The sequence below is a fragment of the Flagellimonas eckloniae genome (assembly GCF_001413955.1).
Classification (GTDB): Bacteria; Bacteroidota; Bacteroidia; order Flavobacteriales; family Flavobacteriaceae; genus Flagellimonas; species Flagellimonas eckloniae.
The window spans coordinates 57,672-288,357 of the sequence record NZ_LCTZ01000002.1 but is presented as its reverse complement, the minus strand read 5'-3'; the positions used below and the strand labels follow the sequence as shown (position 1 = coordinate 288,357).

Genomic DNA, 230,686 nt, shown 5'->3' with positions numbered 1-230,686 from the left:
ATTTCTTATACCAGCTCAAATACCAATGTGGCAACTATTGTCAATGGAAACATTAGAATCGTTGGTGTAGGAACTTCTGAAATAACGGCTTCCCAAGCAGGAAATGTTGTTTATAACCCTGCCCCAAGTGTAACCCGTACATTGGTCGTTACCGATGGGAACACGGGAGGAACCACCAACCTTGCCTTGAATGGTACAGCGACCCAATCCACAACATTAGGCGGTGCTGAAGCATCTCGAGCTATTGATGGTGACACCAATGGAAACTTTAGTGGAGGTTCTATATCTGCTGCTGAAGGGCCCAATGCCTGGTGGGAAGTGGACCTGGGTGGCAACTATAACATTGATGACATCAATGTTTTCAATAGGACAAACAATTGTTGTTCAAGTCGATTATCAGATTTTACCGTATCCGTTATCAATAGTAGTGGTACCACAACCTATACACAGACCATTACCACTGCGCCCAATCCCTCTGTCACACTGGACGCTGGTGGTGCAGTCGGTCAGGTCGTTAGGATACAATCCAACCTTACCACTACATTGAACCTTGCCGAAGTAGAGGTATATGGATCTCAATCGAATACCAACAATACCATAACGATCCAGGAAAACACGACTGGCTTTTGTGATGTGGACGGTGTGATACAAAGTGCCGATGCAGGCTATACGGGAAGCGGCTATGCAAACACATCCAATGCACTGGGAAGGGCGATAGATTGGGAAATAGACGGTACTGCCGGGTCTTATACTTTCGTATGGCGTTATTTGGTAGGCTCCGCTCGGACTGCCGACCTCATTGTTGACGGAACGACCGTGGCCACTGGTATTTCATTTGTGAACACACAAGGAGGTTGGTTGACCGCAGAAGCAACCGTTGGTCTAGGAGCAGGGGTGAAATCCGTCATCCTTAGTTCCACCAGTAGCACGGGTCTTGCCAAAATAGATTATCTCGAGGTAACAGGACCCAATGTCGTCGCTTCGGCATGTGCCTCAAGTTCGTTAAAAACAAGTCTTGACCTAAAGGCTCCTGACACGGACACCGAGGACATACTCCATTTCTACCCCAATCCCACAACGGACATACTCCATGTTGAGGTCAACGGTTCCAACGACGCCCAGCTCGATATCATAAACAGCTCGGGGCAGAACGTGATCTCAAAGCATATGGGGAACGGGAGAACTTCCGTTGACATGACCAGGCTACCCCTAGGGTTATATATCCTTAAGGTAACGGACCAAAAACAGGTTCGCACCAAGAAAATAATCAAAAAATAAAAAATAGAGGCGCCGGCGATTTTTATCGCCGGTAGTTCTTGTTCTTCACTTTAAATGATATAATCATGAATTTATATAGAAATAGTATTCTAATAGGTATCATTTTATTTGGTTTAGAAGCTCACTGCCAAACTATTGGTCCATGGGATACAAATGTATTATTTCAAACACCAAGCTATAGTACAACCACAGATGTAGAAGCAGTAGGCATGACGAGTTTGTATTATGAAACAATTGATTATTTAGGAGATCCAGTTGAAACATTTGCTTATTATTCTGCTCCAGATGGCCCTGTACCAGCTGGTGGCTGGCCAGCAGTAGTTTTAGTGCACGGTGGAGGTCATAGTGCTTCTGCTAATTATGTTCAGGTATGGAACGATAATGGCTTTGCTGCTATTGCCATGGATACCGAAGGTAGACTTCCTAAAAAGATTAATGGCGTACGGGTTGTGGCACCCAAACCAGGTCCAAGAAGAGATGGTGTATGGGATGATTCTGAATTGCCAATAGAAGACCAGTGGTATTACCATGCCGTTGCGTTAATCATTAAAGGTCATTCACTTATACGTTCGTTTCCTGAAGTAAATCCTAATAAAACAGGTGTTAGTGGTTTTAGTTGGGGAGGTACGCTTACAAGTACAGTAATGGGCGTGGATAATAGGTTTTCATTTGCTGTTCCTGTATATGGCGCTGGATTCTTATCCGAATCTGATGGCCACCAAGGTACAGCGATGTCTGCAGCTGAAGCTGTAGTTGTTGATGCAAATTTTGATGGGAGAGTTTATTTTGATAATGTTACCTACCCAACCATGTGGGTTAATGGGACAAATGACCACCATTTTGCCATAACCACCCAACAAAAATCTTCACGAGCTGTAAATGGTCCTTCATTCCTTAGATATACACTAGGTATGGCGCATGGAGGAACGCCTCCAAGACTTGTTGAAGAAATCTATGCCTTTGCACAAAATGTAGTAAATGGCGCACCGACTTTGCCTATTTTGGGTAATCCACAAATCGCATCAAACACTGCTTCTGTTACTTTTAGCGCTAATTCAAATGTTACCAGTGGGAAATTATATTACACATTGGATGAGGGTAAATGGAACGAAAGACAATGGAACGAAACCAATGCGAGTGTTTCAGGAAATACGATATCAGCTAATGTGCCGTCTGGTGCTACTACGATCTATTTTGGCGCTACAAATTCACTAGGTTATGTAACCTCAGAATACTTGTTAACAGATGGATCTGACCCAGGAGGGGGAACCACCAACCTTGCCTTGAATGGAACAGCGACCCAATCCACAACATTAGCCGGGGCCGTAGCATCACGTGCCAATGATGGTGACACCAATGGAAACTTTGGGGGTAATTCCGTATCGGCTGCCGAAGGGCCCAACGCCTGGTGGGAAGTGGACCTTGGGGACAACTATGAGATTGACGACATCAATGTTTTCAACAGAACAAACAATTGTTGTTCAAGTCGATTATCCGATTTTACCGTATCCGTTATCAATAGCGGTGGTACCACAACCTTTACACAGACCATTACCACTGCACCCAATCCCTCTGTCACACTGGATGCTGGTGGTGTCACTGGTCAGGTCGTCAGGATACAATCCAACCTTACCACTACATTGAACCTTGCCGAAGTAGAGGTATATGGAAGTGAAAGTTCTAAGCTTGATCAAACCATTACATTTAACCTACCGGCGAAGCAACTTGGTGATGCGGACTTTGATCCTGCCACTGCCAGCTCAGGATACAATATTTCTTATACCAGCTCAAATACCAATGTGGCAACTATTGTCAATGGAAACATTAGAATCGTTGGTGTAGGAACTTCTGAAATAACGGCTTCCCAAGCAGGAAATGTTGTTTATAACCCTGCCCCAAGTGTAACCCGTACATTGGTCGTTACCGATGGGAACACGGGAGGAACCACCAACCTTGCCTTGAATGGTACAGCGACCCAATCCACAACATTAGGCGGTGCTGAAGCATCTCGAGCTATTGATGGTGACACCAATGGAAACTTTAGTGGAGGTTCTATATCTGCTGCTGAAGGGCCCAATGCCTGGTGGGAAGTGGACCTGGGTGGCAACTATAACATTGATGACATCAATGTTTTCAATAGGACAAACAATTGTTGTTCAAGTCGATTATCAGATTTTACCGTATCCGTTATCAATAGTAGTGGTACCACAACCTATACACAGACCATTACCACTGCGCCCAATCCCTCTGTCACACTGGACGCTGGTGGTGCAGTCGGTCAGGTCGTTAGGATACAATCCAACCTTACCACTACATTGAACCTTGCCGAAGTAGAGGTATATGGATCTCAATCGAATACCAACAATACCATAACGATCCAGGAAAACACGACTGGCTTTTGTGATGTGGACGGTGTGATACAAAGTGCCGATGCAGGCTATACGGGAAGCGGCTATGCAAACACATCCAATGCACTGGGAAGGGCGATAGATTGGGAAATAGACGGTACTGCCGGGTCTTATACTTTCGTATGGCGTTATTTGGTAGGCTCCGCTCGGACTGCCGACCTCATTGTTGACGGAACGACCGTGGCCACTGGTATTTCATTTGTGAACACACAAGGAGGTTGGTTGACCGCAGAAGCAACCGTTGGTCTAGGAGCAGGGGTGAAATCCGTCATCCTTAGTTCCACCAGTAGCACGGGTCTTGCCAAAATAGATTATCTCGAGGTAACAGGACCCAATGTCGTCGCTTCGGCATGTGCCTCAAGTTCGTTAAAAACAAGTCTTGACCTAAAGGCTCCTGACACGGACACCGAGGACATACTCCATTTCTACCCCAATCCCACAACGGACATACTCCATGTTGAGGTCAACGGTTCCAACGACGCCCAGCTCGATATCATAAACAGCTCGGGGCAGAACGTGATCTCAAAGCATATGGGGAACGGGAGAACTTCCGTTGACATGACCAGGCTACCCCTAGGGTTATATATCCTTAAGGTAACGGACCAAAAACAGGTTCGCACCAAGAAAATAATCAAAAAATAAAAGTTTTGATTTACAACACCGGTGATTCAATTCACTGGTGTTATTTCTTATTTAAAATAAACTAATGTGAGGTTATACAAATAGTTGATTCTGCACTTGAGGAAAATTTGCCTAAAAACTTTATTTTCTTTGGCAGTAAACCAAAAATTTTGATTGGTGAAAGAACGATTAAACCTCGTTTTTTTTCTATGGCTTGTTCCAACTAAAGGCATTTCCTTTTGTCCTTCGTTTTCTATTTTCCAACGTGTGCTACCATAAAAAGCTTCACCATTATTTTGAGCCAATCCCCTACTTCCCTTGATATATTGGCACTGGCAAATGACTTATAATTATCCATTATAAATTAATTACCGTCCAGAAATCCTTTTAGCACAAGCACATTTCCGGGTTCATAAACTTAAGAGGATTTAATACATAAGTATAAGCATATCGAGACAACGACAACAAATGTTGTCTTAAAAAGCTATTGATACTGTTTTGCCTTATTTAAGTATCACCCTGATAAATCCCAAAAAAACCATTGTAGAAAATGAGCAAAAAATTGACGAATTAGAGAAATACAGTCTTTATAAAAAATGGTTAATTGTCATACAAGTATTACAAAAATAATAAACTTAAGTATCACAAGTGTAACTATTTTTTTACAAGCCCCAAATACAATTTATGAACTCTTATTAAACCCCAACTTCATGAAAAAATTAAATTTATTCCGGAATGCTTTTTTTAAAAACTTACTTTTTATACCACTCCTGATTTGTGGTTTATCTTCCTTATTACATGCTCAGAGTGAGAATCAACAAAAGCTGAGTGATATCTTTTCTACAATCGAGGCTGCCGAGCCCAACTATAAATCGTCACCAGCTGCAAATTCAGTTGGAACATTCAGTTACACCGATCAATATAGCACTTCTTATGGCGCGGAAGCAAATCGTCCTTGGAATAACAGTAATTCTGAGACTGAAGTGTTTATGTCCAGACTAACTTATACTCACCCCACTAACGACGCCTTATCGTTTACTGCGAGTCTAGGTGAAGGTGGCGCCATTTATTCTTTTAGAAATATAAATGGAGAATGTATAGCAAAACAACATGGGTCTGGTTCCAATATACACGATCCAGATCCCGTCACCGGCATTGGATATTATAATAATCAGTGGTGCGAAGCAGTGTGGCACCTCGTTTGTAATAATATTGAGTATCAAGGAGCGTATAATGCAGCAACAGGAAAAGACAAAATCATCTGGCATCAGGGTGGCGCCTATGGCAATCTCGACACTGTAACTGATCGTACGCCTTTTTACGGCTTTCAGATAGCGGATTACTACAATAGCGCTACTGAAGAATACAGTACCGTAGCTTGGTTGCAGATTGGGCACCCCAAAGCTACGTCAACCAGTAATTTTTACAGTGAAGTATTGGTGTGGACGAAGTATCGAAATGTAGGCCAGGGGGTACTTCAGGTTGATCAGGCCTTGTACAACTTTGGCGATCATACTACTGCTCCCCCGGCGAATTCTTTCAGGACTCCTGAAATAGATAGAATTAACATCCCTTACTCTGCCCATAATGATCAGACTCACAACCGTTTATTCGAGTCGATTAGTGGTGGTGGGTATACTGAAATGACTGGCGCTAATTGGCAGTCAACCAGTAGTAACAGCGCTACAAATGGCTGGGTAGCTTTTATTGCAGGTCCCAATCAGGAAACATCCGGAACTACCCTTGGTGCTGGTTATGGCTTTATATTCGAGTCTAGCGCTGGTTCAAATAAGTTTGGTTATGTTGGCGCCACTAAGGATCAGAATAACTTCACATCCATCCGAACCGATGTGGACATTTTTGAAGGGGATCTCATGAGTGCCAGGTATTTCATTAAAGTGGGTGGTAGTATCAGCGCCATCGAATCTGCAGGAGCCACGTACAAGGATGATACGCAGCATTCGAATTGGGATTTGCTAAAAAGCGAAACGGATGACGCAGAATATTATTTTAATGTATCTGGAAATACGATTACCGCATCTAATGCAACTGGCGATTCGCAAGGTCTTGATTTGAAGCTGCAGCCATACCAAAATAGCTACCCTCTTTTCATCGTTACCAATTCATCGGGGGTATCTAAAGTCACTTCGGATCTGTATGCTGCAGTTCGCGCGGCTAATCCGAATGAGCTTCGACCTTGGAATGGGGTAACTGCGGATGTCAAGCTGTTAGGCTTTGCCGATAATAGGACAGAGGTGACTACTTTTAGTACTGTATCTGTAAACTCGGGTGGGAGTGTTACCTTTCCCGATAACACAACGATTAATAATATAACCTCGGATTTGTACCAATTGAGCTATACGGGTACATCCGGTGGTTACGACCAATACGAGCAAACCTTCGTAGACGTTTCAGGCAGTTCTGGCGGCAGCGGTACTAACTTGGCCTTGAATGGCACAGCCTCTCAGTCGTCAACCAATACTAACGTTGGAGGCGAGGCTTCTCTCGCCAATGACGGTAATACCAATGGCTCATGGGGAGGTGGTTCGGTTACCCGTACGAACAACGAAACGAATCCTTGGTGGGAGGTAGATCTCGGAGGAACTTATACCATCGAGACAGTTAATATCTTCGGACGTACTGATGGATGCTGCAACGACCGTTTGGATGATTACAATGTAATTGTTTATGCCGCTAACGGCAGCATAGTGTGGCAAGAGCAAAATATCACTACTATACCGAATCCCTCCCACAGTGTTAACGTCGGCGGAGTGAATGGTCGAACGGTTCGAATTCAGCAGAATGATGCTAATATTCTGAACTTGGCCGAAGTACAAGTCATTGAGGCAAGCTCAAGCTCTGTTGCTGTCACAGGAGCTTCAGTACTTCCATCGTCTGCTACTTTGACGTCTGCAGGAGCGACCCAATCCCTTTCTGCCACAATATCACCGTCCAATGCGACGAACCAAGATGTTAACTGGTCGTCTAGCAACAACGGCGTAGCGACAGTTAATTCTAGCGGTGTCGTCACAGCGGTCGCCAACGGGTCCGCTACGATTACCGCGACTACCTCTGACGGAGGCTTCACAGATACGAGCAACATTACGGTTTCCATCAGCACTGGTTCTGAGTACATTGGTCCATGGAACATTACTGAACTCAAACAAACACCAAATTGGACAACAACCAATGTATCTTCTGTAGCAGGAATGACAGGAATTCTTTATGAATCTATTCCATACCAGGGTAATCCTGTAGAAGTATTCGCCTATTATTCAGCACCCGCTGGCACTCCACCAGCAGGAGGTTGGCCTGCTGCTATATTTGTTTCTGGAGGAAATGGCGACGCTTTCGCTTCGGCAGTAGAATACTGGAATGACCGTGGTTATGCTGCAATATCCATGGATACATGGGGAGATTTCCCAGATGGGTCAGCCACTCCTAACCCTGGGCCAAACCGTTCGGGCGTTTTTAATGACTGGAACTTACCCAACATTGAGGATCAATGGTACTACCATGCAGTCGCTCAAGTAATGAGGGCGCACTCCTTGATTGCTTCTTTCTCTGAGGTGAATCCTAATAAAATTGGTCTAATTGGAGCGAGCTGGGGTGGAAATTTAACAGGCACCGTGATGGGATTGGATAATCGACTGGCTTGGGCTTTGCCAATTTATGGATGTGGATATCTGGCAGGTTCTGATGGTTCTCAGGGAGCTTCTATTGGAACTGGAGATAAGGCTGATTTTGTTACGGCAAACTTTGATGGAAGCGCCTATTTTAATAATGTCACATTTCCTACCTTCTTCATGAATAGAACGAATGACGGCCACTTCGCTATGTCATGTAATCAACAATCTTCACAAGCTGTGCAAGGTTCTACAGGACTACTTTATATAGATACTGGTTTTGGACATGGAAATGAAAATTGGATATCCTATGAGGAACCGTATACATTTGCGGAGAGTGTAGTGAATGGAGGTGACCCACTCCCAGAAGTCGGTACGCCATACATTAGTTCAGGCGTGGGTAGTCTAACTGTTACTTCTTCCGTTGGATTAAGCGGTGCCCGATTGTTATATACCAATGATGGTGATGCTGTCGAGTTGAATGAAAAGACTTGGTTGTCAGTTACTGCCAACATCTCTGGTAATACTGTTTCAGCGAGTATACCTGGAACCGCTGAACTCATCATCTTTGAGGTAACTGATTCGCGTGGTCTGAGGAAAACTTCAGAGTATCTCGATACTGATGATACGACACCTCCTCCTTCAAACGGAGACAATCTTGCTCTAAATGGTACAGCGACGCAATCCACCACAGTCAATGGTGCAGAAGCTTCTCGTGCCATTGATGGCGACACCAATGGAAACTTTAGTGGAGGTTCTGTAATCGCTGCCCAAGGCCCCAATGCCTGGTGGGAAGTGAATCTTGGCGCTGAATACAATATTGACGATATCATTATCTTCAATAGAACCAATAGTTGTTGCACGGATAGATTGTCCGATTTTACGGTATCCGTTATTGACGCAAATGGCACTACGACCTATTCACAGACCATTACCACCGAGCCCAGCCCTTCTGTGACAATAGATGCTTTAGGAACTGTTGGTCAGGTCATCAGGGTTCAATCCAACCTTACCAGTACCATGAATATAGCCGAAGTAGAAGTATTTGGAAGTTCGGTTCAATGTGCAGGTTTTTCAACGATTGAGGCTGAAGGGTTTAACAATATGTCCAATGTAGTTGTTGAATCTACTTCCGATACAGGTGGTGGGCAACATGTTGGCTTTATAGAAAACGGTGAATGGATTAGTTTCAATAACATGGATCTTACCTGTGCAACCTCTGTCCAGGCGAGGGTTTCATGTAACACTTCAGGTGGTGACATTGAGGTAAGGCTTGGTGGAGTTTCGGGGACATTGATTGGTACGATACCTGTTTCGAACACCGGAGGGTGGAACTCATGGACTACCTTAACAAACACAAACCTTACTCCCACAAGTGGTACGCATGAAGTGTATCTGGTATTTACCGGAGGAAGCGGTTATTTATTGAACCTGAACTGGTTAGAGTTCTCCGTTGGCCAGCAGCAGACCAGCTTAAAAAGTACATCAACCATAACCCTTGGTGAACCCGTGACCGATGATGCCCAGAATAGGTTCGTTGTCTATCCAAACCCGGCGTCCAATAGTATCACCATTGACTTTAAAAGCGATAGAATCGCTAAAATAGAAATCGTAGGTTCCCTGGGTGAGACCATACGTTCGGGTGCTATTGAAAATGGAACCAAAACTGTTGACCTGAGCGGACTCTCATCGGGACTGTACATCATCAAAGTCTCTGATGGAATCGAAACCTTCACAAAAAAAATACTCAAAAAGTAACACAATAAAATTTTAAAACCATGATTAAAAAAATCAAAACTATTTTGTTTTTAACATTGATGCTACTCTCAATCACTGGGTATGCACAGGTAACTGACCCTAACACAAAAGTACAATGGCTGGAAGGATCCTGGGGCGTACGCCTGTATGTTAGAGGAGGCGCTGAATTAGATCAATACATAAGTAATGGTTATGATTATGTAGCTGGAGCTCAAGAAATTATAGCTAAGTACCCTACTATAGGGCATGTGCTCACTAATATGACACAAAATGCTAGAACGAATAAATTTACCTTAAGGTATAATCCAAATGTTCACGCTGTGACAGGTCTTCCTAACTTTGTTATAAATGAAGACTTTGTACCTACCTTGGCAAATGAGCAGGTTATCATTGATGTAATCAATGTTTGTAAGCAGGCAGGTAAAAAAGTACTCTTGTATTTGAATTGTAAAGAATTTACAGCAGTAGATACTTCTGGAGCTGCAGAACAGGATTGGATAGATTATTATGATCAGTACTTTAATGGCGATGAATATGCGGCCAGAACCAATCTAATGGAAGGTTATATGAAACGTTTTAAAGCTTTGGGAGTAGATGGCTATTGGTTAGATGCTGCTGCTATGAACGAAAGAAATCTCCAACTCGTAGCGATGATGCGTGCGCTTGATCCAGATATGATTTTCTCAATAAACACAGACAAGTCGGTTTTTAAAAATCCAGATGGTAGTAATATGGTTGTAGTAAAAGATGATTGTAATGATGGTGCTAATCACGATAATTATGGAGTTATAAAATATGCAATGAACGATGTTGAAGGTGATTTTACCGGCGGACATATCTTCCCTTTAGGACAAGGTGGTAGAGGTGATTCTTGGGCGCATGACGAATTTACTATTGCAGATATTCAAGAGGATAATTATCAGCTTTTTGAAGGTAAAAAGATTTTGAAGCATATGTTTCTGCCTATGAGAGATCAATGGTCTGTTGCTAGTGCTACATTGCAGATGACTGATGAGATAGCATATAGAATGACGAAAAAAATTACGATGGCTGGTGGAGCAGTTACGTTTTCATGTACCACCACAGATGGAACCATAAAGGACGACGAAGATGCTATTTTGACTTACGTTAACCAAAAAATGGCAGAAAACAATCCAGTTAATTATCCTCCATATGTAAGACCTGCATGTGCTGTTTTACAAGGAGAAGATGGGAAGACAGCTCAATCCATAAGTTTTTCTGCAATTGGTACAAAGGCAGTTGGAGATGCAGATTTTGATCCTGGTGCTACTGCAACTTCTAACTTAGCAGTTAGTTACATCAGTTCTAACCCTGCTGTTGCTACTATCGTTAACAATAAAGTTCGTATTGTTGGAGCTGGCCTTACTCGTATTACAGCAAGGCAGAACGGTAATACCAATACTTATCGTCATGCACCGTTTAAACATCAAACATTAACGGTTACCGGTGGCAGCAATGGCGGCGGTGGCAGCAGTGAAAATCTTGCCTTGAATGGAACTGCCACACAGTCTACAACATTAAGTGGAGCTGTAGCCTCTCGTGCTATAGACGATAACACAAATGGAAACTTTGGAGGAGGCTCTGTAACTGCTTCTCAAGGACCCAATGCTTTTTGGCAGGTAGATCTTGGTGCAGAATACAACATCGGTGATATCAACGTTTTTAATAGAACCAATGGCTGCTGTACCAGTAGATTATCTGATTTTACGGTATCTGTTATTAATAGTAATGGAGCTACTACTTATTCAGAAACCATTACCAGTACACCTAATCCTTCTGTAACCATAGATGCTAATGGAGCGATTGGAGACGTAGTTCGAATTCAATCTAATCTTACCACTACTTTAAACTTGGCAGAAGTACAAGTATTTGAAAGTGAAAGTTCTTTGCTTGATCAAACGATTACTTTTCCAAACTTACCATCAAAGCAAGTGGGTGATGCTAATTTTTCTCCTGGAGCAACTGCAACTTCAGGATTAGGAGTATCTTATACTAGTTCTAACACTTCTGTTGCAACGATTGTAAATGGTAATATCAATATCCAAGGAGCGGGTACAACCAATATTACAGCTTCACAAGCTGGAGATGGCACTTATAATGCAGCACCAAGTGTAACACGTACATTAACAGTTACAAGTGGAAACTCAGGAGGAGGAACCACAAATCTTGCTTTAAATGGTACTGCTACACAGTCTACAACATTAAGTGGAGGTGTAGCCTCTCGTGCCATAGATGATAACACCAATGGTGCATGGGGAGGAGGTTCTGTAACTGCTTCTGAAGGACCAAATGCATGGTGGGAAGTAGATTTAGGAGGTAGTTTTAATATTGATGACATTAACGTTTTTAATAGAACCAATGGCTGCTGTACAAGTAGATTATCTAATTTTACAGTATCAGTTATTAATGGCAGTGGAGCTACCACTTATTCAGAAACCATTACTACTGAACCTGATCCTTCTGTAACAATAGACGCCGGTGGAGCAGTAGGAGAGGTCATTAGAATTCAATCCAATCTTACGAGCACTTTAAACTTGGCTGAAGTACAGGTATTTGGAAGTGCATCTTCGTGTGCGAGTTTTTCAACATTAGAATCTGAAGGTTATAATAGTATGTCCGGTGTAGTTACTGAGTCTACTTCCGATACAGGTGGAGGTCAACATGTTGGCTTTATAGAAAATGCAGATTGGATCAGTTTCAATAGCATAGACCTTACCTGTGCAACTTCTATACAGGCAAGAGTTTCTTGCAACACTTCTGGTGGTAATATTCAAGTAAGACTTGGTGGTGTTTCTGGTACTTTAATCGGTACGATTCCTGTTTCAAATACAGGTGGATGGAACTCATGGACTACCTTAACAAACACAAACCTTAGTGCTGTAAGCGGTACACATAATGTGTATTTGGTATTTACTGGAGGTAGTGGATATTTATTAAATCTAAACTGGGTCGAGTTCTCCGCAGGTAGCCAGCAGAGCGCCTTAAAAAGTAACGCGACATTAATCGTCGGTGAACCTGTGATTGATTACCCTCAGGACAAATTCGTTGTTTATCCAAACCCAGCAGCTAATAGTGTCATAATTGATTTTAAAAGTCCAGAAATCGCTAAAATGGAAATTATAGGTTCCCTAGGCGAGACCATACGTTCGGGCGATATTGAAAATGGGACCAAGACCGTTGACCTGAGCGGGCTCTCATCAGGAATGTACATTATTAAAGTCTCTGATGGTGCCGAAACCTTCACGAAGAAGATAATTAAAAAGTAATTGAAGAAAAAAGCCGGTGAGTCAATCATCGGCTTTTTTCTTCAATTAAATCAAATTACCTTATTGAACTAACGTACTCAAAGACAGTTTCTATAAGAATTTTAAGTCTACTACTATGTTTACAATAGATATCCCTAATTAAGTATTTCTATTTACCTATCAGATCAGAGCATTTCACACCTTGAAAACCGCCATTAGTCATTTTTATAACTACTATAAGAACGATTCAAAAAAACTGATAGTTTTTTGAACAATCTGCTCATGTGAAGGATTGATTGGAGTGCCGGGAGTAGCTTCTCTCCAATTATGCCCTGCGTTTTTAACTATAATGATTTCTACAGGAGCATTTACCTTTTTCGCTTTTTTTTCCATGTAATAGGCATGTTTCACAGGGATTGTAGTATCACCATCTCCTTGAATCATTAATAGAGGGGGGCTATTTTTTGTCAAATAGTTGATTGGACTCATTTCACGATACAATTTTAATTTGTCTTTTGTATCGCTTTTAGGGTTTAGAATCCTAGGACCGAATCTATCTTGAAAATTAGGTCGGTCATCATGATTGAACAAACTTGTTTTTTCAAAATCACAAGGGCCGTACCAAGATACTCCAGCAATCATTGTGTAATCATAGCCCATCAAATCTTGGTCACCTTCTAAGGTTTCAGGATCTGATAACAAAAGCATTTGTGCTATTTGACCCCCTGCTGAATCACCAAAAGCAAAAAAACGATTAGTATCCAGCCCTAGTTTTTCAGAATTTTTAGATAAATATCTGACGGCATCTTTGGAATCAATAACACAATCTCGCATAAATACATTGCCTCCTTTTGTATATAAACGATAATCTATGGATACAATACAAAATCCTTTTTTGACAAGTGCATTAAAAACTTTTGCGAAAAGTGCGTTACCAGCTCCCATTTTGCTACCTGCCGCCCAACCACCACCATGAGTATAAACAATGGTTGGTAAGTTTGATAAGTCATTTGTATTTGTAGGGTAATATATATCTAAATATTGCTTGCCTTCTTTAGTGGTTTTGTAAGGAATGTTTAGTTTTCTTTTACCGTTTGTTTTTAGATAGTTTAATTTCAGGTTTTTGAATTCTTCTAAAGTGATGCTATTATCTTTATTTGTATCTAAGTGCTGATATCTTTTCCAAGTTTTTTCGTTTTCATTTTTCTCATATTTCCCATTTTTGTTACTGTCCAAGCGATTTAGCTCTTTTTTAACTGTTATGATCGCATAAGCTTCATGGGATTTATTTTCCTTTTCTTGGGCAAATACAGTGTTTAAAAGACCTATGGATAGTATTACCAAAAGCTTTCTTAAATTTTTATAAGAGTATTCCAAGACTATTTTCATTGTATTTTTTGTAATTCCCAATGATTTATTCAAGAGTAGCCTCTACTACATATCCATTTTTGGAAGAAATCAAATCCTTGACAGAAATTTCCAAACCATTCTTTGTTTGTTTCCACATAGGTTTTTCGTTGCTTCCTAGAATACGTACATTTTTTATCTTTCCAGCATTTTCATCAAGCGACTTTATGGTAATGGTCGATTCTATTGGAACCAGTGATATGGCAAATACTTTATTTTCTTTTGCAGTAAACCAAAACTCTTGATTGCTGAAAGAACGGTCAAATTGTTTTTTTCCTCTATGGGTTGTTTCATTTGAAAGTGCCTCCTTTTGTCCTTCGTTTAATATTTTCCAACCTGTACTTCCATAAATAGCGTCACCATTTATTTGGAGCCAATCCCCTACTTCCCTTAATATATTGGCACTGGCAATTGGTACATCACCATTTCCATCAGGACCAATGTTCAATAAATAGTTACCTCCTTTTGAAGCAATATCAATAAAATAATAAAGGATTTCCGTTGTACTTTTCCAATTATCATCATAAGATTTAAACCCCCAAGAACCATTGGTTGTTCCACAAGTTTCCCATTGTTTTTCAAGTACTTCTTTGACAGAAGGAATTTTATTATCCCCCGCATCTTCATAATCACCAAAACCAAAACCAACACGTCTATTGACCAAAACACTGGGGTTGATGTCATAAACTAATTTATAAAAACGAAACGATTGTTCTTCGTTAATGTTCCCATCGCCATCAAACCAGATCAATTTTAGTTTAGGCATTAGGGCTAGTAACTCTGAAATCTGTGGATATGCTTTGTTTTCAAAGTACGATTCGTATGTATTTGGACTAGGATCCCAATAATTCTTTCCGGTCATGTGCGCGTAAATTCCCAAGGAATCATTACGTTTTTTAATACGTAAAGAATTTCCATCCGTACCATCCATCCAATCATTGCCGTGGGAATAGTAAACTCCAAAATCCAATCCTTGTTCCAAACAAGCATCATATAACTCTTTAATTGCGTCTTTTTTGTATGGAGTAGCGTCCACTATGTTATATTCTGATGAAGCGGAATCAAACAAAGCAAAACCATCGTGATGTTTAGAAGTGATGACGACATATTTCATACCTGCATCTTTGGCCAATTTTGCAATATTCTGGGCAAAGGAGGCATCAGGATTAAAGGTTTTGGCAAGTTCTTTATACTCCTCCCTCGAAAGTTGGAAAGTAGACATGAGCCACTCGGCAACATGGGGTCCGGGATGGGGTGATTCTTCAATGCGGACATCTTTCCAAATACCTCCCGCTTGCGAGTACAGTCCCCAATGAATAAACATTCCATACTTCGCTTCGTTAAACCATTGTAAAGCAGCTTGTTTTTCAGGGGAATTATGCATTGCCAACCATTCCGTTTCATGTTTTCCTGAATTAATTTGATTTTTAAAATGTGGTACCACTCTAATTTTTGCAAAAGGCGTATTGGATGCTATTGAAATGGTATGCGATTTAGCCTCTTTAAAATCAATCGTTTTTTTGAATTCTGAAACTGTTTGCGGGTTTGATGTTTTATTGATGACATAACTTTTCAAGAGTGGTTCCCGAATGCTGTCATTGTCTATTTTAATACTCACCAAAGTATCTAAATCTTCATGAATACCATCACGAACAAGTTGTACAACATACAATCCTGAATGCTTTAATTCAAAATTCCATTCAAGTGCAGTATTGTTTTTAATGGCAGTTTCGGGTTCTAGTATCAACCAATTTGGATGCTCTTCAATTTGTACTGTTTCTTTTTTGCTTATTGATTCATCACATGAATTGAATGTGACGGCTATGCTTAAAAAAAGTGATAATCCCACTATGCTTTTTCTATAAGTTGGTAGTATATATTTCATTTTAAAGTATAGTTGTTTTGATAGTGTTGGGCCAGTTAGTTATATTTTTTAATAAGGTACTTAAGTAGTAAAAGGTTTCGTTCAGCTTGTGATACAAATAACCCGTTTTTTATAAAAAATATGTTTCTCTAATCTGTCTTTGTTTTGCTCATTTCTTCTGTGCACACTACTTGGTTGTCCATGTTTGATAGTATTGTATTGTTTAAAGAAAAATGGAAACATCATAAAGCACACCAGTGCTTTCAAAAATTTTGTCCATAAAAAAAGAAAAAGATAATTGGTTTTTCTTGATTTTTTTAATTCTTATTTTTCCTTTAGGAACAAACTACTTTTTCTATCCAATGACTGAATTTACTGGGTTTTTTGCACTACTTGTTTAACCAATCCATTTGTTTTTTAGAGGTTGGGTTGTTTGATTGGTTATACTGGTTTTTTGACAAAAAACGAACTTGATTTGACCGAAATAAGCAAAAGACTGACGGATTAGAGTGATTTAAAAAGTGTTAAACGCTGTTCTTTTGTAGTTGGATTATTCTTTGTGGAAACATTTTAATTGTTTTCCAAGAATTTTCATAGACTGATTGCTAACTAAACTATAAACCAAACTAAATTATTTATGAAAAAATTATGCACGTTTATTTTATTCGTTTTATCGAGTGTTTTGTATGCTCAAAATCAGACCGTCACAGGTGTTGTGACCGATGATGGTGGTGTGCCTTTAGGTGGGGCAACTGTCTTGGTACAAGGTACGTCTATAGGAGTAATTGCGGATTTCGATGGAAATTTTAGTATTGACGTTCCAAGCCCCGTGGATTCAAAGGTTTTAAAGATTTCCTTTGTTGGATATGAGGAGAAAACAGTAACAATTGGATCCGAAAGACAATTCAACATAACCCTTCAGCCTGATGTTGAAGGTTTAGATGAAGTAATTGTCGTAGGCTACGGAACGGTAAAGAAAAGTGACCTAACAGGATCCGTATCTTCCATAAAAGCAAAAGAAGTGGCTCAATCCGGCTTTGTAGGTTTAGATCAAGCTTTAGCGGGTAGAGCGCCAGGTGTTGTTGTTACAAATAGTACCGGTGAACCAGGAGGGGCAGCGGATATTCAAATAAGGGGTATTAGTTCTTTAAACGGTAGCGAACCTTTATACATCATTGATGGTGTGCAAATGGATAATGCACTTGAAGAGTCCATAGGAATTGGCGATTTAACCTCTTCCTCCTTGAGTCCTTTAGCCATGATAAATCAAGCAGATATTGAATCCATAGAAATTCTTAAAGATGCCTCTTCTACTGCTATTTATGGGTCTCGTGGTGCTAGTGGCGTGATATTGATAACTACAAAACAAGGAAAAACAGGTAAAGGTGTTATTAACATTTCACAAGAGTTTGGAATATCAGAGGTAAACCGCTACCTTGATGTGTTGGATGGCAATCAGTATGCTATTGTAAATGCTGAAGCACGTCTAAATATAGGTACTGAACTAAACGAAGCTCAAGACTCGTTATTGACACGTGGGTTAGCAGGTAGTTTACGTACCAATGATTGGCAGAGAACAGTTACTTCCGCAGGAACCCAAAGTAATACTAATGTAAGCTTTAGTGGTGGTGACAAGGATATGAGATACTCTGTCTCAGGAGGACTCTTACAAACTACTGGCCCCGTTTTAGGTAGTGATTTTAATCGCGTAACTACAAGAGTTAGGCTAGATGCCAATGTATCTAAAAAACTAAACATAGCTACCAACATAAACTATTCTCGTCAAAATAGAGAGACAGTAGGTAATACCGCTTTTAATAGAGCTATTAGATCAAATCCATTAAGTGGACTAGACAATAATGAAGATGAGGATATAGTTAATGATGAGGAAACAGTACTTACTCCCAGAACAGCTATAACAAATGTTATAAACACCACTTTACAATCACAGTTTGTTGGAAGTGTTGATTTAAAATACAATTTCGCTGAGTCTCTATTCTTTAGGTCATCATTTGCCTTTCAAGAAAGACATACGGCACAACGGTATTATCGAAAAGCTTTAGAAGATGCTGGAGCATCAGGAAGTTCTAGAACTAATGATGTTAGGAGAACCCAAATCACCATTTCCAATACCCTTAACTTTAATAAACAAATGGGGAAAAGTAACTTAAATGCTGTTTTGGGGCAAGAAATAATAGAAAATGAATCTGAAGGTATTCGTGTTCAAAATTTTGGATACCCGAACGACCTCCTTACCTATTTCGCACCAGGTATTGCAACATTTAATGACCCGGATCAAGTTTCGTATAGCAAGAATGTTCTAGCTTCATTTTTTGGAAGGGTAAACTATACTATAAACAACAAATACCTATTTACGTATACAGGACGTTATGATGGGTCTTCAAAATTCGCTGTAAACAATAAATGGTCATTCTTTAATGCAGCTGCTTTTGCTTATAAGCTTTCAGAAGAAAACTTCTTAAAAGATGTTGATGCCATATCAGAGATTAAATTACGTGCTAGTTATGGTACTGTTGGTAATCAAGCGATTAACCCTTACAATTCTTTAGATTTATACGAAGCGGAACAAACACCCTTTGGTGAAGTTACTTCCCCAATTTTTTATCAAACCCAATTACCAAATCCAAATTTATCTTGGGAAACTACCTCGCAAGCTAATGCAGGAGTAGATTTAGGTTTTTTTAGAAATAGATTTACTGCAACTTTAGACTATTACCAAAAAGTTACCGATGACCTTTTATTTACCAACCAGGCCGCTCCTGCTCAATCAGGTTTTACAACATATACCCAAAATACCGGATCATTGGAAACAAAAGGTTTTGAAGCTTCTTTTAATGCCGAAATCATAAGAGGTAATAAGTTTTCCTGGGCGTTGAGTGGTAATGTCGCAACAGGTAAAACTATAGTAAAAGGGTTAACATTCGATAATACCTTTAGTGGTTGGGATCCCGGATTTATTTCTGGTGGGACGCAACGTTTAATCATAGGCGAGGAAGTAGGTACTTTTTATGGTTACAAAACAGCAGGTATTGCACAATTTGATGACCTTGCTACATTCCAGGGTGTTGACAATCAAGGACGAATAGATCTTTATAATGCAGACCCTAATGCCGGTCATGAATTTGTAGATGGTTATGAAGGAGGGCTACCCTTTATAGATGCTGATGGGGGTGCTGATGGTGTACAAGCAAATCCCGGAGACCAGTTATATGAAGATTTGAACGGAGATGGTGTAATCAATGACTTTGATCGGCAAATCATTGGTCAGGCACAACCGGAGGTAACACTAGGTATCAATAATACATTTACTATTGGAAACTTTGATATTAATATATACATGGATTCCCAAATAGGCAAAGATGTCCACAATCATTCAAGCATTGCTTTATTGGCATTTACAGGTAATCAATCTGAAGCTAGAGCTTGGAATAGATGGACACCAGAAAATCCAAGCAATATATACCCAAGAATGAATCTAAATTCCAATTCAGGAGCATTAAGATATAGTGATAGATATATTGAAGATGGCTCGTTTGTACGGTTACAAAACATTACGTGTAACTATAATTTTCCAAAAGAAATTACGGACAAATTAAGTGTAAGCAACTTACGTGTATACTTATCAGGTACAAATTTAGCTATATGGACGAAATACAAAGGCCTTACACCAGATACATCTTCTCGAAGAGGGAATACAAGTTTAGGACATGACCAGACGAATTATCCCCCAAGTCGCCTTATAAGATTAGGAGTAAATGTTACATTTTAAAAATACTAACTTAAAAAATTACAAAAATGAAAGAAAAATTTAAAATAAGCTTATTACTCATTATTCTTTTAATGGGTTTGTCGTGCGAGGATTATCTTGTTGAAGAACCACCATCATTTATTGCAGCAAACGATTTCTGGCAAACAGCTAGTGATGCTAGAACTGGTGTTGACGGTATTTATAGAATTGTGAACGATGTGCATTTTAGATGGATGGCTGCTGTAGATTCGTTCACAGACGACCAAGTTTGCAAATCCGGAGGCTCACCTTTTATAAATTCTTTTGGTACACATACGGTGACACCATCCGATAGGATTTTTGAACAAGTAGATGTATATACTGGTTGGTGGACAGGTATAAGCAGAGCCAATACAGCTTTAAAATTTGTGCCGGACATAAATATGGACGAAACTGAAAAAAATATAATTCTAGGTGAGGCTCGAGCTTTAAGAGCATTTTTATACTACAACTTAGTCAAATTATATGGTGACCTACCCATGCTTACCGATGCTATAGAGAGTACTGAAGATTTTGATAAACCCAGAACAGATGCAGAAACTATTTATAATGAAATTATAATACCAGACCTTCAGTTTGCAGAAAATAATTGTAGAGAGGGTTTACATACCGATGGTCACTTTACTAAATGGACTGCCAAAATTATTCTAGCGGACGTTTATTTGACTCGCGCAGGATATAGAAGAACGTCAAGAGGAGAGTTTGTTCAAGGAGATGCAGCTAATTGGGCTTTAGCTCGCGATAAAGCAAAAGAGATACTTGATGATTCTCCACACGCTTTAAATACAGTGGCCAAAGTAGATGGTGCCAACATAACACCGGCATTTGGCGTAGCATGGGATTATCAAAATCCGTTTACACCAGAGGCAATGCTGGAGTTATCCTATATCAAAGTCATAAATTTAGGAAGTTGGTACAGTCGTGAATGTAATCCACATGTTGATGGCCGTCAATATTGGGGGCCCCAAAATCAGAGCCCGTTATTAGACTCTGAAGGTATTGATTTAACCGTAGCACAAATGGATTTTCTTGGCACTCAAATGTTGCGTGCAGCATCTTACATACCAACTCCGGATCTCTATGATGCTTTTGAAGACGGTGATGAAAGACGTGACTTTAGTTTAATGACAAGATACAATTCTGCTGATGGTCGAACCTTTTTGTGCCAACCAACTTTTAGGAAATTAATAGATATTGAATATTTTCTTGGAGGGGAAGAAACAAACTTTAGATATACAACCGCAAACCTAATACTTTATAGATATGCAGATGCCCTGTTAATATATGCCGAGGCCCAAAATGAAGCTGATGGAACTCCAAATGCCCAAGCCTATGCAGCTATTAATGAAATTAGAAATAGGGCTGGTTTAGAAGATTTGACCCCTGGTCTATCTCAAGATGATTTTAGACAAGCTGTTTGGCAAGAAAGACGCGTAGAGCTTAACGCAGAGTTCAAGCGTAAATTCGATCTTATGAGAACCAACAGATTAGTTGCTGAAACAACGGATATAAACCTTGATTGGACTGCAGCACAAGGGTCATTAACCGATTATAGAAATGCTTATACTCCTTATTATAATGGTAGACCACCATTCCCGGACTATGAATGGTTGTGGCCAATACCACAATCGGAAATGGATTTAAATGTATTTAACGATTGGTACCAAAATGAAGGTTATGTCGATTAATATTTGATACACTGGTAACGCCCAAGAAATTACTTCGCTAACTTTCTTGGGCGTTATTTAAAAAATCAAAATTCCATATGAATTTCATACTCTAACACCCTCAATATAGAAATACTTTTCTCAAGCAATACTAGCTTAATTTATTAACGCTTTAAATTTTGTGTCTGTATTCCATACCGTTGTCGTAAAAAATACCAGAAACATAGTGGTGTCTACAACAGACATTTGAAACAATATAAAATTTAAAGAATACTAGAATAGAAAAATGAAAAAAAACACCTACATCAATAATACCTTACTACTACTTCTCTTCATAATATTAATTATAAGTAATCCTTTATTTTCACAAAAGAAAGGTGAAAAGGGAATGGACGAAATGTGGGGGGACGATAAAGTAAAGGTAGATGCCTTAAGAAACGGAAAAGGTAAACTTTTTGATGAAGGTAATTTTGGAATGTTCATCCATTGGGGGCTTTTTTCCAGTTTAGGAGGCGTATGGGAAGATAAAACCTATTATGGCATAGGGGAATGGATCATGAATCCCAGAGTAGCCAATATTCCACCTAAAGAATATATGGCAACAGCCAAAGATTTTAATCCAACTGATTTTGATGCAAAAAAAATAGCAAAACTTGCTAAGGATGCTGGAATGAAGTACATCATCATTACCAGTAAGCATCACGAGGGGTTTGCAATGTTCGATTCTAAAGTAAGTGACTTTGACATCGTTGATGCTACACCATTTGCCAGGGACCCTATGCACGAACTGTCCGAAGCTTGTCATGAATTAGGGCTAGGTTTTGGTTTTTATTACTCCCATAATCAAGATTGGACCACTCCTGGAGGAGGAAAGGGACCGGATTTGGATGACAAAGGAAATAAGGTTGGGTTTAAAGATTATTTTTACAATAAATGTAAACCTCAGGTTAAGGAGATTTGTTCAAATTATGGACAAATAGATTTTGTATGGTTTGATACACCAGGCAATATGCCAAAAGAATATGTGGTAGAACTAGCGGATATGGTGCGCAAATTACAGCCAAATGCCATGATGTGCAGTCGTATTGGACATGGTATGGGCGATTATGCCAGCAAAGGCGATATGGAAGTACCCACAAAAAATATTCCTGGACTTTGGGAAACTTGCGACACCAATAACGATTCTTGGTCGTATGCTTGGTATGACAATAATTTTAAAAGTCCCAGAGAAATACTTAGCAGGCTTATTGAAACTGTTGGCAGAGGAGGCTCTTACTTATTCAATGTAGGACCAGACCCTAAAGGTGTAGTTCCAGAAATCGGGGTAGAATTTTTAGAGGAAGCTGGTGCATGGATAAAGAAATATCCCCAAGTGGTATACGCCGCAGGTTCTTCGCCATGGGGACATAAATTACCTTGGGGTGATATAACAACAAAAGACAATTCATTATTTCTTTCTGTTTTTGATTGGCCGTCCGATGGAAAATTATACTTACCTGGACTAGAAGCCCAAATAGAATCGGTATCAGTTTTAAACTCATCAGAATCCGAGGATATTTCATATGAAAGAGATAAAGACTGGACTATTTTTAATATCCCCAGTAAAGCACCTGATGATTTAATTTCTGTAATTGAAGTCAAATTAAAAACCCAAGCAAACAACATAGAAGTTAATGCACCAATAGGTGTATATCCCAACACGGAAAATATATTGCTAAGTGAATTTGCCGAGGTTAAAAATGCTGAAGAGAAAACCATACGCTGGATGGAGAAATTTGGCGAATGGAAACATGCAAATCAAATAAATAACTGGGAGGATAACGGTACTGTAACTTGGGAAGTTAACGTACAAAAACCTGGCTACTATTATTTAGAATTATGTTATCGTGGTTCTGGTAGGTTGGTTTGGAAAACAACAACAGACGAAAGTGTAATGATACAAAACCAACAAGCCGCCACTGAAAAGTATGTTTTTTATAATATGGGAATTTTAGAATTCAAAACTCCTGGAAAACATACAATAACAACCTCTTTGGTTGAAGGAGACAAGAAGACATCCAGTTTGAAATCTCTGGCTTTGAAGCCAATTAAGTAGATTTCTTAACTGAAAATTTAGTGCACCAAAAAATTACCTATTGGGATTTTTTCTAACTTAATTAGAATATTGGGAATGGTATTATGAGAAAAATAAATCTTATAATTTTCACTTTACTGGGTTTCTTGTCTTATTCACAACAAGAATACTATCCAAATTTTAGCTGGGATAAAGTTCCTGTAGCATTTCATTTTGGTAAACGTGATGGTCTAATGACCAAAGACGAAGCGAAATTCGTAACATCTAGGTCAAATTTCATTGTTCTAGAGAAAGCACATGGCGCTCCAGACTATGAATATACCGAAGATGCTATTGCCAAAGAAGCAAGGAAGCTAAAAAAACTGAATCCTGGGATGAAAGTTATTTTTTATTGGAATTCTTTTTTGGATTACAATATGTACAAAGCCCATGAAGTATATCAGAATCATCCTCAATGGTGGTTACGTAAGCAAGATGGTGAATTGGATTTTAAGAACAAAGGGTTAAAACGTTACGATTTGTCCAATCCAAAAGTAAGGGATTGGTGGACGGATGTTGCTAAAAATGAAATTGTAAATGGAAGTACAGATGGTATTTTTATGGATGCATTTATCCAAGTTTCAAATCCCGCGAATATTAAACTCTGGGGACAAAAAAAGTATAATGATATTCAACAAGGCTTAAAGGATTTAATCAAGGAAACAAGGGAGAAATTAGGAGATGATAAGCTAATCGTTTATAACGGTATCCGTTCAACCTTTCAAAGAAATGTAGGTAATAATTTCCCTGATTATACAGATGTTGTAATGATTGAGCATTTTGGGCATTTTGCAAGCACTTCCAAAGAAAGTATGTTAACTGATATACAAGAAATGGAAAAAGCCGGGAAATCTGGTAAAATTGTAGTTTTCAAAGCTTGGCCCGGTTTTGCTTGGATTGATAAGGAAGCTATGTCCAAACCATATGTAGAAAAGCAAAAAATTGCTAAAAATAGTATTACATTTCCTTTGGCTGCCTTTTTGGCCGGTGCCCAGGAACATTCCTATTTTATATACAATTGGGGTTATAGAATGGAAATGGGATGCTTGGAATGGTATCCCGAATTTGATAAGCCGCTAGGGAAGCCTTTAAATGATATGGTCATAAATGGTTGGGTATTAACAAGAGAATACGAGCACGCTTTGGTTTGGGTAAATTTAGAAACCAATGAGGCTAAAATCAATTGGAAATAACAATGTGATTAATGAAGATAATCAAAAGAGTAATTTTGGTTGGTGGCAGGTATCTTAGTAAGTTTATCTATTTCAGCGTAATACAAGAACAGTATTGCCATCAGTTTTATTGCAGAATAAGCTGGTAGGTTTGCCATATAGATATTAATGGAAAGAGAATCTTCAGCCTTAAGAACTACATGAACCTGTAGCTTTTTATTCTGGTAACATGAAAATGGTTGATTAATTGGAAAGTTTTCTACTATAATATAGCTAATTTGTTTTTCATTATAATGATAACATTTCCTTAAATCAAGGATAGCTATAAAAACTAATAATTATATGAAGTTGATTAATAAGCAATCTATTATAAATCTATTTCTGCTAAGCTTTAGTTTATTAAATTTTACTATTGCCCAAAACTTTCAACGAATTTCAAATAAAGAAGGGTTTAACCAAAATACCATCAATACTATTGAGCAAGATTTGTATGGCTTTATTTGGTTTGGCACACCTAATGGTTTAATAAAATATGATGGCTATGAGTTTAAGACCTATACGACCCAATCAAAAAATATAGGCAATATTTCAAGTAACCATATAACATCACTTTATAATGACAAAAAAGGTGTTTTATGGATAGGAACCAATCTTGGCCTTAGTGCCTACATTCCTTGGTTAGAAAAGTTTTATACCGTTTCGCTCCCTAAAGGGTTATCTATTAATCGCATTGTATCAGGACCTCAGGGACGTATTTGGTTCTCCGGAGAAAACCAGTTGTATACATGTAATCTTCAGGATGTAGAAAAAGGCATTTTTAAAGTCTCAGAGAATATTTTAGAATCTGTTACTGATACTATTGAAATTTTAGATTTTAGTTTTAAAGATGAAAATTCACTTATTGTAGGAACTACAAATGGTTTGAAAAAACTTTTTTTTGATGCAAAAACTTTTAGTACAAAACCAGAAATAGAAGCTATAAAAGATTTTGAAGTTTTTGAAACGAAAATAGTTAGAGCGATTTTAAACTTAAATGATATTTTTTGGATAGGTACGGATAGTGGCATATTCAAGGTAACAATTGATGGTGATACAGCCCATGTACTTAATGATTTTAGTTCGTCAAATAACCAAAACATCTCTAAATGGTCAGTAAAGACTATCACTGAAGGTCATTCAGGAGTGATTTGGGTTGGGACAAGAAATTACGGATTATTTAAATATCATAAAGAACAAGACTATTTTGATCATTTTGATTATGATTCCAAAAACCAGTTTAGTTTAAGCGCCAACCACATCAATGCATTATATCAAGATGATTTTAATGTGATGTGGATAGGTACTGCACAAGGCGGAATAAACAAGTTGGATGTTTTTCAAAAACCATTCTTGTCATATACCAACAATCCCTATGATTCTTATTCGATTCCAGATAATTTAATAACATCAATTTTTGAAGATTCACGAGGGAAACTTTGGATATCCGCTTTCAAGGCAACGTTGTCCAGAAGCTTGAGCAAGGTAAATAGCAAGACAGTCAAAAAACTTAAGTTCGAGGACCTACAAAACAAAATCCCATTAAATAAGGGAGATGTGCTACGATGTATTTTTGAAGACAAATATGGGTTTTTGTGGTTTGGAGCGGATCATTCTTTGATGGTTTATAATCCAAAAAATAATCAATTTAAAAGGCTTTCTTTAATACAAAATGGAACACCTTTAAATGAAAATCCTATTAGGGCCATTAAACAAATTGATGAAAATCATATCATCTTATCTGGAAATAATATCACCGTTCTATCAAATCCTTGGCAGAAAATTAAAGCAAAAAATAAAGCTGATATAGATGTGTCTTCATTTTTGAGTTTGGATAACAGCAGAGTTCAAGATGTATTAATGGATAATACAAACAACTTATGGTTTGCCACATCTAAAGGACTCATGCATGGAACATTTAATGGAGGCCAAATTGCAATAAACAAAGTATATACCAACAACAAATCCGATGAAATTAGATTAAGCCTTAATAATATATTTACACTTCATCAAGAAAATAACCATATCTGGATAGGAACATTTGGGGGAGGGTTAAACAAGATGACCCTAAATACAGAAGGAGAACCAATAAAAATAGAATATTATAGGAAAAATGACATTCTTCCTGATGATGCTATTTATGGTATTCTACAACAAGATGATGAGTATCTATGGTTAAGTACCGATATGGGTTTGGTGAAGCTTGATATTGATAGTACCAATAATGTAAATGTTTATGATGTAAGAGATGGTTTGCCCCAAAATAATTTTAGGCAGAATGCTTTTTTTAAAGGAAGGTCAGGATATATCTATTTTGGCGGATTAAACGGATTAACGGTTTTTAATCCAGAGGAAATAAAAAAGAATGACCAAGCCCCTGAGGTTTTAATATCAGCTTTGTTGATTAATAATCAAAGGATTGAAATAGGAGAAAAAATCAATGGTAAAGTCTTACTCGAAAAATCAATATCAGAAACCGATAACATTGCCATAAGTCAAGACGAAAGAATTATATCTTTTAATTTATCTGTTAAACATACTTCGGTTCCCTCAAAAAATAAGTTGGCCTATAAGTTGGAAGGATTTAATGACGACTGGATTGAGTTGGAAGAAGGAAAGGCAATAGTAACGTATACCAATCTTTCTGCGGATAATTATGTTTTTAAGGTTAAAGCAGCTAATGGAGATGGTATTTGGAGTGAATCTGAAAGAACTTTAAATCTTGAAATTTTGCCGCCATGGTATAATACTTGGTGGAGTTATCTAATCTTTTTTATAATTGCCATAGGTCTAGGTGTAGGCGTTGTTATATATTTTGTTCAACACGAACGGTTAAAACAAGGGCTTTTATATGAGAAAAAGGATAAGGAACGTATTGAAACCATTAATAAGGGAAAGTTTCAGTATTTTACGAATTTATCGCATGAATTTAGAACACCTCTAACATTAATTGCAGGTCCTTTAGAACGTATTATTGCAAAAAACTCCGATCAAAGCAATGTGAAATATTTGTCCATCGTTCAGAAGAACACTAAAAGACTACTCAGTCTGGCGGATCAATTAATTACATTTAGGCAGGCAGAAGAAGGGCGAGTTAAACTGAATCTTACAAAATTAAACTTAGGTGAGTTTATATATCCAACCACCGAGGCTTTTGAAAATTACGCTTTAGAAAAAAACATTAACTTTTTTTATAAGGTCTCCGACCCAAACGAAGATATCGTTATCGATATAGAAAAGTTTGAACGTATCATATTCAACCTGCTTTCCAATTCATTTAAAAACATACACCCACAAGGTACTATTAGTATAGAAGCAGGAATAGTGCGCTCTAACGATAAAAACTGGATTAAAATTGATGTTATTGATAATGGAAAAGGAATACCTCCCGAAAATTTAGATAATATTTTTGAGCGCTTCTATCAACTGGGGAACAAGGAAGGTGATATCAGTGGAGGAGGCATTGGACTGTCGTTTTGTAAATCTCTTGTTAGTTTGTTTGAAGGCGAAATTCATGCTACAAGTACTCCCGGTGTTGAGACTCGATTTACCGTGAAAATACCATCTAAGCCCATAGAGTCCCATGATGTTGATAATATAGGTATAAATGAAAAATCTTTTATTAAAGATTGGGTACCACTATCCAATACTATAAGCAAAGAGAATACTGATACTACTGAAACAAAAAGTCAAAAAGAGTTTTCTATTCTAGTGGTTGAAAACGAAGAAGATGTTCAGAGTTTTTTGTATCATGAACTCTCTTCCACTTACAATGTAAGGATAGCCAATAATGGCATTGAGGCACTTGACAAAATCAAACTAAATGAGCCTGATTTAGTAATAAGTGATGTTATGATGCCAGAAATGGATGGTTATCAGCTTTGTGAAAGAATAAAGTCTACCCCGGAAACTTGCCATATACCCGTATTATTATTAACAGCATTAGGCGCGAATGAAGACGTTATCAAAGGACTGGAGTTTGGAGCAGAGGAATATTTAAGTAAGCCTTTTTCTATAAAACATTTAGAATTGCGAGTTATCAGGCTAATTCAGAACAGTAAAAAAATAAGACAATATTTTTCTAAAAACAGTGCCTTACCAAAGGCGGGTATAAAACTTGAATTATCAAAAAAAGATGAGATTTTTCTAAAGAAAGTTACTCAAGTCATAGAAAAAAATATATCCGATTCCAGTTTTGGGGTTGAAGAACTATCAACCGCAATGGGTTCAAGTAATTCACGCTTTTACAGACGTTTAAAACAGCTTACAGGCCAAGTGCCAAACGTGTATTTAAGAAATTACAGATTACAACGGGCCGCTGAACTCTTAAAAAGTAACGAAGGATATAATGTAGCCGAAGTTATGTACCAAATTGGTATAGAATCAAACTCATATTTCTCAACATCGTTCAAAAAACTACATGGATTCCTACCATCTGAGTATTTAAAAATGGAAATATCTAAAACAACATAATTAGATAATTATTGGGAACATTTAATAGCAAAACAAGAAATGAAAATAATTAAGATAGTAACATTAATAGCAATCGTATTTGCTTGTAAAGGAAGTAAAACTGTGCTATCCAATAATGTATTGGATACGGATAGACCAAAACCCAATGTCGTTTTAATCCTTACTGATGATTTAGGATGGCAAGATGTTAAATGTTACGATATTGATGAACCGTCTCCTTACGAAACTCCCAATATTGACGCACTTTCAAAAAAAGGAGTTATGTTTTGGCAAGCCTATTCGCCTGCTCCAACCTGTGCACCAAGTAGATGTGCGATAATGAGTGGTAATCATCCGGCCAGGGCACAAAAAACGCATGTTGTAGGAGGACACCCTCCTTTACCCTATTTAAAAGATACGTTTAGAATGATGGATCCCTGGTATAGCGGAAGAATGCCCGAAAACGAAATGACCTTGGCACGGGCCATGCAAAACAACGGGTATACCACAGGACATGCAGGTAAATGGCATATGGCCGTAGATCATAAAGCATACCCACAACCAGAAGACCAAGGTTTTGATTATACACGTTCAGATCGAGGAGTAACTAAACCCCAAAAGCCTAACAGACTTACAGATTTTGCTACTGATGAGGCTTCAGACCCTTTTCGTTTAGATGAAAATGGTTATCCATACCATCAAAATAATGAAGATGCCTTAAACTTTTTAAGACAAAACAAACAAGACCCATTTTTTCTATATTATGCCACGTGGTTGGTACACGCGCCAATTCATACAAGAAGCAAAGCTTTGCTAGAAAAATACTGCGAAAAATTAGGTGTTGATTACCCCACAGATCCAGGGAATTGGCCCTTAGATGGTCAACGTAATCCCTATTACATTTCTATGGTAGATATGATGGACTATTATGTGGGACAAATTTTTAATTACCTGGAAACCACTGATGACCCAAGATGGCCTGGTCATAAATTAGTAGAAAACACATATATTATATTTACTTCAGACAATGGAGGTATGGAGGGGAAAGCAGAAATTTTTACAGATAATTATCCTTTAGATCGAGGAAAAATTTCAGCGATGGAGGGAGGCACTAGAGTTCCCTTGATTATTACAGGGCCAGGAATTGAGAAAGGAGTACAGTCTGATGTGATGGTAAATGGATTGGATTTTTATCCAACTATTTTATCCCTTACAGATTCAAAACAACCAAAGGACAAATCCTTTGATGGGTCTGATATCTCGGAATTGCTATTAAAAGATCCAACCGATCCTAATTTGGTAAAAAGCCAGGACGGGGATACCCGAACTACAATGATGTGGCATTTTCCGCATGGCATTGCATTAGAAAGCACCATTAGAATAGGAGATTACAAATTAATTAGAAATTACGATTCCATAAATAATCCAAATACTGAATCTTTGGAACTTTACAGACTTTACAATTCTGAAGGAAAAAAAGTAGAGCGTGTTGACATTGAAGAATCTAAAAATTTAGTGAATGAGCTCCCTGAAAAAACGAAACAACTAAATAATAAACTAACAGAGATGCTTACAGAAATAAAAGCTAGTTATCCCTATTATAATTCTGAATATAATGGGAAATTACCTCACAAAGAAAGCGTCCCAACTGTTTTGTCCCATGAAAATAACCAAAGTGAAGTCACATTCTCTTTTGAAGAGCATGGTGCAAAAGTGATAAAAGCAAACCTTATTTATACGTCAAATGGTGGTGAACGTTTTGAAGAATGGTTTCAAACACCGGCAGAAGTCATGAATACCAAAGTAAAGGTTACATTACCAAAAGGTACAACACATTATGTGATCAATCTTATTGATGAAAATAATTATTTAGTGAGCTATCCACTAATGGGACAGAAAAAAAGAGGGAAAAAGCAATTTTATACTAATGCTTTGAAAAATTGAAATAGTAGTTTTTTGCATATTAAATTTGGAAATACAATAGCTTGGTTTTAAAGCTATTTTAAAAAGCCACGGCAGAGCAACACTGAGTTTTTATTGGTTAATTTATCACCAATTCTAAACGCGCTGCAGCAGGGGTAATGATTCCGTTATTATTTTTGTTTTAGTATTGATCAGTAATATTTTTGTTTTTAAACAAGATTCGGGTAAACCAAACAAAGACTATAAGACTCCATAAACCTAAGAATGGACCTAAGTCTATTAAACCAGCACCGGCTGGTGCTTGGGGAAAGTTAACATATTTGAGGTTTATACAGCCTATCAAGAGGGTTCAGTCTTACTTTCAAGTAACTGGAAATGGAAAAGTGACTTTCCAAAAAATAAGCCAGTTAATGGAATCCATTTTGAAATATTGGTAGAGTCCAATAAAGCCCGTGCTTCCGTCAGGCTATGACCAGTGGTTTAGGACACGATAAGCAGAAACAAAAAACACTGAAAATCATAGGATTAACAGTGTTTTGATACCACTTAAAATGGTTAAGTCGGGATGACAGACCCTATTTTGGGTATGCCAATGTCTTTCAAATCAATTAATTATTTTAGAAAAAGCTAAAATTGACAAACAACACATTACCCAGATAATTACTTGAAACACTTTCTTTTTATTTATAAATTCCACTATGGGAAATAATGAAGTAGTATTCGCTATTTCTATGCATAAAGTCATAAAAATTATGATTTAAATGAGTCCCACTTAACTAACAATTTAAGGCCCGCCACCTATTTTCTTTATCCGTTCCAAGAAATGGCGATTTTATAGCACCTTTATGTCATAAGAACGATCTTATATGTTTTTAAAAACAAAAAAGCTTGTGATTTTTAGCAGGTTCGCTTTTGAAATTATAGCCGAAAAGATGGTCGAATATCGATTCATTAGATATGGAATGTACATCTATTTAGCCCTGAGCTCTTAATTGTGCGACATTTCTTTAGAAGTTTTCATTTTGTCAATAGCATTGGCCAATCCAAGTACCAATTCCTGTAGTTGATACGGTTTGGGAATGTAACCATCCATGCCGGCATCATAGCATTTATTGATCTGTTCTTTTAAGAGACTGGCGGTCATAGCTACAATAGGCGTCCGTTTATCTATATTTTTTAAAACTTCCAATTCTCTGATTGCTCGGGTAGCTTCATAGCCATTCATCTCGGGCATTTGCACATCCATTAAAATCATATCAAAAGCTTTTTCTTTAAAGGCTGATAAAGCCTCGACACCGTTTTTAACAATAGTAATGTCCACTTCGGGTATAAACCATTGTAGGTCATCTTGGGCCACCATAATATTAAACCTATTATCTTCCGCGAGAAGGATTTTTACCCCCTTCATTTCCTTGCCGATTGCCAAGAGTTCATTCTCGGCAAGTATTTGATTTGTTGTTGTTTTCTTGTTCTTGGGGAGTTGTAAAGGCAATTGAAAGTGGAAGGAAGTTCCCTTTTCTTCTTCACTTTCTACCCAAATTTTCCCATTTTGCAGTTCAATAAGCTGTTTTGAAATGGCGAGCCCCAATCCAGTTCCCCCAATACTGCCTTTGGAAATATTATCCCCCTGTTTAAAGGATTCAAAAATAAGATTCTGTTGGGTTTCCGAAATTCCGAGACCGGTGTCCTTTACCTCAAATTGAATGAAATTGCCAGCTTGGTCTAACCTTATTTCAATACTCCCCTTTTCGGTGAATTTTAAGGCATTGTCCACTAGATTGACCAATATTTGTTGCAGTCGAGCGGTATCGCCCACCACTTGTTTTGGAAAATCTTTTGGAATAGTAGTTTTTAATAATAGTCCTTTTTCTTCAGCTTTGTACTGGAACAAATGAATGGTATTGTGAACTATTTTTGGAACATCGATTGCTTCTTGTACAATATCTAGGTTGCCGGATTCTACTTTTGAGAGATCTAAAACATCATTTAATAACACTAAAAGATTATCTGCACTTACTTTCATAGCATCTAGATAATGCTTTTGGTTTTTTGGGTGTTTTTGCCGACGCATACTGTTCAACATCCCAGAAATAGCATGCATTGGTGTACGTATCTCATGGCTCATATTCGCCAGAAACTGTTCTTTATAACGTTCGGATTGTTCTGCCCTTTCTTTTTCTTGGGCAATGATTTTATTTTGTTTGCGGATGATTTTAAGACGAGTATAAATGAAAAAAAGCCCCGCTATCAAAAGAACTAACCCTCCAGATACAACCCATATGATTGACCTTTGATTGGAAAGTTGGTTATCTGACAGTACTTTTTCCTGACGGGCAAATTCTTGCTCTCGTTTCGTGTTCAACTTGCCGATTTGAAGCGCGTCGTCAAATGAACGTTGTTCTTGATGCAGCTCAAAGAATTTTTCAAAATGATAATAAGCTTTTTCAAAATCATCCCTTTCCTTGTAAGCCCTATGCAAGACCTCATGAGCATCTATTTCTTCCCGAAGCATACCAAACCTTAGCATAAGGTTCAATGCCTCATTTCCATGATAAATAACTAAATCTACATCTTTGGTAATTAAATAAGCTTTTGCGAGAAGCACGTGCTCGCTTGCAAGTTGCGAAGGAGTATTTGTATGGAAGCTAATAGCCTTTTTCGAATAAAAGATTGTTGAATCAAGTTCATTATTTCTAAAATGATGTTCTGCAATAAATCGATATAGTTGATTGTAGTATTCTTCTTCTAAACAATAAAATCTATCGTCGCATCTAAAAGGGAGGCCTTCTTTCTCGCATTTCTTAAAGTATATTACAGCCTGGTCATTAGCACCTATCAGAGAATACAATTCGCCTACTCCAGTACTTGCATCTCTATAAATATAAAAAATACTATCCCTTCGCGAATAGGTCACTGCTTTTTCTAAATACTCCAGACTTTCCTTGTACCGCTGTTGCTGTTTCAACAATTCACCCAAAGACGAATTTAGTCTTGCTTCAACTTGTCTAACTACTTCGAAATCTGGATTTTTTGTAACAAGCTCTTCTAAATGAACAGCCATTTCATAGGCACCTGAGTAATCGCCATAATCCCACATTCGATTATCAATAACCCTCGGTAGCAAAGTGATTTCCGTTACTATGTCGCCCACTTTCCTTGCACTATCAATCTGCGCCTCCCATTTTTTCACTACTTTAAGTCTGGCTTCTCTGCCCATGGCAGCATTCAATTCTTGAGCTGTAGCTATAGATAGACTAAACACAGTCAAAATGATAATCAGTAGCCAAGTTTTACTTATTCTTCTTGCCATTTTTTGAATTGATCTTGTTTTCTTCTGGAAATTGGAATCTCCGTCATATCAGAAAGGATTATTGAAGATCTTCTTACTGATATAATATGATTTTTGCTGACAATAAATGATTTATGACATCTAAAAAAACCTTTATCTTCCAATACCTCTTCCAAATTCCTTAAGGTTTTCGAAACCAGTTCCTTTTTATCTTTAACCAAATTGATGTAACTGTAATTGCGTTCTCCTTGAATACTGACGATGTCTTTTAGGAGGATATACAATTCGCCCTGTTGGGTTCTTAGGATCATGGTTTGGTCTTTGGCGTTTTGTGCCTTTAGATTATGTAACACCAAATTCATGGAAGGCGATTCCGTTTCTTTATATCGTTTAACAGCATTTTTTAATTCCTCCAAATCAAAGGGTTTCAGTAAGTAATCCAGTGCATTGAACCGAATGGCCTTGATGGCATAATGTTTATAGGAGGTGATGAAAATGGTCCTAAATGCAATGTTTTTAAGCTGGGACAACATTTCAAAACCTGTCATGTCCGACATTTCCACATCAAGAAACACCAAATCCGGATTTAGCGAAGCGATTTTGGAAATGCCCTGTTTGCCGTCAATGGCCATTCCAAGCACTTTTATCTCCGGAAAGTGTTGCTGGAGCTTATCCTTCAATAAGTCTTGAATGAAAGGGTCGTCATCAATGATTACACAACCTATTGGTATTGATTTTTTTTGATTGGTCATTTAAAATGTAAACGGATATATTCGGATACCTCGAACAAGGCACCTTGTAATTTAACAATAATCTCGTTAACAAGTTGCTCTAGTTCCAAAAGGGACATGGTTTCATATTCAAATTCTAGTCGCTGTACCGTAACCATAATATTCTGTATGCCAAAGAATTGCAACTGTGGGCTCATCTTATGGAGGATTTGTCGTATGCGCAGCCGATTTTGGTCGGTCAACGCCTTTTCCAACTGATGGGTTCGCTCGGGAATCAAGTGCTCAAACTGCACGAGGTATTTATGCATTCTAGCGCTATCGTCACGTGAAATGGCTTTTAGATTAGTTAGGTCAATATAGGTCATCTTTCCATCTGCATTCATGGTTTGAGGTTCATAAAATTTTCAACTGAAATTAAAAGTAACATATTTATTTATAGCCTTTTGGAAAACTAATCGAACGGTGAATCCAAAGGAGGTTAACCGTTTGATAATCCATTTGATCAATACAGTTGTCTTTGATAAAAATACCTTGGAATTCGTCATTTTCAGCCCTTGTTTTGAAATAAAAAGACAAACTCAGTGCAAACCAAAAAATGTAAAATCATGAAAAAAAAGCTTTTTATTTTATCAATTTTCACCCTCTTTATGTTCAGTTGTAGCAATGAGGACGATACCCCAGAACCAGATGCCGTACCAGAGGACCCTACAATGGAAGTGGAAGCATTGATGGTTACTTCCGTTAATGGTTTTGTCAGCACAGGACCTGATACGTTTCAGGTAACCGATTTGTTGGCCTCGTCAGGTACTACGGATGTACAATACTTCAGTCCGTTCTTTATCACCTTTTCCAAGCCTATGATTTTTGAGGGAGACAACTTAATTGGTGTCTTTCGATTGGAAGATGGGGAAATTGTGGCAGAGGTGCCGACAATTATTACCAGTGAGGTGAACACTGAAATAACGATAGAAGTCGAAGAAGCATTGAGGGGGGGAACCAACTATCAATTGATAGTCAATGAGGGCTATAAGGCCACTGATGGGGGAATCTTGGAGGATCCCGTCTTTGTTGATTTTACCACACAAGGGATACTGCCAGAACCACTGGGCATCTCAGCTGTGCAAGGTTTTATACTTAATGAAGTAGGGGGTATTGAGTTGGTCGATTTTGTAGCCAACGGTCCAGTTACCGATTTACTTAAGGATTCCTCAATTATCGTAAATTTTTCGGAATCGTTAACAGGCGATTTTCCGACCGACCCGCAATTTTTATCGCTTAGCAGATTGGAAAATGGAACGGCTGTTGAAGAGATTCCGTTCAACCTTTCCAGTTTTATAGACTTTGAATTGATAATTGAAACCCAAGATGTCTTGATTGCTGGAACTACGTACCGATTGGTGTTAAGTCAAGACTATCAAGCGGCTGATGGTGGTTTGTTGGGAGAAGACTTCTCAGTGGACTTTACGGTTAGGACGCCTAATCCTTTGACCGTTGTATCAATAGTAGCGGATGGAAGTAATACGGATGGCAATGTGTCGATAGCTATTTTGGCGAATACAAATACTATGGATGTTCCCGTAAACGCTGCTTTTACAATAACATTTTCTCAAGCGGTCTTGTCCGATTTGAATGCCGCTTCTTTTATAGAATTAGTGGTAAACGGCACATCGGATAGTGTACCCTTTGAGCTGATTGAAGATTTACAAAATAGTACCATCACTATTACACCTACTGAAGCTTTAATGGAAAATACAATGTATGACCTTAGAATTGCAGAAGGTACCGTTGACGGTGTGGATGGCACGCTCGAAAACGAAGTAACTGTTTCGTTTACTACCGAAAACTAAGTTTGAATTAGGTGCTATTTTTTCGAAAACCCCATTTGGTGAAATCAAATGGGGTTTTTATTTCAAAGATTGATTTGCTCCATTTTTTTCTTAGTCCTCTCTAATCATAAATTCCCCTAACTCTGGTTATAAGTAGTTGCGATTTTTAAGAGTACTATTAAAAGAAGGTTTTTTGAGACTATATTTGAAGTCTTCTGGTAAAATTTAGTCAAGTTTGATTACAACTTAAGGTCAAAAAACAGGATTTTTAAGTTCAAATCCAGATTTCCCGAGAACCCAATTCCGAAAAGTCCATTAATACAGAGCATTGGGATAGGTGCTAAAATCAGGTAACCGAATAGGTAACTTCTTGGTCGTCTTTAGGTAACTTTTAATTTGATATGGTTTGATATCATTTGATTGCAGAAAAACGAAAAAACACTGAAAATCATAGGATTAACAGTGTTTTGATACTGATTAAAATGTTAAAGTCGGGATGACAGGATTTTTAAAATCACCACAATTACATGAATATCAATATTTTACACAAATCAACCACACTGATTCACCGAACTCTACACTAGGCTCAAATCAGTACATTTTGTTACAAAATTTACGGGTGTTATGCTCTGCTAAAATAAGAAATAACTTGGATCAAAATATCCTAAGTCATCCAAACTATTCTGTGATATTATATAAATATATCATCCAAAATCAACTTAAACCAACAGTGTTCTCTCATTCAATCAAAAATAGCTTTTATCGTAGCACCGGCTCTTCTATTCGGCCCTAACAACATAATGGTCTTTTCCTCATCAACTCTACCATAATAAGATGGGAACAAAAAATAACCATCCAGAGTAAGTGTCAATAGAGTTTTGTCATCATTCACCATTAAGTCATAGTTACCCGAATTCGCAATAAGATACAGAGAACCATTTGAAGGTATAGCAATCATCTCAGGAAGGTTCTCTCCGGTTAACTCTAAAATATCATCTCGCTGATATAGGGTTTGATTTAGAGAAACTGGGTTAGGGACATTTTCAGCCACTAGATCTATAATACCTTCGGATTCTGCCGTAAGATTGTTATCCTCATAAATAATTTTGTAATTAGGGTTTGAAGGAATATCACTAGGTACTTGGAAATTTAGTGAATGAAAAGTGACAAACTCTTGGTCAGTTTTCTGAATATCGGTAATAATAAGAGGAAATTTATTTTGACCATCAAAAAGGTAAATTTTAGAATTCTCTCTTTCTATATCAAGAAATTCACCATGAACCACCATATCCGCTCCAGTATAAAGTAGCATGGGATTATTGCTAAAAATACCCACAATAGTACTAAAGCCAGTAATACGAGGCTTGTTTACTACAATTTTATATTCAACTTGAGCCCCATTTTCTGCGGTAACGGTGTATTTGTTGAGATTATTAAAATCTTGGGCAATATCACTCTCTGGAAATACTATGGCATGCTCGGAAATTTCAATACTCGGAACAATATTGCTAATATCTATTGATCCAGCATTGAAGCTTATTTCATTTAACTCGTCATCAATGTTTGCTTCTATAACTTGATTATTTAGAGTAATCTTAAATGAAAGAATTTCATTTGCATCACTTAAAGGTCTGTTATTTACATTAACCCTGTAAACATTGGGTTCTCCATTTTCTGCTAAAACGGTATAAGCTACTTCTTCCTCAAAGTTTTGTTCAACATCAGGTGACGGTGAGATTGTTGCTTTATCTGAATATTCAATTTTAGGACTAAGCGCTTTAATATCAGCTCCCGCTGTTTCAAAGGAAATCAACCTTATAGACTGATCAATGGTGCCAAGCTGTTCTTCCCCATTCAATATTAAATTGAATGACGTTATTAAGTTTTCGGTACTCAAGGGTTCTGAAACATACGGTTCAATTACCGTAATAACCTCAGGTTCATCTTTACCACAAGACAAAAACACAAAAAATATATAAAAGAAAAAAAACTGTTCTGACTTCATGATTTCATTGTTTTCAATTCCTTAAGCCATGCACAGATGGATAAATTATTTTATCCCCACTACCTATAACCAAAGTGAATGATTTTCCAATAATTTCTTCAGTATCAATCTGCCACTCCAATACACCGGTATCTGCTTTTACGGCATACAATTTTTTATTCCAATCCCCAATATAAACCACATTGTCGTAAACCACAGGCGATGAAGTCGTATTATTCTCTAAATTAAATTTCCAAATCAGTTGACCACTTTCTGCATTTAAACAAATTAACTCTCCACTTCCATTTTTAGAAACCCCGATATAAATTCTATCGTTTTCCAAAAAGGGAGATGTTTCAAAGGAACCTGAAGGCCTATAATTCCAGTTTTGATTTCCAGTATTTATATCAAAAGAATAAAGTTCTTGATATGTCCCCACTATAATATTATCCTCAAAAACTGTGGGAGAAGGAAAGAATGAATTGAACCCTCCTATACTCCAATTTTTCTCACCGGTATTTTTGTCCACCGAATAAAAACGTCCTATGTTATCTCCATAATAAATATTTTCATTGATTATTAAAGGATTGGTATTTATTCGAGGAGCTGCACTTGTTGGGTTTGGGTCTACTTGCCTACTCCAATCTGCAGTTCCGGTTACTTTATTGATGCCATATATATGATCATTATTTCTACTACAAACAAAAACCCTATTGTCATCAATGGTTAACGGTGCATAATAATTCAAGAAACTTCGTTCCCATAATTTTTCCCCGGTAATACGATCTACACAGTGTAAATTGGAATCTGAATCAAAGGCATAAATGTTGTTCTGGTCGGCAATTATATTTCTATATTCTCTATTATAATTTGCACTTGGTGTGCTTGTATAAACAGATTTCCCTGTCAAAATGTCCAATCCATTTATCCCATTAATACCAGAATAAATTACATTTTCAAAAACAGAATGTGTTTCAATAAAAGACGTAGGTTCTTTCCAAATAGCTTGTTTATTAAATAAATCAAAAGCTGTGAGCATCCCGTTAAATTCTGAATAAAATAGAATTTTGCTTTGCGGAGATTCAAAGTTAGAATTAGCTTCAACCGTTCCCCCATTCTTATCTGTAGCTATTACTCTAGCCGAATAACTTGTATTATATTGAAGTTGAACAGTTGCAATGGAAACCGTGTACTCATCAATGAGAACATTATTTACATAAAGACTGTAATATATTTGGTCATTATCGGAATCCTGAACATCTTCCCAATCGATAGTTGCAATATTTCCTTCAAAAGATACATCCGTCAAACTAAAATTTCCGGGGATTGAGTTTGGTTCTGGTGGATCCTCTTGCTCAATAACCGTTATAGGATCACTATCCTTACTGCAAGAAGCAACAAAAAGAACGAAGAATACATAATAAAAATACCTCATTGACAAATAGCTATTTTTCTAACTTTTAAAAATCCAGATATCTCCGATACTTTCACCTCCATTGCCATCTTTTACAACAATTTTCCAATAATAGGTTTTGTCTTGGTTTATGGAAATCTCATACGTTGAATCTTCACTATTTTCTTGTAGCAAACCAGGAGGTGTAGTATCTCCAAAATAGATATCGTAAAGAAGTGAATCCTCATCAACATCGCTTGAGGTCCATTCAAGCTGAACCATATTGCCCTCGACTTTAGAAAAAGCTTTTGGATTAATCAGTGCAGGACTGAAAGGCAAATAATTAATAATCCCTTCACCCTCCGTATAAAAATTCCATGAAGAAGAATAACTACTATATTCCCCTTCGCTATCTTTTGCCCTAATTCTCCAATTGAGTTGAACCCCCTTTTCAAGAGCAAATGTTACTTTTGTTTCTGACACCGTTGTCTTTTCTATTATATTTTCAAACTCATTGTCCTCGGCCAATTCTATTTCGTAAGAAATGGCACCACCCTCTTTGTCCGTAGATGAATTCCAGCTAAACTCCAAAGGGTTGTCGGAACAGAGCAAACCATTAGTAGGAAAAATCAGATTAGGAATGGTTGGAGCTGTATTTACGGGTTCTGGAGTTGGATCTGGCTGTTGCACGTTATCAGGGTTTTCACCTCCATCAGTTTTACTGCAAGCCTGAAACGTAAGTAAGCACAAGAAAAATATTAGCTTTTTCATTTCTTTATAATTTTAAGTGCATCTGAATTACCCGATCCAATCCTTATGTAATACATTCCAGAGGAAAGACTTTCCAAAGAAACTTTTAAGGTGCCATTTGTGACTTCGAGTAGTCCATATCGTACTAATTTCAAGTCTGAATTATATATACTTACATTAATATTCGGTGGAGGGTTTTCGTGCATATAAATATAGATATTGTCGGTAGTTGGGTTTGGTGCAAAAGTCATTCCCTCCGTTATTTCAATTTTTCTTTCAAAAACACCTTCACAAGGAAATTTAGACATTACTTGTACTAAATCACCTTGTTTAACTTCAACAGAAAATGAGGAGGACATGGTGGTAAGTTGCTCACTACCATTAACGGCAACCGTATAGGGGGCAGTTCCGGAAAACATCTCTATATTTTCCAATAACTTTTGATTTGAAATGGAAGAACTTGATTTTCCTGTTACTTGTTCGGCTTCCGCTATTTCAAAGTTGAAACATTTGATATAATCAGGTTCTTCGGCAATGGTAATACAAAGTTCATACTTTCCTGCATACAAATTCTGAATTATTAATTCAGTGGAGAAGTTATAATCATCGCTATTAACACGTGCAGTATAATCATGATTCTCATTGGCAGTAATCAATAATTGCCCGTTATTCTTATCCACACAAGTTACCCCTACAGTTTCAATGCTGAAATTATTCGCAGGAAGTTCAAAGACAACGGGGCATCCATCCGAATCAACAGCATATATTGGTAGGGTTTCAGGACATAAATCCCTATCGTTCATCACTCCATCTTCATCATCATCCAACTGACTTTGCGCACAACCATTTTCGTCTACGAATTCACCCGTTGGAGTATCAGGACATAAATCGAGTGTGTCATTGACACCATCTTCGTCTGTATCCAACACATCAGACTCTGAACATCCATTTTGATCGACAGTCTCATTAGGTAAAGTTGTTGGACATTGATCTAAGTTATTAGTTATGCCGTCATTATCATCATCCAGTTGGTTTTGAGCACATCCCACGCTATTTACCTCTATTCCCAATTCAGTATCAGGACATTCATCAAACAAATCAATTACCCCATCCTCATCACTATCTGTTAAATTACTCCCAGCTATTATATTTAAAGGATAGGCGGTATATATCTCACTTCCATTCTCTTCTGTTGAACCGTCGAAAAAAAGCCTATTACCCACTTTGGTCAGATTGTTAATAGAATTGGGAGCGGATGAGTTATTGGTAACATTGATGTCCAAATCGTATACTTCATCTGTCTCTCCTGTCGTCAGGTATATTTTTTTTGAATCAACAGTTTGCTTGAAAAACAAATTCCCATTAAAGCATTCCAACTCACCTATATAGTTGAAGACCCCTTCTTGTTCCGAAATTATTGGTACCGTACCTTCGACAGAACCATCTGTTTTCCAAAGTTCTTTGTCTGAAGAAAAACCCTCCTGAACTCCGAAATAAACGTTTCCCCCACATCGAAGAACGTTACCGATACCGAAATTTTGATAAGGGTGGTCGCTTCTATCCAAAAGCAAAATATTTCCTCCATACTTTCCATTTGTTTTCAATATGCCAATCTCATCGGTCAAAATATTCCCTCCATAAAAAAACAATTCCTCGTTCAAAATTGCACGATATGGAATATCATTATAGCCTATAGCCATATTTAAATTTTCAATGGTTTCCATACTTGGATCAAAGGACCAGAGATAAAAGGAATCATCACTAGAATCTAAATTTTGCGCTGCAAGTATAAGCCTATCGTCCAGCAATTCAATCATCTCTATTCGATCTAACTCAACCAATTTTATAGTTCCTTCTGATGTACCATCTGTTCTATAAAGTGCACTTCCTGTACCATCGGAAGCGGAAAAATAAATCATTCCATTATAACCAGTCAAATGCAGGGGATAGCTTCCAAAATGATTGCCAATTCCTTGGGCAATATCCGTAATCCTATAAGTACCGGATTCAGTCCCATCGCTGGTCCAAAGTTCTGATCCATATACTCCATCGTCTGCAATAAAGTATAATCTATCATTAATCACTGTAAATGTTTTTGCGTAAAATTCATTGTACATACTACTGGCGCTTCCAGGATTTATATCCTTTATCATTTTTGTTCCTTCCTGAGTGCCATCACTAATCCACAATTCATACCCATGTGTACCGTCATTGGCGCTAACAACCAACTTCCCATTAAAATCAATAAATTCGGAGTCTTCGTCGATACTTTGTCCATCCAAATTGATATCCAAGTATTTTGTTCCTTCAATGGTGCCATCACTGGTACATAGACCATAATAACCATATTCATTGCCCCGAAAGAAGAGTTGGTTGCCCACAGCAGTTAGCAATGATGGAATGACACCATAAGAACTATCTAAATCCTTAAAAAGAGAGGTGCCTGTATCAGTTCCATCCGAGGACCACAATTCTATACCATGGTGTTCTGTTTCCGCAGCGAAAAAAATCTTGCCATTAATTATAATAATGTTGTTTTCATGGGAGCTTATATTAGAAGCTGTTGCTTTTTCTGAAATAGGTTGGGTGCCTTCCAAAGTACCATCACTTTGCCATAAAATCCTATCATAGCCTGAACCATTACCAAAAAAAGCTACCGATTCTTTCGTATCATCATATGTTAAATTTGACACAGCGACTTCTTTCAAGAATTTTGTGCCCTCAGTTGTCCCATTACTTATCCAAAGACCATTTTCTTCCCCAGCATCGGTTGCATAAAAAAATGCGCTTGAACCTGAAAAGACAATGTCAAAATTATAGGGGTTTATCCCAGAAGCAAAGTCAGGAGCTATATCTTTCAGTATTTTGGTGCCTTCCTCAGTTCCATCGGTGACCCAAAGTTCATTTCCTGATAGACCATCGTTTGCCACAAAAATAAGACTGCCATTAATTGCACCACCAGTCATTTGCGTATTGCTAGAGCTGCCATCGAATTGCTGATTTATATCCTTTAAAAGAAAAGTGCCTTCTGCACTTCCATCACTTTTCCACAATTCCGATCCATTGATTCCACTGTTTGCAAAAAAATAAAAGCTATCTTCTAAGACCTCATATCCACCTGCGTAAGTAAAAGCGCTTACATCACCCTCATTTATGTCTTTAAACCATGTTGTACCATCCGAAGTACCGTCTGATTTCCACAATTCGGTACCCAGTTCTTCGGTGTAGGCCTTAAAAAAAAGACTTCCCTCAAAAACAAAGAAGTCAAATGGAGAACTGTCTTGGTCTCCTTCGTTAATATCTTTGAGGACATATGTTCCCTCCGAGCTACCATCGCTTACCCATAATTCAAACCCCAACATTTCATCATATGCTCCAAAATAAATGTTATTACCAAACATTTTTATATCCCTAATGGAATCGTCCTGGGAAATAGACAAACTTCTATCCGTAAGTTGAAAAGTTCCTTCCTCAGTGCCATCGCTAACCCATAACTCTTTTGTTCTATTGTTCGCTTCAGCAACAAAAAAAACCATATCACCTGCTGGGTATATCAAACTAATGTCTCCCTTGGGATTTGATGTAGCAAATAGATATGCTTTGTCCACAGTTCCATCTGTAAACCATAATTCATCATCATCAGCGGTAAAATAAAATCCATTTTCCGACCTTGTGAATCTTTCAGGATCACCATCGTTCGAGAACTTCAATTCCAGTAACTCAGCATCAAGTGTTTGGCCAATTGCAACAAAAAATGGGAAAATGACAAGAAGTAAAAAGGGAGTGTATAGTTTATCAATCATTTCTATTGGTTGTTCGTTGATTTCAATCCCTTGGGATATCCAGACAATGGTAGTTTTTTTTTTCAAAAAACCAAATTAATTTAGACATATCAGCAATAAATAACCTCATAATGCATCTATTTCTAAAACATTTTATATCAACTTACTCTAATTCAGAATACTAAGATTTCAACAATCTATTAGATTTTTTTAAAAGTGTTTTATTATTCTCAACGATGAGCAAGCAAAACGCAGTTTTGCGCTGCAAATACCCCAAAACTTACACAAACTAATACTACTGAGCGAGGCATCATTTTTTTTAGTAATCCCTTCTCATCATCCTCTTAAGGCGTCCAATTTCATTGGCACTCGTTTCCATACTCCAATATGGTTTCCCGAACCTCGGCTTTACCAATTTTATTTTCAATAGGAAGTTTAAAATCTCCGTTTTTTCTCTTTGATGCTTTTCCTTTAACTGGTTTAACTGCTCCTTTGGTATCATTCCTTCCAATTTGTTCCATTCCTCTTTCGTGAGCTTCTGAAATATCTTCTCGACCCTCTTAGGTTCCCTCTTCTTCTTAACGATTTCATTTTGCCCAAAAAGTGCCAATAACATTTCGTTAGTGGGTAATGTTTGTGTCTTTTCTATATCCCTTACAATGGCGATGAGGGCATTTATCCTTTTCCTCGTCTTTTCACCATCATCATTTATCTGTTTTGGGAATCTGCTTGTTAAAGAAATTCCATGCCACTCAAAAAAAGTCCATGACCGCTTCCAAAGTTTCGGAATAGGACTTGGTCATTTTCCTTGAAAATCGTCGAAACCTCTTTATAGTTCTATAGTGTAGTCGTATGGTTCCAAATCCGTCCATTTTCTCGTTTTTTCCTTGCAATTGTCACAATCCAAAGACCTATCTATGAGACTTATATTGCCAATTGTTACAATCTGAATTTCTTTTTCTTTTTTCGAATTTTTTATAAAGTATTGATATTCAATTTTTTATATGTAATTTATAAATCGTAACGTCGCTTTAGCGCGTTACCCTCTTGCTTTTCCGAATTTGGCCGTTCCACTATCAAATCCAGAAAACATGAAATACCTTTTCACATTTCCTGATATGGTATTTCTTTGGTACTGCTTTTGGTTTCCATTTTTGCAATAAGGTTTTTCATGTCCTCCTCCCCTACTTTTCTTTCCAAAACCCTTGCATAAATCTGAGTGGTGGTCAGTTTAGTATGTCCCAGCATCTTGGATACGGTTTCAATTGGCACTCCATTCGACAAGGTTATTGTAGTAGCAAAAGTGTGCCTTGCTGTATGGAAAGTTATGTGCTTATGAATACCACAGGCTTTGGCTATTACCTTTAAATATGAATTAGTTTTGACTACTAAATACAGGAAGAAGCTTTCCCAAAACATCAGGTCTTGCATCTTTTCCGTACTTTTCCAGAATCTCTTTTGACATTGGTAATAGTGGAATCTTGACCGGTTCATTGGTCTTTTCCCTTTTGGTATGTATCCAGAGGTTTCCGTCGATTCCTAGAACCAACTGTTGGGATTTCAATTCCTTGACATCTATATAGGAAAGCCCGGTATAACATGAAAAGAGAAATACATCCTTTACCTTTTTATAGCCAGCACCACTGAAAGTTGTTTCCTCAATAAGACGAAGTTCCCTTTCGGAAAGGTAGCTTCGTTCTGTTTTGTGAAAGTTGAGTTTGTAATTCCGAAATGGGTCTTTTGCCAACCATTCAAGTCTTACAGCAAGGTTTACCATCTTCATGAGCCTTTCCAGATGTTTCATGGCCCCATTATTAGAACAGGTCTTTCTCGCTTTTTTGGGTTGATAAGTCCTGAGATATTGCTCAAAATCCAAGATGAATTTATAGCTCAACTGTTTCAAATAGATGTAGGGGAGCTTCAATTTCTCTTCCAAGAACTTATGCAGATACCTTTCTGTTGAATAGTAGTTCTTCATGGCACCCGGTCGAAGTACCAATACCTGGGTCCTGTTATGGTATTCTATAAGTTCTTTTAAAGTTTTGTTTTGGTCGTCCTGTCCCAGAAAACGGGCCTTGATAGCCTGTGATGTAATAACTTTCCCTTCACCTAACAGCTGTTTATGTGAGTCCATTAGCTGCACATAGACCTCGTCCAGATAACTGTTTAGGAGTCGTGCTTTCTGTGAAAAGCCAATGACCCTACCCCGTGTTTCATCCCAATCATTCACCGAAACGTAGCGTTTTAAACTGATTTCCGCCCGTCTTCCATCCACGGTTATCCGTGCATAAATGGTAAGCCTTTCTAGATTGTTTGTGTGGTCTCTGGTAAAAATGAGCACCTTTAATGTACTGTTTTTCATCATGATACAGGTCTTTAAATGAAACAATGGTTGTTTGCAAAGACGACCCTAAATAACCTTATATGCTATCAAAATTATGCACAAGGAACGTACCAATTCATTCACCGAACTCTACACCTTTTATATGATTTTAGATGATATCAGATGAATGCAATAAAAATGAAAAGCACTGTCAATCAGTCAGTTGACAGTGCTTTGATATCCACTGAAAAGTGGTTCGTCGGGATGACAGACGTCGAACCCTAATCGTATATCCCTTTAAAACCGGGCTTTTTTACTGTTTTTGATTTTTTTGTTCCCGATTTGTTCCCTTTTTATATGATATAACTTGTGTTAAATTATATTCCAAGATACAAAAACTATGAACCAGAAACAACTTAAACCTCCGGTAAACTCACTGAAAAACACCGTTTGCTCAATGCTTCTTTGAACTCTTCTACAATTTTTATAGCTTTTATAATTAACAAGAATTAAGGCACAATAATTGATGTTAATTTTTAATATGGTCTGACCTTTAATTAAGCATAGCCCCAATTCAATAATGCTTGGACCTACAATGGTTACTAACGCTCAAAGGTCAGCTTATGGAATTACAACTACTATCTCAGGAACTTTCGGAAGAATTGGCAAGAATCCAATCAATTACCAAGGACGTGGTCAAAAGAAGTGATTTGTCCATCGTTCTCTGTCGAAACCTATTGATCAAGTTTAAAAGGCACATCGCTAAAATCAAATTCCTCTCCCCCACTGAAGAGATTCATTTTTTTAAGCACGTCAAACAAATACCTCTGAACAATCTGGTGTATTTTTTTGAACTCAAATCCTTTGAAATACACTTTCCAAAAGGAAGTGATTCCTCAAAGGAAAAGTATATCAACAGAAAACTTAAGAAGTTAAATGAGTTTTTCTCCCGTAACCTCGACTTTATACAATACATCGACCAGGAGAAAACTTATTTGGACACCCATTACTTTACGAGGGAGTTTTTCGATGAATTCAACATTACTCATGCCCGTTATTATTTTAGGGATCCTGATTTCAGCACCTCCCACGATCTGTTATTGGCCAAGTTAAGTGCCAATCGTAGATTAATAGCTTATATGGACCAAAGGTTATCTAACATTGGTGAACTGAATGGCCATGTAGTTACTCCCTCAAACCGTTTAAACTGGACCGGGAGCAAGACCGATATGACGGAATTGGCCTACGCACTGAAAAGTTCAGGGGCAATCAACCAAGGTAGGGCCAGTATTCGGGAGATTACCAAAGCATTGGAGCGAATATTTCATTTTAGGAGCGGAGACCCATATCAAAACTATCGGGAGATACGAATCAGGAAAAAGAGCCGCACCAAATTCTTGGATGACCTGACCATCAGTTTACTCTCTGATTTGGACAAAGCAGACGAATAAGAATTACTCTGTCACTTCCTATTCAAGATGTTAAAATTTCACCCTACCTGGGGAGGACTGGTGATTTTTTTTCTTCAAATCTATTCAAGTTTGTACAAAGAATGTCAAACGATACAGATTGGGTGCAAATAAAAATCCAATCCTAAAAAAGAATAGCTATGCCAGCAAATATCATTACTGCAGATGATTTAAAGGAGTTCAAAGAGGAGCTCGTTACAGAAATCAAGGAACTCTTGAACAATTACGATCGCATTACAATTGACAAATGGATCAAATCTAACATTGTCATGAAAAAATTGGGCATTAGCCCAGGTACTTTACAGAACTTCCGAATCAACGAAACCATACCTTTCTCCAAATTGGGAGGTATCATTTATTATGATGAGGAAGAAATCGACGAGATTTTAAAGAACAACAAGAACTTCTTTTTAAAGAACCGAAATGATAATCGCTACATATAACATCCAGAACATTTTTTACCGGGACAGGGTACTGATAAAGAAGTACCGGGAAGAAAACCGTGAATTATGGGTCGAGGAATTTGAAAAGTTGATGCTCAAGGGCATGCGTACCAACGAAGAATTTAATCGAATGCGTGCTTTATCCCAGCTATTGGGTTTTGAAGATTCCCAAAACAGCCCTTACCTGACCATGATGCACAATTCAGGACAATTGTTTTTGAAAAAGAATGTCAATTCTGGAGCCAATAAAGCAACACATCTAACAGATTGGAACGGTTGGATCAAACTAAATTCCAAACCGATAAATGAGGTCGCCGTTAAAAACAAAGCCAAAGTCATAAAGGAAGTCTCACCGGACATACTCATCTTACTGGAGGTTGAGGACAGGGCATCCCTATTTGAGTTCAACAAGTATTTTTTGTCCAATTCATATGCCCATGTTCTCTATTTGGAAACCAATGATTTTTATGGAAGGGGTATCGGGGTTTTGACAAAAGTTGGCTATCAAGTGAAGTCAATGAAATCCCATGTCAACGATTTTGATGAAAATGGTAATCCCATTTTTGATATGGATTTGCAAGAATACAAAATCAGCACTCCTAGTGGGGCCATTGTAAGTGTCTTGTCCACATGTTTTTTGGATGACTCCATGAATTCAGGTCAGACAAATACTAAAATTGAAATCCAATCCCAAAGAATAGCTGAAATATATGAAGAGCTTAGTGAATCGAATAACCTGATTGTGGTTACCGGCACACTTAACCTGCCTTCATATAGCCACCACTTGTCAGCACTAACTGAAGGAACTGATTTAAAGGACATCTCTAAACATCGATTTTTTGAAGTAGATCTGGACAAAGGGAAAGATTCCGATTATTATCGCCTGGGAGCCTATAAAATGGGAGTCAACATAAAACAACGGGATTATTTGATGCTCTCAACCAAATTGTTTAGATCGGTAAAAAATTGTGGATTGGTCCGTAAAGGAATCTGGTTTAAAAAACGGCCGCAATGGAACATACTGAAAAGCATAAAAAACGAAACCCATATGGCCAGTGAACATCCTCTAGTATGGTCTCAACTAAAAATTGGATGAAAATGGAACTACAGGCCATACAAACTAGAATTTATGAAGTACGGGGTCAAAAAGTGCTTCTGGATTTTGATCTTGCCATGCTATACGGAACCGAGACCAAAAAATTAAAACAGGCCGTTAGACGGAATTTAGCCCGTTTTCCATCGGATTTTATGTTTGAATTGACGAAAGAAGAGTACATGGCTTTAAGGTCACAAATTGTGACCTTAGACAATGAAGGCAGGGGTAAACATAGCAAGTATAATCCTTTTGCTTTTACAGAACAGGGCATAGCAATGTTAGCTAGTGTATTGAGAAGCCCACAAGCGATTGAAGTAAACATACAAATTGTAAGGGCCTTTGTGTTCTTAAGAAAATACGCATTGTCACATAATGAACTTACCCGAAAATTGACCGAATTAGAGGCCAAATACAACAAACAATTCAAGGACGTTTTTGAAGCCTTAAACTATTTGCTAAAAAAAGACAAAAATGAAATAGCGCAAAGTAAAAGACGGCCAATCGGGTTCAAAAAGAACCAATCTGATTAACCCACCAATTCGTAAACAAACCTACTCTTTGCATCACCTATTTTCTGAATCAACTCCATCTTTACAGGTTTTATAATGCTAGGAATACTTTCCAAACCTTGCAGATACACTGCTAATTCTTTTTTTGTATCAAACTTTGCCCCATTTCCATCTTTTCTTAATTCCTGTAGGCATCGATGGGTGCCATTTCCTATCCATGCAAGAGAACTTAGCGGAATGTTGAAAAAGACCTCACATCGGATTTCCATGTGGTCATGATCGGCCACGCTGTAATCTTTTCCAATAGCATTATGGAGTTGAACACAGTGCTGTAACAGAGCATCCAAAAACCTTCCTTCTACATCCGCTTTTATTGGTTTTAATCCATTTTTCAATTGTCTAAAATTGTCCAATTGTCGTAACGGACTCGGTTTTGATTCAATCTTAAATTTCATTGTTCTTCATTTTAGGGTTATTGATTCATTCCAGTTTTTCAAAGAATTCATTCAATCCTTGCTTTAAAAATTGATGTAATTCATTACCAACAACAATTAGTATTTGTTTCAGTACTTTAAATAAGTTCCAAAAAAGTTCTTTCATTATCTTAAAGTTTAATGGACATCAGCAGTGCCAATGCCAATGCGTCAATGTTCTTTTTCAATTCGAGATGGGTGGATTCGTCCTTATTGGACAAAAAGCCAAGCTCTACCAAAACTGCCGGGCTTATCGCTATTGACTCTCGTAGCACTTGGAAATTTGCGCTTTTCATACCTCTTGTCCGATAGCCCAATTTCTCAACTAGGGTATCGATAATGGAATAACCTATGCTGCTCGACTTTTTTTGATTTTCAGTGTTTAAGCTTGTTTTACTGTGTAAATAGACTTCTATTCCTGTGGCTTTTTCGTTCTTGGCATGGTTGCAATGCAACGATATGAAAAGGTCAGGCTGAAGTGCTTTGACCAATTTGGTTCTATGACTCAATGAAATAAGAGTGTCATCATATCGTGTTAAGTATAGGTTGTAAGTATTATCAAGTAGTGTTCGGTTATACATAAGCATTGCCTTGGCAATGGCCAAGTTGATATCCTTTTCTTTACTATGATTGGTTCCTATGGCACCAGAGTCCGTTCCTCCGTGTCCAGCATCGATAATAATTACCTTTTTCTCCTGTGAAAACAGTGTGTTGACAGGGACTAAAAAGAGAACAATAAGCAGTGTATTGAACAGTTTCATCATATCCGTGTTTTTCAATATCTCATTACACAATTTTTAAAGATTTCCTTCTATACATAATTATCCAACAAAATTTAACGGCCAAACCCGTTAATATTTTTGATTTTTCAGCCTTTCCCTACAATCGCTTATAGATTTCGCAAAAAGTAAGTTCTAACAAGGTCACTCTAAACCATTTAGGGGGCCATAAAACGCAAACGTTATGAAAAAAGCGATGTATCTAACGTGGGCAATGCTCCTGATAAGCCTACCCACATTTGCACAGATTGGAGGTATTGAAGATTCCGTCAATGATGTTTCCGATACGATTCGAGCCATTTTTCCTTTGCTGCTCGGCGTCATTTTCCTTATCGGGTTCCTATTCAATGCGGGACATTTCTTTGGGGAAAATGCAGACCTTAAAAAAGGGATTACCCGTGTACTTGTCTTTGTACTTATCGCAGGTGCCGTAGTAGGCATATTTACCTATCTCATTGGAATCGTAGTATAATGAGAAAGTACGAGGTATATAAGAACATTCGCAAAGGGGCTATGATATGGGGGCTTCCCATATCACTCTTTGCAATGATGATGCTCTCCATATTGGCTTCGCTACTGGTCATCATTTTTTCATTCAGTTTGGTGGTAATCCTAGTGGCTACACTTTGGAACGGCACTATGTACATTGTGCTTACCAAAATAGCCCGTAAAGCCATTTCGCTGAATTTCCATACGGTGTTCCCAAAAATTATCAGCAATAAAAAAGAAAACCTGACGAATTATGTCAATTATTAATATAGCCACATACAATCCCATTATTGAGATACAGGACAATGTCATCTTTGCCAATAATGGTAATGTGATAGCCTGTTATCAAGTGGAACTGCCTGAAGTCTACTCTCTGTCCGAGAAGGATTTTGAAGATTTGCACAGCACTTGGTTTCAGGCCTTAAAGTCATTGCCCGTAGGCTCTGTTATCCATAAGCAGGATGTATATCTCAAAAAGGCATTCAATTCAGAATACTTGCCAAATGCTACTTTTTTGGCAAAGGCCACCCATGACCATTTTAAAGGAAGGGAATATATCGAACATAAATGCTACTTGTTTTTCACTTTGGTGCGGAACAAAACACTGAACAACCCCAAATATGTCAATCCCTTTAGAAAAGTCAGTAAAGGGATTCATCAAGAATTAAATCAGAATGTGCATAGTTTCATTGGCTCGGTCAATGATTCCATTACCTATATCAACAACAGCCGAAAAATGTCGATACAACCTCTTGACAAAAAGGAAATCCTCGAACTGAGCCGTAATTTTTTCAACGGCTTCAACTTCGGATATGATACCGATATGCTTTTGGAAAAGTCCAAAGTGACGATTGGGAACCACCATTTTGATGTATTGGCGGTCAATAGTGAAGTCTGCTTTGGAGAGAGCGTCCAGACCAGTAAAATAAATGAGCGTTTCACTTCGGATGATTTTGTATTTCACCAAGGCTATATCGATGGTCTGGGGCTTTCCTTAAATGAAAACCATATCGTCAACCAAATTATTTATCTGGATGATAAGCAGAAATGGCGCAAGCTGCTGGACAAGAAAATAGAAGAGCTCAAAAAGAGTTCAAATTTTGGAACGCAGAACAAAGTCATCCTTAAAAAGATTGAGCATATCGTCGGTCAAATCAACGACGACGATAATGCCAGAATCATAAGAGGGCACTTGAACATTATATATTGGACTCGAGAAGCTCGAGGACTGGAAAGCATAGGTTCCCGAATAAAATCTGAGTTTAAGGAATTGGACATTACCCCATATTATCCCAGGGGGGAAGAACGTAAAAACTATATCCTGAACAGCTATCCTTGTTTTGCATCAAACTTTTCCAATGAAGACGTATATGTAACCGACCTAAAACACGCGCTATGCCTTTATCTGAACAATACCAATTACAGAACAGATAGACAGGGTATTATCTTTAATGATCGTGAACACAACATCCCAGTATTAAAAGATGTTTGGGATGAACAGAAGAAACGTATCAAAGCGCGCAACTTTGCCATTTTTGCGCCAACGGGAGAGGGCAAATCCTTTCTGGCAAACAACATTCTACGGCAATACTTTGAAATGAATGTGCGCTTGGTGATAATAGACCTGGGTGGTTCATATACCAAGTTTGCCAGTCTCTATCCCGAACAGTATACCGTATTACGCTATGAAAGTGGAAAGAACCTTGGTATCAATCCTTTTTATATATCAAATCTCCAAGATGTTAGTCCTGAACGATTGGAGGATTTGTCTGTGTTTCTTTTTGAACTCATTGGAGAGGGGACCCAACCAAAAAAGGAACAGTCCGTTGCGCTAAAGAAGATACTTCACGCTTATTATAAAGATAGGGGCAATGCCCCGCACTCCCTCGATAGTTTTTACACCTATATCGAATCACAACGGGAGGATTTATTGACAAAGCTCCATATCCATTCAGATTACTTCAATGTAGAAGGGTTCCTGCACATTTTATCGGAGTATGTGCGGGAAGGACTGTACAGCTTTCTATTTGAAACTAGCGAAGACCAATCCTATAAAATCGAGGACAAGCGCCTCATTGTTTTTGAGTTGGATGAGGTGAAGGACAACAAGGAAATCCTTTCTGTAATGCTTAAACTGATAAAGACGGCCATACAGCGTACCATTTGGCAAAACAAGGAAGAAAAGGGGATTATCCTGTTCGATGAGTTTGCCAAACAATTGAAGTTTGAGAATGTACTGGAATCAGTGGAATTCTATTACCAGGCCATTCGAAAACAAGAAGGTGCCATTGGTATCATTTTACAGTCCATCAACCAATTGCCCGACAATTCCACATCAGCGAGTATTCTGGAAAATACACAGGTCATCTACAGTCTTAACAACGAGAAAGGCTATGATGAATTAAAAAACAGGCTTAGCCTGTCCAGCCATGACCTCAACCAGCTGAAATCCATAAAAAACAACCTGTCGGGAAAACGTAAGTACACCGAGATTTTTATCAAAATCGGGAAAGAAAGCAACATCTTTCGATTGGAAGTACCTCAAGAAGTATTTTCTGCGTACCTCACCAACGGCACGGACAACGAGGCCATAATGGCCCTTTATAACAAGAGTGGTTGTATGGAGACAGCCATTAAAGAATTCATTCATTTAAAATCAAAAGAGTTATGAGAAGATTCATTTTTATGTGCCTTTTGGCACTCGGAGCTTTTTTAGTGCCTGCACGTGCTACGTGCCAAGGAATGCCAGTGTATGATAACACCAATTTTATCACGCTGGGCAAGCAAATTATAGAAGCTGCAAAACAAACCGAAAACTTAATCAAGACGGTTGAGTTTATGAAGCAGCAAAAAGAACGTATTGAAAAGGTGAGCAATGTGGTAAAACAATTGAAGGCGGTACGGGAACTTGCCCGTAACAACGAACGCCTCTTTGATGTGGTTCGAAACGATGTGCGCAATATTTTAAACTCCCCGTACATCAAACCCGAAGAAATCACTAGGGTATCGCAATCCTTTGAAAGCATCATTGAAAATTCTTTGGAGGATTTGGATTTTGTGCAACAGATACTTTCCAGTGACTATCTAAAAATGACCGATGCTGAACGGGCTGAGGTATTAAAGGAACGGGAAACACGCTCTAAGGAAATGGTCGCTGAGATAGAGCGAAAGACCAAGCGGTACCAAGACATCATTTCCTTCCGGGAAATGCAGGACAAAATCAATAACAGGGCTACAAACTATTAAACGATGCAATTGGTTATCCCATTAGTAGGAGGATTGGAGTATGTGGACGCTGTCTTTCAGACCATAAAGGACAGTGATTTTCTACAATATACTATCGTGGGGATGAAAGCCCTCGCCATCCTATTCTTTTTAATCAACATTCTCAAAAAATACAATGAGGGTGTTGCTAATAGGGATGGGTATACCTGGGGGTTGACCCCAACAGAATTGATAAAGAATTTCGTCATTGTCATTCTGGTCATCTTTTCCAGTCAGGTATTGGAGGTATTTGACAACATCTTGGTGGCCATTGAAGGACAGTATCGAAATACGGCTCCAGCATTATTGCCTTTGCAATTGCAGGATGTGGAAATTGAACAAGATACAGGAGGACTCGAAGCCGCTAGTAAAGGGCTGGCCTTGTTGTTCGAGTCATTGAGTTCCCCTTTGTTCGGTCTAAAAATACTGGCCTTTATTCTGAGCGTGTTCCTGTGGTTGCTCGACCTGTTCATTTACCCTTTGTTTCTGGCAGAACGGTTTTTCCTGCTAGGGATAATGCAAGCCTTTTTTCCGTTGGTAATAAGCCTTGCCGTATTCGAGAAGTTCAGGTCGATGGCCTATACCTTTTTCAAGTTGTATGCTGCTGTATATATGCTCGTTCCCGCCTTTTTTCTGGTGAATGTATTTGTCAATGCCTTGTACACGGAGTTTACCACTAATTTTTGGGTAAACCTGTTCGGCTTTGATTTTGGAAGCTCATTTTTTGCACCCATCATTGAATTGGGTACGATTGGCTTTATCGTCTTTTTGAAGTTCAAACTGTACAAGCGCGCCACCTCCTTTACTTTTAAACTTTTCACATAAAAAATAGCTTATGAAAACTCCATATAAAAACATATACGAGGTGTTGAAGATGAATCAGTTTATAGTACTGGCTGTTATTGTAATGGCTTTTCTATCCACCATCATTTCAAGTCTCATATCCTACAAAATGTACAACAAAGCACTGGACGGCTCTTTCGCCATTGGTAAAAATGGAGAAGTTATTCCCTTGCAATGGGTACAGGAAAAGGAAAATTTAGAAGTGGAAGCCTTGGAGCATTTAAGGCTTTTCCATAATTACTTCTATGGGTTAGACGCCACAAATTTTGAAAGCCATATTGAAAAAGCCCTTTGGCTGGGTGATAGTTCCGTTGATAATGTATATCGACAAAAAAAAGCTGATGGTGTCTATAATCGTTTGATGCAATATTCTTTAGTGCAAAAGGTCATCAGCATTAAATCCGAACTGGACCTTACCGCAGAGCCATACCCCTTTAGAACGGTCACTATTTTTCAAATCAACAGAGGGTCGGCAATCGATACCTACGAACTGGTATCAACAGGGAAATTGTTGCATTTGGAAAAGCGAAACTTTCCCAAGAACACCCACGCCCTCTTGATTACGGATTATTTCGAGAACACTTTAAAGAAAATTGATTATGAAGCTAGATAAGAAAAAAATAACGTTCATCGCCGTCATTGGAGCAGTGGTCATTTTTATTATTACCTATTCCATTTTGGCATTTGGTGAAGATGATTCCCAAAAAAATGAACTCCAACAGACACAGGTTCCTGTATTGGAAAACCCTATTGATGATTATACATCCAGATTGGATGCAGTGGATGATTTAAAAGAAGTCAGGCAAACCAACGCACCTAGCATCTATGATGAAAAGTATTTGGATTCCACAGGTGTCTTTGACCCTGATTTTTTGGAAAAAGAAAAGATACGGATGGTGGATAGTATCTATAACAATAGCCGTATCAATTACACTACGGGGACTTTTCGAGCAACGAACCCTGTTCGGGATAGTGTGGTCAATGCGATAGCTAAAAAACAGAAAGAACAAAAAAAGGAAACTACAACATCGGTTGAGGAAATTGACCCAAAAGCATTGGCATTGGAACAGCAGTTGTTTTTTGCTTCCAATCCCTTGCCTGTAGAAGAAACGGCAAATGTACCCAGCATCGTAGTAATGGTTGATAAGAAACAAGTCATCAAAGTCAATGACCGATTACAAATGCGCACTTTAGACGATATCGAAATTGAGGGTGTACTGATTCCAAAGAATACTACACTGTTCGGTATTGTCAGCTTTAAACCCAATCGGGTATTGTTACAAATCGAAAACATTGATGATGTCCCGTTGTCTTTTAAAGCGTATGATTTTAGGGACAGGTTGGAAGGCATCTATATCAAAAACAGTTTTCGCGAAGAGTTGCGGCAACAGGTTTTGGGAGATGTAGTAGATGATATCAATGTGCCAGGCGTACCACAGGTCACAGGAATCAAAAGATTGTTCCAACGCTCTAACCGACAGGTAAAAGTGACGGTCAATCCCAATTATAGACTCATAATAAAAGTCGATACACGACAATAAAAAATATAGGATATGAAAAAGATATTGATACTGTTGACCTTGGGTTTGTTTTACCAAGTTCACGCAACGAATACAAAAACATTGGACACTATTTATGCCAATTCAACAATGACGATGGCCTTGTTCTTTCCCTCAGATATAAAGCAGGGCATTACAGGTTCAGAACATTTTGTGTTCACCTACAATCGTGAAAAAGAACAAAACTTAGGGTTATTGAAAGCTGTAAAAGGAGAACCAAGTAATTTATTGGTGATTACCACGGATGGCAAAGTATACTCCTATATCTTAAAGTTTGCCGAGCATCTAGAGAATCCCAATCGATTTATATCCCTTCAAGAAAGTATCGGGGATACCCAAATACTCACCACAGGGAAAACTGAAACCACAAAAGATTTGGATGTAGGTCCTTCGGTCAATGATTCTCCAGAACTGCTGCGCAGATCCTGTGAATCATTTTTGAAGCTTCCCGAAGAAAAACATATTAGAAAGAAACATAGAGGGATTGCCCTGACCCTAAAAAATCTGAAATATCGCGGTGATAATGTATTTCTACAGTTTGAGATTGAAAACAAATCAGGGGTGCGCTTTGACTTCGACTATCTGAAAATCTTTAAGGTAAATGGCAATAAAAAACGTAATGCCTCTTACCAAGAACTTCCCATAACGCCTGTATACGTTCATAATAAGCCTTCTAGGATACTACCTAATACAAAGGTCAGGATAGTTTATGTGGCACCTAAATTCATAATAAATCGGAATGAGAAAATGGTAGCTAGGTTACAAGAGTTAAACGCGATAAGGAAGGTAATCTTAATTTGGAGATAAGGTATATCGAGTAAAAAATCCCAGAGTAAAAGGTTAAACAAAACCAGTTCTTCACATTCTTAATTTCCTTGTTGAATATCAGTTGAGCTTGCTACCATTCCTGATGGAACCATTCTTTTTTTATCAAAGTATTGATTATTAGTTTTTTATGCTAAATCCACTACTTTCGGATTCATGGATTAATACTATAATGTTAACAATTAATTTCATATTTTAGATCAAAACCCAATCATGAAAATTTGTTTAACCTTTTGTTTGGTTATATCTGTATTATCAAGTAGTAGTGTTTTTGCACAAAAAGATAATAATGCAAATGTTAACCCCAAATCAACTTTATTTACCTCTAAAGAAAAAGATAGTATGCAAGTGTGGTTCTACAATCGTGCTACTGCAATGGGGTTATCAAATGAAATAAGGGATGAGTACTACAATATTATTCTTTATCACAGCTATAAGATGAAGGGTTTGGAAAAAAAAGATAAAGGATACACCCCTGAAGAGATTCGTACAAAGTTTGAAGGCCTATTGCAAAAGCAACATAAGGAAATAAAAGCCATTTTAGATGATGAACAATATACGTTTTACCTTAACACATATGAAAAGTTATTGAAAGGTGTTTTTGAAAGAAAAGGTTGGAAATAATCTAAAATTATGAAAAAACGATTGCTAGTAGTCTTACTCCTTGTGGGAGTATCAATTTCTTTTGCTCAAAATACCAAAACTGTGACCATTGGAATTTTGGCTGATGAAACTTCAGTTGAAAATGCTCCTTTGCTTGAAAAACTTCAAAATGAGATTACTGCCGTTGTAGGGCAAGATGCCAAGGTAGTTTTCAAAGATCCTATTGAAAACGGATTCGATTTAGATACCGCAAAATCAAATTATCTGGCTATGGAAGCCAGCGACGTTGATATCATCCTCGCTTTTGGGGTTATCAATAACATAGCGTTGTATCAACAAAAAGTTTATGCCAAACCGGTAATCGTCTTTGGTTCCGTAAATAGCGACTTTATCGATTTGCCTAAAGACCAAAAAACATCTGGAATCAACAATATTGCTTATATCATAGCTCCACTTTCCTATGCTAAAGACCTTGATGCCTTTAACTCCATTTACGAATATAAAAAGGTAGGTATTTTAGTAGATGATTATCTTCCTGAAGCGCTGCCCATAAAAGAACTCTTTGATACCTATTTTGCGGACAAAGATGCTGCCTACACCTTAATTAATCTTCCTGAAGATGGTAATGTGTCGGACCTTCTTGGTGATGTGGACGCCGTTTATTTAGCTGGAGGCTTTGATTTATCAGAAGTAGCCTTTAGAAATTTGGTTTCTACTATAAATGAAAATCAATTGCCTTCCTTTTCCGCCAATAGAAAACGAGATGTGGAAAAAGGTATCCTTGCTACCAATCAACCGGAAACAACTATTGATCAACTTTTTAGACGTATTGCCTTGGATGTGGAATCGATAGTAAACGGAACCAATCCTTCTGAGCTTCCAATGTTATTGGAGTACAAAAACAGGTTGTCGTTAAATTTTAATACTGCCAAAGAAATAAAGTTCCCGTTGCGATATAGTATGTTGGGTACTGTTGATATTGTGGGTGGGGAGAATAATTACATTGCTGAGGACGCCTATTCCTTATTAGATATCATGAATGGTGTAATAGGTCGCAACTTAGGGCTTGAGGCAGAAAGGAAAAATATTGATTTGAGCACTCAGGATGTAAAAACCGCTAAGAGTAATTTTCTGCCAGATGTATCTGCTTCGACGACGGCAGCATATGTCGATCCCCGTGTTGCTGAAATATCAGGTGGGGCTAGTCCCGAATTTTCGACTTCTGGAACGGTAGGCCTGCAGCAACTCATTTATTCCGAAGGTGCAGCGGCAGGAATCACTATTCAAGATAACTTGCAGAAAGCACAACAAGAAACGTACAATGCAGCGGAGTTAGATGCTATTTTGAATGGTTCGGTAGCCTATTTCAATGCTTTGATTTTAAAAACAAACGCCCAAATTCAAGCACAAAACCTTGGAGTGACTAAAGAAAACCTTCAAATTTCTGAGCAAAACTTTGAAGCGGGTGCTTCTGGAAAGTCTGATGTATTGAGGTTTCGAAGTCAAATGGCACAGAACATGCAGACGCTGATAGAGGCTGGAAATCAATTAAGCCAAGCTTACTATACGATCAACCAATTGATGAATAATCCAATAGCTATGGAGATCGATATAAAGGATGCGGTTATCTCCGAAGGGCTATTTTCCAATTATCGCTATCAAGATTTTTTAGAAATTTTGGATAATCCAAAGCTGAGACCCAATCTTGTTGAGTTTTTGATTCAGGAAGCCAAAAAGAACGCTCCTGAACTGAAAAACCTTGGCTACAACCTAGATGCCGTGCAACGGACCTATCGGCTTAATGCATCAGGTAGATTTGTGCCTACCCTTGCACTTCAAGGAAATTACAATTTGGCAATATCCCAATCTGGGAAGGGCTCTACAGTAGCACAGGGAGTGCCGGTTGCTCCTGATGGCACCTACAATTTGGGATTGAATCTCTCGCTTCCTATTTTCCGTCAAAACCAACAGAACATTAATAGACAAACGGCTAAAATCCAGGAAGATCAGTTAAATATCCAAAAGAGCAATATCGATTTGAATATCGAAACCAATGTCAATGCACTTGTACTGGATTTGACCAATGAGATTGCCAACATCCAAATTTCAAAGATTGCAGAGGAGGCAGCAAAGGAAAGTTTGGATTTGACACAGATTGCATATAGCGAAGGGGCAGTGCCCTTAATTCAACTTATTGATGCCCAAACCAATTATTTGCAATCACAACTGGCAAGCGCAACCGCTAACTATAATTACCTGTTGGCCTCAATGCAATTGGAACGCGCCATTGGGTATTTTTTTCTGATGAATTCTGAAGAAAATAACCAAGACTTTATTCAAAGGGCCAGAGCATTTATCCTAAGTAGAAACTAACAATTAAAAGATACCGACCATGAAATATTTCCGTCATAGCCTGTTGCTGATCACAACAATTTTGGCATTTAGTTCCTGTAAAAAAGAAGAGAAAAAGAAAGAAGAAGTACTTCGACCTGTTAGTTTTCAATTGGTGGGTACTTCAGATGCCAGTAAAGTGCGCTCTTTTAGTGGAACGGCCAAGGCCAGTGATGAGATAGGTCTGAGCTTTAGGAGTGGTGGTGTAATCACCAAAGTGAATCATTGGAAGGGCGCTAAAGTAAAGAAAGGAGATGTGGTTGCAAGGCTGGACAATGTAGAGGCAAATTTAGCTTACGAACAGTCCGTGTCTGCTCTCAACAGTGCAAATTCGGCAATGAAAACAGCCAAATCAGCTCTAGAACGTGTAAAGTCATTGTACGAAAGCGGCAGCCAATCGCTAAGTGATTATGAAGCAGCCAAAAACTCCTACCAATCTGCTTTGGATCAATATGAGTCAGCAAAGCGAAACAAAAGCATACAGGCCACCCAAGTTAGTTATGGTATAATCAGGGCACCCAAAGATGGGGTAATTGCCTGGACGGATGGAGCAGTGGATGAACGCGTGTCTTCAGGACATCAATTTGCACTTTTAAATGCCGGTGATGATTTAAAAATTGAGGTAGGATTGCCTGAATCCTTGGTCAATAGAGTAAATGTCGGAATGGAAACGGATTTAGAATTTTCTGCAATCGAACAAGGTTCTTTCAAGGGTACGGTCATTGAAGTTTCTCCAGCAATTGATCAGAACTCCTCTACCTACATAACAGCTATCGGAATCGTAAATCCCTCCGCTGATATTAAACCGGGTATGGCCGCAAATGTCACATTCGATTTTGGTTCAAGTGATGCAACCATAGACAATTCCTTGGTAGTTCCCGTAAAAGCAGTCGGAGAAGATAGTAATGGAAACTACGTGTTTATTATTGAGACGGATGATGACAAGGTTGGCGTGGTCAAAAAACAAACGATAGAAGTGGGAGAAATAACCAGCGATGGTTTTAAAATCAGTAGTGGACTAGATGGAGGGGAAAAAATAGCTACCGCGGGATTACAAACTTTATTGGACGGTCAAAAAGTAAGATTGCAATAGCCACCTTAAACGATACAAATTATGAATCTTACCAAATTTTCCATCAATAACAACAGGGTTGTATTAAGTATTCTAGGAGTTGTTTTGCTTATGGGGTTGGTCGGCTATCAAAGCCTTTCACGAGATAGTATGCCACCATATACCATTCGCGTCGCTTCAGTGGTTTCTTCTTTTCCAGGTGCAAGCCCTGAACGTGTTGAAGAACTGGTCACCGATAAAATTGAAAAAGTGGCCCAAGAACTTCCCGAACTAAAAAAGGTCACAAGTACTTCTAGAACTGGCCTTTCAGTGGTTCAAGTAGAACTGGTCATGCAGGTTGAGCCTCAGGATCTGCAACCCGTTTGGGACAGGCTTCGAAGAAAGTTAAACAGTATTGAAGGTCTTCCCAGTGGGGTCCAGCCTCAATTAAAGGATGATGGTATCGGAGAAGTTTTTGGTATCGCAGTGGGCCTAACAAGTGACGGATATTCATTTGCTGATATGAAGACATATGCTGATGATATCAGGGATGATTTAATCAAACTTGAAGATGCAGCAAAAGTTGAAATAAATGGAGATCAGGAAGAACGCGTTTTTGTGGAATTTGACAATGTAAAACTCAAAAGTTATGGGTTGACTTCCAGTCGTCTGCAGCAACTCATCAGCAATACCAATATTTTAAGCTCTGGAGGGCAAATTAATGTAGAAGACGAACGCATTATTCTCGAACCAACAGGAAACTTTGATAATGTTACTGACATTGAAGAAATGTTAATCCCTGTTGGGGAAGGAGGTCAAGTCGTTCCTCTTAAGGATATTACCAATGTTCGAAAAGGATACATTAACCCACCGACACAAATAGTACGAATCAATGGTAAAGAAGCCCTGTCACTTCATGTTTCTTTAAAATCTGGTGCAAACATTATAAAGCTTGGAGAAGAATTGGATGGTGTGCTTGATATTTGGAGGGGAAAACTGCCTGTAGGACTGGAGTTGAATAGATTGGCCTCCATAGATTCTTATATCGACTTAAAGATTAGTGATTTTATTGGAAACCTTTTGCAATCCATAGGTATAGTACTGGCGGTCATGCTTTTTTTCCTTGGACTGCGAACAGGTTTGGTTATCGCTAGTTTAATTCCCATTGTGACCATAACTACGCTTTTCATCATGGGCTTGATCGATGTTGGTCTTAACCAAATCACTTTGGCCGCCTTGATTATGGCCTTGGGTATGATGGTGGACAATGGAATTGTGGTTGCGGAATCGATTATGGTCAAGATGGAAAATGGCGCGGACGTAAAAAAAGCCGCAATAGATTCCTGTTCTGAACTCTTCACACCCTTATTGATTTCGACACTAACAACATCAGCAGCCTTTTTATCCTTTTATATGGCAGAATCCGTTATGGGTGATATCATGGGGCCAATTTTTGTGGTAATTACCATAGCGTTGCTCTCCTCATGGATTATAGCTTTGAGCATTATTACCTTATTCTGCGTGTTCTTTTTGAAGATTAAAAAGAAGGAAGAAGGAAAAGAGGGCTTTTTGGACCGTTTGATAAATGGTTTGAAAGCCAAATACAAAGATTTAATATTAGTTGCGCTCAACTGGAAGCGAACGGTACTTTTTGGTATTGTTGGACTTTTTGTGCTATCGATTTTAGGTTTTGGATTGTTGGCCTTTGTATTCTTTCCTGACAGTGACCGTAATATGATCACTGCAGACGTGAATCTTCCCGAAGGCACAAAGATTGAACGCACACAAGAAATGGTTACTGCCATTGAAACGTTCATGAAAAGTACACTCCAAGTTTCTGATAACAACCCAGACGGGATTGTTGATTGGTCAGCTTATATAGGTGAAGGACCATCTACCTATGATTTAGGATATAACCCTGATGAAGCGAACTCCAACTACGCGCATATCCTAATAAATACCTCCAATTTTTTGGTAAATAATGAGATGGTCAAAAAACTGGATTCCTTTAGTTTCAATACTTTCCCCAATGCGGATATTAAAGTAGGCCTTCTGGGTTCAGGTGGTGGTGGAACACCTATTGAAATTAAAGTTTCAGGTGATGATCCAGATAAATTGGCAGAAATATCCCAAACTATAAAAACCAAGTTGTTCGGAATTTCTGGCACCAAGAATATCAAAGATGATTGGGGACCAAAAGGAAAAAAATTCATCATTGACATCGACCAAAATAAGGCACAGCTTGCAGGTGTGACCAATCAAGATATTGCGACTTCTTTGCAAACCGTATTGGATGGATTTACGACAGGGGAATATCGCGAGGAAGATAAATCCATTCCCATTGTAATGTTAAGCGACCAAAACAAACAACAATCCTTAGCCTCTTTGGAAACATTGAACATTTATGCACAAAGTTCAGGTAAAAGTGTTCCTTTATTACAAGTAGCATCCATAATTCCACAATGGCAGTACACTCGTATCAAACGTTTGAATCTTACGCGTACAATAAATATTTCAAGTGAATTGACCGAAGGTGGTAATGCCTCGGCAATTACAGCTGAAATTACACCTTGGCTAGAGGAGCAGGTGGCAATCTGGGGTTCTGGATATAGTTATAAGCTTGGTGGAGATGCTGAAAGCACTGCTGAGAATATGGGAGCGGTTGCCAGTTATTTGCCTTTGTCTGCTTTTATTATTGTGATGTTATTGATTATTCAATTCAACTCTTTTAGGAAAATGGTTATGATTGTTTGTACCATACCATTGGGAATTATAGGAATGGTATTGGGCTTATTGATTTTTAATGTTCCCTTTGGATTTATGGCCTTTTTAGGTGTGATTTCTTTGGCTGGAATTGTCATTAACAATGCCATCGTTCTGGTGGATAGAATTGAGATAGAGGAAAATGAAATAAAACGTAAGCCTCAGGATGCCATTATAGCCGCTTGTCTACAGCGTTTTCGACCAATACTGTTGGCAACATTTACAACAGTGTTGGGCTTAATACCACTCTATTTAGGTGGCGGAGAAATGTGGGAGCCCATGGCCGTGACCATTATGGTAGGTTTATTGTTTGGCACGGTTATCACCTTATTGTTTATTCCAGCTTTTTATAGTGTTCTTTACAAGGTGAACTATAAAGGGTATAAGTTTAATAAGGCTCTTTTGGAATAATCTAAAAGCTTATGTGAAATGAGAACACCGATTCATATTCTGATTTTGTTACTCCTTTTGCAAACGACTTTCAGCAATGCACAGCGGGCAACAGATAAAAACCATATAAATATTGACCCCTTATTGCCTTGGGCAGGTACGTATCAGATTCAATATGAACGTGCGATAGGACATCGTTTTTCAGTAAGCATATCAACAGGTTATAAATTCTCATCTGGTAACCTTGATATTTCTTCTATTGATTTCGATAGATTCGTGACAAACGAGTTTGATTTTAAAGGAATCAAATTAATTCCTGAATTCCGCTGGTATTTTCAAGAATCCCATGATGGACTTATGGGTTTTTATGTAGGCACATATTTTCGATTCCAAAACAGGAAAGGAGATATAGCCGGAACATATACTGCCGTGGATAATCAAGTAAGCGAAATACTTATAGATGCTAACTTACGAACCTTCAATCCCGGATTGGAGGTAGGTTATAAACTGAACTTAAACAAAGGATTCTTTATCGATTTCATTATTGCAGGACCCGGGCTTAGTTTTAATACCTTAGAACTAAATGAAGTAACTCCGGTACCACAAGCTTTTTATGATGATCTTACAGATTCTTTAAAGCGTCTCGGAATTATCGACTTGATAGATCCTGATTTTGAAATAAATGGGAATCAGAAGACAGAATTGAAGCTTATCGCTTTTCGATATGGAATCAAAATAGGTTACTCATTCTAAAACAATGAAAGACAGACTTTATAACATACGATTTGATTTTTTCTTTATTACGCAGTTGGCAGTACTCTTCGGGTCTCTATTTATTCCTGGGGAAATTTTCGATAAAAGTATCGCACCCATCTTATTCTTGCTTAATCTAATTGCGGGGATACTTTTAATTTCCAAGCGAAAGGAGTTGTTCTGGTTCTTTTTGATTCTATTAATCGCCAGCAGTATTATTTTTGGTCTTGCCCAAACCCATGGTGAAATGACCTTGGATGTTAGTTATATACAATTTGGAATCTATTTTGCTTTTTACTTGTTGATTACCTTTGAGATTATTAAACAGGTATGGTATTCCCATGCGGTTGATAAAAAGGTTATTCTTGGCATGATAAGCGGGTTTATCAGTCTAGGTCTGATTGGATTTTTCATATATATGTCGATTGAACTGACCAATCCAAATTCTTTTGAAGGAGGGCTTTTGCATATGGGAGAAACCCATCCCAACACCTTGACGGAACAGCTAATGTATTTCAGTTTTATCACCTTGTTAACAATTGGCTATGGAGATATTGCCCCTATGACCCCTTTGGCACAGAAAGCAAGCATTTTGATTGGACTTGTAGGGCAGTTCTATCTTGTAATTGTGACCGCAGTAGTTGTGGGAAAGTTTATCAATCAGAATAACACCAACAAAAAAAAATAGAATGTTACTTTTAAATATGAAAACCTTGAAAGTGAAAAACTATATATTAACTGGAGTCCTAATTTTTTCCTTAGCGTTTAGTGCATCGGCTCAGCAAGAAGCTCCATTGAATAGTTCCTACCTCTCGGAACATGGGATTTCCCCAAAAATTCTGGATGCAGCGGCAAGTGTACTATTACAGGAGGGGAGTTTTATACAAAATCTAGAAATTGAAATTGATAATACGTCCGGTAAAGAGCATTTGAAAACTCAAATCATCTATGACCCATCTTATAAAGATGGTAAGGATATTCGTTTTGTAATAGAACAAGGGGAATTCTCAAAACCTGAATTAAAAGCTTTGAAAAAAGCCATAGAAAAGAGTCATAAACTAAGCAGGCTCTCAAGAAAAAATCTATATGATGAATCGTCTTTAAAATTGCTTAGTAATAGTCAAGACCAAATGGTGTTTGGTTTCCGTTATTCCAAGAATGATATAGAACCTGAATTAAAGGACATCAAAAAATATAAGGGCAAGCTCTTTTTGAGCAACGGGGTTTTGGATAAGGTGGAACTGACAAGCGATTCAAGACTTTCGGGAGGTAAGGAAAATTTTAAACGAATCGTACATTTTAAAAAAGCCGATAACCGAAAAGGGTATATCGTTTCAGGAATTAAAGAGTCTTATGACACAAAGAATGGCGCACAGAACTTAACATTTACCACAGCGGATTATAAAGCGCCCGATGGAACTGATATAACATGGGAAGGAAAATCTTCTCAACCTTTTTTTGAGAAGGATGTAGCAATTGATACCGTAAATGTCACCTTGGGCTGGGTGCTCCCTATCTTTGGAAAGCCGGCAACCAAACTTGGATATGGCCTGCCTAGACCTGTTGGTTTAAATGTTATCCTTCATTCCCAAGATGATGATTTGGATTTTGAAGGAATCAGTGTTGGTTTTGGAGATGGGGATTTAGCCGATTTGAGTTCCCTGTTTGATTTACAAAACTCTAATATTGTTCAGACCACAACCACATATTTTGTTCGACCCGATGTGTGGATATTTCCATTCTTAAATGTGGCAGGTATATTTGGTCGGGCAGACAATACTGTCGCTGGAGACTTTATACTTGATGAAGAGTTTCGGCAAGGGATAGTGGACTTAGCTCCGTTTTTAGGATTGGACCCTAGTGATATTCCTCAGGCGCTCCCTCTTAATATTGATGTATCAGCTAATATCATTGGTGGTTCAGTAACGCTTGGTGGGGGAATTGGCGATGTCTTTTTTAGTGGAACGTATCAATATATCAGGGCAAGTGTCGAAGAAGCCAATACCACAACCAATGCCAATGCGTATGTCTTGATGGCGGGATATCGCTTTCCCAATAACCTCAACATTTTTGCCGGAAGTATGGGGCAATATTATGATTCTGATGTTGCCGGTTTCTTTGAATTGGATTCTGGAGATACTTTAAGGTACAATGTCAACTTCACCCCAACTACTTGGAACGCCATTATGGGAGTGAACAAAGGTTTTGGCAAGCATTGGGATTTGATGGTACAGTTAGGTGTTGGTGGTAGAGAGCAGCTTACTGCGCAATTAGGGTATCGATTTTAGATGCTTACAGAATATGACTTCCTTTGTTTAAGGTATGCTAAAACACTTGTAATAACCACAATTACTATAACCACATAAATAAATTTAGGAACAGGTACAGGGTCCCCTGCTGCATAACTGTGCAGTCCAGATAAATAATAGTTTACACCAAAAGAGGTCATAATAATAGAACCAAAGGCAAAAACGCTGGCCATATTTAGAGTATACCTACTTTTTAAAGCAGGAATAAAACGAAGGTGCAATACCACAGCATAGATAATAATAGAAATCAAGGCCCAAGTCTCTTTAGGATCCCAAGCCCAGTAGCGACCCCAAGATTCATTGGCCCAAATACCACCTAGAAAAGTTCCGACGGCCAACACAAACAAACCAATGGTCATGGATATTTCATTAATATAAGTGAGTTCTTTAATGCGAATCGCTATCGCTTTCTCAGATTTTTTGGTTTCTATAATCATAAGAATCAAGACCATAAAGCCCAAAACCGCAGATAGTGCCAGAGGGGCATAACTACTAATAATAGTTGCTACATGCACTTTTAGCCAGAAGGATTTTAATACAGGCATTAAATTTGTAATCTCTGGACTCAACCAATCCAGATAACTTACGAATAGCAACGAGCCTGTAAATAGTGCTGCCAATGGCAATGAGAAATCTGATTTTCGGAAGGTCATTAATCCGCAGAGCATTAATACCCAAGCCACAAAGACCAGCATTTCGTAACCGTTACTCCAAGGTGCATGTTGTGCTACATACCAACGCAGTAAAATATTTCCTGTAAATACAAGAAAACTAACCAAGGAAAGGACAACGAGAATATTCCATAGTGCATCCATGAAACGTTTTTGAACGAATATTTTGGCCAAGGCCAATACCAGCAGTACAAATCCTAAAGTGAAAAATACTTGGAACAACCAAAAATTGAGGTTCATTTCATTATACCACAACTCGGCTTCCACTCGCTGATCGTTAGGAATAATATCTTTGCCCAAGGTGCTTTGATAGGTATCAATATAGGACAACTTCTCTGTTGCCGTCGCCCATTTTTTGGCTGCCAAATCATTAAAATAAGATGGGGTTATGGTTTGTACAAAACGTGCATCCTCAGCAGGAAAGTCCTTAAAATGATGGGTATAACTATACCACGTATCCTTCTCATCTAGACTGTTGGGGTAAATTTTTAAATAGTTGCCCGAAAAAATGTTGAATAAAATATTAAAACGTTCATCTACCTTGAGTATCTCTTTATCAAACTCGTTATGCTCTGCCGGCTTTTTAGCGTTAGCCTCTTCCGCCACTTTGGTAAGTACATAATCGCCACTAGGATTTATTAAATCATCAAAGGCAATTAAGCCTTCACCAGTAATTTTTAGGGCTTCGAAAAAACTTCCACCTTTTTTCTTATCTATTTTTATTATGGGAATCTGTTGCCAAGCTCCTGGAGCAACATGCATAGCAAGGAATACCTGATTGGCATCCAAACGAACTTCTTCACCATCACTTTTGAATTTGAAATAGGGTTTACGGGAAACTTTGCGTAAAAATTCCGAGGCCAAGGTATTGATTGGTTTTATCCTTCCATCTAAATCTTGTACCATCAACCGACCAAAGAGCGCCGCATGCTGTTTCTCAATGACTTGATGTGCGACTAACTCAGAAATCGAAATGGTATCATTCGGCTGCTGCGCCTGAAGATTTGTGCTCATCATCCCAATCAGGAATAAGGCGGTAACTACTTTTTTCGTTTTTAATTTTTTGAGCTTTTTGTTGATGGCCATAAAATGGGAACTCTTTCCAAATAGCGTAAAGAACATGCCAATCATCATTAGAAAATAACCCGCATAGGTAACGTTGGTGCCCAAAGCATCATGGTTAACGGATAAAACCGTTCCTTTTTCGTCGGTGTCGTAGCTGGCTTGGTAGAAACGAAATCCACCATAATCCAAAACATTGTTCATGAAAATTCGGAAAGGCATCTTGGTATCTCCATCCAAAACGGTAACCTCGCTGGCATAGGCGGATGGACTCTCAGAACCAGGATATCGTTCCAATTGAAAATCATTCAACTGTACCGAAAATGGTGTTTCAAGAGGTTTGGCTCCATACGATAAACTCACATTGGTGCCATTTACCATAACTTCATGTGTAGTAGGTAAAAAGCCGTCACGATAGAGCAAGGTTACTTCTTCTGTTTGGTCACCTACTCCTACATTCAGAACTAAAGCATCGTCCTTAACCTTATCATTGTCTTTTGGTTTTTCAGCCGAGCTTACGATGTCAATTTTTCCAGATTCATGAAAGGATAGCGGCACAAAAGACAAATCGCCTGAGCGGTACAAGGTCCGCAAGGTCATAGGTTGCAGGGTATCACCTTTAATAATACCTGCAGTTTGGTCGGCCATAATAAAAAAGTCGAGCTGATGTGGCGTCAACATCTGGAATTGGTCATCATTTTCTATAAGATTTATAACATCTTCTCCTTCTGCCTCAAAACCTATTTTATGCTTATGGCTTCCTATTTCTTCAATTTCTCCTTTTTTCAGGAATAATGTTTCCCTGCCATTTCCTGAGGTAACCACCATTTGCAATAAGGGAACTCCATTTTCAGGGTCATCGACAATTTCGGGGATAGCATCGGCTACAAATTGCTTATGCGAAATGGCAATTGGGATGGACTCTAAATCGGTTTGAATAGAAAAATTATTATCCGTCAAAGGAGAAAAGTAAAGTTCCCGTTCCAAATGTTTGGTTTGCTTTCCGTTGGATAGGTGGATTTGCAAATAATTCTTATCGGAAATAATTGTATTTGAGGAAGCTCCTTCCCTGATGCGCATGATACCTCCGTAGGAATCATACCTCGTAATACCGGCACCAATTAAGATTACGATAAAAGCAATATGAAAAAGAAGGATGGCCCATTTTTCTTTGCGCCAAAGTTTGTATTTATAAATATTGGCAGCAAAACAAAGCCCTAAACCCAGCATGACCAGCTCAAACCAACTGGCGTCGTATACCTTAATCCACGCTGTAGCGGTACCAAAATCGTTTTCTATAAAAGTAGCAGTGCCCATGGCTATGGCGAAAACCAACAATAAAACAAGTGCCAATACTGGCGAAGAAAAAATACGATAGAATATTTTCATGAAAAGCGTTCGGCTTAAAAGCCTTTAAAGAAAGGTTTAAAATCGACTACTTATTGGTCATGCTTACTGCTTTGGAATCCATTTTATCCTCACGGGCTTTGGCTTCCTCTAGCCATTTGGGTAGTAAATTGGTTTTAAACTCCTCTTTTTCTTTGATGAGTTTTTCCATATCCAAACCGATAAATTCTTGTGCTTTTTCCTTAGATGCAATATCTGGCATAGGAACCTCCTGATTAAAACCTAAGGTCGCCAACAATCGCGCTAACTTGACTCTAGCTTCTTGCGCAATGTTGAGTCCACCACCCAAGACTCTTGCTGTCTCTACCGGAGAATGGAATGATGCTCCATGTGCTGCGGCTGCATAGTCCCAACGCCATTGTGCGTGACGAATATCTGTGAGAATATCTTTCATTTGTTCATCTGTAGCACCTAATTCCCATGCTTTTGCTGCTTCAATATGCGATTTTACCAAAAGATCTTCCAATTTCAATCTATTCTCAGTTGCTTTTTGTTGTCTTTCGTAAACATTGGCTCTCAATTTATCTGCTTCTTGTCTGTGACACACTTGACAGGAATTCGCAATATTGTTTAGTGGCGATTGCAAATGGTGGTCGGTAAATTTCTGTCCGCCTTCGCTTTTATAGGGCATATGGCAATCGGCACAAGAAACGCCGCGGTCAGCGTGTACACCGGTAAGATAGGTTTCGTAACCTGGATGTTGTGCTTTTAACATCGGTGCCTTGCTGATTTTATGTGTCCAATCCGAAAATTCCATTTCATCATAATATTCTTCCATGGCTTCCACGTTCATTCCATTCTTCCAGGGGAAAGTTAGGTATGGTGTGCCTTCCGCTCCAGGTTTTTTCTTATCGAAATAATACTCTACGTGGCATTGGGCACAGACCAAAGAACGCATTTCCTGGTGGGTGGCCTTATTGATATCCTTGCCCATTGAATCAAAAGCCTCTACAAGTGCAGGTCTTGTGATACGTAACTTCATACTATTAGGGTCATGGCAATCGGCACAGCCAATTGGGTTTACAATTTCTGTTCCCTTATCTGCCCATTTTCCTTCATAGAATTCTGCAATACCTTTTTCGTTCATCAAACGGGGAACATCAGGACTTTTGCATGTCCAACAAGTAGCTGGCATTGGTCCATCTCCTGGGCCTTTTGGCCCTCCTGTACGCAATGTATTTCTAATATCATCTATGGCATAAAAATGTCCACGGCCTTGATTATAGTCTTTAGAAAAACCATATCCAGCAAATAGTACGACCAGTCGTGGATCTTCTTCAAGGACATCGCGCATGGCGGAACCCCCTTGGAAGGAGGCAAAGGAAGTTTCAGATGTTTGCAACCACGATTGGTATTCCCTTGGGTAGTTTTTTCCCCATTCTTCATTTCGAGGTTCATTCTCACCAATATCTACCTGCGGTACATATTGGTATTTGGCCTCACTCTTCCTATTGATCACGCTTGAAGCAAGCAAGCCCAATAGAAAGACCACTACAATTGTAACAACAAACAAGACTTTATTTTTCATACTGTTAGGATTATCGTGTTTCCATTTCTTTTTGTAACCAGTCCGGAATTACCATTTCTTCTTGATCTGTGGGTAAAGGAGCAATGTTATACTTGACTGTGGACATTCCATGAATACGGCCATGAGGCACCTCTTTATGGCAACTCCAGCATTGACGGGATGTCCGGTTCTGCTCATGATTTTCTATGAAGCCGTTATATTTTGTTTGGGTTACCTGCTGTACATGGCAGCGTATACAATTGTTCTGTACCACTTCTTGTGAACCTTCACGCATAAAAATTACCTCTGGTTCTGCCCTTGCAGTAAAAATTGAAGCATGGTAAAGCCCATCCATAGCTTTGAAGTAATAGGCATTTACGATATTGTCTTGGGGAACATGACATCCGTTGCAAGAAACCCATTCGCGATGTGAACTGTGCATCCAGCTATTATAGACAGGGGTCATAACGTGACAGTTGACACAGGCTTGCGGATTATCCGACATGTATGAAACCACCTCACCTTCTTTCATCAAGAACAATCCTAAACCAATGATACTGCCAATCAATACAGTGGCAGTTACCCTCCATTTTGAATTTTTTCCAGGAAGTATTTTTTTAATAAACCCAAACACACTCATACCTAGTTAAATATACATATTTCATGTGAGATATTACATACACAAAAGATGTAAAACCAAAGTCAATAGCTGCATAAATATTAGAAAGCCTCGTTCACTCCAAAATAGATTCCACTTTGGCCATCTTTCCCGTTACCAATGTCCAATCGTAACCAGGTTCCTTGGTCCTTCAATAGTTTGAATCTGACTCCGGCACCATAACCGGGTTTAACGGAATTGAACTTTAACAAATCGGAAGCATCTCCAGCAACGCTGCCGATTAAACCAAATGCCGCTAAGGTCCATCTAGGTTTTAAACGATAACGATATTCAGCTTGGGCCACATACATATTCCTATCAAGAAATCTACCATAGAAATATCCTCTTGCGCTGCTACTTCCTCCAAAAAAAGCCATGCCTTGAAAGGGTACATCACCATAATTATTTTCAATATATATTTGAGTAGCAAGGGTACTCCTAGCTCCTAAAGGCTCATAGTTCCTTAAATCCAACGTAAACTTATTAAAGCCATGTGTTGCTCCTAATATAGGGCTCGAAAAATGAGCACCAATTCCAAACAATTGCCCGTCAGTAGGTGAGCCAATATCATTCCTGGTATCTAAATTGAATTCTGCGCCAATTCCACTGATTATAGTTCTGTCAGACCCCAAGATTGTACCAGAATCCAGTATGCCGCCTTCTTCAATTTCAGTGACTTGATGATTTGCAAAATTATAGGTGAATCCAAAATTCAAATCTGGTGGCAAACGCTTTAAAAAACTTACTTTGAGCTTGTGTGTCGTCTGATCATACAGTTCCTCATTTTCTTCAGGTGTTTCTGGGCCAATTCCCCAAAAAGAGTTTGGGTATATTTCGAACAGGTATTCGGAATCAATGAAATAATCCCCTTTGCCAAGATACACTTGAGGTGTAATGTTGAACATAATTTGTCCTGCAGTGGTATAAATTCCACTAAATAGGATATTGGAAAGACGCTTATTATATTTATTTGTATTGTTCAGCAAGAATATCTGCCCACCACCACCAACACCAAATTCTGTTTCGGGCGTATAGAAGGCTATAGGTAGACCAATAAACTTTATTTTTTTTGTCTTTCCCAAAGTGTCAGTTCGCACAAAACCTTCTTCTCTCCCTTGTCCGATTAGGCAAATGGGAAGGATCATCAAAATAAAAGTACTTATAGCCAGTTTTTTCATTAGAAAAAGAAATCATCTAAAATCACGTTAAAACCAAAGGAAAACGCAGTGTTGCTAATTGATATATTTTGGGAACCAACAGTGCCGGAAGGCTGCTGTTCTTGATCTATACTGACCCAAAAGAGGTTTAAATCAAATCCAATGTCAAATGCAATTTGATCATTGATTACATAGGAATAACCAAGGCCTACCAATGCACCTAATCCACCGCCTTCAGAAACCTCTCGAATAGGATTGTCCAATTCGTTAATACTTGTCTCTTCTCTATAACGTATATATCCAGACGATAATCTTGCAAACAATGACCCTCTTTGAGAATCTGTAAGATAATAGGAAATAAAGGGCCCTACGAACAAAGATTCTGTTGTGCGGTCAATGTTGCCAGAGGAACTGCCCCTGTCCGCTCTTAAATTTCCCCCTAAAAGCCATCTATCCTCTATGAACTTACCCGTTGATAGATTGAGCCCAAACTCATTGGTAATCCGCTTTTCGTCTGAATTACGTTCTTTATTTGTGTTTGAACTGATGGTTCCCGATAGTCCTGTAAGCCATCTCCCTTTTCTGAAAGGAGTGTCCAATGAGTCTTGAGATTGGACTTGTTGAGATAAGATTGAAATCGGTAACAACAGCAGGAAAGAAAGAAAGAAAAGAGGTTTACAATCTTTGAGATGGTTTTTCATTTTAAGCCGGCAATCATTTAATGCTCTAATATAACCATATAAAATTAGGGATTAACCGTACATTTAAGTTTATTATATTAGTAAGTAAAAATCTTATTATGCTTATAAAATTTTTCGGTACACGGGGTTCGATTCCGATTTGTGATAGCGGTTTTCAGGAATTTGGAGGAAACACCAGCTGTGTAGCGGTTATGGATGAAAGCAAAAAAGGCAGTGTTTTAGTATTTGATGCAGGCACAGGAATACGAAATTTGGGAAAGGAGTTAATGCAACGTGACTTTGAGCCAAACGATAGAATTGTTATGGCATTTTCCCACTTTCATTGGGATCACTTACAAGGATTTCCCTTTTTCGCTCCTGCTTACGATGTTTCTAAGAAAATAGATATTATTGCGATGGGTCAAGATTTATCTTCTCCCAATTTAAAAGCAGTTTTCGCAAACCAAATGGAGAGCACATATTTTCCTGTAAGTCTAGACAATATGGGAGCCCAATTCAATTTCTTGACTAAAGAAGCCAATAGCCAATATTTTAGTACTGGAAAGTCAGGTAGCTTATTCTCCAACAAACATAATCATCCCGGTGGAGCCTATGGATATAGACTTGAGGTTGAGGGTAAGGTCTTCGTATATTGCACAGATGTGGAACATGGTGAAACCTTGGATCAAAACGTAATAGACTTTGCAAAAGATGCTGATGTTTTAATACATGAAGCGCAGTATACTCCTGATGAGCTTTCAAACTTCAAAGGATGGGGACATAGTAGTTGGGAACAGGCCATTGAAGTAGCAGAAAGGGCCGGAGTGAAGAAATTATATTTAACACATCATGACCCCGAACATAATGATGACTTTATTCGTGCAGAAGAAAAAAAATGCCAAGCCAGATTTAAAGATTGCTTTTTTGCCAGGGAAGGTCAAGAAGTTTTAATCTAAAAATGAGTGTTTACTATGAAAAAGGGAAACCACAACTGTTTACCCACTATGATTACGCTTTCCATTGTGATGTTATTTCTAAGTTGTGGAGTGACGAAAATGGAATCTACTTGGACCAGCAATGATTATCCTGATAGGGAATATTCTAAAATAGCTGTAGTTGGAATAGGAAAAGATTTGGCTGCCCGCAATACTTTTGAACAAGATGCCGTTGAACTTTTAAGAGCACAAGGAATCAATGCAGTTGTAGGGATCCATATGTTTCCCCCCGGCGGAAAAGTAGAAATACGTGGGCCCAAAGACTATATCAAAATAATCAAGGAGAACAACTTGGATGGTGTTCTTACCATGGCCTTGGTCGATTCAAACGAGAAAGAACGCTACCAACCTGGGGAGACCGTCTATATCCCATCATATTATCGCGTTGGAAAATACATCTATCGAGGTTATCGAACCTATAGTGCACCTGGTTATTATACCAATCAGAAATCATATCTCATCGAAGCTGTACTATATAATGTGAAAGGAGAGTTATTTGAAGGAAAGGAAACCATGGTGTGGACAGGACAGTCCTCCTTACTTGAACCTTCTTCCTTAAAGTCGGCCTCAGATACTTTTACAAAACGAATGGTGAACCAACTCATCACCGATATGGTGATTATGGCAAAATAAGATATGGATATAGGACCTCGCGATACCGTCATGATTGCATGTTTGGTATTATTTTTAGGAAAGTACTTAAACAAAAAAATCTCCTTCTTTAGAGCGTATAACATTCCCGAACCCGTAACTGGTGGAGTAATCTTCTCTATATTTTTTGGCATTATATATGCGATAACCGGTATTGAGGTCAGCTTTGCGCTAGAATTGAGGGATGCGCTTCTTATCATTTTCTTTATTACAATTGGGCTTTCCTCCAGATTAAAAACCCTGCTAAAAGGGGGCAAATCATTACTGTTGCTTTTGGTATTGGCCGTGGGCTATCTTTTTATCCAAAACCTTACCGGTGTGGGTATTGCCTATCTCACCGACCTACCCAATGTAACCGGCGTTTTGGGCGGATCGGTTTCCTTTAGCGGAGGTCATGGAACCACCATTGCCTGGGTGCCCACCTTTCAGAATGATTTTGGAATTTCCAATGCCATGGAAATGGGAATAGCCTGCGCAACCATCGGGTTGGTGCTCGGCGGCTTTATCGGGGGTCCAATTGCCAAGTTTTTAATCAAAAAATACAACCTAAAACCAACGGAAGACAAACCTATTTCCGTAGGTGTTCGCCATGGTAGGGGCGATTCCGTAGAAATGAATTACAATAATGTGTTGCAGATGATCTATTTCATCTTCTCAACGGCCGGCCTTGGTATAGGTATAAATGAGGTGTTGGTTTGGATGGGACTTGCCCTTCCTTCTTTTGTAACGGCATTGTTCGCAGGGATCCTTATTACCAACCTGATTCCAGTCTTTTCTAAAAACTTTTATTGGGAACCAGAAAATTCAAAAGCCTTGGCCATGGCCTCGGATTTGTCCTTGGGGCTTTTCCTGGCCATGTCATTAATGAGCCTACAATTATGGACCCTAGCCGATTTGGCCGGACCATTGCTGTTAATCGTACTGGCACAATTGGTAGTGATTTCATTATTTGTAATCGTAATTGTGTTTAGGGTGATGGGCAAGGATTACGATGCAGCGGTTATGAGCTCTGGTTATGCGGGTTTGGCTCTTGGAGCGACACCTACGGCAATTGCCAATATGACGGCGGTTACCAAAAAGTTTGGGGGCTCTCCCAAGGCGTTTATTGTGGTGCCCTTGGTAGGGGCATTTTTTATCGACCTCTCCAACGCTTTGATCATTAAATTTTTATTGGGTGTTTTTGGGTAATTAGCGTGATTTGAAACAATGGTTCAGCCCTTGATAGCAACCGTTTATTGGTATTTTTTTGGAATTGGATTATCGGTTCGCTCACTATCGAACATCCAAGAAAGAATCCACCATCTTGTTCCATCGTGATACAATTGAATACTGTTTATCCCTCGTTGCGTAACAGGACCATTTTTTTCTTCCTTGGTTTCATAGGTGCTCCAAACGTGGGTAATATTGCCAAAGGTTTGTGTTTCCCTGCTGATTTCATACTCCCAAAACCCCTTTTTAGGAACCCCAAAACTTTTATGATATTCCGATAGCTTCTGTGTGCTGATATAGGGATTCTTGTTTTTATCCTTTCCCGTAATGGATATCAAGGCATCAGGGTGATGTAATGACGTATCTCTTTCCCAATCTCTGGGTTGCCCTCCGGGGCCGGAAATAACATCATAATACGCTTTTAGAATACCATCAAGGGTTTGCACATCGGCTTGAAGCGGATACGCGTTTGTATTCGATTCTTGTGCAAAAGCGGTTACGCCCAACAAAAGAAATAACAACATTGCGTTTAAGTGTTTGGTGGTCATGATCATATTTTGAGATTTCTAAAGGTTTTTTGCTATTCAAAACTGTTAGTACATCAGCTGTGCGACCGATAGGGAGAATGGCATGATGTACATTGTTGTAAGCATACTTTTCTATTCATTTGCATGAAACCAATTGTATAAATTAGACTTTTGTACTTTATCTAAAAAGCCCAAATTATTAATTTTGTCAGTTCTTTCATCTATTTCTTCCTTATCTAATAAGGGGTTTATTAATATATTAAAGTCAATATTATTTGGGTTTCCAATTTTAAAATTTATTCCTTCATTTTTGAAAATCGAGTCATTCTTTACTGTGAATCTATATTCACTTTCGTATTTGAAAGCATTTTCTTTTCGAAAAGCTGCGTATTTAACCTTTGCTCTGCTCAATCTATTTTCATTTACATTTACTAAGTTCTTATACTGGACTTTTCCATGAACATATTTAATATCAGATGATTCCTTCGTTTGAAATTCACTTGTTGAAAGTAACTCTACTAAGTTCTTTCTATTAAATTTAATTGCCGTTGTCCTTCGATCCTCATTTTTGGATACATATGTATCCCACATTGCAACAGATTCAATATTCGCAAGGTGCCAACAGCTGATTAGGGTCTTCTTTTTTCTTAACCGAATTGCTTCATAATTTAGTTTTTGGTTGCTGAAATCATCAATTTTGACACATTCCAATTTATCTCCAAATTTATCTGCTCTTGAAAACCATATATTCCCACTGCGTAAAAACTGCTCTAATCTATGCATTGGTAGAAATCGATAAAGGAATTCTTGTTTTATTGTTGTAGTATGATATGTTTTCCAGTCCATTGAATTTTTCCCTTGGTTGCTTATAAAGTTTAATATATGGCAAGTAGGGCAGTTGAAAGCGATAATCTTTCAAGATTAAAATGAGTCAAAGCGTTGTATTTTGTTTTTAATTTAGTCATTTTAAAAACCAAACTTAAAAATTTGGAGACTTCCCAAAAATGCCCAAACCATCGTGTTAACAATGACTTGCGCTATTTTTTATATCCAGTGTTACCACATGTTTTTATTCCTCCTCTTCCAATCTTCTGAGCTTTTCTTCTACTGGTAGTTTTTTTCTAAAAACCTCCTTTTGATTATCTTTAATTTTATCTATCTCTTTTACAGTAAATTCTGATAGTTTTAAATCGAAAGCCAGTTTGAAAAAATCTAAATTTTCTTTAAATGGTCGAGGTTTAAGTACAACTCCGCTTTTAGATGATTGTTCAATGTTATATTCATAAGCACTATTCCATATTTCGTCGATATTTTCTATTGCCTTATTATTAATATGCGCCTTGTATTCTTCTTGGATTCCATCAATATATTCCATTTCAATTGTTAGAAGGCGACCACAAGTCATCTCGAAAATTTCATTGAATGTAGTTTTAAGTCTATCTTCTCTCGATAAATCTTCGGATATATTTTCGTTTTGATACTTTTCCAAATATTTATTCAATTGGGGATTAAACTCATCGAGAGATTCAAACGAAACAGCATTATGATTATGGGCAAATTGATTCCTAATTTCCATTAGTTTTAATAAATGACTGTAATAGGTTTTATCTAGCTCTTCTAAATCATATAATAAGTCAATTCTAGATTTAAATGATAATGCTCCTGATTTATGTCCTAAACTTTTTAAATCTTCTTTTAAGAATCTCAGAATGGATTTAATGAGTGATGTAGATGATTGTTCAAGCCTTAAAACGCGGGAAATTACATAACTCCTTAATTCCATGTTTAAGTTCGTCCATTTTTCCATTCAGATTGATTTTTTTTAAATGTGTGGCAACAATTGCATAGCATCATTAATGCTATTCCACCAATAAAAATAGTATTTATTTTTAGTAATTTTCCTACATAGGGTTTTATTCCACTCGAGCATATTCTGGGTAGAAGTACTCCATTTCTGTCACCGCTAATCGGTTAGACAGACATATAGTAGGTTGTAACCTTGACTTGCTACGATTTTACGAGCATTAAACCAATACCATTTCTTGACGCTAAGAATTCACCCAATTTTTAAACTGCGTGGCTTTAGCTTTGCTGACTACAATTCGCTCGGATGTTGGGGGATTTACATTGACAATGAGCTTACCTCCAAAATACTGTTTGATTTTTGCAATGGCATTCCTGTTTATAATAAACTGACGATTGGCCCTATCGAATAAAGTGGGATTCAATTCTTGTTCTATGTCCTCCAATTTTTTGTCCATCGAAAACACCTTATTCAATAAGGTTACTACCTTGACTATTCCCGTATCGATATAAAAATAGGCGATATCTTCTGTTTTAATGGGAATGAGTTCATCCCGATGGGAAATCAGATAATTCGCTTTGTAGTTTTTTTGCTGACCCTGTAGTAAATGCATGATATCAGAAATATCCGTTTTGGATATCGATGGTGCATGGGTTAGATTTTTGTACTTATCAAGAGCTTTCAAAAGTTCTTCTTCATGTATTGGCTTTAAGATATAATCAATGCTGTTCACGGCAAAAGCTTTTAAAGCGTATTCATCATAAGCCGTAGTAAAGATTATGGGCGGAGTCACTTTTACCTGGTCAAAAATTTCAAAACTTAATCCATCAGCCAAATGGATATCCATGAAAATCAAATCCGCTTCATTTTGTTTTGAAAAATAGGAGATGCATGACTTTACTGTATCCAGCACGGTAAGCACTTCAATGTCCGGGTCGATAGCATTCAGCAGGTATTTTAAATTATCACTTGCCGTGACCTCATCCTCTACAATTATAACTTTCATAAAGTATAGCTTAATGGTAGTTTTACCCTAAAGGTATTATTTGTGTTGGTTATCATAATTCGGTTTCCGGTCAACATTTCATAACGCTTGTTCAAATTGGCCAATCCATTGCCCGTACTGTCCACATAAGTGCTTTTAGGTTGAATTTTATTTTCCACGATCAGATGATTTTCATCTATAAATATTGCTAGATGAAGGGGCATGCTTTCTGATATTTCATTGTGTTTTACGGCATTTTCAACCAATAATTGTAACGCCATTACTGGAATTTTGGCATGGAACCACTCATCGTTAATTTGAATGTTTATGGAAAACCTACTCTGATATCGGGCCTTGATCAAATGCACATAACTCTCTAAAAAGGTAAGTTCTTCTTTAATGGTCACCAAATCTTGATTGCCACTCTGTAATATATAGCGGTACAGGTAAGAAAGTTTATTTACAAAAGTAGTGGCAGGCTTATTATCCCTGATCAAGGTGTTCAACGAGTTCAAAGAATTGAACAAAAAATGGGGGTTTACTTGATTTTTAAGGGCACTGAGTTCACTTTTTAATTTCTCTTGCTTCAACCGCTCTTTTTCCAGGACATCCTGTTTGTGGATTAGCTGATACCGCAATACACCTGATACAAAAACCAGTATCAGGGCCACAATGAAGTATACGAAATGGATAAGTCCCAACTCATTGGGGTTCACATTTTGACCTACAAGGATGGGATAAAGGGAATTGAAAATAACTACCGAAACACTAAATACAAATACATTTACCAAGATGGTAATGGCAAGTCTCTTTGACCTTGATGCTATCTTGATTGAATATTTCCAATTGGTATTAAATTGTAATACGGTCCAAAACAGAATTCCCGCGAAAACGAATCTAAAAACAATATCACCTACGGTAGCTATGCTAAAGGTGGTTGTTAACTGCTCAGTAATGTTATATAGTATTAAGACCCTAGGCAATGTTAGCACCAACGCCACTAGGAGCGTAATTGACACAATAACACCCTGTCCGATCTTTTTAAATCTCAAAGTACTGCTCGTTTTTGCTAGTTTGGAATTAAGGTCTCTGTACGAAGTTAAAAGATTTTGCCAAGTAGGGTAATCAATAATTTCGAAAAACTTTATTTTATCCATATGTCATTTTTTTATTTACAAAAAACTGCCGAAGTCCCTACGAATCTTCGGCAGTCCATCAACCACATCATCAATCATCATCTTAAACTAAACAACCAAAAAACTAACCAACTATTTTAACTTTACTTTGTCAAATTCTTTACGATGCTCTTTGAAAAATCTTCTGAGGTAATACCCAAACTATTGGGGTTGTCAACCTTGGAAGTAATTACTGAAATCAACTGATTTTCTGTCGGATTTGTTAAATCATAGACCAAGGTTTCCAGAATATAAGTTATACCCTCCACTTCTTTAGTATGGTAGTCTGTGTAATAAGACCCAGTATAGCCATAAAAACTTCTATAGCGATGGTATCTATATGGGAAGGGATCTCGGTAAAAAGCATCTCCTGTTGTAATTGTTGTTGTATATTCTTTTGAGTCCAGTAAATGAGATACAATTACTACATCAATATCATTTTCGCGTAGGTTTTGAATCACCTCTTCAATTTTGTCTTTTTCTACCTTTTTTGTTGGGTCACTAAATGGAAACTTAATGTGACTTTCTACCGATGAGTATCCATTTTCATTTAAAACTTGGACCATATCCTTTTCAAAACGGATTTGTACACTTCGATCTTCTGTTTTGCTTACCACCAAAATATTTTTGTCTTTGATATTTAGTGTTTTTATGCCCCTCCAGGAGTCCGTCACCTTAACCGAAGAACATCCGAAAAGAAAACTGATTAGTAAGACAAGTCCGATTACTGATGTTAAATTTCTCATGATTATTAGGCTTTAATAATTTAAATGAATAGTGGAGTGATATCCTTTTCGGAATCATACGGGCTATGTGTTTTAGAGCTTTCTTTTTTTGAGAACAATTGTCTTAACCAAGTGTTTAATTTCTTACCGATTTCCATAACAAACTTGATCAAGGTGTTTTCATTGGAAATAGGACTTATGCCATATCCGGTTACATGTCCTGTGCTAATATGTACTTTATAATTTCTCATGATTTCTTGATTTTTAATTACACCCCAAAAGTACGGTCACCATACCCGCCGGATGGGGTGAAACTATCTCAAACGACTAAAAATGCAGGTGAAACGACCTATCTGAAGAGTGAAGCAATTTTGAAAAACGAAGCCTTATTCAATTGTATAATGTAAGAATCTCAAGCACCTCGAATAAGCTAAAAAGAATGATTGCTCGGCCTAATATTAATTTACATTATCCAGAGGTCATTTCAGTGGGGATTTTGGTCGTTTCACTTAAAAAACCATGATTCCATGCTTCCTATTGAGACATCTTTGTTGTGTAAATGAATAATAATTCACACTTAAACGAAACGTAACCTTTTAACTATTTCAATCATGAATGTATTTATATCACTATTAAAACTTACACTAATAATTAGCCCATTGATTATAATCGGTGTACATGGACTCATCAAGGTCAAAAAAGATTATGAAAATCAGCGAAAGTAACTGCTGCATGAATAAATGAAGCCTAGAAATCATGAAAAAACAAATCACATTAGCTTTGGTTGCGCTATTTACCTTCGGAAGCATTTTAGGACAAAAAAAGTCAGAACAAAATCAAGGAAAGGAAGAAGTAGTAGATGGACAATACACGAAGATTAAACAATTGATTCTTTCAAAAACCTATTATTTTGAAGCCGACAGGGTTAGTCCAATAGGATTTGGAACAATTGACCTAACCGGGAATTCAAATTATCTAAAAATATTCAATGATAGTGTTGATGTATACCTGCCCTATTTTGGAGTGCGCTATACTGCCGTTGGGCTGGGAGAAAGTGGGGGGATAAAATTTACCGAGCTCATTGAAGACTATACGGAAAGATACAATGATGACAAAAAGAGAATTAGTATCGATTTGAAAGCAATACACCGAGGAGAATCATTTGATATAAAATTAATAATTTACAAAAACGGGAGTACCTGGGTGATGGTCCGGAGCTCCAGTAGAAGAGGGATAGGTTATTGGGGGCATATTCAAACAGATGAGCAGGGACCTTTATAGATTTAACACTTTTTAACACTTTTGTTCAACCGAATTCCATTGAAAAATGAGGTACATTTAAGTGCCAAAGAGGTGTTTGATAAAAATTAAAAATAAAATCATGAAACAAGTACTATTCGTTCTCCTAATGATATTTTCTCTGTCAAGTATCAATGCGCAAGACTTAACTTCAGCACAGAAAGAACAACTCGAATACAAGGTATCTGTATTTATGTCCAATGACAAAGAACTTCAAGAACTCTGGTATGAAGACCGCATGGATAAAATGAAACTACAAGGAAAGTTGCGTGAAGATTACCTGAAAATGGTAAAGTATCACGCTTTAAAAATGGAACAACTCAAAGGAGAAAAATTTGAAAGTAGTGCTGACCAAATGAAATCAAAACTCCAAGAGCGTGTTCAGCTTATGGAAGTTGATGTAAAAGATGTTCTAGACCAGAATCAGCTAGAAATACACCAAAAAACGTGGAAAGCCATAATCAATGCCGTCATTCTTAGAGACGGCTTGAATGTGAAATAAGGCAAGATTTGATTTCACTTAATAAAACATACTATAACCATTAAACTTAGCATACTATGATTTGGATAGAATTACTCGTCGTTCTCTTTTTTATTTTCCTCGGTTCCAAAATGGGAGGTATAGGCATTGGATACGCTGGTGGTGCCGGTGTAGTGGTACTCACTTTAATTTTTGGGTTGGATGCCGGTTCGGTACCAGTAGATGTCATTCTCATTATAATGGCGGTTATCTCCGCCATAGCCGCAATGCAAAAAGCGGGAGGATTGGATTATCTGGTTCACCTCTCTGAATCCTTACTTCGTAAAAATCCAAGGCGGGTTACTTTTTTAGGTCCTACCGTAACGTATTTCATGACCTTGTTTGCAGGTACAGGACACACTGCCTATGCCGCTTTACCAGTCATAGTGGAAGTTTCAAAAGAAGGAAATGTAAGACCTTCAAAACCGTTGAGTATTTCAGTAGTGGCTTCACAAATTGCTATTACCGCTTCACCTATCTCAGCCGCGGTAGTAATTTTTGCAAGCTTTTTGGAACCACTGGGAGTGTCGTATTTGCAACTGTTGGCCGTAGCCATTCCTTCCACCATTTTAGCGTGCGTTGTGGGTGCTATTGTTGCGAACAAGTTGGGCAAACCCCTTGACCAAGACCCTGTTTATCAAGAACGTGTAAAAGCAGGTTTGGTAAAGCAGAAAAGCGTCGAAGCACATAAAGATACCAAAGAAGCCAAACGGTCTGTGGGCATCTTTTTGATTGCCATAGCCATCATAGTCACCTATGCTACCATTATCTCTAAGAAAGTAGGGCTGATTGAAAACCCCACCATTCCACGCAATGAAGCAATTATGGCGGTCATGTTATTGGCAGCGACTGTCATTGCCCTGGTATGTAAACTGAAAATGGCCGATATCCCAAGTATGTCAACTTTTAAATCAGGTATGAGTGCTGCTATTTGTGTATTGGGTGTAGCCTGGTTGGGCGACACTTTTGTCAGCAACCATATTGAAGAAATTAAAGAAGCCGCGGGAGGAATGCTTAACCAATACTCTTGGCTACTTGCCGTAGTGTTGTTCTTTGCCAGTATGCTATTATACTCTCAGGCCGCTACTACCACAGCTTTGATGCCGGCAGCTTTGGCATTGGGAGTAAGTCCCATAGCGGCTATAGCCTCATTTGCTGCAGTAAGTGCCTTGTTTGTATTACCTACCTACCCTACCCTTTTGGCAGCAGTAGAAATGGATGATACAGGAACTACCAAAATAGGCAAGTACGTGTTTAATCATTCCTTTATTATTCCGGGTACAGTTACCATAGCAGCAAGTGTACTATTCGGATTTCTCATAGGAAGCATCGTATTATAAATTAAGAAAAGAATACTATAATGAAAACAAGAACAGAAGAAGATTTGTTAGGAAAAATGGAGATCTACGATGAACTCTATTATGGCGTCCATACAAAAAGAGCTGTGGATAATTTTAAAATTTCGAACTCAAAAATTGGAGATTTCCCAATATTCGTAAAGGGGTTAGTGTTGACCAAAAAGGCCTGTGCAGCTGCAAATAAAGAAATTGGAACTATTCCAGCAGATAAGGCAGATATGATTATTCAATCCTGTGACCATATTCTAAGTGATTTAAAAAAGTATGCGGTGTTTTTTCCTTCGGATGTTTTCCAAGGTGGCGCGGGAACTTCGGTGAATATGAATGCCAATGAAGTTATTGCCAATGTGGCACTGGAACTCAATGGACATTCTAAAGGAAGCTATGATATTTTGCATCCCAACGATCATGTAAACAAATCGCAGTCTACCAATGATGCCTACCCAACAGCCTTTCGGGTTGCTGTTTTTTACTATATGAACCATCTGTTGGAAAAAATCAATGTACTTACAACAAGTCTTGATAAAAAAGCTGCTGCTTTTAAGAATGTTATAAAAATGGGAAGAACCCAACTTCAAGACGCCGTACCAATGTCTTTAGGCGATGAGTTTGGCGCTTGGTCAACAAATCTCAAGGAAGAAACGAAGAACTTAAAGCACTCCCGTGATTTGATTTTGGAAGTAAATCTTGGTGCTACGGCAATAGGTACGGGTGTAAATGCTCCTGATGGATTTACTGAACTTTCCATTGGATACCTTCAACAATATACCAAAGCAAGTTTTATAAAGGCCGAAAATCTCATAGAAGCCACCTCCGATTGCGGAGCATATGTTATGATATCCGGAGCTCTAAAAAGAACTTCAGTCAAGCTTTCGAAAATATGTAATGATTTGAGGTTACTTTCTTCTGGACCGCGTTGTGGATTAAATGAAATCAATCTGCCTGAAATGCAGGCAGGTTCGTCCATTATGCCAGCGAAAGTGAATCCGGTGATTCCAGAGGTAGTAAACCAAGTGTGCTTTAAGATTATTGGCAATGACGTAGCTATTTCTTTTGCTGCAGAAGCAGGTCAATTACAATTGAATGTGATGGAGCCCGTAATTGCACAATGTATGTTCGAGTCGGTTGAATTGCTTTCGAATGCTTGTGTTACCCTTGCTGAAAAATGCATCAATGGCATCACGGCCAATGAAGAGCATACCAAACAAATGGTGTTCAACTCTGTCGGAATCATCACCTTTTTAAATCCTTACATCGGTCATCATATGGGGGATGTTTTAGGAAAAGAGGCAGTTGCCACAGGAAAGAACATTCGGGAATTGGTACTTGAAAAAGAACTGCTTTCCGAAGAAGAATTGGATAAAATATTGAGCGTAGAAAACCTCATGCACCCAAAGTATACGGCAACGTTGCACAAACAGGACTGATTATCCAAAGAACAAATAGTTATCTATTAATCCTTTTAGTATTAAAGCGCACTGTGTTAATTAGGTTTTTTTTAAAGACGCTTTGAAACTAAAATGCCCAGAGAGTATTTCCATCATAAACATTGCGGAAATGAATGCAAGAGCAACAAAGTCAAAAGTATTTGGATAAAAAAATTAAATCGAACCCTATGAAAAAGTTGACCACTACATACGGAAAAGCAATAGTACTAGCAGTAACCCTGCTCCTCATACAAGAAACTCAGGCACAGACTACGTCCAACTCCAATGACGATAGTAATTGGTTTGACGAAATTACTTCGCGAGTAAACCCTTATGCCAGTATTCGTATAGGCGCGGGATTTGATGAGGATGGTGAGATAGGAATTGGTAACAATGCCCCTCGTGCCGGGATACGATTCAAACATGCATTATCTCCAAATGAGGGGGATAATTTTAATGCCATCGGAAGGGTTGAACTTGGTTTTAATCTCGTATCAAGGGATGAAACCATCGAATTTGCAGTAGATCCAGGGGCGGGAATTGCCCAGGTTGGGGATGCCGTTTTTAGCAGACTGGGCTGGTTGGGGATCACTTATAAGGACTTTCAACTTACGTTTGGGAAACAAAATTCGGTTTACTATACTTTAGGTGCTGTCGAAGTGGATAAAACCTTGGCCTTTGGTGGCGCGGGTATTGGGGTTTGGAATATTGCGGATGGCGGTGTTTCCGGAACAGGGCGTGCCAATCAGGTTATGATATTAAAATATGCCAAAAATGGGCTGAGTTTGGGCGCACAAGCACAGGTCAGAAATATTTCGGAGAACAACGAATCTATAGACACCTATGGCTTCGGAGCCAACTACAGAATCGACGGATTCGGTATCGGGGTGGGGTACAACAAGGTAAACGATGGTGTTGAAGACCCATTGCCCGATCAAGCCAAAGAGGGCGACGAGTCTTTTATCGTATCTGCATCCTATGAAAAAAATAGGTTCACCGTAGCGGCTTCTTATGCCATTTTAAACCAACATCAACAAGTTGGGGATGTTTTCTACGATGGCACGGGTCTTGAGTTTTTTGGTCGGTACAAGTTTTCAAAAAATGAAAGGTGGCATTTAGGGTTGGGGTACAACTATCTAAAACCAAAGGAAGATGAAAACTTAGGGGATTTTGACACAAAATTCGTTATTACGGAGTTAGCGTATCGGTTTAAAAAATCCAGTTATATTTCGGCCTCTTCCCGTATTGATCAAAGCAAGGATATCAATGGGGACAATAGAAGATCCAGCATCTTTGGCATCGGTATTCGTTTTGATTTTTAATCCAATATATTTGCCAAAAACTGCGAATGGGATTTTTCGATATTCTTGATATGCTCGGCACAATAGCTTTCGCCATTTCCGGAGCATTGATGGCTATTAAACGCGAAATGGATGTTTTTGGAATCTTCATTGTTGCCTTCGTTACGGCATTGGGGGGAGGTATTTTAAGGGATGTCTTTATCGGAAATACACCCGTTTGGTGGATGGGACATTTCTATGTGGTCCATTTTATAAGTATCTCTGTTCTTTTGGCTATACTCTTCCGAAACAGGATATATTTTTTGGTAAAATCTCTTTTTATATTTGATACCATAGGCCTTGCTATATTTACAATCAGTGGTGTGCAAATAGGGGTTTCCGCGAATCTTGACCCGGCCGTGAGTGTTGTACTGGGAATTATGACGGGATGTTTTGGAGGGGTAATTCGGGATATTTTATGCAATCAAATCCCGATTATTTTTAGAAAAGAAATTTATGCTTTAGCCTCTCTAGCTGGTGCTTTATGTTTTATCATTTTATACTCCTTGAATTTCGATAAAAACATATCGTATATCAGTACGATTGTCCTAGTGGTTGTGATACGGGTTTTAGCCGTAAGATTTAGTATTTCCCTTCCAACTTTCACTATTAAAAAATAAAACAAATCCTTAAAAAACTTACTTTTAAATTTCACCTATGATTAGATGCTTTATCCTTTGCTTATTTTGTTCTTTCTTCATAGCTAAGGCTCAAACTATATCAAATGGGGAAATATCTAACACATTTAAGTTTCTTGAAATCAAATCGCATTATGGAGCTTTTTTAAAATCTGACAATGCGCTCGGGAATAGTGGAGTCCTCGACAATGGTTATGGCGGGATTACTGCAAAATTAGGATGGCAACCTACCGACCCGAAAGGCTGGGCAAGCAGATATGGCTATCCTTCTTATGGCATAGGAGCCTATGTAGGGTTTCTGAATGATGCTCAAGTATTTGGGGTGCCCAATGCAGTTTATGGCTTTATCAATTTTCCGATTTCTAATTCCGATAGAAAAAATGTTTTTAGCATTGAACCGTCGCTGGGGCTTACCTATAGTCTGAATCCTTTTGATTCGGAAGAAAATCCGATTAATGAATCCATTGGGGCCCAAGCTGCTGTGTACTTCAATTTGGACTTTGGTTTTGCCTATAAATTCTCGCGTGAACTTGATATTCTTTATGGTATCGATGTGAGCCATTTTAGTAACGGCTCAACCTTTCTGCCCAATAACGGTCTTAATCTTTATGGAATCAATCTAGGATTGCGATACCATTATAATGCCGAACAAAGAAAACAAAACCAAGATGTGTTTTCTGGTGATCTGTTGCCCGCCAGATTCAATCGTCCCACGAAGTCGCCCCGTGACATCACCTCTGAAAACGCATTGAGTATTTACTTGGCCGGTGGATTTTCGCAGCGTGATGAAGACCAAGGTACCAATACACTTTATGGGACAGGTTCACTGATCCTGGATTATGAACATCGTTTTAATGAAATGCACGGTGTAACCGGTGGCTTTGATTTGTTTTGGGATAATAGGTTACGAAATTTTGAAACGTCAGAACGTTTACTCTCCGGGGTACATGTAGGTTATGATTTCATGTTCTATAAATTAACTGTCAAATTCCAAATTGGCACATATCTATCTGGTGATAGGGGAAAAGGCGGTTTTTTTATGAGACCCGCTTTACGGTATGATTTTAATAAACATATCTTTGCACAAGTAGGGTTAAAAACCTTAAATGGTGGTGCGGCAGATTATATCGAATATGGGGTAGGCATTAAACCCTTTAAATGGTAATAATAAATTACATAGAAATTTCATGAAGCATTAATTTCTTAAAGCTATTATTTTTCCTTCTCTAAGTACTTCCAAAACAATTGGATCTCCAGATTTTACGGAGGCTGCGTAATCCCCTAATTTTTTTAAGGTTTCATCGGTCATCTCAAATCGAATGCCGTTGATTGCCAAAATGATATCCCCGCCCAATAAAATATCTGTGTCGTTTATGGTTGCCTTTACGGTTCCTCCCCTTAAACCGAGTTTCCCGTAAGGAGATGATCTGACCACGCGTTGCACCAATAGGCCATTCTTTTGTGGAACATTGAGCAGTTTGGAAGCATCTTCGGATAGTGGAAAAATTTCTGCACCGGACCAAGGAATACTCCGTTTCAATAAGAGCTCTTTTACAATATTGGAAGTTGCCGCAAACCCAATTCCTTGAAATCCTCCGGTTATTGTCTTAATATGACTAACGATTCCTATTACCTCTCCTTCAAGATTAAACATCGGGCCTCCGGAATTTCCAGTATTTATAGCAGCATCCGTCTGCAAATATTCACTATTGGTAAAGGGGTTGCTTGCGTTGCCATTTTTGATTCTCCCACTAACATAACCAGATGATAACGAATGTGCCAACCCATATGGAGCTCCAACAACAAAGACTTGTTCACCTACCTTAACCCTGTCGGAATCTCCCAAAGTCACCACTGATGCATTTTTTTTTGGGAATGCCAAAGTAATCAAAGCAATATCAGGTTCATCAAAACTTGATGAGACAGTAGCTCCAATTATTTCGCCATCAAAAAACTGAACCAAAACACGTTCGGCAACACCAACAACATGGGCCGCGGTCAAAATCTGGGTTTCCGAGATCAAGAAACCGGAACCCAATCCCTCTGAACTTATCATTTGGCTATAAGCTCCAACCTGTTTTAACGCTTTTTCTTCCGTAAGAATCACAACAACCGCTGGATTTACATCTTCATAAAGTTTGGACAGATCTTGCGCCAAATTCATTTGACAACATAAAATGAAAATAACAAATACAAGTTTAGTTGCCATTTGAAGATATGTGCTGGAAAGGGTCATGTTCATTTTAATTCATTGGTAATCAGTTTTGCAAAAGCCTTTTGGACACTATTTCCAGAACTGGGGTTGGTAATCTCTGTAGTTAGTACGGACAAAAGTCGCTTTTTATCTTCCAAGGCCAAATTATATATCACTGCTTCTAAACTATAGGTTGTTGAGGTTAAGTAAGTGGTACTTTCCTCAATTTCCAAAGGCGGCAGCTTCGGGGGTGCATGCATATCATCATAATAACCCCTTAGGGTTATATATTTATTGCCATAATAATCCAATAAGGAATTATGGCCTTCAGACCTCTGGGCCTTTACTTGTTCTTGGACATCTTTGAGTGCAGTTAACAGCAAAATATCGAATCCCTCCCTTCGGAACCTTGCTACCAGTTGCTCAATCTTTTCGCTATCATTGGCATCTACCTTTCTTAAGTTTGGAAAGGACAAATGGCTTTCTTTAGCAGAGATGCCCTTTCTTCGGAGACTGGATGCAATTTCGTTTTCATATGCTTTTCTGATGGAATCATCAGGCGTTCTTGATATTACCAACACCCGTTTTCCTCTGTAACTTTCAAAATCTTTGGATGTATAAGAGTCAGATAATTTAAGTGAAGAGCACCCCGTGCCTACCAAGATGAAAGCCAAAATGTATAAGTACTTTGTCATATAAGCCAGTATTTAGATTTAATAGCTGTGAAAATTAAATCAAATATTATCGATGCTAAAATAAATAAAGATTTATTGCTCCAACAGGGAGCAACTTTGCTTTGCTATTTCCAATTCTTCATTGGTGGGAATGACCAAAAGACGTACTGCGCTTTTAGCACTTTGGAATTCAGCAATTGTGTCTTCGGTGCCAATTTCCAAGTTTTTATCTTGATTCATGACGATTCCCAATATTTCCAAATCCGTACATACCATTTCCCTCAGAATCGCTGAATTTTCTCCAATCCCGCCTGTAAATACCACAGCATCCAAACCATTCAATAACGCGGTATACGATCCAATGTATTTTTTGATACGATGGGCGACCATCCGTAAAGCAAGGATACAATCTTGATTTCCATTGTTGGCCTCTCTTTGAATGTCCCTTAGATCAGAATATCCTGTTAAACCCAAGAGCCCACTTTTTTTCTGCAACATTTCATTGATGTCCTTAGAACCGAAACCAAAGGTATCCATCAAAAAGAAAATCACGGATTGATCTATATCACCGCTTCGCGTCCCCATGATCAATCCATTTGATGGTCCAAAGCCCAAGGAGTGTTCAATACTTTTCCCCTCTTTTATAGCGGTAATACTGCAACCATTTCCAAGATGAATGCTAATGATGTTGTTGCTTTTTCCTTTAAGATGTTCCATGGCTCTTTCAGAAACATATTTGTGACTGGTCCCATGAAAACCATACACTCTTATATTATGCTTTTCTGTCAGCTCCTTGGGAATGGCATAATTATAGGCTTTTTTAGGAATGGTCTGATGAAAGGCTGTATCAAAGACAGCAATTTGTGCGGCCTTTGGAAACAATTCCATCGCTGTTTCTATACCGACAGCGTTTGCTGGGTTATGAAGCGGAGCCAGAGAAGAAAGCCTTTTTATGGTCCTTAGAACATCGGAACCGATATGAACCGGGGCATCAAAGGCATCACCACCATGAACCACTCTATGTCCTACAGCATCAATTTCTGAATGGTCCAAGAGGACCCCAATTTCATTGTCGATCAACATTTCTATAATTGCACTCAATCCTGTGGAATGGTCTTTAAAATATTTGGTATCGTGCACTGAATCTTTTTGGCTTTGATAGTGGATTTTTCCATTCTCTTCTCCCAAGCGCTCGACTAGGCCCTTACATAAAGTTTCTCCTTGAGGCATTTGTATTACCTGGAATTTTATGGAAGAGCTGCCAGAATTGATGACTAAGATTTTCATATTTGGGATTTGTTTTCTTGCGCTTGTATTACAGTGACCACTACTGTATTAAAGACGTCGTCAACAGTACACCCCCTGCTCAGGTCATTCACAGGTTTATTGAGTCCCTGGAGCATGGGGCCAATGGCCAGCGCCCCGGTTTCACGTTGTACAGCCTTATATGTGTTATTTCCTGTATTGAGATCCGGAAAGATCAAAACATTGGCCTCTCCAGCCACTTTTGAATCGGGCATCTTGCTTTTGCCCACCAAGGGGTCCACCGCTGCGTCATATTGTATGGGTCCCTCGATCTGTAGGTCCGGATGGGATTTTTTGACCATTTCGGTGGCTTGGCGGACCTTCTCGACATCTGCTCCCTTTCCAGAGCTACCCGAAGAATAGGATAGCATGGCCACTTTCGGAGTAATTCCGAAGGCCATGGCAGAAGCCGACGAGGAAACGGCAATCTCTGCCAATTGTTCCGCGCTGGGATTGGGATTGATGGCACAATCTCCAAAGACCGACACCCGGTTCTCCAAACACATAAAGAAGACCGAGGAAACAACTCCGATCCCCGGTTTTGTCTTTATGAACTGTAGTGCGGGCCGTATGGTATGCTGTGTGGTATGCACCGCACCGGAAACCATACCGTCGGCATGCCCTAGGTGGACCATCATCGTTCCAAAATAAGAAACATCGAGCATCATGTCCCTGGCCATGTCCATATTGACCCCTTTGTGCTTTCGCAATTCGTAAAATGTATCAACATACTGATCAAAACATTCCGCGTCTCCTGGATCCACAACATTTAGCTGCGATATGTCAATATCCAGGCCGGTAGCGTTCCGCTCTATTTGACTTTTTTTCCCTAATAAGGTAATGTCGACAATATCCATAGACACCAATTCAGATGCCGCCCGTAGAATTCGCTGGTCTTCTCCTTCCGGGAGCACAATATGCTTCTTGGCCTTCTTTGCCCTTTGCAGCAATTTGTACTGGAACATTCTTGGGGTAATACCTTTAGGTTCAAACGTCTGTAACCTTTCCAGCAATCGTTCCCCATCAATATATTTGGAAAAAAGTGCCAGGGACGCATTGATCTTTTGTTTGCTCTCGGAGTATATTTTGGACCGTATGTTCCCCACGCTGTTGGCAGCATCAAATGTTCCATGCTTGACTGAAATGACCGGGACATGGTTCTGGAAACCTTCCAAAAGTTTATGTATCGCGGGCTCAGGATGCAATCCCCCGGTGAGCACAATTCCCGATATTGACGGGTAATTGTCAGACAGGTTGGCCTGTAGTGCGCCCAGGATGATGTCAGATCGATCTCCAGGGGTGATCACTAGGCTGTTATCACTCAAGTGTGTAAGGTAATTGTGCAATTGCATGGCACCCACACCAAAGCTGCCGGTCTGATTATTGAGGTAATCCTTTCCAAAAAGCACCTCACCCTCAAGGGCATCCACAATTTCCTTGATAGTGGGATGTGACAGCTTTTTGACCCGGGGTACCACGAAAATTTCGGTCCTATCCTCCATTTCCCGTTTAAGACGGTTTTTTACCAGTTCCAGGTTTTCAGGACGCACCTTATTGGCCACTGCCCCCATTACATTAATCCCTTTCTTCAAATAACTGTTAACCGCAGATTCAAGATTACCACAGAACTCTTCCAGGGTCTTGCCTTGGGCATTATCCACCAGTACCGTCGCAATACCCAGATTTTTGGCAATATCGATATTTAGATCAAATTCAATGATACTTCCATCGCTTGAAAAATCGCTCCCCTCTACCAATACAAAATCGAATCGTTCCTCGAGGTTTTTGTACTTCTGGATAATAATATCTAGGATTTCCCCGTGCCTACCATCATTGAAAAGTTCAATAACCTGGGTTTGGGTCAAGGCATAGGCCTGTTCATGTTCAAGGTCCAAATTAAAATGGGAGATAACCGTGCTGATATGGTTGTCCAAACCATCTGTTTTGATATCATCGATTATGGGTCTGAAATAACCGACCCTGGCCATTTTTCCCAATAACAATTGCATTAACCCGAGGACAACCAGTGATTTTCCACTATGTGATTCCAGAGTAGCAACATAAAGTGCTTTGTTCATGATTTTGGATTAAGTTCAATTCCCAATTAAAGATAGAGAAATAGAAAAAATGAAACTTGGTTATACATAAAATACTGATATAAAAAGGAAAAACCTCAATGGGGGTTTCCCTTCTAAAAAAACCTTTTTCCAAGGTCCTCTGGAGTTCAATTTGAACCTCTGGACTGACTTTTTCCTAATGGTGGACCCCTTCCTCTGTTCTCGAATCAAGATTTCCGATACTATTTTGATCGCCGATATTTACCGGAACCGTATAGGTCAAGTACATATTTTCTCCATTGGTGTCCTTGCCTTGATAAAATTTAAACACATAAGGTTTGGTCTGCAAAGCCTGAAACCGAATTGAAAATGTGGTCTCCTCTGTGCTTTGGGTACAATTATCCCCTTCTTCGATATAAGCTATGGGGAAGATAAGCCTCTCATCTCCTTTATATACATAGTTGAATTCATCATAATATATGTAGCAGCTGTTTGGCAATTCTATGGTAACATCGATATTATAGATATTTCCATAGTCAAATTCATCAGGAAGGTCTGCTTCTAACACATTTACATATACCGAACGGAACACGTCGTCATCCTTGTCATCTTTACTGCAGGATGACAAAGAAATGGCAAGGACGAAACTGATAACTGTTAAATACTTTAAATTTCTCATGATGCTATTTTAAAATTTTGTTCAAATGTATCTGAGGACAGGATTTGAAATTGTCCCTATTTGAGTGAAACGTCCTAAATCTTGCTTGAAACGGCCCCACATAGATGTAAGACATCAACCGTTAATTCTCCATACAAGGTGTTTGTTCCTTTTGGCTGTGCCATGGTCTATTGCCTTTACTCTGATTTCATTTTGAACACCCCTTCCATTGCCTTCACAGTCCTTCCTTTTTTGACCGCAAAAAAACAACATCCGTTCTTGGAGACGGCATAAACCAGGCCCTGCACGTGCAGGGTCTCTTTCTTATACGTCTCTCCCAAGTCCGGATATTGAATCCAACTAGCAACAAAAAAGGGTAACAGCGATAGGCACTATGGGAAGTAAATCAAAAACAGAAATCATGAAATCATCCATAAACCACAAAAACGGCACCGCAAAAAGGTTAAAAAAACAAAAAAGGGAAAACGCTCAGGATATAATAAGTAAATCAATTTTTAATAGCCTGATGAAAAGGCAAAATCCAAATAGTAACATTTTAAATTTTTAAGTCATGAGTACATTGAGAAACAAAGTTCAATTGATCGGAAATGTGGGCAACGAGCCCAAAATCACCAACTTGGAAAGCGGTAACAAAGTCGTCCGTTTTTCCATGGCGACAAACGAGTACTACAGAAATGCACAAGGTGAAAAGGTACAGTCCACGCAGTGGCACTACGTCGTCGCTTGGAACAAGAAAGCGGACATCATAGAACAATATGCGCACAAGGGAAAAGAATTGGCCGTAGAGGGCAAACTGATCTCCAGAAGCTACACCAATGAAATAGGGGTAAAATGTTATGTGACCGAAATCGTGGCCAGTGAAATTCTATTGCTGGGTGCTAAATCAGGGGATACTTCGGTAAATGAAATCCAAGCGGAAACAGAGCAAGTTACCAAGAAAGATAATGCGATTGTAGAAACTCCTGACAATGGAAATCCCAAAGGGGCGGGACAAGAGAAAAAAAAGTCACAACGGACGACAGGAAGAAGCACTTCAAAGCGTAACCAAGAAGCTGCCTAATAGATATTCATATTCTAAAAAGTAAGGAGGGCGACACCGTGGAAAGTTACGCCCTCTTTTTCATTATAAATCCGATAAAGAAAATACAATGAGAGAGCAAGTTAACGAAATAAAAATAAGCTATCATGAAACTCCTACACCGCTTTCCCATCCAAAGATCACTTCCTCATCCGATGCGGTCGCAGTGCTTTTTTCACATTGGGAAAAAGGTACCATTGGGCTTCGGGAATCCTTTAAGATCGTACTGCTGAACAACAGCAATGGGGTTAAGGGAATCTTTGAGATCTCTAACGGGGGAATCACGGGAACTTTGGTCGACCTCCGCATCCTTTTTGCCGTCATTTTGAAATCCCTGACGGTGGGCATCATCCTTGCCCATAACCACCCCTCGGGAACCCTCAAGGCAAGTTCCCCAGACGTGGAGATCACCAAAAAAATCCAACGGGCAGCAAGCTTTTTTGATATCAAGCTACTGGACCATATCATCCTTGCACCGGATGGGAGTTACTACAGTTTTGCCGATGAAGGCATCATTTAAACTTAGGACTATGATATATTTAAATTTTACCCATTTGGATAAGGACACCCAAGAGCATTTGTTATCCCGATCAAGATCGAATATCGAAACCAAATACGGCGAACAGCTGAAACGATATGCCCAAGAAAACGATATCGATCTTGAAGCTCTTTTAGAAGAGACCTGTCCTGAGCGTGATCGAGGGAAAGCACAACGAAATTTATATGCCTATGAATACATATGTGATCCCTGAATTAAAATCCAAGTGAATCCAAAGGGCAGTTCTTAAACTGTCCTTTTTCATTTTTGGAAATTCAAGAAAACCATCCTTCCCTTACAAAAACTTCAAAACAGACCTTCCCATACTCTTAAAATCAATCCTTTTCCCTAAAAAACAGCACCCAGCGAATACCTTGGTGTTCGTATGGATTTTCGACCCGCTGGCGGGCGAAAAGGAATAGCAAGAGGGTAGCGCGCCAAGGCGACGCTACGAATTTGATTTGCTCCGCAAAGCATTGAAAACAAAGGGGTTTTCGAAGGTTTATGAGTAAGGACAAAAAATGAAATGTACTGTAAATGCCCTCAAAGCACCTGTGAACACTGAAAAAAGTTACTGTAAACCATGGAAAAGAAACATAGGACATATCGGTATTCGGCCATCAGCATCAAACATGCCGTTGCTGTGCGGTTCCGTTCCTTTTCCAAGAAAATGGCCCAATCCCATTCCGAATGCCTGGAATCCATCATGGACTTTTTTGAGTGGCATGGGCTCGACCCTTCCAAAAAGTTTGGCAGGAGCATCATCCAAGAAGTTCTAAAGAACCGGGAGCGTACCAATACCTCCATCAAAAGGAACGAGGCCACCATTGCCATCATCCGTGACATCGAAATCAACCAGACCAAGCCCAACAATGCCATGCTGTTGGCCCTCTTCGGGGAGGATGCCAAGACCAAAAAAACCATCCGAAAAGAAAAAAAACTAATCGAAAGGAAAGCGGAACCAGCCGGCGAAATCGAAGTGACCGTTCCCAAGATCCGCTATGAACGCCTCACTGAAAAATTGGAAAAAGTAAAACAGGATTATAGCTATGTACTGGACAAGGTGGAGCTGGTCAAAGGAAGTTTTGGCAAGGCTTTTTTTAAACTGGAACTCACTCCCTCTGAGCTTGAAAAATTCAAAAGAACCCTTAAAAACAATGCGTGATGCACATCAATATCACCCCACAGAAAATCGGTCCAAAACATGAAACCTACAACAGTAGTGTGACCGATTATGTCAACTATTTAGAGAAGGAAAACGAAGGGAAACACCCCGAACTGCAAGAGCATTTCTTTGACCAGAACAATGACCATATCAGCCCTGAAACCGTCATTTCCGAGATCGATGGGAACACCAAAAAATTGAAGAAACGCGACCCAAAATTCTATTCCATCGTCATCAGTCCCAGTGCCAAGGAACTGAAACATATCAACAACGATCCCGCCCTACTCCGTTCGTATACCCGTGAACTCATGAAGGACTATGCGGCCTCTTTTTATCGTGACAGAAAGGTGACCGTCGATGATATCAAATACTATGCAAAAATCGAGCATGAACGCACGTTTCGGGGCTTTGAAAAAAGGGTTCAGGAGAACGCTCCCTACCGTAAGCAAATCGCCAAACTCCAAAACGATATGGCCAAGGTTCGGCGTGGGGAATTGGAAGGAAACCTCAAAAAAATCCAACGGAAAATTGACCGATTGGTGGCCGAAGCTCCACATAAGATCAACGGAAAACTGGTGACCGAAGGCACAAAAAAGGAAGGGTTTCAGACCCATGTGCACATCATCGTAAGCCGCAAGGATGTCACCAATACCTATAGTCTTTCCCCTAATGCCCAGCACAAAAAGAACGTAACCATCCTTAATGGAAAAGAACAGAAACAGGGCTTTGACCGTAACCGATTCTTTGATGCGGCCGAGCAGCGGTTTGGCAAACTCTTCGGGTATCAGCGGAGTTTTATCGACCAATACGGCGCCAAAAAGCTCTACCAAAAAGACCCAAAAAAGTTCTTTGCGCTGGTCGTGGGCCTGCCCGCCAATGAACGGGAACTGGCCTTAAAATCCCTGTACAAACTGGGCATCCCCACCAACCAAAAGGGTATGGCCTTACAACTGTTCCGCAAGGCAGGGCTGAATGTTCCCAATATCCCAACCAACAAGGTACAACTTGCGATGAAAGCCTTCAACCAACTAAAAAAGGGAATGAAACGCGCGATTGAATCAGGATCAATAGGCGTCTAAAAAATAGAACGATATGGAAAATTATTTACTATTGATACTGTTGTTTTTTATTGGGATAGCCTTTGAATATCTGCTCATCCGTTTTCTGAAAAAAGGCTTTTATATCTCCATTTTGCTTTGGGTGGTATTGGCAGTAATCTTCTATTATCATTTGCCCACCACACTGTTTTTAAAGTCGGTTTTGTATGGCGGACTCCCCCTCCTATTCTTGGCCATTCTCTTCTTCGTTTACGTGGCCAAAGAGGAAAACCCGACCAATATCCATGAAAAATATAGGGCCATTCTCCACACCAAAGGATTCCGTTTGGCCCTTGGCAACATCCGTCGAGGCATCTCGATTATCGGTTCGGCAGGGAGCGGCAAAACCGAAAGTGTCGTCCATGGACTGTTCCAACATTTAGGGGCACACGGGTTCTGTGGGGTGATGCACGACTACAAGAATTTTGAGATCACCGAGATGGCCTATCCCATCTTTAATGCGACCGATAGGGACTTTTATATTATTTCCTTTGGGCCTATCTACAACCGTGTCAATCCCATTGCCCCAAGATATATTCCCGATGAGGAAAGCGTCCATGAAATCTCCCGAGTCCTCCTCGAAAACCTCTTGGAACTGAAAGAATCTGGAAGTACGGGAACCTCGAAATTTTTCAATGATGCTGTTGAAGGGCTCATTGGTGGTCTCATCTGGCGATTGAAAGTGGACTATCCTGACTATTGTACTATACCCCATATGATTGCGCTGTACCAGCATCTGGACACCGCCGAATTGGTGGAGTTCCTAAGTGCGAATGTGACATCAAAGGCCATCGCGGATGCCTTTATCAGTGGGGTGGATTCCGATAGGCAGACGGCAGGGGTCAAGAGCACTTTGGCCAATGCGTTTAAGAAGATCAGTACTCAAAAAATATTCATGGTGTTGTCGGCGGATGAAGTGCCTTTGAACGTCAACGACCCCAAGACGCCTTGCGTTATTTCTGTGGTGAATGACCCTAAAAAGGAAACTTCCCTCTCGCCTGTCATTGCCACTGTCATTCATTCCATCACCAAACAAATGAGTGAACGAAATCGCTTGTCCTCCTTTCTTTTGATGGAGGAAGCGGCAACCCTTAGGTTGTTGAATATGCACCGTATACCCGCTACTTTACGGAGTTATGATATCGCAACTATCTATGTGTTACAGGACAAAGTACAGAACGATATGATGTATGGTGATAAGGCCAGCAAGGCCATCTTGAGCAATCTGTCCTATCAATTTTTTGGGAAGGCCAATGACCCAGATACCGCCAAATATTACGAACGGTTTTTTGAAATCGTAAAGAAGGAAACTCGGAGTATAAGCAAAGGACATTCGCTGAATTTTGATACCCGAGTGACCCAAGGGGAAAAGGAAGTGGCCAAACGAAGGGCGGATGCCTTTTATGGGTTACAGCAAGGGGAATTTGTGGTGTTTTTTGATGGCAAGGATAAAAAGGTACGTTTTAGGTTGCCCCAAATTAAAAGGGATTTACCGAAGCCTATGGTTATTGGCGCTGAAAAATTAAAAGTGAATTTTGAAAGGATTCATCGAGAAGCCCAATCAATCTTTAAATAATGTAAAAGTTTACTACAAGTGCTAAAAAGGTTATACAAGTACACTTTGGCCAACGTTTACTCGAACTTCTGATGATTTCAATGTTCATCATTCTTATAGAGTCCAATTTGCCTTATCAAATTAGTCGTTTCTATTTTGATCCATATTTAGACTATTGAACTACCTGAAAAACTCTTTGCAGAAAGCGGATTTTGTTAAGAGTACGACTATTTTTGATTATGTTCTAGGGAGTTCAAATACAATTCTGAAACCATGGTCAAAGGGCATAAAGTAAAGAGTTTGAAAGTTTTAATGATTTTTATCAGAACTGGTTACAACCACTGTCTTGGTATAAGCGCTTCATAATTATCAGTATTTTCTTCTCCTCTCCAGACTCCTACAAGATTAAAAACATCATCGTCAATGTTTTTCCATGTGGTCTTGGGAACATGCTCCAGAATAATTAACTGGACAGAATTACCAGTATTTTTCATAAACTGGCTACAAGCTTCAAATATTTTTTTTGTATCCTCTATATCTTTGGATCCTTTTTCTCCTTCTTTTTCTTCAAATTTATCAGGGTAATAAACTTGGCTTGGTTGATCAAGAACTAGAAATGAAGGAACAAAATTAGGTTTACTAGTCTCTTTCAGTTTAACAAAGAATTCATGTAATCCAAGCATGGTAGATATGTGATAGCCCATATAATTGGCGCCACTACCAAGTCTTGAAAGAAAGTACTTATTCTGTGTCTTCGTATCTTCAACTTTTATATTGAGGCTTTGGTCAGGGTCTAAATGCACCCTTTTGGTATTCTTATCTTCAATTGGAAGTGTTTTTACATACTTACCTATTAACTTAGTTAATTTGGACAGTGACAAACCTTTATCAAAATGCCCTTCTAGTTTTTTAAGTTCTGCCTTTTTAGTAGAAATTTCTTCTTGTAATTTTTCTATCTCTTTTTCAAGAGAACCAGATGGGGCTATCTTTCTCAAATTATCCAGTGCATGCTCTATCTTACCAATAAACTCGAATGTTCTTTGATAAGACTTTTTGTCTTCTTCAACCTCATCCAATATAATTTTCAGGTTTGAATCAATCTTTTCAATCAATTCTTCTTTGACTCTAATTTCTTTAACTACATCAGTTCTTTCTTTTTCAAAAGAAAACAACAATGAATTAGAATTTTCCAAGACAACTCTGTTACTATTCTTTTCTTCATTCAATGAAAGCAGTTCTTCAATAGCCTTTGTAGACTCAGAATCACAAAAAGGACAAATATTATCTCCCTTTTGATTCAAAAACCATTCAACCGGTTTTAATCTATTCTCTTTTTCCCATGCAACATCAGATACATATTTATCCTTAGAAATATCAATTTCTTCAATTTTATAGAGAGTTGTTTTGAGCTTATCCAGCTCCCTTATGAGATTCCCTCTGGATTCATTCAAATCATTTATTTTGTCTGAAAATCTCTTTGCTGAACCTTTTTTGTATAAAAGACCTTTTTTAGAGTTAGATACTATATTGGACAATTCATTCTGCAAAAGGCTAACAGTAGAACTACTTATATCTATGTCAGAATTAGTCAGCCCTAATTTTACAGCTTCTGAATAGTATTCATAAATATCAGATTGCCAACTTTCATACTGCCCTTTTATTTCTTCTAATTTCAGAGTTTTCTTTTTTTTATCAGTTTCCAAATCACTGATTTCCTTATCCAATTTGAGGATGTCATATGACTTATAACCAAGAATTAATGGGAAAATGGTTTTAAGTTTTTGCAAATGCTCCCAAGTATCAGTTTTATAAAACATGGTTGATGGGTTTGCAATAATATTTTGAGTCTGAAATTGAAATGCAGCAGTATCCCTAAAACTAGCTGGTGAATCAAAGGGGTTAGTAGAGTCGTCATCAGTTTTAATATTTTTAAAGCCTGACATTTCACTCAACACTCTTTTAATGTACTCAGTATTTTGTTTATAAGCACTCTTATTTTCCAACCATTTATTAGTTCTCAAAGCTAAATCTTCTCCCTTTTCATTCTCCTTGTAGAAATACATTGTGGATTTAGATTCATCATAGTTTTCTCTACCAATAAATAAATATTCATTGTTATATTTCACATATAAAGCAAATACTTCAACGGTATTTCTTATAGTGCCAACAGGGATGTTACATTCTCCACTACCTAGACAATAATCTATTATATCAATAATGGCTGACTTACCCCTTTGACTATAGCCAGTAATAATATTTATTTTGTCTTCCTTAAAAGTTATAACTCTTGGAGACAGTTCTCTGTCTTTTGGATAAAGAATGATGTTTTTAATATATAACCTCATTAGAATCTTATATTTAATTCTAGTTGAATATTTTTTTCTGTGTTTTTTGCAAAAATATGCCCAAGTTTATGAGCACTGTTTTGAATATTTCTAACTATATTTTCTCTGCCTATACTACTAGGAATAGATATTTTTTCAGATTTAAAACCATACAAAATTTCAATGGTCTTTTCATTCTTGTTATAATCCATTATTTTTTTACTGAATGTCAAGTTTAAGGCATCAAAGGTTTGAGGAGACATTTTATTTGCTCTATCCTGCAGACCTAAAATTATTTCCCTATCACTTAAAATAGCTGTATAGAGTTCATTTGAACTTCTAAAAACCTCCCTAGTAGTTTTATGATAAACAATGGGCAAAACAAAAAACAGGTATTTAAGTTTAGGGAAGTTCAGTTTTTCTGTTTTATTCCTTGCTACCTTATAATATCCTAAAGTGAAGCTATGACATGCCAAAGCGCTTATTGATACATTCTGCATGACATCATATAGGTTAAACTCTTGGTTTATCTTATTCATAATTACTTTTTGAAATGTTCCTCCCAATCTGGATGCCAACCTATCATAGGGATGTTAGATAGTTTCAAAAAACTACCATTTTTGATGTAGACATTATTAGTAGTGAAGCTATAATCATCGGCAAAATTGATATTCAATTTTTTCATTATAAAACTATATATGTCTAGTGCTAAATGATTCTTTTCATCATCACTATATTCAGCTATATCATGAACAACTTTGTCATCAAAATATGATTGCCATTCTTCATAACATAAGTCAATGAACTTATTAAAGTCTTCTTTAGTAAAATCTCCTATTTCGTTAATTAGATATGCATGCTCTATTTCGAATCTTATGAAATCTTCAATTGCATTTTTAATAGTCCTGTCCTTTGCATCTGGTCTTCTTGAAATGAGTTCAATTTGTTTAACAAATAGCTCACTTCTCTTTGCCTCAATTTCAGTGTCATCTATGCTAAAACTGTGTTTTGCTCTAAAAACAGCATTTATAACCGATGGGGTGTGAATCAAAGATTGATATTTACTATCCATTTGCTTCTTTGTAAATTCTGCAACTTCAGAATTTCTCCATTTATAAAGACTATGAGAAGTCAACCAACCTATCATTCCTTCATAAACATTGTTCTTCTGCAAATCAGTGAACTGTTCTGAATTCAAGTGTAGTTTATTATGGATAGATTCTTTTAAATCTGAGTTGTCATCAATCTTAATTGAAGGCTGTATAACTTCAAATACATCAATCTTTTTTATTATAAAATCGATTAGGTCTAAAATGGCCTTGATTGATTTCCCTTTACTGGGGTCCTCTTTAATTAATTGATCTAGCTTTTCTCCTTGAGAAATTCTTAAATTAGATATCCTATCACTTACCTCATCAAATAGGTTATTACAAATAAAATACAGTATTGAATTTGAGGAGATAGGCTTGTTTGTAGAGCAAATAAAAGTTACGTTCTTATCAAATATTCCAGCTTCAAATTTTTCAATCCATATTTGAAAGGTTCGCCATAGTGCATAGGAAGTATCTGCAAAAGTAGAACCGCTCTGAGAGATACTATGCTTGGATTGGTCAGAAATTAAAACAGTGCCATCACTTTTGTGGGTAGCAATATCATCAACATCTTCAATACTGACATAATCAGTATCAGTTTCTAAACTTGAAAGTAATAATAATGCTCTTTCAAATTGAAATAAATATCCAGACAAGGGTCCTTTAGCTGTATCTGTAACAACTTGGCTTTTCTCTTTTGATTGCTCCATAAAATATCCATAGCTTTTTACAAAAGCTCAAGTGTATTATCAATATAAGATAGAGGGGAATAATATTACAGGTTATGTAATATTTTTAAAGATATGACAATATACATAATTGTCAAAAATGAATGATTCATTTATTAAACTTGAATGCTCTTTAACTAAATGCTATTCTAAAAAATTAAAGCTTCAAAGTCCTTTCCTTCCTTTTTCTACCTCTTGATTCTCTTTTTTTAGTTTTACCTTCCTCTTGTGCAAAACGCTGAAGACTAGTTTTAAGAACTTCTCGTTCTATAATACCAAAATGAGCAGACAATTGCCTTCTAATGCTTATTGAGTCCATCCCTTCATATACTTTCCCCTTTGAATTCCTATAGGTTTTTTTAGATGCATTCTTGGCATAACTCAAGAAGTTTCTTCTCCCCAAATGAGAGTATCTTTCATATAGTTGTTTCCTTAATATTTTATTACCTCTGCCTTTATTACTGTAAGACATCATAACACTCTTAACTATTCTGCCTTTAGCTTTCCTGAAGTACCTTGATAGGCTACCTGGTCTTATATAAATATTCTGTCCATTAAACTCAAAACCTAGATACTGTAAATTTTTATAGAATTGATTTTCATTCTGAGCATTGATTTTTACATTTTTCTCTACTATTTTCTTTTGATTAAATGCTCTGATTTTACCTGCAGAATTGTTCTTAAACACAATGTATTCCGTCTTTTTATCCTGAATAACAAGTTTATATTTCTTTATTTCTGAGAGGACTAGGGCATTAATTTCTCTAGCATCTTTAGTGCTACAAATGATAAGTAAATCATCACAATATCTATAATATTTAAATCCATTTTCCCTTCCCAATTTCACTAACCATTCATCAAAATCTATTAAATAAATGTTTGACAATAAAGCACTCATAGAAGAACCTTGTGGTATGCCTCTATTTTCTAAGGTCCCATCCTTCTGTTGTTTTGGCAAGTTTGTAGTTAATAAACTTCTACTTCTTATTAAGTTGAATTTATCTTTAAAACTGGCTCCAGCAATACTATCTGGTATTAAATCCAAAATAGTTTGCCATCCCTCCCCATTTTTCTTTTTCTTTTTCAAGTCGATACCAAAATGCTTTAGAACACTATGCAACCTTACATAACTGTATTTGGTCAAGGAACGATAAACTTTGTATTGATCTTTTGGAAGTTTTTCAAGGTCTAAAACCTTACACCACTTTTCTTTCAATAGAGAATGGTCAATATTATCGAAATAACCAGTAATATCTAAAGCTATAACAGCGCAATCACCATTGACCTTGTTTTGAGATTTTACTTCATCAAATGCCTGTTTTGCAAATTGAATATTGCATTTTCCATCTAAATCAGTCCTATATGCCAGTATACTTCCATCAAAACCTTTTTCCTTGATATACCCTTGATACTTTTCATTCAAGGCGAATGAATAATAGGCATACAAATAAGTGTCAAAGTGTGATGCAAATGAAATAGGCCTGATTTTGGTCTCAAGTTTGCAAGAAGATATATTGTCTTGATATCTGTATCTAGGAGTTTTAATAAGGATTTTGACAAATGGTAAGAATGAATGTTTACTTACCAATTCCAAAGAGGGATCTTCAACCAGTTTTTTAAGCCTTTCGCCATATTTTAGAAAATCAAAATAAGGGTCAAACTGAGGATACTTTTTTAGCTCAAATTCTTCATTGGTTTTACCAATTTTTTCAGAGAATCTTTTCCATACATCCTCATCATATAAAGATAAATTTTTCATCTTTTTATTGGGACATTAGTCAGAATGCAATATCAGACCTTAACATTCTGACTAATGTACAATGTATACCCATTGCTTAACTAGCAACTACCTCAAATTGCTCAAGGATTCTCACCTCTACAAGTCTTAATCCACCCTTGGCCAATCATTAAAATGTGGCACTTCAGATTGTATAAAACAACCTTTTCAAGATTACCGGTGATTTTGTCTGCAATCACTTTAGTTTTCTCCCTTGAAACCTTGCAAGAATCAAATTCTTACTTGGACATACTGTTTTACCAGTGAGGATTTTAAACAAATTAAATGCTATGTTATATGAATACTTCTTAAATGCATACAGACAAATTCTGTTGAAAGGTACAGAACTAATGCCGTTTGGACTGTCAGAGAGCACACTGAGCGAACCAATAAACTTGGTATACTTATTGCTAGGTACTTATATATTCACTAACTTAAACACTTCACCCTTCAACCTACATTGAAGGCATCTTTCCTATAGCAAGTTTTGTGCCATATTTTTACTACGCCATACTGTCATATCCTCTTATATATCAAAGTATTTTAATCAAGCTGATATTCCTATAACCAAAATAGTTTATTCGTACTACTCTTTACAGAATGCACCTTGTGTAAAGAGTTTACTTTGCCATGGGATTTTTAATATCTTCCTTTAAAGATTAAATAAAGGATTGTATTCGGATGTAATTGAAAAAGACCGCTTTCAACAAAAGGTTGAACAACGGCCTTCTTTGTGATTTGACTTTCAAACTAAAATTACCATGAAGTTTTAGTGTCAATTTGCCTCTTACCCCATTTAACAGGCTTTTTAATGGTTATTAAAGAATTTGCAATGAATATGGAGTTATCATGCAGTTTCCCTAACACCATTTAGTGTCTCCTGAAGTTTATTCATGTCATCTTGCAACTTCTTTTCCACCACATTGGCATAAATCTGTGTGGTAGATAGCTTAGCATGCCCTAATAGCTTTGATACAGTTGCAATGGGTACTCCATTGGAAAGGGTTACCGTAGTAGCAAATGTGTGCCTAGCAACATGACAGGTGACCTTAATATCAATTTTACAAAGACCTGCTATCTCCTTTAGATAGGTATTCATTTTTTGATTGGAGTAAACGGGCAGTAATCGTTCTGAATCTTCAAATCCCTCATACACCTCTAAAATAGCTTCCGCCTTTTTCAAAAGTGGAATTTTTACAAGTTCATCACTTTTTTGCCGATAGAGCGAAAGCCACATATTACCATCTATTCCCATTACCAAATTTTGCTTTGTTAGCTTTTTTACATCTATATAGGCTAGCCCTGTATAGCAACAGAAGACAAATACATCGCGCACGCAAGAAAGCTTTGGAATGTCAAGTTCTACGGTTTCTATAGCCTCCAACTGCATTTTGGTCAAGAATCCGTTTTTGAATTTGGTGAACTTCAGTTCATATCTTTCGAATGGGTGTTTCTCTATCCAACCCAGTTTGAAAGCAAAATTCATAAGCTTGTTAAGCCGTTCAATATGCTTCATTAAACCGTTGTTCTTTAAGGGCTGCCTTTTATTGAAATGGTTTTTTGGATTACGTAGAAAAGCCTCAAAATCAACTATAAACTCATACCGGATATAGTCCAATGGCAAGTCAAGTATTTTGAGGTCTTTTATTAAAAAATCCGTCAAATACCGTTCCGTAGTTTTGTAGTTTTTGAGCGTTCCTTCCTTTAGTTTACCGATGCTTTTATCATAATGGTATTTAGATAGGCCAAGTATGGTTTCGCCACTATGGTCGGTTCCAAGATATCTCGCCTTAACCATTTGCGCAGTTACATATCTTCCCTCTTTTACCAATGCCTCATAGCATTTCTTGATTTCTACGTAGATATTGTCCAGCTCATCATTTAAAGCCCTTGCATCCGCATTTCTGCCCATTGCACGGCTTATTTTACTGTTCCACTCATCAATGGGATAGTACAAGTCTGTACTGAATTCAACACGCTTGCCATTGACCGTAATACGCACATAAATGGGTGCGGTTTCGTTTTTACCTCGTGCCTTTATTTGTCGAAAAAGCACCTTAAAAGTCCTAGAAGTCCTCATTTGTTCCCGAATTAACATTTTATTGATATTAACACGAAAGTCAAATCACGTCGAAAGCCTTGCTCTCACTACAAAAGATAGGAAAAAAAAGATAGATGTAAGGGTGGAAATCTGTTCCCGATTTGTTCCCTTTTTTGTTGATTTTAAAGCCAACTAAATGAAATCAAAAAATATTAAAATTCTGAAAATCATTTAGTTAGCATTTTTATAAAACCAAAAAATAGGTCTTAGTCGGGATGACAGGATTTGAACCTGCGACCCCACGCCCCCCAGGCGTGTGCGCTACCGGGCTGCGCTACATCCCGAAATTGGTTTGCAAAAGTATAAATTTTAATGGAATCTTGATGCTGATTTGTAGTAATAAAAAGGCAGCTACCTATTCTTAAATAAAAACTTAACTCCCTAACAGAAACTCTCTAATTTCAATACAAAAAGCTTCTCTGGCCTCCGCTGAGTCATTATTGGGATTTAATAAAAAATAACTCAGTGTTTGGCTTTGGCAAAATTCATCTAAATCCTTACCCTTCCACATATGATAGCTCATCAATAAAGTATTGTAATCTATTTTATAAGGTTTATCTTCTTTATCAAACCCATTTAGGTATAAATTCAACATGAAAATGGAGTAGTCTAAGTTTTTGCAATCATCCACTAGAAAGGAGGAAATCTGAATAGGTTTTTTATAGTCCATTTAGTTACCCTGTTAAGATTTGGCCCAAAATTTATTTTCACAGAAATGGTATCAGTTGCCCATCTGTTATTATAAATCTCCATAACCTTAGGAGTTTCAAAAAAACTCCTCGTAACTAAATATACTCAAAAAACCTTTATTGCCTATCTGTAGAGTGTAAAATGTCCAACGTATTGCTGTTTGTCACTATCGTTGGCATTAACAACATACCAGTAATCACCCGTGGGCAATTCATTTCCTTCATATTTACCATCCCAGCCCTTTACTTCGTCCAATATGGCAACAACCCTACCGTATCTATCGTAAATCTTGACTTCCAAATTCGGAAAGAATTCCCTGTTTCCTATTGTCCAATAGTCATTGAGGTTGTCACCATCCGGTGTGAAAAAATCTGGCATTTCGGGCATCCCATCAAAATCAAACGGCATCACTAAATTGGCAACACAACCATTTTGATCTCTAACCATAATATTCACATTTGCATCCATGCTAATCGTAAAAATATTGGTTTCTCCAAATGATTCTCCTTGGAAAAAGTATTCATACCCACCAAATCCACCGGTAGCAATTGCCTGTATTTCAGTTGGTCCTATCTTCTCGGCCTCCAAAACCAATGGTTCATAAGCATCAATTTCAAATTCAACAAATGTTACACAACCGTTTTGATGATACACGTAGACTGTATGTTCCCCTGGTGGTAAATCTCCATAGACTCTTTGGTCATTAGCCAGTTGAATATCATCCACATCCAACGAAAACAAAAGGTTTGGCAATAACGAACTATCAGCAACAGAAACGGTTGCCGTGCTGTTTGGAAAAATACCATCACAACCATACTGAACAATAGGTTCTACCATTAATTCAATACCAACACCTATCTCAGCTACAATGTTGGTCTGGCATCCGTTGGCATCCCTTACAAAAACCACATAGGTTTCCCCTCCTTGAAGACCATCAAAAAACATAGTTTCATTTTGAACAAAATCTGCATCGTCTGCTGAATTTATACTTGTATAATAAGGAGCCGTACCACCAGTAACATCCAAAGTCAAGGTGCCATCCATATCCCCAAGGCATATTTCTGGAGTGGTGGAAGCAATACCGGCCAATAACTCCATAGGTTGTGTTATTTCCACCGTTCTTGTAATAGTACACCCTAAGTCATCTTGAATAATTACATCATAGGTTCTAGGGGACAAATCATTAAATGTTTTTCTATTTGGATTGACAGGGTCGTCTCCTTCAAAAAACTCACTTAATGTATCTGATATGGAATATCTAATATCTCCAGTTCCCCCACTGGCCTCAATAATAATTTGTCCATTTGTATCACCGTGGCACATAACGGGAACCGCTTCCAAGTATTCCAATACCAAAGGCGGCTTTGGCTCAATAACGATTGGTGTAGAAATTGCTTCACAACCTCCACTCTGGGCATACACATAATAGGTGCCGGGATCAAGGTTTCTAAATATCCCCGAATCTTGGGCAGGCCTAACAGTAGTGGCAACCGTTGGATATGGAGGAACGTCAGAATTCAACAAGGTATAGATGTAGCTTCCTATGCCTCCAAATGCTTCAGAACGAATGATTCCGGTTGCTTCTCCCGCACAGTTAATGGTTGCGTTGGTCAAATCCAATGCTATTACCAAGGGTGCCGCCGGATCCAAAGAAATCTGGTTTGAGCTTTCAAACGGACATCCATTGGAATTTTGAACCTCATATTGGAATGGACCTGGATCAATTGTAATATCCGCAGTAATTTCCACACTTGTTAGACCTGTACCAAACGGCGTAAATGGATCAGCAGTTCCTGCTCTTCGATAAAAATAGTCCACTCCAACTTCTGGATTGGTAACTGTTAATTCCATTCTACCTAAGTCGCCACAACCTGGAGGCTGAAGTTCAACCAATTCGGCAATTACAATTTCTGGATCTTGAACAGTTATCGGAACGGTGGTAAAACTACAGTTCCACCCATCAAAAATTGTGATGGTATAGTCACCAGCGGCTAAATTCGCAAATGTTGGAGTTGTTTGAAGGCCACTATTGGTACCATCCGTTATTCTATTCAGTTGATACAAGTAATTTCCGGCCCCTTGACCTCCCAATATATTATGTGCTTCTATAATACCATCATTATCATTGTTACACGCAAGCGGACTGACCACCTGGATATCTGCTATTATTGGTGTTGGTAGTGGAAGGTTTATCAAAGTAGTTTCTTCGCAACCTCTAAAGTCCCTAATATTTACAGTATAATTCCCTGTAGACAAATCTTGAAAAATTGGGTTTGTATTTGGATAATCGACCAAAATAGTAGTACCATCCGGAGCAATAAGCTGATATTCATAAGTTCCCCAACCACCATCTCCTGTAGCGGTAATCTCACCTAGTCCAGGAACATTACAGGTAACATCTGAAGTTTGGATTGCAGTGACCGATAATGCTCTATCTGGAGATCTAACGGTAGCAATATTACTTGTAACATCACAGAAAGGTGTATCCGATGCTTCAACATAAACAATTAAATTACCCGCTGGAAGCCCAGTGATGATTTCTGGACTATTAATTGGCGCATTGGTATCAAAACTACCGGTTACACCTGTAGTGGTTTCAACCCCAAGGTTATCTCTTGAGAATACTTCGTAATTGTAGGCTCCACTATAATTATTGATTTCTAAACTAATTTCTCCATCATTACCATTAAAACAAGTAACAGGTCTTACCTCTGCAATTATGGCTTCAATATTATTGTATTCTGGCATATTGACTGTTGTAGTCAAGTACGAACATCCTCCATTGCCAATATCAGTAACTGCAAAAATATAATCGCCCGGTGTTGAAATAGGCCAAACCACCCGGTCAGTACCTCCAGAATTCATGGCAGGTTCCGAGCCTAAGGGCAAAATCTCAACTTCGTAGTTTCCAGCACCCTCGTTTACAATAATTGTAATGGACCCTGGATTTACACCGATTCCTGACGCATCGCAAGTTAGTGGGCTTACACTATAACTAAAGGTAATATCTGTAGGTGTATTTATATTTACCGTTGCCATCTCCTCACAACCATTCTGATCTCTTGCCGTAAGAATAATACTTTGGTTGGTTCCATTGTCAATAACTTCAAAAGTATTGCTTGTTTGGAAGTTTGTACCATCAAATTGTGGCGTTCCATCATTCATACTATATGTATACGGACCCGTTCCCGTAGCTGTTCCGGTACCATCGCCATTCGTATCTGTAAAAATGGTAATGGTCGCTGTACTAAATTGGTTGCTTGATGGATTACAACTGAATTCTGTATGTATGGCATCAACCTGTAAAAGTGTTGGCTCACTAATAAGAATATCTCCTGAACGATCTGTACATCCCCTATCTGAAACCACTTCTACTTGATATGTATCTGGTGCTAAATCATCGAATACAGGAGATGCTTGAGGTCCTGCCATAATAGTGGAACTGGCGCCATCATATAAAATATAACTTAAAGGAGTATCTGTATCACTACCTGGTTGTAATTCTACAGAAATAGTACCGTTGTCGGCTCCATTACATGTAATCTCTGTGCTTGGTGTTGCTGTAATAACAGGTGTGTTAACTGTGGAGACATTAACAATAGCCTCATCTGTACATAATGGGGTTGTATTGGAACTTAAGTCGGTAACCAAAATATTATAATCTCCAGGCAATACACCTGTGAATGTATTCGAGCTCTGTGCAGGCCCAATATTGGCCAGTGTTCCAGCATCTCTTAGTTGAAATTCAAAGTTACCACTACCTCCAGTAGTATTTACCGTTATTTCACCATCACCTGCATTACACGTTGGGAAAGAGGTTGCATCAGCTGTTATGGCAAAGAAATCAAAAACATCAGCTGCTATAGTAGCTGTACATCCATTACCGTCCCGTATCGTAATCACATAACTTCCTGGGTTTGGAACCACAAAATTTACACTGCTTTGAAAACCACTACCAATATCATACATAAAGGTTTCTTCAGGTAGACCTGAACCGGTAGATAGTGGGGCAGTCACATTAATTTGATAACCACTGGTTGCTGTACATTGATTTATAACGTCTATGGCCGGTGCTGGGATTCCTGCTTCTTGCGTTACCGTAACCGTTGTCAAGGCAGTACATCCGTTGGCATCTTCTACGTAAAAGTCATAATCTGAAGGATAAGGTCCTGGTATTTCAAATGTGGTATCTGTTCCAAAAACAGTAGGTGCTGGGTCACCATTTGGAACATAGGCGTATCCAAATGGTGCGGTTCCACCAAATCCTCTTACCGTTACAAGGGCTCCAGCATTACAGGTGGCCTCTACATTATTATCTACAACAATTGAAGGTGAACTAAATCCAATAAAAACCAAGGTACTGGAACTACAGCCTGTATCATCATCTGTAACTATTATTTGGTAATTTCCGGGTGCCAACCCAGTGAATGTATCATTAAATGGAATGGGTTCGGATGTATACGTGTCTGGTCCAGCTTCAATGGCACCTGTATCCGTATTTTCAAGGGTAACGGTAAAATTTCCTGGACTTGAGGTAATTCCTGAGACCTCATAATCAATTCCACCACTACCTGCTACATTACAGGATGCCGTGGATGAATTTGCCGTAACAGTTACCGGATTGGTTGCCGTAATCGGGTCTATCTCCTCAATATAAGTACACCCATTTGCATCCCTTACCTCAACGAAGTAGGTAACGCCAAAGGTTACCTGACCAGTGAAATCATAAATATCCCCTTGTCCAGGAGTATTATCCGCTGGATTAAAAGCAGGTTCACCTACCAATCTAAATTCATAGGGGGCAGTACCCCCTGATGCCTGTACTCTATAAGTAAAGGCAGAACCTGAACAAACAGCAGGTGGTGTATCTATAGGAGTTAAATCCAAAGTGTTTTGATCAACCACAACTTCATCCCTATCCTCGCATCCTTGGCTGTCCGTTGTTACAATAGTATAATTTCCAACTGGAAGATTAGGGAAATTAGCTGTAAGACTAGGAGTTCCCATGGATGATGCTACAGGAACGCCATTTACGTCCAACAATATATAATCAAAAGGCGCCACGCCACTACCTCCAGTAATTGCTACAGATACTGAACCATTTACGGCTCCTAAAGAACACACAGCGTCAATAGGTGTAGCTGTGGCGTCTAATGCCACACTACCACCGATAGTTACATTGTATGCTGGACTAACACAACCTCTGCTATCCCTAACCATAAAACCACCATGGGTTCCCGGACCATATCCTGAAAAAATGTTTTGGGAACTAAATGTTACTCCATTATCATTACTGTATTCATACGGTGGAATCCCTTGTGAGGTATCGGCTACCACTTCCACAATTCCACTGGTTGCATCACCGCATTGCGTATCCGTACCAATAACAGAACCTGCAATAGTTTCAGGTGGGGTAATAGTTATAATGTTTGATTCAGTAGTACAGCCTTCACTATCCGTAATCAAAAATTGGTAGGTAGTGTCCGAAACGATTGAACCGTCATTAGGAATACTATAGACAAAGGAATTTCCTGTAATGTTGTTGTTATCCGATGAATATCCTCCACCATTAATCTGAACTTCATAAATATCATAGTCACCTCCTGAAGTGTATCCATTACTGATATTTACCTGAATTTGTGCAGGAGGACCAGCACAATCCAATTCTTGAATGGTAGTTGCCAATGCAGTTACTTGCGGTTCTATTGTTGCGGTTACCGTATCTCTACAATCATTGGCGTCCACAACTTCTATACTATAATTTCCCGGGGTAAGGCCAGCAAAACTATTGCTAGCGCCCAAGGCCCCTCCATTTATCCTATATTGATATGGGGCAGTACCCAAAGTAGCGTTGACCACTAAGGTAGCTGCAGTAAAATTGTCGTAACAAAAATCCGAAGCAGTTGTATCCAATGTTAGCGTGGGCGCCTCTAACGTTGTAAGCGTAAAACTATCCGTTACGGTACAACCGTTTGCATCTGTTACACTTACTTGATACAAACCATCTTGGGAAAGGTTTGAGAAAACACTTCCATTTTTTGGTCCTCTGGTAGAACTATCGGGTTGCGTCAATGTATATCGATTACCTCCCCAACCACCAACGGTATTCACCCTAACGGCGCCAATATTTCCGTTTTGACAACTCATATCGGTCACGTCCAAACTAGAAATAGCAAAGGCCGTTGAAGGTTCTTCAATTGTAAGAGTTGCAGTATCCGTACAATTGGTATCTTCATCTGTAACGGAAATGACATAACTTCCTGCTGCCAATCCGGCCAATGGTATAATTCCGCTATTTTGACCCGTGAACGGTGTTCCTCCGTCTATATCATAACTATATGTAGTATTAAAACCATCAACCAAAAAACGACCTTCTCCATCAGAATCTCCAACACAGGTGACCACTTTGGTTTGTTGTGCTTGAACACCTATTGAGCTGATATCTGTAATCGCGTAGTTCTCATCATACGAACATCCTTCATTATCGGTAACCCTAAAGGTGTATGTTCCAAGTCCCAACCCGTTAAATGTACTATTTGTTCCATTATCAACAACACTAGCTGTTGGGGCAATAATTTCATAATTATAAGGTCCAGTCCCGCCAGTTACCACTAATGCAACTGAAGCCGTAGTAGTGATACAATCCAAGCTGGAAATGGTAAAAGCTATATCCGTAGGCTTATCAAGAACATTGAAGACAATATCCGGTAAAGTTTGAACACACCCATTGGCATCCCGTATTAGGGGAGTATACGTTCCTACTCCCAAGCTTGCAAAAACCGGATTTGTACCAAACCCAGCTCCAACACTATATTCATATGGAGCAGTTCCCCCTGAAACGCCTGAAATAGTAATCTGTCCACCACTTTCATCTGCACATGTAGGTACTGTATCCGGGGTGGCTGTAGCATTTATATTTGATGGAGTTCCTATTGTTCCTACTACAGATGATGTGTTACAGGTGAAGGAATCCTGTTCATATCGTAAAACGATATCATACGTACCAGGAGCCAAATTGGAAAACACATTACTTGTTTGATAGGTAGCTCCATTATCGTTACTATATTCTATCTCATATCCAAAACCATTGGTGACATTTACAGTGATTCTACCATTATTTGAACCTCCGCAATTCGCATCTTCTTCTGTGATATTGAAAGTTGGAGGTGGAATGTCAGGTACGTTTACCGTGGCACTTCTCTGGCAACCATTGGCATCTTCTACCAAAATGGCGTAGGTAGCCGCTGAGGTGACTGTAAAAGATGTAGTACTAGTATATGTTGAACCAAATGCCCCACCATCTACACTAAAACGATAGGGTGCAGTACCCCCTGTGGTTGTCAAATCCACATCAACCGAAGTAGCTCCGCAACCAAAACTAGCAGAAGCTGTAGCCACAACATCCAAAGGACTTATTCCATTTCCAATTTCAATAATGGCACCACCAGTATCCGTGGTTATCGTTTCTGAACAATCATTGGTATCTACTCTAATGCTATATACACCTGGGCCAACATTGTCAAAAGTGTATGAATCCAATCCATTTGGGCCGAAGGTATCCACCGTTACCCCATTTTTTATCAAACGATAGGTATAAAAACCAGGTACTCCGGAAACCTGAACATCGATACTTCCCAATTCACTGCTACATAAAATATCATTAGCGGTAACATCTACTGTAATATCAAGGCTTTGAACATTTACGGTATTTGAAGGGAATAAACAGGCACTGGCAGAAACGTTTTTTAATCGGGCCCAAACCATATAATTACCAGGGGTGGCAATATCGAAAAATGGATCATCTTGATAAGGTCCAGCTGAACTGTTCAAGCTATACTCATAACCAGCTGGTACATTGGTAACCTCTACCCTACCAGGGTTTCCACAGATAATATCTTCATTGATCAACTGTGGATCCAATGGATTTAACGTTGACTTAAAATAGAAGTATTGTCCAGAATCCACGCGAACTCTAAATTCTCCAGCAGAATCCAAACTATAGGTTGCACCTGTTCCCACTGTATTCCATGTACACGCAGCGTTAATGGTTGGACAATCATCAACAACTGTAGGTGCACAAGTATTGGGGTCTAATTGTTGCCACTCATACGAACTACCGGATTGACTAAGTGTTAGGTTTCTAATATCACTAGTACCGCACAAGAAAAATTTTGCTAGGGTACTACCATCATTAGGGCACACCACTTCTTCGTTGGCTCCTTGAATAATGGTCATGAACATAGCAGCGGAACTAAAAACCTGGGTTTTGTCCGAAGAAATATCAACAGTTGAAATTTCCGAAACTTTTTCAGAATGAGGTTGAGGAGTACCAGATACAATAGTTTCAAGTATCTTGTTGACCTCTGTTTTTGCTAGTACCGTGGAACAACATATTGAAATGAACACCAGCAACACGGCAAATAGCAAATGCCTTGTTTTTTGAGGAAGCATAGGTTAAGTCTTGTTATGGTAGAATATGTTCGGATTTGGGACCTAAATATTCTATATAGTAATTATCTAATCTTATATAATTCTCTTTATCTTCGACTATATAAAGTCGTAATTCGTCTATAAAATCTATTATTTCAACGTGAAATTATGAAAAAAAGTGCGTTTGTTCTCTATTTTTTCGTTGTAATGCTCACCTCATCTTGTGCTCAAAAATCGGATAGTGGCATTAATATTCCCGAAAAAATTGACTTTACGGCCAAACTTATTGTTGATGGAATCCAAAATCCCTGGGGTATGGCTTTTCTTCCAAATGGAGGTATACTAATCACTGAAAAGGCTGGTGAAGTGCTTCTTTATAAAAATGGTAGAACAACCAAAATATTGAATGTTCCTGAGGTTTATGTTAGAGGCCAAGGAGGACTTTTAGATATTGAACTTCACCCTAATTATAGTGAAAATGGATGGGTGTACCTATCCTACTCTTCTTCAAGTGGAAGTGGAAAAGGAGGAAATACCACTATAATACGGGCCAAGCTCGACAATAACTCACTTGTGGAGAAACAAGTGCTTTATAAAGCAACTCCAAATACAACCAAAGGGCAGCATTTTGGCTCTCGTTTGGAATTTGATAATCAGGGCTACCTCTATTTTTCATTTGGTGACAGAGGAAATAGGGATGTCAACCCTCAGAATATTGCAAAGGATGGAGGAAAAATCTATAGAATCCATGACGATGGCACCATACCCAAAGACAATCCATTTGTGAATGACACCAAGGCTAAAACGGCCATATACAGCTACGGTCACCGAAATCCACAGGGGTTGGTAATGCATCCAGAAACTGGACAACTTTGGGAACATGAGCATGGCCCACGAGGTGGTGATGAAATAAACATTATAGAAAAAGGAAAGAATTATGGATGGCCCGTAATTACTTACGGAATCAACTATAGCGGAACAAAGATTACATCGGAGACTTCAAAATCCGGTATGGAACAACCTGTTCATCAATGGACTCCCTCAATAGCTCCTTCTGGAATGGCATTTGTGACTTCAGATAAATACCCTAATTGGAAAGGAAATTTATTGGTGGGGTCTCTTGCTTTTCAATATTTGGAACGAATGGTTCTTGAGAATAACAAGGTAGTCTATCGGGAAAAACTATTGAATGGTATGGGAAGGGTTAGAAACGTTCGCCAGGCACCTGATGGTTATATATATGTGGGAATTGAAGGCAAGGGCATAGTACGACTTGAGCCGAACTAAATTTAATGTGTCTTCAGGGCTTCTACCGCTTTCTTAACAGAACCATATTTAAGCAGCGCCTTTTCAGCATCTTTGTAGTCAAGACCAAGTTCTTCAATCAAGTAGCGCGTCCCCCTATCGACCAACTTGGTATTACTAAGCTGCATATTGACCATTTTATTTCCTTTTACCCTACCAATTCGTATCATTAAGGCGGTAGAAATCATGTTCAACACAAGTTTCTGGCTTGTTCCACTTTTCATTCGGGTACTTCCGGTAACAAATTCCGGTCCTACTTCAATTTCTATGGAAATATTAGATTCTGATGCCAATGGGGAACCAGGGTTATTGGTAATACCAGCAGTTAACAATCCATTTTTTTTAGCTTCCCGAATTCCCCCTAGTACATATGGTGTAGTACCTGAAGCAGCAATCCCTACTACAACATCTTTTTCATTTACATTGAATTCCTTAAGATCTTTCCATGCCTGTTCTGTGCTATCTTCAGCAAATTCAACAGCTTTTCTTATGGCCACATCACCTCCAGCTATAAGTCCGATTACCTTGCTGTGAGGCATACCAAACGTAGGCGGAATCTCTGATGCATCCAAAATTCCTAATCGACCGCTTGTTCCAGCCCCAATATAAAAAAGGCGTCCACCACTCATAAAACGTTCGGCAATCATATCTACCAAAACCGTAATCTGTGGAATTACCCTAGAAACAGCTTCAGCTATTTTTTGGTCTTCTCTATTAATACTTTCTAAAATGGTACTTGTGTCCATTTGCTCCAAATCATCATAATTTGAAGGGGTTTCTGTAATTTTCTTATAATTAACTTTCATTACAAAAGATGAATCTCTTGATTTCTAAAGAGGTTTAAAAGGTTATCATTGGGATCCAATTCCGTAATCATCGTATTGATTGCATTAATATTACAGGTTTTATAGCGATGCTGGGAATTCAATTTTTCGGATATCGACAAAAGTACAGTTTTTTTGGAAGCATTGATAACTGCTTTTTTAACTTGTACAATATCCCAGTCAAATTCTGTTAAACCAAACAACGAATCTACATATCCTGTCCCTATAAAACTATAGTCCACTCTTATTTCAGACAATTGGTGAATTGTACTTGGTCCTGTGGATATTTGTGAATCCGGAGAAATTTCCCCTCCTATAAAAATTACCTTTACGTTGGGCTTTGCCAGTAATTCCATGGCTACGGGAAGACTAAGCGTAAAACAAGTAAGCTTAATATTGTCAGGTATTTGCCTGGTCAACTCAACACAGGTTGTACCACCATCGATAAATATTACCCCACCTTCCTTCAATAGTATTGCTGCCTTTCTAGCGATGTTTTTCTTTTCTTCAAGAGCATAAACATTGGTATTTCTGGCTGTTGAATGTGTAAAACCCAAAGCAATTGCCCCCCCATGTACTTTACGGAGCTTATTCTCAGCGTCTAGTTCCTTCACATCTCTGCGAGCTGTATCAATGGAAACATCCAACATCTCTGCTAAATCCGCAAGTAATACCCTATTGTGCAGGGCAACCTCATTTAATATGGCTTTTTGTCGTTCTTCTTTAAGCATTTAGGGTTGTAACTAATTCAGCAAAGATAGTAAAATCCCAATTTTGCCGTTTTTTATTGTTTTTAAATCAAAAAAATGTTAAAAAAGCATTAAATAGCATAAATAACTGCATAAAACAGCAAAAAGTAAAAGATTGCAATTACATTTGCAATTCATTTAGATTTAATTTTTTCCTTATCATATGGCTAAGACAGTATTATCACCAAACAGTATCACCTTTCCACAGGACGAAGAATCCAGAAAATTTGAAAAAATCAACACTTCGGTACATAACAATTCAAACAACGCCTCTTTTTTTGTAGCAAATGAAATCGCAGATCTTATAAGGCAGCGACAAAAAGAAGGAAAAAAGCTCGTTCTTGGATTAGCTACTGGTTCCACCCCAACCAAAGCCTATGATTTTTTAGTAAAATTCCATAAAGAAGAAGGGCTAAGTTTCAAAAATGTAATCACTTTTAATTTGGATGAATATTTCCCCATGGAAGCAGATTCCATTCATAGCTACGTTCGCTTCATGAACGAACATCTATTTGACCATATCGATATCAAGAAAGAAAATATCAATATTCCAAATGGAAGATTGGATAGGGAAGATGTTCGTGAGTTTTGTGATGATTACGAAAAGAAAATCCAAGATGCCGGTGGAATTGATATCCAGGTACTTGGTATTGGTAGAACCGGACATATTGGTTTTAATGAACCTGGTTCTTCCTTGACAAGCAAAACCCGATTGGTAAGACTTGACCGCGTAACCCGACTTGATGCCGCAAGTGATTTTTTTGGACTTGAAAATGTACCCACCAGAGCGATAACAATGGGGGTGGGAACCATCATGGCAGCAAAAAAAATTATTCTAATGGCTTGGGGGGAAGGAAAGTCTATAATAGTCAAAGAAGCTGTTGAAGGGCCAATTAGAGAATCTGTCCCTGCAACTTTCCTTCAAAACCATCCAAATTGTAGTTTCGTAATAGATGAAGCAGCAGCATCTGAACTTACACGTATAAACACACCTTGGCTTGTGAGCGAATGCCAATGGAATGAAAAATTGATTAAACGAGCAACTCTTTGGCTTTCTGAAAAATTAAGTAAGGCTATTTTAAAACTTACCAACGAAGATTACAACGAATATGGAATGGGAAGCCTAATAGCCGAAGTGGGTTCTGCAGAACACATCAACCTTATTGTATTCAACCAATTACAACGAACCATCACTGGTTGGCCTGGAGGTAAGCCCAATGCAGATGATAGCCAAAGACCTGAGCGTAAAGATCCATATCCAAAAACCTCATTGATTTTCAGTCCGCATCCAGATGATGATGTAATATCGATGGGAGGAACACTACTTCGTTTGGTAGATCAGGGCCACAAAGTACATGTGGCCTATCAGACTTCAGGAAACATTGCCGTTTTTGATGATGAAGTAATTCGATTTCTTGATTTCGCAACAGAAATCCAAGAAGGAAATAAAGAGCTCGAGCAAAAATTCTCTGAAGTCCGAGAATTTTTGAAAACAAAATCACCTGGACAAATTGATAGCCCTGAAATACAAAAAATAAAAGGGTTAATTAGAAAAGGAGAAGCTCTGTCTGCCTGTAGATATTGTGGTGTGAAAGAGGAAAGCGCCCATTTTCAGAATTTACCTTTTTACGAAACAGGCGCTGTGAAGAAAAAACCTCACACTGCAGAAGATGTTCAAAAAACTTATGATCTTTTAAACGAGATCAAACCCCATCAAATATTTGCAGCAGGAGATCTTTCCGATCCACATGGTACCCACCGAGTGTGCCTTCAGGTCATCTATGAGGCCATTGACAGGTTGGTTGCCGATAAGGTTGACTGGATAGATGATTGTTATTTTTGGCTCTACCGAGGTGCTTGGCAAGAATGGGATATCGCTGATATGGAAATGGCGGTTCCTATTGGACCTAAAGACATGGAGCGAAAGAAAAATGCCATTTTTAAACATCAATCCCAAAAAGATGCCGCAATGTTTCCTGGAAATGATGATCGTGAATTTTGGCAACGTGCCGAACAACGAAACACCGAAACAGCAAGAAGGTATAACCAATTGGGAATGGCAGAATATGAGGCCATGGAAGGTTTTGTGAGATATAAATTTAATTAGCACATAAAAAAGAGGCCGTGATTAAGGCCTCTTTTTTTATATTAAATCTATTTTCTTGGCATAAGGCTTTAATACAGAATCGTTCACATCTAATTCTGTGATTAGATGATCTACTGCATCAATATCGCATATTTTATAACGTTGTCCAGAATTGATTTTTTCAGAAATAGACGGAACCACCACTTTTTTGGATGCTTTGATCATTGCCTTTTTAACTTGAACTATCTCCCAATCAAACTCGGTAACACCGTCAGTTGGGTGTATGCTGTTAACTCCCAAAAAACAGATATCGGCCTTTAGTTCGGATAATACCCCTATAGGACTGCCGCCAATAGTAATTTGTGAATCCTTATTAATTTTTCCTCCAATAAAAATTATGTCAATATTCGGTTTTGGCAATAATTGAACTGCAATGGGTAAACTTGGTGTAAAACATGTTATTTTAAGATGCGGAGGAATAAGACGGGAAATCTCAAGATTGGTGGTACCTCCACTTAACAAAACAACCTGCCCATCCTTAAGCAAAGTAACTGCCTTCTCAGCTATCTGGGATTTTTTCTCCAGTGAATAAATTTCACGATTGACATAGCTATAATGGTTAAAACCCAATGAGATTGCACCACCATGAACGCGTTTTAGTTTATTATCATCGTGTAATTCTTTGATATCCCTTCGTACTGTATCAGGTGAAACCTTTAAAATTTCGGCTATATCTGCCAACAAAACCTTGTTGTGTATGCGTACTTCATTCAATATTACTTGGTGGCGTTCTTCCTTGAGCATTTGATTTTACTATTTAAGATGGATACAATAGTTGTCGAAAAATAAGGTAAAAATTGGCTTGTCCAAAATTCTAAATTACAAATATTGCATAAACTTGCAATATTTGCAGTTTTTTGCATATTTTTATGCAGACCATTTATTCATTTTAAGATAAGAACACTAATCCTCAACGAATTACTAACTCAAATGCGAAAAGCAAAAATCAACTTTATGAATGAAAAAATCTCGCGCCAAATGCTGTTTTTGGTTTGTATGGTATTAAGTACCAGTGCATTTTCCCAAAATTCAGGTTCCTTCTCGGGAACAATCACAGACATTAGAAACGGAACACCTATTCCCGGTGTTTCCGTATTTATCGAAAACACTGCTTATGGAACCGTAACCGATTTTGACGGTAACTACAGCTTTCAAGTTGACCTACCAGAATCGGGCTATCTTCTTGTTGCCAGCTATCTTGGATATTCAACGGAAAAATTAAATGTGAGTTATTCCGGTGGTGACATGACCAACAATTTTACCTTGTCGGAAGATCTCTTAAGTCTTGATGAGGTTGTTGTTACCGGGAACCCCTCAGGTGTTAACAAACGAACTTTGGGTAACGCCATATCCTCTGTAAAGTCCGAAGATCTTGTAAATAATGGTGCCATTGCAGTAGACCAGGCCATTTCTGGTAAAATATCTGGTGCTCTCGTACAACAGAACTCAGGTGATCCAGCAGGTGGTATCAGCATCAGACTTAGAGGACCTAGCACAGTTCTCGGGAACTCGGATCCGCTTTATATAGTGGACGGGATTATAATCAGTAACTCAAGTAATAGTAACAACTTGGTTGACTTAGGTGGAAATTCCCAAAACAGATTAGTAGATCTAAACCCCAACGACATTGAACGTATAGAAATTATAAAAGGTGCGGCCGCAGCGGCAATCTATGGTTCTAGGGCAAGTAATGGTGTAGTTCAAATTTTCACAAAAAGAGGTAAGTCAGGAGATCCTAAATTCACCTTTACCACCAATGTTAGGGTAAATGAATTGCGAAAAGAAATAGACTACAATACAGTTCCTTTGGCTTGGGTAGATCCTTTTGATCGCGAAAACCTGGAGACCGTTGCGGTAGAAAGGTACAACTATCAGGATGAATTTTTTCAATCTGGATTTGGAATTGAAAATTTCTTATCAGTAAATGGCGGAAATGAAAAAACATCCTACTATATTTCTGGATCTTTTCTGGATAATGAAGGTGTAATTAAAAATACTGATTTCCAACGTATAGGATTCAAAACAAATATTACCCAAAAGGCTTTTGATTGGCTAGACATCAGTGCAGGTTTAAATTTTACACGAAGCGTTAGCAGTGACATTCCAAATGGAGGGATAAATGCTGCCTATGGAGCAATAACTGGTTTTGTTTTCAGCGATAATTCCATCAATCCTTCTCCCGATGATTCTGGAGTTTATCCAGTCACTTCACTTCTTGTTCCCAGGACAAATCCTGCTGAAGCAGTGAATCGTTTTGACTTTGGACAAAAAGTAAATCGGATAATTACAAGTATCGGATTAAATGCAAAGATTACTGAAAAGTTACGGGCAAGCTATTTGTTGGGATTGGATTTTTATAATCAATCTGCAACGGCCTTTATTCCTATTAACAATACCTCTCCCAACGGTAACGGTTTTTCCAGAAGAGCGGACATTAATAGTTTTCAGTACAATAGTGATTTAAATCTTACATATCAAACACCAATAACTGATGATATTGAATCGACCACCACATTAGGAGGTTCATGGCAATACGAAGAGTTTGATAGAATTGGCATTGAAGCGGATGGGTTAGCTCCTGTGGTTCAAGTTGCTTCCGATGGAAGTATTCTGGCACAAGGGGAAACACGCTCACAAATATCATACTGGGGCTCTTTTTTACAGCAATCGTTTGGCTATAAAGACAAACTATATCTAAATGGAGCCATTAGATTAGATGGCGCATCGACTTTTGGTGAAGATGAAAGAAACCAATTGTATGCCAAGGCAAGTTTATCCTATGTAATATCTGAAGAGGATTTTTGGGAAGACACTTTTGGAGATACTTTTAACACGTTCAAGTTAAGAGGCTCTTGGGGGCAAGCAGGTAACCTTACCGCACTTTCCGCTTTCCAAAGATTTACAACTTTGAATCCTTCTTCAATAAATGGTTCTCCAAGTTTAATTCCCGGAACACAGCAAGGGGATTTAGATATTGCACCAGAACGACAGGAAGAAATCGAGTTTGGTTTTGATGCAGGGTTTCTAAACAACAGGTTGGGAATTGAGTTTACATATTATAAACAAGATGTAACCGATCTTTTGTTGCCCAGAGAGTTGGCACCTTCAACTGGGTTTGCGTCCAGAATTGAAAATGTTGGGGATTTGGAAAATAAAGGGATTGAAATTTTGTTAAAAGGTGCTCCTATTAAAACTAACGACTTCTCATGGGACATCACTGCAACTTTTTCACAAAATGAGAATACGGTTACCCGAGTTGCAGGGGGAGGACAATTTTCACTTGCAGGAAGTTTTTCAACCAACTTTGTTATAGAGGGAGAATCTTTAGGTGTCTTTTATAGACAGTTTTACGCTCGTGAAGCAGATGGAAGTATCTCTTTGGATGCTGATGGTTATCCGTTTAGGGGAACTACGGCCGATGGTGAAAGCTCCAAGGTACTTGGAGATCCCAATCCAGACTGGTTTGGATCATTAATCAACGAATTTGCATACAAAAATTTCAAATTCAGAATTCAATTCGATGCAGTCCAAGGTTTCGATGTTTTTAACTGGAATAGAAGGCTTTTGGATAATGTCATTTTTGGAGGTGGCTATAATGTCGGTCAAGAGCTTTTGGGCAATCGACCAAAAGGATTTGGAGGGGCTCAGGCCGGTATCTTCGAAGAATTTGTTGAAGACGGTTCTTTTGTAAAACTGCGTGAATTAGCAATCAGCTATGGATTTAAACCTCCTTTTACCGGAGTGGATAATGTTGAGATAAGTCTTGTTGGTAGGAATTTAATCTCTTGGGACGATTATTCCGGATGGGATCCTGAAATAAACACCGCAGGTCAGAGCAACGGAGTACGAGGTTTTGACTTTGCAGGAGTACCAATTCCAAGAACATATCAACTAGGGATTAATGTTAGTTTCTAATCAAAAAAAAGCTACGATGAAAAACAATATAAAATATTTTATCATTTGCATTTCACTTTCCATAGGACTTGCTTCTTGCGAAACTGATTTCAACAACCCCAATGCCGCAACAGAGGAACAAACTTTTTCTTCTCGTGAGGGTATTTTGGCCTCGGCAGTTGGACTTCAACAACTATACGCTACCACAGGTGTTAGATGGATTATTGAAACACCAGCTATTACTACCAGGGAAGGTGGAATTACAACTACCTTCCAAAACATGATTGAGTTGGAAGATGGAGGCACTGATCTCCCTAATTTTAACTCCAATGTTCAAGGGCTGTGGTCCACAATGTTGCGAGTAATGAAAATTGCGGAAGATATTGAAGCCAATGCCTCCAATATAGAATTGGACGCTGGCACGCAAAGTGGTCTAATTGCCCATGCAAAACTTTTTAAGGCCATGGCCATAGGAAGTTTAGCTCAAAACTATGAGCAAGTAATTATTGCAACCAACAATGACAATGATGCTGCTTTTGTGTCAAGAAATGATGGTTTTTTGGCAGCCATTGCACTTTTAAATGAAGCCATTAGCCAATTATCTGCCAATGCGATTTCAGATGAATTTACCAATACCATAACCTTGGGCAATATTGATTTGGAAAATACCATTTTGGCAATGACGGCACGCTACAATCTTTTTGCTGGCAATTATGCTACAGCTATTACAGCAGCCAATAGCGTTGATTTGACATCTACCTCTGTTTTTGCATATGATTCCCAAAACCTAAACCCTATTTGGGCCAGGGTTTTTCAAAATGATGCCCCAAACTTTAAGCCAAGAGATAATTTTGGCTTACCAGCGGAATTTACTTTTGATGCTGCTGATGGAAGATTGGCTTTCTACCTTGTGGATTTGGGTGAAACAAATCAAAATGGCTTGCCCATTGAAGATTTGGCAGGCTTTTTCAATGTAAATACCGGTTCATTACCCGTTTATATTCCAGATGAAATGAATTTGATTATTGCCGAAGCCAATCTAAGACAAGGGACGCCAGATTTAACGGCTGCCACATCCGCGTTGGATGAAGTCTTAACAGATAATGATGATCCTTTTGCTATAAATGCCAACGTTGCCGCATATTCAGGTGACAATACTGCTGATGCCTTACTAACCGAAATCTATAGAAACAGGCGGTCAGAGCTTTTTCTTACTGGAATGAGTTTGGAAGATAGCAGAAGGTTTGGAAGGCCTCAACCTAGCGGCGCAGCAATGAATTATGATGAAGAACGTAATAGGAACTTTTACCCCTATCCAGATTTGGAAAGAAATAGTAATCCAAATACTCCTATGGACCCATCAATTTAAAACAGTTTGAGTTGAGTTTGTTAGTTTCAATTTAATCAAGCGAAAAGGCCTACATTTAGTACTTAAGTAGGCCTTTTTATTTATATGCTATGTTAAGAATACTGTACGTAATACCAATATTCCTTTGTCTTTCCTGTGCAACGTCAAGAATTACAAAAAAATCTCCACAAAAAGAATTCAGGGGAGTTTGGATTGCAACAGTTGTTAATATTGATTGGCCTAAAAATGCAAATGACAATTCAGAAAAACAAAAGAAGGATTTTATTGAAATTCTTGATTTTTATCAGAAACTGAACTTTAATGCAGCCATTGTTCAAATACGGACAGCAGGAGATGCATTTTACAAAACAGAACACGCTCCATGGTCTAAATACCTAACTGGAAGAGAAGGAGAAGCACCAAAAGAAGACTTCGATAAGCCTTTGGAATGGATGATAGCGGAAACCCACAAGCGTGGAATGGAATTTCATGCATGGCTCAATCCATATCGTGCCACTTTTGATTTGGATACGGTTGCACTATCTCCGGAACATGACTTTTATCAACATCCCAATTGGATGCTCAAGTATGGTAAAAAATATTATTACAACCCTGGATTACCTGAAGTACAGCAAAAACTGACCAAAGTAATTGAGGAAGTAGTTTCAAACTACCATGTTGATGCAATTCATTTTGATGATTATTTTTATCCCTATAAAATCAAAGACGAAGTATTTAAAGATAGTATTGCTTTTCAAACCTATCATTTGCAAAATCAAAATATAGAAGACTGGAGAAGAAGCAATGTAGATTCTTTGGTAAAAAAAGTTCATACAGCCATTAAAAAAACTAAGCCATGGGTTCAATTCGGTATAAGCCCTTTTGGTGTTTGGAAAAACAAGAGTACGGATCCAAGTGGGTCAGATACCAAAGCAGGACAAACTACCTATGAAGATCTTTATGCAAATCCGCTTCTTTGGGTTGAAAAAGGATGGTTAGATTATTTAGTGCCCCAGATTTATTGGAGTGTGAATTACCCTCCTGCTTCGCATAAAGTTATTGTGGAGTGGTGGGCAAATACAGCCAAAAATACCAATCTATATATTGGTAATGGCATCTATAAAATCAAGAACAACAAAGACAAAGCCTGGAACAAGAACAAAGAAATCCCCAAACAACTTTCACTTGCCAGGTCTCAAAAAGAAATAACTGGCAATGTTTTCTTCAGTGCAAAATCACTTTTGGGAAAACATGAGAAGATTACCAAAATACTAAAGAAAAAGTTTTATAAGCTTCCATCGCAAAATCCAAGTGGAATTTCCAAAACAAAACGGGAAGTGTCCGCTCCAACTGTAGAGTCAATCCATGTTGCCAATAGCAATCTAAACACTTGTATTTCCCATTCGGACAGTATTCCACGTTTTTTGAATTATTATGTTTTAAACAAGAAAGTACAAAACCAAAAACTGCTCATTGGAAAGAGTTATCTTTCGGTTGGTCAAAATTCTATCTGCAACCAGATACAGTTGACAAAAAAGCAATCAAAAAATGGTATTGGAATTACCATAATTGATGCCTTCGGAAATGAAAGTAAATTGCAAAAACTAACCATAGAGCCGAATTAAACATGCAAGCGGAAAACCAGAAATCTGAAAGTCCTAAGATGGGCAATATACCAAAAGATAAGGGTGCATGGGCTTGGATACCATTGCTTTATTTTACGCAAGGCATTCCCTATATACTAGTAGTCACGGTATCTGTCATCATGTACAAGCGTTTAGGTATTGGCAATGCAGAAATTGGACTGTATACCAGTTGGCTATATCTCCCATGGGTAATCAAACCGTTATGGAGCCCATTGGTAGACCTAAATGGAACAAAAAGAAAATGGTTTCTGGGTATGCAGTTTATTGTTGCTTTGTCTTTTTTAGGGATTGGTTTATTTCTTCCATCCAATTCCTTCTTTATCATTACACTCGCATTCTTTTGGATGGCAGCCTTCGCATCCGCTACCAATGATATTGCTTCTGATGGCTATTACATGATTGGCCTGACTCAAAAGAAGCAGTCCTTTTTTATAGGGCTGCGGAGTACATTTTACCGTTTGGCAATGGTAACAGGGCAAGGGCTACTAGTCATATTTGCAGGTTTTCTTGAACATAAATATGGAGACAACACAAAAGCTTGGTCCATGACCATGATCTGCGCAGCAGTTTTGATGATGGTTTTGACCATTTCCAACCTTTTTGTTGCCCCCAAATTTGAGGTATCTCAAAATAAAACAACTGAAAAACCAACTAGTTTTTCAGAGGTCTTTTCAAGTTTTTTCAAGAAGAACCAGATATGGGTGGCCTTACTGTTTATACTTACATACCGATTGGGTGAATCGCAATTGGTTAAAATGGCATCACCTTTTTTATTGGATACTTTAGAAGTAGGCGGCCTGGGATATTCTACAGAAGCCGTAGGAACCATTTACGGTACCGTGGGAGTAATCATGCTTTCCATTGGTGGAATTATGGGTGGTATTCTTATTTCAAGAGACGGATTAAAAAAATGGATGCTCCCTATGCTATTGGCCTTAAACCTACCCAACGCGCTCTATGCCATTCTTGCCGTTACACAATCTACAAGTTTGGTTGCCGTAGTGGGAACGGTAGTTATTGAGCAATTTGGTTACGGATTCGGATTTGCTGCCTTTCTAATATATCTGATTTATGTTGCCGAAGGAGTCTCCAAAACTTCGCATTACGCTATTGCAACTGGTTTTATGGCTCTAGGAATGATGATTCCAGGAATGTTGAGCGGCTATATTCAGGAATGGCTAGGGTACGATGGCTTCTTTTTGTGGGTAGTCATTGCGGCTTTACCGGCATTTTTGGTACTTAAATATTTAAAATACCCCGAAGATTATGGTAAAAAAACGAATGTAAGCGATGCATAACAGTTTATTATCCTATGCTGAAGCAACAAAAACACTTACCTTAAAACAAAAGGTGGGTCAATTGTTCATGCCCGCAGCATTTATCAATGATTCTGAAGAAGATATTCTTAAGATTGAAGATTTGATACGAACAAATAGTATAGGCGCCATTTGTTTTTTTCATAGTCGGGCAAGCGCAGCAACCAATTTTGAAGGCAAAAAAAAAGTAATCCATAATGATGACAGCTACGAAACGCTGAAAAAACTTATTATTAGGTACCAAAAGGCTGCAGAATTCCCCTTGCTAGTAGCAATTGATGCCGAGTGGGGCTTGGCCATGCGAATAGAAAAAACTCCTCAGTACCCCTATGCAATTACCTTAGGTGCCATCCAAGGAAACAACGATTTAGTTTTTGCTATTGGCAAGCAAATAGCAACGGACTGCAAAGAAGCAGGTATCCATTGGAACTTGGCTCCTGTAGTGGATATTAATAATAATCCAGAAAATCCAGTAATTGGATATCGGGCTTTTGGTGATGACAAATACGTAGTTTGTAGAAAGTCCGAAGCTTACTTGGAGGGCATGAAAAGTGTAGGCGTATTAGGGGCTCTTAAACACTTTCCCGGACATGGAGATACTGCTACCGACTCTCACTTGGGATTACCCATAATCAATAAATCAAAGGAAGAGTTGATGGAAAATGAACTCTACCCCTATCAAAAGCTTATAAAAAAAGGGATAGATGCTGTAATGATCGGTCATTTATCCATTCCAGCATTGGATTCGGAAAATCCGTCCACTACCTCATCAAAAATTATAACAGATTTATTACGAGCAGATATGGATTTTGAAGGTGTCGTTATTTCTGATGCTTTGAATATGCATGCTGTGTCCAAAAAATATTCTAAAAAAGGACTTCTCGAAGCAAATGCATTTGCAGCTGGAATGGATATGATGTGTTTCTCTGAACACTCAAAGGAAGGTATCGAAGAAATAATTGCAAGTGCATCAGAAAAAAGAATAGAAGAGAGTTTCAAAAGGGTCTGGAAATTAAAAGAGCAAGCATTTTCAAGCACTTCTTTAGAAGAAAACCACAATCCAAAGTTATCTTCAGAATTAAATAAAAAAATAGCAGCGTACAGTATCACGGAACTCTATGGAAACCCAAATGGTATTGAAGAAATTAAAACAAGTGATTTTCTCAATCTTTCATTACCCAACCAATCAGTAAACAGTTTTTCTTCAAAAATCGAAGAGAATTTTGGGCAAAAACACCATCAGCTGAATAGCTCCACAATAGAAATGATCAGAGGCAAAGTAGCTAAGAATGAAAATATTGTGCTAGCGCTTTTTCCACCATCCATAAAACCAAAAAATAAGTTTGGGGTTGATGAAACGACATTGGAATTCATTCAAACCTTAATTAACAAGAAAAGGGTTTTGATTTATCTCTTTGGAAATCCATATATGCTTGATATACTACAATTGAAATCCGACACTAGCGTGGTGGTGGTTTATCAGGATTTTACAGAATTTCAAGAAGTTGCATATGACCATTTTAGTGGTCAAAAAGAAGCAAAGGGAAAACTCCCTATCACACTTAAAACACTTCACGTATGAAGACCGATATCATTTCATCCTGGGAAAAGAATGCCTCAGAATGGATCAAGGTAATTCAGGACAATAAGATTCCGTCCAGAAAATTCACCAATAAAGCCATTTTGGAGACTATTGCTAACCTTGGTTGTAAAAATTTCGCGGACATTGGATGTGGTGAAGGATGGCTTACACGCGAAATAAACAAAATGGGGGTTCAAACTGTTGGGTTTGATGCAATAGAAGACCTCATAGAAGAGGCCAAAAAAAAAGATTCGGGAAGCTACTATGTACTCACTTTTGAGGAAATAATTAAAGGTAAATCTATTCCTAATGCTCCTTTTGATGCAGCAGTTTTTAACTTTTGCCTATATCTGGAGGAAGGGCTGCAAAAACTACTGGAGAACACTTTGAAGTCCATTTCCCGAAATGGTTCCATACTTATTCAGACCTTACATCCATTTTTCCTCATACAGAACGGACTTGCCTATAAAAGTCAATGGTTATCTGATGCTTGGAAGGGTTTACCAGGTAATTTTGAAGATGGGCATTCATGGTATGCCAGAACATTTGAAAATTGGTCAGAGATACTTTCAACCCTTAAAGATGTCAAGATTACTTATCAGGAGGTGGTGAATGAAGATGAAAAACCAATTTCATTAATCATTAAAATCAAAAAATTATCATGAAAAAGTACAAGGTTTTGGGACTAATGTCCGGTACTTCATTAGATGGTTTGGATTTAGCCTATTGTCACCTTTGGAAGAACAATGGTACTTGGGAGTTTTCCATAGAAAATACTAGAGAGATTCAGTACACCGAAAAAATGCAGGGCTACTTAAAAAATGCCATTTACTTATCAGAAGAAGACCATGGTCAATTGCATCAAGACTATGGGGTTTGGCTTGGGGAACAAGCAAGAAACTTTATAGAAGAGCATAAGTTAGAAGTGGATTTTATTTCAAGCCATGGGCATACTTCGCATCATAGACCAGAAGATGGTTTTACTTTTCAATTGGGAGATGGACAACAGTTGGCAAATGTAAGTCAACAACAAGTCGTTTGCGATTTTAGAACCAAAGACGTTTCCTTGGGGGGACAGGGTGCGCCTTTAGTCCCCATTGGAGACCGATTGTTATTTCACGATTATGAGTTTTGTTTGAATCTTGGTGGGATAAGCAATATTTCCTTTGAAAAAGATGGTAAGCGAATTGCCTACGACATTGGTCTTGCAAATATGCCATTGAATTATATCACCCAAAAAATGGGATTTGCTTATGATGAAAATGGGGAAATGGCTCGATCTGGAAAATTGGATATTGAACTTTTGGAAAAACTAAACCAGCTTGAATACTACAAGCTACCCTACCCTAAATCTACAGGCTATGAATGGTTTACAGAACAAATCGTTCCTTTAATTGAAGCGTCCAAGACCTCGGAACATGATTTGCTTCATACATTCATCCATCATAATTGTGCGCAGGTTGCATTGGAGGCACACAAATATGCTACAAAGTCCCAAAATAAATTGTTTGTTGCAGGTGGTGGTGCGTTAAACCAATTTTTTATGGATACACTTCAAGAAAAACTTGGTGAGGCAATTGAACTTGTAATCCCTCCAAAAAAGTTGATTGCCTTTAAGGAAGCCCTAGTTTTTGCCTTAATGGGTGTATTACGTTTAGAAAACAAAGTCAACGTATTGTCCTCTGTAACAGGTGCCAAAGAAGATTCGTATAGTGGTGAGGTCTTTTTTCCTAAAAGCAGTTAAACTGTAGGTAGCGGTTTCGGCTTTTTCACTAAAGCTACAATGGCCAATGAAAACAGGCCACAGACGGCCAAGCCTGCAAAAAGAGGCCAAACACTATCTTCCACAAAATCGCCAATAAAGGTTGCAATTGGAATAGCCAACAGGGTAGAAACAAAACCATTTATTGCCGCTCCAATTCCAGCAATATGACCAATGGGCTCCATGGCAATGGAACGAAAATTTCCCCACATAAATCCCAAACAAAAGAACTGTGCAGAAAGAAAAACTACCAAAACCAAAACACTGGGGTTAGGTGAGTTCCAGAACAAAAATGTATACAGAATGGCTATGGAACAAAATGCAAGTAGAGAGAGGAGGGAAAGTTTTCTCATACCAAATCGCATCACCAAAGTACCGTTCAACAAGGTTGAAAGTCCAATGGATATTGCAAGCCCGGCAAAAATATAGGGGAATGCCTCCTTTAATCCATATTGGTTTTCAAAAACGTGTTGGGCCGCACTTAAATACACCAAAAAAGCGCCGGTCACCAAACCGGACATTAAAGTGTATACAATGGTTTCTTTATACTTGACAAATTCCTTGACTCCATTTACGAATACACTTCTAGAAAATGGAATTTTATATTCAGGGTGAAGAGTTTCCGCCTGTCTTTTCCAAAACCAAATACAAACAATAAACCCAAAAAACAACTGCGAATAAAAAATGGCCTTCCATCCAAAACTATCCAAAATAACCTTTCCAATGGCAGGAGCCACAACGGGGACCAAGATGAAAAAAGCCACCACAAAAGACATCACCCTTGCCATATAATCTCCCTTATAGGTGTCTCTAATTATGGATATTGCGAGGGTACGGGGCGCAGAAAGTCCAATTCCTTGCAAAATCCTACCCAAAATCATTAGCTCCAAAGAAGGTGCAAATAGACAAATAATACTTGCAACTCCAAATAGGACAAAGCCCAAATAAACCATAGGTTTTCTTCCATAACTATCGGATAACGGACCAAAAAACAATTGTCCAACCCCAAGTCCCAGAAAAATCATGGTAATCAATAATTGGTTGTCAATGGGGTCAAGGCTCTTAATGGACACCCCAATATTTGAAATTGCCGGTAAAATTGCATCAATTGCCAAGGCCACAATGGACATTAATGCAGCCATTAAGGCTATGAACTCAAAGTTGGGTTTTTGGGTATCCTGTTGCATTGGGCAAAATTAGGGATACCCAAATCAGTAGTGAAGTTTTTTGGAAAGTATTTGTATAATATTTATACAATTTATTCATCTAGAAACACTAGTACATCAAAGCGGAATATTCCCATGTTTTTTCTTTGGAGTCTGTACCTTTTTATTCTCTAGCATGGCAAAAGCCTTCAATAATTTTCGCCTTGTATTCTCAGGAAGGATTACCTCATCAATAAATCCCCTTTGTGCCGCACGATAAGGGTTAGCAAACTTTTCCGCGTATTCTGCTTCTTTTTCTTTCAATTTGGCCTCGGGATCCTTTGCAGCTGAAATTTCCTTTCTAAAAATAATCTCACTCGCACCTTTTGCACCCATCACCGCAATTTCCGCATTGGGCCAAGCAAAATTGAAATCAGCTCCAATGTGTTTGGAATTCATCACATCGTAAGCACCTCCATATGCTTTTCTAGTAATGACCGTAACTCGCGGCACAGTTGCTTCACTTAGGGCGTAAAGCAGTTTTGCACCATGCATAATAATTCCGTTCCACTCCTGATCAGTTCCAGGTAGAAAACCAGGAACATCAACCAAAACCAATAACGGAATATTAAAAGCATCGCAAAAACGGGTAAAACGGGCGGCTTTTCTGGAGCTTTTCACACCTAAAACGCCTGCCAAAAACATAGGCTGATTGGCTATAATCCCGATACTCCTTCCTCCCAATCGTGCAAAACCGACGATAATGTTTTCTGCATAGTCCTTGTGAATTTCATAAAACGAATCGGCATCAATAATCCCATGGATAACATCATGCATATCATAGGGTTTGTTGGGATTATCCGGCACAATGTCCGAAAGCTGTTCACGGACCTCTGCTCCCAGTTTACATGCTTTTATTTTGGGGATTTCGGTATTGTTTTGAGGAAGATAGTCCAACAACTTTTTAATATCATCCAAACAGACAGCATCATTGGAGGAAGTTTTGTGTGCCACCCCGGATTTAACGGCATGCGTACTGGCACCGCCCAACTCTTCCGAGGTCACCTCTTCATTGGTTACCGTTTTTACCACATTGGGACCGGTCACGAACATATAGCTCGTTTCCTCCACCATGATTATAAAGTCTGTCATTGCGGGAGAATACACCGCACCTCCTGCGCAAGGTCCCATTACCGCCGATATTTGTGGAATTACTCCGGATGCCTGTACATTTCTGTAAAAGATATCCGCATAACCGCCAAGCGACTTAACTCCTTCTTGGATTCGGGCGCCACCAGAATCGTTCAAACCAATAATTGGTGCACCTACTTTCATGGCCAAATCCATTACTTTACAGATTTTTTCAGCATGTGTTTCAGACAAGGCGCCACCAAAAACCGTGAAATCTTGGGCATAAACATAGACCAACCGCTCATTAATAGTTCCATAGCCGGTTACCACACCATCCCCATAATAGATTTCCTTTTCCATACCAAAATCTGTGGTACGATGGGTGACCAAAATCCCCATTTCCTCAAAAGAACCTTCATCCAAAAGATATTGGATTCGTTCCCTTGCAGTTAATTTTTTCTTTTGATGTTGCTTTTCAATTCGTTGTTTACCTCCACCTAAATGTGCTTGGGCCACTTTATCCTTTAAAATCTTTATTTTGGAATCCATACGAATTTAGTTTGATGGTAATTTTAGTATTTTTTGATCCTCGAGGTATTGATACAGTGCCATCATTGCCGCGATTTCCGCTTCGTCCGTATTTTTTTGTTTGATAGCCTCGGGAGAATAGTAATCCTTTACAAAATGGGTGTCAAAATTTCCCGACCTAAAAGCATTATGCTTAAAAACAAAAGTGCCAAAAGGCAATGTAGTCTGTACGCCTTTGACTTTATAGTTTTGAATGGCATCAAGTATCAATTCAATTGCTTCTTCCCTTGTTTTACCATAGGTAATCAATTTTGAAAGCATAGGGTCATAATAAATTGGAATATCCATTCCTTCTTCAAAACCATTATCAACCCGAATCCCATTGCCCTCAGGTAGTTTATAAACTTCTAAATTACCAACACTGGGCAAGAAATCGTTCAATGGATCTTCCGCATAGACCCTCAATTCCATAGCATGACCCTTTATTTTCAAATCCTCTTGCTTAAAAGGCAGTTCTTCTCCCCTAGCCACCTTTATCTGTAGCTCTACCAAATCAACTCCTGAAATCAACTCGGTAACCGGGTGTTCTACCTGCAAGCGGGTATTCATTTCTAAAAAGTAGAAGTTTAAATCCGCATCCATTAAAAACTCAACCGTACCTGCCCCCACATAATCGCAAGCCTCAGCAACCTTGGTTGCTGCAATTCCCATTTCTTCGCGTAATTCTGGTGTTAAAATCGAAGATGGCGCCTCTTCCACTACTTTTTGGTGACGTCTTTGAATACTACATTCCCGTTCAAAAAAGTGAAGCACATTCCCATGGGTATCCGCCATTACCTGAATTTCGATGTGCCTTGGAGAAGTCACATATTTTTCCACAAAAACAGAACCATCACCAAAGGCCGAAGTTGCCTCACTGATAGCACGTTCCATTTGAGATTCTAAATCTGCTTCCTTTTCAACAATTCGCATGCCTTTCCCTCCTCCACCGGCAGAAGCTTTTATTAAAACTGGATATTCGATTTCATGGGCAATTTCATGGGCTTTGGCAACATCGGTAATGGCCTCATCAATACCAGGAACCATAGGGATATCATAGGCTTTTACTGCCTCTTTGGCAGCAAGCTTGCTCCCCATTACGCGTATTGCTTTGGATTTTGGACCAATAAAGGTGAGTCCGTTCTTTTCAACAGCTTCTGCAAAATCTGCATTCTCACTTAAAAAACCATATCCCGGATGAATTCCGTCAACATCTAGCTTTAAGGCTACTTCAATAATTGTATCCCCCAACAAATACGATTTGTTAGATGGTGCTTCTCCAATACAGACTGCTTCATCCGCAAACCGAACATGCGGGGCATCCCTATCGGCTTCAGAAAATACTGCAACGGTACTTATTCCCATTTTCTTCGCGGTTTTCATTACCCGAAGGGCAATCTCACCCCGATTTGCAACCAATATTTTTTTCATAACGGTTTATTGAAATTCAATAAGTAATTGTTCCTTTTCTACAGCTTCGCCCTTTTTTACGGAAATCTTTTTAATGACACCATTTCTGGGAGAAGTAATCATATTTTCCATTTTCATGGCTTCCAAAATCAATAATTGATCATCTTCTTTTACCTCCTCACCTTCTTTTACCAAAATATCCAATATTAAACCAGGCATTGGAGCAGATATGGAGTCTATATTTTTGGAACCATTGTTTGCAAAACCCATTTTTTTAATGAGCACATCCAAAGGGGTGCCAATGGAAATTTCGAATTCATTACCATTTACGTTTAAAGTATAAAGTCCCTTATTAAAATCGGTCTTTAAAATTTGGATATGATAAGACACGCCATTTTTTAGCAAGTGCAGCATGCCATTGCCCATCTTTAAAATATCCAATGAGGAAATGTCGTCTTCAGAGAGTTCGAAATTAAAGTCTTCGTTGACCTTAATAGTATAGGAATTTTCCATAAAAAAAGCTGCCATGGTTGTCTAGATAAATATAAGGTTAATGCCTGAATTGCCTACAAAGCTATACCCAGAAACTTTTAAGAGTTATGATATTAGTCATTTGTTTTTTTATCAATACATGCTAACTATGCAAGAATATTGAGCGATTGCAAATCTTATCAAATGCTTACTTTTGAGATTTAAACTATCAATATGCTTATTCTAGGAATTGCCGGTGGCACTGGCTGTGGAAAAACTACCGTAGTAAATCAAATTGTTGATGAACTGCCTAAAAATGAAGTTGGGGTCATTTCACAAGATTCTTATTATCATGATCTTTCCCATTTAACCAAGGAAGAGCGTGGGAAAGTCAATTTTGATCACCCAAATTCGATAGATTTTGATTTATTGATTTCACATCTTGAGCAATTAAGAAAAGGCATGCCGATTGAAAAACCAATATATTCCTTTGTGGAGGAAACGCGTTTGGCGGAAACCATTTTAACGCCTCCAAGAAAGGTAATGATCGTTGAAGGTATTTTGGTTTTGAGCAATGCGCAACTACGTGATATGTTTGACATTAAAATATATGTGCATGCCGATTCCGACGAACGCTTGATCCGAAGGTTGCAACGAGATATTAGAGAACGCGGACACGATCTTGAAAAAGTATTGACAAGATACCAAACCGCTGTGAAGCCAATGCACCAGCAGTTTATAGAACCTTCCAAGGAATTTGCGGATATCATCATCCCAAACAACCATTATAACACGGTTGCCGTGGATATGGTTAGGACTATTATAAATGATAGATTAGGATAATTCATGGGAATCAAGGAGTTAAAAGCTAAAAAATGGTTTAAAGTCATGACCAATATGTACATTTTGGTCTTGACCATCTTCGTTATTTGGATGGCATTTTTTGATACAAATTCTTTGATGATTCATTTAGAATTGCGAAACGAAGTCAAAAAATTAGAGAAGCAGAAAGAATTTTTACAGGGTGAAATTGACAAGGACAAGAAAATCCTTGAAAAATTTTCCAACAAAGAAGAACTTGAAAAATTTGCTCGGGAGAAATACTATATGAAAAAGGAAAATGAAGAAATTTTCTTGATTGAATACGAAGACAGTCTAAAAAACAAAAAGCATGAGTAAGTCTGGTCTGTTTGATGAATTTCCTAAAGTTTCCTCCAAACAGTGGAAACAAAAAATCCAATTTGATTTAAAGGGAGCGGACTATAATGAAACATTGGTCTGGGAATCTCTGGAAGGCATTAAAGTAAAACCATTTTATCATGCAGAAGATTTAGAAAGGGCAAAAACATTTAAACTTCCAAAAAATCATGATTGGAAAATTGCACAAGCTATTTTTGCTGGAGATTCTAAAAAAGCGAATGCCAAAGCTCTTAATTGTCTACAGAGAGGAGCAGAAAGTATCTTGTTCACAATACCAAACAAACAAGTCAATTTTGAGGAACTGCTTTCTGAAATCAATTTGGAACATACCCAAATCCATTTCAATTTTCAGTTTTTGGACATTGGGTCAATTAAAAAACTATTAGCATTTACGGTTGATAAAAAACCCTGCATCAGCCTAAATATAGACCTAATCGGTAACTTGACGAAAGATGGGAATTGGTTTCATAATCTGGAAAAAGACCATGCCATTTTAGAAGAAATTTATAGTCTTTCTTCTAAAGTAAATGGAAGTCATACTATTGGTGTAGATATTTCCCAATATCAAAATGCCGGTGCCAATATGGTGCAGCAATTGGCGTATGGGCTTGCCCATGCCAATGAATACCTGAATCATTTTTCAAATGTCACTTCGAGCGCAGTCGAGAAGTCTTTTCCAATATCGTTCAAAGTGGCAGTTAGTGGAAATTACTTCTTTGAAATAGCAAAGTTACGTGCACTGCGTTGGTTGTGGCGAAGCTTGGTATCCGAATATGGAATTGAAAGTGATTGCCATATTTTGGCAGTTCCTTCAAACCGAAACAAAACTTTGTATGATTATAATGTGAACATGCTGCGTACAACATCAGAATGTATGTCTGCTGTTCTGGGTGGTGCGGATACCATTTGCAACCGATCTTATGATGCTATTTATCATAAGGACAACGAATTTGGGGAACGAATCGCCAGAAACCAATTGCTGCTACTAAAAGAAGAAAGTTATTTTACCCAAGCATCTAAAGCTGCTGAGGGAACCTATTATATTGAATCTTTAACGCAACAACTTGCCGAAAAGGCATTGGAACTTTTTAAGCAAATTGAAAATTCCGGAGGGTTTTTGAGTGAGTTGAAGAAAGGTGTTATTCAACGAAAAATAAAAGAAAGTGCACATAAAGAACAACAACTTTTCGATACTAAAGCAATTGTATCAGTAGGCACCAATACCTATGAGAATGGTGAAGATCGTATGAAGGGTGATTTGGAACTCTATCCTTTTGTGAAAATTCAACCCAGAAAAACCATCATAGAGCCCATTATTGAAAGACGACTGGCAGAAAAACTGGAACAAAAAAGACTTGAAGATGAGTAGAAAGAATCTTCAGAATCTAACATTATCGTCAACCAAAAAGTTGAGCGAAGTAGAGCCCCCAATGAATTTTGCCGCGGGCATCTCACCTTTTTTACGTGGCCCCTACTCTACCATGTATGTTCGTAGGCCTTGGACCATTCGTCAATATGCTGGGTTTTCAACAGCCGAAGAAAGTAATGCTTTTTACAGAAGAAATTTAGAAGCCGGACAAAAAGGATTGTCGGTTGCCTTTGACCTTCCAACCCACCGCGGTTATGACAGTGACAATGAACGTGTAGTTGGTGACGTTGGCAAAGCAGGGGTTGCCATAGATTCGGTTGAGGACATGAAAGTGCTTTTTGATGGGATTCCTTTGGATAAAATGTCCGTTTCCATGACCATGAATGGGGCCGTTCTCCCAATTATGGCCTTTTATATTGCTGCTGCCGAAGAACAAGGTGTTTCTATGGAACAGCTTTCAGGCACCATCCAAAACGACATTCTTAAGGAATTTATGGTGCGGAACACCTATATCTATCCGCCGGCCCCTTCAATGCAATTGGTAGCTGATATTTTTGAGTTTACCAGCAAAAACATGCCAAAATTTAATAGCATCAGTATTTCTGGATATCACATGCACGAAGCGGGGGCACCTGCTGCACTGGAATTGGCATATACACTTTCTGATGGTATTGAATACATCCGTACAGGATTGAAAGCAGGATTGAAAATTGACGATTTTGCACCTCGACTTTCCTTTTTCTGGGGAATTGGAATGGATCATTTCACGGAAATTGCCAAAATGAGGGCAGGTAGAATGCTTTGGGCAAAATTGGTGAAGGAATTCAACCCGAAAAATGAAAAATCGTTGATGTTGCGCACCCATAGTCAGACAAGTGGATGGAGTTTAACGGAACAAGACCCGTTCAATAATGTGGCCAGAACCACTATTGAAGCAATGGCGGCAGTCTTTGGAGGAACACAAAGTTTGCATACCAATGCCTTGGATGAAGCTATTGCCTTACCTACGGATTTCTCCGCCCGGATTGCTCGAAATACCCAAATTTACCTTCAGCAAGAAACACATATCACCAAAACTGTAGATCCCTGGGCAGGTAGCCAGGTAGTTGAAAAACTGACAGAACAAATTGCCGATGAAGCTTGGGAACTCATTAAAGAGATAGAAGAACTGGGAGGAATGACCAAAGCAATTGAGGCCGGAATCCCTAAAATGCGTATTGAAGAAGCCGCGGCCAAAAAACAAGCACGAATTGATAGCGGTCAAGATACTATTGTAGGGGTTAACAAATACCGTCTGGAAGATGAGGATGATCTTCAAATTTTGGAGGTGGACAATGCAAAAGTACGCAAACAACAGATAGCCCAACTGCAACAAATTAAGACTACACGGGATGAAGATTTAGTTCAAAAAGCATTGGGTAAAATCTCTGTTGCTTCCAAGAAAGTCATGGAAAATGATACTAAGCGGGAAAATTTATTAGCTTTAGCAGTAGAAGCAGCAAAAGCCCGAGCCACATTAGGAGAAATTAGTGATGCCATGGAAGAGGCGTTTGGGCGATATAGGGCAAAAATCCAATCAGTTACCGGAGTGTATTCCAAAGAAATCAAAAACAACGAAAGTTTTGAAAATGCCAAAAAAATGGCAGATGATTTTGCTTTGGAAGAAGGCAGAAGACCAAGAATCATGATCGCTAAAATGGGACAGGACGGCCATGATCGTGGAGCAAAAGTAGTTGCAACCGGTTATGCAGATCTTGGTTTTGATGTAGATATCGGACCTCTTTTTCAAACTCCATCAGAAGTAGCAAAACAAGCTGTTGAAAATGATGTTCATGTGCTTGGTATTTCTTCGTTGGCAGGAGGACATAAAACCTTGGTTCCCGAAGTGATTCAGGAATTGAAAAACTATGGAAGAGATGACATTATGGTCATTGTTGGCGGGGTTATTCCCAAACAAGACTACGATTATCTTTTGGAACATGGCGCAATTGCAGTATTTGGACCAGGTACAAAGATTAGTGATACCGCTATTGAAATCTTAAAGATTTTGATGGACTGACCCTTCTTAAGAGTCTAATAACTATAACTTTAACTTTCTTTAACGCACTAGGTCCGTGTTATTCACCTAGTGTTAACAAAATACATTTTTTAACGTCCTAAATAATCGTATTTTTAGCCTCTAACTTACTATGAAATGGGCAAGATTATTGCTATTGCAAATCAGAAGGGTGGAGTAGGTAAAACAACCACTACGGTCAACCTAGCTGCTTCGCTTGGTGTATTGGAAAAAAAAGTGCTGCTAATAGATGCGGACCCCCAGGCCAATGCAACATCAGGTTTAGGTATTGATGTGGACAGCATTGAAAAAGGCACTTACCAGTTGCTGGAGCATACCATGGGAGTGGATGATGTAATTATACCAACAGACTCACCAAACGTAGATCTTATTCCATCTCATATTGACCTTGTGGCCATTGAAATAGAATTGGTGGATAAGGACAATAGAGAGTATATGTTGAAAGAAGCTCTTAAAGAATTGGGCGACAGATATGATTTTATCTTGATTGACTGCGCTCCGTCCTTAGGCTTACTTACACTTAATGCCCTTACTGCAGCCGATTCGGTAATGATTCCAATACAATGTGAATATTTTGCCCTGGAAGGTTTAGGGAAACTATTGAACACAATTAAAAGTGTCCAGAAAATACATAATAACGATTTGGATATTGAGGGAATGCTGTTGACCATGTACGATTCAAGGTTACGACTCTCCAACCAAGTTGTTGAAGAAGTAAAAAAACACTTTGCAGATATGGTTTTTGATACCATAATCCAAAGGAACGTTAGGCTAAGTGAAGCTCCAAGCTATGGGGAAAGCATTATAAAATATGATGCCAGTAGCAAGGGCGCCACAAATTACCTAAACTTGGCCAACGAAGTATTGAAAAAAAACAAGGAGAAAGTTTAAATGGCGAAAGCAACTAAAAAACAGGCTTTAGGAAGAGGCCTTTCTGCCCTATTAAAAGATCCGGAAAATGATATTCAATCAGTTTCAGATAAAAATGCGGATAAGGTCATTGGAAATGTAGTTGAACTCGATATTGAATCCATTGAGGTAAATCCTTTTCAACCACGCTCCAATTTTAACGACGAAACACTCAAGGAACTGGCCAGTTCTATTCGAGAACTTGGAATCATCCAACCCATTACGGTACGAAAGCTTGATTTCAACAAGTTTCAATTGGTCTCCGGTGAACGCAGGTTTCGTGCATCTAAATTGATTGGCCTAAAAACCATTCCTTCCTACATTCGTATTGCCAATGACCAAGAGTCTTTGGAAATGGCCTTGGTAGAAAATATTCAACGCCAAGACCTTGACCCAATAGAAATTGCACTTTCATACCAACGCCTTATTGATGAGGTAAAGCTCACACAAGAAAAGCTTAGTGACCGTGTTGGTAAAAAAAGGTCCACAATTACCAACTATTTACGTCTGCTCAAGTTGCATCCCATAATCCAAACAGGAATGCGAGATGGTTTTGTGAGTATGGGCCATGGACGGGCGCTCATCAATATTGAGAAGAAAAAAGACCAAATCAATATTTACGAAAAAGTTGTCTCAGAAGGACTTTCAGTGCGGGAAACGGAACAGTTGGTCAAAACATATAAAGAATCAAAAAAAGGAGAGGATTCGAAAAATAAACAAAGTTTGACTAAAGAAATACCAAACTATGTTTCCAAGGGTATCGATGTTTTAAAAGCCCACCTTTCCGCCAAGGTAGATATCACCACTTCACAAAATGGTAAAGGCAAGATTGTAATTCCTTTTCATTCAAAAGAAGAATTTCAGCGTTTAAGAAAATTATTGACAGGTGAGTAAATCCCTTTTTTTTCTCTTTATTTCATTGTTTTTTTTGAACCTAAGCTTTTCTCAAGAAGACAAAAAGCAACCACGTCCCCAAGAAATCGATTCACTTACCCAAGATTTGGAGGGCAAGGGCATTACAATTGATGAAGTTTCATACGAGAAAAAAAGAATTAATCCACTTGCACCAAGCAAAGCAGCTTTTTATTCGGCAATTCTACCTGGTTTAGGACAGATTTATAATAAGCGCTATTGGAAGGCACCCATAGTCTGGGGAGCTATTGGAACTGGGATTTTCGTGTATTCCTTTAACAATACAGACTACAATAGAGCAAGGGATGCTTTTAAAAGAAGACAAGCCGGTTTTATAGACGACGAGTTTTATGATATAAACGGAGACGGAAGTGGCCCGGATATCTCTTTGGAAGCATTACAAGATGCGCAAGAAAGTACGCAGCGTGATAGGGATTTGTCGTTGCTAATAACAATAGCACTGTACGCCTTTAATATTATAGATGCCAATGTAGATGCTCATTTAAAACAATATAATGTTGATGAAAATCTATCTTTGGATTTTCAACCCTATATAGATTTAAATCCATTGACCAATACACCAAATTATGGAATGGCTCTGGTTGTAAAATTTTAGTTTATGAATATTGGATTGTTTGGTTACGGAAAAATGGGTAAAATGATTGAGCAAATTGCTCAGGACAGAGGGCATACCATTGTTGCCAAAATTGATGTGGGAGCAACGGATGTCCCTTACAAAACTATTGATGTAGCCATTGATTTTAGTACGCCGGATACTGCATTTAAAAACATTACGGATTGTTTTGAAAATGGGGTTCCGGTAATTTCAGGAACTACAGGATGGTTATCACATTACGATAAGGCCATCGAAATTTGCAACGCAAAAAAAGGTGCTTTTATATATGCTTCCAATTTCAGCCTGGGTGTGAACATATTCTTTGAGCTAAATTCCCATTTGGCAAAAATGATGTCCAATCTAAACCAATACAAGGTTTCAATGGAAGAAATACATCATACACAAAAGTTAGATGCTCCCAGTGGAACTGCAATCACACTGGCAGAAGGTATAATTGAGAATTCAACATATCAAAACTGGCAATTAAATGAGGCTGAAGAGAAAGAAATCCCAATCACATCCAAACGAGAAGGGATGGTTTCAGGTACACATACCATAGCATATCAAAGTGCAGTTGATGACATAGAAATCAAACATACCGCCCACAATAGAGAAGGCTTTGCTTTGGGTGCAGTTATTGCTGCCGAATGGATTCATGGCAAAACTGGGGTGTTTTCTATGAAAGATGTGTTAAACTTGAACTAAAACGTAACAAAAAACTAGATTGATAGTCTAAAAAACAAATTTCTAACATGAACGGTACACAGTGGATTATTTTTATCTTGATTGTACAGGTCATCCATTTTTTTGGAACTTGGAAACTCTATGTAAAAGCTGGAAGAAAAGCGTGGGAAGCGGCAATACCTATATATAACGGAATCGTATTGATGAAAATCATCAATCGTCCGTGGTGGTGGGTACTACTTTTGTTTATTCCCATTATCAATTTATTGATGTTCCCGGTGGTATGGGTAGAGACCATTAGAAGTTTTGGGAAAAATAAGTTTTTGGACACCTGGTTGGCTATTCTTACACTAGGCTTTTACATCTATTATATCAACTACGCCGAAGATGTAAAATATATTGAAGACCGAGATTTAAAACCCAGAACTGGACTTGGTGAATGGGTGAGTTCCATTGTTTTTGCTATTGTAGCTGCAACATTTGTGCATACGTACTTTATTCAGCCCTATGTTATTCCCACTCCTTCACTGGAGCGAACACTAAGAATTGGAGATTTTTTGTTTGTGAGCAAGTTTCATTATGGAGCTAGAATTCCCATGACCACTGTAGCAACTCCCATGGTTCATGATACTATTCCTGGAATTAAAACAAGATCTTATGTTGCAGATGTTAATCCAGAAACCTGGAAGACATCCTGGAAGAATAAGTTGCAACTTCCATACATGCGTTTTCCTGGGTTCAATACAATTAAAAAAAATGACATTGTTGTATTCAGTTGGCCCGCAGATACTGTTTATCGATTTTTTAAAGTTCAAAAGGGAATAAAAAAACCTATTGATAAAAAGTCCAATTACGTAAAGCGATGTGTTGGAACTCCAGGAGATTCTCTTTCTATTATTGATGGTGATGTCTATATAAATGGTGAAAAATTGATTCTCTCTGATCGTGCCAAACCCATGTTCGATTATACAATTTATTCCCAAAAAGGAGTTTCAAGCAAATTACTTGCTGAAGTCGATGCAGCAGACTATCTAAGAACATATATATCAGGAAATCTAAGTCAGGATCAATACAATGCGCTTGTACCTTATGCCTTAGGGGCCAACAGAAGACCAGATGGAAAGATTGAACTTGTAACACAGGAAAAAGGAATACCTACTGAGGCCATAAGACAGTTAAGACTTTCTTTAACAGAAGAAAAACCTAGGTCTAGAGTTGCAAATCTGACTGAGGAAATGGTTATAGAACTGCAAAAGAACCAAAGTATAGATTCAGTAGTTAAAACAATAGATCCTAAAGGAGTCTATGGAGGGGCGTATCCCCAAAAACCGAACCTTTATCCATGGAACATGGATAATTTTGGTTCAATTTACATTCCTGAAGAAGGTGCTACGGTTGAAATCAATTCCGAAACAATTCCATTGTATAAAAAAATAATCCGCGATTACGAGTACAATGATGTAAAGATTACTGGACAAAAAGTTCTAATAAATGGTCAAGAAGCTAGTTCCTACACCTTCAAACAGGATTACTATTGGATGATGGGAGATAACCGTGACCATTCAGAAGATAGTAGAACATGGGGTTACGTTCCAGCAAACCACATTGTTGGAAAACCGGTCTTTCTTTGGATGAGTTTTGATAATTTCAATGATGGACTTATGAACTGGAGACCCCGTTGGGAACGTATTTTCACCACGGTTGGAGGAAGTGGAGAACCAGTTTCCTATCGTTGGTACTTCTTGGCTGTAATTGTCGGATGGTTCGTTTTTGATTTTGTTAGAAAAAGAAGAAAAAAGAATTCTTGAACACCCTAATCCATCCCGTTTATGCTCCCAACATCATAACTTTTTCCGTTATAGCGCAGAAAAAGATTGTTTGGGAAGCCCATGATAATTTTCAAAAACAGACATACAGGAATAGATGCTATATCTGTACCGATCAAGGAAAGCATATGCTCAATATTCCCATAAAGCATATTGGCAAAAATGAAGGTCGGCAAAAATACGCGAACGTTAAAATAGATAATAGTTCGCATTGGCAAAAACAACACTGGCGTACTTTGGAAACGGCCTACAGGACATCTCCATATTTTGAGTTCTATGAAGACGATTTAAAGCATCTTTTTGAAGAACCTGAAACCCTGCTTTTTGATTTTAATTTGAAGACCATAAAAGTAATCGCTGATTGTCTTGGAATACAAGTCCATTCTGAAAAAACCGATTCTTTTCAACTAAAAACAACTAGTGGTACAGATGCCAGATTCTTGGCAGAAGCCAAAAAAGAGGTGCAAACCAATGCAATTGAATATTCACAGGTATTTGGAGAAAGGCATTCTTTTATTCCCAACCTCAGCATTCTGGATTTACTCTTCAATGAAGGTCCAAATACGACCACATATCTAAAGAATAAATCCTTGGATTTTTTACATGCTTAGGTTTACCATACACTACGGAATTCACTTAATCGTTCCCATTCTTATTGGTTTTGTTTTTTTTAAGGATAAAAGAATTAGGATAACGCTGATTTTATTGGCTGGAATGTTAATCGATGTGGATCATCTATGGGCCAATCCTATATTTGATCCAAATCGATGTAGCATCAATTTTCATCCATTACATAGCTTTTGGGCCATTTTAGTATATTGTGTTCTACCGTTTTTTAGACAGACACGAATCGTTGGTCTTGCATTGATAATTCACATTATTGCAGATTTGGTGGATTGTCTTTTAATCTGATTTAAGGCTTAATGTGGCCATCACAGGATAATGGTCTGATAATTTTTCGTCGAAGTTTTCATGGGAAATCACTTTAAACGATGGGTCGGAAAGAATATAATCTATCCTGAGAGGAAATCCCAGTAAGTTGTATGTTCTTCCAAAACCTTTTCCTTTTTCAAGAAATGAATCGTTTAAATTTCCTTTTATTGTTTGGTAAATATTGGAATACTGAGTATTATTAAAATCACCAACAACTATTTTTTTATGGTCGATTTCATCCATACTTTTCCGAATTAGTTTGGATTGCTCATACTGCTTAAGCATAACTCTTCTCGATCTGGCAAACAATTTGGAAGACCGTTCTTTATTAATGGTACTAATCTCTGGAATTATCCTGAAAGACTGAAGATGAATATTATATATCCTTACGGTATCTTTTTTCAACAAAATGTCCGCATATATGGCATTATTGGCACTTTCAGGGAAAGTCACGGAATCAATCTTTAAAATTGGATATTTTGAATAAATAGCTTGTATTACCTTTCCCGTATGTTTTCCATAAATAAAATCTACAAACTTGTACTTATATTGCCCTAAAGCTTCACTTCGCTTCATTGCAAAATGACACTCTTGAATACAAATAATATCCGGTTTTTTTTTCTCTACAAAATCCAGTATTAGGGTATCAACATTCTCAATATTCAATTGTCCATTAATATTAAAACTCCTTGCATTAAAAGACATTATTGAAAAAGTATCATTCTCAGTTTCTTCCGATGGTCCTGAAAACTGGTAAAATGGTCCAAGTATAATGTACCATAAAATCAATAACGCCATGGACAAAAGAAAATGAATCTTCTTCTTTAGTGACCAGTAAAAAACAAAACCAAGATTAACATATACCAAAAATGGAACTATTAAACTAATTGTGGACAAAGCCGGAATAGAGGTTACCGGAACATAGGGAACAACAAATGAAATAATTGTAACTAGGGCAAAAACCGTGTTTACAAAAAATATGACTTTACCTAAAAAAGAAAGGTTTTTCACGAATCAATCTTCTTTACCAGCTTTAAACAAAAAGTCCTTTTCAGCCTTGGATAAGCTCTCATATCCCGATTTGCTTATCTTATCCAGAATAGCATCTATTTTACGTTGATTGGCCTCCTTATCATAATCCGCGGTACTCCTTTTTTTTGGAGTATTCTTTTTATAAACTGTTTTTAGAGGAGCTTTCTTCTTTTTTGGTTTAAAAGGTTCAGCTATAGCATCTCGGAATTTTGTGAAACCCACACCAATATCATTTCCATTCAGCAATTGTCTTGCATAGATATATCCCAGCAAGGCACCGCCCAAATGGGCCAATCTTCCTCCAATATTTCCACCATAAGCAATCTGAATAAGGTCTACCAAAACAAAGAAAGCTCCAACATGCCATAATTTGACATTGAAGAAAATAATGCGAACATCTTGGTTTGGGATATAGGTGCAAATAAAAATCAAAACTGCGGTTACTCCTGCGGAAGCACCTATTAAAACTGAATTTGTTCCCAATAACGTTGGAAATATGTTATAACTGAGCAAGAATACAATTCCACCCAAAATTACGCCCAAAAAATAGACGTTTATAAATCGCTGTCCATTAAAAAGATTCATGAAAATTCGACCTGTAAAATAGAGCATGAGCATGTTCCAAAAAATATGACCAAAACCTGCATGAAAAAAAGAATAGGTGACCAAGGACCAAGGTTGCCCAAAAAATTCAATGAAATCCTTGGGTAGTTGAAACCAATCCACAACTGACTTTCCAAGAAGTGCCAACGCCAACCCATCAAGAATAAAAACCAGTACATTTACCACAATTAGCTTTTCCGCTATATTGAGCCTGGCAAAATTATATTGTAAATTTCCTCTTGCCATAGGGCTAATTCCATCTGTTTTGGTTAAACTGATTCTTTTTCCAATACCACATCATTATAAATCCAATCAATGCACCTCCAATATGGGCAAAATGTGCAACTCCTGTGTTTATATTACCGATTCCAAAAATCAAATCTCCAGCCAATAACAGCGGTACAAAATATTTTGCTTTTATAGGAACGGGTAAAAAAATCAACATCAATTTTGCTTCGGAATACATAAAGGCAAATGCAACCAAGATTCCATATATGGCTCCAGACGCACCAACAGCTGGGGTATTATATGCACTTAAAAAGTTATCTATTGTGCTTTTTGAAGCTATATTATACCACTCCGGACTATATTGTCCGTTTGAAATAATGTCCATTACTTGGTTTTCCGTCATTCCTGAATTCACCAATGCATTCAACCCTTCTGTAAAAAGATAATAGTTAACACCGGTGTGCAGCATGGCTGAACCAAGCCCTGCGGAAAAATAGAAGAAAAGAAATTTATTTCTACCCCAAACTCGTTCCAAAGGTGTTCCAAACGCCCACAGGGCATACATATTAAAGATAATATGCATGGGGCTTCCATGCATAAACATATGGGAAATCACCTGCCACCAAGCAAAATTATTGTTTTTGGGAAACCAAAGGGATAACCACTGGTACATTTGATCTCCATATAATAATGTGGCAAAAAACAGGATTACATTAATAATCAACAAGTGTTTTACCGCCTCGGTCAATCTTCCCATCTAACTAAATTTTTTTTCAATATCTCCTTCGGAAATAATGGTGTGTGTCAATTTTTGAAATGGACTCAAAGTAGGTTCCTTACATCCGAACAAATCATTTACCAAGGCCAATTGCGATTCTTGATTCAATAACTCACCTGTCTTAACTGCAAGATTCTTAGAAAGTGCTTTTGCCAGCATTTCTGCCTGCGATATTGAACTCCCTTCAAAGCCTTCTTTATAGTCAGCAATTAAATGATCCAATATCGTGCCAATCGCACTTTCGGAAACCATTAATGGAACACCTGTCACTTTTACAGTCTCTTGTTCCATAGCTTCAAAAGCAAATCCAATATTTATAAGGCTTTCATTAATCTCTTTTAAAATCGTCAACTCTTGTTTTGAAAACGAAAGCTCTAAAGGAAATAAAAGTTGTTGACTCACACCTTCTTTAACGGTGATCTCACCTAAGAATTTTTCAAAAAGTATGCGTTCATGAGCCCTATTTTGATGGATAACCAACATACCCGACTTAATAGTGCTTACAATATATTTTCTCCTAAGTTGAAATGTCGTTCCTGTTTGTCCGTTTTCCTCTGAATCGGAATAAAATGTTCCTTGTACCTCTCCTTCAGACTCAATTGCTATGCTACTGAAATCTTCGGTATTTACCGAATCCAAGCCATCATACAGCTTTTCCCAACCCTTTGCACTTTGTTTTTGATAGGTATGGGCAGCACTTGTTTTCTCTACTTCTTGAAACGGATTAAACGAAGCGTCTACGGTAACCTTAGGTAATACAGCCCCTTTTTCTTTATACGCATAGGGAGTGTTTAAATTGGGGTCATGTTCAAAATCCAATACGGGAGCTACATTAAACTGTCCCAAACTATGTTTTATGGTGGAACGGATTATAGCATACATGGTATTCTCGTCATCAAACTTTACCTCTGTCTTGGTCGGATGAATGTTAATATCGATTGATGAAGGGTCCACATCCAAATATAAAAAGTATCCAGGGCAGGTATCAGGCTTTATCAAACCTTCAAAAGCTGCTACAACCGCATGGTGTAGATATGGACTTTTTATAAATCTATTGTTGGCAAAGAAAAATTGCTCACCCCTACTCTTTTTTGCAAACTCTGGTTTACAAATGAATCCTGATACCTTTACTACCTCGGTCTCCTCATTAACGGGAACCAAACGATCCATCATCTTACTTCCAAAAACATGACTTATTCGTTGCCGATGTTTTGCCTTGGGAAGGTTAAAAATTTCTGACCCATTGTTATAAAAATGAAACTCAATGTTTGGATGTACCAGAGCTACACGATGAAACTCATCTGTAATATGGCGCAATTCTACTTGATTGGATTTCAAGAAATTTCTCCTCGCCGGAATATTAAAAAATAAATTCTTAACCGATATTGAGGTCCCCTTGGGTGTTGCTACTACTTCTTGAAACACAATTTTACTTCCCTCAATCTTAATATGGGTGCCTACTTCGAATGCATCTGACCTAGTCTGCATATCCACATGGGCTATTGCCGCAATTGAAGCCAGAGCCTCGCCACGAAATCCCTTTGTTTGAAGGTTGAACAGATCTTGGGCATTGGATATTTTGGAAGTTGCATGTCGCTCAAAAGACAATCGGGCATCGGTTTCACTCATTCCCAAGCCATTATCAACCACCTGAATCAACGCTTTGCCCCCATCTTTGATGATTAATTTTATTAGGGTGGCCCCGGCATCTATGGCATTCTCCAATAGTTCTTTTACTACCGAAGCTGGGCGTTGAACCACTTCCCCTGCTGCTATTTGGTTAGCGACATGGTCTGGCAAAAGTTTAATAATATCTGCCATTAGGGAGTCAGGAATATGGATAAATCAAAGTCAATGATGAAGAGGAACAGCAATATCAGAACGGCCACAATGATAAGAAACCTAATTTTCAGATTTCTATCACCTTCATTCTTTAAATCATCAACAGCTGATGAGAATTTATTCTTGAGGCCTCGTTGCGTATGCGCAGTACTTCGGTATTTATCGAGTTTATGTTCTATTTTAAAAGGAATATCATCACCCTTATAATAGCGTGGTGAATAATTGTAGGTTCTATTTTTTCTAAGTTTTAGAAAATTTCGCATTATATCCTTTTCCGTGTATTTCCAAAGGTACTTAAAATCAAAAAACAGGATTAGGATGTACTCCCAAAAAATGTTAACAGTTCCTTTTTGATTTTGAAACGTTGAAAAATGAATAAATCAGTTGGTTGGAATAGGATGGTTATTACCCGAGAGTAGCCATCTTTATAGCCGCAATAGCAGCTTCAGTCCCTTTATTGCCATGCTTTCCACCACTGCGATCAAGGGATTGCTGTAAATTATCATCCGTTAACACACAGAAAATAACAGGAACATCATAAGCAATGTTCAAATCTTTAATGCCTTGGGTAACCCCACTACATACATAATCAAAATGACTGGTCTCTCCCCGGATCACACTTCCTATGGCAATTACCGCATCAATTTTTTGGGTAGCAAGCATCTTTTTGCATCCAAAAGTCAATTCAAAGCTTCCAGGAACGTTCCATCGGATAATATTCTCGGCCAAAGCACCACAATCCATCAATGCATCAATGGCGCCATTATATAAGCCTTCTGTAATGGTATCATTCCATTCTGAAACAACAATCCCAAACCGAAGAGTTTTCGCATTTGGGATTGTTGACTTATCGTAAACCGATAAATTTTTATTTTCAGTAGCCATTATTTAGCTTTTAGCCAGACCAATAAGCACATCAATGCCATTGGCTTCTTGAGCAGAAGAAAATTCACTTTTAATTCTCTCAAAGAAACTTAATGCCTTTTCTTTCTGATTTAAATCCATGGCAACCACACCTGCTTTATATAAAAACCTTGGGGTAGTATATTCATTCGTATTATGTGCGATTGCTTTTTCGTAATAATCCAATGCATCCTCAGGTTGATTCAATTGTGCAAAAGCATCACCTATTCCTCCTTTGGCCATAGCTCCTAGTACAGCATCATCCGAAGAAAAATTCTCTAAATGGGTAATTGCTTTGTCATACTGCTGAATGTTCAAATAGGTCATTCCAGCAGAATACTGCGCTAAATTCGCAGCTTTGGTTCCTTTATATTCTTCGATAATATCCAAAAATCCATATTTACCTTCTGCCCCATTGAGTGCCAAAGTAAACAAAGAGTCCTTGGCCGTTTCATTTGTCAAAGCCTGATCAAAATACTGCTGTGGATAAAAAAGTTCATTGGCTGCTGATGCATCTTTTGGTTTTTGGATAAACTCATTGTATCCCAAATATCCAAGTACACCAATGGCAATAACCCCAATAGCCCCCAAAATATAGTTTTGGTTTTTTTGAACCCAAGCCTCAGTCTTGGATGCACCTTCATCCAAGGTGCTAAAAACCTCCGCTGTTGTGCTGTTGTGCTCATCCAATTGAGCTTCCTCAACCTTATTTTTTGGCTTAAAGCCCCGCTTCTTGTATGTTGCCATCCTTGATTTAATTAATCGGGCAAAAATAAAGTTTTTATCTAAAACCAAAAGGTAATTTATTCGTTATTTTTGGAATCTTTGATTTGTCTGAAAATCACTTAAAACACCTTGGCTCTTTAACTTTCTATGTTTTTAAAGCATTTATCTTTAGTTAATTACAAAAATTTTGACTCCAAAAAATTGGAATTCGACCCTGTCATCAACTGTTTGGTTGGTGATAATGGTGTTGGAAAAACCAATATTTTGGACGCTATTTACCACCTATCCTTTGGTAAAAGTTATTTTAATCCGGTTTCTACTCAGAATATAAAACATCAAACGGATTTTTTTGTGATTGAAGGAGAGTTTGAAAAAGATGAGCGCACCGAAAAAATACTCTGCAGTTTCAAACGCGGCATGAAAAAAGTCATTAAACGCAATGGTAAGGCGTATGAGAAATTTTCGGAACATATCGGCTTTTTACCTCTGGTAATAATTTCACCTTCCGATAGAGATTTGATTATTGAAGGCAGTGACACCCGTAGAAAGTTCATGGATGGCGTTATTTCGCAATCGGATAAAGCATATCTACAAACTTTGATCAAATACAATAAGGTTTTGGTGCAGCGAAACTCCTTGTTGAAATATTTTGTGGCCAACAACACCTTTGATTCCAACACATTAACTATTTACAATGAGCAATTACATACTTTAGGAACGGAAATACATAAAAAAAGAGTCTCTTTTATTACTTCGTTCACTCCAATATTCAAAGAACAATATGCCCATATTTCTGAGAAGGAAGAAGAGATTATGCTTTCCTATGAGAGTCAACTCTTGGATAAGGAATTAATACAATTATTGGAAGAAACCGTAGATAAGGATAGGGCTATACAATATACCAGCACAGGAATACACAAAGATGACCTCAATTTTACCATAGGTGGTCATCCCATTAAAAAATTTGGAAGCCAAGGACAACAAAAGTCCTTTTTAATTGCTTTAAAACTAGCCCAGTTCCATTTTATCAAGGAGCAGGCCAAGACAACACCCATATTGTTGTTGGATGATATTTTTGACAAATTGGATGAAAAACGGGTTTCACAAATTGTAGCCTTGGTGGACAATGACAACTTTGGGCAAATATTTATCAGTGACACCCATGCGGAACGCACCGAAAATGTAGTTAAAAATATTCGGCAGAGCTATAAAATCTTTACCTTGTAATATGAAGAAAATATTGCTTTTTTATGTGATTCTATTTTCTTTGGGATGCAAAAACACATCCATTTCAAAAGAAGACCTTTCACATTTAAATGGGTATTGGGAAATTTCAGAAGTTGAGTTTCCAGATGGCACAAAAAAGAAGTATTCGGTAAATCCAAGTGTCGATTTTATTCAAATTGAAGACATGAAAGGCTTTCGCAAAAAGGTACAACCCAAGTTTGATGGCAATTATACTACATCAAATGATACTGAATCTTTTAATGTTAGCTATGTAAATGAAATGGTCACCCTTCACTACAAAAATAATTTAAGTGCTTGGGAGGAAAAATTGGTGCAATTAGATTCTTCCTATTTTTCCGTTCTTAATGAAGAAGGAATAAAATACTCCTACAAAAGATTTCAACCCATTGTAATCCCTAAATAATGGCAAAAAGACAAAATTCCCATCTTCATTTAAGTGATGCTTTAGGCGAGTTTATTAAAGAGAATAAGCTTCAGAAAGGCATGGACAAGGTTGATGCCAAAGCCGCATGGGAGAAACTGATGGGAAATGGTGTAAACAATTATACGACCGCTGTTGAACTTAGAAATGAAACGCTATTTATATCCCTGTCCTCTTCTGTACTTAGGGAAGAATTGAGCCATGGAAAGTCCAAGATCATTGCGATGCTCAATGAAGAGCTTGGAAAAGAATTGGTGAAAAAGTTGGTTTTGAGATAAAAAAAGCCGCCCAAATTGAGCGGCTTCTATCTATAAAAATACCATTAGTTTAGTACACCTCCCTGCCTGCAAAATGGAAGGCACCTTCAATGGCAGCGTTCTCATCACTGTCTGAACCATGCACCGCATTCTCTGCAATATTGGATGCAAATAATTTACGAATGGTCCCTTCGGCAGCTTCTTCTGGATTGGTAGCACCAATAAGTGCACGGAAATCATCAACAGCATTGTCTTTTTCCAAAATAGCCGATACAATTGGGCCTCTGGTCATAAACTCCACCAATTCACCAAAGAAAGGGCGTTCATTATGGACAGCATAAAATGCTTCCGCATCCCTTTTGCTCAATTGTGTATATTTCATCGCCACAATTTTAAAGCCCGCTCCGGTAATTTTTTCCAGAATAGCACCGATGTGTCCGTTTTCAACAGCATCTGGCTTAATCATGGTAAACGTTCTATTTCCAGTCATTTTTTAAATTTTTGCGCAAACTTACGTTTTTTCGGGCAACGAGCAAGACTTAATAGGCTTGTTTTAATTGGTGATAAACAACACCATTTTCTCCCATTATCTTTAAAATGGCCTCTTTCTTCTCAAAATTGAGTGTGATGATTCCAAAACTGGGCACGGATATTACCTTCCCAACCCGAAACGGATTAGGCTCATTGGTAAATTCTGCATACGAATGTGTTAAGCCGCTGCTGGTAAAATCAATCAAAGGATAGTTCATTCCTTCCAGTTTTGTTTTTGAAAACTCTGAAATATGGCGATCTCCCGATAAAACCATAACTCCCTTTGCATCTGATTCCGCTATTAATTGATTCAACCTTTCCACCTCCCTTGGAAAATTGCCCCAACCTTCAAAACCATGTTCTTGGGACAGAAATTGAATACTGGAAAGAATAAGGTTAAAATCGGCATCAGAAGTTTGCAATTCATTTTCTAGCCATTCCCATTGAATTTTACCCAAAATAGTAGCATCCACTTTTAAATTGGTTTTATAGCGTCGGTGTGGGCTCTCATCTTCTTCGAGTTGACTTCTAAAATAACGCGTATCCAAAACCAAAACCTTTACTTTACCTTTTTTGGTTTCATAAATATGTGAAGCATACACACCCTCTTGATTTCTTCTTTCATCATGCTTTGGAACTTCCAAAAAATCCAATAACAATTGTTGGCTCCCTTTTTTCATTGAAAATTCCTCACCTCCATCATTCAAACCATAATCGTGATCATCCCAAGTACCAATTACTGGAACTTTAGATTTCAACAATTTGTACCCTTCTATATTGCTTTGCTCAGCATATATAGCTTTGAGCTTATCCATTTCATCTGTATCCGCATAAACAATGTCACCGCCCCAAATCCACACATCGGGTTCTTCCGCCAAAATATCGTCCCAAAAAGGATTTGGCAGGTATTGTTTGTTGCAGGAACCAAAAGAAACCACAAAAACATCTTCTGATTTCTCTTTACCATTTGAAGAATTCATGGCAATATCCTGTTTCGCCTTGCAGCAAAACAAGAAAATTGACAAGCCTAAGAAAAGAATGGGATACCGCATGAACACAAATTAAGAGTGAATCAAAAATAGGGAATCATGAGTTACCTCTATATTATATTATTGTATCTTTGCACGCATGAATTTAGAGGATATCACGACAGTTAAGTCGATTCTTTCCCAACCCCAAAAAATCGTAATCATACCGCACAAAAACCCTGATGGCGATGCTGTTGGCTCATGTTTAGGGTTATGTAGCTTTCTTAAAGAAAAAGGGCAGAAAGCCAATGTGGTAGCTCCTAATGATTACCCAAAGTTCCTCAAATGGATGCCAGAAAATGAATCCATCCTAAACTTTGAAAAAGAAAATTCACAGGCCAAAGCGTTACTTGAAGAGGCCACGGTTATATTCACACTTGACTTTAATGACTTGTCCCGAACAGGACAGTTGGAGGCAATACTAAAAGAAAAGCAGTGTGATTTTATTATGATAGACCATCATCAAAAACCGAGTGATTATGCAAGAGTTACCTATTCTGATGTAAGCATGAGCTCTACTTGCGAAATGGTGTACAACTTCATAGAATATTTGGGTGGGGTGGATAGTATAACCCAAAACATCGCCACCAATCTGTATACCGGGATAATGACAGATACGGGGTCATTCAAGTATCGGTCAACCTCAAGCAGAACCCACAGAGTGGTAGCCGACTTAATAGATCGTGGAGCGGATAACATGAAAATTCATGAGAATGTTTTCGACACCAATTCACCATCCCGTTTGCATCTAATGGGAGTTGCTCTGAGTAATATGGTGATTTTGGAAGAATACAATACAGCTTACATCACTTTGACACAGGAAGAATTGGATGCCAATGATTTCAAAAAAGGGGATACCGAAGGTTTTGTAAATTATGGATTGACTTTGGAAGGAATTATTTTTGCCGTAATCTTTATAGAAAATAAAGAGGAAGGAATTATAAAGATTTCATTTCGGTCCATTGGTGATTTTTCGGTAAATGAGTTTGCAAGGAACCATTTTCATGGAGGCGGACATGACAATGCGGCTGGAGGACGAAGTGAAGTAAGTATGGAAGATACAATTACACAATTCAATACTATTTTGAAGGAATATAAAAGTCAATTAAACCCATGAGAACCGTTTTCTTACTTTTTGTTGCATTCCTGCTGATAAATTGTGGTGGACCAGAACCACGAAAACCTGTAAAGGTAAAGTCGGGCAGTTTTTTCAAGGAATCTGTGGAACGGAATAAGGCCTTATTGGTGAAAGAAGAAGCACTGATCCAAGAATTAATAAAAAAGGATACGCTTCATACTTATTTGGCCAGTCCTTCAGGGTTTTGGTACTATTTTGAAACAAAAAATGATACCGCTACCTATCAGCCAAAAACAAACGACCAAATACTTTTTTCCTATAACGCACTTACTTTGGACAATGATACTATTTATTCAATGAAGGATATTGGTCCAACATCATACGTGGTGGATAAAGAGCAATTGTTTTCAGGCCTTCAAAATGCAGTAAAACTTCTTAAAATCAGTGAAAGGGCAACTTTCCTATTTCCATCTTTACAAGCGTATGGCTATCATGGTGACGGAAATAGTATTGGCCCTAGAACACCTTTAAAGTCAACCATAGAATTACACACAATAATTATAAATCAAGACAGTTTAAATCTAAAAACACCAATACAATGAAACAATCACTTGTTTTAATCACACTATTCTCAATGCTTTTCTTTGGATGCAAATCTAGCAAGTATACAGACTTGGGAGATGGTATTTTTGCTGACATACAGACAAGTCAAGGCGATATTATTGTTAAGTTGGAACATAATAAAACTCCAGTGACCGTTGCCAATTTTGTATCCTTAGCAGAAGGCAATAGCCCATTTGTAGCAGACAGCCTTAAAGGGAAAAAGTACTATGATGGTATTATTTTTCACAGAGTAATGAAGGATTTTATGATTCAAGGTGGTGATCCCACCGGAACGGGAAGAGGTAACCCGGGATATAAGTTCAAAGATGAGTTCCATGATTCACTGTCACATTCAAAAAAAGGCATTTTATCCATGGCAAATTCTGGTCCTAAGACCAATGGCAGTCAATTTTTCATTACACACAAAGAAACTCCTTGGCTTAATGGAAAACACTCTGTTTTTGGTGAAGTAGTAAATGGGATGGAAGTGGTTGACAGCATTGCTGGCGTTGAGGTGGTTGCACCAGCAAACAAGCCTAAAGTAGATGTGATCATGAACAAGGTGGAAATTGTCAGAAATGGCAAAGAGGCCAAAAAGTTTGATGCCGTCCAGATTATGACAGATTATTTTGCAGAGGAGGAAGCTGTTCAAGCGGCTTTCAAAAAAATGAAGGACGATCTCACAGCAGAATTCAATACACAAAAAGAAGAAGCCGAAGAAACAGATTCCGGACTAAGAATATATTCTTTGGTAAAAGGAGAAGGGCCACAACCGAAAATTGGACAAAAAGTATTGGTGAACTATGCCGGTTGGTTACCAAATGGAGAATTATTCGATAGCAATATTGAAGAAGTTGCCGCAAAGCACAACCAATTAAATCCTGGAAGAAGAGATCAAGGCGGATATATGCCCGTACCTATGGAGTATAGTCCAGAAGCGAGATTGTTCCCAGGTTTTAGGGAAGGGCTATTAACAATGAAAGTAGGAGATAAACTTAGACTTTTTCTACCTTCTCATTTAGGACTGGGTTCTCAAGGTAGGGGACCAATTCCTAACAATTCCGATTTAATTTTTGATTTGGAAGTCACAGGAATTCAGGAATAGGTATTTAAAAGAACAATAAAAAGCCACACTTGTAAGTGTGGCTTTTTTGTTTTAGCCAAAGCCGTGTTAATCCCAAAAATCCATGGTGACAATCCAAAAATTATGAATTAGATTAGAAATATTTAAAATACTTTAGCTTTTTGATGAGACAAAGAACTAAGACAGTTATTGTATTGGCCTTACCAATACAAATAATTCTTGTAAAATGGATTGGAGGCTACCCTGAGCTGGTTGAAAAATACTATAGCAATGGGATATATCCCGGTATCTCACAATTTTTGCGGACACTTTTTGGCTGGATTCCATTTTCAATAGGAGATCTTTTCTATTTGTCACTATGTATTTTGGCAGGAAGGTATTTATATAAACGTTGGAAAACCATTAGACAGAAACCAATGGTATTCCTCAAAAATATTGCCGTTGTCTTATCCATTACCTATTTTTTGTTTCACCTCCTTTGGGGAATGAATTATTACAGGCGACCCATTACTGAAAAACTGGGCATTGAAAAAGAATACACACTTAACGAACTGCAGGTTTTCACAAAATATTTGATTGAAAAATCCAATTATTATCAAACCAAAATAACAGGTGATAGTATTACTTCGGTAAAAGTTCCATATTCCAAAAAGGAAATCTTCCAAAAAACCAAACTGGGCTATACTTTATTAAAAGAAACCTATCCAGATTTTGAATACAAAAAACCAAGCCTAAAATCCTCTCTTTTTAGTCTCCCGTTAACCTATATGGGGTATGGTGGTTACTTAAACCCATTTTCCAATGAAGCTCAGGTAAACGGATTAATGCCACTTTTTCGATTACCTACGGTTAGTGGACATGAAGTAGGCCATCAACTGGGTTACTCGGCAGAAGATGCCACAAATTTTATAGGATTTTTGGTTACGGCAAAAAGCGATGATGACCATTTTAAGTATGCCGCTTACTCCCACTCACTAGCCTATTGTTTATCAGATCTGTCCAGAAAAGATAGTTTACAATTCAAAGAAAACCTACAAGACCTGAACCCCGGTGTCAGGAAAAATTTTGAAGAAGTTTCGAAGTTTTGGGAGCAATACGAGAATCCTTTGGAGCCTGTTTTTAAATCCATCTTCAATACCTTTCTAAAAGCAAACAATCAGGAAGAAGGGATCAAAAGTTATAATTCCGTGGTAGGCCTTTTAATTAGTTATCATACCAAAAACGGATTCTAGCATAAAGCTTGCCAAATACTGCAACTTCATTTACCTTTAGAGTGACTAATTCAATATGTAAACTCTATGAAAATGCGACTCTTTACGCTGACCGCATTCTTTGTCAGTGTTACTCTGTTTGGCCAAGATTATTTTCCTAAAAATGATGGGGTTAAAACAAAGAACAACAACTACATGGCATTTATCAATGCCAAAATATTTATTACGCCTACACAGGTTGTAGATAATGGAACACTTCTCATTCAAAATGGAAAAGTAGTCCAAGTAGGAAAAACGGTGACCATTCCTAAGAATACGGTAATCGAAGACTTAAAAGGAAAATCTATTTACCCTTCATTTATCGACGTCTTTTCAAATTTTGGGGTAAAACTTCCGGAAAAAGCAAAGACAAGCGGAAGGTCTGCCCAATACGAATCATCCCGTGAAGGATTTTATTGGAATGATCACATTATGCCAGAGAACAATGCTATTTCTAGTTTTAACTATGATAACAAGAAAGCAGCTGAACTTCGAAAAGCAGGGTTTGGAGTGGTAAATTCACACATCCACGATGGTATTGCAAGGGGAACTGGAGTTTTGGTCGCCCTGAATGATGCAGCTACCGAATCCAAACGAATATTGGAAGACAAGTCTGCCCAATACTTTTCATTCAAAAAGAGCATAGCCAAAGCGCAATCCTATCCCACTTCTTTGATGGGAGCAACGGCCTTAATGCGGCAATTGTACCATGATATGGATTGGTACAGTAAAAATAGCATTGACACAAAGGACCGCGCGCTAGATGCTTTACTTGAGAACAAGGGATTGATTCAAATTTTTGCTGCTGGAAATAATGGAAATGTAATGAGGGCCGATAAAATTGGCGACCAATTTGGAATTCAATATGCCATTCTAGCTGGGGGCGATGAATATGAAAATATTACAGATATTAAAGCGACCAATGCAAAATTGATTGTTCCGCTTAACTTTCCAAAGGCATACGACGTTTCCAACCCGTATGAAGCCCAATATGTAGCTTTAAAGGATATGCGTCATTGGAACTTGGCGCCTTCAAATCCTAAAGTATTGGAGGAGAATTCCATACAGTTTTCACTCACTTTGCACGATTTAAAATCTCCAGGAGACTTTAAGGCACAACTCATGAAAGCTATTGACCATGGATTATCAAAAACCAAAGCGCTTGAAGCGTTGACAACGGTACCTTCCTCAATTCTTGGGAAATCAAATAGTATAGGTTCCCTTCAACCTGGAAGACAGGCCAATTTTCTAATCACTTCTGGGGATATTTTTGAAAAAGGGACGACACTTTACGAGAATTGGGTACAGGGCTCAAAAAGTGTAGTTAATTCCAAAGATAAGATAGACATTAGGGGCGACTACAACCTTACTACCTCGGGTAACACCTATGAATTATCAATTACCGGAGATGCTGCCAAACCTAAAATAACGGTCAAAAAAGACACCTTAAAGCTTGATGCTAAGATTGATTATACGGACGATTGGCTTAACATCTCCTTTTCAACGGACAAAAAAGAGTCCAGCCGGTTTGTGGCTTTGATTGTTCCTGATTCAGAAGATATTGAGGGAACATTGACCGCTTCAAACGGTTCAGTATCATCCGTTAGGATCAAAAAAACAAAACCTTTCGAAGAAAAAGAAAAGAAGAAGAATGAAAAAGGAGGGGTAGATTTAGTTTCGGTGACGTATCCCAATGTTGGCTTTGGAAGTAAAGTCAAACCTAAGCCAGAAACCATTCTTTTTAAAAATGCTACGGTTTGGACCGGTGCAGCTGTAATGGAAACTACCGATGTGCTGGTTAAAAATGGTAAAATCACAAAGATTGGCAAAGGCTTCAATCAAGGAAATGCCAAAGTTGTTGATGCCACAGGGAAACATTTAACAGCTGGAATTATTGACGAACATTCGCATATTGCAGGGCTCTCTATCAACGAAGCGGGACATAATTCTTCTGCCGAAGTAAAAATGACTGATGTTGTTGATGCCAAGGATATTGACATTTACAGAAATCTAGCTGGTGGGGTAACAACAATCCAGTTGCTGCACGGTTCCGCAAATCCAATTGGAGGCCGCTCTGCCATTCTTCGCTTAAAATGGGGGGAAAGTGCAGATGGACTCATCTTTCAAAATATGCCCAAATTCATCAAGTTTGCCTTGGGTGAAAACGTAAAACAATCCAACTGGCAAAGCTTTTCCCGTTTTCCGCAGACACGAATGGGGGTAGAACAAGTCTTTACTGACTATTTCCAACGTGCCAAAGAGTACGATACCAAGAAGAAAAATGGACAACCCGTCCGATATGATGAAGAAATGGAGGTTTTAGCCGAGATTCTTAACGGTGAACGTTTTATAAGCTGTCATTCCTATGTGCAAAGTGAAATAAATATGTTGATGAAGGTTGCCGAGAAATTTAATTTTCGCGTAAGCACTTTTACCCATATTCTGGAAGGTTATAAAGTGGCCGATAAAATGGCAGAACACGGAGTCGGAGGTTCAACCTTTAGTGATTGGTGGGCATACAAGTACGAAGTGAACGATGCCATCCCGTACAATGCTGCAATAATGGCCAGCCAAGGTGTTACCGTTGCCATTAACAGTGATGATGCCGAAATGTCTAGAAGGTTGAATCAAGAAGCTGCTAAAACGGTCAAATATGGTGGTATGTCAGAAATTGAAGCATGGAAAACCGTTACTTTAAATCCTGCTAAATTATTGCATATTGATGATAGAGTTGGAAGTATCGAGATTGGTAAGGATGCAGATTTGGTATTATGGAATGAACATCCGCTCTCAGTTTATGCCAAGGCAGAAAAGACTTTGATTGAAGGTGCAATCTATTTCGATTTGGAAAAAGACAAAATGCTTCGAAAAGCTGTAAAAGAAGAGCGCAACCAACTCATTAATATGATGTTGAACGAAAAAGAAAACGGCGGCAAAATGCAAGGGCCGAAGCAAAACAAAAAACCTAAGTTTCACTGCGATAGCCTTTAAAAAATTATGACAATGAAAAATATATATTTATCGCTGGTATTTGGATTGACAATTATTTTTGGGCTTTCCGCACAACAAACTCCTGCTCCAGACCAAACAGAAGCAATTACCATAACCGGAGCTACGGCACATATTGGCAATGGAACTGTTGTTGAAAACTGTACGTTGGTTTTTGAAAATGGTAAAATATCTGCTATTGGTGGAACAGACACCCAAACTAAAGGTCAAATCATTGATGCCGCTGGCAAGCATGTATACCCAGGATTCATAGCCCCTGGTAAGTCACTGGGACTGATTGAGGTAAATGCAGTAAGGGCCAGTAATGACCAAGATGAAATTGGGGATATGATACCGCATATACGAAGCCTTATCGCCTACAATGCCGAATCCAAAGTGGTAGAGAGCATGCGACCCAACGGGATCTTGCTAGGTCAAATTACCCCAAAGGGCGGAAGAATATCAGGCACTTCATCCATTGTCCAATTTGATGCATGGAACTGGGAAGATGCAGCCGTAAAAGTTGACGATGGCATACACCTTAATTGGCCAACTACCTTTAGGAGAGGTAGATGGTGGATGGGAGAGCCGAGAGGTTTTCAGCCCAACAAGGAATATCAAAAACAAGTCACTAAAGTAAAAAGCTTCCTAAAAAATTCGGCTGCATACGGAAAGGCAAGTAACACTGAAAGGAATTTGGAGTTTGAAGCCATGCAAGGAATTTTTAGTGATGAAAAAAGTTTATATGTCTATGCCCAAGGTGAAAGGGAGATAATGGATGCTGTAAACACTGCAAAAGTATCGGGAATTCAAAAAATTGTTATTGTTGGTGGGTATCACGCCCATAAGGTTGTTGATTTTTTAAAGAAAAATGACATTCCGGTTCTGGTAAATTTCACGCACTCACTTCCTTCCTATGATGATGATGACTATGATTTCACCTTTAAATTGCCAAAATTGTTAATGGATGCAGGTCTTTTAGTGGGATTGCAAAATGCTTCTGCTTCCAATTTTCAAACCAGAAACCTTCCTTTTTATGCAGGTCAAGTTGTAGCACAAGGATTGGAAAAAGAAAAAGCACTGCAATTATTAACCGGAAATACGGCTAAAATTTTAGGTATTGAAGGGGATTATGGAACACTTGAAGTTGGTAAAAGTGCAACACTTTTTATTTCAGATGGTGATGCATTGGATATGCGAACCAATAAACTTTCAAGGGCTTTCATCGATGGTAGGGGTATTTCTTTGGAAACACATCAAACCAAACTTTGGAAACGTTACATGAATAAATATGAAGGAAAATAAAAAAGGGCGCTCCAATAGGAGCGCCCTTTTTTTTATTTAAAAGTTGCTCTTTAGTTCTTTTTTACTGTAACAAAAGTTCCATTTTCTGGTTTTGCATAAAAAGCATCAGGTTTAGGTGTTGTGCTTAGCACACAGTTTACAAATTGAACGGTATTTCTGGCATCCAAAATCTTGGCTCCTTCAAAATTATGCCATATAATCGATTTTGGAAGCACCAAGCCTTCAACAGTTTGCCAATCATTATAGCGAATCCATTTAATGGTATCTGATTTCTCACCTGTTCTATACGTCACCGTATATCCCAACCATGCCATTTGATGTGTTTTTGAATCGTAATGAATAAAATATTCATCCTTGGAAGAGGTTCCCACACCTGATTTATATGAAATTCGAATACCTGGATAGTTTTTCCCATCATAAACCACATCTTGCGTATGGGAATAGATTATACCTTCATCAGCCAAAACAAAGGGCATCGCATAAAAATAGAACATCAGGTTGTGGTAAAAACCCGCATCGCCCTTATATTTTTTATCTTCATCCAATAACCAAACTCCATTCCCATCAAAACCTAAAGAAAATTCTTTAAAATCTACCCTATCTTGCCTAGACCACAGATCTATTGTATGTGTCTCAGAGTTATCGCCCTTTGGCATTTCATAGATCAAAGTCCTCTTTGATTTCCATGCTTCCAATCCCCCATGAGCATCAAAAACTTTGTTTAAAGCTTTAGGGAACCTCTCAACCGATTGAATAATTTCGTCATCAACACGTTCTTGAATTTCTACTTTTTTTGTATCAGATTTGCATGCGCCAATCACAAGAGCAAAAAATAAGACAACCGTTTTCCTCATAATTATTAGTTTGCGACTTTGTCGGAATTACATTTATAAGATTACAAGAATATGTATTTTTGAATTGTGAAGGAAGCCAAACTCATTAGTAGTGTCCAAAATCCCCAGATAAAAAAGATACTGCTTTTAAAAGAAAAGTCCAGAGAGCGAAAGAAAACAGGGCTTTTTGTAGTGGAAGGAAGACGTGAAATTGAACTTGCACAAAAAGGGGGATATGAGATGGAAACTCTTATTTTCTGTTCAGAAATCTTGGTAGACCCCACGCACAAATCATTGTTACCTGATTTAAAGCATCAAGTAGTTCAAACATCCAAGCAGGTATATGAAAAAATAGCGTATCGGGAAACTACAGAAGGAGTTTTGGCTGTAATGAAGAGTAAGGAGCATGCTATTGAAAAAATTCAATTTAAAAATCAATCTCCTCTAATTTTGGTTGCAGAAGCACCAGAAAAACCAGGTAATGTTGGGGCTCTTCTACGTACAGCAGATGCTGCGGCAGTTGATGCTGTTTTAATTGCCAATCCTAAATCTGACCTATATAACCCAAATATTATCCGCTCCAGTATCGGCTGCGTTTTCACAACACAGATTGGACTGGGAACCTCAGAAGAAATTATAGCTTTTCTAAAAGAAAAAGAGGTGAATATTTTTTGTGCGGCACTTACTGCCTCCAAAAACTATACGTATAGCGATTTTACAGGTTCTACAGCCATTGTTGTGGGAACAGAATCCACAGGCTTATCCCCAAATTGGCTTAAAAACTCCGAACAAAACATAATTATTCCCATGCAGGGTGAAATAGATTCAATGAATGTTTCGGTATCAGCTGCAATACTTATATTTGAAGCGAGGCGGCAACGCGGATTATAGCCTATGGAAAAAACTACTCTCTTCTACATTATTATAATCATCTTAATAGTCCAGTATTTGGTACATCAATTATTGGAATATTTAAATGCCAAGCGATTTAAATCTACTGTTCCCAATGAATTGAGCGATGTCTTTGATGAGGAAGAATATCATAAATCCCAGGAGTACAAAAAAGCCAACTATCAATTTGGGCTATTTTCGGATGGTTTTTCACTGGTATTGACACTTTTTTTTCTGTTTTTAGGTGGATTTGAATGGGTGGACACCATAACCCGTTCAATTACAGAAGATACAATTCCTATGGCCTTGGTATTCTTTGGTATTATTCTATTTGGAAGCAATGTTTTGGGAACTCCATTTGCCTATTACCAAACTTTTGTGATCGAAGAAAAATATGGGTTCAACAAAACATCCAAAAAATTGTTTTTTCTAGATAAAATAAAAGGAGGATTACTCGCAGCTGTTTTAGGTGGAGGTATATTGGCACTCTTCATTTTGTTTTACGAGTGGGCAGGCCCAAATTTCTGGATTTACGCGTGGATTTTGATTGGAGTTGTGATTTTATTCATGAATTTGTTCTACAGCAGATTGATTGTGCCGTTATTCAACAAACAAACGCCATTGGATGATGGAAGTTTAAAAAACGCCATTGAAAACTATGCAAAGAAAGTAGGTTTTGAACTTAACAACATTTTTGTGATTGATGGTTCTAAAAGATCTACAAAAGCAAATGCATATTTCTCAGGCTTTGGAAAAGAAAAACGAATCACTTTGTTCGATACCCTTGTCAACGACCTTGACGAGGATGAAATCGTTGCGGTTTTAGCGCATGAGGTTGGTCATTATAAAAGAAAACATATCATTGTTAACCTTCTAGTATCCCTTGGGTTGACTGGATTTACGCTGTTTATTCTTTCGATTTTTATCAATAATCCAGAAATTTCTTTGGCCATTGGAGTAACCACACCAAGCTTTCATGCCGGGCTTATTGGTTTTGTTCTTTTGTATAGTCCCATATCTGAAATAACCGGACTTGCAATGAATTACCTATCCAGAAAATTCGAATTCCAAGCTGACAACTATGCAAGAAACACTTTTGCAGCTGAGCCTTTGGTAACCTCTCTAAAAAAATTATCCAAGAATAATCTAAGTAATTTAACTCCGCACCCTGCGTATGTTTTTGTGCATTATTCCCACCCTCCTCTAGTTGAGCGCATTAGAAACTTAAAGGCATAATTTTTGTTGGTTACCATTAAAGATTGTGGTAATTTTAATATAGTATGACGGAGGCTGCCATTGAAAAAGAAAACAAAGAGATAGCCAAGCAGTATAAAGAATTGCTTCGCATTAGCTATCAAAGCTTGACCAAAGAGGACAAGAAATTGATACGCTCTGCTTTTGATGTGGCAGTAGATGCCCATAAAGATCAACGTCGAAAATCTGGCGAAGCCTATATCTTTCACCCTATAGCAGTAGCAAAGATTGTTGCTTCTAAAATTGGGTTGGATGCTGTTTCCATTGCCTCTGCACTCCTCCATGATGTTGTTGAAGATACTCCTTATACACTTGGGGACATTGAGCGTTTGTTTGGTGAAAGTGTTGCGCGTATTGTTGATGGTCTTACCAAAATATCGCATCTTAAAAAAGATAAGGATATAAGCCAGCAAGCTGAGAATTTCAGAAAAATGCTGTTGACACTGCATGATGATGTGAGGGTTATCATTATCAAAATTGCAGATCGTTACCACAATATGCTCACCATGGATTCAATGCCAGAGCATAAACAGGTAAAAATAGCCTCTGAAACCCTCTACATTTATGCCCCTTTAGCGCATAGAATTGGCCTGTACAACATTAAAACCCACCTAGAGGACCTAAGTTTAAAATACACCGAACCCGAGGTCTATCAAGATATTAGAGCCAAAATTGAAGATACTGAGGAAGAACAACTGGCTTACATAGAGGATTTTTCCGATGTTATACGAAATTCGTTGGACAAAGAAGGTCTTAATTATACTGTTAGAGGAAGGATGAAATCCATTTTTTCCATCCGCAGAAAAATGAAGGCCCAAAATGTTGCTTTTGATGAAGTTTATGACAAGTTCGCGATTCGAATCATTTACAAATCGGATAAAAAGAACGAGAAATTTTTGGCATGGAAAATCTACTCCATTGTAACCGATCATTTTACTCCAAACCCTATACGTTTACGCGATTGGATTACCTCTCCAAAATCTACGGGCTACGAAGCACTTCATATCACCGTAATGGGTCCAAAAGGGAAATGGGTAGAAGTGCAGATACGAAGCGAACGTATGCATGAGATTGCAGAAAAAGGCTATGCTGCCCATTTTAAATATAAACACGGAGAGCAAAAAGAGCAAGGTATTGAAGAATGGCTAAATCGATTGCAGGAAGCACTTGAAACTTCCAATAGCAGTGCAGTTGATTTTGTTGAGGAATTTAAACTTAACCTGTATTCCAAGGAAATTTTTGTTTTTACTCCAAAAGGAGATTTAAAATCTTTGCCCAAGGGAGCTACTCCGTTGGATTTTGCGTTTCATATCCATACAGAAATAGGTATGAAGACCAGGGGAGCGAGAGTAAATGGGAAGTTGGTTCCATTGGGGTCCGAGCTACACAGTGGTGATCAAGTAGAGATTATTACCTCTGAAACTGCCAAACCAAACCAGAGTTGGCTGGATTATGCACAGACGGCAAGAGCACGGTCAAAAATTAAATCTTCCCTAGGTGAAGAGAAAAAAATCATTGCAGCAGATGGAAAAGAAATTCTTCGGAGAAAGTTAAAATCACAAAAAATTACACTTAATGAGGATACGGTCAATAAATTGGTCCTGTTCTTTAAGCTAAAGACCAGCCTCGATTTATTTTACCGCGTTGGGGTTGGCATTATAGACAATGAACGCTTAAAGGATTTTGCTTCCTCATATCACAATGCTTTCCTTAATTTCTTTAAAAACCGTATTCGAAGAAACCCCGCCCCAAAAGATGTAGACAAGGAAGAAATTACCACCAAATATGATATGCTTGTGTTTGGCAGGGAAGAAGAAAAGCTGGTATACAAACTTTCTCAATGCTGTAACCCCATTCCGGGAGATGATGTTTTTGGCTTTTTAAGTGTGAATGATGGTATTAAGGTGCACAAAAAAAATTGCCCAAATGCCATTTCCTTACAATCAAATTATGCTTATAGAATTATGTCTGCCAAGTGGATAGATTCTACCCAAGAGGAGTTTACGGTGGAAATTCTTATCACTGGCATTGATAATTTGGGGCTTGTGAATGATATCACCAATATTATCTCGGATAATATGCATGTGAACATGCGTAACCTTAATTTTAGTGCCGATGGAGGTACTTTTACGGGCAAAATATCCCTAGTTGTGAAAAATAATACTATCCTAAAAAAACTAATGAACAACTTGAAGCAGGTAGAGGGGATAGACAAAGTGACCAGAATTTAATTTTTAGCTGTACCTTTGTTGTTTAGCATAGGTTAGAAAGCTATGGGGAACAATAAAAATCAGGAAATTGTAAAAAATGTCTTTACGGCCTTTTTAGAGGAAAAAGGACATCGAAAAACACCTGAACGTTACGCCATTTTACAGGAAATTTATGAAAGTGATGACCATTTTGATGTAGAATCTCTCTACATTAAAATGAAGACCAAAAATTACAGGGTTAGTCGTGCAACCTTGTACAATACCATCGAGCTTTTATTGGACTGCAAACTGGTGCGTAAGCATCAATTTGGTAAAAATCAGGCGCAATACGAAAAATCTTATTTTGACCGCCAGCACGATCATGTTATTCTAACGGATACAGGAGAAGTGGTTGAGTTCTGCGATCCCCGTATTCAATCCATAAAAAAAACCATCGAGGAGGTTTTTGACATCAAAATCAGTAACCACTCACTTTATTTCTACGGAACCCGAAACAAAGAAGAAAACGTAACCGAATAACCAAAACATTTCATGGTAGATTTATTGCTTGGACTCCAATGGGGAGACGAAGGAAAGGGAAAAATTGTTGATGTACTTACAAAAGATTATGATATTATAGCTCGATTTCAAGGTGGTCCTAACGCAGGGCATACTTTGGAATTTGATGGTATAAAACATGTCTTACATACCATTCCATCGGGAATTTTTCATGAAAATGCCGTAAATATTGTGGGCAATGGCGTAGTAATAGACCCGGTTATTTTCAAAAAAGAATTGGACAATCTTGAAAAGTTTAATATTGATATCCTCTCCAAACTTTTCATTTCAAGAAAAGCTCATCTCATTCTACCCACCCATCGTTTGTTGGATGCGGCATCGGAAGCTGCTAAGGGAAAAGCCAAAATTGGTTCAACCTTAAAAGGAATTGGTCCAACTTATATGGACAAGACCGGTAGAAATGGTATGCGTGTAGGTGATTTGGAATTTAAAGACTGGAAGAAAAAATATAGAGCCCTTGCGGATAAGCATGAGGCCATGATCGGGTTTTATAATGTAGATATTGAATACGATTTAGCTGAGCTTGAAACGGAGTTTTTTGAAGCTGTTTCAACTTTGAAGCAATTAAAGTTTATTGATAGCGAGGAGTATATTTTTAAAGCGCAAGATCAGGGCAAAAAAATATTGGCGGAAGGAGCCCAAGGCTCATTATTGGATATTGACTTTGGCACCTACCCTTATGTAACTTCATCCAATACCACTGCGGCAGGTGCTTGTACAGGTCTCGGTGTGGCTCCCAACAAAATTGGTCGGGTATTGGGTATTTTTAAAGCTTACACTACTAGAGTTGGGAGTGGACCTTTCCCCACAGAGCTTTTTGACAAAGATGGTGAAACCATGGGTCGCGTAGGAAATGAATTTGGTGCCACTACAGGAAGACCAAGACGTTGTGGTTGGTTAGACTTGGTTGCACTAAAATATGCCGTTCAAATAAATGGTGTAACAGAGTTAATGATGATGAAGGGAGACGTTTTAAGTGGTTTTAAATATTTAAAAGTCTGTACCGCATATAATTATAATGGTGAAGAAATAAGTCATCTACCCTATAATATTGAAGCCAAAAATGTAACTCCAATCTATAAGGAAATGAAAGGGTGGGACAAAGACTTGACCAAATTGACCTCGGAGTCTGAATTCCCGGAGGAACTCAATGAATATATCGCATTTTTGGAAAAGGAATTAAACGTTCCCATAAAAATAGTCTCCGTAGGGCCAGATAGAACGCAAACCATACACCGCTAAGGCTTTCCATTTACTTTTACGAATTGTATATTTAAGGATACTATTCTTAAATCACTTTTTAAATATCAAGTGACAGATTAGTTATTTTAGTACTCCAAATATGAATACTAAAAACCTAAATAAATTAAACTTGTTCCTTTTATGTATGATTCCATTTATCAATGGAATTGCACAAATTAAAGATGGGGAGGGCAAAAAAAAACAGTCTCAATATATTTTTGATTCCGATAACCTGAAGCAAAATATAAATGATATTTCTTCCATTTACGGTATCATGGGAATGTACTATGAAGGAGTGGAAAGGGCAAAAACCTCTTTACTGGACAAGGTCTTTCATCCCGAATGGTTTATGAGGGATACCGATACTCCCAATGAAGCTACCTTAAATGTTGAAAACAAGCTGGAATTCATCCTCAGGGTCGATACTCATGGTCTATACCCAGAATATGCCAGCGATAGGACCTTCTCCAAGATTGAAATGGCAAATAACAATTTGGCATATGTTAAAATCAACAAAATGCCAAACAAGAATTCAACAGTTTTTTTTCTGTTCAAGGAAGAAAATGAGTGGGTTATAATGGACAAATTATGGGTAAACCCCCAGAAACCCATCACAACCATAAACCATTCCAAAATAAGTTCTATTATTGAAGGAGTTCTACGTGATTACTACACTGCTATTAGCATTGTTGATAAGGAAACGCTTCATGGTTTATTACATGAAAATTGGAATCTAAAACAGACTGATTCCCAACAAAATATCAAAACAATATCAAAGCAGAAGTTTATCAACCAACTTGAGGCAAATACTTATCAAAGTCCATTGTTCTCCATTGATTTTTATCATGAAAAACTTGTAGTGGCAAGGGCCGATCTCCAAAACGAATCAATCACCACCTTTATTACGCTTTTTAAAATTGATGGGAAGTGGAAGATTACAAGTGAACGAAAATCCATCAAATAATGGAATCTTTACAATTCCCAAACCTTTCTAAATGTACAAGCATACTTTAGTTAAATATCCTACTTTTGAACAAAATTCTAGAGATTGAAAAGAATTTCGTTTTTCATTTTGATATTCGCTTTTTTTATTGGTTACACACAAGAAAAAGAGCAAGAGTCTCAAAGTAAGCAGATAAACATAGTTTATGGGGCAAACTTCACAAAGGATGAAGCCCAATTTCCTGGAGCTTCCATTTTCAGTAAGGATGATGAGCGCCAAGTACAATTTGAACACCAAGGAGCAGATTTATGGTGCGACATTGCCATTTTTTATTCGCAAGAAAATCGACTAAAAGCAATTGGAAATGTCCGTCTTCAACAAGGAGACTCCATTGAAATGAATAGCGGTTATATGAGCTATAATGGAGATTCAAAGTTGGCAAAAGCTTGGAAAACAGTAGATCTTACAGATGGTCAGATGACCTTGACCACCGATACACTGTACTTTAATAGGGAAAAACAGGAATCATTCTACAATTCTGGAGGTAAAGTAGTGGACTCCGTAAACGTGCTTACAAGTAAAATAGGGACCTACTTCACTGAATTAAAAAAAGTACAGTTCAAAAACAAGGTTCATATAGATAACCCCGAATATATTATTGATTCTGAACAATTGGATTATTATCGTGTTTCAAAGAACGCGTATATGTATGGGCCTTCAACTATTACTGGAGAAGACTATAAAATATATTGCGAACGTGGTTTTTATGACACGAGAATTGAACAAGGCTACGGCATAAAAAACACCAAAATCAACTACGATAATAAAATTATTATAGGCGATAGTCTCTATTTTGACAAAGCATCAGAATTTGCTTCCGCCACTAACAACATAAGGATTACGGACACCATAAACAATGGTGTGATTAAAGCACACTATGCAGAGGTTTTTAAGGCCAAGGACTCCGTTTTTGCCACCAAAAGAGCAGTTTCCATAAGTTTGGTGGAACTAGATTCTTTATATATGCATGGTGACACACTTATGGTTACCGGTAAGCCAGAGGCCCGTATTCTCAGAGCTTTCAGAAATGCCAAGTTTTACAAAACTGATTTAAGCGGAAAATGTGATTCCATCCATTTTAACCAAAGTAGCGGGCTAACACAGATGATCACCGATCCTATACTTTGGAATGTGGACAATCAAATTACCGGAGATAGCATTCATCTAATTTCCGACATGAAAACAGAGAAAATGGATTCTCTAAAAGTATTGGAAAATGCCTTTATTATCTCATTGGATACCATTAGTAAAACTGGTTACAATCAGGCCAAAGGCAAGGATTTGTTTGGAAAATTCGAGGAGAATGAACTTAAGATCATCGACCTGGTCAAAAACACTGAGGTCATTTATTATATGTACAATGATGACCAGGAACTCATTGGAATCAACAAAACCATTTGTAGTAAAATCAGATTGCTAATGGCAAATAATGATATTGAGGACATCACTTTTTTTATAAATCCTGATGGAGATATTTTCCCGGACAAAGACCTTCCTAAAGAAAGCAGGAAGCTCAAAGGTTTTATTTGGCGGGGCGATGAACGCATTCTTACTAAAGAGGATATTTTTGATGAAGACGACAATAACATAGAATTGGTGAGAATCCGTGGAATTGACAATCCAATAGATATTGATGCACAGGAAGAAGAACGTAGAAAAAATGAAAATGACCCGGTTAATAAAACCGCTACTTCAAAAGCAATAAAACCTAAGAAAACTGCTGTCAAGAAAGCACAAAGTCGCTGATGCTAAAAGATGATTTTTTTACATATCAGGCCCAAACTACCCCACACCCTCTAGGCCTAGAAATTTCTCATGCCAAAGGCAGTTATATCTACGACAACAAGGGCAATGCACATTTAGATTTTGTGGCGGGAGTCTCTGCATGTAGTTTAGGACATTGTCATCCGCGAGTGATAAATGCTGTGAAAGATCAGATAGAAAAGTACATGCATGTAATGGTTTATGGCGAATATATTCAACAACCTGCCATTGAATTCACCAAGTTATTGGCTTCACTTCTGCCACAGAATCTAGAAACCACGTATTTGGTAAATTCAGGAACCGAAGCCATAGAAGGTGCTATAAAACTTGCCCGAAGATATACAGGACGTTCCCAACTTATATCAGCCCACAATGCATATCATGGAAACACCATGGGCAGTCTTAGTATTATGGGGTATGAAGAACGAAAAAGTGCGTTTAGACCTTTAATTCCAGACGTAAGTTTTATCAACTTTAATGATGAAACGGATTTGGAAAAAATAACGGAACAAACCGCTGCCGTAATATTGGAAACCATTCAAGGAGGGGCAGGATTTATTCAGCCCATTAATGGATATCTGGCAAAAGTTAGAAAGCGTTGTGATGCTGTTGGAGCATTGCTGATATTGGATGAAATTCAGCCTGGTTTTGGAAGGACCGGTAAGCTATTTGCGTTTGAACACTTTAATTGTGTTCCAGATATTCTTGTCATTGGAAAAGGTATGGCTTCTGGATTGCCGGTGGGTGCATTTGTAGCATCAAAAGCCATGATGAAAACCCTGCAAAATGAACCAAAGTTGGGTCATATCACCACATTTGGCGGAAATCCAGTTATTGCAGCTGCCAGCTTGGCAACCTTACAAGAACTTATTGAAAATCAAATAATTGAATCAACTTTGGTTAAAGAAAAGTTATTTCGCAAGCTTTTGGTACATCCTTTGATTAAAGAAATAAGAGGTAAAGGTTTAATGCTTGCCCTACTATTGAAGAGCAAGGAAATTGCGAACTATTTGGTACTAACGGCGGCGAAGGAAAAGCTTATCCTTTTTTGGTTGCTTTTTGAGCCGAAAGCAGTAAGAATCTCTCCACCATTGACCATTTCGGAGAAAGAAATTGCCAAAGGATGTAGCCAAATAATCAAAATTCTAGATAGCTATAAACCTCCCTCTGTTAACTAATTTGTTGATAACATACCAAAAAATGGGCATAAAGAGAGTCACAAAGGGCTAATTTTAAGTCCATAGTTAAACCAAAAACGTTCCTATGGCGTTAGATGCTAACGAATATCCTGAAAAATCCATCAGTAAATTTGAGTCTATGCTCAAAACAGACGATGTCTATTTTTTTGATGCGGAAGACTTTGAAGAAATCATTCACCACTATTTAAACAACGGAAAAATATCTTTAGGCAAAAAGGCCATTCAAATTGGCTTGGAACAACATCCCAACTCACTGGAATTAAAATTGTTGCGGGTAGAGGTTTTAGTTTTTGAAGATAAATACGAAGAGGCTGGAAAGATATTGGACAAACTTCAAAACATTGATGCAAACAACGAGGAAATCTATATTCAGCGTGCGAACATTCAATCCAAACAAGATAACCACCAGGAAGCAATAAACCTTCTTTTGGAAGCATTGCATTTGACTGATGACAGCTTCGATATTCATTCACTTTTAGGAATGGAATATCTTTTTATAGATGATTTTGAAAAGGCCAAACGTAGTTTCATGAGGTGTCTTGAATTTGATGAAACCGATTATTCATCGCTATACAATGTAGTGTACTGTTTTGAATTTTTAGAGGATTTTGATGGTGCAATTCATTATTTGAACGATTATCTACAGCGCAATCCTTATTGCGAAGTAGCTTGGCACCAATTGGGCAAATTGTACAACACCAAAGAACTGTATAAAGAAGCTATAACAGCATTTGACTTTGCCATTATTTCCGATGATTCCTTCATTGGGGCATATTTTGAGAAAGGAAAAGTACTTGAAAAACTGGGCAAGTACAATGAGGCCATAGAAAATTATGAAACTACAATATCCATTGAAGATCCAACATCGCATGCCTATTTGCGGATGGGGAAATGTCATGAAAAATTAGGGAATAACGATTTGGCAAAATATTATTATTACAACACTGTGCATGAGGACCCATTGTTAGACAAGGGTTGGCTGGCCATTACTGATTTTTATTACAAGCTTGAGAATTACGACAAAGCACTTTACTACGTAAACAAGGCCATTAATATTGATGGGGAAAATCCTTTATATTGGAAAAAAAGCGCTAAAATCTATTTTGCCCTAAACAATTTTGATGAGGCAGATTTTGCCTATAAACAAGCAGTTGATTTGGGTAATTACGAACTGGATACTTGGGAAAATTGGGCGGATACGCTCAGGAAATTGGGTGATTTTAGCTCTGCTGCGCATGTATTGATTCAAGGTATTGAGTTTTACCCAGAAAATGCAGCGCTTCTTTACAAATTGGCAGGGGTCTATCTAAAGAACGATAAGATTTTGAATGCCAAAGAAAAATTATCGGAAGCCATGCAACTTGATATTCAAAAATTACAAATATTTGAAGATGAGTTCCCAGAATTCAACAATATAAAATGGTTGAAAACCTTAGTTTGTGAAATTAAGAAAACCTCTACCTAATTAATTCCTCCACCTTTTTTTTAGCTATAAAATCAATGAAGGCACGCAAACTATTGGATTATGTGTTTATAACACTAAAGGGGATGGCCATGGGAGCCGCCGATGTGGTTCCAGGGGTTTCAGGGGGCACAATAGCATTTATTTCAGGGATTTATGAAGAACTCATAACCTCAATCAATACTATCAATTTTTCTCTTTTATCGACCCTAAGAAAAGAGGGCTTTAAGTCCTTTTGGAGCCAAATAAACGGTAATTTTCTGCTAGCACTTTTCCTGGGTATTTTTATTAGTGTCCTATCGCTTGCCAAATTTCTAAGTTGGCTGCTTGAAAATCATTCCATTCTTTTATGGTCCTTCTTTTTTGGGCTTGTATTAGCAAGTATATTTTTTGTGGGCAAGGAGATTACCAAATGGACAATAGGTACTGTAGTTATGTTTCTAATTGGTGCAGCAGTAGCTTATTTCATTACAGAACTTCCTCCAAATGAAAATGTGGAGAGCATCCCCTATCTTTTTCTTTCCGGTGCTTTGGCTGTATGCGCCATGATTTTACCGGGAATTTCAGGAGCCTTTATTTTAGTATTATTAGGTTCTTATAAAACCATTCTTGACGCAGTACATGAGAAAGACCTTAAAATTGTAATTACTGTAGCTTTGGGAGCCATTTTTGGTCTTTTAAGTTTTGCCAGGTTGTTGAAATGGATGTTTACCCACTATAAAAACTTAACGCTAGCACTTCTTACCGGTTTTATCCTTGGGTCATTAAATAAAATTTGGCCTTGGAAAAAAGTTTTGGAAACCAAGACTTTTGGTGATAAAACTATCGTAATTGATGATGCAAATATTTGGCCATCAGCCTTTGAAGGAGACAACCAACTAATATTTGCCGTAATCCTAGCTATAATCGGTTTTTCGCTTATTTTTATCTTGGAAAGATTAGCTTCCAAAAAATAAGTAAAAACTTTTGAATGCATCAGCCCAGAACGTTTATTGATAACTTCTTTTTGGTCATTAAAGGCCTTTGTATGGGAGCTGCAAACAAGGTGCCCGGTGTTTCAGGAGGCATTGTAGCTTTTGTTGGGGGTTTTTATGAAGAATTTATATACTCGCTTCAAAAAATCAATTCCAAAGCATTCAAATTATTGCTAAATGGTAGGTTCAGGAGTTTTTATCAATATACCAACATCAACTTTTTAATGCTTCTTATACTTGGAATGCTGATTAGTTATTTCAGTGTTTCAAGAGTCCTAGATTATTTTTTGGAGCAAAGGGAACTCTTTGTATGGGCTACTTTTTTTGGTATGATCCTGGGTTCTATCTATTACATTTTCAAAGATTTTAATCATTGGAACAAAAGGACCATCCCGGCGGGAATAATAGGCTTACTTATCGGTATTTCCATAAGTTTTTTAAGCCCGGCGAAAGAAAACGATAATTTGTTCTTTATTTTTTTCTGCGGAATCATTAGTGTATCTGGGATGACATTACCTGGGCTTTCCGGCTCCTTCATCCTTATCCTTTTGGGTAATTATGTTTTATTATTGGTTGATTCCGTGAATGCATTGTATGATACCTTCTCAGAGGTTTTTTCAGGAAATTATAGTTTTCTTGATAATCCAAAACGAATGGCAACCCTTAAAATACTAGCTGTTTTCACCTTGGGTTCAGCTACAGGATTGGTTACTTTTTCGCATCTATTGAGTTTTTTGCTCAAGCATTATAAAGCGATTTCAACAGCGGTAATTATTGGTTTTATCACAGGCTCACTTGGTGTTGTATGGCCATGGAAACGGACAATGTTCAAAGTAGATGAATTTGGATTTACATTGCTCGATAGCAATGGGGACAAAATTCCGCTTAATTATGAGCGGTACCTCCCAAATTTTGCGGATTCTGAAACATGGTGGGCTTTGTTTTTTGTAATAATAGGAATTTTGGTATTATTGATTTTGGATTGGTATGGAAAAAATAGAAAAGAAAGAAAACAGGTACGGCCTGCTAGGTAAGGAAATTTCATATTCTTTTTCCCAAGCCTATTTCACAAAAAAATTCGAAGATGCTGGAATGGTCAATCACAGTTATGAGAACTTTGATATTCCGACAATTTCACGATTTGAAGCCATAATCGCACAAAAAAATATTAAGGGAATCAATGTTACTATTCCCTATAAAGAGCAAGTAATTCCATATCTATCCCATTTGGACCCAAAAGCGGAAAAAATTGGTGCTGTAAATACGGTAAAGTTCACACAGAATGGCCTAAAAGGATACAATACAGATGCCTTTGGTTTTCAAAAATCCATGGAGCCTTTACTAAAACCTCATCATACCAAAGCTCTTATTCTTGGAACAGGGGGGGCATCAAAAGCTATCCGCTTTGTTTTGGGTGAATTGGGAATTGAACATACCTACGTTTCTAGGACCAAAAAGAAAAATCAGTTCACTTACGAAGAATTAAACCAGAAAATCATTGAGGAACATACACTCATAGTAAATTGTACTCCTTTGGGCACTTATCCTGATATTGATGAAAAACCGCCTATACCGTACTCCTATCTTGGAAAAAAACACTTTTTGTTTGATCTTATCTATAATCCAGAAATAACGTCGTTTTTGGCAGCTGGTAAGGAAAAAAATGCAACTATCTGTAATGGACTGAAAATGTTAGAGTTACAAGCAGAGAAGTCATGGGAAATTTGGAATTCCAGTGAAAAATAGCAAGTAGTAAACAGTTTTGACCAATACGCACAAAGCAATACTTAAACAAAAGAAGAATTGCTACTTTTGTTATTGGCCGATTTAGTTGCTAACTTGGCTATAATTATCATCAATCCAAAAAGGAAAAGAAACTACTCATGCAGGAAAATGAACAAAAACTTCAGGAAACTGAAGGTGGCACTGAGCATAACGTGGACACAACGAAAACACCATTGGAAGAAAGCCCCATTTCTGAACCCAATACGTCCGAGGCTGCTGTGCAAGAAAATATAGAGTCTCCCATTACAGCAACCGAAGATAATTCGGAGGAAAAAACTGGTGAAGACAGTCCAAAATCCGAGGAATCCGATAGGGTAATAGAAGAAATTGAAGAGTCCAATGCGGAAGATGCAGAAGATGTTGACAATCAAAAAAGGCATCATATCCCTATGTTGGACTATCATGCTATGTCGCTGGAAAACTTGGTGGGCGAACTACAACGTTTGGTCAAAAATGAAAAAGTCCAAGCAATAAGTAAGCATGTAAGCTCCATTAAATACGAATTTGATCAGAAGTTCCAAGAATTTTTAGAGCATAAAAAAGAGGAGTTTATTGCCTCTGGTGGAAATGAAATAGATTTTAGGTACAATTCAGTTTCGAAAAGACAATTTAATGAGGTTTTTTCTGAGTTTAGAGAAAAACGAGATCAGTATTATAAGCAACTGGAACAAAACCTTAAAAGTAATCTTCAAAAGCGATTGGAAATAATCGAGCAATTGAAGGGTCTTGTAAACGTTGATGAGGATATTAACACCACCTACAAAAATTTTAAGGAGTTACAAGAAAATTGGCGTAATGCGGGTCCTGTTCCCCGAAATAGCTATAATGATGTATGGCGAACATATCACCATCACATGGAAATCTTTTATGATTTTTTGCATCTTAACCGAGAACTTCGCGATTTAGATTTTAAACACAACCTTGAAGAAAAATTAAAATTGGTTGAGCGAGCTGAAGCATTGGCCAATGAACCAGACCTTGGAAAAGCCTTTCGCGAACTACAGACGCTTCATAAAATTTGGAAAGAGGATATTGGACCTGTTGCCAAAGAACAACGCGAAGAAGTTTGGGGACGGTTTAGTAATGCAACAAAGGCCATGCACCAACGTAGACAGGAGCACTACCAAGAGATGGAAAAGGTCTATGAAAAGAATCTAGAAAAAAAAGAAGAAGTTATAACCTCAATATTATCCATAGCCAATAATGTGACAAATAATCATAGGGCGCTCCAACAACAGATAAAAGAAGTGGAGGTTTTACGGGATACTTTTTTCAAGGCTGGGAAAGTACCACAAAAAGTGAATGAGCAAACTTGGAGTGCATTTAAGGATGCTGTTCGTACATTCAATAGAAATAAGAATTCCTTTTACAAAAATCAAAAAAAGGAACAACTAGAAAATCTGGAAAAGAAAAAAGCATTGCTTGAACTTGCCCTTGCCCTTAAAGATAGTGATGATCGAGAAATGGCTACTCCAGAAATGAAACGTATACAAAGTGAATGGAAAAAAATAGGCCATGTACCCAGAAGGTATTCAGATAAAATTTGGAATGAATTCAAAACTGCATGTAACCACTATTTTGACCAACTGCATGCAGAGAAAAACGAAGCTCAAAAGGGAGAATATGAGAATTTTGAAAAGAAAAATGCATGTTTGGAACGATTAAAATCATTTCAATTAACTGGTAATACGGAAAAAGATCTTGCAACTCTGAAAAAGTTTATGTCAGAATGGAAGACACTTGGTCGAATCCCCTACAACAAAAGGCACATCAATGGTAAGTTCAACAAAATTGTAGATGCGTTACTTAGAAAATTAGGGGTAAGCAGACAAGAATCCGAGCTCTTAAAGTATGGGGATAAAATGCAGGAATTGGCAAAATCCGATAGTGATATTGCCATTGGAAATGAACGCATTTTTATCCGCAGAAAAATAGATGAAAGTAAAGCTGAAATAAGACAGCTGGAAAACAATCTTCAATTTTTCTCACACGCTTCAGAAGATAATCCGGTAGTAAGGGAAGTTATAAAAAATATAGATAAGCATAAAGAATCTCTAGAAACTTGGCAAGCCAAGTTGAAAAAGTTGAATATTCTTAAAAACAACCTTAACAAAGAGGAAGAGGCCTCTGCAGAAGAAGAATAATTGAAATTGGCACAACTTCCTTCCTCATTCAGAATATAAATTGTTTTTAATTAGATTATCTAAAGAGAATAGAGAATTATAAAACCTCCTTTCTTCGAATATTTATGCGCATTGCACCGTCTATGGGCTCATCAGAAACCAAAAGTAAATAACCGCCACCTCCAGCTCCTGCCAACTTCCATGCAAGGGTCTTTTCTTTATACTTTGCAATTTCTGCATTAACCCTGTCATTAACCATAGCAGGGAACATTGTAGTTTGTGCATTAAAGGATTTTAAAAACCCTTTAGCGAATTTTTCCAAATCCTTCTTTTTAATAGCTTCCCATACCTCATCGGCAGCATTTGCAAGGGATTTTACATTTTCTTCATTAATATATGTTTCCTTTAAAAGATCAAGACCCGGTTCCCGTGGCCATAACATCACCATATAAATATGATCTTCGAGCCAAGAAAGTATTGATTCAGAATGAATGGATTCAAATTTAAGGGGCCAATATTCATTATCATAATAATGTCTAACCAGTCCAGGCATACATATACCAATTGAATCTTGTGCTCCAGAAATTAGTGTTGAGCCCGGTGTGTTTTCAAACTTAAAAAGTATTTCGGCCAGTTTTTCCGGTTTTTCCATTGGTAGATAATAAGGCCATATTTTTTTTGCCGCATTTCTGGTCGAAGTGGACATACCACATCGTTCATTGTATTCTATAATAGGTTCCAATGATAAAGTGATGGCCCAACCTGGGTTATATTTTGAAACATAGGGCTGATCTATCCATGTACCTGCCAAGTCTATCCTATAGGGTAAAGAACAGTTTCCGGCAGATCGTATTGCGGTTGTTGATCGCGGAGGAAGTCCTGCATCTGGAACCCGCTTTAGGTTTTTTAGTTCAATGTTTAAGGTATTGCACAACTCTTCCTTTGCAGGTGAGAAGCCATCTTCATTCACAACAAAATAATCTGGTTTAAGTTCTTTGAGGTCATCTTCAAAATCTAAAATTCCTGAACCCTTATTGACAAAAGCCTCTTTTACATATTTTATGGCATTTATCAAATAGAGTCTTTCCTGTTCTGAATTTATGGTTTGTCTACCTTTTAATTCTTCTATGGTAGAATCTGAACCTATTCCAACATACAGGTCACCATATGATGCCGCTTCTTTAAAAAAAGCCACATGACCGCTGTGTAACATATCAAAACAGCCAGATACAAATACCTTTTTATTCATTACCAATTTAATTTTGATGGAAGTTTAGTTTTCCTAAACAATTCTTATAAAACAATTGGAGGCAAAATATTTCATTAAAAAGAACCTAACAACTAATATCGTATAAAGACAAATTTCTTGGATTATGGGTCTATTAGACCCAAGTTTTGGATATAGAAAGATGAGAAGAGTTAGATATTTGAATTAAAAAGCATCAATACAACCCAAGTAAATAATTGATTAAATCTGTAGTGGTAACCAAACCCAATAATTTTCCATCATCTACAATGGGTAAAGCATGAAATTCTTTTTGCGCTAAAAACTGGGCCACCTCTTTTATTGTAGTATTGGATGGTACACTTATAACATCTCTTGCCATTACTTGTGAAATGGTGAACATATTGTATACCATGGTGTCCACGGTTTGTTCATGTTCATCCACAGCATCTGCAAAACTTATCCGTAAAAGGTCTGTATAACTCAACATACCGATAATTGTATTTCCATCAACTATGGGGATATGTCTTATGTTATGCTTTTTAAAAACCTCCTCGGCAGTTACTAAATCATCATTGACGGTTAGGGTAACCAAATCCTTGGTCATTATTTCAGAAACAGGTACTCGCTTTTTCATGTTTGATAGTTTTTAATCTATCAATGAAGTTAGCCCGTTCTCTTCTATAAAAGCATGATAATTATCAGTATACTATTTAGCAACATTCACCGATCTGGTCTCCCGAATTACGGTGACTTTCACCTGCCCTGGGTAGGTCATATCTGTTTGGATTTTCTGCGATATCTCAAAAGAGAGTTCAGCGGCTTTATCGTCACTCACTTTTTCACTTTCTACAATTACACGAAGTTCTCTACCAGCCTGTATTGCATATGCCTTTTGAACCCCATTGAATCCAAATGCAATATCCTCTAAGTCCTTTAAACGCTGTATATACGAATCCAACACCTGTCTTCTTGCACCTGGACGCGCACCACTAATGGCATCGCAAACCTGTACTATAGGGGAAATCAATGTGTTCATCTCAATCTCGTCGTGGTGGGCCCCAATAGCATTACAAACTTCCTTCTTTTCACCATATTTTTGCGCCCATTGCATTCCAAGAATGGCATGTGGTGTTTCAACTTCCACTTCAGAATTGGGTACTTTTCCAATATCGTGTAGCAAACCAGCACGTTTGGCAATCTTAGGATTTAATCCCAATTCAGCAGCCATAACACCGCAAAGTTTTGCAACTTCTCTTGAGTGTTGTAATAGATTTTGACCATAGGAAGAACGATATTTCATGCGACCAACAGCCTTTATCAGCTCTGGGTGCAAGCCATGGATTCCCAAATCAATAACAGTGCGCTTGCCAATCTCAACAATTTCTTCGTTGATTTGTTTTTCCGTCTTTTTAACGATCTCTTCGATACGGGCAGGATGAATTCTACCATCAGTAACCAAACGGTGCAAGGAAAGTCTGGCCACTTCTCTTCTAACGGAATCAAAACAAGAAAGAATTATTGCTTCTGGAGTGTCATCCACAATAATTTCAACTCCTGTAGCAGATTCCAAAGCACGAATATTTCGACCTTCACGACCTATGATTCGGCCTTTAACATCATCCGATTCTAAATTGAATACAGAAACACAATTCTCAACAGCTTCCTCTGTCCCTATTCGTTGAATGGTATTAATGACTATTTTACGGGCTTCTTGTTGGGCAGTCAGTTTGGTTTCTTCCAAAGTGCTTTGAAGATAGGCCATTGCATCTGTCTTTGCAGTTTCCTTTAGCGATTCCAACAATTGGCTTTTGGCATCTTCAGCAGAAAGGCCAGATATTACTTCTAATTGCTGAACCTGACTTTTATGTAATTTTTCAGTTTCCGAATATTTTTTGTCAAGAATTTCACTTTTATGGCTTACCTCCTTTATCTGCGATTGTAATTGTTCATTAAGCTTTTTATTCTTAGCAAGCTCATTGCTGATCTGGGATTCTTTATCTCTTGTACGCTTTTCCGCCTCGGCTATCTTCTTATCCTTATTTATGATTACTTTTTCATGTTCAGCTTTTAATTCCAAGAATCGCTCCTTGGCCTGAAATATTTTGTCTTTTTTTATGTTTTCTCCTTCTTTGTTTGCCTGTTTTATGATATCGGCAACTTCCTTTTTGGCATTGGAAATAGTTTTTGAAGCTTTGCCCTTCTCCATCATTTTGGCAATTACAAAACCTATTGCCAACCCAACAACAGCAGCTACAACAATTATAATAGTATTATCCATGTTGATTATGTTTGGTTAAAAAAAAAGCCCACATTAGCCGAAGTTTTGTACAAACTCCAAATTACAGGTTTAGGGCTAACAAGCTGCTCAAGAATCCCTATACAGGTAGGGCCCGCTTTTACAACTTAAACTCACCCTTTTCAAATATAATAGTGTTGAGTTTGTCAAAAAATAATTACCAATGTGGGCAGTAACGATATTTTATTTAAAAGAACTTATTCGCCAAGCTTAGAATGTACCAAATCATCTAGAGCTCTTAAACGCTCAAATGCTGCTTTGGTATTTTCCGATTGATCTAGTCCGCCTTGCTCAATTTTAGATGCAAATTGAAGGGCACACATAGCCAAAACATCTTGTTTATCCCGTACAGCATAGTTTTGCTCAAATTTTTTGGCCAAATTATCAATGTTTTTGGCCGCTTTACGTAAACCTTCCTCTTGTTTGGGGTCTATCGTCAATGGATATACCCTATCTGCAATGGAAAGCTTTATTTTGAGCTTCTCCTCCATATTTAGTTTACAACCTAATCCGCAAGTTTGGCAATGCAAACATCAAGTTCGCGAATCAATGTATTTATCTTAAGCTTAGCTTCTGTTTTACTTGTATTACTACCCAGCATCGTGTTTGCCATTTTTAGGGAATTGTATTTGTCTTCCCATTCTAAAACGACGTTCTGTTTAAGTTGGTTTTCCTCCTTTGCAAGGTTCAACTCCTCTTTTAATTTGGAATTGGCATGATGCAACAATTCTAACTTGTGCAAAAGCTTGCTTACCTTATTTTCCAAAGAATCAACAATCTCAACTAGTTCGCCCATATGCAAACAACAATGCGTATTACACAAAGTTAACCAACCTTGTTTAACCTCGCAATACTTTTAGGATTTATTCTCAAAGTGAACCTTACTGCTCTTTTAAAGCTTTGTAAAAAAGCCTTTCCAAATCAAAACATTGGTTATTTTCGTAAGTAATTATAAACCCAGATATGCGCTTTCACTTTTTTGGAGTCCTATTTTCACTATCATTATGTCTTACTTCACAAGAAAAATACCCACAGGATGCATTTCAATCCCCAATGGATATTCCATTAATTTTAGCGGGTACCTTTGGAGAATTACGTTCAAATCACTTTCATGCAGGAATAGATATCAAAACCCAACAAAGGCAAGGATTACCGGTATTTTCAATTGCTGATGGAACTATTACCCGAATAAAGATATCGCACTGGGGTTATGGCAAGGCGATTTATATAGCACATCCCAATGGTTATACCTCCGTGTATGCACATCTTAAAAAATTCAGTCCTGAAATTGAAGCTTATATAAAAAAAGTACAGTACCAAAAACAGTCCTATGAAGTACAGGTTTTTCCAGATTATGGGGAACTAAAGGTAGCTAAGGGTAGCGTCATTGCTTATTCAGGAAATACAGGTGGTTCTTCCGGGCCACATCTTCATTTTGAAATACGTAGCAGTGTTACCGAAAAGCCTACTAACCCCCTACTTTATGGCTATGACATACGAGATGCCACCAATCCGTCATTGGTTGGGCTTTTTGCTTATCCCCTATCTGATAATGCCGTCGTAAATCAAAGTGCAAAAAAGATACAGCTCAATTTTACCCAACAATCCGATGGTACATTTTTAGCGGATAAGGTCACTGCAATTGGAACCATTGGTTTTGGTTTTAATGGATTTGACCGCCAAGATATGGCCGCAAACAAAAATGGGGTCTATGCCGTAAAACAAATAGTAAACGGAAAAGTATTTTCGGAATATAACTTTGAAACGTTTTCCTTTGGAGAATCAAGGTATATAAATACATTAATCGATTATTCCCATTTTGGAAAGTTCAGGCAACGCATACAAAAATGTTTTAAAGAGCCTTTCAATCATTTAAGCATCTATAAAACCCTTTACAATAATGGTAAAATAGATATAAAAGAAGGGCTGTCTTATACTGTTGAGTTGAATATCTCTGATGTGGAAAACAATGTCACCAAACTTATTATTCCTGTGGATGGCAAGAAAGAAAATACGAAAATCAATAAATATGATGCGAAAACTGATGACTTTATCCTAGCGGACAAACCAAATAATTTTGATTTAGAAGCTGCCAAAGTCTATTTCCCTGCCAATACCTTCTATGAGGATTTTTATATTGATCTGAAAAAAGGCAAGGATACCGTTACAATTCATGACAATAGTGTGGCAGCACATCGAAACTTCACCATCAGTTTTGATGTTTCCAAATACTCAAAAGAAGACCAAAAACAACTTTTCATTGCACGGTTAAGCAAGAACAAAGAGCCTTTGCACTCCAAAACATATAAACGCGATGCCTCATTTACAACACGCACACGCACATTTGGAACCTATACTTTGGTGAGAGATAGTATTGGCCCTACCATAAAAGCAAAGAATTTTAAAGAAAAACAGTGGTTGAGCAATTACAGTTACTTAAGCCTGGAGATTTCTGATGACCTTAGTGGCATTGCTTCATACAGTGCAACCCTTAACGGGGAGTGGATTCTAATGGAGTATGAACCTAAAACAAGGACCATTACATATAATTTTGACGACAAGATTCTAAACAAGACGCAATGCAATCTAAAAGTCGTCGTTACAGATAATGTTGGCAATTCCAATGTTTTCGAGCGCACTTTTTTCAAAAAATAGTGTATTGACCTATTCAAAAGCCCTAATTGCGATATTTTTAATGCTTCCGTGCTTTCTGGCACAAGGTCAGACAGCAACTATTGCCGGAACGATACTTGATGAAAACAATGTCCCGATACCAAATGTAAACATTACTTCCAAAAATCAAGGGACTGCCTCCAATGCTACCGGATATTATATACTCCAACTAACCTCAGATACCAAAAACACCATAACTTTCTCACATTTGGGCCACAAGAAAGTTATACTGGAAAATTTGATTTTAAGCACAAATGAAACCTTTGAGTTTAATCCTGTGATGAAAATAGATGCTATTCAGGTGGCTGGAGTGGATGTGTCTCCAACAGGCAAAAAAAATGTGGCGGGAATTACCACTGTTGCTCCTGAAATTGTTCGTAAAATACCAAGCGCCAATGCCGGCGTTGAGAATATATTAAAGCTATTGCCCGGAGTTTCCTTCAACAATGAGCTAAGTACCCAATACAATGTTAGAGGGGGCAATTTTGATGAGAACTTGGTATATGTTAATGGGATTGAAGTATACCGTCCTTTTTTAGTGCGCTCTGCACAGCAAGAAGGACTTAGTTTTGTAAATAGCCATATGATAAGAGGTTTGGAATTTTCTTCCGGTGGATTTCAAGCCAAATATGGAGACAAACTCTCTTCCGTTTTGGACATTACCTATAAAAATCCAACAGATTTTGGATTACGATTGGAAGGAAGTCTTTTGGGAGCTGCCATTACATTGGAAACCGTATCAAAAAACAAGAAGTTTTCAAGTATTACGGGAGTGCGTTACAGAAACAATAGTCTGCTTGTAAACAGTCAACAAACTCAAACCAATCTTACCCCCAAATTCCTTGACGTTCAAAGCTATCTTACCTATCGGTTTTCCAAAAAATTCCATTTAAATTTTTTAGGAACCTATTCCATAAACGATTATGAAAACGAGCCGTTAACAAGACAAACTAATTTTGGGACTTTAAATGACCCAAGAGCCTTGCTTGTTTTTTATCAAGGAAGAGAGAACAGTAAATATGAAAACGTTCTAGGGGCGTTGAAAGCCGATTATGTTATAGATGATACTATTAAATTAGACATAACCTCTTCACTTTACCATACACAGGAGGAGGAATTCTCAGATATTATCGCTTTTTACGAATTAGGGGAGGTAGAAACCAATCTTGACAGTGATAATTTAGGAGAGGTTACTACATCTCGAGGAGTTGGTTCCCAGTTTAACCGAGCAAGAAATCAACTGGATGCACTTATTTTTAATTTTTCGCATCGTGGTAAATACAATAAGGACGGTAAATCTTTGGAATGGGGCCTGAAATTTTCCCATGAGGATATACGTGATCAACTTAGAGAATCGGAATTTATTGATTCAGCAGGATTCTTGATTCGCCCAGCGGAGCCTCCCGTAGTAAATAATCAACCAGAAGAACCCTTCACTGGGGACATCGTGGCTTTTGAAAGTGTGCAGGCCATAAATTTTGTAAAGACAAACAGATTCTCTGGGTTTGTTCAATATGGGCATCATACCAAACTGAAAAACCATGACATTTATTTTAATTTGGGCGTACGAGCACAACATTGGATATTAAGCGGTGAAGGCTTTGATAAAAATGCACAGACACTATTTAGTCCAAGAGCACAGTTTTCCATTAAACCCGACTGGGAAAAGGACATTCTGTTCCGATTTGCCCTGGGAAGTTACCAACAACCACCTTTTTACAGAGAATTGCGCGATCTTACTGGGAATATTAATCCAAACGTTGAAGCCCAAAAATCCATTCATTATGTTTTGGGAAGTGAATTCAGTTTTAATCTTTGGGATAGGCCCTTTACCCTAATCAGTGAAGCGTATTATAAAGATTTAAGTAATGTAAATCCATATACAATTGAAGATGTTAGGGTTAGATATGCTGCTCTAAACAATGCTGAGGCCTATGCCTACGGATTCGATTTTAGGCTTATAGGTACTTTTGTTCCTGGCGCGGAATCATGGGTTAGTGTTGGTTATCTTCAAACCAAGGAAAATATTGATGAGAGGGGATATATTTCCCGACCCACTGATCAGCGGTTTAAGCTCGGTGTCTTATTTCAAGATTATGTTCCCACCATACCAAATTTAAAACTATACCTTAACCTGGTTTACAATACTGGAGTTCCAGGAGGTTCGCCCAATAACGCGGATCCTTATGATTTTCAGAATAGATTAAGAGATTATAGAAGGGCGGATATGGGAATTTCCTATATTTTTGCGGACAATAGAAATCAATATCCTAAAGGACATTGGTTACACAGGTTTAAAGAGTTGAGTGCAGGTTTTGAGATTTTTAATATGTTCAACAACCAAAATTCCATTACCAATACATGGGTTCGGGACGTTGATACACAAGCACAATTTGCCGTACCCAATTTTTTGACAAGCCGTATTCTCAACATAAGATTTGGAATGCGATTTTAATTTATGTAGATGAAAAAAATTCTGGCTTTTATTGCATTTTTAGCTGTTACATTGGTTACCGCCCAAAAAAACATCTATGAAAATAGACGGTTTGATGAGCTTACCGAAGACCATCAACTATTGGCCATTGTGCCTTTTATTGCAAATTTGGATCTAAAAAGGAATGTAAATCAGGAAGAATTAAAAGGTTTGGCAAAAAAAGAAGGCTATGCCGTACAAAATGCCCTTGAAACTTATTTTTCAAAACGTAAAAAACGTAAAAAATTCAATGTAGAGTTTCAAAACATTAAAAATACAAACGCCATCCTCTCCCAAAATGATATCACCTATAACAATCTGGATATATACACTGTAAAGGAACTTTGTAAAGTTTTAAAGGTTGATGGTATAATCAGTGGGAACCTTAGTTTAAATATTTTACTTTCAAAAGGAGTCCCCACGGATTTTAACCTATTGGACTATTTTAGTGGAGATGCCAATTATGGAAGGATTGGGGTAAAGGTCAGTGACGGGAATTCCGGGAAACTTCTTTGGAAATATGAAAAAGCCATCACCAAAAAAACCGGAAAAAATACCACAGAGCTCATTGATAGAATGATGAAATTGGCTTCCCGTAAATTTCCATACGACAAAGAGAAGAAACAACGGAAAAATAAAAACTAGCTTTCGGCAAACTCCTTAAGGACTGCAATGGTATAGTCCAACTCCTCTTTAGTATTGTATTTGGAGAATGAAAAGCGCAAAGAGGGTTTTTCCAATTCCTCTTCGGGCAAAATCTGCGAAAGTACATGTGAGCCCAAGTTACTACCAGATTGGCATGCACTACCTTTGGAACAGGCTATTCCCTTCATATCCAAATGAAAAAGCAACATTAACCCTTTTTGCTTATCAAATGGTAAACGAACATTGACCAGCGTGTACGTGCTTTTATCCATATCCCCAGAAAAACCATTAAAAATCGCATCCGGGATTTCTTGCTGTACTTTTTCCAAAAAATAGCGTTTCAATTCCTTAACAAATTCGGTTTCTTTCTCCAAACCTTCATAAGCTTTCACAAAAGCTTCTTCCAATCCAACTATATTATGGAAAGGTTCTGTCCCCGCTCTAAAACCTCGTTCTTGGGCACCACCAAAAATCATGGGTTTCAAGCCTGAGTTTTTTCGAATAAATGCAAACCCTATACCTTTTGGACCATGGAATTTATGTGCTGCTGCAGTGAAAAAATCAATATCTATTTTTTGAACATCCCAAGGATAGTGACCTACCGACTGTACCGTATCTGAATGAAAGAGTGCGCCATTTTCTTTACATAATTCACCGATCTGGCCAATATCTATAATATTTCCTATTTCATTGTTCACATGCATCAAACTGACCAATTTCTTGGAATCATCCTCCCTCAAAAGTGTCTTTAGATGATTCAGGTCTGGATTACCGTTTTCATCCAAATCCACAAATTCAAGTGAAACGCCGTACTCCTTTTCCAATTCCTCCGCAGTATGCAGTACCGCATGGTGTTCAATCTTTGAGGTAATGATTGTCTTAATTGCTAAATCTCGAACTGCACATCGTAAAATCATATTATCAGCCTCCGTACCCCCAGAAGTAAAAATAATTTCAGATGGTTGCGCATTTAATGTTTTGGCAATGTTCTTCCTGGCTTTCTCAACAGCTGTCTTGGCCGATCTGCCGTAACTATGGGTTGATGATGGGTTACCGTAAAATTGACCCAAAGCTTCCTGCATTTTGGCTATAACCTCATCTCGTACCTGAGTAGTTGCCGCATTATCCAAATATACTTTTTGCATGATTTAGCTATCATTTTAGGAAGGTCAAAAATAGTTGAAATAAAGTTAATTTCTTTTAAAGTATTTCTAAGTGTTAGGCTAATGAACAGGAATTCCTTTAAATTTGGCGCATGAGAAAATTTTTCTTTTCAGCTTTGGTTTTAGTTACGTTTTTTTCCTGTGGAGATGGTGATTTACAGATTGAAACCATAGATTTTGATAGTATTTCAATTCAGTATTGTGATGACCCTGTTGCAAGTTCAAACAACATCTTGTTTAAAATCAATGGAGATGAAGCTTTAATATTGAATTTACAAAGCGGGGCTTTGAACAATGGTGTTGTGGGAGACACCATTACGACTGAAAGTGCGGTATCCAGTCAATCCACAATTACATACCGTATTTTTTCTGACGATGTAAGTTCCGATTATTTCTGCGATGATATTCCATTGGCCACTCCTACGGTAGTTGATGAAATTGAAGCTGAAGATGGGTCAGTGTTCATTGAAACTATCATAGATGCTGACACGACCAATTATGTTCACACAATAACTTTAAGTGGCATTTCATTTGTAACCACTTCAGGTGAACGTATTACCAATTTGACGATTGATGAGTTTGGAGAGGTAACAACAACTATTCCCAACTAAACATTCTGAAAAATATAAACCTCGGTAGCCCCAAGTCCATATTTTTGATAATCCGCATCATAAAATTTTAGATTATCATATTTTCTGAAAAGGTAATACAGCTCTTCTTTTAGGATACCTTCACCCACCCCATGAATGAAAACTACTTTTTGAATACGTTTCCTTATGGCAAAATCAAGTTGCCTTTTTGCCGTTTCCAATTGTAGGTTGAGCATATCAAAATTTTCAAGCCCTTTGGTTGACTTCACAAGTTGGTTGATATGCAAATCCACCTCCATCTTGGGAGCATTTCTTTCTTTAGGTTTTAAGGCTGATACAACGCTCTTTTTAGGAAGTTCCTTCTCTTTTTTAACCTTTGCAATTTCAAAATTTGAAACATTGAAGTCATCTTTTATTTTGACCAACTCTTTCGAAGCATACCGCATTGGAAAACCATCAATAGTCTCTAAAGTAATCATATCGCCATCCATAGATAGCACTTGCCCAGCTATGGCCTCATCCAGTACCTCTACCCTATCACCTATCTTAAAGTCAGCCATGCTGTGGTTTTCTTGTTAAAAATATTTTGAGAAGTTTAACATTAAGTGCAAAAATAATAGTATTTTTCTTCCCGTTAATTGCAATCATGCTTCAACAACCAATCCTAATTTTGCTCAATGCAAAAAACTATATGCTACCCTGCTTAAATAAGAGGTTGTTTGGTATTGATTGTCCTGGCTGTGGTTTACAACGCTCGGTACATTTACTTTTTCACGGAGAATTTTTAGCCGCGTTTAAAATGTATCCCGCTATTTATCCAATTCTTGCACTATTGATATTTCTAGTTTCCAACATTTTTATGAAACTTAAATACGGGCATCAGATAAAGTTATTTTTAATGTTGCTTACCGCAGGAACTATTATACTTAGCTATATTATAAAAATGAATAACCTATTTACTTAAAAACTTAATTATGGAACAACAAAAACTCCCAAACTCAACATTGATTCTGGTTTTTGGAATTATTTCAATTGTTACCTGTTGCTGTTATGGTATACTTGGATTAATTTTTGGAATCATTGCCTTGGTTTTAGCCAATAAAGCAACTAAAATTTATATGGAAAACCCTGAAATGTATGAAGACTTTAAAAATGTGAAAACAGGGAAAATACTTGCTATTATTGGTATTATATTAAATGTTCTTTTTCTTATTTACATTATATGGGCCATATCTTTCTTTGGATGGGAATCCTTACAAGATCCAGAAAAATTGCAAGAAATTTTAGAACAATATCAATAATTATATATTTAATCAACCACAATGGAAAATAATACGAACATGCCGCCAAAACCAGACAATTATTTGGTTTGGGCCATTTTAAGTACAATATTTTGCTGTATCGCCACAGGAATAGCAAGTATTATTTACGCTTCTAAAGTTAATGAAGCCTATGCCAGAGGCGAATATGAAGAAGCTCAAAAAGCATCAAAGAATGCAAAAATGTGGGCGCTTATAGGATTAGGTTTTGCTGCTGTGATATGGATAATCTATTTCGCCATATTTGGGTTTGCAATTGCAGGAGGTCTTGCCAACGCCGGAAGTTATTAATAGAACATTTTTACTTATAGTAATGGGAGTATTGTCTATTTTGGCAATACTCCTTTATTTTTCCTTTAACCCTGAAAGTGTTTTGTTGTTTCCAAAATGCCCATTCCATACCTATCTTGGTATTCACTGTTCGGGATGCGGGAGTCAAAGAGCCATTCATGATTTACTGCATTTACGGATTGGTGAAGCAATAAGTCATAACTTGCTCCTTCTGCCAGCTTTATTTGTTATTGTGCAACATCTTATAACAAAGCTTGGTATCTATAAGGCACAAAGTTTTCTTGATTATAGATATGCCCCATTAGTTATTTTGATAACAATACTTCTTTTTATGATATTACGGAATTTAAAAATATTCCCATTTGAGTATCTGGCACCTTAATTAGCCACCTCGCTTATGAATTTTAGTCTGTAGAGTCTTAAATCTTCATCTTCATAATCACCATCAAACTCTTCTATAGCTGAAGCTATAGAATCTGTATCGGCTTCCAAAAAGTATTCATGGATTTCTTCTTGTTGGTCCTCATCCAAGATTTCATCTATCCAATATCCAATATTGAGCTTTGTTCCACTAAAAACAATCTGCTCCATTTCTTTGATAAGCGCAGGTAATTCCAGTCCTTTTGCAGAGGCAATATCATCCAAAGGTAATTTGCGGTCAACATTTTGGATGATGTATAATTTTAGACCGGAATTTGCACCGGTACTTTTTACAACGAGGTCATCCGGTCTAATAATATCGTTTTCTTCAACATAGTTGGCAATAAGGTCTAAAAATGGTTTTCCATATTTTTTTGCCTTTCCCTCTCCTACCCCATGGATATTTAAAAGTTCTTCATTAGTAACGGGGTACTTCAAGGCCATATCATCCAAAGAAGGATCTTGAAATACAACAAAAGGAGGAACTTCCATCTTTTTCGCCTCTCTTTTTCTTAAATCACGCAACAATTTCAGCAAATTACTATCGGCCCCGCCGCCGCTAGACTTGGCCGCCGTAATTATGGCATCATTATTTTCTTCGCTATACACGTGATCCTTGGTCATTAGAAACGAACTTGGTCGTTCCAAGAAGTCCTTGCCACAATCCGTTAAATGCAAAATGCCATATTGCTCAATTTCTTTTTTAAGGAACCCAGCTACCAACACTTGTCTGATCAGTGCCATCCAATAGGCATCATCTCTTTCCGAACCTATTCCAAAGAAATCCTTTTCATCCGTTTTGTATGATGAAATCATGGCGTTTACCTTACCCACCAAAATTTTTACGGTCTCCTTGGTCTTAAACTTTTCATTGGTTCCCTTAACTACGCTAAGGAGCTTAAGTACCTCATCTTTGGCCTCTTCCTTTTTCTTGGGATTTCTGGCATTATCGTCCATATCCGCGCCATCACCCTTTTCTCCATCAAATTCTTCCCCAAAATAGTGAAGGATGAACTTTCTTCGAGACATAGAGGTTTCTGCATAAGCAACAATTTCTTGCAACAGCGCATTTCCAATTTCCTGTTCGGCCACAGGTTTTCCCGACATGAACTTTTCCAGTTTCTCAACATCCTTATAGGCATAAAATGCCAAACAATGTCCTTCTCCTCCATCTCTACCCGCTCGTCCGGTCTCTTGGTAGTAGCTTTCTATACTTTTTGGAATATCGTGGTGAATAACAAAACGTACATCAGGCTTGTCAATACCCATACCAAAGGCTATTGTCGCCACTACAACATCAACCTCCTCCATCAAAAACATATCTTGATATTTAGAGCGTGTTTTGGCATCAAAACCTGCATGGTAGGGTACCGCACTTACTCCATTCACCTGAAGAACCTGCGCCAATTCCTCTACCCTTTTTCTGCTAAGGCAGTAGATAATTCCAGACTTTCCCTGGTTCTGTTTTACAAAACGAATAATATCGGCATCCACATTTTGCGTCTTGGGGCGCACTTCGTAAAATAAATTTGGACGGTTAAATGAGGCTTTAAATACCTTGGCGTCCGTCATTCCCAAATTTTTGATAATATCTTCTTGAACCTTTGGTGTAGCGGTTGCCGTTAGACCAATAATTGGAATATTATCACCTAAACGATTGATGATGCTTTTGAGGTTTCGATATTCCGGCCTAAAGTCATGTCCCCATTCCGAGATGCAATGCGCCTCATCAACAGCAACAAAGGAAAGGGGAACCCCTCGTAAAAATTCTATATTCTCCTCTTTTGTCAAGGACTCGGGGGCCACGTATAATAACTTGGTGATCCCATTGGTAATATCTTCTTTAACCTGTTTTACATCTGTTTTCGTTAAGGAAGAATTTAATACATGGGCAATGCCATGCTGTTCTGATACCCCTCTTATAGCATCCACTTGATTTTTCATAAGGGCGATTAGAGGCGACACAACAATGGAAGTGCCCTCTTTCATGATAGCGGGAAGTTGATAACAAAGGGATTTTCCACCACCGGTTGGCATGATAACAAAGGTGTCTTTATTTTCAAGTATGTTTTGTATTACTTTTTCTTGTAGCCCCTTGAACTGGGAAAAACCAAAGTACTTTTTAAGTGAGGAGTGCAAATCGGTATTCATAAGACCCATTTCCGTATTATCGATTTAAATCAAAACAGCACAAATTTACGGCTGTTTAAATCTATATTTCGTGTTCTGTTCAATGGATAATGTATTCTGTCATCCATTAATGGTTAGTAAAAGATAGTTTGTTTAGTTTTGTAATCTTAAATATAAGATATTCTTTTAGAAAACAATTAGATAATCTGTTTATTACTTTGAGCGACATTCAGTCTATTTTATCCATTGCAAAAAGAACCCTTGAAACCGAGAGTAAGGCCATTCATAATTTGATAAGCTTACTGGACGAACAATTTGCACATGCCGTACAATACATTTTAGACTCCCAAGGACGGGTAGTGGTATCAGGAGTGGGCAAAAGTGCAATCGTGGCTTCAAAGATTGTGGCAACATTGAACTCCACAGGAACCCCGGCAACCTTTATGCATGCCGCGGATGCCATTCATGGTGATTTGGGTACCATTCAAAAAAATGACATTGTTGTCTGTATCTCCAAAAGTGGAAATACTCCAGAGATAAAGGCATTACTTCCTTTAATAAAAATTGGAAAAAATAAATTAATTGGTATTACCGGGAATATGGACTCCTTATTGGCCAAACAAGCAGATTTTGCTTTGAGTACTTATGTGGATAAAGAAGCCTGTCCAAATAATCTAGCCCCAACAACAAGTACTTCGGCACAAATGGCCATGGGCGACGCGCTAGCTATTAGTCTTTTGGAACTTAGAGGTTTTAGCAGTGCAGATTTTGCAAAGTATCACCCAGGGGGATCTTTGGGTAAAAAACTATATTTACGGGTTGCCGATATTGTAGTGAACAATCAAAAACCGCAAGTTAATATCGATTCAAGTGTAAAAGAAGTAATTGTGGAGATTTCAGAAAAAATGTTAGGTGTTACAGCTGTAATGGAAGACAAAAAAGTAGTTGGTATTGTAACAGATGGTGATATTAGGCGAATGCTCAGCATACATGATAACATAAGTGGTTTGACCGCAAAAGATATTATGACATCCAATCCCAAAACAATAGATGTAGATACGTTGGCTGTTAATGCGTTGGAACTATTGCAAGCCAAAGGCATTTCACAACTTCTTGCCTTTGACAAGGACACTTATGCTGGAGTTGTTCATATTCATAACCTTATAAACGAAGGAATTCTGTAATGGCAAAGAAGATAGAAGCTCCCGACGAAATGTCCTTTTTGGACCATTTGGAAGTACTACGGTGGCACCTTATCCGGTCAGTAGTAGCAGTTGTTTTAGTTGCTTGCGTGGCATTTATGATGAGAGAATTTATTTTTGACACAGTCCTTTTTGGACCAAAAAAAATGGATTTTCCAACCTATCGGTTCTTTTGTAAAATAGCCACCTTTTTTGGGATAACTTCTGAGTTTTGTGCTGATACATTACCATTCACCATTCAAAACAGAACTATGGCTGGCCAATTTTCGGCTCATATTTGGACCTCTATTTGGGCCGGTTTTATAGTTGGATTTCCATATGTACTTTGGGAAGTATGGCGATTTATCAGTCCAGGATTACATGAGAACGAGCGCAAACATTCCAGAGGTTTTATTTTAGTGGCATCCACACTATTTTTTATGGGAGTGTTATTTGGGTACTATGTTGTGGCACCATTATCCATTAATTTTTTGGGGACCTACCAAGTAAGCAAAGAAGTATTAAACGAAATTGATATTAGTTCTTTCATCGCAACTGTAAGGGCATCAGTCATCGCCTGTGGAATAATGTTCGAATTGCCAATTATCATATACTTTTTAACCAAGGTAGGTTTGGTTACTCCGGAAATACTAAAGAAATATAGAAAAATTGCTCTTGTAATTGTTCTCATATTATCTGCCGTGATTACTCCTCCAGATGTTGCAAGCCAAATTGTAGTTTCTGTTCCGGTATTGATTTTGTATCAAATAAGTATCTATATTTCTAAACTAGTCTTACGAAAAGAAGCTAAAAAAGAAAAAAGAAATGCCAAATAAAGTAGAAGAATTTAATTCTTATCGTTCCAGAATGAACGACAAGATATTGGCGGAAAACAACAAGTTGATCAAACGGATTTTCAACTTGGATACCAATGCCTATATGGCAGGAGCATTAGACGTCAAAACCAAAGAACTCCTAGGTTTGGTAGCTTCAGCGGTTCTTCGCTGTGATGATTGCGTAAAATACCACCTAGAAAGTTCCAAGAACGAAGGTGCGACAAAAGAAGAGGTTATGGAGACACTGGGCATAGCGACTTTAGTTGGAGGAACCATAGTTGTACCGCACCTACGAAGGGCCTTTGAATTTTGGGAAGAACTAGAAAATCTTGATGCATAAAAATTTCACAAAGTCCAATAGCTATTCCAGAATATGTTTAGTTTTGGCCCATTCGTATGAAGCTAAGAGCTGATAATATAATGAAGGCCTACCGAGGCCGAAAAGTTGTTAAGGGCATTTCTTTGGAAGTAAACCAAGGAGAAATTGTTGGGCTTTTAGGTCCAAATGGCGCCGGTAAGACCACATCTTTTTATATGATTGTAGGTCTTATCAAACCCAACGGTGGTAAAATATTTTTGGACGATATGGAGATTACCACATTCCCTATGTACAAAAGAGCTCAAAATGGTATCGGCTACCTAGCGCAAGAAGCTTCAGTTTTCCGTAAGTTAAGTATTGAAAAAAATATACTCAGCGTTCTACAGCTTACCAAATTGAGTAAGAAGGAACAGCATATGAAAATGGAATCCTTGATTGATGAGTTTGGCTTGGGCCATATTCGTAAAAACCGAGGAGATTTGTTATCAGGGGGGGAACGTAGGCGTACCGAAATTGCCCGTGCTTTGGCCACAGACCCAAAGTTTATCTTACTTGATGAGCCTTTTGCCGGGGTTGACCCTGTTGCTGTTGAAGATATCCAACGTATTGTGGCCCAACTAAAGGATAAAAATATAGGGATTCTCATTACGGATCACAACGTACAGGAGACCTTGGCGATTACAGAACGTTCTTACCTAATGTTTGAAGGAGGCATATTAAAAGCTGGTATCCCTGAAGACTTAGCGCAAGATGAAATGGTCAGGAAAGTATATCTAGGTCAGAATTTTGAGCTTCGAAAGAAAAAACTCGACTTTTAAGTATTACTTTACAGCAAAGGTCAAAGTTGCCCAGTTAGATTCGTAATCTACGCCATCCTCCTTACTTTTTACCATAAAAATAGTGGCAACATACCATTTCCCAGCTTGTGTTGGAACCATTTTCAATATTCCATTTTCATCTGTTCTTGTTGAGCTTTCATTTTCATGGGCGTCCTTTCCAGGTACAGAAGTGCTATAATGTACCGTTTGATTGGCCAAAGGCTTTCCATTAGCCAACAATTTAAAAGAAATACTTTCTCCCGTCTTTAACTCATAAGGGTTGTTTAGTGGAACAAATTCGATAGGGTATCCAAAGACTGTATCAAAATGATCAGTTTTTTTGTCGCCAACTTGAAAAAGCATTTTTACATGCTTGGAATACTTTTCCTTTGCTCCAGAACTATAGCTACCTTCTTCCTTCCTTTTCTTAATAACATCCTCTAGCCCTTCATGTTCCAAATAATCGTTAAAACTTTCTGCGGTCATTTCGATCATACGGGGTAAGGTAGAAACCCCTGCTGTGTAGGTGCCTTCGCCACCTGCAGCAAACTTTAAATAGGTGATATTGTCCTTATCATAATAATCGCTATCCAATACATGTTTTTCATACTTGGGACCTATAATTCTAGCATCCGAAATCCTATCTCTGGTAATCTCGTTTTCACTTTTATCAAAAGTTCCATTGAACAAATACAATTCACTGGATTGACCCGAATTTAAAAAATAGGCATCCGTTTTTAAGAATAGCTCGTGTGAAGAAAAAAGAGCAAAAACAGTCAAAAGAAATAAAAGAAAGGCAGTCTGTTTCATGTGTTGTATGTCATCTATAACACAAAAATACATCCCTAAACTTTAGAGAGGAACTAAAAAAATCACAAAATATCATTGTTTTTGGAAGCTTTCAGCAACAACGAACTGAACACGTAAAAAATTATTATAATCGGCACCGCCAAAAACTTTAAAGTAACCAACAATATCAAACTTCCTATCAGAAAAAGATATCGTACCGCGTTGTCCTTAAAGCTCCAATTTTTAAACTTTAAAGCAAAGAGCTCAATTCGGGAATTCAATAAAAAAGCACTTACCAAGGTCAACCCTATTAAAAACCATTCACTTAAAATAAGTGTATTGAGTACATCATTCGCATGGTACACTAAAATTAAGGGTAGGGATAGAATCAACAGTGCATTTGCTGGAGTTGGCAATCCAATAAAAGAAGAAACTTGATTTTCATCAACATTAAATTTGGCCAAACGATAAGCAGAGGCCAAGGTGATTGCAAACCCAAAAAAGGGAAGCACGGTCATTTCCGTTTCATGCCCAAAGAATCCAAGGTTCCATCCACCAGTCTCGGCCATTTGCAACAACTGAAACATTACAATACCCGGTACCAATCCACTGGTAATCATATCCGCCAAAGAATCCAATTGCACCCCAACTTCACTCTGAACGTTTAGCATTCTAGCCGCAAAGCCATCAAAAAAGTCAAAGAAAATTCCAATAAACACAAAAAGTGCAGCCCATTCCAAATAGTTTAAAACTGCAAACACGGCAGCTATACAACCACTAAACAAATTGAGCAAGGTTAAAAAATTAGGAATATACCGCTTCATTCAATTGGATTTTCGTAAAAATACTGTAAAAAATAAAGTCTTTGGAGCAGTCACGCCACTATGCCGTTTTTATTCTGATATTTGCTGGGATAAAATCAAAAATGAAACACTGGATTTTCTTTTTGGCAGCACTCTTTTTAGTTGAAAAAAATGCATTTGCTCAAATACCACAGCTTACCGATAATTCTCAGGTAAGCATGTTAACATGTGGCCCAGGCAATCAACTTGTCGATTCGTTCGGACATACCGCTTTTCGAGTTCAGGATACCGTTTTGGGCATTGATGTGGTTTACAATTATGGCACCTATGATTTTAACCGACCAAACTTCTATCTAAACTTCGTTAAAGGAAAAATGGTCTATTCACTTTCCAGAAGAAGCTTTGACCGGTTTTTATTTACCTATGAATTGGAAAAAAGATGGGTAAAAGAACAAATTTTAGATTTGACATTAGCTGAAAAAAACCAGCTATTGGTTTTTTTTGAGAATAATTTTTTGCCAGAAAACAGAGATTATCTGTACGACCCACTCTTAAATAACTGTTCCAGTATTACAGGCGATATTTTAAAACAACAATTTGGCGATGCTTTGGTTTTTGATGGTTCCTATTTGGAAAAGCAATACACTTTTAGGGAGCTGGTACGGCAAAATTTGAATCTAAATTCATGGTCCTCATTTGGGATTGATTTGGCTTTTGGCTCCCCAGTGGACAGAAAAGCAACCGTGCAAGAGCATATGTTTTTACCCCACTATGCCATGCGACAATTAAAGAACACCAGCAAAGATGGAAAACCATTATTGTTGAGAGAACGCATCGTCCTTGATTACAACGAGCATAAAATGACCGGTTTTTTTCCATCATCCCCACTATTTTGGTTTACTCTACTGTTCATATTCACATGTATCATAACCTATTTAGATTATAAGCATGGAGTTCGGAGTCGTTGGCTGGATTTTTCACTCTTCTTTGTTACCGGACTGATAGGCACTTTTTTACTGCTACTTTGGTTGGCCACGGACCATACATCAACACCAAAAAACTTTAATGTGCTATGGGCCCTTCCAGCAAATATCGTTGTCGCATTTGTATTCCAAAAACAGACACCCACATGGTTAATAAAATACCTATGGACAGCATTAGCCTTAATGGGCATCCTACTTTTAGTCTGGCTTTTTAAAATTCAAAGTTTTTCACCAATATTGATTCCATTACTTTTGACTCTGACGATTCGTTACGGTTATCTTTTAACGTTTGCTAAGCGCTAACGAAACACAGTAAAACATTTCAATGAATTTATTGACAGTAGAAAACATATCTAAATCTTATGGTGAATTGGTTCTCTTTTCCAATATCTCATTCGGCATAAATAAAGATCAGAAAATTGCATTGATTGCTAAAAATGGAAGTGGGAAGACCTCTATATTGAATATAATTTCCGGAAAGGACACTACAGAAACTGGACAAGTAACCTCCAGAAAGGGTATTAAAATTGCCTTTTTGGAGCAAGAACCCAATCTAAATCCAGATTTAACCATCGAAGAAACAATTTTTAGTACTGATAATGAGGTTTTGAAAATAATTACTGCTTACGAAAAGGCAGTTCAGAATCCAGATGAGGAAGAACAGTATCAGAAAGCTTTTGAAGCCATGGAAAGGCACAATGCCTGGGATTTTGAAACCCGATACAAGCAGATTCTTTTTAAACTGAATTTAGAAAAACTCGATGTAAAAGTAGGAACCTTATCAGGAGGGCAAAAAAAACGTTTGGCCTTGGCCAACGCTCTTCTGAACAAGCCAGACCTTTTAATTTTGGATGAGCCAACAAACCATTTGGACCTGGAAATGATAGAATGGTTGGAAGCCTATTTTACAAAGGAAAACATTACGCTGTTTATGGTTACGCACGATCGTTATTTTTTGGAACGGGTGTGTAATGAAATCATAGAACTGGACAACAATCAGTTATATAGTTATAAAGGAAATTACTCCTACTATCTTCGAGAAAAAGAAGCACGAATGGAACGGGAAGCCGTGGAGCAGCACAAATCCAAATTACTTTTCAAAAAAGAATTGGATTGGATGCGCAGACAACCCAAAGCCCGTACCACTAAATCAAAATCTCGAATTGATGATTTCAAGGAAATAAAACATAAAGCACATCAAAGAAGAATAGAACATCAGGTTCAGTTGGAGCTAAACATGGAACGTTTGGGAAGTAAAATCTTGGAACTTCACAACATATCCAAATCATTTGATGACAAAACAATTTTAGAAAAATTCGATTATAATTTCACCAAAGGTGAGAGGCTTGGAATAATTGGTCAAAACGGAACAGGAAAGTCTACATTCTTAAACATCATTACACAAAAAGAAACCGTTGATGGTGGAAAAGTAGTTGTGGGTGACACATTAAAATTTGGCTATTACACGCAAAAGGGAATACATTCAAAAGAAGGTCAAAAAGTTATTGATGTAATCCGGGAATTTGGAGACTACATCCCATTGAAAAAAGGCAGACAGATTTCAGCACAACAACTTTTGGAACGCTTCCTTTTTGATAGAAAAAAACAATACGATTTTGTTGAAAAACTGAGTGGCGGAGAACGAAAACGATTGTATTTGTGTACCGTGCTTATCCAAAACCCTAATTTTTTGATTTTGGATGAACCTACCAATGATTTGGATATTGTCACGCTAAATGTGTTGGAAAGCTTTTTACTGGATTTTCCAGGATGTTTGATCGTAGTCTCCCACGATCGCTATTTCATGGATAAAATTGTAGATCATTTGTTCATTTTTAGGGGTAATGGCATCATAGAAGACTTTCCTGGAAATTATTCTGATTACAGAGCTTATGAAAGTAGTAAAGTTATTGCTGATCGTGAAGCAAAAAGCAATAACACAGAAAAAGCCGAAAAAACCAATTGGAAGGAAAAGGGAAACTCTCAAAAATTGTCTTACTCAGAACAAAAAGAGCATAAGCAGTTAGAAAAGGAAATTCAAAAATTGGAAGAGAAAAAAGGGGTACTCCAAAACAAGTTTACTGACCCTAACCTGAGCGTTGAAGAAATAACGCAATTGTCTATTGGTCTCAAAGAAATTTCAAACTCCATCGAGACCAAAACAGAGCGTTGGTTTGAGCTTTCCGCTATTTTGGAAGGGTAGTATGTTTTGTGTGTTATTCTCATATCTGAAATTCCTTTTAAAATCTACCAATGAGCACGGTGTCCACTCCCCTTTTGTTTTCAATTATGTTACCAAATGCCTATACTTAAAACAAAAAAGGGACAACATAAAATCAATCAACATACTCCTAAAAAGCATTGCTTACTTTAACCATAAAAACATTGAGCTTTATGGAAAACAAGACCTAAAAAAGCCCTTACAAATTCATTTCCCAAATATGGTTATCGGAGCAAACATGATTGATGTAGTTTATGCCGACGAATTGGAAATTGATATGTTGAAGCGGTTATTTTCCGAGGAAAAACTCCACAATAACAGTATGATTTTCATCAACTCAATCCATCAAACTCCAGAAAAACAAGAGCTTTGGAGAAACCTTATTGAATTACCACTAATCACAGTTAGCATTGATATGTTCCATTGTGGAGTTCTTTTTATCAGAAAGGAACAAGTAAAAGAACATTTCATCATCCGAATTTAAAAAGGTAATTTTAGATGTCCAAAACACTTTTCTAATGAGTAATACTATTTATTACGTTTTAGGGGGATTAGCCATTATTTACCTTGTTATTCTTTTCAACAACAGAAGAGGGTCAAGAAATAGAAAGTCGCGCAAATTCATGGATGGTAAACGTAGACACGAAGAATGAAAATTTATACAAAAACTGGTGACAAGGCCACAACAGCTCTTTTCACAGGTACTAGGGTTCCGAAGCACCATATCAGAATTGAAAGCTATGGAACAATAGACGAGTTAAATTCGTTTTTAGGATTGCTCAGAGACCAAAAAATGGATTCCAATTCCAAAAATACGTTGGCCCTTATCCAAAATAAACTTTTTACTGTAGGTGCAATTTTGGCCACCGAGCCTAAAAAAGAAAATCGTTTAAAAATTCCAAAAATAAGCGGGGATGATATTGAGCTGTTGGAGAAGGAAATTGACAAAATGAACGAAGAGCTTCCGGAAATGACCCATTTTATTCTCCCTGGAGGACACACAACCGTGTCATACTGTCATATTGCCAGAACAGTCTGCAGAAGAGCGGAGCGTATGATCTCATACTTACATGAGAATGAGCCAGTACCAGACACATTACTTTCCTATATAAATAGACTTTCGGATTACCTTTTCGTATTGGCACGGAAGTTGTCAAAAGATTTGCAAGCAGAAGAAGTCAAATGGATTCCTGAAAAATTGGACTAATAAATCCCTATTTTCCGCGTTACAGATTAAGAAGTTGAAAATAATTTTTAAATAATGTCAATTTTGCTTGGCAAATTCAGTTTAAAAATTATTTTTGCAAAAAATTTAAAATCAAACCGTTACTATGTACTGGACATTAGAATTAGCCTCATATTTAAGTGATGCGCCTTGGCCAGCCACCAAAGACGAATTAATAGATTATGCCATCCGTACTGGAGCCCCATTGGAAGTTGTAGAAAACTTACAATCCATGGAAGAGGAAGGTGGCGAAATTTACGAGTCCATCGAGGAAATATGGCCCGACTATCCCACCGAAGAAGATTACCTCTGGAATGAGGACGAGTATTAATTTTAGAAAAACAAACACTACTAAAAAGTCTCATTTGAGGCTTTTTTTTATGTAATTTTGGCAGCCTAGCAAAAGGTTTCTACCCTCCTCAGGACAATGGAACAGCTTTTGCAATCCAAAAGAAAAATTATTCATGAGCTTTATTAATTCGGTACTAAAGGTTTTCGTTGGAGATAAGTCAGAGAAAGACGTTAAATCACTTCAACCTTTGGTCAAAGAAATAAGATCCTTTGAAGAACAACTTGAAGGATTGTCCCACGACGAACTAAGACAGAAAACAATTTCCTTTAAATCCCAGATACAAGAAGATTGTAAAGAGATAAATGATAAAATCGATGCTTTAAAGGAAGAAGTTCAGAATTCAACAGATATAGATCGTAATGAAGAAATCTATACTGAAATTGACAAGCTCAACGAAGAGTCCTACAAAATCTCAGAAAGCACACTAAATACCATCCTTCCGGAAGCTTTTGCTGTAGTTAAGGAGACGGCAAAGCGTTTTGCTGCCAATGAAACCCTTACCGTAACGGCTTCAGAATTTGATAGGTCCCTTTCAGGTACCAAGGATTATGTTACCCTTGAAGGAGATAATGCCATTTGGAAGAATTCATGGGATGCTGCTGGAAAACAAGTAACCTGGGACATGGTGCATTATGATGTTCAGCTTATTGGCGGGGTTGCTCTACATCAAGGGAAAATTGCGGAAATGCAAACAGGGGAAGGAAAAACATTGGTCGCCACGCTCCCACTCTATTTAAATGCGCTTCCGGGCAAAGGTTCACACTTAGTGACCGTAAACGATTATCTAGCAAAAAGGGATAGTGCTTGGATGGCTCCTATTTTTGAATTTCATGGTCTATCGGTTGATTGTATAGACAAACACCAGCCAAATTCCGAAGGTAGAAGAGCTGCATATAATTCTGATATTACTTACGGTACCAACAATGAGTTTGGCTTTGATTATTTAAGGGATAATATGGCGCATACTCCGAATGATTTGGTGCAACCACCGCATCATTACGCTATTGTGGATGAGGTAGATTCCGTATTGATAGATGATGCCCGTACCCCATTAATCATTTCCGGACCGGTTCCTGAAGGAGATAGGCACGAGTTCAATGAATTGAAGCCAAAAGTTGGCGATATCGTTCAGAAGCAGCGTCAATATTTAACCGGGGTTTTGGCAGAAGCCAAAAGATTGATAAAAGAAGGAGATACTAAAGAAGGAGGGTTTCAACTGTTAAGGGTTCATCGAGGTTTGCCAAAAAACAAGGCCCTAATCAAGTTTTTAAGTGAAGAAGGTGTAAAACAGTTGCTGCAAAAAACGGAAAACTTCTACATGCAGGACAACAACCGTGAAATGCCCAAGGTCGATGCCGAACTATTGTTTACTATTGATGAAAAAAACAATCAAATTGAATTAACGGACAAAGGGGTTGATTACATTTCTGGAGATCAGGACAAAGACTTTTTTGTAATGCCCGACATTGGAGGAGAAATTGCAAAAATTGAAAATCAAAACCTAGAAATTGAAAAGGAAGCCGAACTCAAGGAAGGTCTTTTCAAAGAATTTGCAGTTAAAAGTGAGCGAATCCATACCATGAGCCAACTCCTAAAAGCCTATACGCTTTTTGAAAAGGATGTGGAGTATGTTGTAATGGAAAACAAGGTGATGATTGTGGATGAGCAAACTGGACGAATCATGGATGGAAGGCGATACTCAGATGGGTTGCACCAAGCCATAGAGGCCAAAGAAAATGTGAAGATTGAGGCAATGACCCAAACCTTCGCCACCATTACGCTCCAGAACTATTTTAGAATGTACAACAAGCTGGCAGGCATGACCGGTACAGCGGTTACAGAAGCTGGGGAGTTCTGGGAAATCTACAAGTTGGATGTTATGGAAATACCCACCAACAGACCTATTGCTCGTGATGATAGACATGATCTAATTTACAAGACCAAACGAGAAAAATACAATGCCATTATAGACGAGGTCACCCAACTTTCACAGGCGGGAAGACCGGTATTAATTGGTACTACTTCGGTAGAAATATCGGAACTGCTTTCCAAACTGTTAAGCGTTCGGAAGGTTCCCCATAATGTACTTAATGCGAAGCTTCATAAAAAAGAGGCGGATATTGTTGCAGAAGCCGGTAATGCGGGAATAGTTACCATTGCTACCAACATGGCAGGTCGTGGAACCGATATTAAATTAAGTACACAAGTAAAAGATGCTGGTGGATTGGCCATTGTGGGTACGGAGCGGCATGATTCCAGACGTGTGGACAGGCAGTTACGAGGTCGTTCAGGGCGTCAGGGAGATCCAGGAAGTTCTCAATTCTATGTTTCTTTGGAAGATAACCTAATGCGTCTCTTTGGCTCTGACCGTGTGGCAAAAATGATGGACAGAATGGGCTTGGAAGAAGGTGAAGTAATTCAGCACTCCATGATGACCAAATCTATTGAACGTGCCCAGAAAAAGGTAGAAGAAAACAACTTTGGCATTCGTAAGCGCTTGTTGGAATACGATGACGTAATGAACGCCCAACGCGAGGTTGTTTATAAAAGAAGACGACACGCATTACAAGGAGAACGTCTCAAAGTAGATATTGCCAACATGATCTACGATACTTCCGAAGTTATTGCCGATACCAACAAAGCCGCGGATGATTTTAAAAACTTTGAATTTGAATTGATCAAATATTTTTCAATCACCTCTCCAGTAACTGAAGAGGAATTCAAAAAGTTGAGCTTTCAGGATATTGCCCTTAGTGTTTACAACGCTGCTTATGATTTCTATCAGCAAAAAATGGAAAGAAGTGCTACAATAGCCTTTCAAGTAATCAAAAAAGTTTACGAAGATAAATCCAACAAATTTGAACGCATTGTAGTGCCGTTTACTGATGGTATTAAATCTTTAAATGTGGTCACTAACCTTGAGGGAGCGTATTCCAGTGAAGGAAAACAGTTGATAACAGATTTTGAGAAGAATATTTCCCTGGCCATAATAGATGATTCATGGAAAACGCATTTGCGTAAAATGGACGAATTGAAGCAATCCGTTCAATTGGCCGTTCATGAGCAAAAAGACCCTCTTTTAATATATAAGTTTGAGGCTTTTGAACTTTTTAAAGAAATGATCGATAAGGTGAACAAAGAGATTATTTCCTTTTTGTTCAAAGGAGAATTACCTTCAGAAAATACAAATCAGATTCAAGAGGCCGGCAATGTCCGCAGACCAAAAGAAAATCTGCAAACTTCCAAAGAAGAAATACCCAATAGTGATGAACTGGCAGCTCAAAACAGAGCGGCAGGACAAACACAAGGGGGAAGACCTCCAGTTACCGAAACCATTGTTAGGGAAAAACCAAAAATTGGAAGAAATGACCGGGTCACAATAAAAAATGTAATGTCCGGTGAAAGCAAGACTGTTAAATACAAACAAGCTGAACCTCTTATCATTAAGGGAGAATGGGTGCTTATTGAAGACTAACATAAACCCTTCAAAAGATACAAAGCGACAGTCATTTTTGGCTGTCGTTTTTGTTTATATAAAAAACATATTTAGATTTACAGCTTAAACACCCCCATAAAAGCTACTTTTACTACAATTCATCAATCCTAATAAAGTAGTAAAGCAGAATTAACCAAGCGCAGCGCATATGAAAATTCCTGTCAAGGATAAATATCGTTTACGAGATAAGACTGATTTGGTACTGAAGGTTAACTATAGTTCTGCGCTGTTTACTATTCTATTTGGAGCAATATGTTTGTTCTTTTTAGACATTAAAGACGTCATTCCTTTTACGTTTTTTGGGTTTGCAGTTTTAAATATGCTCAATACATTTCTGTATAACCTGCATAAAAACATACTGTTAACCTATAATGCAACCTCTGTTCTGTCCATGATTGGGGCAATTATAGTCACGCTTTATAGTGGAGAGATCCAGAGTCCTTTTATCTTCGTCTTGGCTATTGTGGTATTTGCTGGTTATGTGACCACCAAAATTTACGGACATTTTTATTTGATCATAAACCTAGTCGTTCTCACAGTCCTATTTCTATATAGTTTAGGTGATTTTAGAATTTCAGAAAATGTAGTTCCTGAAGAATCTAGGAACTGGTTTGCTTTTTTGAGTGCAATTTTCGCAGTGTATTTACTGGGAGGTGTCTTTGGGAAAAATTTACTGAAAGCACACAACAAATTATACAGGTCTAGAAATGAAATACAAGATCGAATAGAGGAAAAAGAGACCCTGTTAAAAGAAGTGCACCACAGAGTAAAGAACAATTTGCAGACAGTTTCAAGCCTATTGAGTTTACAATCCAGGGCAGTTGCCGACGAAAAAATCAGTAATATTATAAAGAGCAGCCAAAACAGAGTGGTTTCAATGGCAATGGTACACGAAATGTTGTACAAGCGTGATGACTATTTGTCCAAGATTGAACTAAAACCCTATGTTAAGGAACTCTGCGAATACTTGGTACGTTCCGTTAAAGGAAATACAGAGGATGTAAAAGTCAAGTTTGATATTGAAGAAAATAAACTCAGCATAGACACTGTAATTCCGCTTGGCTTGATTATCAATGAAACCATTACCAATGCACTCAAGTATGGAATTACACAGGAAAATGGTGGCGAAATCATGATTTCACTTAAAAATTTGCACGATAATCGTTATGAGCTATACTTGGGCGACAATGGAATAGGGTACTCACATAATTTTGATCCAAAAAATTCAAACTCATTAGGTTTAAAACTCATTTACAATCTTACAAGACAACTACGAGGAACCATTGCAAGAGACATGGCAAAAAAGGGAACTTATTATCGAATTGAATTTGAAGAAATAGTAGAGGATTTTAATTCTGTCGTGTAAAGGTTTTCTTATCTTTAGAACGACTAACTTAATTCTTATTTCGATGTTGAAAAAACTACTGCTTGCAGTACTTTTTATAAGTACTTCTATTTCAGCTCAAGACTATTTCTTTAAAAAATTTCATCCTTTTAATTCAGAAATTCCTTCTCCAGAACAATTTTTGGGTTATGAAATTGGGGAAAGACACACACGACATGATCTAATCGTTAGCTATTTTATGGAACTTGCTAAAGTTTCGGATAGAGCAACTATTCAAGAATATGGGAAAACGCATGAAGGAAGAAAACTTGTAATTCTTACAATAACTACTCCCCAAAATTTAGAAAATCTGAGTCAGCTAAAAACGCAGCACCTTCAATTCACGGATCCCTCAAAAAATCCAAATAATTTTGATGAGGTACCGGTCTTTATAAATTTGGGCTATAATGTTCACGGTAATGAGCCTTCTAGTTCAGAAGCTGCCTTATTGACGGCTTATACCTTAGCTGCTTCCAATAATCCAGAAATCCTGAATTACCTGAAAAATTCTGTCATTTTTATTGATCCTACTATAAATCCCGATGGACGTGACCGCCACACGCAATGGGCAAACATGTATCAAGGCAATCCACTGGTTGCAGACCCCCAAGATGCAGAGCACAATGAATATTGGCCGCAGGGAAGAACCAATCATTATTGGTTTGATTTAAACAGGGATTGGTTATTGGGAATTCATCCAGAAAGTAGAGGTAAATTGACTTGGTATCACGAATGGTACCCCAATGTGGTTACCGATTTTCATGAAATGGGTACCCAAAGCAGCTATTTCTTTGAGCCAATGAAAGATAATGGCTCCTTGAACCCCATAATGCCAAAGGAAAACTATGTGGATTTAAACAATCTTTTTGGAGACTATTTCTCCAAGGCCTTAGACAGTATTGGTTCATTTTATTTTACCAAAGAGGTGTTCGATGGTACATATCCCGGGTACGGTTCCTCCTACCCTGATCTACAAGGTGGATTGGGGCTGCTTTTTGAACAAGCAAGCTCCAGAGGGCACAAGCAAACCACAAAATTTGGTGAAATCACTTTTCCCTTCACCATTAGAAATCAATATACCTCTAGTATTACAACCATAAAAGCTGCCGTTGAAAATAAAGCGATTCTAAGAAAGTATCAGCAAAATTTCTTTAAAAGCGGACTAGACAATGCATTAAAAAGCAAAATAAAAGGGTATTCCTTCAAAGACGATCATGACCCAAATAGAGTAAAAGCATTTGTAGACAAACTATTGTTGCATAAAATAGATGTCTACAAATCAGGTAATGGTTACGTTGTTCCAACAAGGCAAACCCAATATCGTATGGTTCAAACTATGTTTGAAACCTATGAAAAATACAGGGATAGCGTTTATTATGATGCTTCCGCCTGGTCCGTTGCCAATTTTTACAATATGAAGTACAAGCCTGTAACCTCTTTGAATCTTGGTGAAAGAGTTACTTCGGTGGATGATTTGGTAAAACCAACACCAGTTCAAAAATCCCAATATGCCTATATTATCGATTATGACGATTATAACGCCGTTGCGCTGTTAAATCAATTGCAAACTGATGGACTGGTTGTCTCCTCATCTTTTAAACCTTTTACAGTGAAAACGACTAATGGCAACAAAGCATTTAACTATGGTGCATTGGTAGTTCCTGTAAGTCTTCAAGAAAAAAATGCAGACGCTGTATTTAGCATTGTTCAACAGGCCCAAAACACATATAAGGTTCCAGTATTTACCGTTAATTCTGGGTACAGTTTAAAAGGAATCGATTTAGGAAGCCGTAGTGTTTCTCCAATTACCAAACCAAAAGCAGCTATGATTATTGGTAACGGTGTTCGATCCTATGAGGCTGGAGAGGTATGGCATCTTTTGGACACAAGGATACACATGCCCATCACCAAGATACCGGTTCGAAATTTTGGTAGGGCCAGTCTGGACAAATACAATACTTTGGTCATGGTTTCCGGTAGGTATAATTTTTCTGAAAAACAGATTGATAAAATCAAAAATTGGGTAAGCAAGGGCAATACTTTAATCACCATAGGTAGTGCTTCTAAATGGGCAATTGATAAAAAACTGGTAAAGGAAAAACTTACCGAGCAGGAAAAAGACTCAACCAAGGCTATAATTCGAAAGCCCTATGTGGATGCTCCGGAGCATTTGGGAAAAGAAAGTGTTGGTGGTGCTATTTTTAGAGTGGATTTGGACATTACCCATCCTTTGGCTTTTGGTTATCATGATGCTTCGATACCCGTTTATAAAAATAATTCTATTTGGCTGGCTCCCAGTAAAAATGAATATGCTACCGTAGCAAAATATTCTAAAGACCCACATATTGATGGATTTATAACCAAGAAAAATATGGAGGAAAACCTCAAACCCTCAGCTTCACTCATTGTTAGCGAGTTAGGCAATGGCACAGTTGTTCTCTTTGCAGACAACCCAAACTTTAGGGGATCTTGGTACGGGACAAATAGACTATTCCTAAACGCTATTTTCTTAGGAGATAAAATCACGATTCCTGAATAAGTTGCGAATTGAAAACGCAATTTGTTCTCTTCTTCTTACTTTTCATTGTAATTGAAGAAAGACTACTCTAAAATGGTAAAGGGAGTATTGTAGGTTTACTTCTAATTATTACTTGTGGTTTGAAGGGGCCTTTGCAAGGCGTAAGGACAAAAGTATAGCTGCAGAAACAAAAATTAGACTACAAAATAAGGCAATGGAGGTTATGATAGTATACATTTTCTAATGATTTGAGGATTGGATTGTAAAAATATGGTAGTGTGTTCAATGATAATTTTAAAATCGGCTTACTGCATTTCTTATCGATTAAATGTATAAATCATTTAATCCTTTTTCGATGACTCAGATGAGTCTTTTTTTTTTCGGAATGAAAAAATGATAGATGCAACAACAAAAGCCACGCTTAAGAATAGAGTGAACGGTATTGCTATTTCCAATATCATGACCATGATTATGCTAACTTAGATTTGTTTCTTTTAGTTCTAAAAGAAAGTGCTTTTTTAATTCTAGAGTTTTTGAACATATATAATCTAGCAACCTCAGTCTCTTTTTGAGCTTCTTCTTGAATTTCAACATTCAATTCAATTCCAACCGTTGAAGTTTCAACTTTTATTTCCTTAGAAGTGTCTTGGGCCATAGCTAGAGTTCCGAAGAAAATTATTGCGGTAATGGTTAAAATTGCTTTCATGATTTGGGTTTTTATTACATAGTAAATGTACCCTCACATGCTATCTAGCCTGGATTTAACTCGCTTAACTTCCTTTTTTTTTCGGTGTGGGAACCTTTTTCAGCTAAAGTGTATTTTATCCTCGATAAACGTTTTAAACGCCCAAAACACTCTACCGATTCCTTGTGTATTTCATCGATGTTTTAAAATGGCAGTTTCAATAAAAGGTTCGGATTTGGGCAATTTTTTTGATAAAAATCGAGGTCTTCTCCAGAACATACCCCTGGATAATCTCCGTCGGACCCTTCCAAATCAGATATAATTTGAAAATGAAGATGCGGAGCATAGTTAACATTTATATCTGGAGTACCTAAAGTTGCAAGTACCTGCCCTGTTTTAAATGTATCACCGACAAGTAAGCCTTCAATAGACTCCAATGAGAGATGTCCATAAAGTGTATAAAATCTAACTTCTTGCAATTCATGCTCTAAAATTATGGTTGGCCCATAATTTCCAATATCATCATTATTTTTAAAACAAACGACTTTTCCATCAAGTGGAGCAATGACTTCTGTACCTGCTTTGCACCAGAAATCCATTCCTAAATGAATATTGCGCGCACCAGTAGCTATAAATCGCTCAGATTTGGTATATAAAGACCTATGTTCCAAATATCCTCCAAAAGCAACCATGGCATTATGCCTAGAGAGAACCTCATCTATATATTCTTGGCAAGATTGCGGCACTGTAACATCAAAACGTTCTAAATCCTTGTTAGATGATGATAAATCAATAAGACAGTATTTAGATAAAGGTATTTGTGAATCGAGGATAGCTATTGAACCTGTGGTGTAGTCCTTAAGTGCTACTTCAAGAATATTCATTGTAGATGAGTCATTGGGTTAACAATTTTTAACAGCAACACAAGTAATACTTCTTATATTGGTGCTACTAAGCAAAAAAACGCCATGAAGATAGCAAGAATTCCATTTTTGATTTTTGTTTTATTGACATCTTCCAGTTGTCAATCAAAAAACACGAAAGCAAAACCAGTACTCGCTCAAGAAGTTGAGGTTGAGCAACCGACATTTACTCCAGAGGAACTACAAAAATATGAAACCGCTTACTTTGCTAGTGGTTGTTTTTGGTGTGTAGAGGCCATTTTTGAAAGCGTAAAAGGCGTTAAGGAGGTTTATTCGGGTTATTCTGGAGGAATTGAGAAAAATCCAACGTATGAGCAAGTTGCCTACGGCCGCACCAGACATGCTGAAGCCGTGGAAGTATTTTATGATCCTGAATTAATCTCTTTCACCAAATTGGTCCAGGTCTTTTTTGGCTCGCACGATCCAACTTCCTTAAACAGACAAGGTCCAGATAAAGGGGCTCAATATAGGTCCATTGCATTTTATAAAAATGAAGCACAAAAGAAAGTTATCATGGATTATGTTTCCCTACTGGAATCCAAGAACGTCTATAACAGCCCAATCGTTACCCAGATAAAAGAATTTGATATTTTTTACAAGGCCGAAGATTATCACCAGGATTATGAAAAGAGAAATCCAAATAACTCCTACGTTAGAAATGTTTCGATTCCTAGATTGAACCGGTTTAAGGAAAATTTTAAATCGTATTTAAAGGAAGAAACCCACTAAGTTGTATAGGGAAAAGCAGAGAACTGTGTATGATGGGGAATGTTGCTTTTTAGCTTTGTAGAGTTTTGCAGGGAAAGTATAGGCATAGAAAAGTTTGGAAACTAAATAGTTAATCTTATTGTTTTAGCACAACTTCGCTATATTTTGAGTTGATATTGATAGATTTATCTGTACTCTTATTAATATGGTACCCTTTTCGAACAGTAATGGGGTAATTTTTAGAAGATTCCAATGAAATCATAGTGGGACATATAAAATCTGAGGTGTTCTCATTTACATAAATAGAAAAAGGAACTGAAGGAATTTTACATTGGACTTCTCCATTTTCAACTGTTATATCAATATTGGAAAAACTATCTGAAACTGAATTTATTTGTAATGAACCCAAATTGTTGGTTACATAAAGTTTATCAACCAACCTATCAATAATTATATTGGATGAGATTCCATTAAGTTTCAACTCGCCAACCTCCTCCAAACTAACGCTTTCTGAATAATCTGTCTTCAACCTCCCATAATTCCATTTTTGAACCACTACGGGTGAGTAGGAGGCCCTGATATTGGTTCTATCACCATCAATGGTTGAAGCATGCAAGCTTGCGTAGGACAAGCTTGCATTAATATTCTTGGTGTTTTCAGCCAACTTTACCTCACCGTGCTTAACATTCATCTTCAATTTTACGGATTTTGGCATTTTTATCTTTATGCTCTTTTTAACCTTGTACTTTTTGTTTTCTCCATCAAAAGAAAAATAAAATGTGTTGGTATCGTCATCACTCTGGATTCTAATCATCCCATCTGATCTAAGGAGGTGCCTAACTTCATTACGTTGCTTCCTTAACGAATCACGCTGGTCTATTAACTTCTCCCTTTTTGCAAGGGCTTCTTCACGTAATTTGTTTCGCTCTTCTAAAAGCTCCTCTCTTTCCACTCTCCTTTCCTCTAAAAGCTCCTCGCGTTCTGCTCTACGTTCTTCCAATAACTTGTTCCGCTCTTGTGCCATTCGTTTCACTTCTTCCCCCCATTCCTCAAAACGATCTTGATACTCTTCATCAAAGTTTTGGTCAAAATCCTTTTTCCATTTTTTCATGTATTCGTCCCCATCCTTTTTATAGGCATCATAATCAAATTGAATATGCGGCACAGGTGGCATAGGAGGTAAGTCAGGCATTACAATTATTTCTGACAGCTCAGGAATTCTTAAATCTTCAAAAAGAGGCTCTACAAAGGATACATCAGGAATAACAAACTGCAGATCGTCAAAATTGTAATTGTAGGCTCTGCTAAAACTTCTGCCACGCGTACTTACTTCAATTTCCTTACTATTCCCAACAATCTTTACCATATCTTCCTTAAAGTAAGATTTGGCCTCCTCATTGGTAGCTCCTTCCAGCTCTACTATCGCTGTAATCTCTACTTGATCTTTGTTCCAAGTTTCAAACTCAATGTCTGCATGACTAGTGTCAATATTTAAGACAGCGTCTTTGCTTACATTGAACGTTTCCTTGTACGTTTTTGATTTCTCTTGCCCATAGCAGGCAATACCCGCTATGGCAAAAAGAAAAACATTAAATAATATTTGATGATTCCTGTTCATTTTTTGATGATTTTAATTGATTCAACTTTGACTTTAACTTTTGCAATAATTGTAATCGTAATTGCAAATTTTTGATAAGTGCCTCTATGGTTTGATCATTTGGGCCAAATTCATTCAAATCCTTATTCAACCTCCCGTATTCCTTATCAAGCTCCCCTAGCCTTTCCATATAGCCATCTATCACCCCCTTATTGTCACCGGTAAACTCCAAATCTGAAAGTTCCAAGCTAATATTGGTAACATAATAACTTTCAATTTTTTTAAGGTCTGGAGAAAGATCTCCCAACGAAATAGTATTTATCTGTTGCTTTGAAGTTTCATTTTCTACAACCTTTGGGTTTGAGTCCACATCTACCCCATCAGAAACTGAAAAGAAATAGATTCCCAAACCGAGAATTACCATTATTGAGGCAGCAATCCTCAACCAGATAAAAGAACCTGATTTCTTTTTTACTGGTATTTCCTCCTCCAATTTGGACAGAAAACGAGCCTCATGACCTTCTTTCATGGGGTACTTATTCTCTTTTCGTTCTTTGGCGAACAATTCTCTAAGATCCTGTGCCATAATCAATATCTTTAAGTTCTTCCTTTAACTGTGTTTTTCCACGCAACAGTCTTGTTCTTGAGGCCGTTTCTGAAATTCCCAATATTTGCGAAATCTCACTATGGTCATATCCCTCCATCAGAAATAATTGAATTACATATCGGTATTTTTCCGCCAATTTTTCAATGGCATCTTTCACCTTTTTTATGGAAATGCCATCTTCAATTGTCCAATCATCATCATCCGTCACATGCATGTAAGCTTCGTTCAACTCAACCATTTTTTGGTGCTTCGACTTTAAAAAATCAATACTTCCATTCACAACTATCCGCTTTAACCATGCCCCAAATGTTACTTCTCCCTTAAACTGGTCCATGCGCTGAAAAGCCTTTATAAAAGACTCCTGAAGTACATCTTCGGCATCATCTTGGTTCTTCAAAAACCGCATGGCAACAGCGAACATACCATCACAATATTGCTGATAGAGCCGCAATTGGGCCTTACGGTCATTGGCCTTGCATTGTTTTACCAATTCAATTTCGAACATGGTCAGTACTAGTGTTTGGTATTTTAGTTGTTCATTTAAAAGACGAAGAAAAAAAGACGGCGTTGCAAAATAGTTTTCTTTTATATGATTTTTAACAAAAAACCATTCCAAAGCCCCTGAAATAGCCTTTAAAAGCAAATAATTCATAAAAGATACATAAAGACCAACAGTTTAAAACTTTATACCTTTATAAGGAATTATATGAATTTTAAATTTGGCGACCGAAAAGAGCACACCTAACAGTACTGTTTCTAAAATAAAACAATCTCGAAAAAAGGAAATTTCCGTCAGGAATCTTGCCGATGGTATTTTTAAAGGGGATAAGGCTGTTTTGGCAAAAGCCATTACACTTGTTGAGAGTTCCAAGCAGGAACATTTTGAAAAAGCCAATTCAGTAATTGAAGAATGCCTTTCCAAACCCAACGAAAGTATTAGAATTGGGATTACAGGGGTTCCTGGGGTGGGCAAAAGTACTTTTATAGAGGTTCTGGGAAAGACTCTCACCAGTCTTAACAAAAAAGTCGCTGTTCTAGCTGTTGACCCTACAAGTTCCCTAAGCAAAGGCAGTATTCTTGGCGATAAAACAAGAATGGAAACCCTTGCCAAGGATCCCAACGCCTTTATAAGACCTTCACCTTCCGGAGAATCTTTGGGTGGCGTTGCCCGAAAAACCCGAGAAAGCATTATTCTTTGCGAAGCAGCCGGATATGATGTAATACTCGTGGAAACCGTTGGTGTGGGCCAAAGCGAAACTGTGGTGCACAGCATGGTGGATTTCTTTCTTCTTTTAAAACTTTCCGGTGCCGGTGATGAACTACAGGGTATAAAAAGGGGCATCGTGGAAATGGCGGATGCTATTGCCATCAACAAAGCAGATGGCAGCAATTTGAAAAAGGCCAAATTGGCAAAAGCAGAATTTTCAAGGGCATTGCATTTATATCCACCAAAAGAAAATGGATGGATTCCCAAGGTACTAAGCTGTTCAGCTACAGAAAACACCGGGATTAGAGAAATACTGGAGATGATTCAGGAATTTGTAAAGGTGACCCGGGAAAATGGGCATTTTGAACTAAACAGAAAAAATCAAAACAAAAATTGGTTTGTTCAAACCGTAGATGAACAACTAAAGCTCTTTTTCCATCAGAAAAAAGCATATAAACGTATCCAACAGAAAATGCTCAAGGCAATCGAAGAAAATAAAATCTCTCCCTTTTATGCAGCCCAAGTGTTGCTAGATGATTTAACCAAGGAACTTAAATAAAAGCAGTAAATTTGCCCGCATATAAACCAATACATGAGCACTGTTACAGACTCCCTCCTTTCAATAGTTGTCCCCCTTTACAATGAGCAGGACAATGTGGTTTTATTGACTCAAAAAATACATGAAAGTCTTGAAGGTTATAAGTATCAAATAATCTATATCGATGATTTTTCTACCGATAAGACTCGCAAGGTTGTTAAGGAAATGGATGATACCAAAGTCCATCTTATTGAGCTGAAAAAGAACTACGGACAGAGTTTGGCACTGGCTGCGGGAATTGATTATGCTGAAGGAGAATATATCATTACCATGGATGGCGATTTACAAAATGACCCATCTGATATACCACAAATGCTCGAATATGCTATTGACGAAGATTATGATCTAATAACAGGGATCCGTCAAAAAAGAAAGGACTCCCTTGTAAAAAAAATACCTTCAAAAATTGCCAATTTTTTGGTTCGAAGGGTTACAAAGTTGAACATAAAGGACAATGGCTGCGCTTTAAAAATATTCACAAAAGACATAGCCAAAGGATTGAACCTTTATGGTGAAATGCATCGTTTTATAACACTTTTAGCCCATTTGGAAGGCGCACAAATAAAACAGGTTCCCGTAAAGCACCATGCAAGACATGCGGGAGTTTCCAAATACGGACTAGAACGTGTTTTTAAGGTAGTGGCAGACATGATGTTGCTGCTCTTTATTCGTAAATATTTTCAAAGACCAATTCATCTCTTTGGAATTTTGGGCGTTCTTTTAATTATTCTAGGGATTTTTATCAATATTTATTTGCTGATCGTAAAACTTGGATTTGGTCAGGACATTGGTAGCAGACCCTTATTGATTTTTGGGATGATGTTTATTCTAGGTGGCATTCAATTATTCACTATTGGAATAGTGATGGAATTATTGATTAGAACGTATTATGAATCTCAGCAAAAAAGACCGTATCGCGTCAAAAAAATTACAATAGGTGACGGAAAGGCTGCGTAAAAGGCTCATTACTGGGTTAAAAATCATTGTTAGTGCAGCATTGATTTATTTTATTTTCACCAAGATAAACCTACAAGACGTAGTCCAAACATTAAAACAAAGCAATCCATTCTATCTGTTTTTAGGAATTCTACTTGTTGTTCTTTCCAAAGTTTTGGCGGCCTTTAGACTTAATCTTTATTTTCATATAATACATGTCAAGCTTTCACAGGTAAGCAATCTAAAACTATATCTTCTTGGTATGTTCTATAATCTCTTTTTGCCGGGAGGGATAGGTGGAGATGCTTACAAAGGCTATGTTATTCAAAAGCAATTCAAATCAGGAACTAAAAAAGTGGTCTCTGTATTATTACTGGACCGTTTGAGCGGAATGTTGTTGATTTTTATTTTCGCCTGTGTTTGTGCATTTTTTGTTGAGAACGCGTTTTTACAGGATTTTACTTGGCTCGTTGCTCTGGGGATCCCTGCAAGCATAATCACATTTTGGTTCCTTCATAAAAAATTCTTTCCCTATACCTTGCCTATTTTTTGGAAATCCATTGGGTATTCATCGCTTGTGCAGCTTTCACAGCTCATTTGCATTCTTTGCATATTAAAGTCACTTTCTATCCCATGGAACACTTTTGAATATCTTTTTGTCTTTTTGATATCTTCTATAGTATCCGTAATTCCCCTTACCATTGGGGGGATTGGAAGCAGGGAAGTGACATTTTTGTACGGGGCCAAATGGCTGGCTTTGGATGCTAGCACCTCCATCAGCATTAGTTTTGTATTTTTTCTGATTACAGCATTAATATCGCTGTTTGGAATACTGTATCACTTTAAAAAACCAAGATTGGAATCAGTGTCTTAATCTAAATGCACCAAATGCATCTTATTCACTATTTTCTCACGGGTGTGAGGGTTGAGGAATTTGATTTGCAGCCTTGTTATACGAAATTGGTCAACAGTTATCTGGTCATGCCAATGAAATCCCATATTTTGAAGATTTTTAAGCTCATCGTTTGTGGCATAAATCCAAATATCGTTTTTGTCATTTAAGTCTGAGATAGAAATAATTTGGACAGGTTTTTTGTTATAAAAGTCAAGTCCCCAGGTATATCTCTCCGAGAGTTTATAAATTTTATCTGTCGGAATATTATCTTCAGCAACTTTTTCCGCCATTGTAGATCCTGCTTGATACTTCAACAGAGCCGGGTAAAAATGTGCGTTCATAACACCATTGAGCAATAAGGAACTATATACAGATAGGGTAATGATTCTCATATAATATTCCTCGCGTTTCAAACAGAAATACGTTATCACCCCAAGAAGAATCAATAATAATACATAACAATGGATATACTCAAACTTGAAGACATGAAAACAAACCAGTAAAGTGAAGATGAATACCAAACTAAGAATAAAGTACTGTATCCCCAAAACTCCCTTAATGACCTTATGCTTATCATGCTTTCGCAAACTATATAAATACGATGCGGTTAAAATGGAGTAAAGCGGTATTAGAATATTTATATAATGTGGTAGTTTAAATTGGGCGAAACTAATCAGGAAAAATAGAATAGTGATTCCGCCTAAGGTTAAAAACTCAAATTGGGGCCTGTATTCAAATCGCATTTTCCAAAAAGTCTTTATTCTTAGCCAATAAGCAATTAATGCCAAGACTGTCCAGGGTAGAAAAACCCATAAAAAAGTATGGAAAAAGAAAAAGAAGTCGCTACTATTTTTTCCTATGCCATCACCACTCATTCTTTCAAAGCTTTGCTCCCATAAAATGAAAAATATTCCACTACGATTTCCTTTCCCCCTGATTATTTTCTCCGGATGAAGGTCAAATTGTAGATAATACGCATAGAGCATTGGCGTAATGGTAATTCCAAAAACAATGAATGCAATCAAAACCTTCCAATTGAATAAAGATTTCCATTTTCGGGTATATGCCAAATGACAGAGTATTGAAATTCCTATCACCACCAAAGCTATTTGTCCTTTGGTAGAAAAAGCAATTCCAGCTCCAAAGGCCCCCAAGAGAACATTGTAGAGCTTATTCTTTTCAATATATAAAGCCAACTGCCAAATGGAAAAAATCGTAAAACCTGTTAAAACAGCGTCTGTTCGAACATCAATGTTGGACAACACAATGGTTTGGGCCGTCATAAAAATAAGCGCAGAAAACTTTCCTACGTCCTTGTTATACAATAACCTACCTAACCCAAAACAACTATAGGCCCCCAATAATGTTGATAAAATACCTGGAATTCTGTAAGCCCAATCATGGATGCCAAAAATTTTGAAGGAAAGTGCTGCAAGCCAATAATGCATATGGGGCTTGTCTAAATATTCTTCGGTTCCTTTAATAAGGGTAAAAAAATCATTCTCTTGAACCATTCGCATGGCCATTACGGCAAATTGCGCAGAATCGTTCTCAAAAAGCGTCACGAACATGCCGGCTATATAAACCAGAACAATAAGGGAAAGTAAAAACCAATATCTGGCCTGTGATATCATGTTCCAAATTTTTGGAATGCAAATATAGATAACTTGGCAAATAGCCACCCAAAAATTGTGCCTATTACAATTCCAGTTAAAACATCCAAAGGAAAATGAACTCCAATATAAATTCTACTGTAGGCCACAAGTACTGCCCAAATCAATAAAAATGAAGTGATATATTTTATTTTTGAACCTAACAAAACAGAAAAAAATAAAGCCAATGCCATTGCATTTGATGCATGTGCGGAAAAATAACCAAATTTTCCACCGCAGGATTTTTTGACCAATCTAACTACCATATTTATATCTGTATCATGGCATGGTCTTAGTCGTTGAACCCCATATTTGAAAAAATTGGCCAACTGATCCGTGGCAGTAATCAAAAGTGCCACAAAAATGAGCATAATAATTGTTTTTTTAACCCCATACTGTTTGAATGTGAAAAAGAGCAGGAGTGCATATAAAGGAATTGAGCTGAATTTATTGGTAATAAATAGCCAAAAACCATCCCAGGTTGTTGTTCCCAAGCTATTAAGGAACAAAAATATCTCTTTATCCTGTTGTATAAGCTCTTCAAGCATTAGTCTGCATCATATCTAGATACTTCTCTATCGTAAAAGGCAGTGGCTGCTTCTATTAAACTTTCGGCCTCATCGGTAAGGTCTGCTTCGTCCTCCTTGGAAAATTCTTCAAGCCATTCCACTTCGTCATTTTCAAGATTGATGATAAAACGAGGGTATTCTGTATGAACAATAAAAATTGAGTTTGGAAAATCAGTATTATCTCCTAAAATAAATTTTGGTAATTCCATGGTATTTAATTGCATTCCAAAGGTTGGAATTTAGTTTAACTTTTAATCAATTTTTTTGTCAAATAGTTGAATCGAATATACAACATTACCGCTGATGCCGTAAGCCCCAGCAATAGCCCCATCCAAATACCCGAACTTTTGAATTCTGTATAGAGTCC

The 230,686-nt window shown here is 37.9% G+C and carries 187 protein-coding genes, 1 tRNA gene, 1 other RNA gene and 2 pseudogenes (2 of these 191 only partly in view); 112 read left to right on the top strand and 79 right to left on the bottom strand.

Annotated features, from left to right (window positions below):
* From AAY42_RS01275 to AAY42_RS01255, 4 genes are all read left to right on the top strand, one after another.
* A protein-coding gene (locus AAY42_RS01275) for a galactose-binding domain-containing protein (protein WP_055392199.1) crosses the window boundary here: on the top strand, positions 1 to 1,278 show its final stretch. It extends 1,983 nt beyond the left edge of the window; 1,278 of the gene's 3,261 nt are visible here — the last part of the coding sequence; its start codon lies beyond the left edge, outside the window; it ends in the stop codon at positions 1,276 to 1,278.
* 65 nt (positions 1,279 to 1,343) lie between these two features.
* Positions 1,344 to 4,328, top strand: coding sequence for a galactose-binding domain-containing protein (locus AAY42_RS01270; RefSeq protein ID WP_055392198.1), 2,985 nt, complete (start codon positions 1,344 to 1,346; stop codon positions 4,326 to 4,328).
* A gap of 689 nt (positions 4,329 to 5,017) precedes the next feature.
* Positions 5,018 to 9,691 carry a carbohydrate-binding protein gene (locus AAY42_RS01260; protein WP_175288707.1) on the top strand — a complete coding sequence of 1,558 codons (4,674 nt, stop codon included), beginning with the start codon at positions 5,018 to 5,020 and terminating at the stop codon, positions 9,689 to 9,691.
* A gap of 20 nt (positions 9,692 to 9,711) precedes the next feature.
* Complete coding sequence (locus AAY42_RS01255) at positions 9,712 to 12,978, top strand: carbohydrate-binding protein (protein WP_055392195.1); 3,267 nt, start codon at positions 9,712 to 9,714, stop codon at positions 12,976 to 12,978.
* 213 nt (positions 12,979 to 13,191) lie between these two features.
* Here AAY42_RS01255 and AAY42_RS01250 read toward each other — a convergent pair whose 3' ends face one another.
* Together AAY42_RS01250 and AAY42_RS01245 are read right to left on the bottom strand one after the other, a co-directional pair.
* On the bottom strand, positions 13,192 to 14,346 hold the full coding sequence (locus tag AAY42_RS01250) for an alpha/beta hydrolase (protein ID WP_082433534.1): 1,155 nt from the start codon (positions 14,344 to 14,346) through the stop codon (positions 13,192 to 13,194).
* A 25-nt stretch (positions 14,347 to 14,371) separates the two neighbouring features.
* Entirely contained in the window at positions 14,372 to 16,249 is a 1,878-nt protein-coding gene (locus AAY42_RS01245; protein ID WP_055392194.1) for an alpha-L-fucosidase, read from the bottom strand.
* A 616-nt stretch (positions 16,250 to 16,865) separates the two neighbouring features.
* Here AAY42_RS01245 and AAY42_RS01240 point away from each other — a divergent pair.
* From AAY42_RS01240 to AAY42_RS01215, 6 genes are all read left to right on the top strand, one after another.
* The gene (locus AAY42_RS01240; RefSeq protein ID WP_082433286.1) at positions 16,866 to 20,018 is read left to right on the top strand and encodes a SusC/RagA family TonB-linked outer membrane protein; all 3,153 of its coding nucleotides are present in this window, start codon (positions 16,866 to 16,868) and stop codon (positions 20,016 to 20,018) included.
* Positions 20,019 to 20,044: 26 nt separating this feature from the next.
* The gene (locus AAY42_RS01235) at positions 20,045 to 21,724 is read left to right on the top strand and encodes a RagB/SusD family nutrient uptake outer membrane protein (protein WP_055392192.1); all 1,680 of its coding nucleotides are present in this window, start codon (positions 20,045 to 20,047) and stop codon (positions 21,722 to 21,724) included.
* A 265-nt stretch (positions 21,725 to 21,989) separates the two neighbouring features.
* Positions 21,990 to 23,798: an alpha-L-fucosidase gene (locus AAY42_RS01230; RefSeq protein ID WP_055392191.1), complete on the top strand. Its 1,809-nt coding sequence runs from the start codon at positions 21,990 to 21,992 to the stop codon at positions 23,796 to 23,798.
* A gap of 83 nt (positions 23,799 to 23,881) precedes the next feature.
* The gene (locus AAY42_RS01225; protein ID WP_055392190.1) at positions 23,882 to 25,009 is read left to right on the top strand and encodes a putative glycoside hydrolase family 15 protein; all 1,128 of its coding nucleotides are present in this window, start codon (positions 23,882 to 23,884) and stop codon (positions 25,007 to 25,009) included.
* Between the two features lie 321 nt (positions 25,010 to 25,330).
* Positions 25,331 to 29,497 carry a hybrid sensor histidine kinase/response regulator transcription factor gene (locus tag AAY42_RS01220; protein ID WP_055392189.1) on the top strand — a complete coding sequence of 1,389 codons (4,167 nt, stop codon included), beginning with the start codon at positions 25,331 to 25,333 and terminating at the stop codon, positions 29,495 to 29,497.
* A 39-nt stretch (positions 29,498 to 29,536) separates the two neighbouring features.
* Entirely contained in the window at positions 29,537 to 31,420 is a 1,884-nt protein-coding gene (locus AAY42_RS01215) for a sulfatase (RefSeq protein WP_082433285.1), read from the top strand.
* Between the two features lie 967 nt (positions 31,421 to 32,387).
* Here AAY42_RS01215 and AAY42_RS01205 read toward each other — a convergent pair.
* Genes AAY42_RS01205 through AAY42_RS01195 form a run of 3 tightly spaced genes read right to left on the bottom strand, consistent with a single transcriptional unit; the run spans position 32,388 to position 35,802 of the window.
* A complete protein-coding gene (locus AAY42_RS01205) occupies positions 32,388 to 34,709 on the bottom strand; it encodes a tetratricopeptide repeat-containing hybrid sensor histidine kinase/response regulator (protein WP_055392187.1) in 2,322 nt (773 codons plus the stop codon).
* A complete protein-coding gene (locus tag AAY42_RS01200) occupies positions 34,694 to 35,440 on the bottom strand; it encodes a LytR/AlgR family response regulator transcription factor (protein WP_055392186.1) in 747 nt (248 codons plus the stop codon). Before AAY42_RS01200 ends, AAY42_RS01205 begins: the two co-directional genes overlap by 16 nt.
* Positions 35,437 to 35,802, bottom strand: a complete 366-nt coding sequence (locus AAY42_RS01195; RefSeq protein WP_055392185.1) for a hypothetical protein — start codon at positions 35,800 to 35,802, stop codon at positions 35,437 to 35,439. Before AAY42_RS01195 ends, AAY42_RS01200 begins: the two co-directional genes overlap by 4 nt.
* Before the next feature lie 222 nt (positions 35,803 to 36,024).
* Between AAY42_RS01195 and AAY42_RS01190 the strand changes: the two genes are divergently transcribed.
* Positions 36,025 to 37,266 (top strand): Ig-like domain-containing domain, encoded by a 1,242-nt coding sequence (locus tag AAY42_RS01190; protein ID WP_139063602.1) that lies wholly within the window; start codon positions 36,025 to 36,027, stop codon positions 37,264 to 37,266.
* A 721-nt stretch (positions 37,267 to 37,987) separates the two neighbouring features.
* Here the strand turns inward: AAY42_RS01190 and AAY42_RS01185 are convergent.
* The 10 genes and pseudogenes from AAY42_RS01185 to AAY42_RS01160 all read right to left on the bottom strand — a co-directional run bounded on the left by AAY42_RS01185 (position 37,988) and on the right by AAY42_RS01160 (position 47,519).
* Entirely contained in the window at positions 37,988 to 39,250 is a 1,263-nt protein-coding gene (locus AAY42_RS01185; protein ID WP_055392183.1) for a DUF5018 domain-containing protein, read from the bottom strand.
* Positions 39,251 to 39,263: 13 nt separating this feature from the next.
* On the bottom strand, positions 39,264 to 40,664 hold the full coding sequence (locus AAY42_RS01180; RefSeq protein ID WP_055392182.1) for an outer membrane protein assembly factor BamB family protein: 1,401 nt from the start codon (positions 40,662 to 40,664) through the stop codon (positions 39,264 to 39,266).
* Between the two features lie 18 nt (positions 40,665 to 40,682).
* Entirely contained in the window at positions 40,683 to 41,393 is a 711-nt protein-coding gene (locus AAY42_RS01175; RefSeq protein ID WP_055392181.1) for a fibronectin type III domain-containing protein, read from the bottom strand.
* Positions 41,390 to 45,241, bottom strand: a complete 3,852-nt coding sequence (locus AAY42_RS01170; protein ID WP_055392180.1) for an ELWxxDGT repeat protein — start codon at positions 45,239 to 45,241, stop codon at positions 41,390 to 41,392. Before AAY42_RS01170 ends, AAY42_RS01175 begins: the two co-directional genes overlap by 4 nt.
* Positions 45,242 to 45,473: 232 nt before the next feature.
* Positions 45,474 to 45,770 (bottom strand): hypothetical protein, encoded by a 297-nt coding sequence (locus AAY42_RS01165; RefSeq protein WP_055392179.1) that lies wholly within the window; start codon positions 45,768 to 45,770, stop codon positions 45,474 to 45,476.
* Positions 45,771 to 45,776: 6 nt separating this feature from the next.
* Positions 45,777 to 45,944, bottom strand: a pseudogene (locus AAY42_RS18655) (BfmA/BtgA family mobilization protein); the annotation flags it as partial.
* A complete protein-coding gene (locus AAY42_RS18650) occupies positions 45,907 to 46,026 on the bottom strand; it encodes a BfmA/BtgA family mobilization protein (RefSeq protein WP_417935073.1) in 120 nt (39 codons plus the stop codon). The gene AAY42_RS18650 and the pseudogene AAY42_RS18655, both read right to left, overlap by 38 nt.
* A 232-nt stretch (positions 46,027 to 46,258) precedes the next feature.
* The gene (locus AAY42_RS18465) at positions 46,259 to 46,402 is read right to left on the bottom strand and encodes a hypothetical protein (protein WP_245625652.1); all 144 of its coding nucleotides are present in this window, start codon (positions 46,400 to 46,402) and stop codon (positions 46,259 to 46,261) included.
* Between the two features lie 9 nt (positions 46,403 to 46,411).
* Positions 46,412 to 46,573 (bottom strand): annotated as a pseudogene (locus tag AAY42_RS18460) (hypothetical protein); the annotation flags it as partial.
* Positions 46,530 to 47,519 (bottom strand): site-specific integrase, encoded by a 990-nt coding sequence (locus AAY42_RS01160; RefSeq protein WP_245625574.1) that lies wholly within the window; start codon positions 47,517 to 47,519, stop codon positions 46,530 to 46,532. The pseudogene AAY42_RS18460 and the gene AAY42_RS01160, both read right to left, overlap by 44 nt.
* Positions 47,520 to 48,100: 581 nt before the next feature.
* Between AAY42_RS01160 and AAY42_RS01155 the strand changes: the two genes are divergently transcribed.
* The 4 genes from AAY42_RS01155 (at position 48,101) to AAY42_RS01140 (ending at position 51,015) form a co-directional block, all read left to right on the top strand.
* Positions 48,101 to 48,928: an RteC domain-containing protein gene (locus AAY42_RS01155; RefSeq protein WP_139063600.1), complete on the top strand. Its 828-nt coding sequence runs from the start codon at positions 48,101 to 48,103 to the stop codon at positions 48,926 to 48,928.
* A 158-nt stretch (positions 48,929 to 49,086) separates the two neighbouring features.
* A complete protein-coding gene (locus AAY42_RS01150; RefSeq protein ID WP_055392177.1) occupies positions 49,087 to 49,389 on the top strand; it encodes a helix-turn-helix domain-containing protein in 303 nt (100 codons plus the stop codon).
* The gene (locus AAY42_RS01145) at positions 49,370 to 50,485 is read left to right on the top strand and encodes a hypothetical protein (RefSeq protein ID WP_055392176.1); all 1,116 of its coding nucleotides are present in this window, start codon (positions 49,370 to 49,372) and stop codon (positions 50,483 to 50,485) included. Before AAY42_RS01150 ends, AAY42_RS01145 begins: the two co-directional genes overlap by 20 nt.
* Positions 50,482 to 51,015: an ORF6N domain-containing protein gene (locus AAY42_RS01140; protein WP_245625573.1), complete on the top strand. Its 534-nt coding sequence runs from the start codon at positions 50,482 to 50,484 to the stop codon at positions 51,013 to 51,015. Before AAY42_RS01145 ends, AAY42_RS01140 begins: the two co-directional genes overlap by 4 nt.
* On the opposite strand, the gene AAY42_RS01135 is transcribed toward AAY42_RS01140, so the two are convergent.
* A complete protein-coding gene (locus AAY42_RS01135) occupies positions 51,012 to 51,449 on the bottom strand; it encodes a hypothetical protein (protein WP_139063598.1) in 438 nt (145 codons plus the stop codon). The two genes, AAY42_RS01140 and AAY42_RS01135, sit on opposite strands and share 4 nt — an antisense overlap.
* Positions 51,450 to 51,598: 149 nt before the next feature.
* Positions 51,599 to 52,231 carry an N-acetylmuramoyl-L-alanine amidase family protein gene (locus tag AAY42_RS01130; protein WP_055397661.1) on the bottom strand — a complete coding sequence of 211 codons (633 nt, stop codon included), beginning with the start codon at positions 52,229 to 52,231 and terminating at the stop codon, positions 51,599 to 51,601.
* A 199-nt stretch (positions 52,232 to 52,430) separates the two neighbouring features.
* On the opposite strand from AAY42_RS01130, the gene AAY42_RS01125 reads away from it, so the two are divergent.
* From AAY42_RS01125 to AAY42_RS01055, 15 genes are all read left to right on the top strand, one after another.
* On the top strand, positions 52,431 to 52,718 hold the full coding sequence (locus AAY42_RS01125; protein ID WP_055392174.1) for a hypothetical protein: 288 nt from the start codon (positions 52,431 to 52,433) through the stop codon (positions 52,716 to 52,718).
* Positions 52,718 to 53,002 (top strand): hypothetical protein, encoded by a 285-nt coding sequence (locus AAY42_RS01120; protein WP_055392173.1) that lies wholly within the window; start codon positions 52,718 to 52,720, stop codon positions 53,000 to 53,002. Before AAY42_RS01125 ends, AAY42_RS01120 begins: the two co-directional genes overlap by 1 nt.
* Positions 52,989 to 55,406: a TraG family conjugative transposon ATPase gene (locus tag AAY42_RS01115; protein WP_055392172.1), complete on the top strand. Its 2,418-nt coding sequence runs from the start codon at positions 52,989 to 52,991 to the stop codon at positions 55,404 to 55,406. The genes AAY42_RS01120 and AAY42_RS01115 overlap by 14 nt, the downstream gene beginning before the upstream one ends.
* Positions 55,403 to 55,981: a TrbJ/VirB5 family protein gene (locus tag AAY42_RS01110; protein WP_055392171.1), complete on the top strand. Its 579-nt coding sequence runs from the start codon at positions 55,403 to 55,405 to the stop codon at positions 55,979 to 55,981. The genes AAY42_RS01115 and AAY42_RS01110 overlap by 4 nt, the downstream gene beginning before the upstream one ends.
* A gap of 3 nt (positions 55,982 to 55,984) precedes the next feature.
* Positions 55,985 to 56,824, top strand: coding sequence for a hypothetical protein (locus AAY42_RS01105; RefSeq protein WP_055392170.1), 840 nt, complete (start codon positions 55,985 to 55,987; stop codon positions 56,822 to 56,824).
* Positions 56,825 to 56,834: 10 nt separating this feature from the next.
* A complete protein-coding gene (locus AAY42_RS01100; RefSeq protein WP_055392169.1) occupies positions 56,835 to 57,455 on the top strand; it encodes a hypothetical protein in 621 nt (206 codons plus the stop codon).
* The gene (gene traM / locus AAY42_RS01095; RefSeq protein WP_055392168.1) at positions 57,442 to 58,383 is read left to right on the top strand and encodes a conjugative transposon protein TraM; all 942 of its coding nucleotides are present in this window, start codon (positions 57,442 to 57,444) and stop codon (positions 58,381 to 58,383) included. Before AAY42_RS01100 ends, traM begins: the two co-directional genes overlap by 14 nt.
* A gap of 12 nt (positions 58,384 to 58,395) precedes the next feature.
* Positions 58,396 to 59,208 (top strand): DUF4138 domain-containing protein, encoded by an 813-nt coding sequence (locus tag AAY42_RS01090; protein ID WP_082433284.1) that lies wholly within the window; start codon positions 58,396 to 58,398, stop codon positions 59,206 to 59,208.
* A gap of 231 nt (positions 59,209 to 59,439) precedes the next feature.
* Positions 59,440 to 59,850: a hypothetical protein gene (locus AAY42_RS01085; protein ID WP_055392166.1), complete on the top strand. Its 411-nt coding sequence runs from the start codon at positions 59,440 to 59,442 to the stop codon at positions 59,848 to 59,850.
* A 9-nt stretch (positions 59,851 to 59,859) separates the two neighbouring features.
* A complete protein-coding gene (locus AAY42_RS01080) occupies positions 59,860 to 62,202 on the top strand; it encodes a TolC family protein (RefSeq protein ID WP_055392165.1) in 2,343 nt (780 codons plus the stop codon).
* Positions 62,203 to 62,221: 19 nt separating this feature from the next.
* Positions 62,222 to 63,313: an efflux RND transporter periplasmic adaptor subunit gene (locus AAY42_RS01075; RefSeq protein WP_245625572.1), complete on the top strand. Its 1,092-nt coding sequence runs from the start codon at positions 62,222 to 62,224 to the stop codon at positions 63,311 to 63,313.
* Between the two features lie 21 nt (positions 63,314 to 63,334).
* Positions 63,335 to 66,445, top strand: a complete 3,111-nt coding sequence (locus tag AAY42_RS01070; protein WP_055392164.1) for an efflux RND transporter permease subunit — start codon at positions 63,335 to 63,337, stop codon at positions 66,443 to 66,445.
* 18 nt (positions 66,446 to 66,463) lie between these two features.
* Positions 66,464 to 67,177: a DUF3575 domain-containing protein gene (locus AAY42_RS01065; RefSeq protein WP_055392163.1), complete on the top strand. Its 714-nt coding sequence runs from the start codon at positions 66,464 to 66,466 to the stop codon at positions 67,175 to 67,177.
* A 4-nt stretch (positions 67,178 to 67,181) separates the two neighbouring features.
* The gene (locus tag AAY42_RS01060) at positions 67,182 to 67,865 is read left to right on the top strand and encodes a potassium channel family protein (RefSeq protein ID WP_082433283.1); all 684 of its coding nucleotides are present in this window, start codon (positions 67,182 to 67,184) and stop codon (positions 67,863 to 67,865) included.
* A gap of 16 nt (positions 67,866 to 67,881) precedes the next feature.
* The gene (locus tag AAY42_RS01055) at positions 67,882 to 69,465 is read left to right on the top strand and encodes a hypothetical protein (protein WP_055392161.1); all 1,584 of its coding nucleotides are present in this window, start codon (positions 67,882 to 67,884) and stop codon (positions 69,463 to 69,465) included.
* On the opposite strand, the gene AAY42_RS01050 is transcribed toward AAY42_RS01055, so the two are convergent.
* The 5 genes from AAY42_RS01050 to AAY42_RS01030 form a co-directional block, all read right to left on the bottom strand.
* The gene (locus tag AAY42_RS01050) at positions 69,462 to 72,608 is read right to left on the bottom strand and encodes a cytochrome c biogenesis protein CcsA (RefSeq protein WP_245625571.1); all 3,147 of its coding nucleotides are present in this window, start codon (positions 72,606 to 72,608) and stop codon (positions 69,462 to 69,464) included. The two genes, AAY42_RS01055 and AAY42_RS01050, sit on opposite strands and share 4 nt — an antisense overlap.
* Positions 72,609 to 72,654: 46 nt before the next feature.
* Complete coding sequence (gene nrfA, locus AAY42_RS01045; RefSeq protein ID WP_055392160.1) at positions 72,655 to 74,154, bottom strand: ammonia-forming cytochrome c nitrite reductase; 1,500 nt, start codon at positions 74,152 to 74,154, stop codon at positions 72,655 to 72,657.
* A gap of 10 nt (positions 74,155 to 74,164) precedes the next feature.
* A complete protein-coding gene (gene nrfH / locus AAY42_RS01040; protein ID WP_055392159.1) occupies positions 74,165 to 74,773 on the bottom strand; it encodes a cytochrome c nitrite reductase small subunit in 609 nt (202 codons plus the stop codon).
* A gap of 80 nt (positions 74,774 to 74,853) precedes the next feature.
* On the bottom strand, positions 74,854 to 75,969 hold the full coding sequence (locus AAY42_RS01035) for a BamA/TamA family outer membrane protein (RefSeq protein ID WP_055392158.1): 1,116 nt from the start codon (positions 75,967 to 75,969) through the stop codon (positions 74,854 to 74,856).
* The gene (locus AAY42_RS01030; protein WP_139063596.1) at positions 75,969 to 76,649 is read right to left on the bottom strand and encodes an autotransporter outer membrane beta-barrel domain-containing protein; all 681 of its coding nucleotides are present in this window, start codon (positions 76,647 to 76,649) and stop codon (positions 75,969 to 75,971) included. The genes AAY42_RS01035 and AAY42_RS01030 overlap by 1 nt, the downstream gene beginning before the upstream one ends.
* 98 nt (positions 76,650 to 76,747) lie before the next feature.
* Between AAY42_RS01030 and AAY42_RS01025 the strand changes: the two genes are divergently transcribed.
* The 3 genes from AAY42_RS01025 to gltS are packed head-to-tail and all read left to right on the top strand — an operon-like array spanning position 76,748 to position 79,462.
* Entirely contained in the window at positions 76,748 to 77,584 is an 837-nt protein-coding gene (locus AAY42_RS01025) for an MBL fold metallo-hydrolase (RefSeq protein ID WP_055392156.1), read from the top strand.
* A gap of 15 nt (positions 77,585 to 77,599) precedes the next feature.
* Entirely contained in the window at positions 77,600 to 78,256 is a 657-nt protein-coding gene (locus tag AAY42_RS01020) for a hypothetical protein (RefSeq protein ID WP_055392155.1), read from the top strand.
* Between the two features lie 3 nt (positions 78,257 to 78,259).
* Positions 78,260 to 79,462 (top strand): sodium/glutamate symporter, encoded by a 1,203-nt coding sequence (gene gltS / locus AAY42_RS01015; protein WP_055392154.1) that lies wholly within the window; start codon positions 78,260 to 78,262, stop codon positions 79,460 to 79,462.
* Positions 79,463 to 79,506: 44 nt separating this feature from the next.
* Here gltS and AAY42_RS01010 read toward each other — a convergent pair whose 3' ends face one another.
* The 7 genes from AAY42_RS01010 to AAY42_RS00980 form a co-directional block, all read right to left on the bottom strand.
* Complete coding sequence (locus tag AAY42_RS01010) at positions 79,507 to 80,031, bottom strand: hypothetical protein (RefSeq protein WP_222836828.1); 525 nt, start codon at positions 80,029 to 80,031, stop codon at positions 79,507 to 79,509.
* 111 nt (positions 80,032 to 80,142) lie between these two features.
* Positions 80,143 to 80,856 (bottom strand): DUF2971 domain-containing protein, encoded by a 714-nt coding sequence (locus AAY42_RS01005; RefSeq protein WP_139063594.1) that lies wholly within the window; start codon positions 80,854 to 80,856, stop codon positions 80,143 to 80,145.
* A 223-nt stretch (positions 80,857 to 81,079) separates the two neighbouring features.
* Positions 81,080 to 81,817 carry a hypothetical protein gene (locus AAY42_RS01000; RefSeq protein WP_055392151.1) on the bottom strand — a complete coding sequence of 246 codons (738 nt, stop codon included), beginning with the start codon at positions 81,815 to 81,817 and terminating at the stop codon, positions 81,080 to 81,082.
* Positions 81,818 to 82,058: 241 nt separating this feature from the next.
* On the bottom strand, positions 82,059 to 82,820 hold the full coding sequence (locus tag AAY42_RS00995; RefSeq protein ID WP_055392150.1) for a LytR/AlgR family response regulator transcription factor: 762 nt from the start codon (positions 82,818 to 82,820) through the stop codon (positions 82,059 to 82,061).
* Positions 82,817 to 83,956 (bottom strand): sensor histidine kinase, encoded by a 1,140-nt coding sequence (locus AAY42_RS00990; protein ID WP_055392149.1) that lies wholly within the window; start codon positions 83,954 to 83,956, stop codon positions 82,817 to 82,819. Before AAY42_RS00990 ends, AAY42_RS00995 begins: the two co-directional genes overlap by 4 nt.
* Before the next feature lie 122 nt (positions 83,957 to 84,078).
* Positions 84,079 to 84,720: a hypothetical protein gene (locus AAY42_RS00985; RefSeq protein ID WP_055392148.1), complete on the bottom strand. Its 642-nt coding sequence runs from the start codon at positions 84,718 to 84,720 to the stop codon at positions 84,079 to 84,081.
* Between the two features lie 20 nt (positions 84,721 to 84,740).
* Positions 84,741 to 84,950, bottom strand: a complete 210-nt coding sequence (locus AAY42_RS00980) for a hypothetical protein (RefSeq protein WP_055392147.1) — start codon at positions 84,948 to 84,950, stop codon at positions 84,741 to 84,743.
* A gap of 505 nt (positions 84,951 to 85,455) precedes the next feature.
* Here AAY42_RS00980 and AAY42_RS00975 point away from each other — a divergent pair.
* From AAY42_RS00975 to AAY42_RS00945, 7 genes are all read left to right on the top strand, one after another.
* The gene (locus AAY42_RS00975) at positions 85,456 to 85,980 is read left to right on the top strand and encodes a DUF4251 domain-containing protein (protein ID WP_055392146.1); all 525 of its coding nucleotides are present in this window, start codon (positions 85,456 to 85,458) and stop codon (positions 85,978 to 85,980) included.
* Between the two features lie 100 nt (positions 85,981 to 86,080).
* Entirely contained in the window at positions 86,081 to 86,500 is a 420-nt protein-coding gene (locus tag AAY42_RS00970; protein ID WP_139063592.1) for a hypothetical protein, read from the top strand.
* A gap of 56 nt (positions 86,501 to 86,556) precedes the next feature.
* Positions 86,557 to 87,858 (top strand): anaerobic C4-dicarboxylate transporter, encoded by a 1,302-nt coding sequence (locus AAY42_RS00965; protein WP_055392144.1) that lies wholly within the window; start codon positions 86,557 to 86,559, stop codon positions 87,856 to 87,858.
* Between the two features lie 20 nt (positions 87,859 to 87,878).
* Positions 87,879 to 89,303 (top strand): aspartate ammonia-lyase, encoded by a 1,425-nt coding sequence (aspA, locus tag AAY42_RS00960; RefSeq protein ID WP_055392143.1) that lies wholly within the window; start codon positions 87,879 to 87,881, stop codon positions 89,301 to 89,303.
* A gap of 188 nt (positions 89,304 to 89,491) precedes the next feature.
* The gene (locus AAY42_RS00955) at positions 89,492 to 90,625 is read left to right on the top strand and encodes a porin (protein WP_175288706.1); all 1,134 of its coding nucleotides are present in this window, start codon (positions 89,492 to 89,494) and stop codon (positions 90,623 to 90,625) included.
* Between the two features lie 26 nt (positions 90,626 to 90,651).
* Entirely contained in the window at positions 90,652 to 91,263 is a 612-nt protein-coding gene (locus AAY42_RS00950; RefSeq protein WP_055392141.1) for a trimeric intracellular cation channel family protein, read from the top strand.
* 37 nt (positions 91,264 to 91,300) lie between these two features.
* Positions 91,301 to 92,446: an acyloxyacyl hydrolase gene (locus AAY42_RS00945; protein WP_055392140.1), complete on the top strand. Its 1,146-nt coding sequence runs from the start codon at positions 91,301 to 91,303 to the stop codon at positions 92,444 to 92,446.
* A 30-nt stretch (positions 92,447 to 92,476) separates the two neighbouring features.
* Here the strand turns inward: AAY42_RS00945 and AAY42_RS00940 are convergent, their stop codons facing one another.
* The 5 genes from AAY42_RS00940 to AAY42_RS00920 form a co-directional block, all read right to left on the bottom strand.
* Positions 92,477 to 93,445: a S1C family serine protease gene (locus tag AAY42_RS00940; protein WP_222836827.1), complete on the bottom strand. Its 969-nt coding sequence runs from the start codon at positions 93,443 to 93,445 to the stop codon at positions 92,477 to 92,479.
* 74 nt (positions 93,446 to 93,519) lie between these two features.
* Entirely contained in the window at positions 93,520 to 94,170 is a 651-nt protein-coding gene (locus AAY42_RS00935) for a hypothetical protein (RefSeq protein ID WP_055392138.1), read from the bottom strand.
* 72 nt (positions 94,171 to 94,242) lie between these two features.
* Entirely contained in the window at positions 94,243 to 95,436 is a 1,194-nt protein-coding gene (locus AAY42_RS00930; RefSeq protein WP_055392137.1) for an acetate/propionate family kinase, read from the bottom strand.
* Positions 95,433 to 97,532: a phosphate acetyltransferase gene (gene pta, locus AAY42_RS00925; RefSeq protein ID WP_055392136.1), complete on the bottom strand. Its 2,100-nt coding sequence runs from the start codon at positions 97,530 to 97,532 to the stop codon at positions 95,433 to 95,435. The genes AAY42_RS00930 and pta overlap by 4 nt, the downstream gene beginning before the upstream one ends.
* 175 nt (positions 97,533 to 97,707) lie before the next feature.
* Positions 97,708 to 98,190 (bottom strand): hypothetical protein, encoded by a 483-nt coding sequence (locus AAY42_RS00920; RefSeq protein WP_055392135.1) that lies wholly within the window; start codon positions 98,188 to 98,190, stop codon positions 97,708 to 97,710.
* Positions 98,191 to 98,740: 550 nt separating this feature from the next.
* Here AAY42_RS00920 and AAY42_RS00915 point away from each other — a divergent pair.
* From AAY42_RS00915 to AAY42_RS00890, 6 genes are all read left to right on the top strand, one after another.
* A complete protein-coding gene (locus AAY42_RS00915; protein ID WP_082433282.1) occupies positions 98,741 to 99,250 on the top strand; it encodes a single-stranded DNA-binding protein in 510 nt (169 codons plus the stop codon).
* An 88-nt stretch (positions 99,251 to 99,338) separates the two neighbouring features.
* A complete protein-coding gene (locus AAY42_RS00910) occupies positions 99,339 to 99,788 on the top strand; it encodes a JAB domain-containing protein (RefSeq protein WP_055392134.1) in 450 nt (149 codons plus the stop codon).
* Positions 99,789 to 99,798: 10 nt separating this feature from the next.
* Positions 99,799 to 100,020 (top strand): hypothetical protein, encoded by a 222-nt coding sequence (locus tag AAY42_RS00905; RefSeq protein ID WP_055392133.1) that lies wholly within the window; start codon positions 99,799 to 99,801, stop codon positions 100,018 to 100,020.
* A 369-nt stretch (positions 100,021 to 100,389) separates the two neighbouring features.
* Complete coding sequence (locus AAY42_RS00900; protein WP_139063590.1) at positions 100,390 to 100,971, top strand: BfmA/BtgA family mobilization protein; 582 nt, start codon at positions 100,390 to 100,392, stop codon at positions 100,969 to 100,971.
* Positions 100,971 to 102,050 carry a MobB family relaxase gene (gene mobB / locus AAY42_RS00895; protein ID WP_055392131.1) on the top strand — a complete coding sequence of 360 codons (1,080 nt, stop codon included), beginning with the start codon at positions 100,971 to 100,973 and terminating at the stop codon, positions 102,048 to 102,050. Before AAY42_RS00900 ends, mobB begins: the two co-directional genes overlap by 1 nt.
* 13 nt (positions 102,051 to 102,063) lie before the next feature.
* On the top strand, positions 102,064 to 103,644 hold the full coding sequence (locus AAY42_RS00890; protein ID WP_055392130.1) for a type IV secretory system conjugative DNA transfer family protein: 1,581 nt from the start codon (positions 102,064 to 102,066) through the stop codon (positions 103,642 to 103,644).
* A 311-nt stretch (positions 103,645 to 103,955) separates the two neighbouring features.
* On the opposite strand, the gene AAY42_RS00885 is transcribed toward AAY42_RS00890, so the two are convergent.
* The 8 genes from AAY42_RS00885 to AAY42_RS00850 form a co-directional block, all read right to left on the bottom strand.
* The gene (locus AAY42_RS00885) at positions 103,956 to 105,968 is read right to left on the bottom strand and encodes a DUF3732 domain-containing protein (RefSeq protein ID WP_055392129.1); all 2,013 of its coding nucleotides are present in this window, start codon (positions 105,966 to 105,968) and stop codon (positions 103,956 to 103,958) included.
* Positions 105,968 to 106,486 carry a three component ABC system middle component gene (locus AAY42_RS00880; protein ID WP_139063588.1) on the bottom strand — a complete coding sequence of 173 codons (519 nt, stop codon included), beginning with the start codon at positions 106,484 to 106,486 and terminating at the stop codon, positions 105,968 to 105,970. The genes AAY42_RS00885 and AAY42_RS00880 overlap by 1 nt, the downstream gene beginning before the upstream one ends.
* A 2-nt stretch (positions 106,487 to 106,488) precedes the next feature.
* The gene (locus AAY42_RS00875; protein WP_055392127.1) at positions 106,489 to 107,748 is read right to left on the bottom strand and encodes an ABC-three component system protein; all 1,260 of its coding nucleotides are present in this window, start codon (positions 107,746 to 107,748) and stop codon (positions 106,489 to 106,491) included.
* A 175-nt stretch (positions 107,749 to 107,923) separates the two neighbouring features.
* Positions 107,924 to 109,525, bottom strand: a complete 1,602-nt coding sequence (gene drt2 / locus AAY42_RS00870; RefSeq protein WP_055392126.1) for an antiviral reverse transcriptase Drt2 — start codon at positions 109,523 to 109,525, stop codon at positions 107,924 to 107,926.
* A gap of 865 nt (positions 109,526 to 110,390) precedes the next feature.
* Entirely contained in the window at positions 110,391 to 111,623 is a 1,233-nt protein-coding gene (locus tag AAY42_RS00865; RefSeq protein ID WP_055397658.1) for a site-specific integrase, read from the bottom strand.
* A gap of 231 nt (positions 111,624 to 111,854) precedes the next feature.
* Positions 111,855 to 111,928: transfer RNA gene (locus AAY42_RS00860), tRNA-Pro, on the bottom strand.
* An 89-nt stretch (positions 111,929 to 112,017) separates the two neighbouring features.
* Positions 112,018 to 112,314, bottom strand: a complete 297-nt coding sequence (locus AAY42_RS00855) for a hypothetical protein (RefSeq protein WP_055392125.1) — start codon at positions 112,312 to 112,314, stop codon at positions 112,018 to 112,020.
* Between the two features lie 143 nt (positions 112,315 to 112,457).
* Positions 112,458 to 120,785, bottom strand: coding sequence for a T9SS type B sorting domain-containing protein (locus AAY42_RS00850; protein ID WP_055392124.1), 8,328 nt, complete (start codon positions 120,783 to 120,785; stop codon positions 112,458 to 112,460).
* A 147-nt stretch (positions 120,786 to 120,932) separates the two neighbouring features.
* Here AAY42_RS00850 and AAY42_RS00845 point away from each other — a divergent pair, with 147 nt between their 5' ends.
* Positions 120,933 to 122,051 carry a PQQ-dependent sugar dehydrogenase gene (locus tag AAY42_RS00845; protein ID WP_055392123.1) on the top strand — a complete coding sequence of 373 codons (1,119 nt, stop codon included), beginning with the start codon at positions 120,933 to 120,935 and terminating at the stop codon, positions 122,049 to 122,051.
* A gap of 2 nt (positions 122,052 to 122,053) precedes the next feature.
* Here the strand turns inward: AAY42_RS00845 and murQ are convergent, their stop codons facing one another.
* On the bottom strand, positions 122,054 to 122,875 hold the full coding sequence (gene murQ / locus AAY42_RS00840) for an N-acetylmuramic acid 6-phosphate etherase (RefSeq protein ID WP_055392122.1): 822 nt from the start codon (positions 122,873 to 122,875) through the stop codon (positions 122,054 to 122,056).
* A complete protein-coding gene (locus tag AAY42_RS00835; protein WP_055392121.1) occupies positions 122,875 to 123,624 on the bottom strand; it encodes a DeoR/GlpR family DNA-binding transcription regulator in 750 nt (249 codons plus the stop codon). The genes murQ and AAY42_RS00835 overlap by 1 nt, the downstream gene beginning before the upstream one ends.
* A gap of 181 nt (positions 123,625 to 123,805) precedes the next feature.
* Between AAY42_RS00835 and nagB the strand changes: the two genes are divergently transcribed.
* Complete coding sequence (gene nagB / locus AAY42_RS00830) at positions 123,806 to 125,749, top strand: glucosamine-6-phosphate deaminase (protein WP_055392120.1); 1,944 nt, start codon at positions 123,806 to 123,808, stop codon at positions 125,747 to 125,749.
* Positions 125,750 to 125,785: 36 nt separating this feature from the next.
* Here the strand turns inward: nagB and AAY42_RS00825 are convergent, their stop codons facing one another.
* Positions 125,786 to 126,532, bottom strand: a complete 747-nt coding sequence (locus AAY42_RS00825) for a DeoR/GlpR family DNA-binding transcription regulator (protein ID WP_055392119.1) — start codon at positions 126,530 to 126,532, stop codon at positions 125,786 to 125,788.
* A gap of 210 nt (positions 126,533 to 126,742) precedes the next feature.
* On the opposite strand from AAY42_RS00825, the gene AAY42_RS00820 reads away from it, so the two are divergent.
* The 7 genes from AAY42_RS00820 (at position 126,743) to AAY42_RS00790 (ending at position 137,318) form a co-directional block, all read left to right on the top strand.
* Positions 126,743 to 129,703, top strand: coding sequence for a SusC/RagA family TonB-linked outer membrane protein (locus AAY42_RS00820; protein WP_245625570.1), 2,961 nt, complete (start codon positions 126,743 to 126,745; stop codon positions 129,701 to 129,703).
* Between the two features lie 16 nt (positions 129,704 to 129,719).
* Entirely contained in the window at positions 129,720 to 131,051 is a 1,332-nt protein-coding gene (locus AAY42_RS00815) for a RagB/SusD family nutrient uptake outer membrane protein (RefSeq protein WP_175288705.1), read from the top strand.
* Between the two features lie 89 nt (positions 131,052 to 131,140).
* Positions 131,141 to 132,655, top strand: a complete 1,515-nt coding sequence (locus tag AAY42_RS00810; protein WP_055392116.1) for a glycoside hydrolase family 10-like protein — start codon at positions 131,141 to 131,143, stop codon at positions 132,653 to 132,655.
* Positions 132,656 to 132,657: 2 nt separating this feature from the next.
* Positions 132,658 to 133,974 (top strand): MFS transporter, encoded by a 1,317-nt coding sequence (locus AAY42_RS00805; protein ID WP_417935072.1) that lies wholly within the window; start codon positions 132,658 to 132,660, stop codon positions 133,972 to 133,974.
* The gene (locus tag AAY42_RS00800; RefSeq protein ID WP_055392115.1) at positions 133,967 to 135,574 is read left to right on the top strand and encodes a glycoside hydrolase family 3 protein; all 1,608 of its coding nucleotides are present in this window, start codon (positions 133,967 to 133,969) and stop codon (positions 135,572 to 135,574) included. The genes AAY42_RS00805 and AAY42_RS00800 overlap by 8 nt, the downstream gene beginning before the upstream one ends.
* Positions 135,571 to 136,239, top strand: coding sequence for a class I SAM-dependent methyltransferase (locus AAY42_RS00795; protein WP_055392114.1), 669 nt, complete (start codon positions 135,571 to 135,573; stop codon positions 136,237 to 136,239). The genes AAY42_RS00800 and AAY42_RS00795 overlap by 4 nt, the downstream gene beginning before the upstream one ends.
* Positions 136,236 to 137,318, top strand: coding sequence for an anhydro-N-acetylmuramic acid kinase (locus AAY42_RS00790; protein ID WP_055392113.1), 1,083 nt, complete (start codon positions 136,236 to 136,238; stop codon positions 137,316 to 137,318). The genes AAY42_RS00795 and AAY42_RS00790 overlap by 4 nt, the downstream gene beginning before the upstream one ends.
* On the opposite strand, the gene AAY42_RS00785 is transcribed toward AAY42_RS00790, so the two are convergent.
* From AAY42_RS00785 to AAY42_RS00770, 4 genes are all read right to left on the bottom strand, one after another.
* The gene (locus AAY42_RS00785) at positions 137,315 to 138,523 is read right to left on the bottom strand and encodes a multidrug effflux MFS transporter (protein ID WP_055392112.1); all 1,209 of its coding nucleotides are present in this window, start codon (positions 138,521 to 138,523) and stop codon (positions 137,315 to 137,317) included. The two genes, AAY42_RS00790 and AAY42_RS00785, sit on opposite strands and share 4 nt — an antisense overlap.
* Positions 138,524 to 138,619: 96 nt before the next feature.
* Positions 138,620 to 140,161, bottom strand: coding sequence for an acyl-CoA carboxylase subunit beta (locus tag AAY42_RS00780; RefSeq protein WP_055392111.1), 1,542 nt, complete (start codon positions 140,159 to 140,161; stop codon positions 138,620 to 138,622).
* Between the two features lie 6 nt (positions 140,162 to 140,167).
* Entirely contained in the window at positions 140,168 to 141,610 is a 1,443-nt protein-coding gene (locus AAY42_RS00775) for an acetyl-CoA carboxylase biotin carboxylase subunit (RefSeq protein WP_055392110.1), read from the bottom strand.
* A 6-nt stretch (positions 141,611 to 141,616) separates the two neighbouring features.
* Entirely contained in the window at positions 141,617 to 142,117 is a 501-nt protein-coding gene (locus AAY42_RS00770; RefSeq protein ID WP_082433281.1) for an acyl-CoA carboxylase biotin carboxyl carrier protein subunit, read from the bottom strand.
* A 177-nt stretch (positions 142,118 to 142,294) separates the two neighbouring features.
* Between AAY42_RS00770 and udk the strand changes: the two genes are divergently transcribed.
* The 11 genes from udk (at position 142,295) to AAY42_RS00715 (ending at position 152,565) form a co-directional block, all read left to right on the top strand.
* Complete coding sequence (gene udk, locus AAY42_RS00765; RefSeq protein WP_055392109.1) at positions 142,295 to 142,903, top strand: uridine kinase; 609 nt, start codon at positions 142,295 to 142,297, stop codon at positions 142,901 to 142,903.
* A gap of 3 nt (positions 142,904 to 142,906) precedes the next feature.
* Positions 142,907 to 143,239 carry an FtsB family cell division protein gene (locus AAY42_RS00760; RefSeq protein ID WP_055392108.1) on the top strand — a complete coding sequence of 111 codons (333 nt, stop codon included), beginning with the start codon at positions 142,907 to 142,909 and terminating at the stop codon, positions 143,237 to 143,239.
* Positions 143,232 to 144,629 (top strand): methylmalonyl-CoA mutase subunit beta, encoded by a 1,398-nt coding sequence (locus AAY42_RS00755; RefSeq protein ID WP_055392107.1) that lies wholly within the window; start codon positions 143,232 to 143,234, stop codon positions 144,627 to 144,629. The genes AAY42_RS00760 and AAY42_RS00755 overlap by 8 nt, the downstream gene beginning before the upstream one ends.
* Positions 144,622 to 146,688, top strand: a complete 2,067-nt coding sequence (gene scpA, locus AAY42_RS00750) for a methylmalonyl-CoA mutase (RefSeq protein ID WP_055392106.1) — start codon at positions 144,622 to 144,624, stop codon at positions 146,686 to 146,688. Before AAY42_RS00755 ends, scpA begins: the two co-directional genes overlap by 8 nt.
* A gap of 135 nt (positions 146,689 to 146,823) precedes the next feature.
* The gene (locus tag AAY42_RS00745) at positions 146,824 to 147,597 is read left to right on the top strand and encodes a ParA family protein (protein ID WP_055392105.1); all 774 of its coding nucleotides are present in this window, start codon (positions 146,824 to 146,826) and stop codon (positions 147,595 to 147,597) included.
* Positions 147,598 to 148,509: a ParB/RepB/Spo0J family partition protein gene (locus AAY42_RS00740; RefSeq protein WP_055392104.1), complete on the top strand. Its 912-nt coding sequence runs from the start codon at positions 147,598 to 147,600 to the stop codon at positions 148,507 to 148,509.
* Positions 148,502 to 149,143 (top strand): DUF5683 domain-containing protein, encoded by a 642-nt coding sequence (locus AAY42_RS00735; protein ID WP_055392103.1) that lies wholly within the window; start codon positions 148,502 to 148,504, stop codon positions 149,141 to 149,143. The genes AAY42_RS00740 and AAY42_RS00735 overlap by 8 nt, the downstream gene beginning before the upstream one ends.
* A 3-nt stretch (positions 149,144 to 149,146) precedes the next feature.
* Positions 149,147 to 149,848, top strand: a complete 702-nt coding sequence (gene dapB / locus AAY42_RS00730) for a 4-hydroxy-tetrahydrodipicolinate reductase (protein WP_055392102.1) — start codon at positions 149,147 to 149,149, stop codon at positions 149,846 to 149,848.
* 47 nt (positions 149,849 to 149,895) lie between these two features.
* On the top strand, positions 149,896 to 151,635 hold the full coding sequence (gene lepB / locus AAY42_RS00725) for a signal peptidase I (protein ID WP_055392101.1): 1,740 nt from the start codon (positions 149,896 to 149,898) through the stop codon (positions 151,633 to 151,635).
* The gene (locus AAY42_RS00720) at positions 151,632 to 152,264 is read left to right on the top strand and encodes a WbqC family protein (RefSeq protein WP_055392100.1); all 633 of its coding nucleotides are present in this window, start codon (positions 151,632 to 151,634) and stop codon (positions 152,262 to 152,264) included. The genes lepB and AAY42_RS00720 overlap by 4 nt, the downstream gene beginning before the upstream one ends.
* Positions 152,257 to 152,565, top strand: a complete 309-nt coding sequence (locus AAY42_RS00715) for a DUF6122 family protein (protein WP_055392099.1) — start codon at positions 152,257 to 152,259, stop codon at positions 152,563 to 152,565. The genes AAY42_RS00720 and AAY42_RS00715 overlap by 8 nt, the downstream gene beginning before the upstream one ends.
* Here the strand turns inward: AAY42_RS00715 and AAY42_RS00710 are convergent.
* The 7 genes from AAY42_RS00710 to AAY42_RS00680 form a co-directional block, all read right to left on the bottom strand.
* Positions 152,557 to 153,597 (bottom strand): endonuclease/exonuclease/phosphatase family protein, encoded by a 1,041-nt coding sequence (locus tag AAY42_RS00710; RefSeq protein WP_055392098.1) that lies wholly within the window; start codon positions 153,595 to 153,597, stop codon positions 152,557 to 152,559. The genes AAY42_RS00715 and AAY42_RS00710 overlap by 9 nt on opposite strands.
* Before the next feature lie 3 nt (positions 153,598 to 153,600).
* Positions 153,601 to 154,467, bottom strand: coding sequence for a rhomboid family protein (locus AAY42_RS00705; RefSeq protein ID WP_055392097.1), 867 nt, complete (start codon positions 154,465 to 154,467; stop codon positions 153,601 to 153,603).
* 4 nt (positions 154,468 to 154,471) lie between these two features.
* The gene (locus AAY42_RS00700) at positions 154,472 to 155,206 is read right to left on the bottom strand and encodes a rhomboid family intramembrane serine protease (protein WP_055392096.1); all 735 of its coding nucleotides are present in this window, start codon (positions 155,204 to 155,206) and stop codon (positions 154,472 to 154,474) included.
* On the bottom strand, positions 155,207 to 157,048 hold the full coding sequence (gene mutL / locus AAY42_RS00695) for a DNA mismatch repair endonuclease MutL (RefSeq protein WP_055392095.1): 1,842 nt from the start codon (positions 157,046 to 157,048) through the stop codon (positions 155,207 to 155,209). It lies immediately after the preceding gene.
* Positions 157,048 to 157,332 (bottom strand): hypothetical protein, encoded by a 285-nt coding sequence (locus AAY42_RS00690; protein ID WP_055392094.1) that lies wholly within the window; start codon positions 157,330 to 157,332, stop codon positions 157,048 to 157,050. Before AAY42_RS00690 ends, mutL begins: the two co-directional genes overlap by 1 nt.
* Before the next feature lie 142 nt (positions 157,333 to 157,474).
* On the bottom strand, positions 157,475 to 157,954 hold the full coding sequence (gene ribH / locus AAY42_RS00685) for a 6,7-dimethyl-8-ribityllumazine synthase (RefSeq protein ID WP_055392093.1): 480 nt from the start codon (positions 157,952 to 157,954) through the stop codon (positions 157,475 to 157,477).
* 3 nt (positions 157,955 to 157,957) lie between these two features.
* Entirely contained in the window at positions 157,958 to 158,719 is a 762-nt protein-coding gene (locus tag AAY42_RS00680) for a tetratricopeptide repeat protein (RefSeq protein ID WP_055392092.1), read from the bottom strand.
* Between the two features lie 126 nt (positions 158,720 to 158,845).
* On the opposite strand from AAY42_RS00680, the gene recF reads away from it, so the two are divergent.
* From recF to AAY42_RS00665, 3 genes are read left to right on the top strand one after another with little or no spacing between them, the layout of a single operon-like run.
* Positions 158,846 to 159,925, top strand: coding sequence for a DNA replication/repair protein RecF (recF, locus tag AAY42_RS00675; RefSeq protein ID WP_055392091.1), 1,080 nt, complete (start codon positions 158,846 to 158,848; stop codon positions 159,923 to 159,925).
* A gap of 1 nt (position 159,926) precedes the next feature.
* Positions 159,927 to 160,349, top strand: a complete 423-nt coding sequence (locus AAY42_RS00670; protein ID WP_055392090.1) for a lipocalin family protein — start codon at positions 159,927 to 159,929, stop codon at positions 160,347 to 160,349.
* Positions 160,349 to 160,645, top strand: a complete 297-nt coding sequence (locus AAY42_RS00665) for a DciA family protein (RefSeq protein WP_055392089.1) — start codon at positions 160,349 to 160,351, stop codon at positions 160,643 to 160,645. Before AAY42_RS00670 ends, AAY42_RS00665 begins: the two co-directional genes overlap by 1 nt.
* A gap of 49 nt (positions 160,646 to 160,694) precedes the next feature.
* Here the strand turns inward: AAY42_RS00665 and AAY42_RS00660 are convergent, their stop codons facing one another.
* Positions 160,695 to 161,114, bottom strand: coding sequence for a nucleoside-diphosphate kinase (locus AAY42_RS00660; protein ID WP_055392088.1), 420 nt, complete (start codon positions 161,112 to 161,114; stop codon positions 160,695 to 160,697).
* A gap of 49 nt (positions 161,115 to 161,163) precedes the next feature.
* The gene (locus tag AAY42_RS00655; RefSeq protein ID WP_055392087.1) at positions 161,164 to 162,207 is read right to left on the bottom strand and encodes an alkaline phosphatase D family protein; all 1,044 of its coding nucleotides are present in this window, start codon (positions 162,205 to 162,207) and stop codon (positions 161,164 to 161,166) included.
* Positions 162,208 to 162,283: 76 nt separating this feature from the next.
* Here AAY42_RS00655 and AAY42_RS00650 point away from each other — a divergent pair, with 76 nt between their 5' ends.
* The 6 genes from AAY42_RS00650 (at position 162,284) to AAY42_RS00625 (ending at position 170,491) form a co-directional block, all read left to right on the top strand.
* Entirely contained in the window at positions 162,284 to 163,300 is a 1,017-nt protein-coding gene (locus AAY42_RS00650) for a DHH family phosphoesterase (RefSeq protein ID WP_055392086.1), read from the top strand.
* Positions 163,297 to 163,863: a gliding motility-associated peptidyl-prolyl isomerase GldI gene (gene gldI / locus AAY42_RS00645; protein ID WP_055392085.1), complete on the top strand. Its 567-nt coding sequence runs from the start codon at positions 163,297 to 163,299 to the stop codon at positions 163,861 to 163,863. Before AAY42_RS00650 ends, gldI begins: the two co-directional genes overlap by 4 nt.
* Entirely contained in the window at positions 163,860 to 164,969 is a 1,110-nt protein-coding gene (locus AAY42_RS00640; RefSeq protein ID WP_055392084.1) for a peptidylprolyl isomerase, read from the top strand. The genes gldI and AAY42_RS00640 overlap by 4 nt, the downstream gene beginning before the upstream one ends.
* A gap of 143 nt (positions 164,970 to 165,112) precedes the next feature.
* Positions 165,113 to 166,180, top strand: a complete 1,068-nt coding sequence (locus AAY42_RS00635) for a DUF3810 domain-containing protein (RefSeq protein WP_055392083.1) — start codon at positions 165,113 to 165,115, stop codon at positions 166,178 to 166,180.
* A 66-nt stretch (positions 166,181 to 166,246) separates the two neighbouring features.
* A complete protein-coding gene (locus tag AAY42_RS00630) occupies positions 166,247 to 169,189 on the top strand; it encodes an amidohydrolase family protein (protein ID WP_055392082.1) in 2,943 nt (980 codons plus the stop codon).
* A gap of 12 nt (positions 169,190 to 169,201) precedes the next feature.
* The gene (locus tag AAY42_RS00625) at positions 169,202 to 170,491 is read left to right on the top strand and encodes an amidohydrolase family protein (RefSeq protein ID WP_055392081.1); all 1,290 of its coding nucleotides are present in this window, start codon (positions 169,202 to 169,204) and stop codon (positions 170,489 to 170,491) included.
* 50 nt (positions 170,492 to 170,541) lie between these two features.
* Here AAY42_RS00625 and AAY42_RS00620 read toward each other — a convergent pair whose 3' ends face one another.
* The gene (locus AAY42_RS00620) at positions 170,542 to 171,345 is read right to left on the bottom strand and encodes a DUF6503 family protein (RefSeq protein ID WP_055392080.1); all 804 of its coding nucleotides are present in this window, start codon (positions 171,343 to 171,345) and stop codon (positions 170,542 to 170,544) included.
* A gap of 66 nt (positions 171,346 to 171,411) precedes the next feature.
* Here AAY42_RS00620 and AAY42_RS00615 point away from each other — a divergent pair, with 66 nt between their 5' ends.
* From AAY42_RS00615 to AAY42_RS00555, 13 genes are all read left to right on the top strand, one after another.
* Positions 171,412 to 172,215: a TrmH family RNA methyltransferase gene (locus AAY42_RS00615; protein ID WP_055392079.1), complete on the top strand. Its 804-nt coding sequence runs from the start codon at positions 171,412 to 171,414 to the stop codon at positions 172,213 to 172,215.
* Positions 172,216 to 172,218: 3 nt separating this feature from the next.
* Entirely contained in the window at positions 172,219 to 173,451 is a 1,233-nt protein-coding gene (locus tag AAY42_RS00610) for a M48 family metallopeptidase (protein WP_055392078.1), read from the top strand.
* A gap of 44 nt (positions 173,452 to 173,495) precedes the next feature.
* Positions 173,496 to 175,700, top strand: a complete 2,205-nt coding sequence (locus AAY42_RS00605; protein ID WP_055392077.1) for a RelA/SpoT family protein — start codon at positions 173,496 to 173,498, stop codon at positions 175,698 to 175,700.
* Between the two features lie 42 nt (positions 175,701 to 175,742).
* Positions 175,743 to 176,198: a Fur family transcriptional regulator gene (locus tag AAY42_RS00600; protein WP_055392076.1), complete on the top strand. Its 456-nt coding sequence runs from the start codon at positions 175,743 to 175,745 to the stop codon at positions 176,196 to 176,198.
* A 12-nt stretch (positions 176,199 to 176,210) separates the two neighbouring features.
* Entirely contained in the window at positions 176,211 to 177,479 is a 1,269-nt protein-coding gene (locus AAY42_RS00595; RefSeq protein ID WP_055392075.1) for an adenylosuccinate synthase, read from the top strand.
* A gap of 100 nt (positions 177,480 to 177,579) precedes the next feature.
* The gene (locus tag AAY42_RS00590; RefSeq protein WP_082433280.1) at positions 177,580 to 178,443 is read left to right on the top strand and encodes a nuclear transport factor 2 family protein; all 864 of its coding nucleotides are present in this window, start codon (positions 177,580 to 177,582) and stop codon (positions 178,441 to 178,443) included.
* Between the two features lie 84 nt (positions 178,444 to 178,527).
* Complete coding sequence (locus AAY42_RS00585) at positions 178,528 to 180,228, top strand: OstA-like protein (RefSeq protein WP_055392073.1); 1,701 nt, start codon at positions 178,528 to 178,530, stop codon at positions 180,226 to 180,228.
* Positions 180,228 to 181,424, top strand: a complete 1,197-nt coding sequence (locus AAY42_RS00580) for an aspartate aminotransferase family protein (protein WP_055392072.1) — start codon at positions 180,228 to 180,230, stop codon at positions 181,422 to 181,424. The genes AAY42_RS00585 and AAY42_RS00580 overlap by 1 nt, the downstream gene beginning before the upstream one ends.
* 85 nt (positions 181,425 to 181,509) lie before the next feature.
* On the top strand, positions 181,510 to 182,910 hold the full coding sequence (locus AAY42_RS00575) for a tetratricopeptide repeat protein (protein ID WP_055392071.1): 1,401 nt from the start codon (positions 181,510 to 181,512) through the stop codon (positions 182,908 to 182,910).
* A 35-nt stretch (positions 182,911 to 182,945) separates the two neighbouring features.
* Positions 182,946 to 183,863: a polyprenyl-phosphate transporter gene (locus AAY42_RS00570; protein WP_055392070.1), complete on the top strand. Its 918-nt coding sequence runs from the start codon at positions 182,946 to 182,948 to the stop codon at positions 183,861 to 183,863.
* Positions 183,864 to 183,877: 14 nt separating this feature from the next.
* On the top strand, positions 183,878 to 184,915 hold the full coding sequence (locus AAY42_RS00565) for a DUF368 domain-containing protein (RefSeq protein ID WP_055392069.1): 1,038 nt from the start codon (positions 183,878 to 183,880) through the stop codon (positions 184,913 to 184,915).
* Positions 184,869 to 185,627, top strand: coding sequence for a shikimate dehydrogenase family protein (locus AAY42_RS00560; protein WP_055392068.1), 759 nt, complete (start codon positions 184,869 to 184,871; stop codon positions 185,625 to 185,627). The genes AAY42_RS00565 and AAY42_RS00560 overlap by 47 nt, the downstream gene beginning before the upstream one ends.
* A 137-nt stretch (positions 185,628 to 185,764) precedes the next feature.
* Complete coding sequence (locus AAY42_RS00555; RefSeq protein ID WP_055392067.1) at positions 185,765 to 187,810, top strand: DUF349 domain-containing protein; 2,046 nt, start codon at positions 185,765 to 185,767, stop codon at positions 187,808 to 187,810.
* Between the two features lie 76 nt (positions 187,811 to 187,886).
* Here the strand turns inward: AAY42_RS00555 and AAY42_RS00550 are convergent, their stop codons facing one another.
* From AAY42_RS00550 to AAY42_RS00530, 6 genes are all read right to left on the bottom strand, one after another.
* The gene (locus AAY42_RS00550) at positions 187,887 to 189,038 is read right to left on the bottom strand and encodes an FAD synthase family protein (protein WP_055392066.1); all 1,152 of its coding nucleotides are present in this window, start codon (positions 189,036 to 189,038) and stop codon (positions 187,887 to 187,889) included.
* Positions 189,039 to 189,231: 193 nt separating this feature from the next.
* The gene (locus tag AAY42_RS00545; protein ID WP_055392065.1) at positions 189,232 to 189,651 is read right to left on the bottom strand and encodes a CBS domain-containing protein; all 420 of its coding nucleotides are present in this window, start codon (positions 189,649 to 189,651) and stop codon (positions 189,232 to 189,234) included.
* A 72-nt stretch (positions 189,652 to 189,723) separates the two neighbouring features.
* The gene (gene rny / locus AAY42_RS00540; RefSeq protein ID WP_055392064.1) at positions 189,724 to 191,295 is read right to left on the bottom strand and encodes a ribonuclease Y; all 1,572 of its coding nucleotides are present in this window, start codon (positions 191,293 to 191,295) and stop codon (positions 189,724 to 189,726) included.
* 51 nt (positions 191,296 to 191,346) lie between these two features.
* A non-coding RNA gene (gene ssrS, locus AAY42_RS17870) (6S RNA) lies at positions 191,347 to 191,456 on the bottom strand.
* Positions 191,457 to 191,510: 54 nt separating this feature from the next.
* The gene (locus tag AAY42_RS00535) at positions 191,511 to 191,804 is read right to left on the bottom strand and encodes a cell division protein ZapA (RefSeq protein ID WP_055392063.1); all 294 of its coding nucleotides are present in this window, start codon (positions 191,802 to 191,804) and stop codon (positions 191,511 to 191,513) included.
* Positions 191,805 to 191,818: 14 nt separating this feature from the next.
* Positions 191,819 to 192,109 carry a hypothetical protein gene (locus tag AAY42_RS00530; protein WP_055392062.1) on the bottom strand — a complete coding sequence of 97 codons (291 nt, stop codon included), beginning with the start codon at positions 192,107 to 192,109 and terminating at the stop codon, positions 191,819 to 191,821.
* A 167-nt stretch (positions 192,110 to 192,276) separates the two neighbouring features.
* Here AAY42_RS00530 and AAY42_RS00525 point away from each other — a divergent pair, with 167 nt between their 5' ends.
* From AAY42_RS00525 to AAY42_RS00515, 3 genes are read left to right on the top strand one after another with little or no spacing between them, the layout of a single operon-like run.
* Positions 192,277 to 193,968 (top strand): M23 family metallopeptidase, encoded by a 1,692-nt coding sequence (locus AAY42_RS00525; protein ID WP_055392061.1) that lies wholly within the window; start codon positions 192,277 to 192,279, stop codon positions 193,966 to 193,968.
* Between the two features lie 40 nt (positions 193,969 to 194,008).
* Complete coding sequence (locus tag AAY42_RS00520) at positions 194,009 to 196,441, top strand: TonB-dependent receptor (protein ID WP_055397655.1); 2,433 nt, start codon at positions 194,009 to 194,011, stop codon at positions 196,439 to 196,441.
* Positions 196,442 to 196,450: 9 nt separating this feature from the next.
* A complete protein-coding gene (locus tag AAY42_RS00515) occupies positions 196,451 to 197,104 on the top strand; it encodes a hypothetical protein (protein ID WP_055392060.1) in 654 nt (217 codons plus the stop codon).
* On the opposite strand, the gene AAY42_RS00510 is transcribed toward AAY42_RS00515, so the two are convergent.
* Positions 197,101 to 198,249: a cysteine desulfurase family protein gene (locus tag AAY42_RS00510; RefSeq protein WP_055392059.1), complete on the bottom strand. Its 1,149-nt coding sequence runs from the start codon at positions 198,247 to 198,249 to the stop codon at positions 197,101 to 197,103. The genes AAY42_RS00515 and AAY42_RS00510 overlap by 4 nt on opposite strands.
* Positions 198,250 to 198,359: 110 nt before the next feature.
* Between AAY42_RS00510 and AAY42_RS00505 the strand changes: the two genes are divergently transcribed.
* Positions 198,360 to 198,878 carry a hypothetical protein gene (locus AAY42_RS00505; RefSeq protein WP_055392058.1) on the top strand — a complete coding sequence of 173 codons (519 nt, stop codon included), beginning with the start codon at positions 198,360 to 198,362 and terminating at the stop codon, positions 198,876 to 198,878.
* Here AAY42_RS00505 and AAY42_RS00500 read toward each other — a convergent pair.
* Entirely contained in the window at positions 198,875 to 199,417 is a 543-nt protein-coding gene (locus AAY42_RS00500; protein ID WP_055392057.1) for a Smr/MutS family protein, read from the bottom strand. The genes AAY42_RS00505 and AAY42_RS00500 overlap by 4 nt on opposite strands.
* Before the next feature lie 86 nt (positions 199,418 to 199,503).
* Between AAY42_RS00500 and AAY42_RS00495 the strand changes: the two genes are divergently transcribed.
* From AAY42_RS00495 to AAY42_RS18645, 4 genes are read left to right on the top strand one after another with little or no spacing between them, the layout of a single operon-like run.
* Positions 199,504 to 199,821, top strand: a complete 318-nt coding sequence (locus AAY42_RS00495; RefSeq protein ID WP_055392056.1) for a DUF2752 domain-containing protein — start codon at positions 199,504 to 199,506, stop codon at positions 199,819 to 199,821.
* Positions 199,822 to 199,831: 10 nt separating this feature from the next.
* Positions 199,832 to 200,158 carry a CCC motif membrane protein gene (locus AAY42_RS00490; RefSeq protein WP_055392055.1) on the top strand — a complete coding sequence of 109 codons (327 nt, stop codon included), beginning with the start codon at positions 199,832 to 199,834 and terminating at the stop codon, positions 200,156 to 200,158.
* Positions 200,159 to 200,179: 21 nt separating this feature from the next.
* On the top strand, positions 200,180 to 200,467 hold the full coding sequence (locus AAY42_RS00485) for a CD225/dispanin family protein (RefSeq protein ID WP_055392054.1): 288 nt from the start codon (positions 200,180 to 200,182) through the stop codon (positions 200,465 to 200,467).
* 22 nt (positions 200,468 to 200,489) lie between these two features.
* The gene (locus AAY42_RS18645) at positions 200,490 to 200,849 is read left to right on the top strand and encodes a DUF2752 domain-containing protein (RefSeq protein WP_055392053.1); all 360 of its coding nucleotides are present in this window, start codon (positions 200,490 to 200,492) and stop codon (positions 200,847 to 200,849) included.
* Here the strand turns inward: AAY42_RS18645 and recQ are convergent.
* Entirely contained in the window at positions 200,846 to 203,047 is a 2,202-nt protein-coding gene (gene recQ, locus AAY42_RS00475; protein ID WP_055392052.1) for a DNA helicase RecQ, read from the bottom strand. The two genes, AAY42_RS18645 and recQ, sit on opposite strands and share 4 nt — an antisense overlap.
* Positions 203,048 to 203,235: 188 nt before the next feature.
* Here recQ and AAY42_RS00470 point away from each other — a divergent pair, with 188 nt between their 5' ends.
* Genes AAY42_RS00470 through lptB form a run of 4 tightly spaced genes read left to right on the top strand, consistent with a single transcriptional unit; the run spans position 203,236 to position 206,171 of the window.
* Positions 203,236 to 204,201 (top strand): KpsF/GutQ family sugar-phosphate isomerase, encoded by a 966-nt coding sequence (locus tag AAY42_RS00470; RefSeq protein WP_055392051.1) that lies wholly within the window; start codon positions 203,236 to 203,238, stop codon positions 204,199 to 204,201.
* Positions 204,201 to 205,034 (top strand): twin-arginine translocase subunit TatC, encoded by an 834-nt coding sequence (tatC, locus tag AAY42_RS00465; protein WP_055392050.1) that lies wholly within the window; start codon positions 204,201 to 204,203, stop codon positions 205,032 to 205,034. The genes AAY42_RS00470 and tatC overlap by 1 nt, the downstream gene beginning before the upstream one ends.
* Entirely contained in the window at positions 205,024 to 205,374 is a 351-nt protein-coding gene (locus AAY42_RS00460; protein WP_055392049.1) for a carboxymuconolactone decarboxylase family protein, read from the top strand. Before tatC ends, AAY42_RS00460 begins: the two co-directional genes overlap by 11 nt.
* A 56-nt stretch (positions 205,375 to 205,430) precedes the next feature.
* Positions 205,431 to 206,171 carry an LPS export ABC transporter ATP-binding protein gene (gene lptB, locus AAY42_RS00455; protein ID WP_055392048.1) on the top strand — a complete coding sequence of 247 codons (741 nt, stop codon included), beginning with the start codon at positions 205,431 to 205,433 and terminating at the stop codon, positions 206,169 to 206,171.
* A 3-nt stretch (positions 206,172 to 206,174) separates the two neighbouring features.
* Here lptB and AAY42_RS00450 read toward each other — a convergent pair whose 3' ends face one another.
* Positions 206,175 to 206,981 carry a DUF4198 domain-containing protein gene (locus tag AAY42_RS00450; RefSeq protein ID WP_055392047.1) on the bottom strand — a complete coding sequence of 269 codons (807 nt, stop codon included), beginning with the start codon at positions 206,979 to 206,981 and terminating at the stop codon, positions 206,175 to 206,177.
* Between the two features lie 62 nt (positions 206,982 to 207,043).
* Entirely contained in the window at positions 207,044 to 207,784 is a 741-nt protein-coding gene (locus AAY42_RS00445) for a CDP-alcohol phosphatidyltransferase family protein (protein WP_055392046.1), read from the bottom strand.
* Positions 207,785 to 207,885: 101 nt separating this feature from the next.
* Between AAY42_RS00445 and AAY42_RS00440 the strand changes: the two genes are divergently transcribed.
* From AAY42_RS00440 to AAY42_RS00405, 8 genes are all read left to right on the top strand, one after another.
* The gene (locus AAY42_RS00440) at positions 207,886 to 209,049 is read left to right on the top strand and encodes a lipoprotein N-acyltransferase Lnb domain-containing protein (protein WP_055392045.1); all 1,164 of its coding nucleotides are present in this window, start codon (positions 207,886 to 207,888) and stop codon (positions 209,047 to 209,049) included.
* Positions 209,050 to 209,071: 22 nt separating this feature from the next.
* Positions 209,072 to 210,949 carry an ABC-F family ATP-binding cassette domain-containing protein gene (locus AAY42_RS00435; protein WP_055392044.1) on the top strand — a complete coding sequence of 626 codons (1,878 nt, stop codon included), beginning with the start codon at positions 209,072 to 209,074 and terminating at the stop codon, positions 210,947 to 210,949.
* Between the two features lie 238 nt (positions 210,950 to 211,187).
* On the top strand, positions 211,188 to 211,451 hold the full coding sequence (locus tag AAY42_RS18085; RefSeq protein WP_139063585.1) for a hypothetical protein: 264 nt from the start codon (positions 211,188 to 211,190) through the stop codon (positions 211,449 to 211,451).
* A 165-nt stretch (positions 211,452 to 211,616) separates the two neighbouring features.
* On the top strand, positions 211,617 to 212,174 hold the full coding sequence (locus AAY42_RS00425; protein ID WP_055392042.1) for a cob(I)yrinic acid a,c-diamide adenosyltransferase: 558 nt from the start codon (positions 211,617 to 211,619) through the stop codon (positions 212,172 to 212,174).
* A gap of 124 nt (positions 212,175 to 212,298) precedes the next feature.
* Positions 212,299 to 212,523, top strand: a complete 225-nt coding sequence (locus AAY42_RS00420) for a DUF2795 domain-containing protein (RefSeq protein WP_013551418.1) — start codon at positions 212,299 to 212,301, stop codon at positions 212,521 to 212,523.
* A gap of 133 nt (positions 212,524 to 212,656) precedes the next feature.
* Entirely contained in the window at positions 212,657 to 216,019 is a 3,363-nt protein-coding gene (secA, locus tag AAY42_RS00415) for a preprotein translocase subunit SecA (protein WP_055392041.1), read from the top strand.
* Positions 216,020 to 216,188: 169 nt separating this feature from the next.
* Complete coding sequence (locus AAY42_RS00410; RefSeq protein ID WP_055392040.1) at positions 216,189 to 217,406, top strand: sensor histidine kinase; 1,218 nt, start codon at positions 216,189 to 216,191, stop codon at positions 217,404 to 217,406.
* Positions 217,407 to 217,449: 43 nt separating this feature from the next.
* Positions 217,450 to 219,963, top strand: coding sequence for a M14 family zinc carboxypeptidase (locus AAY42_RS00405; protein ID WP_055392039.1), 2,514 nt, complete (start codon positions 217,450 to 217,452; stop codon positions 219,961 to 219,963).
* Between the two features lie 448 nt (positions 219,964 to 220,411).
* Here AAY42_RS00405 and AAY42_RS00400 read toward each other — a convergent pair whose 3' ends face one another.
* Both AAY42_RS00400 and AAY42_RS00395 read right to left on the bottom strand, forming a co-directional pair.
* A complete protein-coding gene (locus tag AAY42_RS00400; protein WP_055392038.1) occupies positions 220,412 to 220,648 on the bottom strand; it encodes a hypothetical protein in 237 nt (78 codons plus the stop codon).
* 182 nt (positions 220,649 to 220,830) lie between these two features.
* Positions 220,831 to 221,511, bottom strand: coding sequence for a peptidoglycan DD-metalloendopeptidase family protein (locus AAY42_RS00395; RefSeq protein WP_055392037.1), 681 nt, complete (start codon positions 221,509 to 221,511; stop codon positions 220,831 to 220,833).
* Positions 221,512 to 221,595: 84 nt separating this feature from the next.
* On the opposite strand from AAY42_RS00395, the gene msrA reads away from it, so the two are divergent.
* Positions 221,596 to 222,279 carry a peptide-methionine (S)-S-oxide reductase MsrA gene (gene msrA, locus AAY42_RS00390; protein WP_055392036.1) on the top strand — a complete coding sequence of 228 codons (684 nt, stop codon included), beginning with the start codon at positions 221,596 to 221,598 and terminating at the stop codon, positions 222,277 to 222,279.
* Between the two features lie 115 nt (positions 222,280 to 222,394).
* Here msrA and AAY42_RS00385 read toward each other — a convergent pair whose 3' ends face one another.
* Genes AAY42_RS00385 through AAY42_RS00375 form a run of 3 tightly spaced genes read right to left on the bottom strand, consistent with a single transcriptional unit; the run spans position 222,395 to position 225,114 of the window.
* Positions 222,395 to 223,876, bottom strand: a complete 1,482-nt coding sequence (locus AAY42_RS00385; protein WP_055392035.1) for a hypothetical protein — start codon at positions 223,874 to 223,876, stop codon at positions 222,395 to 222,397.
* Positions 223,848 to 224,441, bottom strand: a complete 594-nt coding sequence (locus AAY42_RS00380; protein WP_055392034.1) for a hypothetical protein — start codon at positions 224,439 to 224,441, stop codon at positions 223,848 to 223,850. Before AAY42_RS00380 ends, AAY42_RS00385 begins: the two co-directional genes overlap by 29 nt.
* Positions 224,425 to 225,114, bottom strand: a complete 690-nt coding sequence (locus AAY42_RS00375) for an RNA polymerase sigma factor (protein WP_313777868.1) — start codon at positions 225,112 to 225,114, stop codon at positions 224,425 to 224,427. The genes AAY42_RS00380 and AAY42_RS00375 overlap by 17 nt, the downstream gene beginning before the upstream one ends.
* Positions 225,115 to 225,181: 67 nt before the next feature.
* Here AAY42_RS00375 and meaB point away from each other — a divergent pair, with 67 nt between their 5' ends.
* The 3 genes from meaB to AAY42_RS00360 are packed head-to-tail and all read left to right on the top strand — an operon-like array spanning position 225,182 to position 228,077.
* Positions 225,182 to 226,228 carry a methylmalonyl Co-A mutase-associated GTPase MeaB gene (gene meaB / locus AAY42_RS00370; protein ID WP_055392033.1) on the top strand — a complete coding sequence of 349 codons (1,047 nt, stop codon included), beginning with the start codon at positions 225,182 to 225,184 and terminating at the stop codon, positions 226,226 to 226,228.
* 33 nt (positions 226,229 to 226,261) lie between these two features.
* A complete protein-coding gene (locus tag AAY42_RS00365) occupies positions 226,262 to 227,224 on the top strand; it encodes a glycosyltransferase family 2 protein (RefSeq protein WP_055392032.1) in 963 nt (320 codons plus the stop codon).
* Positions 227,205 to 228,077, top strand: a complete 873-nt coding sequence (locus AAY42_RS00360; protein ID WP_055392031.1) for a lysylphosphatidylglycerol synthase transmembrane domain-containing protein — start codon at positions 227,205 to 227,207, stop codon at positions 228,075 to 228,077. Before AAY42_RS00365 ends, AAY42_RS00360 begins: the two co-directional genes overlap by 20 nt.
* Here the strand turns inward: AAY42_RS00360 and AAY42_RS00355 are convergent.
* The 4 genes in view from AAY42_RS00355 to AAY42_RS00340 are tightly spaced (at most 35 nt apart) and all read right to left on the bottom strand, a layout consistent with a single transcriptional unit that may run on beyond the window.
* Positions 228,074 to 229,732, bottom strand: a complete 1,659-nt coding sequence (locus tag AAY42_RS00355; protein ID WP_055392030.1) for an ArnT family glycosyltransferase — start codon at positions 229,730 to 229,732, stop codon at positions 228,074 to 228,076. The two genes, AAY42_RS00360 and AAY42_RS00355, sit on opposite strands and share 4 nt — an antisense overlap.
* Positions 229,729 to 230,298 carry a phosphatase PAP2 family protein gene (locus tag AAY42_RS00350; RefSeq protein WP_055392029.1) on the bottom strand — a complete coding sequence of 190 codons (570 nt, stop codon included), beginning with the start codon at positions 230,296 to 230,298 and terminating at the stop codon, positions 229,729 to 229,731. Before AAY42_RS00350 ends, AAY42_RS00355 begins: the two co-directional genes overlap by 4 nt.
* A complete protein-coding gene (locus AAY42_RS00345; protein WP_055397652.1) occupies positions 230,298 to 230,528 on the bottom strand; it encodes a hypothetical protein in 231 nt (76 codons plus the stop codon). The genes AAY42_RS00350 and AAY42_RS00345 overlap by 1 nt, the downstream gene beginning before the upstream one ends.
* A gap of 35 nt (positions 230,529 to 230,563) precedes the next feature.
* Positions 230,564 to 230,686, bottom strand: the end of a protein-coding gene (locus AAY42_RS00340; RefSeq protein ID WP_055392028.1) for an MATE family efflux transporter. It continues 1,245 nt past the right edge of the window; 123 of the gene's 1,368 nt are visible here — the last part of the coding sequence; its start codon lies off the right edge, out of view; the stop codon is at positions 230,564 to 230,566.

Excerpts from the sequence above, each read along its gene's own strand:
- AAY42_RS00775 (WP_055392110.1), bottom strand. The coding sequence starts at position 141,610 with ATGAAAAAAATATTGGTTGCAAATCGGGGTGAGATTGCCCTTCGGGTA.
- AAY42_RS01150 (WP_055392177.1), top strand. The coding sequence starts at position 49,087 with ATGCCAGCAAATATCATTACTGCAGATGATTTAAAGGAGTTCAAAGAG.
- AAY42_RS00780 (WP_055392111.1), bottom strand. The coding sequence starts at position 140,161 with ATGGATTCCAAAATAAAGATTTTAAAGGATAAAGTGGCCCAAGCACAT.
- AAY42_RS00715 (WP_055392099.1), top strand. The coding sequence starts at position 152,257 with ATGCTTAGGTTTACCATACACTACGGAATTCACTTAATCGTTCCCATT.
- AAY42_RS01215 (WP_082433285.1), top strand. The coding sequence starts at position 29,537 with ATGAAAATAATTAAGATAGTAACATTAATAGCAATCGTATTTGCTTGT.
- AAY42_RS00395 (WP_055392037.1), bottom strand. The coding sequence starts at position 221,511 with ATGAATATTCTTGAAGTAGCACTTAAGGACTACACCACAGGTTCAATA.
- AAY42_RS00440 (WP_055392045.1), top strand. The coding sequence starts at position 207,886 with ATGAAACACTGGATTTTCTTTTTGGCAGCACTCTTTTTAGTTGAAAAA.
- AAY42_RS00785 (WP_055392112.1), bottom strand. The coding sequence starts at position 138,523 with ATGCAACAGGATACCCAAAAACCCAACTTTGAGTTCATAGCCTTAATG.
- AAY42_RS01060 (WP_082433283.1), top strand. The coding sequence starts at position 67,182 with ATGAAAGACAGACTTTATAACATACGATTTGATTTTTTCTTTATTACG.
- AAY42_RS00625 (WP_055392081.1), top strand. The coding sequence starts at position 169,202 with ATGAAAAATATATATTTATCGCTGGTATTTGGATTGACAATTATTTTT.
- AAY42_RS00505 (WP_055392058.1), top strand. The coding sequence starts at position 198,360 with ATGAGAAAATTTTTCTTTTCAGCTTTGGTTTTAGTTACGTTTTTTTCC.
- AAY42_RS18085 (WP_139063585.1), top strand. The coding sequence starts at position 211,188 with ATGGTTATCGGAGCAAACATGATTGATGTAGTTTATGCCGACGAATTG.
- AAY42_RS00375 (WP_313777868.1), bottom strand. The coding sequence starts at position 225,114 with ATGAATTATTTGCTTTTAAAGGCTATTTCAGGGGCTTTGGAATGGTTT.
- AAY42_RS01010 (WP_222836828.1), bottom strand. The coding sequence starts at position 80,031 with ATGACCACCAAACACTTAAACGCAATGTTGTTATTTCTTTTGTTGGGC.
- AAY42_RS00835 (WP_055392121.1), bottom strand. The coding sequence starts at position 123,624 with ATGCTTAAAGAAGAACGACAAAAAGCCATATTAAATGAGGTTGCCCTG.
- AAY42_RS00355 (WP_055392030.1), bottom strand. The coding sequence starts at position 229,732 with ATGATATCACAGGCCAGATATTGGTTTTTACTTTCCCTTATTGTTCTG.
- AAY42_RS01155 (WP_139063600.1), top strand. The coding sequence starts at position 48,101 with ATGGAATTACAACTACTATCTCAGGAACTTTCGGAAGAATTGGCAAGA.
- AAY42_RS01110 (WP_055392171.1), top strand. The coding sequence starts at position 55,403 with ATGAGAAGATTCATTTTTATGTGCCTTTTGGCACTCGGAGCTTTTTTA.
- AAY42_RS00815 (WP_175288705.1), top strand. The coding sequence starts at position 129,720 with ATGAAAAACAATATAAAATATTTTATCATTTGCATTTCACTTTCCATA.
- AAY42_RS00525 (WP_055392061.1), top strand. The coding sequence starts at position 192,277 with ATGCGCTTTCACTTTTTTGGAGTCCTATTTTCACTATCATTATGTCTT.
- AAY42_RS00920 (WP_055392135.1), bottom strand. The coding sequence starts at position 98,190 with ATGAGAAATTTAAAGTATTTAACAGTTATCAGTTTCGTCCTTGCCATT.
- AAY42_RS00820 (WP_245625570.1), top strand. The coding sequence starts at position 126,743 with ATGAATGAAAAAATCTCGCGCCAAATGCTGTTTTTGGTTTGTATGGTA.
- AAY42_RS01235 (WP_055392192.1), top strand. The coding sequence starts at position 20,045 with ATGAAAGAAAAATTTAAAATAAGCTTATTACTCATTATTCTTTTAATG.
- AAY42_RS00565 (WP_055392069.1), top strand. The coding sequence starts at position 183,878 with ATGCATCAGCCCAGAACGTTTATTGATAACTTCTTTTTGGTCATTAAA.
- AAY42_RS01145 (WP_055392176.1), top strand. The coding sequence starts at position 49,370 with ATGATAATCGCTACATATAACATCCAGAACATTTTTTACCGGGACAGG.
- AAY42_RS00345 (WP_055397652.1), bottom strand. The coding sequence starts at position 230,528 with ATGGAATTACCAAAATTTATTTTAGGAGATAATACTGATTTTCCAAAC.
- AAY42_RS00875 (WP_055392127.1), bottom strand. The coding sequence starts at position 107,748 with ATGGAGCAATCAAAAGAGAAAAGCCAAGTTGTTACAGATACAGCTAAA.
- AAY42_RS01200 (WP_055392186.1), bottom strand. The coding sequence starts at position 35,440 with ATGACCAATCAAAAAAAATCAATACCAATAGGTTGTGTAATCATTGAT.
- udk (WP_055392109.1), top strand. The coding sequence starts at position 142,295 with ATGCTTATTCTAGGAATTGCCGGTGGCACTGGCTGTGGAAAAACTACC.
- AAY42_RS00965 (WP_055392144.1), top strand. The coding sequence starts at position 86,557 with ATGATTTGGATAGAATTACTCGTCGTTCTCTTTTTTATTTTCCTCGGT.
- AAY42_RS00705 (WP_055392097.1), bottom strand. The coding sequence starts at position 154,467 with ATGGCAAGAGGAAATTTACAATATAATTTTGCCAGGCTCAATATAGCG.
- AAY42_RS00845 (WP_055392123.1), top strand. The coding sequence starts at position 120,933 with ATGAAAAAAAGTGCGTTTGTTCTCTATTTTTTCGTTGTAATGCTCACC.
- mutL (WP_055392095.1), bottom strand. The coding sequence starts at position 157,048 with ATGGCAGATATTATTAAACTTTTGCCAGACCATGTCGCTAACCAAATA.
- AAY42_RS00825 (WP_055392119.1), bottom strand. The coding sequence starts at position 126,532 with ATGCTCAAGGAAGAACGCCACCAAGTAATATTGAATGAAGTACGCATA.
- AAY42_RS00520 (WP_055397655.1), top strand. The coding sequence starts at position 194,009 with ATGCTTCCGTGCTTTCTGGCACAAGGTCAGACAGCAACTATTGCCGGA.
- AAY42_RS01240 (WP_082433286.1), top strand. The coding sequence starts at position 16,866 with ATGAAAAAATTATGCACGTTTATTTTATTCGTTTTATCGAGTGTTTTG.
- nagB (WP_055392120.1), top strand. The coding sequence starts at position 123,806 with ATGGCTAAGACAGTATTATCACCAAACAGTATCACCTTTCCACAGGAC.
- AAY42_RS01120 (WP_055392173.1), top strand. The coding sequence starts at position 52,718 with ATGAGAAAGTACGAGGTATATAAGAACATTCGCAAAGGGGCTATGATA.
- AAY42_RS00770 (WP_082433281.1), bottom strand. The coding sequence starts at position 142,117 with ATGGCAGCTTTTTTTATGGAAAATTCCTATACTATTAAGGTCAACGAA.
- AAY42_RS00575 (WP_055392071.1), top strand. The coding sequence starts at position 181,510 with ATGGCGTTAGATGCTAACGAATATCCTGAAAAATCCATCAGTAAATTT.
- AAY42_RS01065 (WP_055392163.1), top strand. The coding sequence starts at position 66,464 with ATGAGAACACCGATTCATATTCTGATTTTGTTACTCCTTTTGCAAACG.
- AAY42_RS00980 (WP_055392147.1), bottom strand. The coding sequence starts at position 84,950 with ATGAGAAATTATAAAGTACATATTAGCACAGGACATGTAACCGGATAT.
- AAY42_RS00890 (WP_055392130.1), top strand. The coding sequence starts at position 102,064 with ATGGAAAATTATTTACTATTGATACTGTTGTTTTTTATTGGGATAGCC.
- AAY42_RS01260 (WP_175288707.1), top strand. The coding sequence starts at position 5,018 with ATGAAAAAATTAAATTTATTCCGGAATGCTTTTTTTAAAAACTTACTT.
- traM (WP_055392168.1), top strand. The coding sequence starts at position 57,442 with ATGAAGCTAGATAAGAAAAAAATAACGTTCATCGCCGTCATTGGAGCA.
- AAY42_RS00690 (WP_055392094.1), bottom strand. The coding sequence starts at position 157,332 with ATGCGAAATTTTCTAAAACTTAGAAAAAATAGAACCTACAATTATTCA.
- AAY42_RS00700 (WP_055392096.1), bottom strand. The coding sequence starts at position 155,206 with ATGGGAAGATTGACCGAGGCGGTAAAACACTTGTTGATTATTAATGTA.
- AAY42_RS00660 (WP_055392088.1), bottom strand. The coding sequence starts at position 161,114 with ATGACTGGAAATAGAACGTTTACCATGATTAAGCCAGATGCTGTTGAA.
- AAY42_RS00620 (WP_055392080.1), bottom strand. The coding sequence starts at position 171,345 with ATGAGGAAAACGGTTGTCTTATTTTTTGCTCTTGTGATTGGCGCATGC.
- AAY42_RS01195 (WP_055392185.1), bottom strand. The coding sequence starts at position 35,802 with ATGAATGCAGATGGAAAGATGACCTATATTGACCTAACTAATCTAAAA.
- AAY42_RS01080 (WP_055392165.1), top strand. The coding sequence starts at position 59,860 with ATGAAAAAACGATTGCTAGTAGTCTTACTCCTTGTGGGAGTATCAATT.
- AAY42_RS01000 (WP_055392151.1), bottom strand. The coding sequence starts at position 81,817 with ATGGAAAAATGGACGAACTTAAACATGGAATTAAGGAGTTATGTAATT.
- AAY42_RS00485 (WP_055392054.1), top strand. The coding sequence starts at position 200,180 with ATGGAAAATAATACGAACATGCCGCCAAAACCAGACAATTATTTGGTT.
- AAY42_RS01245 (WP_055392194.1), bottom strand. The coding sequence starts at position 16,249 with ATGAAATATATACTACCAACTTATAGAAAAAGCATAGTGGGATTATCA.
- AAY42_RS01255 (WP_055392195.1), top strand. The coding sequence starts at position 9,712 with ATGATTAAAAAAATCAAAACTATTTTGTTTTTAACATTGATGCTACTC.
- AAY42_RS00560 (WP_055392068.1), top strand. The coding sequence starts at position 184,869 with ATGGAAAAAATAGAAAAGAAAGAAAACAGGTACGGCCTGCTAGGTAAG.
- AAY42_RS01125 (WP_055392174.1), top strand. The coding sequence starts at position 52,431 with ATGAAAAAAGCGATGTATCTAACGTGGGCAATGCTCCTGATAAGCCTA.
- AAY42_RS00460 (WP_055392049.1), top strand. The coding sequence starts at position 205,024 with ATGCCAAATAAAGTAGAAGAATTTAATTCTTATCGTTCCAGAATGAAC.
- AAY42_RS00445 (WP_055392046.1), bottom strand. The coding sequence starts at position 207,784 with ATGAAGCGGTATATTCCTAATTTTTTAACCTTGCTCAATTTGTTTAGT.
- AAY42_RS00650 (WP_055392086.1), top strand. The coding sequence starts at position 162,284 with ATGAATTTAGAGGATATCACGACAGTTAAGTCGATTCTTTCCCAACCC.
- ribH (WP_055392093.1), bottom strand. The coding sequence starts at position 157,954 with ATGGCTACTGAAAATAAAAATTTATCGGTTTACGATAAGTCAACAATC.
- AAY42_RS01190 (WP_139063602.1), top strand. The coding sequence starts at position 36,025 with ATGAAAAAAAAGCTTTTTATTTTATCAATTTTCACCCTCTTTATGTTC.
- AAY42_RS18650 (WP_417935073.1), bottom strand. The coding sequence starts at position 46,026 with ATGGACGGATTTGGAACCATACGACTACACTATAGAACTATAAAGAGG.
- AAY42_RS00910 (WP_055392134.1), top strand. The coding sequence starts at position 99,339 with ATGAGAGAGCAAGTTAACGAAATAAAAATAAGCTATCATGAAACTCCT.
- AAY42_RS01085 (WP_055392166.1), top strand. The coding sequence starts at position 59,440 with ATGAAAATTTGTTTAACCTTTTGTTTGGTTATATCTGTATTATCAAGT.
- AAY42_RS00490 (WP_055392055.1), top strand. The coding sequence starts at position 199,832 with ATGGAACAACAAAAACTCCCAAACTCAACATTGATTCTGGTTTTTGGA.
- AAY42_RS01070 (WP_055392164.1), top strand. The coding sequence starts at position 63,335 with ATGAATCTTACCAAATTTTCCATCAATAACAACAGGGTTGTATTAAGT.
- AAY42_RS01090 (WP_082433284.1), top strand. The coding sequence starts at position 58,396 with ATGAAAAAGATATTGATACTGTTGACCTTGGGTTTGTTTTACCAAGTT.
- AAY42_RS00995 (WP_055392150.1), bottom strand. The coding sequence starts at position 82,820 with ATGAAAGTTATAATTGTAGAGGATGAGGTCACGGCAAGTGATAATTTA.
- AAY42_RS00805 (WP_417935072.1), top strand. The coding sequence starts at position 132,658 with ATGCAAGCGGAAAACCAGAAATCTGAAAGTCCTAAGATGGGCAATATA.
- AAY42_RS18465 (WP_245625652.1), bottom strand. The coding sequence starts at position 46,402 with ATGCTGGGACATACTAAACTGACCACCACTCAGATTTATGCAAGGGTT.
- AAY42_RS00800 (WP_055392115.1), top strand. The coding sequence starts at position 133,967 with ATGCATAACAGTTTATTATCCTATGCTGAAGCAACAAAAACACTTACC.
- AAY42_RS00550 (WP_055392066.1), bottom strand. The coding sequence starts at position 189,038 with ATGAATAAAAAGGTATTTGTATCTGGCTGTTTTGATATGTTACACAGC.
- AAY42_RS00865 (WP_055397658.1), bottom strand. The coding sequence starts at position 111,623 with ATGAGGACTTCTAGGACTTTTAAGGTGCTTTTTCGACAAATAAAGGCA.
- AAY42_RS00385 (WP_055392035.1), bottom strand. The coding sequence starts at position 223,876 with ATGAACAGGAATCATCAAATATTATTTAATGTTTTTCTTTTTGCCATA.
- AAY42_RS00570 (WP_055392070.1), top strand. The coding sequence starts at position 182,946 with ATGAAGGCACGCAAACTATTGGATTATGTGTTTATAACACTAAAGGGG.
- AAY42_RS00945 (WP_055392140.1), top strand. The coding sequence starts at position 91,301 with ATGATTAGATGCTTTATCCTTTGCTTATTTTGTTCTTTCTTCATAGCT.
- AAY42_RS00760 (WP_055392108.1), top strand. The coding sequence starts at position 142,907 with ATGGGAATCAAGGAGTTAAAAGCTAAAAAATGGTTTAAAGTCATGACC.
- msrA (WP_055392036.1), top strand. The coding sequence starts at position 221,596 with ATGAAGATAGCAAGAATTCCATTTTTGATTTTTGTTTTATTGACATCT.
- AAY42_RS00610 (WP_055392078.1), top strand. The coding sequence starts at position 172,219 with ATGGAAAAAACTACTCTCTTCTACATTATTATAATCATCTTAATAGTC.
- AAY42_RS00590 (WP_082433280.1), top strand. The coding sequence starts at position 177,580 with ATGAATACTAAAAACCTAAATAAATTAAACTTGTTCCTTTTATGTATG.
- AAY42_RS01025 (WP_055392156.1), top strand. The coding sequence starts at position 76,748 with ATGCTTATAAAATTTTTCGGTACACGGGGTTCGATTCCGATTTGTGAT.
- AAY42_RS00970 (WP_139063592.1), top strand. The coding sequence starts at position 86,081 with ATGAAACAAGTACTATTCGTTCTCCTAATGATATTTTCTCTGTCAAGT.
- AAY42_RS01205 (WP_055392187.1), bottom strand. The coding sequence starts at position 34,709 with ATGGCAAGAAGAATAAGTAAAACTTGGCTACTGATTATCATTTTGACT.
- AAY42_RS01180 (WP_055392182.1), bottom strand. The coding sequence starts at position 40,664 with ATGAGGTATTTTTATTATGTATTCTTCGTTCTTTTTGTTGCTTCTTGC.
- AAY42_RS01185 (WP_055392183.1), bottom strand. The coding sequence starts at position 39,250 with ATGAAGTCAGAACAGTTTTTTTTCTTTTATATATTTTTTGTGTTTTTG.
- AAY42_RS00500 (WP_055392057.1), bottom strand. The coding sequence starts at position 199,417 with ATGGCTGACTTTAAGATAGGTGATAGGGTAGAGGTACTGGATGAGGCC.
- AAY42_RS00955 (WP_175288706.1), top strand. The coding sequence starts at position 89,492 with ATGAAAAAGTTGACCACTACATACGGAAAAGCAATAGTACTAGCAGTA.
- AAY42_RS01050 (WP_245625571.1), bottom strand. The coding sequence starts at position 72,608 with ATGAAAATATTCTATCGTATTTTTTCTTCGCCAGTATTGGCACTTGTT.
- AAY42_RS01270 (WP_055392198.1), top strand. The coding sequence starts at position 1,344 with ATGAATTTATATAGAAATAGTATTCTAATAGGTATCATTTTATTTGGT.
- AAY42_RS00665 (WP_055392089.1), top strand. The coding sequence starts at position 160,349 with ATGGCAAAAAGACAAAATTCCCATCTTCATTTAAGTGATGCTTTAGGC.
- lepB (WP_055392101.1), top strand. The coding sequence starts at position 149,896 with ATGAACGGTACACAGTGGATTATTTTTATCTTGATTGTACAGGTCATC.
- AAY42_RS01130 (WP_055397661.1), bottom strand. The coding sequence starts at position 52,231 with ATGATGAAACTGTTCAATACACTGCTTATTGTTCTCTTTTTAGTCCCT.
- AAY42_RS00400 (WP_055392038.1), bottom strand. The coding sequence starts at position 220,648 with ATGAAAGCAATTTTAACCATTACCGCAATAATTTTCTTCGGAACTCTA.
- AAY42_RS00930 (WP_055392137.1), bottom strand. The coding sequence starts at position 95,436 with ATGAAAATCTTAGTCATCAATTCTGGCAGCTCTTCCATAAAATTCCAG.
- AAY42_RS00790 (WP_055392113.1), top strand. The coding sequence starts at position 136,236 with ATGAAAAAGTACAAGGTTTTGGGACTAATGTCCGGTACTTCATTAGAT.
- AAY42_RS00510 (WP_055392059.1), bottom strand. The coding sequence starts at position 198,249 with ATGCAAAAAGTATATTTGGATAATGCGGCAACTACTCAGGTACGAGAT.
- AAY42_RS00850 (WP_055392124.1), bottom strand. The coding sequence starts at position 120,785 with ATGCTTCCTCAAAAAACAAGGCATTTGCTATTTGCCGTGTTGCTGGTG.
- AAY42_RS00950 (WP_055392141.1), top strand. The coding sequence starts at position 90,652 with ATGGGATTTTTCGATATTCTTGATATGCTCGGCACAATAGCTTTCGCC.
- AAY42_RS00755 (WP_055392107.1), top strand. The coding sequence starts at position 143,232 with ATGAGTAAGTCTGGTCTGTTTGATGAATTTCCTAAAGTTTCCTCCAAA.
- pta (WP_055392136.1), bottom strand. The coding sequence starts at position 97,532 with ATGAACAAAGCACTTTATGTTGCTACTCTGGAATCACATAGTGGAAAA.
- AAY42_RS01225 (WP_055392190.1), top strand. The coding sequence starts at position 23,882 with ATGAGAAAAATAAATCTTATAATTTTCACTTTACTGGGTTTCTTGTCT.
- AAY42_RS01035 (WP_055392158.1), bottom strand. The coding sequence starts at position 75,969 with ATGAAAAAACTGGCTATAAGTACTTTTATTTTGATGATCCTTCCCATT.
- AAY42_RS18645 (WP_055392053.1), top strand. The coding sequence starts at position 200,490 with ATGGGAGTATTGTCTATTTTGGCAATACTCCTTTATTTTTCCTTTAAC.
- AAY42_RS00935 (WP_055392138.1), bottom strand. The coding sequence starts at position 94,170 with ATGACAAAGTACTTATACATTTTGGCTTTCATCTTGGTAGGCACGGGG.
- AAY42_RS00640 (WP_055392084.1), top strand. The coding sequence starts at position 163,860 with ATGAAACAATCACTTGTTTTAATCACACTATTCTCAATGCTTTTCTTT.
- drt2 (WP_055392126.1), bottom strand. The coding sequence starts at position 109,525 with ATGAAAAATTTATCTTTATATGATGAGGATGTATGGAAAAGATTCTCT.
- scpA (WP_055392106.1), top strand. The coding sequence starts at position 144,622 with ATGAGTAGAAAGAATCTTCAGAATCTAACATTATCGTCAACCAAAAAG.
- AAY42_RS01140 (WP_245625573.1), top strand. The coding sequence starts at position 50,482 with ATGAAAATGGAACTACAGGCCATACAAACTAGAATTTATGAAGTACGG.
- AAY42_RS01075 (WP_245625572.1), top strand. The coding sequence starts at position 62,222 with ATGAAATATTTCCGTCATAGCCTGTTGCTGATCACAACAATTTTGGCA.
- AAY42_RS00410 (WP_055392040.1), top strand. The coding sequence starts at position 216,189 with ATGAAAATTCCTGTCAAGGATAAATATCGTTTACGAGATAAGACTGAT.
- AAY42_RS01115 (WP_055392172.1), top strand. The coding sequence starts at position 52,989 with ATGTCAATTATTAATATAGCCACATACAATCCCATTATTGAGATACAG.
- AAY42_RS00425 (WP_055392042.1), top strand. The coding sequence starts at position 211,617 with ATGAAAATTTATACAAAAACTGGTGACAAGGCCACAACAGCTCTTTTC.
- AAY42_RS00740 (WP_055392104.1), top strand. The coding sequence starts at position 147,598 with ATGGCGAAAGCAACTAAAAAACAGGCTTTAGGAAGAGGCCTTTCTGCC.
- AAY42_RS00745 (WP_055392105.1), top strand. The coding sequence starts at position 146,824 with ATGGGCAAGATTATTGCTATTGCAAATCAGAAGGGTGGAGTAGGTAAA.
- AAY42_RS00595 (WP_055392075.1), top strand. The coding sequence starts at position 176,211 with ATGGTAGATTTATTGCTTGGACTCCAATGGGGAGACGAAGGAAAGGGA.
- AAY42_RS00350 (WP_055392029.1), bottom strand. The coding sequence starts at position 230,298 with ATGCTTGAAGAGCTTATACAACAGGATAAAGAGATATTTTTGTTCCTT.
- AAY42_RS01055 (WP_055392161.1), top strand. The coding sequence starts at position 67,882 with ATGAAAACCTTGAAAGTGAAAAACTATATATTAACTGGAGTCCTAATT.
- AAY42_RS00420 (WP_013551418.1), top strand. The coding sequence starts at position 212,299 with ATGTACTGGACATTAGAATTAGCCTCATATTTAAGTGATGCGCCTTGG.
- lptB (WP_055392048.1), top strand. The coding sequence starts at position 205,431 with ATGAAGCTAAGAGCTGATAATATAATGAAGGCCTACCGAGGCCGAAAA.
- murQ (WP_055392122.1), bottom strand. The coding sequence starts at position 122,875 with ATGAAAGTTAATTATAAGAAAATTACAGAAACCCCTTCAAATTATGAT.
- AAY42_RS00545 (WP_055392065.1), bottom strand. The coding sequence starts at position 189,651 with ATGAAAAAGCGAGTACCTGTTTCTGAAATAATGACCAAGGATTTGGTT.
- AAY42_RS01230 (WP_055392191.1), top strand. The coding sequence starts at position 21,990 with ATGAAAAAAAACACCTACATCAATAATACCTTACTACTACTTCTCTTC.
- AAY42_RS00990 (WP_055392149.1), bottom strand. The coding sequence starts at position 83,956 with ATGGATAAAATAAAGTTTTTCGAAATTATTGATTACCCTACTTGGCAA.
- AAY42_RS01100 (WP_055392169.1), top strand. The coding sequence starts at position 56,835 with ATGAAAACTCCATATAAAAACATATACGAGGTGTTGAAGATGAATCAG.
- AAY42_RS00405 (WP_055392039.1), top strand. The coding sequence starts at position 217,450 with ATGTTGAAAAAACTACTGCTTGCAGTACTTTTTATAAGTACTTCTATT.
- rny (WP_055392064.1), bottom strand. The coding sequence starts at position 191,295 with ATGGATAATACTATTATAATTGTTGTAGCTGCTGTTGTTGGGTTGGCA.
- AAY42_RS00515 (WP_055392060.1), top strand. The coding sequence starts at position 196,451 with ATGAAAAAAATTCTGGCTTTTATTGCATTTTTAGCTGTTACATTGGTT.
- AAY42_RS00580 (WP_055392072.1), top strand. The coding sequence starts at position 180,228 with ATGCTAAAAGATGATTTTTTTACATATCAGGCCCAAACTACCCCACAC.
- AAY42_RS00555 (WP_055392067.1), top strand. The coding sequence starts at position 185,765 with ATGCAGGAAAATGAACAAAAACTTCAGGAAACTGAAGGTGGCACTGAG.
- AAY42_RS00530 (WP_055392062.1), bottom strand. The coding sequence starts at position 192,109 with ATGGGCGAACTAGTTGAGATTGTTGATTCTTTGGAAAATAAGGTAAGC.
- AAY42_RS00380 (WP_055392034.1), bottom strand. The coding sequence starts at position 224,441 with ATGGCACAGGATCTTAGAGAATTGTTCGCCAAAGAACGAAAAGAGAAT.
- AAY42_RS00680 (WP_055392092.1), bottom strand. The coding sequence starts at position 158,719 with ATGGCAACATACAAGAAGCGGGGCTTTAAGCCAAAAAATAAGGTTGAG.
- AAY42_RS01030 (WP_139063596.1), bottom strand. The coding sequence starts at position 76,649 with ATGAAAAACCATCTCAAAGATTGTAAACCTCTTTTCTTTCTTTCTTTC.
- AAY42_RS01175 (WP_055392181.1), bottom strand. The coding sequence starts at position 41,393 with ATGAAAAAGCTAATATTTTTCTTGTGCTTACTTACGTTTCAGGCTTGC.
- AAY42_RS00855 (WP_055392125.1), bottom strand. The coding sequence starts at position 112,314 with ATGGACTATAAAAAACCTATTCAGATTTCCTCCTTTCTAGTGGATGAT.
- AAY42_RS00915 (WP_082433282.1), top strand. The coding sequence starts at position 98,741 with ATGAGTACATTGAGAAACAAAGTTCAATTGATCGGAAATGTGGGCAAC.
- AAY42_RS00450 (WP_055392047.1), bottom strand. The coding sequence starts at position 206,981 with ATGAAACAGACTGCCTTTCTTTTATTTCTTTTGACTGTTTTTGCTCTT.
- AAY42_RS00940 (WP_222836827.1), bottom strand. The coding sequence starts at position 93,445 with ATGAATTTGGCGCAAGATCTGTCCAAACTTTATGAAGATGTAAATCCA.
- gldI (WP_055392085.1), top strand. The coding sequence starts at position 163,297 with ATGAGAACCGTTTTCTTACTTTTTGTTGCATTCCTGCTGATAAATTGT.
- aspA (WP_055392143.1), top strand. The coding sequence starts at position 87,879 with ATGAAAACAAGAACAGAAGAAGATTTGTTAGGAAAAATGGAGATCTAC.
- AAY42_RS00810 (WP_055392116.1), top strand. The coding sequence starts at position 131,141 with ATGTTAAGAATACTGTACGTAATACCAATATTCCTTTGTCTTTCCTGT.
- AAY42_RS00435 (WP_055392044.1), top strand. The coding sequence starts at position 209,072 with ATGAATTTATTGACAGTAGAAAACATATCTAAATCTTATGGTGAATTG.
- AAY42_RS01135 (WP_139063598.1), bottom strand. The coding sequence starts at position 51,449 with ATGAAATTTAAGATTGAATCAAAACCGAGTCCGTTACGACAATTGGAC.
- AAY42_RS01020 (WP_055392155.1), top strand. The coding sequence starts at position 77,600 with ATGAAAAAGGGAAACCACAACTGTTTACCCACTATGATTACGCTTTCC.
- nrfH (WP_055392159.1), bottom strand. The coding sequence starts at position 74,773 with ATGAGTGTGTTTGGGTTTATTAAAAAAATACTTCCTGGAAAAAATTCA.
- secA (WP_055392041.1), top strand. The coding sequence starts at position 212,657 with ATGAGCTTTATTAATTCGGTACTAAAGGTTTTCGTTGGAGATAAGTCA.
- AAY42_RS00900 (WP_139063590.1), top strand. The coding sequence starts at position 100,390 with ATGGAAAAGAAACATAGGACATATCGGTATTCGGCCATCAGCATCAAA.
- AAY42_RS00885 (WP_055392129.1), bottom strand. The coding sequence starts at position 105,968 with ATGAGGTTATATATTAAAAACATCATTCTTTATCCAAAAGACAGAGAA.
- AAY42_RS01165 (WP_055392179.1), bottom strand. The coding sequence starts at position 45,770 with ATGTTATTGGCACTTTTTGGGCAAAATGAAATCGTTAAGAAGAAGAGG.
- AAY42_RS00670 (WP_055392090.1), top strand. The coding sequence starts at position 159,927 with ATGAAGAAAATATTGCTTTTTTATGTGATTCTATTTTCTTTGGGATGC.
- AAY42_RS01105 (WP_055392170.1), top strand. The coding sequence starts at position 55,985 with ATGCAATTGGTTATCCCATTAGTAGGAGGATTGGAGTATGTGGACGCT.
- AAY42_RS00495 (WP_055392056.1), top strand. The coding sequence starts at position 199,504 with ATGCTTCAACAACCAATCCTAATTTTGCTCAATGCAAAAAACTATATG.
- AAY42_RS00630 (WP_055392082.1), top strand. The coding sequence starts at position 166,247 with ATGAAAATGCGACTCTTTACGCTGACCGCATTCTTTGTCAGTGTTACT.
- AAY42_RS01160 (WP_245625574.1), bottom strand. The coding sequence starts at position 47,519 with ATGATGAAAAACAGTACATTAAAGGTGCTCATTTTTACCAGAGACCAC.
- recQ (WP_055392052.1), bottom strand. The coding sequence starts at position 203,047 with ATGGGTCTTATGAATACCGATTTGCACTCCTCACTTAAAAAGTACTTT.
- mobB (WP_055392131.1), top strand. The coding sequence starts at position 100,971 with ATGCACATCAATATCACCCCACAGAAAATCGGTCCAAAACATGAAACC.
- AAY42_RS01250 (WP_082433534.1), bottom strand. The coding sequence starts at position 14,346 with ATGAAAATAGTCTTGGAATACTCTTATAAAAATTTAAGAAAGCTTTTG.
- AAY42_RS00975 (WP_055392146.1), top strand. The coding sequence starts at position 85,456 with ATGAAAAAACAAATCACATTAGCTTTGGTTGCGCTATTTACCTTCGGA.
- AAY42_RS00795 (WP_055392114.1), top strand. The coding sequence starts at position 135,571 with ATGAAGACCGATATCATTTCATCCTGGGAAAAGAATGCCTCAGAATGG.
- AAY42_RS00605 (WP_055392077.1), top strand. The coding sequence starts at position 173,496 with ATGACGGAGGCTGCCATTGAAAAAGAAAACAAAGAGATAGCCAAGCAG.
- AAY42_RS00655 (WP_055392087.1), bottom strand. The coding sequence starts at position 162,207 with ATGCGGTATCCCATTCTTTTCTTAGGCTTGTCAATTTTCTTGTTTTGC.
- AAY42_RS00635 (WP_055392083.1), top strand. The coding sequence starts at position 165,113 with ATGAGACAAAGAACTAAGACAGTTATTGTATTGGCCTTACCAATACAA.
- AAY42_RS00985 (WP_055392148.1), bottom strand. The coding sequence starts at position 84,720 with ATGAGAAATTTAACATCAGTAATCGGACTTGTCTTACTAATCAGTTTT.
- AAY42_RS01220 (WP_055392189.1), top strand. The coding sequence starts at position 25,331 with ATGAAGTTGATTAATAAGCAATCTATTATAAATCTATTTCTGCTAAGC.
- AAY42_RS00365 (WP_055392032.1), top strand. The coding sequence starts at position 226,262 with ATGAGCACTGTTACAGACTCCCTCCTTTCAATAGTTGTCCCCCTTTAC.
- AAY42_RS00905 (WP_055392133.1), top strand. The coding sequence starts at position 99,799 with ATGATATATTTAAATTTTACCCATTTGGATAAGGACACCCAAGAGCAT.
- nrfA (WP_055392160.1), bottom strand. The coding sequence starts at position 74,154 with ATGAAAAATAAAGTCTTGTTTGTTGTTACAATTGTAGTGGTCTTTCTA.
- AAY42_RS01005 (WP_139063594.1), bottom strand. The coding sequence starts at position 80,856 with ATGGACTGGAAAACATATCATACTACAACAATAAAACAAGAATTCCTT.
- AAY42_RS00600 (WP_055392076.1), top strand. The coding sequence starts at position 175,743 with ATGGGGAACAATAAAAATCAGGAAATTGTAAAAAATGTCTTTACGGCC.
- AAY42_RS00535 (WP_055392063.1), bottom strand. The coding sequence starts at position 191,804 with ATGGAGGAGAAGCTCAAAATAAAGCTTTCCATTGCAGATAGGGTATAT.
- recF (WP_055392091.1), top strand. The coding sequence starts at position 158,846 with ATGTTTTTAAAGCATTTATCTTTAGTTAATTACAAAAATTTTGACTCC.
- gltS (WP_055392154.1), top strand. The coding sequence starts at position 78,260 with ATGGATATAGGACCTCGCGATACCGTCATGATTGCATGTTTGGTATTA.
- dapB (WP_055392102.1), top strand. The coding sequence starts at position 149,147 with ATGAATATTGGATTGTTTGGTTACGGAAAAATGGGTAAAATGATTGAG.
- AAY42_RS00880 (WP_139063588.1), bottom strand. The coding sequence starts at position 106,486 with ATGAATAAGATAAACCAAGAGTTTAACCTATATGATGTCATGCAGAAT.
- tatC (WP_055392050.1), top strand. The coding sequence starts at position 204,201 with ATGGCAAAGAAGATAGAAGCTCCCGACGAAATGTCCTTTTTGGACCAT.